207 protein-coding genes, 2 tRNA genes, 2 pseudogenes and 2 riboswitches (2 of these 213 running past the window's edge) are annotated in these 230,686 nt (G+C 56.3%); of the genes and pseudogenes, 93 read left to right on the top strand and 118 right to left on the bottom strand.

Annotated elements, in window-relative coordinates:
* Positions 1–2,478: the 3' portion of an autotransporter outer membrane beta-barrel domain-containing protein gene (locus KUF54_RS03020; RefSeq protein WP_219345132.1), read on the top strand. 189 nt of this gene lie to the left of the window's left edge; the window shows 2,478 of its 2,667 coding nt (coding positions 190–2,667); the start codon falls outside the window, past its left edge; it ends in the stop codon at positions 2,476–2,478.
* Between the two features lie 802 nt (positions 2,479–3,280).
* On the opposite strand, the gene KUF54_RS03015 is transcribed toward KUF54_RS03020, so the two are convergent.
* Complete coding sequence (locus tag KUF54_RS03015; protein WP_219345130.1) at positions 3,281–3,499, bottom strand: hypothetical protein; 219 nt, start codon at positions 3,497–3,499, stop codon at positions 3,281–3,283.
* A gap of 199 nt (positions 3,500–3,698) precedes the next feature.
* Here KUF54_RS03015 and KUF54_RS03010 point away from each other — a divergent pair, with 199 nt between their 5' ends.
* Both KUF54_RS03010 and KUF54_RS03005 read left to right on the top strand, forming a co-directional pair.
* The gene (locus tag KUF54_RS03010; protein ID WP_219346242.1) at positions 3,699–4,100 is read left to right on the top strand and encodes a CidA/LrgA family protein; all 402 of its coding nucleotides are present in this window, start codon (positions 3,699–3,701) and stop codon (positions 4,098–4,100) included.
* Positions 4,097–4,837, top strand: coding sequence for an LrgB family protein (locus tag KUF54_RS03005; protein WP_219345128.1), 741 nt, complete (start codon positions 4,097–4,099; stop codon positions 4,835–4,837). The genes KUF54_RS03010 and KUF54_RS03005 overlap by 4 nt, the downstream gene beginning before the upstream one ends.
* Positions 4,838–5,274: 437 nt before the next feature.
* Here the strand turns inward: KUF54_RS03005 and KUF54_RS03000 are convergent.
* Positions 5,275–6,224, bottom strand: a pseudogene (locus tag KUF54_RS03000) (LysR family transcriptional regulator).
* Between the two features lie 193 nt (positions 6,225–6,417).
* Between KUF54_RS03000 and KUF54_RS02995 the strand changes: the two are divergent.
* The 3 genes from KUF54_RS02995 (at position 6,418) to KUF54_RS02985 (ending at position 10,193) form a co-directional block, all read left to right on the top strand.
* Complete coding sequence (locus tag KUF54_RS02995; RefSeq protein ID WP_219345126.1) at positions 6,418–7,611, top strand: acyl-CoA dehydrogenase; 1,194 nt, start codon at positions 6,418–6,420, stop codon at positions 7,609–7,611.
* A 224-nt stretch (positions 7,612–7,835) separates the two neighbouring features.
* The gene (locus KUF54_RS02990) at positions 7,836–9,086 is read left to right on the top strand and encodes a CaiB/BaiF CoA-transferase family protein (protein WP_219345125.1); all 1,251 of its coding nucleotides are present in this window, start codon (positions 7,836–7,838) and stop codon (positions 9,084–9,086) included.
* Positions 9,087–9,224: 138 nt separating this feature from the next.
* Positions 9,225–10,193, top strand: a complete 969-nt coding sequence (locus KUF54_RS02985; protein WP_219345123.1) for a tripartite tricarboxylate transporter substrate binding protein BugE — start codon at positions 9,225–9,227, stop codon at positions 10,191–10,193.
* A 94-nt stretch (positions 10,194–10,287) separates the two neighbouring features.
* Here the strand turns inward: KUF54_RS02985 and KUF54_RS02980 are convergent, their stop codons facing one another.
* From KUF54_RS02980 to KUF54_RS02965, 4 genes are all read right to left on the bottom strand, one after another.
* Positions 10,288–11,343, bottom strand: coding sequence for a porin (locus KUF54_RS02980; protein ID WP_219345121.1), 1,056 nt, complete (start codon positions 11,341–11,343; stop codon positions 10,288–10,290).
* A 327-nt stretch (positions 11,344–11,670) separates the two neighbouring features.
* The gene (locus tag KUF54_RS02975) at positions 11,671–12,891 is read right to left on the bottom strand and encodes a sugar transporter (protein WP_370627599.1); all 1,221 of its coding nucleotides are present in this window, start codon (positions 12,889–12,891) and stop codon (positions 11,671–11,673) included.
* 311 nt (positions 12,892–13,202) lie between these two features.
* Positions 13,203–14,339 (bottom strand): branched-chain amino acid ABC transporter substrate-binding protein, encoded by a 1,137-nt coding sequence (locus KUF54_RS02970; RefSeq protein ID WP_219345117.1) that lies wholly within the window; start codon positions 14,337–14,339, stop codon positions 13,203–13,205.
* Positions 14,340–14,568: 229 nt separating this feature from the next.
* Positions 14,569–15,123, bottom strand: coding sequence for a 6,7-dimethyl-8-ribityllumazine synthase (locus KUF54_RS02965; RefSeq protein ID WP_219345115.1), 555 nt, complete (start codon positions 15,121–15,123; stop codon positions 14,569–14,571).
* An 87-nt stretch (positions 15,124–15,210) separates the two neighbouring features.
* Positions 15,211–15,380: riboswitch (FMN riboswitch) on the bottom strand.
* Between the two features lie 258 nt (positions 15,381–15,638).
* On the opposite strand from KUF54_RS02965, the gene KUF54_RS02960 reads away from it, so the two are divergent.
* Positions 15,639–16,283: a hypothetical protein gene (locus KUF54_RS02960; protein ID WP_219345113.1), complete on the top strand. Its 645-nt coding sequence runs from the start codon at positions 15,639–15,641 to the stop codon at positions 16,281–16,283.
* A 91-nt stretch (positions 16,284–16,374) separates the two neighbouring features.
* Complete coding sequence (locus KUF54_RS02955) at positions 16,375–17,082, top strand: DUF4124 domain-containing protein (protein ID WP_255576255.1); 708 nt, start codon at positions 16,375–16,377, stop codon at positions 17,080–17,082.
* Here KUF54_RS02955 and KUF54_RS02950 read toward each other — a convergent pair.
* Positions 17,067–18,056: an SDR family oxidoreductase gene (locus KUF54_RS02950; RefSeq protein WP_255576415.1), complete on the bottom strand. Its 990-nt coding sequence runs from the start codon at positions 18,054–18,056 to the stop codon at positions 17,067–17,069. The two genes, KUF54_RS02955 and KUF54_RS02950, sit on opposite strands and share 16 nt — an antisense overlap.
* Positions 18,057–18,228: 172 nt before the next feature.
* On the opposite strand from KUF54_RS02950, the gene KUF54_RS02945 reads away from it, so the two are divergent.
* Entirely contained in the window at positions 18,229–19,275 is a 1,047-nt protein-coding gene (locus KUF54_RS02945) for a CDP-6-deoxy-delta-3,4-glucoseen reductase (RefSeq protein WP_219345109.1), read from the top strand.
* A 120-nt stretch (positions 19,276–19,395) separates the two neighbouring features.
* Complete coding sequence (locus tag KUF54_RS02940; RefSeq protein WP_219345107.1) at positions 19,396–20,364, top strand: tripartite tricarboxylate transporter substrate binding protein; 969 nt, start codon at positions 19,396–19,398, stop codon at positions 20,362–20,364.
* A gap of 125 nt (positions 20,365–20,489) precedes the next feature.
* Here KUF54_RS02940 and folK read toward each other — a convergent pair whose 3' ends face one another.
* From folK to hda, 4 genes are all read right to left on the bottom strand, one after another.
* Positions 20,490–20,984: a 2-amino-4-hydroxy-6-hydroxymethyldihydropteridine diphosphokinase gene (gene folK, locus KUF54_RS02935; protein WP_370627575.1), complete on the bottom strand. Its 495-nt coding sequence runs from the start codon at positions 20,982–20,984 to the stop codon at positions 20,490–20,492.
* A gap of 13 nt (positions 20,985–20,997) precedes the next feature.
* Positions 20,998–22,566 carry a polynucleotide adenylyltransferase PcnB gene (gene pcnB, locus KUF54_RS02930; protein WP_219345103.1) on the bottom strand — a complete coding sequence of 523 codons (1,569 nt, stop codon included), beginning with the start codon at positions 22,564–22,566 and terminating at the stop codon, positions 20,998–21,000.
* A complete protein-coding gene (locus KUF54_RS02925) occupies positions 22,563–23,264 on the bottom strand; it encodes an HAD family phosphatase (RefSeq protein ID WP_219345101.1) in 702 nt (233 codons plus the stop codon). Before KUF54_RS02925 ends, pcnB begins: the two co-directional genes overlap by 4 nt.
* 69 nt (positions 23,265–23,333) lie before the next feature.
* Complete coding sequence (gene hda / locus KUF54_RS02920; RefSeq protein WP_219345099.1) at positions 23,334–24,032, bottom strand: DnaA regulatory inactivator Hda; 699 nt, start codon at positions 24,030–24,032, stop codon at positions 23,334–23,336.
* A 371-nt stretch (positions 24,033–24,403) separates the two neighbouring features.
* On the opposite strand from hda, the gene purM reads away from it, so the two are divergent.
* Both purM and KUF54_RS02910 read left to right on the top strand, forming a co-directional pair.
* Positions 24,404–25,456, top strand: a complete 1,053-nt coding sequence (gene purM, locus KUF54_RS02915) for a phosphoribosylformylglycinamidine cyclo-ligase (RefSeq protein WP_219345097.1) — start codon at positions 24,404–24,406, stop codon at positions 25,454–25,456.
* Between the two features lie 37 nt (positions 25,457–25,493).
* Positions 25,494–26,552, top strand: a complete 1,059-nt coding sequence (locus tag KUF54_RS02910; RefSeq protein WP_219345095.1) for an AI-2E family transporter — start codon at positions 25,494–25,496, stop codon at positions 26,550–26,552.
* Between the two features lie 14 nt (positions 26,553–26,566).
* Here KUF54_RS02910 and KUF54_RS02905 read toward each other — a convergent pair whose 3' ends face one another.
* The gene (locus tag KUF54_RS02905) at positions 26,567–27,415 is read right to left on the bottom strand and encodes a SirB1 family protein (RefSeq protein ID WP_219345093.1); all 849 of its coding nucleotides are present in this window, start codon (positions 27,413–27,415) and stop codon (positions 26,567–26,569) included.
* Between the two features lie 102 nt (positions 27,416–27,517).
* The gene (murJ, locus tag KUF54_RS02900; protein ID WP_219345091.1) at positions 27,518–29,083 is read right to left on the bottom strand and encodes a murein biosynthesis integral membrane protein MurJ; all 1,566 of its coding nucleotides are present in this window, start codon (positions 29,081–29,083) and stop codon (positions 27,518–27,520) included.
* Positions 29,084–29,327: 244 nt separating this feature from the next.
* Between murJ and rpsT the strand changes: the two genes are divergently transcribed.
* Positions 29,328–29,621, top strand: a complete 294-nt coding sequence (rpsT, locus tag KUF54_RS02895; RefSeq protein ID WP_219345089.1) for a 30S ribosomal protein S20 — start codon at positions 29,328–29,330, stop codon at positions 29,619–29,621.
* A gap of 275 nt (positions 29,622–29,896) precedes the next feature.
* Here the strand turns inward: rpsT and KUF54_RS02890 are convergent, their stop codons facing one another.
* Positions 29,897–30,217 (bottom strand): DUF3579 domain-containing protein, encoded by a 321-nt coding sequence (locus KUF54_RS02890; protein ID WP_219345087.1) that lies wholly within the window; start codon positions 30,215–30,217, stop codon positions 29,897–29,899.
* Between the two features lie 237 nt (positions 30,218–30,454).
* Between KUF54_RS02890 and KUF54_RS02885 the strand changes: the two genes are divergently transcribed.
* From KUF54_RS02885 to KUF54_RS02870, 4 genes are all read left to right on the top strand, one after another.
* Complete coding sequence (locus KUF54_RS02885) at positions 30,455–31,651, top strand: aspartate aminotransferase family protein (RefSeq protein WP_219345085.1); 1,197 nt, start codon at positions 30,455–30,457, stop codon at positions 31,649–31,651.
* A gap of 32 nt (positions 31,652–31,683) precedes the next feature.
* Positions 31,684–32,607, top strand: coding sequence for an ornithine carbamoyltransferase (argF, locus tag KUF54_RS02880; RefSeq protein ID WP_219345083.1), 924 nt, complete (start codon positions 31,684–31,686; stop codon positions 32,605–32,607).
* Between the two features lie 35 nt (positions 32,608–32,642).
* Positions 32,643–32,897 (top strand): hypothetical protein, encoded by a 255-nt coding sequence (locus tag KUF54_RS02875; protein WP_219345081.1) that lies wholly within the window; start codon positions 32,643–32,645, stop codon positions 32,895–32,897.
* A gap of 115 nt (positions 32,898–33,012) precedes the next feature.
* Positions 33,013–33,378 (top strand): YkgJ family cysteine cluster protein, encoded by a 366-nt coding sequence (locus KUF54_RS02870; protein WP_219345079.1) that lies wholly within the window; start codon positions 33,013–33,015, stop codon positions 33,376–33,378.
* Positions 33,379–33,704: 326 nt separating this feature from the next.
* Here the strand turns inward: KUF54_RS02870 and KUF54_RS02865 are convergent, their stop codons facing one another.
* Positions 33,705–34,289: a YSC84-related protein gene (locus tag KUF54_RS02865; RefSeq protein WP_219345077.1), complete on the bottom strand. Its 585-nt coding sequence runs from the start codon at positions 34,287–34,289 to the stop codon at positions 33,705–33,707.
* Between the two features lie 337 nt (positions 34,290–34,626).
* Between KUF54_RS02865 and KUF54_RS02860 the strand changes: the two genes are divergently transcribed.
* Entirely contained in the window at positions 34,627–35,016 is a 390-nt protein-coding gene (locus KUF54_RS02860; RefSeq protein ID WP_219345075.1) for a DoxX family protein, read from the top strand.
* A gap of 115 nt (positions 35,017–35,131) precedes the next feature.
* Here KUF54_RS02860 and uraH read toward each other — a convergent pair whose 3' ends face one another.
* Together uraH and hyi are read right to left on the bottom strand one after the other, a co-directional pair.
* The gene (uraH, locus tag KUF54_RS02855) at positions 35,132–35,482 is read right to left on the bottom strand and encodes a hydroxyisourate hydrolase (RefSeq protein WP_219345073.1); all 351 of its coding nucleotides are present in this window, start codon (positions 35,480–35,482) and stop codon (positions 35,132–35,134) included.
* Positions 35,483–35,616: 134 nt separating this feature from the next.
* The gene (hyi, locus tag KUF54_RS02850) at positions 35,617–36,399 is read right to left on the bottom strand and encodes a hydroxypyruvate isomerase (protein ID WP_219345071.1); all 783 of its coding nucleotides are present in this window, start codon (positions 36,397–36,399) and stop codon (positions 35,617–35,619) included.
* Between the two features lie 153 nt (positions 36,400–36,552).
* Between hyi and KUF54_RS02845 the strand changes: the two genes are divergently transcribed.
* The 6 genes from KUF54_RS02845 (at position 36,553) to KUF54_RS02820 (ending at position 44,280) form a co-directional block, all read left to right on the top strand.
* The gene (locus KUF54_RS02845; RefSeq protein ID WP_219345069.1) at positions 36,553–37,230 is read left to right on the top strand and encodes a GntR family transcriptional regulator; all 678 of its coding nucleotides are present in this window, start codon (positions 36,553–36,555) and stop codon (positions 37,228–37,230) included.
* Positions 37,227–38,183 carry an allantoinase PuuE gene (gene puuE, locus KUF54_RS02840; RefSeq protein WP_219345067.1) on the top strand — a complete coding sequence of 319 codons (957 nt, stop codon included), beginning with the start codon at positions 37,227–37,229 and terminating at the stop codon, positions 38,181–38,183. The genes KUF54_RS02845 and puuE overlap by 4 nt, the downstream gene beginning before the upstream one ends.
* Positions 38,184–38,190: 7 nt before the next feature.
* The gene (gene uraD / locus KUF54_RS02835; protein ID WP_219345065.1) at positions 38,191–39,966 is read left to right on the top strand and encodes a 2-oxo-4-hydroxy-4-carboxy-5-ureidoimidazoline decarboxylase; all 1,776 of its coding nucleotides are present in this window, start codon (positions 38,191–38,193) and stop codon (positions 39,964–39,966) included.
* Positions 39,963–41,240, top strand: a complete 1,278-nt coding sequence (locus tag KUF54_RS02830; RefSeq protein WP_219345063.1) for a M20/M25/M40 family metallo-hydrolase — start codon at positions 39,963–39,965, stop codon at positions 41,238–41,240. The genes uraD and KUF54_RS02830 overlap by 4 nt, the downstream gene beginning before the upstream one ends.
* 418 nt (positions 41,241–41,658) lie before the next feature.
* Complete coding sequence (locus KUF54_RS02825) at positions 41,659–43,956, top strand: NADP-dependent malic enzyme (RefSeq protein ID WP_219345061.1); 2,298 nt, start codon at positions 41,659–41,661, stop codon at positions 43,954–43,956.
* Positions 43,957–44,190: 234 nt separating this feature from the next.
* Positions 44,191–44,280 (top strand) — tRNA-Ser (locus tag KUF54_RS02820).
* Between the two features lie 288 nt (positions 44,281–44,568).
* Here KUF54_RS02820 and KUF54_RS02815 read toward each other — a convergent pair.
* Positions 44,569–45,576 carry an Hsp33 family molecular chaperone HslO gene (locus tag KUF54_RS02815; protein WP_219345060.1) on the bottom strand — a complete coding sequence of 336 codons (1,008 nt, stop codon included), beginning with the start codon at positions 45,574–45,576 and terminating at the stop codon, positions 44,569–44,571.
* A 33-nt stretch (positions 45,577–45,609) separates the two neighbouring features.
* A complete protein-coding gene (locus KUF54_RS02810; protein ID WP_219345058.1) occupies positions 45,610–46,134 on the bottom strand; it encodes a gamma carbonic anhydrase family protein in 525 nt (174 codons plus the stop codon).
* A gap of 52 nt (positions 46,135–46,186) precedes the next feature.
* Here KUF54_RS02810 and KUF54_RS02805 point away from each other — a divergent pair, with 52 nt between their 5' ends.
* From KUF54_RS02805 to KUF54_RS02795, 3 genes are all read left to right on the top strand, one after another.
* Positions 46,187–46,993 carry a ferritin-like domain-containing protein gene (locus tag KUF54_RS02805; protein WP_219345056.1) on the top strand — a complete coding sequence of 269 codons (807 nt, stop codon included), beginning with the start codon at positions 46,187–46,189 and terminating at the stop codon, positions 46,991–46,993.
* Positions 46,994–47,156: 163 nt separating this feature from the next.
* Positions 47,157–48,416 carry an EAL and HDOD domain-containing protein gene (locus KUF54_RS02800; RefSeq protein ID WP_219345054.1) on the top strand — a complete coding sequence of 420 codons (1,260 nt, stop codon included), beginning with the start codon at positions 47,157–47,159 and terminating at the stop codon, positions 48,414–48,416.
* A gap of 39 nt (positions 48,417–48,455) precedes the next feature.
* On the top strand, positions 48,456–49,742 hold the full coding sequence (locus KUF54_RS02795; protein ID WP_219345053.1) for an EAL and HDOD domain-containing protein: 1,287 nt from the start codon (positions 48,456–48,458) through the stop codon (positions 49,740–49,742).
* A 116-nt stretch (positions 49,743–49,858) separates the two neighbouring features.
* Here KUF54_RS02795 and KUF54_RS02790 read toward each other — a convergent pair whose 3' ends face one another.
* Complete coding sequence (locus KUF54_RS02790; protein WP_219345052.1) at positions 49,859–50,869, bottom strand: tripartite tricarboxylate transporter substrate binding protein; 1,011 nt, start codon at positions 50,867–50,869, stop codon at positions 49,859–49,861.
* A gap of 222 nt (positions 50,870–51,091) precedes the next feature.
* Between KUF54_RS02790 and KUF54_RS02785 the strand changes: the two genes are divergently transcribed.
* Complete coding sequence (locus KUF54_RS02785; RefSeq protein ID WP_219345050.1) at positions 51,092–51,799, top strand: molybdopterin-dependent oxidoreductase; 708 nt, start codon at positions 51,092–51,094, stop codon at positions 51,797–51,799.
* Here the strand turns inward: KUF54_RS02785 and xerD are convergent.
* A complete protein-coding gene (gene xerD, locus KUF54_RS02780; protein ID WP_219345048.1) occupies positions 51,796–52,752 on the bottom strand; it encodes a site-specific tyrosine recombinase XerD in 957 nt (318 codons plus the stop codon). The genes KUF54_RS02785 and xerD overlap by 4 nt on opposite strands.
* A gap of 434 nt (positions 52,753–53,186) precedes the next feature.
* On the opposite strand from xerD, the gene KUF54_RS02775 reads away from it, so the two are divergent.
* Both KUF54_RS02775 and KUF54_RS02770 read left to right on the top strand, forming a co-directional pair.
* Positions 53,187–54,389: a GGDEF domain-containing protein gene (locus KUF54_RS02775; protein ID WP_219345047.1), complete on the top strand. Its 1,203-nt coding sequence runs from the start codon at positions 53,187–53,189 to the stop codon at positions 54,387–54,389.
* A 298-nt stretch (positions 54,390–54,687) separates the two neighbouring features.
* Positions 54,688–54,870 (top strand): CsbD family protein, encoded by a 183-nt coding sequence (locus KUF54_RS02770; protein WP_219345046.1) that lies wholly within the window; start codon positions 54,688–54,690, stop codon positions 54,868–54,870.
* 101 nt (positions 54,871–54,971) lie between these two features.
* On the opposite strand, the gene KUF54_RS02765 is transcribed toward KUF54_RS02770, so the two are convergent.
* The gene (locus KUF54_RS02765) at positions 54,972–55,952 is read right to left on the bottom strand and encodes a tripartite tricarboxylate transporter substrate binding protein BugE (protein ID WP_219345045.1); all 981 of its coding nucleotides are present in this window, start codon (positions 55,950–55,952) and stop codon (positions 54,972–54,974) included.
* Between the two features lie 245 nt (positions 55,953–56,197).
* Here KUF54_RS02765 and KUF54_RS02760 point away from each other — a divergent pair, with 245 nt between their 5' ends.
* On the top strand, positions 56,198–57,106 hold the full coding sequence (locus KUF54_RS02760; RefSeq protein WP_219345043.1) for an AEC family transporter: 909 nt from the start codon (positions 56,198–56,200) through the stop codon (positions 57,104–57,106).
* A gap of 60 nt (positions 57,107–57,166) precedes the next feature.
* Here KUF54_RS02760 and queG read toward each other — a convergent pair whose 3' ends face one another.
* Positions 57,167–58,207, bottom strand: coding sequence for a tRNA epoxyqueuosine(34) reductase QueG (gene queG / locus KUF54_RS02755; RefSeq protein ID WP_219345042.1), 1,041 nt, complete (start codon positions 58,205–58,207; stop codon positions 57,167–57,169).
* Positions 58,208–58,219: 12 nt separating this feature from the next.
* Between queG and tsaE the strand changes: the two genes are divergently transcribed.
* Together tsaE and KUF54_RS02745 are read left to right on the top strand one after the other, a co-directional pair.
* On the top strand, positions 58,220–58,741 hold the full coding sequence (gene tsaE / locus KUF54_RS02750; protein WP_219345041.1) for a tRNA (adenosine(37)-N6)-threonylcarbamoyltransferase complex ATPase subunit type 1 TsaE: 522 nt from the start codon (positions 58,220–58,222) through the stop codon (positions 58,739–58,741).
* Positions 58,738–60,249 (top strand): N-acetylmuramoyl-L-alanine amidase, encoded by a 1,512-nt coding sequence (locus KUF54_RS02745; RefSeq protein ID WP_219345039.1) that lies wholly within the window; start codon positions 58,738–58,740, stop codon positions 60,247–60,249. Before tsaE ends, KUF54_RS02745 begins: the two co-directional genes overlap by 4 nt.
* A gap of 118 nt (positions 60,250–60,367) precedes the next feature.
* Here KUF54_RS02745 and KUF54_RS02740 read toward each other — a convergent pair whose 3' ends face one another.
* Entirely contained in the window at positions 60,368–61,030 is a 663-nt protein-coding gene (locus tag KUF54_RS02740; protein ID WP_219345037.1) for a DedA family protein, read from the bottom strand.
* Between the two features lie 375 nt (positions 61,031–61,405).
* Here KUF54_RS02740 and KUF54_RS02735 point away from each other — a divergent pair, with 375 nt between their 5' ends.
* The 7 genes from KUF54_RS02735 to KUF54_RS02705 all read left to right on the top strand — a co-directional run bounded on the left by KUF54_RS02735 (position 61,406) and on the right by KUF54_RS02705 (position 69,391).
* Positions 61,406–61,648: a hypothetical protein gene (locus KUF54_RS02735; protein WP_219345035.1), complete on the top strand. Its 243-nt coding sequence runs from the start codon at positions 61,406–61,408 to the stop codon at positions 61,646–61,648.
* A gap of 149 nt (positions 61,649–61,797) precedes the next feature.
* Positions 61,798–64,104, top strand: coding sequence for a DNA mismatch repair endonuclease MutL (mutL, locus tag KUF54_RS02730; RefSeq protein WP_219345033.1), 2,307 nt, complete (start codon positions 61,798–61,800; stop codon positions 64,102–64,104).
* A 620-nt stretch (positions 64,105–64,724) separates the two neighbouring features.
* A complete protein-coding gene (gene gdhA / locus KUF54_RS02725; RefSeq protein ID WP_219345031.1) occupies positions 64,725–66,071 on the top strand; it encodes an NADP-specific glutamate dehydrogenase in 1,347 nt (448 codons plus the stop codon).
* 413 nt (positions 66,072–66,484) lie between these two features.
* A complete protein-coding gene (locus KUF54_RS02720) occupies positions 66,485–66,925 on the top strand; it encodes a hypothetical protein (protein WP_219346240.1) in 441 nt (146 codons plus the stop codon).
* A 344-nt stretch (positions 66,926–67,269) separates the two neighbouring features.
* A complete protein-coding gene (locus tag KUF54_RS02715) occupies positions 67,270–68,295 on the top strand; it encodes a porin (RefSeq protein ID WP_255576247.1) in 1,026 nt (341 codons plus the stop codon).
* A gap of 236 nt (positions 68,296–68,531) precedes the next feature.
* A complete protein-coding gene (locus KUF54_RS02710) occupies positions 68,532–68,933 on the top strand; it encodes a cupin domain-containing protein (protein ID WP_219345028.1) in 402 nt (133 codons plus the stop codon).
* A 92-nt stretch (positions 68,934–69,025) separates the two neighbouring features.
* A complete protein-coding gene (locus KUF54_RS02705; RefSeq protein ID WP_219345026.1) occupies positions 69,026–69,391 on the top strand; it encodes a DUF5329 domain-containing protein in 366 nt (121 codons plus the stop codon).
* Positions 69,392–69,403: 12 nt separating this feature from the next.
* Here KUF54_RS02705 and KUF54_RS02700 read toward each other — a convergent pair whose 3' ends face one another.
* Positions 69,404–70,279, bottom strand: coding sequence for a methylglyoxal synthase (locus tag KUF54_RS02700; RefSeq protein ID WP_219345024.1), 876 nt, complete (start codon positions 70,277–70,279; stop codon positions 69,404–69,406).
* Positions 70,280–70,447: 168 nt separating this feature from the next.
* On the opposite strand from KUF54_RS02700, the gene KUF54_RS02695 reads away from it, so the two are divergent.
* The 4 genes from KUF54_RS02695 to KUF54_RS02680 all read left to right on the top strand — a co-directional run bounded on the left by KUF54_RS02695 (position 70,448) and on the right by KUF54_RS02680 (position 74,669).
* Positions 70,448–71,311: an alpha/beta hydrolase gene (locus tag KUF54_RS02695; RefSeq protein WP_219345021.1), complete on the top strand. Its 864-nt coding sequence runs from the start codon at positions 70,448–70,450 to the stop codon at positions 71,309–71,311.
* A 203-nt stretch (positions 71,312–71,514) separates the two neighbouring features.
* The gene (locus KUF54_RS02690) at positions 71,515–72,702 is read left to right on the top strand and encodes a multidrug effflux MFS transporter (protein WP_255576414.1); all 1,188 of its coding nucleotides are present in this window, start codon (positions 71,515–71,517) and stop codon (positions 72,700–72,702) included.
* Positions 72,703–72,909: 207 nt separating this feature from the next.
* Positions 72,910–73,917, top strand: coding sequence for a tRNA (adenosine(37)-N6)-dimethylallyltransferase MiaA (gene miaA, locus KUF54_RS02685; protein ID WP_219345017.1), 1,008 nt, complete (start codon positions 72,910–72,912; stop codon positions 73,915–73,917).
* Between the two features lie 35 nt (positions 73,918–73,952).
* Entirely contained in the window at positions 73,953–74,669 is a 717-nt protein-coding gene (locus KUF54_RS02680; RefSeq protein ID WP_219345015.1) for an ABC transporter ATP-binding protein, read from the top strand.
* A gap of 15 nt (positions 74,670–74,684) precedes the next feature.
* On the opposite strand, the gene KUF54_RS02675 is transcribed toward KUF54_RS02680, so the two are convergent.
* The 3 genes from KUF54_RS02675 to KUF54_RS02665 are packed head-to-tail and all read right to left on the bottom strand — an operon-like array spanning position 74,685 to position 78,002.
* A complete protein-coding gene (locus tag KUF54_RS02675; RefSeq protein WP_219345013.1) occupies positions 74,685–75,215 on the bottom strand; it encodes a hypothetical protein in 531 nt (176 codons plus the stop codon).
* A complete protein-coding gene (locus KUF54_RS02670) occupies positions 75,202–76,008 on the bottom strand; it encodes an ABC transporter substrate-binding protein (RefSeq protein ID WP_219345011.1) in 807 nt (268 codons plus the stop codon). The genes KUF54_RS02675 and KUF54_RS02670 overlap by 14 nt, the downstream gene beginning before the upstream one ends.
* Positions 76,009–76,064: 56 nt before the next feature.
* A complete protein-coding gene (locus KUF54_RS02665; RefSeq protein ID WP_219345009.1) occupies positions 76,065–78,002 on the bottom strand; it encodes a TonB-dependent receptor domain-containing protein in 1,938 nt (645 codons plus the stop codon).
* A 187-nt stretch (positions 78,003–78,189) separates the two neighbouring features.
* Positions 78,190–78,420: riboswitch (cobalamin riboswitch) on the bottom strand.
* Positions 78,421–78,565: 145 nt separating this feature from the next.
* Between KUF54_RS02665 and KUF54_RS02660 the strand changes: the two genes are divergently transcribed.
* From KUF54_RS02660 to KUF54_RS02650, 3 genes are all read left to right on the top strand, one after another.
* Positions 78,566–81,265 carry an FtsX-like permease family protein gene (locus KUF54_RS02660; protein WP_219345007.1) on the top strand — a complete coding sequence of 900 codons (2,700 nt, stop codon included), beginning with the start codon at positions 78,566–78,568 and terminating at the stop codon, positions 81,263–81,265.
* Positions 81,266–81,365: 100 nt separating this feature from the next.
* Positions 81,366–81,806, top strand: a complete 441-nt coding sequence (locus tag KUF54_RS02655; RefSeq protein ID WP_219345005.1) for a VOC family protein — start codon at positions 81,366–81,368, stop codon at positions 81,804–81,806.
* A 53-nt stretch (positions 81,807–81,859) separates the two neighbouring features.
* A complete protein-coding gene (locus tag KUF54_RS02650; RefSeq protein WP_370627574.1) occupies positions 81,860–83,032 on the top strand; it encodes a lipocalin-like domain-containing protein in 1,173 nt (390 codons plus the stop codon).
* A gap of 189 nt (positions 83,033–83,221) precedes the next feature.
* Here KUF54_RS02650 and KUF54_RS02645 read toward each other — a convergent pair whose 3' ends face one another.
* The 27 genes from KUF54_RS02645 to rpsO form a co-directional block, all read right to left on the bottom strand.
* Complete coding sequence (locus tag KUF54_RS02645; protein ID WP_219345003.1) at positions 83,222–84,214, bottom strand: branched-chain amino acid ABC transporter permease; 993 nt, start codon at positions 84,212–84,214, stop codon at positions 83,222–83,224.
* Positions 84,215–84,226: 12 nt separating this feature from the next.
* Positions 84,227–85,111 (bottom strand): branched-chain amino acid ABC transporter permease, encoded by an 885-nt coding sequence (locus tag KUF54_RS02640; protein WP_219345001.1) that lies wholly within the window; start codon positions 85,109–85,111, stop codon positions 84,227–84,229.
* 72 nt (positions 85,112–85,183) lie between these two features.
* The gene (locus KUF54_RS02635) at positions 85,184–86,380 is read right to left on the bottom strand and encodes an ABC transporter substrate-binding protein (RefSeq protein ID WP_219344999.1); all 1,197 of its coding nucleotides are present in this window, start codon (positions 86,378–86,380) and stop codon (positions 85,184–85,186) included.
* Between the two features lie 54 nt (positions 86,381–86,434).
* Positions 86,435–87,154 carry an ABC transporter ATP-binding protein gene (locus KUF54_RS02630; protein ID WP_219344997.1) on the bottom strand — a complete coding sequence of 240 codons (720 nt, stop codon included), beginning with the start codon at positions 87,152–87,154 and terminating at the stop codon, positions 86,435–86,437.
* 120 nt (positions 87,155–87,274) lie between these two features.
* Positions 87,275–88,045: an ABC transporter ATP-binding protein gene (locus tag KUF54_RS02625; RefSeq protein WP_219344995.1), complete on the bottom strand. Its 771-nt coding sequence runs from the start codon at positions 88,043–88,045 to the stop codon at positions 87,275–87,277.
* Between the two features lie 223 nt (positions 88,046–88,268).
* The gene (locus tag KUF54_RS02620) at positions 88,269–88,811 is read right to left on the bottom strand and encodes a DUF1178 family protein (RefSeq protein WP_219344993.1); all 543 of its coding nucleotides are present in this window, start codon (positions 88,809–88,811) and stop codon (positions 88,269–88,271) included.
* Positions 88,812–88,819: 8 nt separating this feature from the next.
* Positions 88,820–89,125, bottom strand: coding sequence for a DUF2818 family protein (locus tag KUF54_RS02615; protein ID WP_219344991.1), 306 nt, complete (start codon positions 89,123–89,125; stop codon positions 88,820–88,822).
* Positions 89,126–89,181: 56 nt separating this feature from the next.
* Positions 89,182–90,675, bottom strand: a complete 1,494-nt coding sequence (gene nuoN / locus KUF54_RS02610; protein WP_219344989.1) for an NADH-quinone oxidoreductase subunit NuoN — start codon at positions 90,673–90,675, stop codon at positions 89,182–89,184.
* A gap of 24 nt (positions 90,676–90,699) precedes the next feature.
* Positions 90,700–92,175 (bottom strand): NADH-quinone oxidoreductase subunit M, encoded by a 1,476-nt coding sequence (locus KUF54_RS02605; RefSeq protein WP_219344987.1) that lies wholly within the window; start codon positions 92,173–92,175, stop codon positions 90,700–90,702.
* Between the two features lie 16 nt (positions 92,176–92,191).
* Positions 92,192–94,231: an NADH-quinone oxidoreductase subunit L gene (gene nuoL / locus KUF54_RS02600; RefSeq protein ID WP_219344985.1), complete on the bottom strand. Its 2,040-nt coding sequence runs from the start codon at positions 94,229–94,231 to the stop codon at positions 92,192–92,194.
* Between the two features lie 30 nt (positions 94,232–94,261).
* Positions 94,262–94,570, bottom strand: coding sequence for an NADH-quinone oxidoreductase subunit NuoK (nuoK, locus tag KUF54_RS02595; protein WP_219344983.1), 309 nt, complete (start codon positions 94,568–94,570; stop codon positions 94,262–94,264).
* Entirely contained in the window at positions 94,567–95,241 is a 675-nt protein-coding gene (locus tag KUF54_RS02590; protein ID WP_219344981.1) for an NADH-quinone oxidoreductase subunit J, read from the bottom strand. Before KUF54_RS02590 ends, nuoK begins: the two co-directional genes overlap by 4 nt.
* A gap of 34 nt (positions 95,242–95,275) precedes the next feature.
* Positions 95,276–95,785: an NADH-quinone oxidoreductase subunit NuoI gene (gene nuoI, locus KUF54_RS02585; protein ID WP_219344979.1), complete on the bottom strand. Its 510-nt coding sequence runs from the start codon at positions 95,783–95,785 to the stop codon at positions 95,276–95,278.
* An 11-nt stretch (positions 95,786–95,796) separates the two neighbouring features.
* The gene (gene nuoH / locus KUF54_RS02580; protein ID WP_219344977.1) at positions 95,797–96,873 is read right to left on the bottom strand and encodes an NADH-quinone oxidoreductase subunit NuoH; all 1,077 of its coding nucleotides are present in this window, start codon (positions 96,871–96,873) and stop codon (positions 95,797–95,799) included.
* Positions 96,870–98,987: an NADH-quinone oxidoreductase subunit NuoG gene (gene nuoG, locus KUF54_RS02575; protein ID WP_219344975.1), complete on the bottom strand. Its 2,118-nt coding sequence runs from the start codon at positions 98,985–98,987 to the stop codon at positions 96,870–96,872. Before nuoG ends, nuoH begins: the two co-directional genes overlap by 4 nt.
* A gap of 22 nt (positions 98,988–99,009) precedes the next feature.
* Complete coding sequence (gene nuoF / locus KUF54_RS02570) at positions 99,010–100,359, bottom strand: NADH-quinone oxidoreductase subunit NuoF (RefSeq protein ID WP_219344973.1); 1,350 nt, start codon at positions 100,357–100,359, stop codon at positions 99,010–99,012.
* Positions 100,359–100,847, bottom strand: a complete 489-nt coding sequence (gene nuoE / locus KUF54_RS02565; RefSeq protein WP_219344971.1) for an NADH-quinone oxidoreductase subunit NuoE — start codon at positions 100,845–100,847, stop codon at positions 100,359–100,361. Before nuoE ends, nuoF begins: the two co-directional genes overlap by 1 nt.
* A complete protein-coding gene (locus KUF54_RS02560) occupies positions 100,844–102,097 on the bottom strand; it encodes an NADH-quinone oxidoreductase subunit D (RefSeq protein WP_219344969.1) in 1,254 nt (417 codons plus the stop codon). The genes nuoE and KUF54_RS02560 overlap by 4 nt, the downstream gene beginning before the upstream one ends.
* Positions 102,098–102,127: 30 nt before the next feature.
* The gene (locus KUF54_RS02555; protein WP_219344968.1) at positions 102,128–102,739 is read right to left on the bottom strand and encodes an NADH-quinone oxidoreductase subunit C; all 612 of its coding nucleotides are present in this window, start codon (positions 102,737–102,739) and stop codon (positions 102,128–102,130) included.
* Positions 102,740–102,748: 9 nt separating this feature from the next.
* Positions 102,749–103,228 (bottom strand): NADH-quinone oxidoreductase subunit B family protein, encoded by a 480-nt coding sequence (locus KUF54_RS02550; RefSeq protein ID WP_219344966.1) that lies wholly within the window; start codon positions 103,226–103,228, stop codon positions 102,749–102,751.
* A gap of 22 nt (positions 103,229–103,250) precedes the next feature.
* Positions 103,251–103,610 (bottom strand): NADH-quinone oxidoreductase subunit A, encoded by a 360-nt coding sequence (locus KUF54_RS02545; protein ID WP_219344964.1) that lies wholly within the window; start codon positions 103,608–103,610, stop codon positions 103,251–103,253.
* 79 nt (positions 103,611–103,689) lie between these two features.
* Positions 103,690–103,774 (bottom strand) — tRNA-Leu (locus tag KUF54_RS02540).
* Between the two features lie 120 nt (positions 103,775–103,894).
* Positions 103,895–104,278 carry a preprotein translocase subunit SecG gene (secG, locus tag KUF54_RS02535; RefSeq protein ID WP_219344963.1) on the bottom strand — a complete coding sequence of 128 codons (384 nt, stop codon included), beginning with the start codon at positions 104,276–104,278 and terminating at the stop codon, positions 103,895–103,897.
* Positions 104,279–104,336: 58 nt separating this feature from the next.
* Complete coding sequence (gene tpiA, locus KUF54_RS02530) at positions 104,337–105,083, bottom strand: triose-phosphate isomerase (RefSeq protein WP_219344961.1); 747 nt, start codon at positions 105,081–105,083, stop codon at positions 104,337–104,339.
* A complete protein-coding gene (locus KUF54_RS02525) occupies positions 105,080–106,087 on the bottom strand; it encodes an NAD(P)H-quinone oxidoreductase (protein WP_255576241.1) in 1,008 nt (335 codons plus the stop codon). The genes tpiA and KUF54_RS02525 overlap by 4 nt, the downstream gene beginning before the upstream one ends.
* Before the next feature lie 141 nt (positions 106,088–106,228).
* Positions 106,229–108,475, bottom strand: a complete 2,247-nt coding sequence (gene pnp, locus KUF54_RS02520) for a polyribonucleotide nucleotidyltransferase (protein WP_219344959.1) — start codon at positions 108,473–108,475, stop codon at positions 106,229–106,231.
* Between the two features lie 204 nt (positions 108,476–108,679).
* Positions 108,680–108,946, bottom strand: coding sequence for a 30S ribosomal protein S15 (gene rpsO / locus KUF54_RS02515; RefSeq protein WP_099738165.1), 267 nt, complete (start codon positions 108,944–108,946; stop codon positions 108,680–108,682).
* A gap of 268 nt (positions 108,947–109,214) precedes the next feature.
* On the opposite strand from rpsO, the gene KUF54_RS17345 reads away from it, so the two are divergent.
* The 9 genes from KUF54_RS17345 to KUF54_RS02475 all read left to right on the top strand — a co-directional run bounded on the left by KUF54_RS17345 (position 109,215) and on the right by KUF54_RS02475 (position 120,349).
* A complete protein-coding gene (locus KUF54_RS17345) occupies positions 109,215–109,463 on the top strand; it encodes a hypothetical protein (RefSeq protein WP_255576413.1) in 249 nt (82 codons plus the stop codon).
* 81 nt (positions 109,464–109,544) lie between these two features.
* Entirely contained in the window at positions 109,545–110,198 is a 654-nt protein-coding gene (gene pilV, locus KUF54_RS02510) for a type IV pilus modification protein PilV (protein WP_219344957.1), read from the top strand.
* Positions 110,195–111,223, top strand: a complete 1,029-nt coding sequence (locus tag KUF54_RS02505) for a PilW family protein (RefSeq protein WP_219344955.1) — start codon at positions 110,195–110,197, stop codon at positions 111,221–111,223. The genes pilV and KUF54_RS02505 overlap by 4 nt, the downstream gene beginning before the upstream one ends.
* 3 nt (positions 111,224–111,226) lie before the next feature.
* Positions 111,227–111,844, top strand: a complete 618-nt coding sequence (locus KUF54_RS02500) for a PilX N-terminal domain-containing pilus assembly protein (protein WP_219344953.1) — start codon at positions 111,227–111,229, stop codon at positions 111,842–111,844.
* A 7-nt stretch (positions 111,845–111,851) separates the two neighbouring features.
* Positions 111,852–116,300, top strand: a complete 4,449-nt coding sequence (locus KUF54_RS02495; RefSeq protein ID WP_255576238.1) for a pilus assembly protein — start codon at positions 111,852–111,854, stop codon at positions 116,298–116,300.
* Positions 116,297–116,827 (top strand): type IV pilin protein, encoded by a 531-nt coding sequence (locus tag KUF54_RS02490; protein WP_304518282.1) that lies wholly within the window; start codon positions 116,297–116,299, stop codon positions 116,825–116,827. The genes KUF54_RS02495 and KUF54_RS02490 overlap by 4 nt, the downstream gene beginning before the upstream one ends.
* A 2-nt stretch (positions 116,828–116,829) precedes the next feature.
* Positions 116,830–117,405, top strand: coding sequence for a GspH/FimT family pseudopilin (locus KUF54_RS02485; protein ID WP_219344951.1), 576 nt, complete (start codon positions 116,830–116,832; stop codon positions 117,403–117,405).
* Positions 117,406–117,480: 75 nt separating this feature from the next.
* A complete protein-coding gene (gene ribD / locus KUF54_RS02480; protein WP_219344950.1) occupies positions 117,481–118,590 on the top strand; it encodes a bifunctional diaminohydroxyphosphoribosylaminopyrimidine deaminase/5-amino-6-(5-phosphoribosylamino)uracil reductase RibD in 1,110 nt (369 codons plus the stop codon).
* Between the two features lie 109 nt (positions 118,591–118,699).
* Positions 118,700–120,349, top strand: coding sequence for a phosphatidylserine/phosphatidylglycerophosphate/cardiolipin synthase family protein (locus KUF54_RS02475; RefSeq protein ID WP_255576237.1), 1,650 nt, complete (start codon positions 118,700–118,702; stop codon positions 120,347–120,349).
* Here KUF54_RS02475 and KUF54_RS02470 read toward each other — a convergent pair.
* Positions 120,344–121,369 carry a tRNA-dihydrouridine synthase gene (locus KUF54_RS02470; protein WP_219344946.1) on the bottom strand — a complete coding sequence of 342 codons (1,026 nt, stop codon included), beginning with the start codon at positions 121,367–121,369 and terminating at the stop codon, positions 120,344–120,346. The two genes, KUF54_RS02475 and KUF54_RS02470, sit on opposite strands and share 6 nt — an antisense overlap.
* 192 nt (positions 121,370–121,561) lie before the next feature.
* Here KUF54_RS02470 and KUF54_RS02465 point away from each other — a divergent pair, with 192 nt between their 5' ends.
* A complete protein-coding gene (locus KUF54_RS02465) occupies positions 121,562–122,089 on the top strand; it encodes a hypothetical protein (protein WP_219344944.1) in 528 nt (175 codons plus the stop codon).
* An 8-nt stretch (positions 122,090–122,097) separates the two neighbouring features.
* On the opposite strand, the gene KUF54_RS02460 is transcribed toward KUF54_RS02465, so the two are convergent.
* The 6 genes from KUF54_RS02460 to KUF54_RS02435 all read right to left on the bottom strand — a co-directional run bounded on the left by KUF54_RS02460 (position 122,098) and on the right by KUF54_RS02435 (position 129,479).
* The gene (locus tag KUF54_RS02460; protein WP_370627572.1) at positions 122,098–123,297 is read right to left on the bottom strand and encodes a methyltransferase; all 1,200 of its coding nucleotides are present in this window, start codon (positions 123,295–123,297) and stop codon (positions 122,098–122,100) included.
* Positions 123,298–123,329: 32 nt separating this feature from the next.
* A complete protein-coding gene (locus KUF54_RS02455; RefSeq protein ID WP_219344942.1) occupies positions 123,330–123,854 on the bottom strand; it encodes a GNAT family N-acetyltransferase in 525 nt (174 codons plus the stop codon).
* Between the two features lie 268 nt (positions 123,855–124,122).
* A complete protein-coding gene (locus KUF54_RS02450; RefSeq protein WP_219344940.1) occupies positions 124,123–125,562 on the bottom strand; it encodes a coniferyl aldehyde dehydrogenase in 1,440 nt (479 codons plus the stop codon).
* 202 nt (positions 125,563–125,764) lie between these two features.
* Entirely contained in the window at positions 125,765–126,118 is a 354-nt protein-coding gene (locus KUF54_RS02445) for a hypothetical protein (protein ID WP_219344938.1), read from the bottom strand.
* Between the two features lie 27 nt (positions 126,119–126,145).
* Positions 126,146–128,758, bottom strand: a complete 2,613-nt coding sequence (clpB, locus tag KUF54_RS02440) for an ATP-dependent chaperone ClpB (RefSeq protein WP_219344936.1) — start codon at positions 128,756–128,758, stop codon at positions 126,146–126,148.
* Between the two features lie 262 nt (positions 128,759–129,020).
* Positions 129,021–129,479 carry a molybdenum cofactor biosynthesis protein MoaE gene (locus KUF54_RS02435; protein WP_219346233.1) on the bottom strand — a complete coding sequence of 153 codons (459 nt, stop codon included), beginning with the start codon at positions 129,477–129,479 and terminating at the stop codon, positions 129,021–129,023.
* 53 nt (positions 129,480–129,532) lie between these two features.
* Here KUF54_RS02435 and KUF54_RS02430 point away from each other — a divergent pair, with 53 nt between their 5' ends.
* On the top strand, positions 129,533–129,787 hold the full coding sequence (locus tag KUF54_RS02430; protein ID WP_219344934.1) for a hypothetical protein: 255 nt from the start codon (positions 129,533–129,535) through the stop codon (positions 129,785–129,787).
* Between the two features lie 14 nt (positions 129,788–129,801).
* Positions 129,802–130,125, top strand: coding sequence for a hypothetical protein (locus KUF54_RS02425; protein WP_219344932.1), 324 nt, complete (start codon positions 129,802–129,804; stop codon positions 130,123–130,125).
* A 101-nt stretch (positions 130,126–130,226) separates the two neighbouring features.
* Here the strand turns inward: KUF54_RS02425 and KUF54_RS02420 are convergent, their stop codons facing one another.
* Complete coding sequence (locus KUF54_RS02420; RefSeq protein WP_219344929.1) at positions 130,227–130,583, bottom strand: recombinase family protein; 357 nt, start codon at positions 130,581–130,583, stop codon at positions 130,227–130,229.
* Between the two features lie 202 nt (positions 130,584–130,785).
* Here KUF54_RS02420 and KUF54_RS02415 point away from each other — a divergent pair, with 202 nt between their 5' ends.
* Positions 130,786–132,081, top strand: coding sequence for an amidase (locus KUF54_RS02415; protein ID WP_219344927.1), 1,296 nt, complete (start codon positions 130,786–130,788; stop codon positions 132,079–132,081).
* A 112-nt stretch (positions 132,082–132,193) separates the two neighbouring features.
* On the opposite strand, the gene moaD is transcribed toward KUF54_RS02415, so the two are convergent.
* The 7 genes from moaD to KUF54_RS02380 all read right to left on the bottom strand — a co-directional run bounded on the left by moaD (position 132,194) and on the right by KUF54_RS02380 (position 140,092).
* Complete coding sequence (gene moaD / locus KUF54_RS02410) at positions 132,194–132,448, bottom strand: molybdopterin converting factor subunit 1 (RefSeq protein WP_219344925.1); 255 nt, start codon at positions 132,446–132,448, stop codon at positions 132,194–132,196.
* Between the two features lie 11 nt (positions 132,449–132,459).
* Complete coding sequence (glp, locus tag KUF54_RS02405) at positions 132,460–133,728, bottom strand: gephyrin-like molybdotransferase Glp (RefSeq protein WP_219344924.1); 1,269 nt, start codon at positions 133,726–133,728, stop codon at positions 132,460–132,462.
* Between the two features lie 14 nt (positions 133,729–133,742).
* Positions 133,743–134,300: a molybdopterin-guanine dinucleotide biosynthesis protein B gene (mobB, locus tag KUF54_RS02400; protein ID WP_219344922.1), complete on the bottom strand. Its 558-nt coding sequence runs from the start codon at positions 134,298–134,300 to the stop codon at positions 133,743–133,745.
* A 128-nt stretch (positions 134,301–134,428) separates the two neighbouring features.
* Complete coding sequence (gene thrC / locus KUF54_RS02395; RefSeq protein WP_219344920.1) at positions 134,429–135,853, bottom strand: threonine synthase; 1,425 nt, start codon at positions 135,851–135,853, stop codon at positions 134,429–134,431.
* A 147-nt stretch (positions 135,854–136,000) separates the two neighbouring features.
* The gene (locus KUF54_RS02390; protein ID WP_255576235.1) at positions 136,001–137,275 is read right to left on the bottom strand and encodes a hypothetical protein; all 1,275 of its coding nucleotides are present in this window, start codon (positions 137,273–137,275) and stop codon (positions 136,001–136,003) included.
* A gap of 121 nt (positions 137,276–137,396) precedes the next feature.
* The gene (locus KUF54_RS02385; protein ID WP_219344918.1) at positions 137,397–138,731 is read right to left on the bottom strand and encodes a homoserine dehydrogenase; all 1,335 of its coding nucleotides are present in this window, start codon (positions 138,729–138,731) and stop codon (positions 137,397–137,399) included.
* Between the two features lie 71 nt (positions 138,732–138,802).
* The gene (locus KUF54_RS02380; RefSeq protein ID WP_219344916.1) at positions 138,803–140,092 is read right to left on the bottom strand and encodes a pyridoxal phosphate-dependent aminotransferase; all 1,290 of its coding nucleotides are present in this window, start codon (positions 140,090–140,092) and stop codon (positions 138,803–138,805) included.
* Between the two features lie 167 nt (positions 140,093–140,259).
* Here KUF54_RS02380 and KUF54_RS02375 point away from each other — a divergent pair, with 167 nt between their 5' ends.
* From KUF54_RS02375 to KUF54_RS02360, 4 genes are all read left to right on the top strand, one after another.
* Entirely contained in the window at positions 140,260–140,628 is a 369-nt protein-coding gene (locus tag KUF54_RS02375; protein ID WP_219344915.1) for an Mth938-like domain-containing protein, read from the top strand.
* A gap of 138 nt (positions 140,629–140,766) precedes the next feature.
* Positions 140,767–141,255, top strand: a complete 489-nt coding sequence (locus KUF54_RS02370; RefSeq protein WP_219344913.1) for a peroxiredoxin — start codon at positions 140,767–140,769, stop codon at positions 141,253–141,255.
* Between the two features lie 188 nt (positions 141,256–141,443).
* Entirely contained in the window at positions 141,444–143,147 is a 1,704-nt protein-coding gene (locus tag KUF54_RS02365) for a PhoH family protein (protein WP_219344911.1), read from the top strand.
* Complete coding sequence (locus KUF54_RS02360; RefSeq protein WP_219344909.1) at positions 143,148–143,552, top strand: hypothetical protein; 405 nt, start codon at positions 143,148–143,150, stop codon at positions 143,550–143,552.
* A gap of 157 nt (positions 143,553–143,709) precedes the next feature.
* Here KUF54_RS02360 and dnaB read toward each other — a convergent pair whose 3' ends face one another.
* From dnaB to rpsF, 5 genes are all read right to left on the bottom strand, one after another.
* Entirely contained in the window at positions 143,710–145,143 is a 1,434-nt protein-coding gene (dnaB, locus tag KUF54_RS02355; protein WP_219344907.1) for a replicative DNA helicase, read from the bottom strand.
* A 149-nt stretch (positions 145,144–145,292) separates the two neighbouring features.
* Positions 145,293–145,745, bottom strand: a complete 453-nt coding sequence (rplI, locus tag KUF54_RS02350) for a 50S ribosomal protein L9 (protein WP_219344905.1) — start codon at positions 145,743–145,745, stop codon at positions 145,293–145,295.
* An 11-nt stretch (positions 145,746–145,756) separates the two neighbouring features.
* Entirely contained in the window at positions 145,757–146,038 is a 282-nt protein-coding gene (gene rpsR, locus KUF54_RS02345; protein ID WP_219344903.1) for a 30S ribosomal protein S18, read from the bottom strand.
* Between the two features lie 18 nt (positions 146,039–146,056).
* On the bottom strand, positions 146,057–146,347 hold the full coding sequence (gene priB / locus KUF54_RS02340) for a primosomal replication protein N (protein ID WP_219344901.1): 291 nt from the start codon (positions 146,345–146,347) through the stop codon (positions 146,057–146,059).
* Between the two features lie 20 nt (positions 146,348–146,367).
* A complete protein-coding gene (gene rpsF / locus KUF54_RS02335; protein ID WP_219344899.1) occupies positions 146,368–146,730 on the bottom strand; it encodes a 30S ribosomal protein S6 in 363 nt (120 codons plus the stop codon).
* Positions 146,731–147,050: 320 nt separating this feature from the next.
* Here rpsF and grpE point away from each other — a divergent pair, with 320 nt between their 5' ends.
* From grpE to dnaJ, 3 genes are all read left to right on the top strand, one after another.
* The gene (gene grpE / locus KUF54_RS02330) at positions 147,051–147,596 is read left to right on the top strand and encodes a nucleotide exchange factor GrpE (protein WP_219344897.1); all 546 of its coding nucleotides are present in this window, start codon (positions 147,051–147,053) and stop codon (positions 147,594–147,596) included.
* A gap of 110 nt (positions 147,597–147,706) precedes the next feature.
* Positions 147,707–149,647 carry a molecular chaperone DnaK gene (gene dnaK / locus KUF54_RS02325; RefSeq protein WP_219344896.1) on the top strand — a complete coding sequence of 647 codons (1,941 nt, stop codon included), beginning with the start codon at positions 147,707–147,709 and terminating at the stop codon, positions 149,645–149,647.
* 101 nt (positions 149,648–149,748) lie between these two features.
* The gene (gene dnaJ, locus KUF54_RS02320; RefSeq protein ID WP_219344893.1) at positions 149,749–150,891 is read left to right on the top strand and encodes a molecular chaperone DnaJ; all 1,143 of its coding nucleotides are present in this window, start codon (positions 149,749–149,751) and stop codon (positions 150,889–150,891) included.
* Between the two features lie 346 nt (positions 150,892–151,237).
* Here dnaJ and KUF54_RS02315 read toward each other — a convergent pair whose 3' ends face one another.
* The gene (locus tag KUF54_RS02315) at positions 151,238–152,452 is read right to left on the bottom strand and encodes an SEL1-like repeat protein (RefSeq protein WP_370627571.1); all 1,215 of its coding nucleotides are present in this window, start codon (positions 152,450–152,452) and stop codon (positions 151,238–151,240) included.
* 508 nt (positions 152,453–152,960) lie between these two features.
* Between KUF54_RS02315 and KUF54_RS02310 the strand changes: the two genes are divergently transcribed.
* From KUF54_RS02310 to accD, 11 genes are all read left to right on the top strand, one after another.
* A complete protein-coding gene (locus KUF54_RS02310; protein WP_219344888.1) occupies positions 152,961–153,929 on the top strand; it encodes a LysR family transcriptional regulator in 969 nt (322 codons plus the stop codon).
* A gap of 83 nt (positions 153,930–154,012) precedes the next feature.
* Complete coding sequence (gene leuC / locus KUF54_RS02305) at positions 154,013–155,434, top strand: 3-isopropylmalate dehydratase large subunit (protein ID WP_219344886.1); 1,422 nt, start codon at positions 154,013–154,015, stop codon at positions 155,432–155,434.
* A 124-nt stretch (positions 155,435–155,558) separates the two neighbouring features.
* Positions 155,559–156,215, top strand: a complete 657-nt coding sequence (leuD, locus tag KUF54_RS02300; protein WP_219344884.1) for a 3-isopropylmalate dehydratase small subunit — start codon at positions 155,559–155,561, stop codon at positions 156,213–156,215.
* Positions 156,216–156,327: 112 nt separating this feature from the next.
* Positions 156,328–157,404 (top strand): 3-isopropylmalate dehydrogenase, encoded by a 1,077-nt coding sequence (leuB, locus tag KUF54_RS02295; RefSeq protein WP_219344882.1) that lies wholly within the window; start codon positions 156,328–156,330, stop codon positions 157,402–157,404.
* A 372-nt stretch (positions 157,405–157,776) separates the two neighbouring features.
* Complete coding sequence (gene asd / locus KUF54_RS02290; protein WP_219344880.1) at positions 157,777–158,889, top strand: aspartate-semialdehyde dehydrogenase; 1,113 nt, start codon at positions 157,777–157,779, stop codon at positions 158,887–158,889.
* 364 nt (positions 158,890–159,253) lie between these two features.
* Positions 159,254–162,190: a FimV/HubP family polar landmark protein gene (locus tag KUF54_RS02285; RefSeq protein WP_219344878.1), complete on the top strand. Its 2,937-nt coding sequence runs from the start codon at positions 159,254–159,256 to the stop codon at positions 162,188–162,190.
* 40 nt (positions 162,191–162,230) lie between these two features.
* Positions 162,231–163,082: a tRNA pseudouridine(38-40) synthase TruA gene (truA, locus tag KUF54_RS02280; protein WP_219344876.1), complete on the top strand. Its 852-nt coding sequence runs from the start codon at positions 162,231–162,233 to the stop codon at positions 163,080–163,082.
* Between the two features lie 7 nt (positions 163,083–163,089).
* Positions 163,090–163,863 carry a phosphoribosylanthranilate isomerase gene (locus tag KUF54_RS02275; protein WP_219344874.1) on the top strand — a complete coding sequence of 258 codons (774 nt, stop codon included), beginning with the start codon at positions 163,090–163,092 and terminating at the stop codon, positions 163,861–163,863.
* On the top strand, positions 163,788–165,077 hold the full coding sequence (trpB, locus tag KUF54_RS02270) for a tryptophan synthase subunit beta (protein WP_219344872.1): 1,290 nt from the start codon (positions 163,788–163,790) through the stop codon (positions 165,075–165,077). Before KUF54_RS02275 ends, trpB begins: the two co-directional genes overlap by 76 nt.
* A gap of 3 nt (positions 165,078–165,080) precedes the next feature.
* Positions 165,081–165,890 (top strand): tryptophan synthase subunit alpha, encoded by an 810-nt coding sequence (gene trpA, locus KUF54_RS02265; protein WP_219344870.1) that lies wholly within the window; start codon positions 165,081–165,083, stop codon positions 165,888–165,890.
* A 187-nt stretch (positions 165,891–166,077) separates the two neighbouring features.
* On the top strand, positions 166,078–166,953 hold the full coding sequence (accD, locus tag KUF54_RS02260; protein WP_219344868.1) for an acetyl-CoA carboxylase, carboxyltransferase subunit beta: 876 nt from the start codon (positions 166,078–166,080) through the stop codon (positions 166,951–166,953).
* Positions 166,954–167,037: 84 nt separating this feature from the next.
* On the opposite strand, the gene KUF54_RS02255 is transcribed toward accD, so the two are convergent.
* Positions 167,038–167,610 carry a YggT family protein gene (locus KUF54_RS02255; RefSeq protein ID WP_219344866.1) on the bottom strand — a complete coding sequence of 191 codons (573 nt, stop codon included), beginning with the start codon at positions 167,608–167,610 and terminating at the stop codon, positions 167,038–167,040.
* 60 nt (positions 167,611–167,670) lie between these two features.
* On the opposite strand from KUF54_RS02255, the gene KUF54_RS02250 reads away from it, so the two are divergent.
* From KUF54_RS02250 to KUF54_RS02225, 6 genes are all read left to right on the top strand, one after another.
* A complete protein-coding gene (locus KUF54_RS02250; protein WP_219344864.1) occupies positions 167,671–168,318 on the top strand; it encodes an LON peptidase substrate-binding domain-containing protein in 648 nt (215 codons plus the stop codon).
* Between the two features lie 253 nt (positions 168,319–168,571).
* Positions 168,572–170,116, top strand: coding sequence for a lysine--tRNA ligase (gene lysS / locus KUF54_RS02245; protein ID WP_219344863.1), 1,545 nt, complete (start codon positions 168,572–168,574; stop codon positions 170,114–170,116).
* Between the two features lie 91 nt (positions 170,117–170,207).
* Positions 170,208–170,927, top strand: coding sequence for a bifunctional 2-polyprenyl-6-hydroxyphenol methylase/3-demethylubiquinol 3-O-methyltransferase UbiG (locus KUF54_RS02240; RefSeq protein WP_219344861.1), 720 nt, complete (start codon positions 170,208–170,210; stop codon positions 170,925–170,927).
* Positions 170,928–170,984: 57 nt separating this feature from the next.
* A complete protein-coding gene (locus KUF54_RS02235) occupies positions 170,985–172,013 on the top strand; it encodes a hypothetical protein (RefSeq protein WP_219344859.1) in 1,029 nt (342 codons plus the stop codon).
* A 120-nt stretch (positions 172,014–172,133) separates the two neighbouring features.
* Complete coding sequence (locus KUF54_RS02230; protein ID WP_219344857.1) at positions 172,134–173,186, top strand: diguanylate cyclase domain-containing protein; 1,053 nt, start codon at positions 172,134–172,136, stop codon at positions 173,184–173,186.
* A 172-nt stretch (positions 173,187–173,358) separates the two neighbouring features.
* Entirely contained in the window at positions 173,359–174,000 is a 642-nt protein-coding gene (locus KUF54_RS02225; RefSeq protein WP_219344855.1) for a mechanosensitive ion channel family protein, read from the top strand.
* 41 nt (positions 174,001–174,041) lie between these two features.
* Here the strand turns inward: KUF54_RS02225 and KUF54_RS02220 are convergent, their stop codons facing one another.
* The 29 genes from KUF54_RS02220 to KUF54_RS02080 all read right to left on the bottom strand — a co-directional run bounded on the left by KUF54_RS02220 (position 174,042) and on the right by KUF54_RS02080 (position 203,091).
* Positions 174,042–175,577 (bottom strand): methyl-accepting chemotaxis protein, encoded by a 1,536-nt coding sequence (locus KUF54_RS02220; RefSeq protein WP_219344853.1) that lies wholly within the window; start codon positions 175,575–175,577, stop codon positions 174,042–174,044.
* A 171-nt stretch (positions 175,578–175,748) separates the two neighbouring features.
* On the bottom strand, positions 175,749–176,969 hold the full coding sequence (purT, locus tag KUF54_RS02215) for a formate-dependent phosphoribosylglycinamide formyltransferase (protein ID WP_219344851.1): 1,221 nt from the start codon (positions 176,967–176,969) through the stop codon (positions 175,749–175,751).
* Between the two features lie 136 nt (positions 176,970–177,105).
* On the bottom strand, positions 177,106–177,462 hold the full coding sequence (locus KUF54_RS02210; RefSeq protein ID WP_219344849.1) for a hypothetical protein: 357 nt from the start codon (positions 177,460–177,462) through the stop codon (positions 177,106–177,108).
* A gap of 80 nt (positions 177,463–177,542) precedes the next feature.
* Entirely contained in the window at positions 177,543–178,013 is a 471-nt protein-coding gene (locus tag KUF54_RS02205; RefSeq protein WP_219344847.1) for a hypothetical protein, read from the bottom strand.
* A gap of 67 nt (positions 178,014–178,080) precedes the next feature.
* The gene (locus KUF54_RS02200; protein WP_219344844.1) at positions 178,081–179,136 is read right to left on the bottom strand and encodes a 6-phosphofructokinase; all 1,056 of its coding nucleotides are present in this window, start codon (positions 179,134–179,136) and stop codon (positions 178,081–178,083) included.
* Between the two features lie 167 nt (positions 179,137–179,303).
* Entirely contained in the window at positions 179,304–179,858 is a 555-nt protein-coding gene (locus tag KUF54_RS02195; protein ID WP_219344842.1) for a hypothetical protein, read from the bottom strand.
* A 23-nt stretch (positions 179,859–179,881) separates the two neighbouring features.
* Positions 179,882–181,621 (bottom strand): hypothetical protein, encoded by a 1,740-nt coding sequence (locus tag KUF54_RS02190; RefSeq protein ID WP_219344840.1) that lies wholly within the window; start codon positions 181,619–181,621, stop codon positions 179,882–179,884.
* Positions 181,622–181,867: 246 nt separating this feature from the next.
* Complete coding sequence (locus tag KUF54_RS02185; RefSeq protein WP_219344838.1) at positions 181,868–183,634, bottom strand: ABC transporter ATP-binding protein/permease; 1,767 nt, start codon at positions 183,632–183,634, stop codon at positions 181,868–181,870.
* A 268-nt stretch (positions 183,635–183,902) separates the two neighbouring features.
* Complete coding sequence (nagZ, locus tag KUF54_RS02180) at positions 183,903–184,994, bottom strand: beta-N-acetylhexosaminidase (protein WP_219344836.1); 1,092 nt, start codon at positions 184,992–184,994, stop codon at positions 183,903–183,905.
* A 56-nt stretch (positions 184,995–185,050) separates the two neighbouring features.
* Positions 185,051–185,446 carry a holo-ACP synthase gene (gene acpS, locus KUF54_RS02175; protein ID WP_219344834.1) on the bottom strand — a complete coding sequence of 132 codons (396 nt, stop codon included), beginning with the start codon at positions 185,444–185,446 and terminating at the stop codon, positions 185,051–185,053.
* Positions 185,447–185,523: 77 nt separating this feature from the next.
* Positions 185,524–186,297: a pyridoxine 5'-phosphate synthase gene (locus KUF54_RS02170; protein WP_219344832.1), complete on the bottom strand. Its 774-nt coding sequence runs from the start codon at positions 186,295–186,297 to the stop codon at positions 185,524–185,526.
* Positions 186,294–187,070: a DNA repair protein RecO gene (gene recO, locus KUF54_RS02165; RefSeq protein ID WP_219344830.1), complete on the bottom strand. Its 777-nt coding sequence runs from the start codon at positions 187,068–187,070 to the stop codon at positions 186,294–186,296. Before recO ends, KUF54_RS02170 begins: the two co-directional genes overlap by 4 nt.
* Positions 187,071–187,161: 91 nt before the next feature.
* Positions 187,162–188,103 carry a GTPase Era gene (gene era / locus KUF54_RS02160; protein WP_255576412.1) on the bottom strand — a complete coding sequence of 314 codons (942 nt, stop codon included), beginning with the start codon at positions 188,101–188,103 and terminating at the stop codon, positions 187,162–187,164.
* A 158-nt stretch (positions 188,104–188,261) separates the two neighbouring features.
* Complete coding sequence (rnc, locus tag KUF54_RS02155; RefSeq protein ID WP_219344826.1) at positions 188,262–188,945, bottom strand: ribonuclease III; 684 nt, start codon at positions 188,943–188,945, stop codon at positions 188,262–188,264.
* A gap of 9 nt (positions 188,946–188,954) precedes the next feature.
* Positions 188,955–189,305, bottom strand: a complete 351-nt coding sequence (locus KUF54_RS02150) for a DUF4845 domain-containing protein (RefSeq protein WP_219344823.1) — start codon at positions 189,303–189,305, stop codon at positions 188,955–188,957.
* Positions 189,306–189,388: 83 nt separating this feature from the next.
* Positions 189,389–190,366 (bottom strand): signal peptidase I, encoded by a 978-nt coding sequence (gene lepB / locus KUF54_RS02145; RefSeq protein ID WP_219344821.1) that lies wholly within the window; start codon positions 190,364–190,366, stop codon positions 189,389–189,391.
* A complete protein-coding gene (lepA, locus tag KUF54_RS02140; protein WP_219344819.1) occupies positions 190,366–192,174 on the bottom strand; it encodes a translation elongation factor 4 in 1,809 nt (602 codons plus the stop codon). Before lepA ends, lepB begins: the two co-directional genes overlap by 1 nt.
* 423 nt (positions 192,175–192,597) lie before the next feature.
* Entirely contained in the window at positions 192,598–194,097 is a 1,500-nt protein-coding gene (locus tag KUF54_RS02135) for a DegQ family serine endoprotease (protein ID WP_219344817.1), read from the bottom strand.
* Positions 194,098–194,355: 258 nt separating this feature from the next.
* On the bottom strand, positions 194,356–195,129 hold the full coding sequence (locus KUF54_RS02130; protein WP_219346231.1) for a sigma-E factor negative regulatory protein: 774 nt from the start codon (positions 195,127–195,129) through the stop codon (positions 194,356–194,358).
* Positions 195,130–195,156: 27 nt separating this feature from the next.
* Positions 195,157–195,786 (bottom strand): RNA polymerase sigma factor RpoE, encoded by a 630-nt coding sequence (gene rpoE, locus KUF54_RS02125; protein WP_219344815.1) that lies wholly within the window; start codon positions 195,784–195,786, stop codon positions 195,157–195,159.
* A 38-nt stretch (positions 195,787–195,824) separates the two neighbouring features.
* A complete protein-coding gene (locus KUF54_RS02120; RefSeq protein WP_219344813.1) occupies positions 195,825–196,307 on the bottom strand; it encodes a hypothetical protein in 483 nt (160 codons plus the stop codon).
* A 165-nt stretch (positions 196,308–196,472) separates the two neighbouring features.
* On the bottom strand, positions 196,473–197,720 hold the full coding sequence (gene fabF, locus KUF54_RS02115; protein WP_219344811.1) for a beta-ketoacyl-ACP synthase II: 1,248 nt from the start codon (positions 197,718–197,720) through the stop codon (positions 196,473–196,475).
* Between the two features lie 37 nt (positions 197,721–197,757).
* Positions 197,758–197,997 carry an acyl carrier protein gene (gene acpP / locus KUF54_RS02110; protein WP_003058049.1) on the bottom strand — a complete coding sequence of 80 codons (240 nt, stop codon included), beginning with the start codon at positions 197,995–197,997 and terminating at the stop codon, positions 197,758–197,760.
* A gap of 158 nt (positions 197,998–198,155) precedes the next feature.
* Positions 198,156–198,899, bottom strand: a complete 744-nt coding sequence (gene fabG / locus KUF54_RS02105) for a 3-oxoacyl-ACP reductase FabG (protein WP_219344809.1) — start codon at positions 198,897–198,899, stop codon at positions 198,156–198,158.
* Positions 198,896–199,840, bottom strand: a complete 945-nt coding sequence (fabD, locus tag KUF54_RS02100) for an ACP S-malonyltransferase (protein ID WP_219344807.1) — start codon at positions 199,838–199,840, stop codon at positions 198,896–198,898. Before fabD ends, fabG begins: the two co-directional genes overlap by 4 nt.
* 51 nt (positions 199,841–199,891) lie before the next feature.
* Complete coding sequence (locus KUF54_RS02095; RefSeq protein ID WP_219344805.1) at positions 199,892–200,872, bottom strand: beta-ketoacyl-ACP synthase III; 981 nt, start codon at positions 200,870–200,872, stop codon at positions 199,892–199,894.
* Positions 200,873–200,880: 8 nt separating this feature from the next.
* Positions 200,881–201,921, bottom strand: a complete 1,041-nt coding sequence (plsX, locus tag KUF54_RS02090) for a phosphate acyltransferase PlsX (protein WP_219346230.1) — start codon at positions 201,919–201,921, stop codon at positions 200,881–200,883.
* A 196-nt stretch (positions 201,922–202,117) separates the two neighbouring features.
* Complete coding sequence (rpmF, locus tag KUF54_RS02085; RefSeq protein WP_219344803.1) at positions 202,118–202,300, bottom strand: 50S ribosomal protein L32; 183 nt, start codon at positions 202,298–202,300, stop codon at positions 202,118–202,120.
* A 236-nt stretch (positions 202,301–202,536) separates the two neighbouring features.
* Positions 202,537–203,091 (bottom strand): DUF177 domain-containing protein, encoded by a 555-nt coding sequence (locus KUF54_RS02080; protein WP_219344801.1) that lies wholly within the window; start codon positions 203,089–203,091, stop codon positions 202,537–202,539.
* Positions 203,092–203,116: 25 nt separating this feature from the next.
* On the opposite strand from KUF54_RS02080, the gene KUF54_RS02075 reads away from it, so the two are divergent.
* Positions 203,117–203,725 carry a Maf family nucleotide pyrophosphatase gene (locus tag KUF54_RS02075; protein ID WP_219344799.1) on the top strand — a complete coding sequence of 203 codons (609 nt, stop codon included), beginning with the start codon at positions 203,117–203,119 and terminating at the stop codon, positions 203,723–203,725.
* An 11-nt stretch (positions 203,726–203,736) separates the two neighbouring features.
* Positions 203,737–204,525 (top strand): SAM-dependent methyltransferase, encoded by a 789-nt coding sequence (locus KUF54_RS02070; RefSeq protein WP_219346229.1) that lies wholly within the window; start codon positions 203,737–203,739, stop codon positions 204,523–204,525.
* A 127-nt stretch (positions 204,526–204,652) separates the two neighbouring features.
* Here the strand turns inward: KUF54_RS02070 and KUF54_RS02065 are convergent, their stop codons facing one another.
* From KUF54_RS02065 to KUF54_RS02050, 4 genes are read right to left on the bottom strand one after another with little or no spacing between them, the layout of a single operon-like run.
* Positions 204,653–205,723, bottom strand: a complete 1,071-nt coding sequence (locus tag KUF54_RS02065; RefSeq protein WP_219344797.1) for a S49 family peptidase — start codon at positions 205,721–205,723, stop codon at positions 204,653–204,655.
* 1 nt (position 205,724) lies between these two features.
* Positions 205,725–206,090 carry a Rieske 2Fe-2S domain-containing protein gene (locus tag KUF54_RS02060; protein ID WP_219344795.1) on the bottom strand — a complete coding sequence of 122 codons (366 nt, stop codon included), beginning with the start codon at positions 206,088–206,090 and terminating at the stop codon, positions 205,725–205,727.
* A gap of 18 nt (positions 206,091–206,108) precedes the next feature.
* On the bottom strand, positions 206,109–206,804 hold the full coding sequence (locus KUF54_RS02055; RefSeq protein ID WP_219344793.1) for an HAD family hydrolase: 696 nt from the start codon (positions 206,802–206,804) through the stop codon (positions 206,109–206,111).
* 10 nt (positions 206,805–206,814) lie between these two features.
* Positions 206,815–207,819, bottom strand: a complete 1,005-nt coding sequence (locus KUF54_RS02050; RefSeq protein ID WP_370627570.1) for an RluA family pseudouridine synthase — start codon at positions 207,817–207,819, stop codon at positions 206,815–206,817.
* Positions 207,820–208,415: 596 nt separating this feature from the next.
* On the opposite strand from KUF54_RS02050, the gene KUF54_RS02045 reads away from it, so the two are divergent.
* The 4 genes from KUF54_RS02045 to queF all read left to right on the top strand — a co-directional run bounded on the left by KUF54_RS02045 (position 208,416) and on the right by queF (position 214,394).
* Positions 208,416–211,595 carry an Rne/Rng family ribonuclease gene (locus KUF54_RS02045; RefSeq protein ID WP_219344789.1) on the top strand — a complete coding sequence of 1,060 codons (3,180 nt, stop codon included), beginning with the start codon at positions 208,416–208,418 and terminating at the stop codon, positions 211,593–211,595.
* Positions 211,596–211,699: 104 nt separating this feature from the next.
* Positions 211,700–212,482 (top strand): peroxide stress protein YaaA, encoded by a 783-nt coding sequence (yaaA, locus tag KUF54_RS02040; RefSeq protein WP_219344787.1) that lies wholly within the window; start codon positions 211,700–211,702, stop codon positions 212,480–212,482.
* 43 nt (positions 212,483–212,525) lie between these two features.
* Positions 212,526–213,473 (top strand): 2OG-Fe(II) oxygenase, encoded by a 948-nt coding sequence (locus tag KUF54_RS02035; protein WP_219344785.1) that lies wholly within the window; start codon positions 212,526–212,528, stop codon positions 213,471–213,473.
* A gap of 75 nt (positions 213,474–213,548) precedes the next feature.
* A complete protein-coding gene (queF, locus tag KUF54_RS02030; RefSeq protein WP_219344783.1) occupies positions 213,549–214,394 on the top strand; it encodes an NADPH-dependent 7-cyano-7-deazaguanine reductase QueF in 846 nt (281 codons plus the stop codon).
* A gap of 163 nt (positions 214,395–214,557) precedes the next feature.
* On the opposite strand, the gene KUF54_RS02025 is transcribed toward queF, so the two are convergent.
* The 7 genes from KUF54_RS02025 to KUF54_RS01995 form a co-directional block, all read right to left on the bottom strand.
* Positions 214,558–216,885 (bottom strand): hypothetical protein, encoded by a 2,328-nt coding sequence (locus KUF54_RS02025; RefSeq protein ID WP_219344782.1) that lies wholly within the window; start codon positions 216,883–216,885, stop codon positions 214,558–214,560.
* Between the two features lie 102 nt (positions 216,886–216,987).
* Positions 216,988–218,544, bottom strand: coding sequence for a PAS domain-containing methyl-accepting chemotaxis protein (locus KUF54_RS02020; RefSeq protein ID WP_219344780.1), 1,557 nt, complete (start codon positions 218,542–218,544; stop codon positions 216,988–216,990).
* Positions 218,545–218,679: 135 nt separating this feature from the next.
* Positions 218,680–219,897 carry a DNA polymerase IV gene (gene dinB / locus KUF54_RS02015; RefSeq protein WP_219346228.1) on the bottom strand — a complete coding sequence of 406 codons (1,218 nt, stop codon included), beginning with the start codon at positions 219,895–219,897 and terminating at the stop codon, positions 218,680–218,682.
* Between the two features lie 206 nt (positions 219,898–220,103).
* Positions 220,104–221,657, bottom strand: a complete 1,554-nt coding sequence (locus tag KUF54_RS02010; RefSeq protein ID WP_255576228.1) for an amino acid permease — start codon at positions 221,655–221,657, stop codon at positions 220,104–220,106.
* Positions 221,658–222,089: 432 nt separating this feature from the next.
* Positions 222,090–223,019, bottom strand: coding sequence for a DMT family transporter (locus KUF54_RS02005; RefSeq protein WP_219344778.1), 930 nt, complete (start codon positions 223,017–223,019; stop codon positions 222,090–222,092).
* Positions 223,020–223,376: 357 nt separating this feature from the next.
* Positions 223,377–224,534 carry a YidB family protein gene (locus tag KUF54_RS02000; protein WP_219344776.1) on the bottom strand — a complete coding sequence of 386 codons (1,158 nt, stop codon included), beginning with the start codon at positions 224,532–224,534 and terminating at the stop codon, positions 223,377–223,379.
* Between the two features lie 223 nt (positions 224,535–224,757).
* Positions 224,758–225,936 carry an alpha-hydroxy acid oxidase gene (locus tag KUF54_RS01995; RefSeq protein WP_219344774.1) on the bottom strand — a complete coding sequence of 393 codons (1,179 nt, stop codon included), beginning with the start codon at positions 225,934–225,936 and terminating at the stop codon, positions 224,758–224,760.
* Between the two features lie 198 nt (positions 225,937–226,134).
* On the opposite strand from KUF54_RS01995, the gene KUF54_RS01990 reads away from it, so the two are divergent.
* Positions 226,135–227,793: an L-lactate permease gene (locus KUF54_RS01990; RefSeq protein ID WP_219344772.1), complete on the top strand. Its 1,659-nt coding sequence runs from the start codon at positions 226,135–226,137 to the stop codon at positions 227,791–227,793.
* A 184-nt stretch (positions 227,794–227,977) separates the two neighbouring features.
* On the opposite strand, the pseudogene KUF54_RS01985 reads toward KUF54_RS01990, so the two are convergent.
* A pseudogene (locus KUF54_RS01985) lies at positions 227,978–228,226 on the bottom strand (transposase); the annotation flags it as partial.
* A gap of 310 nt (positions 228,227–228,536) precedes the next feature.
* Here KUF54_RS01985 and KUF54_RS01980 point away from each other — a divergent pair.
* Complete coding sequence (locus KUF54_RS01980; RefSeq protein ID WP_219344770.1) at positions 228,537–229,820, top strand: rhodanese-like domain-containing protein; 1,284 nt, start codon at positions 228,537–228,539, stop codon at positions 229,818–229,820.
* Between the two features lie 3 nt (positions 229,821–229,823).
* Positions 229,824–230,686, top strand: partial view of a YeeE/YedE family protein gene (locus tag KUF54_RS01975; protein ID WP_219344768.1) — the 5' portion only. Its footprint extends 355 nt past the window's final position; 863 of the gene's 1,218 nt are visible here — the first part of the coding sequence; it begins with the start codon at positions 229,824–229,826; the stop codon falls past the right edge of the window.

Below are 230,686 nucleotides of genomic sequence, written 5' to 3'. Positions count from 1 at the left end.
GGCGGCATGGGCGGGGACAGCAGCACCGCAGGACAATCTGCGGGGAATTTTAATAATGGCTCAACTAATCCACCCTCATCAGGAGGAGCTGAAGGGAAATATGCAGGACAAAACGGAGAAGATGCAGCAGACGTAACCGGTAGCACAGCTGGTGGTGGTGGTGGTGGTGGTGCTTCGGGCACAGCACAAACCGCAATTGGCGGAAATGGAGGCAACGGAGGTACTACTACTGCAGGTGGCATCGAGAGTTACGGCGGCGGAGGTGGTGGTGCGGGGGGTCATGGGTACGAGGTGAACAATGCGAGCGTCAACACAATCATCAGCAAAGGCGGCAATGGCGGAAACGGCAGCGATGGGCAACTTGGTGCTAGCGCAGGAGGGGCTGGTGGTGGTGGTGGTGGCGGTGACGGAGGAGCGGGACTATTTGTCGACAATGCCTCAGGCAATATCTCAATTACCAACCGTGCAAGCAGTAGCTTGACCGGGGGTAATGGGGGCAATGGCGGAGCCGGTAATGGCGTCGCACTTCCCGGCAAAGCCATTGGAAATGGCGGCGCGGGCGGTGAGGGCGGTGCGGGACTTTCGGGCACTGACTTAGTGGTGATCAATGCAGGCTCCATCACAGGTGGAAATGGAGGCATAGGAGGCAGCAGCACTGATGCTGCCGCAGGCATAGCAGGTGCTGGTGGCGCCGGCATTAATGGCGTCACTCACCTGATCAACAGCGGATCCATCGTTGGAGGGATGGCTGGCAATGGCTCGACTCGAGCGAACGCCGTTGCCTTCAGTGGCTCTAACAACACGCTGGAACTGAGAGCAGGTTCGGTCATGGTGGGCAATGTAGTGGCTACAGCAGGAGGCAGTAATGAGCTCACGCTGGGTGGCACTGACAACAGCCAGTTCAACCTGTCCACCATTGGTATGCAATACCAAAACTTCAGTCATTTCTCTAAGACTGGCAGCAGCACTTGGACTGTATTGGGCACACAAACTGTCGCAGGCGACTGGAGTATCGAGGCGGGTACTTTGCAGGCAGGTGCAGCCAATGTGTTTAATAGCAGTTCTGCCCATGCAGTCAGCAGCGGCGCTGTTCTGGATCTTGCGGGCCATAACCAGACCTTGGCAGGTGTGAACAATAGCGGCTCCATTCGTCTTAGCGGCACCGTTCCAGGAACCGTGCTTACGGTGACCGGCCCTTATGTCGGCAATAACGGCACACTGGCGCTGTCTACGGTACTTGGCGCTGATGGCAGCGTCACTGACAAAATACTGCTGAGCAGCCCCCTTGCCGTGGCAAGCGGTCATACGTCTTTGCAAATTACCAATGCAGGGGGCTTGGGTGCACAGACTACAGGCAGCGGAATTGAAGTTGTGGGAACAGAGAAAGGAGCTAGCCTGCAGCCAGGTAGCTTTACTCTGGCTGGTGGTCACGTCGATGCTGGTGCTTATGAGTACCGCTTAACTCAGACGGCCCAGGGCGCAGCACTGCACTCGAGCTTGCATGCTCCTGCCTACCGTGCTGAAGTACCTTTGCTGTCCGCCCTTCCAGCACAACTGCGCCAAGCGGATATGGCCATGCTTGGCGATTTACACAAGCGTATGGGCGATAAAGCTTCACAACTAAATCCCAGCACCGGTATTGATCAAAGCCGTCGCGTCTGGGGACGCGTTCTGCGCACAGATCCAACCATTCGCCAGCAGGGCACAGTAAGTCCCGAGAGCAGTGGCCATATGTCTGGCTTTCAGGCGGGCTTGGATCTGTATGCTGACAAAAATGTGAAAGTCGGTATCTATGTAGGACAGCTGGAAGGCGATATGAGCGTCAAGGGCTTTGCTAGCGGCGTTGAGCGTAAATATGTTGGCTTCAACAATCTACGAACCCGCTATCTGGGCATTTACGGCACTTGGCAAGATGCCTCAGGCCTTTATGCAGATGCTGTACTGCAAGGCGCTGACTATCGCAGCGACTCGCGCACCGCAGATGACAAGGCACAGTCCCGAACCAAGGGTGAAGGATGGTTGGCATCGTTAGAACTGGGCAAACCTTTCGCCATCAACAACAGCTGGCAAGTTGAACCTCAAGCGCAAATCATCTACCGTAAGCTGAGCATTGATGACACAGCACTCAGCCTAGCTTCTGTGAAAAACAAGGCTGATGACGACTGGACACTGCGTCTGGGAGCACGCATCAAGGGCAGCTTCAACACTGGTGCTGGCCTAGTGCAGCCTTATGGCCGCATCAACATCTACAAAGCGAGCTCCACGACGGATATGGCGACCTTCATCACACCTGCAGCATCGTCCGATATCAATGCAAAGGGCGGCTACACCGCCACCGAACTGGCTGCAGGTGCCACATTGCAACTTAGCAATAACACCAGCCTTTACAGTGAGCTGGGCAAAATCTGGGCCAATGGCGGGGACAGCCGAGTCAAAAGCGGAGTACAAGCCTCTGTCGGCGTGAAGGTCCTGTGGTAAGTATCTACTCTTGAGATCTACACTCAGCACTTGTATTACCAGGCCTCCACATCAGTGCAGGTGCTGATGCCAATCATTGGCGCGAAGCATATTTGTCGGAGTGTGGACGTTTCGTATTCTTTGCGCCCAAAAGCGAGTTAGAATTCACGTCCCTCAAGGCAATGTGGTGAGACTCAAAATCCCCCGCCGCAAGGCGTGCCGGTTCGATTCCGGCCCCGGGCACCACATTGAATGCCGAGAAAGTGAAACACTTTCTCGGCTTTTCTTTTCTCTGCATCTCAGAGAAAACGACAACTCAAGCACATCGAACAGCTCCCTAAAACAAACCTGCCGATAGCGAGACTAAGTCAAGGCTGGCGTTATCCGCTCACTTTTTTAAGATAGAGCTATAACTGTGCATAACTTCACGCAAGCAGACTACGCAGAGTTCATATCAATGTCGATACACGCTCGACAAAAAATGTAGGCCTACGGAGATCTCGCTCATCAAAATGAGCCGTCAAATTCTGTGCACTGTCTTTCATAGACACATTAGCGCCTCTGAAAATGTCTTCGCATCGATCAAAGATTGCGTATTGTCAAAATCAAAGACCACTGTCAATCTGAGCAACCCTGCCTGAGTTTTGAGCATAAAAAAGCGCCGTATATTGCGGCGCTTTTTTCCACAGATTCTGTTAATAACTCTGTGAGCAATCTGTTCAGTCACAACAAAACAAGCATCCAATCCCTTGTATCAGCGCCTTAAGAAGTTGATTGCCTTCAAATCAGGCAGGCATGATAAAAGGGTTAACCCTTAAGGGTTTTAGGGAGTTCGGCGAATCAGCATGCGGCCTGTATCGGTGATGTGCCAATGCCGGCTTTCATCTTGCACGGCAAAACCGCGCTCCAGCAAACGCTTGGCCATGTGCTCCTTGGCGGCAACACCCAAAGACACGTCTTCGCCAAGCTCCAGCTTTTTAAGTATCGTCAATTCATCGACAGTAGGTTCATACACAGGTGCGCGATAAAGTCCGGTATGCATGGTGATTTCTCCTATGCTCATCCAAAGATTACTGGTCGCTTCGATCTCGAAGCACCTGCAAATCAAGATAGACCTCTCGTGCAGCATGCGCAAGAGAGAATTGGCGGCTTTACCTAAATTCACCAAGCAAGCAAACATTGCGCTGACTTCAAATTTAAACGCCCGCCCGTCACTCTTATTTCAGGAGCTAACTTTCCAAATGTTGTATGCGATTGCTGTTCTTTTCGCCTTTCAATTGTTAGGCGAATTTCTGGTGCGCGTCTGCAGCCTGCCTCTGCCAGGAGCTTTAGTTGGCACGTTATTGCTGCTGCTTGGACTTCTGTTTTACAAGCGCTTGCCCAAGCCGCTGGAAGACAGCGCACAGGTGTTGCTGCAAAACATGATGCTGCTCTTTATCCCCGTCATCGCGGGCGTGATGCTGGAGTTTGATTACCTGCGCCGCGAATGGCTGCCGTTTGTACTGGCTTGCGTCGTCGGTGCTGCTATCACGTTTACGGCGACAGCCCTCACCTTTCGCTTTTTTCTACAGCGCCAGCGCAGGTATCAGAGCAGCAATCAAGACAACGATCAAAGCACGTCAGAGCAGGAGCGCTCCGCATGAGCACGTCTTTGCTTGACCGCCTGCACACCTCCTGGTTGAGCCTTGCCGAAGGCTCGCCCCTTCCATGGCTGGTACTGACACTCGTGGTCTACCTTGGCGCCATGGCGATTTACAAAAAAAGCGGCAACCGCCCTATGCTGATTCCGGTGCTTACCGGCGTGGTGGTGATCGTTGGCATTCTGATGGTGACGGGTACGCCGTATGAGACGTATCGCAGCGGCGTGTCACTGCTAGGACTCATGATTGGGCCGGCCACGGTGGCGCTAGCTATTCCACTTTACGCCCAGCGCGAACGTATCAAGGAGCTGTGGCTGCCCATTAGCGTGGCGCTGTTTGTGGGCTGCTTAGTCGCACTGTTTTCCGCATTGGGAATCGCTTGGTTATTTGGCGGCTCTGAAGCGACGCTGATTGCTGTGGCACCCAAGTCAGCCACCATCCCTATCGCCCTGCCTATGGCTGAGCGCTTTGGCGGCAAGCCATCTTTGGCAGCTGTCGCGGTGGCCATTACGGGTATTAGTGGCACCATGATGGCACCCCTGCTGTGCCGCTTTTTACGCCTTCAAGACCCCGCCGTTCAAGGCTTTGCGATTGGGCTGACCGCCCACGCCATTGGCACGGCGCGCGCCATTCAACTCAACCCCACGGCGGGTGCGTTCTCGGCTCTGGCCATGGGACTGAACGGCGTGGCTACGGCTGTGCTGATGCCTGTGGTGCTGGCCATTACTCCGTGGATTTAAAAAGATAGCTGCAAGCCCTTTATTGACAAGGGCGGGGGCAGTCAAAGAGCAAACTGCCAACCTCTTTCGCCGCCCCTCAAATTCAGAGCGTTAATTAATCGACTGACTGAGGCCGGAAATCGAAATGAAGTGCGCAGAAGAAGTTCTCCCTGTCAAACCTCTACAAGCTTGTGGACAAAGCCCACCACATAGCTGGATAAGCAACTTAAGCCATTGTTATTAAACAATTTCTTTATGCGTGATTAATTTTTAGGCAAACTAGTCGATATGGGACTGAATGTACGCAAACTCCGTATTTCATAGCAGCTCACCGGCTATGTATCTGGGCTTAAGGCCAGTTCTCCCCAAAAAATCACTACAAGCTTGTGGACAAGCTCTAACAAGATGCTGAACAAGCGAGCTAACTCTTTGTCAGTAAACACTAAATAGAGGTCTGATTATTTTTTAATCACCACCTCTTGCGCACGGCCCTGCAGCCATTGACTAAAGGCTCTGAGCGCCGGAGATGGCTGGGCATCCGCTGCCAACTCCGGGGTAATCAAATAGTAGGCACGGTTGCCGCGCAGGGGCTGCGGGCAGGCAATGATGAGATCACCGCGCGCCAACTCCTGCTCGATCAGCATGGGGGGATCAGCGCCACGCCAAGGCCTTGGCTGGCTGCTACCGCTAACATGGAAAACAGCTCCAGCCGCATGCCATCCAGCGCACGTGGGGCATCTACGTTCATCGCTTCAAACCACTGACGCCAGCCTTGGGCGCGGGTGCTTTGCTGCAGCAGCGGCATCTTGGCAATCACCTCGGGGCCAAGCGGTAGCCAAGCCCGCCCCAAATCACGTCGCTGGGCGGTGGCCAGCAGTTGCGGGCTGCATACGGGCACGACTTCTTCATCCATCAGCCACAGGGCCTGCACGCCCGGCCAGCTCGCCACCTGCTCTGGCGTGCCGGCATAAATGGCGGCGTCAAACACCGTGTCGGCAAACAAAAAAGGCCGTGTTTGCACATCGATGTGTACGGTGATGTCGGGGTGCTGCTGGGCCATTTGCGGCAGGCGCGGCAGCAGCCAGCGGGTGGTGAAAGTGGGCACTGCGGCCAAGTTGATCGGCCCGCCCTCGCCTTGATGACTCATTAAATCCAGCGTATCGCGCTCCAGCCCCTGCAGCCAGCGGCTGACTTGCTTGGCGTAGTGTTGGCCGGCATCCGTCAGCAGCACGCCGTGGCGGGTGCGCTTGAAAAGGGACACGCCCACAAACTCCTCCAACGCAATGATTTGGCGCGAGACCGCGCTTTGCGTCAGCGACAGCTCCTGTGCCGCTTTGGTATAGCTGATATGCCTAGCGGCTGATTCAAAGCAGGCCAGCGCCTGTGTGGACGGAAGAACTCTTCGCATAGTTTTTATGCCTTCAGCGCATCAATAAAAATTCAAACAAGGTAGAAACCCTGATAAATGCATTTATACATGCGTTTTACTCATTCATTAATGATTAATCATCGTTTGCCTCACCCTGTTTCGCAAACCTAATATGTGTGTAAGTACTCAGGCAAGGGCCTGCAAATCAACACTTTGTATTCAGGAGATGAACATGGCCAATAGCTACCAGTGGGACGATTGCCTGCAACTTGATCAACAGCTGACCGAAGAAGAGCGCATGATCCGCGACGCAGCGCGCGATTACTGCCAAGACAAGCTCAAACCTCGCGTTCAAGCCATGTTCCGCAATGAGTCAGTCGATCTGTCCATCTTCCGCGAGATGGGCGAGCTGGGCCTGCTCGGCCCCACCATCCCTACGCAATACGGCGGCGCTGGCCTGAACTATGTGAGCTACGGCCTGGTGGCCCGCGAGATTGAGCGCGTGGACTCGGGCTACCGCTCCATGGCGTCCGTGCAGTCCTCTTTGGTGATGGTGCCTATCAATGAGTTTGGTACCGAAGCGCAAAAGATGAAGTACCTGCCCAAGCTCGCAACGGGCGAGTTCATTGGCTGCTTTGGCCTGACCGAACCCGACCACGGCTCTGACCCCGGCAACATGTCTACCCGCGCCTATAAGGTGGACGGTGGCTACAAGCTCAAGGGCAACAAGATGTGGATCACCAACAGCCCCGTGGCGGATGTGTTTGTGGTCTGGGCCAAGGAAGTGGCCGAAGACGGCACCGTGGGCCAGATTCGCGGCTTCATTCTGGACAAGGGCATGAAGGGCCTGTCCGCCCCCGCCATCCACGGCAAGGTGGGTCTGCGCGCTTCGGTGACCGGTGAAATCGTGATGGAAGACGTGTTCTGCCCTGAAGAAAACGCCTTCCCCGATGTGCGCGGTCTGAAGGGCCCGTTCACATGCCTGAACAGCGCTCGCTACGGCATCGCTTGGGGCGCACTGGGTGCGGCCGAAGACTGCTGGCACACCGCCCGCCAGTACACGCTGGACCGCAAGCAGTTTGGCCGCCCTCTGGCAGCCAACCAGCTGATTCAAAAGAAGCTGGCCGACATGCAAACCGAAATCACGCTGGGCCTGCAAGCCGTGCTGCGCGTGGGCCGCATGAAGGACGAGCATCAGAACGTGATCGAGATCACGTCTCTGGTCAAGCGCAACAACTGCGGCAAGTCGCTGGACATTGCCCGCATGGCCCGCGACATGCTGGGCGGCAACGGCATCTCCGACGAGTTCGGCGTGGCCCGCCATCTGGTGAACTTGGAGGTGGTCAACACCTACGAAGGCACTCATGACGTGCACGCCCTGATTCTGGGCCGCGCCCAAACCGGCATCGCTGCCTTCGCTAACTAAATCGCGGCGAATACAACCCTTGATACGTCGTTGCTGAGCCTGGCCGTAGCGCTGCTACTGTCTGCGGCTCAGCGCCTAGTCTCAAGGGCTGTCTTCACCGCATAAGCCTGCTATTTCTTTGATATCTAGCAGCGCGTGATTTGTATGGGTTTTGAGTTGTTTTGCTTTAGAACCCATACCAATACAGCGCTAACCGCTTCACTTTTCATAGTTTGCTGACGGATATGAACACTTCCACATCGACTTCTGCAGGCGCATTGAACGGCATCAAAGTTCTGGACCTGTCCCGTGTGCTGGCGGGCCCGTGGGCCACGCAGATGCTGGCCGATCTGGGTGCCGATGTGGTCAAAGTCGAGCGACCTGCAGTGGGCGACGATACGCGCCACTGGGGGCCTCCGTTTTTGAAGGACGATGCGGGCAACGACACACGTGAAGCCAGTTACTTCACCGCCTGCAACCGCAACAAGCGCAGCCTGACCGTAGACATGGGACACCCCGAAGGCCAAGCCCTGCTGCTGCGCATGGCGCAAGAGGCCGATGTAGTGGTGGAGAACTTCAAGACCGGCGGTCTCAAGCAATATGGGCTGGACTACGACAGCCTGAAGGCACTGAACCCTCGTCTGGTTTACTGCTCCATTACCGGCTTCGGCCAGGACGGCCCTTACGCCGAGCGCGCAGGCTACGACCTCATGGTGCAAGCCATGTGCGGCCTGATGAGCATTACCGGCCACGAAGACAGCGAGCCCGGCGGCGGCCCCTTGAAGGTGGGCGTAGCGGTCATCGACGTATTTACCGGTCTGTATGCCAGCAACGCGATTCTTGCCGCGCTCAATGCTCGTCATGCATCGGGCCAAGGCCAGTTCATCGACATGGCACTGCTCGATGTAGGCATGGCCGTGCTGGCCAATCAGGCTTCTGGCTTTCTGGCGACCGGCCGGACACCCGGGCGCGCCGGCAATATTCACCCCAGCCTCGCGCCCTATCAAGATTTTTCGACGCTAGACGGCAATGTGCTGCTGGCCATTGGCAACGACGGCCAGTTCGCCCGTTTTTGCGCAGCCATTGACCAGCCCGGCTGGGCGCAAGACGCGCGCTTCACCACCAATACCGCCCGCGTGCATAACCGCGCCGCACTGCTGGGCTTGATGAAGCCCGTGATGCTGACGCGCAGCACCCTCGACTGGATTGCCCTGCTGGAAGACAAGGCCGTGCCCTGCGGCCCCATCAACACCATTGCCGAGGCGTTTGAAGACCCGCAAGTCAAAGCCCGCGGCATTTTAAAAAGCCTGCCGCGCAATGCGGGGGACGGCATTGGCCGCATCGCCACTGTCGCCAACCCCATGCGCCTTTCCGCCACCCCTATTACGTACCGCAGCGCACCGCCAACGCTGGGCCAGCACACCGATGAGGTGCTGCGTGAGTTGGGACTAGATCAGCAGGCTATAGCCGCGCTGCGCACCCAAAACGTGGTTTGACCCCAGACGCCATAGAACGCTCTGCACGACACTCCGTACCCAACATTCAACCCCAACAACAGAGGGCAAAAGCCCCGAAAACCGCAAACCGCTACCAAAAGCAGCGCACTGCACATCGCAAATCCCAAGGAGACTGATATGTTCAAAATCACCGCCACCGTTCTGGCAACTCTCGCACTCTGCGGTGCAGCACAGGCTCAAAACGCCTACCCCAACAAGCCCATCCGTTTACTGGTTCCCTTTGCCGCTGGCGGCACTACCGACCTGATTGCCCGCGTCATCGCAGAACCCCTGAGCCGCGAACTGGGCCAGTCCGTTGTGGTCGAAAACAAGGGCGGTGGCGGCGGCACCATTGGCGCGGCTGAAACCGCACGCGCCAAGGCTGATGGCTATAGCCTCGGTATTGCCACCGTGTCCACCACGGCCACCAATCCAGCCATCAACCCCAAAATCAGCTACAACGTTGCTACTGATTTCACGCCCATCGTGAACATCGCCGCCACGCCCAACATCATTGCTGCCAACCCAAAGTTTGCAGGCAAGGATTACAAGAGCTTTCTGGCCGAGCTCAAGGCCAATCCCAGCAAGTACTCTTACGCATCGCCCGGTCAAGGCTCCATCACTCACCTGATGATGGAAATGTTCAAGCTGGAAACCAAGACCGATGCCACGCACGTGCCCTACCGTGGCTCGGGCCCTGCACTCAACGATGCGGTGGCCGGTCAAGTGCCGCTGATTTTTGACAACCTGCCCTCCACCCTGCCCTTCGTCAAGGAAAAGCGCCTGACCGCTATAGTCGTCGCAGCTCCCCAGCGTTTGGCAGCTCTGCCTGATGTGCCCACCTTCAAGGAAATGGGCCTGCCTCAAGTCAACCGCATGGCGTATTACGGCATCGTCGGCCCCAAGAACCTGCCCAAGGAAATCGTTGACAAGATCAACGCCGCAGTGCGCAAAGCCGTGCAAGACCCTGCTGTGAAAAAACGCATCGAGGAAAGCGGCTCCATCATCATGGCCGACACCCCAGAAGCCTTTGCCAAGCAAATGGCTGAAGAGCTGGCGGTCTACAAAAATGTGGTGCAAAAGCAGAACCTGAAGATGGAAGACTAAGCTTCACATCTCCCCACAAAAAAGCCTCGCTGGTTGACACCCAGCGAGGCTTTTTTGACAGGTGCATCAAATGCACCTTGAGACCACCAACAGCTTAGAAGCGGTGGCGAACGCCCACAATCACGCTCGTGCCAGACTTGTTAGGAATGTTCATGCTCACGCGGTCATACATGGCCACGGCATAGACATCGGTACGCTTGGACAGGAAGTGGTCATAGCCCACGCTAAAGGTGGTGCGCGTACCGGCATTAAAGCCACCCACTTCTGCCTTGGTGCGGGCAGCCGCAGCCTTGACGGTGCCTGCTGTGCCGCTGACTGGAACATCCAGACCCAGCGAGTAAGTAGTGTTTTCGCGTTTTTGATCGTTGATCTTGGCTTGACCATAGGTCGCATACAGCTTGACCACGCTGAAGTCATAGCTGCCGCCCAGCATCCAGTTGGACTTAGTGGGGATCACAATGGCCGGAGCCACCGGATTGCTGATCTGAGCGCGCTCATAAAAAGCTGTCAGGCTCAAAGGGCCACCTGAGTACATCAGGTTCAGACCCACATTCTTCTTGCCCTTGTTACCCGAGCTGGACTGCTCGCCCAGTTGGTAATGCACATTGGCCTTGAGACCACCAAAGCTAGGTGTGGAGTACAGAATCTGGTTGCTCCAACCCGTGTTAGATGCTGTGGTTTGGTTGTTTGCACTCCAACCAGGTGCATTCATATTGGCATGCAACACCAACGGGGAAACTGTGAACGAATCACCAAACGGGTTCGTCATCACGGTAGGCAAGAAATTGGGGGCCAGGCCACGGCCCAGGCTCACGCGGCCAAAACCACCGCTCAGGCCCACGTTGGCATCACGCGAGAAGAAGGGGTCAGCATCAAAACGACCGGGGGCGCCGGTATCCCCACGGAAAAAGCTGGTGATATTGAAATCAGCTTTCAGGCCGCCACCCAGATCTTCCGTACCCTTGATGCCCCACCAAGAAGTCGTCATACCACCTGAGCCAACGGAGGCCACGCGCTCTTGGCCAGCCAGCTTCACGGAGCCTGCATAAGAGTCAATAGTGCCGGTCAGCTGCACCGAGCTTTGGGCCTGAGCCGACAGGCTGGCAGCAGCCAGGGCGATAGTGGTTAACGTAGCGGCAAACGCTTTCATGGATTGTTCCCTCTCTAAAAAATTTAAGACAAACAACCCAAGCAAAAGTTAGGCCAGTTTTGTATACAAAACTTGGGTCTATTGAGAATTGATCGAAGATCGCGTTGCGGCGACAAGGGATTGGATGCAAGGCGCACGCCTGCAGCAAGGCTCATGCCTTGCAAAGGTGGGCAACGCCGCAGACAGCCCCTTGCCGTCGCAACCCGAAGGGAAGGAGGCAGGCCAGCCGCCACTCGTCGTTGCACTCCTTGTGCGGGATAGCACCCGCACTGCGTCGTACGCCTAGATTGGCAGCCGGCCTGCCTCCTTCGCAACTCCGAGCAAATCTCAACAGACCCTAATTTTTAATTGAAAGTTCGCAGCTAGCGTCACCATCATCCACAGCCACAGCACTGCACCGACTCCAATCAGCAAGCCACCAACCGCACCAATCTGCCCCATGCCCCACTGCTGACTCACAATGCTGCCAAGCAAAGCACCGCCGCCAATGCCAATATTGAAAATGCCAGAGAACATGGCCATGGCGACATCCGTGGCATCAGGTGCCAAATTAAGCACCTTGGATTGCATGGACAGAGCAAAGCAAATCATGGCAATGCCCCAAATAGCGCTTTGCAAATACAAGCTCCACTCGTGCGCACTGCTCGTTGCCAGCAGCAGCACGCTCAGCGCCAGCACAGCAATGGCGGTCAGCAAAAATCCACGCGGAAAGCGCATACCCAGCCAGCCAAACAACACGCTGCCCACAATGCCCATGCCGCCATACAGCAGCAGCACCGCCGTGGTCACATTACCGGCGTGGCCTGCCACATTCTGCACAAACGGCTCGATGTAGCTATACACCGTAAATTGCCCGGTAATCACCAGCACCAGCAGCACATAAATACCCAACAGCGCCGGGCGTTTCAGCAGCATGGGCACGCTCGATAAAGAGCCCGCATTCTCACTGGGCAGCAGCGGCAGCAGCTTGCCCAACACAATCATCACGACAGCAGCCACCGCGCCAATGGCCAAAAACGTCATGCGCCAGCCCAGCCACTCCCCCACGATGCGGCCTAGCGGAATGCCCAGCACCATGGCCATTGATGTACCCGTAGCCAGCAAGCTCAGCGCCATGGCCTTACGGCCCGGCGGCGCAACGCGCACTGCCAGCGATGCTGTGACCGCCCAAAACACGGCATGCGACAGCGCAATACCGATGCGGCTAATGACTAGCGAGGCATAGCTCCACGCCACACCCGAGAGCAGGTGGCTGAGAACAAACACCGCAAACACACCCATCAGCAGCTTGCGCCGCTCCACCTTGCGCGTGAGCAACATAAAAGGCAGCGATGCCAGCGCCACCACCCAAGCGTAGATGGTGAGCATCAAGCCGACCTGCTCTGCGCGCAAATCAAAACTAGCGCCAATACTGCTGAGCAGGCCCACGGGCGCAAACTCGCTGGTGTTGAAAACAAAAGCGCCCAGCGCCAGCGCAATGACGCTGAGCCAGGCTTGAGTCGGGGTTCGGCTCGTTGCCGAATGAGGGGCCGAAGTATCAGTCGAAATATCAGTCAAAGGGCCTGCCATACCAAATAAACGTGCCAGCGCAGCGCGCCGAAAACGCCTGATTGTGCGCGCGCATCCAGACTGCTCGCTGAGCGGCCTATCTTTCTCCAGCAACGACCGGGGTTAGGCCGGGTTGGCTAACAAGCACTGCTGAAAACTATAAATTCAATAGCAGCTTGTCTTAATCAAACAAGCACATGCGGCTATTTTCAGCTCAACAAAAAAGCCTGCCAGTGCAATTGCACCAGCAGGCTTTGGAATTCCGGGCCCACCTCTCAAGGGGCAAGTCCGGAAGCACTCAAGCGATCAAATTACTTCAAATCGATAGGCGTCTTCACGCCAGCAATGTAACGGCTCAAGGTGTAGCTGGGGTTCTTCATTTCGCCGTTCTTTTCGAATGCGATCTTGGAGGTCACACCTGAGAAGTCGGACTTCTGCAGGAAGGGAATGTAGATCTTTGGATCCCAAGAGTTAGCTCGCTTCATAGCGTCAGCCAGCAGCATGGTGCCGTCATAGAAGTACGGGCTGTAAACCTGGAACTGACCGGGGTACTTAGCGTCGTAACGCTTTTTCCACTCCGTGCCGCCGGGCATCTTAGCCAGCGATGCACCGCCGTCCGCACAAACCACGTTATCGAGCGGCTTGGCGCCTGCGGCCACCTTGGCCAGCTCAGTCACGCAGATACCGTCGCCGCCAAACAGCTTGACGTCGTTCATGCCCAACTGAGCCATCTGGCGCAGCATGGGACCGGCTTGGCCGTACATACCGCCATAGAAGATGCCATCAGGCTTCTTGGCCTTGATGGAGGTCAGGATGGCCATGAAGTCCGTGGCCTTGTCGTTGGTGAACTCCGTGGCGATGATCTTGACGCCTTGCTTTTCGGCATCCTTTTTGAACACGTTGGCCAGACCTTGGCCGTAGGCTGTGCGATCGTCGATAACAGCGATGTTCTTCAGTTTGAGATCTTTGGCGGCATAAGTGGCCAGCGCAGCGCCCAGCGAGTTGTCGTTGGCAATCACGCGGTAAGTGGTGTTCCAGCCTGGCTTGGTCAAATCAGGGTTGGTGGCCGCGCCGGTAATCATGGGTATACCGCAGTCATTGAACACCTTGGACGAAGGAATCGCCACACCAGAGTTCACAAACGCCACAGCGCCAGCGACTTTGTCATCGCACAGCTTTTGCGATGCGGCGGTGCCCTGCTTGGGGTCGGCCACGTCGTCTTCAGCCACCAGCACAAATTTGACTTTTTTGCCGCCAATTTCCATGCCCTTGGCGTTCAGATCTTCAATGGCCATGCGCACGCCATTTTCATCGTCCTTACCGAAGTGTGCTTGTGGGCCAGAGATAGGACCGATGTGGCCGATCTTGATGACCTGCTCTTGGGCCATAACGCCGCCTGCCATAGCAGCTACTGCGGCTGCGATACACAACTTACCAAACTTCTTCATTGCGCACTCCACTCGGTTGAGACAAGGCACTACCTTATGCCTCGCCAGCAGTAGTTGGCAATCACGCAATCACATTCAATCAAGGAGTGCAACACGCACGCAACAGTAGTGTTTTTAGGGGTCGGCAAAACGCGAAATTTGTGCTGCAAATTTATGCACTATTTCTTCATTCCCCCTCGTAAAAGCCATGCCCCAGCTCAGGGCACGGCTTGCACTTTAGCGGTGCAAATCAGGCGGCTTTGGCCTGAAATAGTGCATCCATTTTTGCGTGCTGATCCAGCGTGTTCAAACAGGCATGAGCAACCTCTGCACCCTTCTTCACAAAGTGCTGGCGGAAGAACTCCACATGATCGCCATGCTCGTGAAAATCGCGCGGCGTCAGCACGGCGGAGAACACGGGCACTTCGGACTCTAGCTGCACACGCATCAAGCCATCAATCACAGCCGTGGTCACAAATTCATGGCGGTAAATGCCGCCGTTGACGATGAGTGCGCACGCAATCACCGCATCAAAGCGACCGCTTTGCGCCAGCTTCTTGGCCATGAGAGGGATCTCAAAAGCACCGGGCACGCTGAAGTGCTGGATGCTGCCGGACTGCACGCCTTGGCCCTGCAGTTCAGCCTGCGCGGCATCGCGGGCTTGGTACACCACTTCGGTGTGCCAGCTAGCGCTGATGATGGCAATGCGGCTGCGGCTCGCAGTTACCTTCCAAGGCGTAGAACTTGCAGTGACGGCGCTAGTGGCGTGAGTTTCAAAGTTCATCGTGCTGGGAGTCTGATTCATGGTGATATTTCCAAAATTTCCAATGAATCAGGGCGTGCGCAGAGACACACCACTGCCGCAGCCAAGGCTGCGCCACAGGAGCATGCTGCGCGATCTCTTTCATCCGGACTATGACCGTCGGCTCTGGAGTCTCACCAGATCTGCTGACCCTGAGGGCTCTGACGAGACCCCAGGCGCTCGCGGGCTGATGCAGTCCAGACAAAAAGCTGGCTGCACATACCGCCGGTGGGGAATTGCACCCCGCCCTGAGAACGCTGCTTAGCAGTGAATGCTTTCACTGCAAGACAAAAGTCATTCTAGCGACGCTTTGACACTGCTTTTATCAAAAAGCTCGCTCTTTGCGCAAAGAAAGAATTCGCAAAAAAACAGAGTTTCCTTATACAAATAAAGAACGTTAAGCTATTAAAAAAAGAGCTGTCTTATAAGCCAAGTCAACCGCCTGCCCAGCATCCGCGTTAAAAGTCTATTCACTGACAGCCTGCACAACAGGCCCCACCTGAACCCAAGGTCGCTCCATGAATCAGGCACTGCACACATTTTTCACCACTTCGGCCCGTTGGGTCGGGATGGGCGCTTTGGCGTTGGCGTGCACCGCCTGCGTCACCATGGAAGAAAGCTACTACAGCAGCTCAGGCGGCGTTTATAGCGGTGGCGGCTATGGCTCAGCCCCGGTTTATGGAGTTCAACCTGCCTACCCCGCATACCCCGCTTACGGGAACAACCGCGATGACTGGCGCGAGCGTGAACGCCTTCAACGCATGCGTGAGCAAGACCGCCAACAATGGCAGCGCCAGCAAGAGCGCGAGCAGTGGCAACGTCAGCAAGAGCGTGAACGCAACCAGCAAATGCAGATGCGCGAGCGTGATCGCCAGCAAGATCAGCAGCGACGTGAATGGGATCGCCAGCGCGACCAAAATCGTCGCGACCAAGATCAGGCCAACCGGGAACGAGAGCGCCAACAACAAGATCGTGATCGCCAGCAACAAATGCAGCAGCGCGACCGCGATCAGCAAGCGCAGCAACGCGAGCGAGAGCGTCAGCAGGTAGAACGCCAGCGCCAACAAGAACAAAATCAGCGCCAAAGACAAAATGACCGTGAGCGTGACCGCGATCAACGGCCACCAACCATTCAGCCACGAGTCTTTGAACGCGGCAGTTGATAACGCCCCCGGCGGGCGCTGGAAGGCTTATCTTTTTTCCAGCTCCGCTTCATAATTCGCAACTGCACTATGGCGAATAAGGGAGACAACTATGGCAGAGACAACTCACACCGCTTTAACCCAAGCACCTGTGATGGTGAAACTGTGCCGTGACCTGCCTTTCCTTCTTGCTGTGTTGATGTTTGGCAATGCTGCACATGCCCAAATCGTTCGCTGTACCGATGCAAAAACAGGCGAAGTCACTTACACCAATGGCCGCTGCGTTGGTAATGAATCCAGTACGCAGATTCAGGCCGCGCAAAGCGCCGAAGAAATTGCATTTGATCGCGCCAATGCCAGCAAAGCACTAGAGCGCAGCAAGTCTCAAATAGCACGCGATGACGCACAGCGTCGCCAGCGTGAAGAGCAAGAGCGCAAAGAGCGCGAAGCCGCTGACAAAGCACAGGCCCGCGCCAACACCAATTTAGAAAGCTCTCCGGCTTGTCGCCAAGCTCGCGCCCGGCACAACGCCATATTGGCGGAGTCCAACCCTGATCAATCCACATGGTCACAGCGCAGCCAAGCGGCACAGGCGCAGATGGAAATGAGCTGTTTGGGTGCAGCAGGGTACCAGCAGCTTCAGCAAAGCCGCGCCTTGCAACCCAACACCATCAACCGCCCGCAGTGGGGCTACCGCCATCCATCCCAGGGCTACTATCCGCCTGCACGGCCCATGCCTGCTCAGCCGCCGGCGCAGATCACCAACTGCAATGTGTTTCGCTGCTATGACAGTCGTGGCGGCGTTCACCCCATCCCTTGATTCCCCTTGAGGCGCTTTACGCCTCCCCCTCGGTGACGGCGGCGCTTGCTTGCAGCCCTTGTTTGGGTCGCGCCAATTTTTAAGGATTGTGCGCTTTGCACAGCATAGCTTTGCAGGCCCTCGGTCACTGTGGGATAACGCAGCTTGAGCTTTAACTCCTGCTTGAGTCGCTGATTCGACAGCCTCCGTGACTCGCTCATAAAGCTCATCAAGCTGGCTGGAAGCTCGGCCTGTGCCAGCTCACGCGAAATGCGCGGCGGCTTGGTAAGGCCAAACAGATCAGCCGCTAAATCAAAGTAATCACCCATCTTCAGCTGCGTATCGTCACAGACGTTATAGATTCGCTGGGGCTGACCGCGCCACAACGCCCGCAGGCTGGCGCGCGCCAAATCATCGGCATGGATATGGTTGGTGTAGACATCATCGGCCGCCTGCAAAACTGCCGTTCCACGCAGCAATCTGGCGCGCGGCGTGCCGCCTTCACGGTTGGGCGCGTAAATGCCCGGAATACGCAAAATGCTGGCCCGCAGGCCTGAATGCCCTGCAAAACGCACCGCCCGCTCGGCATTCACGCGGCGCTGTGCCCGAGCTGTGGTGGGTGCAACCGGCCGGCTCTCACTGACCCATTCGCCCTTGCAATCGCCATACACACCCGAAGTGGAGGCATAGACCAAGCTGCGCGGCAGGCTGCGCAAGCGCAGAGCCTGCATCAGCGCTGTAGTGCGAGCATCCAGCCACCATCCCTCATCTGCAGCAGTCAACGCAGGCGGGGGGGCTAAATGCAGTACTCGCGTAGCGATGCCTGCTAGGCGTCGCAAGCTGCTCAAGTCATCCAAATCGCCCCACAACGGCATCACGCCCTGTTCTCGCAGCTGGGTTACCCGGTCTGGATTGCGACTGAGCGCCAGCAGCTTAAGGGAGTGAGGAAGCCGCTTGGCTACCCGCTGTCCCACATCGCCATAGCCGACGATCAACACACGTTCACGGCGAAAGCGCGCTGGCAGCGCACCCAATGGGCTTTGGTTTGAGGGCAAAATTGAGGCCTGCTGCGTAATCAAATAGAGGGCCATCCACGCACTGCTGCGGCTGCAGCCGCGCTGGGCAATGGCTGCCAGTTACGCCTTCAAGGATACCTAGAAAATCGTCATGACCGAGATTGCCAACGCTTCGTTTGAAATTACTGTCCAGCCCAGCGGACGCGCTTTTGCCACTCAAGGCGCTGAAACCATTTTGGCTGCTGCAATCCGCACCGGCGTAGGCCTGCCCTATGGCTGCAAGGATGGTGCTTGTGGCTCTTGCAAGTGCAAAAAAATCAGTGGCGACGTAAGCCACGGCACACATTCAGACAAAGCGCTCAGCGCCGATGAAGAAGCCAGCGGCTATGTGCTGACCTGCTGCGCCACGCCGCACAGCAACGTGGTGCTCGAGTCACGCCAAGTCACCGATGCCAGCGCCTTCCCCATCAAGAAAATGCCCGTGCGCGTGGCAGCGCTGGAGAAAAAATCGCACGACGTGATGCAGGTGCGTCTGCAACTGCCCGCCAGCGAGAAGTTCCAGTATCACGCGGGCCAGTATGTGGAATTCATTTTGCGCGACGGCTCCCGCCGCGCTTACTCCATGGCTACCGCTCCGCATGTGCAAGAAACCACTCCGGGTCTTGAGCTGCATATCCGCCACATGGAAGGCGGCAAGTTCACCGACCATGTGTTTGGCGCCATGAAGGAAAAAGAAATCCTGCGCGTGGAAGGCCCGTTCGGCAGCTTCTTCCTGCGTGAAGATTCGGACAAGCCCATCATCTTGCTTGCCTCTGGCACGGGCTTTGCCCCTATCAAGGCCTTGATCGAGCAGATGCGCCACAAGGGCATCAAGCGCCCCACCACCCTGTACTGGGGTGGTCGCCGCCCTGCCGATATGTACGATGCTGCGTGGATTGCCGAGCAAACTGCCGCCATGCCGCAACTCACCTACATCCCCGTGGTCTCGGACGCCCTGCCTGAAGACGCCTGGACGGGCCGCACCGGCTTTGTGCATCAGGCCGTGATGGCTGACTTCCCCGACCTGTCCGCCCATCAGGTCTACGCCTGCGGTGCTCCCATCGTGGTGAATTCGGCCCGCGCCGCTTATACCAGCGAACGAGGCCTGCTTACCGAAGAGTTTTACGCGGATGCTTTCACCTCCGAAGCAGACAAATAAGAACCTTAATTAGTGCAAACCCCGGTGATTTTCATCATTCATAGGGGTTTACACGCAAAATTCCTGTTTGAATAACTGGCTAGCCTGATAGGGTTGCAATTTTTTGCACAATAGCAAACTATGAACCGTAGAAACAGCCTTCTCTCGGTCATGGCGGCTGTTGCTGCCTTGGCCTCCCCCCTCTCGCAGGCCCAAGAAACCATTCGTCTGATCGTGCCTTATGCGCCCGGTGGTCCGCTGGACATTACCTCGCGCGCACTGGCTGAGCGCGTGCGTGATTCGCTGGGCGTGGTGGTCATCGACAACAAGGCCGGCGCTGGCGGCAATATTGGTGCCGATGCCATTGCCAAGGCAACTCCTGATGGCCTGACCATCGGTCTTGCAGCAACCGCTACACATGCCGTCAACCCTTGGCTCTACGCCAAGATGCCTTATGACGCAGGCAAGGACTTTGCCGGCATCACCCAGATGGTGCGCGTGCCCAATGTTCTGGTGATGAATGCGGCCAAGGCCACCCAGCTCAAAATTCACAACATGGCTGACCTCATCAGCTATGCCAAAAGCAATCCTGCCAAACTGAACTACGGCAGCGGCGGCAATGGCTCGGCAGGCCACTTGGCCGGCGAAATGCTTAAACAAAAAGCGGGGATTTTCGCTCTGCACGTGCCCTACCGCGGCGCCAACCCTGCCCAGATGGCTTTGCTGTCTGGCGAAGTCGACTTCAACATCGACAACCTGGCTGCCGCTGCCCCCAACATCAAGAGCGGCAAGCTGCTAGCTTTGGCGGTGACATCGCTCAACCCCTCGCCTCTGCTACCCGGCGTGCCCGCCCTGTCCAAAACCTACCCCGGTTTTGCAATTGATACATGGTGGGGTTTGGTTGCTCCGGCTGGCACACCCAAGCCTGTGCTGGACAAGCTGAGCAAGGCTTTCAACGACGCTCTGCACGCCCCTGAAACAAAGTCACGCTTTAACACGCTGATGGCTGAACCCGTGGGCTCGACACCTGCTGAATTCGACAAGTTCATGGCCGCCGAACGTACCAAGTACCAGTCTATTGTGAAGGCATCAGGCGCCAAGGTGGACTAAGCCAGAGCGCTAAATCAATGACAAAGCCCCGGACCGCAAGGTACCGGGGCTTTTTAATGCTTTTAAGGCTGTAGTCCTTTATAAAAAAGGATCAGTTGCTATTAAATAAGTAGCGAAAGTCCATTTTAGGCCTGCCACCAGCCTTGCTCTAAGCTGCGCTCAATGCCCTGATTAGCCACGACCTGCAACTGATCAGCACTCACGCACTGGGGCGCAATTTCAGCCAGCGGCACCAGTACAAAAGCGCGCTCCCACATGCGGGGATGGGGCACGGTCAGCACAGCGTCGCTAGACTGCCAATCACCCCAAAGCTCAATATCCAAATCCAGCGTGCGAGGAGCATTGCGATAGGGTCGCTCGCGCCCGGCTTGCAGCTCAATGGCTTGTAACGCTTGCAAAAATGCCAGTGGCGCCTGCTGAGTAGACACCAGCGCCACCGCATTCAAATAATCAGGCCCTGACGAATCAATAGGCTTGGTGCTGTAGAGCGAAGAAACCGCCAACAACTGGGTTTGCGGCAGTTGGGCCAAAGCCTTTACGGCCCAGCTCAACGTTTGCCTTGCATCGCCTAGATTGGCACCCAGACCGATGGCCACCGTATCGGCAGACAATACAGTCAAGGCATCACTTTTTTTACTCATCACCACCGCTGACGGCGCTGCCTTCTGCAGGCTTGCGGCGACGGCGGCGGCGCTTTTTAGGCGCATCGCCGTCTTTCGCTGCAGCGATAACCTCATCGAGCGGACTACTCACCTCATCGCCCTGGGCATTTTTCTTGGCTACGCGGTGCACCTTGGGGGCTGCTGGCTGTTGGCTGCGCTGGCGGGCGCGCTGCTCGTCACGGGCCTGAGCAATCAGGTCTGCACGCACAACATCGTCCGCATATTGGAACTCTTGCCACCAGCTAGCCAGGCTTTCCTCCACCTCGCCAATGTCAGCGCGCAAGCGCATAAAGTCAAAGCCAGCACGAAAGCGCTGCTGCGCCACCATGGAGTTGGGCGTTGCGCCCGTACGCTTGTCAAAGCGCGGCTGCATGACCCAAATCTCACGCATATCCGCCGCCAGTTTGCCTCGCCCCGACACATCGCCGATGCGCTGGTCAAACACTTCATCAATCGACTCTTGCAGGGCTGGGAAGGGGTGATAGCCCTTGCCCAAACGCTTTTCCCAACCGGTTTTGACGTCTTGCCACAGCACGCAGGCCAGCAAAAAGCTGGGCGCTACAGGCTTGCCTTCGGCGACTCGGCGGTCGGTATCCATCAGCGCAGCTTGCACAAAGGGATGATCAGCACGCTCCATCACCACATCGAGCAGCGGGTAGATGCCGCGCGACAGGCCCAGCGCCTTGAGCTGCTCCACCGATGCAATCGCGTGACCGGTTTGCAGCAGCTTGAGCATTTCGTCAAACAAACGGCTTTGCGGCACTTCCTGCAGCAGCGGCTCGCATTCAACCAGCGGCTTGGCGGTCTTGGCTTCCAGCTTGAAGTCTTTGCTGCTCAGCTTTGCCGCAAAACGCACAGCGCGGATGATGCGCACCGGATCTTCGCGGTAGCGCGTAGCAGGGTCGCCAATCATGCGCAGCAGCTTCTTTTTAGCGTCTGCAATACCGCCGTGATAGTCGACCACGATTTGCGTCTCGGGGTCGTAATACATGGCGTTGATGGTGAAGTCGCGGCGCGCAGCATCTTGGTCTTGTGGACCCCAAACGTTATCGCGCAGCACGCGGCCGCTGGCGTCTACTGCATGCTTCATGCCTGCCAGTTCGCTCTTGCTGGTGCGTTCATTGCCGCTGACTTGCTCGGCAGCGCTGTTATCCAAAAAGGCACGGAAGGTCGAAACTTCGATAACCTCGTTTTCACGACCGCGGCCATACACCACGTGAACGATACGAAAACGCTTGCCAATGATGAAGGCACGGCGAAACAGGTTTTTGACCTGCTCAGGCGTGGCATTGGTCGCCACGTCAAAGTCTTTGGGCTGTAGACCCAGGAGCAGGTCGCGCACAGCGCCGCCGACGATGTAGGCTTCAAAGCCTGCATGCTTGAGTGTCTGCACCACATCAATGGCGCGGTCATCGACGAGGTTCGGGTCAATGCCGTGTACCTGCACAGATACCTCATCACGTTTGCCGAACTTGGGCTTGCGCGAGCGGGGAGCGGCGGGGCTTTTTCCCAACAGCTTGTCGATAATATTTTTAATCATGGTGCTTCGCTAAATAAGTCCACGATGCGCCAGCCGCGTTCCTCGGCTAGGGCACGCAAGCGCGCATCGGGGTTGGTGGCCACAGGGTGATCCACTTTTTCAAGCAGGGGCACATCGTTCATAGAGTCGCTGTAGAAGGTCGCTTCCACGTCTTCCCAGCGCAAGTTTCTTTCAGCCAGCCATTCGGTCATGCGCACCACCTTGCCTTCGCGCATGTTCGGGGTGCCTGCAATTTCACCCGTAAACCAGCCCTTGGCATCACGCTCCAACTCGGTGGCCAGCAAATGCTGTACGCCAAAGGCTTTGGCGATAGGGCCGGTCACAAATTCATTGGTGGCCGAGGTAATGACTACCGTATCGCCCGCCTTTAGATGCTGCTGCACCAGCTCAATGGCTGCAGGCTTCATCGCAGGACGGATCACTTCGTCCATAAATCGCTGATGAGCAGCCGTTGACTCTACCTGGCCTCGCTCGACCACGGCAGCCGTGGCAAAGCGCACATAGTCAGGAATATTGAGCTGCCCGGCTTGGTAGTCTTCAAAAAAAGCATCGTTCTGACGACCAAACGCCTCTTGATCGCACCAGCCAATGGCGATAGAGAACTCACCCCAGCCATGGTCAGAATCCAGCGGCAGCAGGGTATGGTCCAGATCAAAAAGAGCCAGCTTGGGCTTGTTCAGCAGTTCAGAAGTCGACATTCAAATCCAACAAAAAATGCTGTGGCACGGCCAAAGCGTGAAGCGGTGCAAGCAAGAGTGCGCGTAACTTCACTCAGTTTCCAGCATGGTTTTGAGCAGCGGAATGGTGATGGCACGCTTGCTGCGCAATGCAAAACCATCCAGCATATCCAGAAGTTGCATCAACGAGCCCAGATCGCGTGAGAAACGCCTGAGCATGTAATCCATTACTTCGTCACTCAAAAAAACACCACGGGCATCGGCTTCTTGTCTCAGCACGGCGCGGCGTGCCGGTTCATCGAGCAAATGCAGCTGGTAGACATGACCCCAGCCCAAGCGGGTGCGCAGATCTTCACGCAGTTTCAAATCAGCCACTGGCAGTTGCCCTGCACCCAACACCCAGCGCGGCAAGCCAGTCGCTGGACTGGTCGCATTAACAAACCAATTAAAGGCGCGAGCCTGCTGGAACGGTGTGTAGATATCCACATCGTCCATGAGCACAGCCACCCAGCGCTCATCAAATGCAGGAGGAAAGGGCGTAGACGCATCCATCCAACCCACCATGGCGCCCTGCTCTCGCAGCGCTTCACGCACGGCTTTAAGTAAATGGCTTTTGCCTGACCCCGCCTCACCCCAGAGATAAGTGGGCACTGGGGTGCGAGACTTTTGTAGCTGACCGTCACCTACCCAATGACGCAGATGGTCAATCAGGGCAGCATTAGGACCCACAAAAAAACGCGACAAGGTCGGGCCGGGTGCAGTGCTGATATCCAGAGCCAGCTGTTTCATCTGCGGCATATGCGCAGCGCCCCCTTCCCTGAGCGTTGGGGAGCCCATGCGGTGAAATCTGACAGGAGATTTTTCAGCATCAATGTGGAAGAGACAGTGGCCCAAATGTGCACTCTGATCATGCCGAGCAAAAGCCCCAAGCGTGATCGCGCGATTGCATGCGTCGTAACAAAAGCACTAATTTTAGTCTGCACTTGCCGCCCCCAAGCCAATTCAGGCTGATTTTGCCTACCGCTGTTGTTGTAGTCAGACCATGAATGCACCTGCAAAACCCTTTAGACCACGCCAAGCCCACCCCGCAGCCAAGGTAAGCGCCGTAGAATCCTTGGGTTTGCCGCCCATGCAGGGCGCTACCAGCACCGGACCCATCGATGAGCTCTTCCGCATCCTCCTCTACTCCCATTTCCTACAAAGACGCAGGCGTTGATATCGACGCAGGCGACGCACTGATTGAGCGCATCAAGCCTCTGGCCAAGAAAACCATGCGCGAAGGCGTGATGGCTGGCATCGGCGGCTTTGGCGCCCTGTTTGAAGTGCCTAAGCGCTACAAGGAACCCGTGCTGGTCTCCGGCACCGATGGCGTGGGCACCAAGCTCAAGCTGGCCTTTGAATGGAATATGCACGACACCGTGGGCATCGACTTGGTCGCCATGAGCGTCAACGACGTGCTGGTGCAAGGCGCCGAGCCCCTGTTCTTCCTCGACTACTTCGCTTGCGGCAAGCTGAATGTGGATACAGCTGCTGCCGTGGTTGGCGGCATCGCCAAGGGCTGCGAGCTGTCTGGCTGCGCATTGATTGGCGGCGAAACCGCTGAAATGCCCGGCATGTACCCTGATGGCGAATACGATCTGGCAGGTTTTGCCGTCGGCGCTGTCGAAAAGTCCAAAATTTTGACCGGGCAGAACGTCAAGCCCGGCGACGTGGTGCTGGGCCTGACCTCGCACGGCGTGCATTCCAACGGCTTCTCGCTGGTGCGCAAGTGCATCGAGCGCGCTGAAGCCCAAGGAACTGTGCCTGAGACTCTGGACGGCAAGCCTTTCAAGGCCGCCATCATGGAGCCCACCCGCCTGTACGTAAAGAACGTGCTGACCGCGCTGGAAAAGCACCCCATCAAGGCACTGGCTCACATTACCGGCGGCGGCTTGCTGGAAAACATTCCCCGCGTTCTGCCCGAAGGCACAGCTGCGCACCTGACAGCAGGTAGCTGGCCACAGACCGAGCTGTTTGCTTGGCTGCAAAAGACCGCCGGCATTGACGATATCGAAATGAACCGCACGTTCAACAACGGTATCGGCATGGTGGTGGTGGTTGCTGCTGAAGATGCTGCCGCTACCGCAGCCACTCTGACTGATCTAGGCGAGTCGGTCTACACCATTGGCGCTATCGCCGACCTTGGTGCCGGCAAGCCAGTTGAAGTGCGCTAAGTACCTTTTCACTAAAGCACCCCTACCCCGAGCTTGAATGACGCAGCACTTGCCAGCCCCCATCTCGACGCAACCGGGCCCTTCGCCCAAGGTCATATTGGCCAGTTACTTGTTGATGGGAGCGGCACTGCTGCTCGTCATGCATCAGGGAATACTCCCTGGCCTGCTGTGCGTGTGCGTGGGCTTTATGCTCACCCGCGCACTGTCTCGTCTGCTGTCGCGGACGAACTCTCGCGCTTTTCACAGCCACCAGCTCCCCCGCTGGACCCAGGTGGTCGCCACCACCATCGTAATTCTTGCGCCCCTGGCTCTGCTCAGCGGCGCTCTTTCACATACGCGCACCTACATCACCGAAGCCCCGGCCCAGTACAAAGAGCTGCTGGACTATCTGGCCAGCACGGTGCTTGAGCTGCGCACAAAGCTGCCTTCAGACATTGCAGATCAACTGCCTGATGGCGCCCAAGACATTCAGCGCAAGCTAGCCAGCTACATTGCGGCCAAAGCAGGCACTCTGGCCACAGCAGGTCGCGCATGGTTAACTGGCCTGCTCTATGCCTATGTGGGTTTGATCATCGGCGCCTTGGCCGCTGTGCGCCCCGTCGGCCCTCAACGCCCGCCGCTGGTCTATGCACTGCAGCAACGCATTGGCCACTTTGCACTGGCATTCAAACAAATCGTGGCGGCACAGTTCTGGATTGCAGCTTTCAACACCTTGCTGACCTCCATCTTTTTGCTGGGCATATTGCCCATCTGGGATCTGGAGCTGCCCTACACGCCAGCCCTTATCACGTTGACCTTTGTGGCTGGCCTCATCCCCATCGTCGGTAACTTGCTGTGCAATGCGGTGCTGACGCTTGTAGGTCTATCCGTATCTCCCGTGGCTGCCGCTGCCTGCTTGGGCTTTTTGATTTTGATTCACAAGGCTGAATACGTCATCAATGCCAAGGTAGTAGGCACTCGCACTCACATGGGTGTGTGGGAGCTTTTAGCCGTGATGTTTGTCGCCGAATCGGTCTTCGGCCCCGCAGGGCTGGTGGCTGCGCCGCTGTTTTACGCCTACCTCAAGAAAGAGCTGGAAGCGGCAAAACTGGTGTGAGCTGTCTTGTGCCGTTAGTCAGCTTGGCGCAGCTTGGCAATGTTTTTAGCAATCAATTCAGCCTCTAGTCCTTTTGCAACAAGGGCATAGCGCTCTAAATCTAATAGCGCCTTGCCTGCAACTCCCCATTGGACATAAGCCATACCCCGGTCGCGGTAAAGCTCTTCGCGCTCTGGCTGCAGCAAGATCAAACGATTGAGCACCGCAACTAACATGGGCCAGTCTTTTTGTGCGTGGTGAATTTCCTGCAGGTTGCGCAACATGCGCACCATCACATCACGCGGGTGGGCCGCCTGCAAATACAGGCCTAGCGGCGGAGCATCTTCAAGCGTAATGTCGGCTTGATCGAGATAAGGCTGCAATCGCTCTGCCAGCGCATTGGCAGAGAAAGAATCACCTGTCAGCGGGTCTTGCACCACCTGACCCTGCGTCAAACTCACCTTCACCAAAAAGTGCCCTGGGAAACCAATCCCTTCCACGGGCAAATCAATGCTGCGCGCCAGCTCCAGCCAAATCAACGCCACACTGATAGGAATGCCACGTCGCGTTTGCAGCACGTGGTGAATGTAGCTATTAGCCGGGTCGTAATAGTTGTTGAGGTTGCCAGCAAAGCCCAGCTCTCCATAAAAAAACTGGTTGAGCACACTGAGCTTGCGCAAGTCATCATCTTCGCCCGCCAGCCGCTGCACCAGCCGCACCTGCAGGCGGTCCAACTCGGCTTGCACGGCTTGCAGGTCCAAGTCGGGTTCAGCATCCTGCGCAATGCTAATGGCGGCCTCCATCAGTGCAAAGCTTTCATCGCTTTGCACCAAAGAGCCAAAATACTTGAAGGCCGTGGGGTGCTCGTCAATCGTCCAGTTCATAAGCAGGTTTGTAAGCTGCTTAGGAGTCGCTTGCAAGAAAAACCGCTGAAAGTCTAGGTAATACCTAGACAAGCCGCTCACATTTCATGAGCAACACCTCAATTAGCGACGCAACAATTGGCGCAGCTTCAAGCCCGACAGCATCAGCACGCCAAAGTACAGCGCCGCAGCAGCGGCCATCATGGCGGCCAGCAAGCCTGCACGCAAAAAGCCATTGCTGCGCAAACCTACCCAGTCAAAATGCTGGCTACCCCATAGCAGCAGCACCGCCAGTAACACACTTGCCGCGATCACTTGCACAATGAATTTCAACCAACCCGGCCCAGGCTTGTAAGTGCCGCGGCGCAGCAGACCAACCAGCAGCCAAGTAGCATTGATCAGTGCAGCCAAGCCAATGGAAAGCGCCAACCCCGTGTGCTTGAGCCAAGGCACCAACGCGAGGTTGAGTAACTGCGTAAGAACCAACACGACGACCGCAATCTTCACGGGGGTGCGAATGTCTTGACTGGCGTAATAGCCGGGAGCCAGTACCTTGATAGCCACCAGCCCCAGCAAACCCGCGCCATAACCCATCAGCGCCAGCGAAATCTGCCCCACATCGCTGTCGTTCAACGCACCGCGGTGAAACAGCGTGGCCACGAGTGGCGTGGAAAAAGTCAGCAAACCCACAGCGCAAGGCACGGCCAACAGCACGACCAGACGCAAGCCCCAATCCAGCATATTGGAGTAACGCTCATCATCGCCCGCAGCCTTGGCGGAAGATAACTGCGGCGTTAGCACCACGCCCAGCGCCACGCCCAGCAAAGCAGTGGGAAACTCCATCAGCCGGTCGGCATAAAACAACCAAGTCACACTGCCCGGCGCCATATAAGAGGCGATCTGGGTGTTGATCATCAATGAAATCTGCGCCACACCCACGCCCAGCAAGGCCGGCCCCATCAGCGACAAAATGCGGCGCACGCCGGCCTCATCCCACGCGGCGCGAATGGCAGAGGGCGAAAAGCCAATGCGCGGCATCAGCGACATCGCACGCAGCGCAGGAATTTGCACCGCCAACTGCAGCACACCGCCCAGCATGACGCCACCGGCCATGGCATAAATGGGCTCAATGCCCAGCTTTTTCAACCAAGGCGCACCCAGCACGGCCGCCGCAATCATGCTCAAGTTCAGCAGCACAGGCGTTGCTGCAGGCACAGCAAACTTCTTCCAGGTATTGAGTACACCCGCCGACAGCGCCACCAGCGACATAAAACCGATGTAGGGGAACATCCAGCGCGTCATCACCACCGCCGCGTGGTATCCGTCAGGCGACTGGCGCATGCCGCTGGCCAACAGCCAAACTAAAACAGGCGCGCCCACCACGCCAAGCACGCACACGACTAGCAGCGTCCAAAACAAAATCGTCGCCACATGGCCAATCAGCTGGCGCGTAGCCTCTTCCCCATCCTTGGTCTTACTAGCGGCCAGCACCGGCACAAAGGCTTGGCTAAACGCCCCTTCGGCAAACAGGCGCCGAAACAGGTTAGGAATTCTGAAGGCGACATTGAACGCGTCTGTGAGCGCATTGGCTCCGAACATGGAGGCCATGAGCAGATCACGCACCAGCCCCGTAATACGGGAAGCTAGCGTCATCAGGGATACGGTGGAGGCGGCTTTGAACAGTGACACGCAGCGAAGTGTATGCGTTCGCGCCATTGGCTGCAGGGCGATTTGCGGCGCTTTGCACTCTGAAACCAACACGCAGCGCCTGCACTGGCGCACAACAAGTCAAGGCAGCGAGCAAAGGAAGCCCCGCAGCAAAGCTGTCGCCTCGCTCACCCAGCGAGAGAATGGGCAAGCCACAAAGCGGCGCAGGGGTGCTATAATCGCCCGCTTTGCTGACATCATCCTCAGACACACAAGGAATTAAATCATGGCAACTAAAGCCAAAAAGAACCCCCGCTTGGCCTCCGGCCGCAAGCGCGCTCGCCAAACCATCAAGCTGAACGCTGCGAACACTTCGCTGCGTTCCAAGTACCGCACTGCTGTTAAGAATGTCGAAAAGGCTGTTGTGGCCGGCGACAAGACTAAGGCAGCTGAACTGTTTGCCAAGGCTCAGTCCGTGATCGATTTGATCGCCGACAAGGGCATCTTCCACAAGAACAAGGCAGCTCGCGATAAGAGCCGTCTGTCTGCCAAGGTGAAGACCCTGGCACTCGCCGCTTAATACCGGCAAAACCCAAGCACGGATGACTTCGGTCATCTGCCGTTTGTAATGGGTGCGCTGTCAGCAAAAAAACATCAAAACCGCCTCAGGGCGGTTTTTTTGTGGGCGTTTACCCCTTTGAAGTGCTTTATTCCTAACCTTAGAGAACAAATGCATCACTGCAAGGCGGCTCCTGCTTGCAGCCACTTTGCTGAACCAGACCTCACAGAAGTGCAGATATAAAAAAACGCACCTTTGTGCGTTCGTTCATTTCTCGGTTTTAAAAAGAAAGCCTATCAGGCTTTCTTAGGACCATCAGGAATCAGACAAGCTTCAGCCACTTGCAGATCATTGTCCTTGGCAAAGTTCAGGCAGAAGTCCCAGGCCATGGGCTCATAGTCGCGCAGATCACGGTTGATAACTACGCACTTGGTGCCATTCATCACGGTGGGTACACACCAAGGTGAGTAGCTCAAATGACTACCGGCACAGGCGCCTCCGGGGCGAAACTGGCTCATCACCCCAGCCAAGCGCTCGGCCCAGTCGCTGGGTCGAAAAGTTTTGCCGGCATGGGTCATACCCATGATGAACAGTTCTTTGCTGGAAGGGGTAACCATCAAATATTCGCTAAATAAGACCGAGCCACTGGGCAGGATCTCTACCAACAGGCTTAATGAATTATTCTAACTCTTATATAAGAGCCAAACCATCAACCCGACAATGACCTAGGCCCATTGCATGGCAACGATGCGTAATCCGCAATGTTGGGGTTATCTAGGCACTCTAAAATCAAACCTCGCATTTTTAAGGTGCCTTGCGCACCACTGACCTTGCTTTTCTAGGAGATTCTTGCAATGACCGCTTTCATCGAGGCAGCTTCGCCCCACGTTATGCCCACCTACGGCCGCGTTTCTATCGCGCTGGAGCGAGGCCAGGGCTGCCGCGTTTGGGACGTGAATGGCAAAGAGTACCTGGATGCTCTGGGCGGCATTGCCGTGAACACATTGGGTCACAACCACCCCAAGCTGGTTCCCGCGCTGCAAGATCAAGTTGCCAAGCTGATCCACACCTCCAACTACTACCACGTGCCCGGCCAAGAAACTCTGGCCAAACTGCTGACTGAACGCTCGGGCATGACCAATGTGTTCTTTTGCAACACCGGCCTGGAAGCTAACGAAGCTGCCATCAAGATCGCCCGCAAGTACGGCGTGGATAAGGGCATTGCCAAGCCAGAGATCGTGGTTTACGACCACGCTTTCCATGGCCGCTCTATCGCCACCATGAGCGCCACCGCCAACCCCAAGGTCCGCGACGGCTTCGGCTCCCTGCTGGATGGCTTTACCCGCATCGCGCCCAATGATTTCGAAGCATTAGTCAATGCCACCGAAGGCAATCCCAACATCGTCGCCGTTTTGATGGAGCCTATTCAAGGCGAAGGCGGCCTGCACCCCATGCGTGCCGACTACCTCAAGCAAGTGCGCGAGCTGTGCGACGCCAAGGGCTGGCTGCTCATGATGGACGAAGTGCAAGCCGGCATGGGTCGCACTGGCAAATGGTTTGCTCACCAATGGGCCGGCATTACCCCTGATGTGATGACCTTGGCCAAGGGGCTGGGCTCTGGCGTGCCCGTGGGCGCTGTGGTGGCACACAATGCCGCAGCCAAGGTGCTGACGGCAGGCAACCATGGCTCCACTTTTGGTGGCAACCCTTTGTCCATGCGCGCTGGCGTTGAAACCATCCGTATCATGGAAGAAGATGGCCTGCTGGCGCACACCACCGAAGTGGGCGAGTACTTAAAAGCACAACTACACGCCGCACTGAGCAGCCTTGACGGTTATGTAGAAGTGCGCGGCCAAGGCTTGATGATTGGCCTGGAGCTGACCAAGCCCTGCGGCCAGTTGATTGGCCAAGCTGCTGAAGCCGGCCTGCTGCTGAGCGTGACCGCTGACACCGTGGTCCGTTTGGTGCCCCCACTGATTCTGAGCAAGGCCGAAGCTGACGAAATCGTCGTCAAGCTCAAGCCCCTGATTCAAGCTGTTTTGGCCGCTTGAACTCAGCCGCCGGAACACACAAGGAATTTCGAATGAAGCATTACCTGCAATTTAGCGACTTCACCGCAGACGAATACGACTACCTGCTGGCGCGCGCCGCCTTGATCAAGAAAAAGTTCAAGGGCTACGAAAAGCATCACACCTTGGTGGACCGCACCATGGCCATGATTTTCGAAAAAGCCAGCACACGCACCCGTGTCAGCTTTGAAGCCGGTATGTACCAGTTGGGCGGCTCCGTGGTTCACCTGACCACAGGCGACAGCCAGCTAGGCCGCTCCGAGCCCATTGAGGACAGCGCCCGCGTTATCAGCCGCATGACCGATTTGGTGATGATTCGCACCTTTGGCCAAGACAAGATTGAGCGCTTTGCCGAATACTCGCGCGTGCCCGTCATCAACGGCCTGACCAACGAGTTTCACCCCTGCCAAATTTTGGCCGACATCTTCACCTTCATTGAGCACCGCGGCTCTATCAAGGGCAAGGTGGTGGCCTGGGTAGGTGACGGTAACAACATGGCAAACACTTGGCTGCAAGCGGCTGATCTACTGGGCTTCACGGTTCACGTCAGCACACCCGGTGGCTACGAAGTGGACGAGCAACTGGCCTTCAACGGCAAGGCAGTTAACCCTGGCTGCTACAAAGTGTTCAAAGACCCACTCGAAGCCTGCAAGGGTGCTGATCTGGTCACCACCGATGTGTGGACCAGCATGGGCTATGAAGCCGAGAACGAAGCACGCAAGAAGGCGTTTGCCGACTGGTGCGTTGATGCTGAAATGATGGCATCCGCCAAGACTGACGCCCTGTTTATGCATTGCCTGCCCGCCCACCGCGGCGAGGAAGTGGAGGCCGAAGTCATCGACGGCCCGCAATCCGTGGTCTGGGATGAAGCGGAAAACCGCATGCATGTGCAAAAAGCACTGATGGAATACCTGCTGCTGGGTCGCCAGCCAGACTAATTCATATACATGACTCATTTGCATTTAACTATTCCATGCACTTGAGTCATACACCATTCAAACACCGCTTGCTGGTACCACACCCGCAGGCGGTGTTTGCTTTTGTGCGTCGCGCAGCCTCAGGGATCAGGCACAGCTTTGGCGCCAGCGCCCTGCGCCAGCCCCACGCATCCCGCCACGCACGCATACCCTCTTGCTATGGCCCGCTCAAGCGCTTTGCGGCCAGAGTGCGCTCTTTGTATGTGCGCATTCATACTTTCTATCTGAAGTTTCTTCAAGGTCACACCTAGCGACCCAGGCACCGAAGCCAAGCGTCTACTGACGCTTGCGCTTCATTCATCTGCAAAAAACCGTCCTTTAAAAAGAGGACGGCGTGCCCGCGATGCCTGATTTTGAAGAAAAACAATGACTGAAACTATTCACCCATGCTTAAGCTGCGGCGCCTGCTGCCAGAACTACCGCGTGGAGTTTTCCATTTATGAGCTGCAATCCATGGGTGGCTCCGTGCCCGATGCACTTACTCATGACGTCCCTGGTAACGGCAACCGTGCCCGCATGAATGGCACCGAGCGCTATCCGGTACGTTGTGCAGCCCTGCGCGAATTGCCTGAGGTGGGTGAAGGCTGCATTGGCTGCGGCATTTATGAACAGCGCTCAAGCCCTTGCCGGGATTTTCCTTTTGCCTCGTACGGCTGCCACGATACGCGTACGAAATTAAACCTACCTGCTTTAGCTGAACAAGAAGTCACGCCTTGGCTGCAAGCGGCTTAAGAACGGCTAGCATCACCCAGCAAACCGAAGGTGTGCGTTTGAGGCGAGGCGCGAAGCCGCAGGCAGTACATGCGTACGACAAGGCGAAGCAACGACGTATCAAGGGTTGCGTTAGCGGCTCTAAACGCCTGCAGCTGCTTTCAACGCTATCAAATAAAAAGCTGCCTGCGCTTTCAGTCCATGTGTCTCAGATGAATCAACATCTAAAACCAATAGATAGCCAGCACAGGCAGCTATATTTTTCAAAGAGACTTATCAACTAAGAGTCATGTTGATGCTCCTCTGAAAGTCGGGATGCAACAGGTAGCACCACAACCCAACAATGCTTATTCGACGATCTTGGTGATCTTGGTTCCTTGCAGCGAAACACCTGCTTCCAAGCCAGCATTAGTCAACACATAACTTGTCACCGGTGCGTTTACCGTTGTCGTGTCCACGCTGCCATTGGCGCCGATCTTGCCGGCAGCCACTGTTGCATCCGCACCCACAGACCAGCCATCGCTGTTGAGGAACTTGTTCAGCGCCTCTTGGGTGTTGAACACATAAATCACCGCTTTAGATTGGCCGCCAGCTTGCCAGCCAATAGATGCACCGGTTGTGCTGTAGTTGCCACGGTTTTGATTACCCACGCGCAGTACACCGCGACCATGCTCTACGCCCACGACAAAACTACCGCCAATAACCGATGGGAAAATCAGCACGCCTTTGGCACGCTGCACCATTTCTTTAGAGCCTGGTGCAGTCTGATACAGGCGCTCGAGGGCCGCATTAGCACGCGTATTCACCGTAGTCGCATCAGCGCGTGGGGCCGATGAGGTCTCAGGCTTAGTCGTTGTGCAAGCCGTCATGGCCATTGCACCTGCAGTCACAGCAACAGCCACAGCAATAGAACGCATAGAAATTTGACGCATACCGAGGTCCTTTCGTGGGATGAATGTGCTTAGACATTTAATAAATAAAAGATCCTGCAATCCAACATTGATGTGCTCTTTTACACCCCCCGATAAAAGAGCTGCCAGATACAGGGTTGCATTAATCCTAGTGCGAGGACTCTCAACAAGGCGTCTCACAAAACTAGGTTGCGCGCTTGACCTACAAAGAGAAAAACAAGTTGTCTAAAAATACTTACATCATTGTCAGATTTATTCAGCATCAATAATCCTGTGCAAAGATTAAGCAATGTCTGACTCCCATTGAAATTGGCGCTAGCATTGTTGATGTGCCCACAGCGTTGATGACAGGAAGCTCATGAAGTTCTGGAATTACTTTCACCATCCCAAAGCAGCTTTGGTGTTGCTGCGTGTTTCACTAGCCTTGCTGATGCTGCTTCATGGCTGGGCCAAGATCCGCTTCGGCATTGGCAGCATTGAAGCCAAGATTACAGACCTTGGCGCTCCTAGCTTTCTCGCTTACGCCGTCTACTTGGGTGAGGTGGTTGCACCGCTGCTGCTGCTGGTTGGCTTATGGGTCGTACCCGCGGCGCTGGTGATTGCAATCAATATGGTGGTGGCATTTGCGCTAGTGCACACCAAGCAGATTTTGATGCTGAACAATTCCGGCGGCTGGGCTCTGGAGTTACAAGCTTTTTACTTTGTCAGCGCGCTGGTTATTGCAATGGCTTATTCCAAAGGCAAATAAACCTATTAAAAACAATAGCAGCCTGTGCCTGTCATTCATTGGTATGAAGCCATTTTTACGCCGAAACCAATTAATGACGGAAACAAGCTGCTCATTTTTTGAGCTGAAACTTTGATTAAGAGCCGCGATAGGTTGAATAGCTCCAAGGGCTCACCAACAACGGCACGTGGTAATGCTGGGCCGGGTTTGCCACGCCAAAGTCTAGGCTGACTTTGCCCAGAAAATTCGGCTCAGGCAGCTCAACTCCACGCGCCTTGAAGTAAGCTGCCACATCAAAAGTTAGGCGGTAAGTGCCAATCTTGAGAGTGCTGTTATCGAACAAAGGCGCATCAGTTCGGCCATCGTGGTTCAACGTTAAGCTTTTCACCAAAGTAGCGCTGTGACCGTCAATCGAAAATAGTTCAACGGCCATGCCTGCAGCAGGGCAGCCATTCATAGTGTCTAGAACGTGGGTGCTCAGGCCCATGGGAATCTCCTCTTCGGCAGTTTTCAACTGCCCTTGTTTACATCAAACGTTTTGCTTCTAAAAGCGCATCCACGCGCATCCATCATTCGTTGATCTCAAAATTTTTGAGTCATGCCCGCTTGGATGACGGCAGTTCATTGAGTCATCCACTTTTCCAGCCAGCCCAAGCCAGCCTCCGTGTTGCCCGCAGGCTTGTACTCGCAGCCAATCCAGCCTCCGTAGCCAATACGGTCTAGGTGCGCGAACAAGAATGGGTAGTTAATCTCTCCCGTTCCCGGTTCGTTGCGACCGGGGTTATCCGCCAGCTGAATATGTCCAATGCGGTGCAGCTGCATTTGGAGAGTAGCCGCCAACTCACCTTCGGTGCGCTGTGCGTGGTAAATGTCGTATTGCACAAAGGCGTTAGGCGCACCGACTTCGTCAAGAATGGATAGCACCTCATCCGTGCGGTTCAGGTAAAAACCGGGAATATCGAAGCAGTTGATGGGCTCGATCAGCAGGCGGATGTTCGCGTCGCTCAAAGCAGCCGCCGCAAAGCGTAGGTTCTCCACGAAAGTGTGGCGTAGCACAACAGGATCGATGCCGGCGCAAACCTTGCCAGCCAAGCAGTTCAGTTGAGGCACACCTAAAGCGCATGCGTAGGTCACAGCATTGGCAACACCTGCGCGAAACTCGTCGACGCGATTCGGGTCACACGCAATGCCGCGCTCTCCTGCATCCCAGTCGCCTGCAGGCAAGTTGTGCAAAACGACCTGCAAGCCTGTCGCATCCAAGCGCTGCTTGATTTCAGTCACCGTATAGGCATAGGGAAACTGAAACTCCACCGCTTCAAAACCAGCATTTGCAGCACGTTCAAATCGATCGAGAAAATCCACCTCAGTGAACAACATGCTCAGGTTGGCGGCAAAACGGGGCATAACCAGAACCTCCAAAAATGCTTAGTCATCAACAGCGTCTCTTAGCAGATCAAACAAATTGAGAACGATTTTCTGCATCTTGCATCAAAAATCACCATACATCGTGGACATTAATTGTATACAAAACCAATTTGTAGCCGCTATGATGGACCGATGGAAACGTCCACTACCAGTTTCATTGTTGATAGCCTGACCAAGGCTATCGTCGAACATCGCCTCATGCCTGGCGCAAAATTAGCTGAGCAAAAACTAGCCGATCACTTCGGCGTTTCTCGCACCTTGGTTCGCCAAGCCTTGTTTCAGCTCTCGCAAAACAAGCTCATCAAACTCGAGCCCGCACGTGGCGCTTTTGTCGCCACTCCTTCCGTGGATGAGGCGCGGCAAGTCTTTGCCGTGCGCCGCATGCTCGAAGCCGAGATGGTGCGCAGCTTTATGGCGCAAAGCACCGCCGCCAAAATTCGTGCGCTCAAGCAGCATGTAGCCGCAGAGAAAAAAGCTATGGAAGCCAACGACGTTGGCCAGCGCACCGAGCTGCTGGGCGACTTTCACGTGCGCATGGCCGAGCTCATGGGCAACGAAGTGCTGGCCCAGTTGCTAGGCGAGCTGATTTCACGCTGCGCGTTGATCACGTTGATGTACCAGTCGGCCTCAGCAGCCGAGCATTCGCATGAAGAGCATGCAGTCATCGTGGCCGCACTAGCGGCTGGCGATGTTGAGCATGCAGTGCTGCTGATGCAACAACACCTGGACCACGTAGAAGCCGCCCTGACCTTTGAGCGCGAGCTGCCTACTAACGATTTGTCGATGGCACTTTCATCTGCATCCCTATGATTTACGACTCCACCGCCCCCTACCCCCGCGACCTGATTGGTTATGGCCGCAACACGCCTCATCCGCAATGGCCGGGCAAAGCCCGCGTGGCGGTGCAGTTCGTGCTGAACTACGAAGAAGGCGGTGAGAACCATGTGCTGCACGGCGATGCGGGTAGCGAGCAGTTTCTGTCGGAAATGTTCAACCCCGCCAGCTACCCTGCCCGTCACATGAGCATGGACGGCATCTATGAATACGGCTCACGCGTAGGCGTGTGGCGCATCCTCAAAGAGTTTGAAAAGCGCGGCCTGCCACTGACCGTGTTTGGCGTGGCAACCGCCCTGCAAAAGCACCGCGAACTGGCTCAGGCCTTTGATGAGCTAGGCCACGAAGTGGCCTGTCACGGCCTGAAGTGGATTCACTACCAGAACGTGCCCGAAGAGATAGAGCGCGCCCACCTTCAGCAATGCGTAGAGATTTTTGAAGAGCTGTACGGCCATGACGGTGACCACGGCCTGGGCTGGTACACGGGACGCGACAGCCCTAACAGCCATCGCATCGTGGCCGACACAGGCCGCTTCACTTACGACAGTGATTACTACGGCGAAGACCTGCCCTTCTGGATGAAGGTTGCCAAGACCGATGGCGGAACCCACAACCAGCTGATCGTGCCTTACACGCTGGACTGCAACGACATGCGCTTTGCCCTGCCCCAGGGTTACTCGTATGCCGATCCCTTCTTCCAGTATCTGAAGGACACCTTCGATGTTCTGTATGCCGAAGGCGATGCAAACGGTGACAACGCCCCCAAGATGATGAGCATCGGCATGCACTGCCGCCTGCTGGGCCGCCCCGGCCGTATTACTGCGCTGCAGCGCTTCCTCGATCACATACAGAAACACGACAAGGTGTGGGTGTGCCGCCGTATTGATTTAGCTCGCCACTGGGCTGAGCGCTTCCCCTGCAAGGATTGAGAGCGTCATGGCTTTGACTTTGGATCAACTGAACGCTGCAGATGCAGCCACCGCCACCGAGTTGCTCGATGGTCTGTATGAGCATTCGCTTTGGATTGCTGCCAAAGCGCTGGAGCAGCGCCCCTTCAAGTCCATGGCGCACATCAAGCACGCTATGGCTAAGGTACTGGCTGAATCTAGCGAACAGTCTAAGCTCGATCTGATTCGCGCTCACCCGGAACTCGCCGGCAAGCAGATGGAAAGCAACACGCTCACGGCCGAATCAACCAATGAGCAAAAAAAGGCGGGCCTGACGAATTGCACGCCCGAAGAGCTGGAGCACATCCGCAAGCTTAATGCCGAATATGGTGCGCGCTTTGGCTTCCCCTTCATTTTGGCCGTGCGCGGCCCGCGCGGTCTGGGCCTGAGCAAGGCCGAAATCATTGCGACTTTTGAGCGCCGCCTCTTCAACCACCCGGCCTACGAGCAAGAAGAAGCCCTGCGCAATATTCACCGCATTGCTGAGATTCGTCTGAACGACAAGTTCGCCTACGAACCCACTCTGGGCAATCAAGTGTGGGACTGGCAAGAGGAGCTATCCACTCACAGCGACCCCGGCTACGCCGAAAAGGGTCAACTCACTGTGACTTACCTGACTGACGCTCACCGAGCCTGCGCTAAAGCGCTCAGCGATTGGATGCGTGAAATCGGCTTTGACGAAGTCGAGATCGATGCCGTAGGCAACGTAGTGGGCCGCTATAAGGCGGTAACCGAAGGTGCCAAGACGTTGCTGACCGGCAGCCACTACGACACCGTGCGCAACGGCGGTAAGTACGACGGCCGTCTGGGCATCTTCGTGCCAATGGCCTGCGTGCAAGAGCTGGCCAAGCAAGGCAAGCGCCTGCCTTTCAACATTGAAGTCGTCGGTTTCTCTGAAGAAGAAGGCCAGCGCTACAAGGCCACATTCTTGGGCTCTGGCGCTCTGGTTGGTGACTTCAATAACGAATGGCTGGATCAAAAGGACGCTGAAGGCATCATCCTGCGCGAAGCCATGACCCATGCGGGCCTGTGCATTGACGACATTCCCAAGCTGCAGCGCGATCCCGCCAAGTATCTGGGCTTTGTGGAAGTACACATTGAGCAAGGCCCGGTGCTCAACGAGCTAAACATTCCGCTGGGCATCGTCACCTCCATAAACGGCAGCGCCCGCTATACGTGCGAATTCATCGGCATGGCCAGCCACGCCGGCACCACGCCCATGAACCGCCGCCGTGACGCCGCCGCAGGTGTGGCCGAGTTGTCGATATACATCGAAAAGCGTGCGGGGCAAGACGGCGACAGCGTGGCCACCATCGGTCAGCTGAATGTGCCCTCAGGCTCGGTCAACGTGGTGCCCGGCCTGTGCCAGTTTTCGCTGGATCTGCGCGCCCCCACTAACGAGCAGCGCGACGCCATGATTGGCGACATCATGGCCGAGATGGCCGCCATTGCCGAGCGCCGCGGCCTGCGCTTTAGCACCGATCTCTCCATGAAGGCATCAGCCGCGCCTAGCGCCCCCGAATGGCAGCAGCGCTGGGAAAACGCGGTGGACGCACTGGCTGTACCTCTGTTCCGCATGCCCAGCGGCGCAGGTCACGATGCCATGAAGCTGCATTCCATCATGCCCCAAGCCATGTTGTTTGTGCGCGGCTTAAACGGCGGCATCAGCCACAACCCGCTAGAAGCGACTACGGCTGACGACATGCAACTGTGCGTTGATGCCTTCAGCCATCTCCTCAATCAACTGGCCGAAGAACAGCAATGACCACTATCAATCAAGACAAGCAAGCCACTTATGCAGCCATTGACGCATGGGTTGACCAGCACTTCGACGAAGAGGTGAGTTTTTTGCAGGCTCTGGTGCAAGTGCCCACAGATACGCCCCCTGGCAACAATGCGCCTCACGCCGAGCGCACGGCCCAATTGATCGAGGACTTTGGCTTTATCGCTGAAAAGCATGCCGTTCCTGAAGCCGATGTAAAGGGCTATGGCATGGAGTCCATCACCAACTTGATCGTGCGCCGCCCCTATGGTGATGGGGGGCGCACCATCGCACTGAACGCCCACGGCGACGTAGTGCCACCGGGTGAAGGCTGGACCAAAGCCCCCTACGGAGCCGAAATTGAAGACGGCAAGCTGTACGGCCGCGCCTCTGCCGTAAGCAAGAGCGACTTTGCGTCTTTCACTTTTGCGGTGCGCGCTCTGGAAGCCGTAGCTAAGCCCGCCAAAGGTGCGGTAGAGCTGCACTTCACCTACGACGAAGAGTTTGGCGGGCTGCTAGGCCCAGGCTGGTTGCTGGGAAAAGGCTTGACCAAGCCCGACCTGATGATTGCCGCAGGCTTTAGCTACGAAGTGGTGACAGCCCACAACGGCTGCCTGCAGATGGAAATTACCGTGCACGGCAAGATGGCGCATGCCGCCATCCCTCACACAGGTGTGGACGCGCTGCAAGCAGCAGCGGCGCTAATGACTGCCTTATATGCTGAAAACGTGAAGTACAAGCAAGTGAGCTCCAAGGTTGCCGGCATCAAGCACCCCTATCTAAATATCGGCCGTATTGATGGCGGCACCAACACCAATGTGGTGCCCGGCAAGGTCACGCTCAAGATCGACCGCCGAATGATTCCTGAAGAAAACCCTACGCAAGTGGAGGCAGACATTCGCGCCGTGATCGCCAATGCCATCGACGACTTCAACACCCAAGGCGGCTATACCGGCGAAGACGCTGTGCGCGTAGACATCAAGCGCCTCTTGTTAGCCAACGCCATGTTGCCTTTAGCTGGCAACCAGCCATTGGTAGATGCCATCCAAACCCACAGTGAAGCTATTTTTGGCGAAAAGCCCGCCGCTGTGGGAACACCACTCTACACCGACGTGCGCCTGTATGTAGAGCGCGGCATTCCCGGCGTGATCTACGGCGCGGGCCCCCGCACGGTGCTGGAATCGCACGCCAAACGCTCCGACGAGCGTCTGGTGCTGGAAGATTTGCGCCGAGCCACCAAGGTGATCGCCCGCTCGTTGGTGGATTTGACGGCATAGCAGCGTCACTTTAGAGAATGCATTGCAACTTCGGGCAGGCGTAAGTGGCAGTGTCCACTGCCTACAATAATGCTTACTCTGCTTGAATCTAATTTCCTTCAATCGAAGCCTAGTTGCGCATAGGAGCTATTCGAATCCGGTATCCTGCTATCTTCGATTACCGCTCTGGCACTGAATCTTTTCTTTAACAGCGCCGCCAAAGATAACAGCGCTGCTATCACCGCAGCACGAGAGGAAGACGCTCACTAACGCGTCAAGCCCTTGAAGCAGCCGGCCTACCCGCCGGTCTAGACCCCCTGCTTGCATCATCGTGCGCCAGGGGGTTTGTTGTCGGTGCAGTTCAGGCAAAACAGACCTGTCCCAAAAGCCTCTCACCAGCCGGTAAGCTCAGAGACGTAACCTTGCTGATTAATTTCGTATGACACAAAACCTGTCCTCCGCCGAACAAGCCCTGCGCGATGCGGCCCGCGAATACCACCGCAGCCCTATCAAAGGCAAGATTTCCGTCACACCTACCAAGCCCCTGTCTAACCAGCGCGACTTGTCTCTGGCCTACTCGCCAGGCGTGGCCTACCCCTGCCTGGACATCGAGGCCGATCCCTCTTTGGCCTCCGAGTACACATCTCGCGGCAACCTCGTTGGCGTGATCACCAACGGCACTGCAGTGCTGGGTCTGGGTGATATCGGCCCATTGGCCTCCAAGCCCGTGATGGAAGGCAAAGGCTGCCTGTTCAAAAAATTCGCCGGCGTGGATGTGTTCGACATCGAACTGGCCGAGCGCGATCCCGATAAGCTGATCGACATCATCGCGGCGATGGAGCCCACACTGGGCGGCATCAACCTTGAAGACATCAAGGCCCCGGAGTGCTTCTATATTGAGCAGGAACTCTCTAAGCGCATGAACATTCCGGTGTTCCATGACGACCAGCACGGCACAGCCATCATCTCCAGCGCAGCTTTGCTCAACGGCCTGGAGCTGGTGGGTAAAGAAATCGACAAGGTCAAGGTCGCCGTCTCCGGCGCTGGCGCAGCTGCTATTGCCTGCGTGAACGTGATGGTCGGCTTGGGCGTGAAGCGTGAAAACGTCTTCATGTGCGACTCCAAGGGCGTGATCTATGAAGGTCGCCCCGGTGGTCTGGATGCCTCCAAAGCGCAATACGCGCAAAATACCGATGCCCGCACACTGGCTGATGCCGTGGATGCTGCTGACGTTTTTCTCGGCTGCTCCGCACCCGGCGTGCTGACGGCCGACATGGTCAAGACCATGGCAGACAAGCCCATCATCTTGGCGCTGGCAAACCCCGAGCCCGAAATTCGCCCCGAGTTGGCCAAGGCTATCCGCCCTGATTGCATCGTGGCAACCGGCCGCTCTGACTACCCCAATCAGGTCAACAACGTCCTGTGCTTCCCCTACATCTTCCGTGGCGCACTCGATTGTGGCGCCACCAAGATCACCGAAGCCATGAAGCTGGCCTGCGTGCGCGAAATCGCCGCACTGGCCAAGCAAGACGTCAGCGATGAAGTCGCAGCTGCCTATCAGGGCAAAGAACTGACCTTCGGCCCCGACTACCTGATCCCCACACCTTTCGATACGCGCCTGATTTTGCGTATTGCGCCTGCCGTAGCTCAAGCCGCCGCCGAATCCGGTGTGGCCACTCGCCCCATCGAGGACATCGCCGCCTACCGCGAAAGCCTGACTCGCTTCGTCTACCAGACCAGCATGTTCATGCGCCCCGTGTTTGCAGCCGCCAAGGCCAACCAGCAGCGCGTGGCCTATGCAGAAGGTGAAGACGAACGCGTTCTGCGTGCCGTGCAAGTGGCGATTGAAGAAGGTCTGGCCAAGCCCATCTTGATCGGCCGCCCCGCCGTCATTGAAGCTCGCATCGCCAAAGCGGGCCTGCGCATTCAACTGGGCATCGACGCTGAAGTCTGCAATCCCGAAGATGACCCACGTTTCCGTCAGTACTGGGAGACTTATCACAAGCTGATGGGCCGTGACGGCATCACCCCCGAAGCGGCCAAGGCCGCCGTGCGCCGCTCCAACACCCTGATCGCTGCGCTGATGGTGCATCTGGGCGATGCGGATGCCATGTTGTGTGGCTTGGTCGGCCGTTTTGACAACCACACCACCCTCCTGCAAGACGTGCTGGGCCTGAAAAAAGACGCCAGCCAGTTCGCCACGGTGAATGCCGTCATGCTGGAATCCGGCACGCTGTTTGTTGCTGACACCTATATCAACGACACCCCCAGCGCCGAAGAGCTGGCAGAAATCGCCAAGATGGCTGCCGACGAAGTTGCCCGCTTTGGTCTGCCGCCCAAGGTTGCCTTCCTCTCGCACAGCAATTACGGCTCATCAACTCGCGGCTCAGCGCGCAAGATGCGCGCTGCTCGTGACCTGTTCGCAGCAGCCAACCCGCACATTGAGTGCGATGGCGAAATGCATGGCGATGCCGCTTTGTCAGAGGAAATTCGCAGCCACGCGCTGCTGGACTCGACCCTGACCGGTGAAGCCAATGTGCTGATTTGCCCCAACTTGGATGCAGCGAACATCTTGTTCAACGTGCTCAAGACCACCGGAGCCCACGGCGCTACCATCGGCCCCATCTTGATGGGCTGCGCCGCCTCAGCGCACGTCATGACGCCTTCGTCCACTGTGCGCCGCGTGGTCAACATGACTGCGCTGGCTGCGGCGCAGGCGATTGCCCTGCGCAACTAATTAAACGCTAGCTCTTCAGTCTTTAAGCCTTAAAGCTGACCGCATAGAAGCACCTACCTAGCTAATGCCGCGCACTCAAATCAAGTGAACGGCATTAGCCCTGCGTGCTGTTAGCAGCGAAAATAGCTTCTAGCCATTTATATACATAGACTTATAGCTATGTTTTTAAGAGCACTCACAAAACCATGCAAAACGCCAGAAGGACCACAATCCTTGTGTAGAATCTAGCCATCCGGGGATTTGGGTGAGTGGTTTAAACCAGCAGTCTTGAAAACTGCCGAAGGAGTGATTCTTCCGTGAGTTCGAATCTCACAGTCCCCGCCAGATAAAAAAAGCCCATCGATTTTTCGATGGGCTTTTTCATTTCTGAGCGAGCTATGTAACATCGACTAAAGAGCAGCCGATGACAAAGTGCTACTGCACTTTTCAATTCTGAGCGTTGAAAGCAGCCTACCTCACGATGCTGCTTTACAGCCGAAGCTGTCCAAAGGAGTTGACTCCTCCCATCTGGACCGCCCCAGTGTTATCGATTCAATGCTTCCACTCTCGAAATAGTCAAGAAGATGAAAAGCCTGACCCTTTCAAGCATCTGAACGCACTAAGAGCTATGACTTACTGCACCACACCCGAGCTAGGTGGCTGAATTTTCGCGTCGGTAAAAAGTCCTGCCGCATCGATAGGGTCAAAGTGATATTGCTGGCCGCAGAAGTCGCAACCCACCTCAATCTGACCGCGCTCGGCAATGACAGACTCCACCTCTTGCGCGCCTAGCGAGACCAGCATGGAGCCCACACGCTCGCGACTGCAGGTGCAGGCAAAACGGGGGGGCTTCTCATCGGCCTGGAGCTCAAAGCGCAGCAGATCTTCTTCCCAGAACAGGCGGCGCAAGATGGTTTCTACATCCAGCGTCAGCAGCTCTTCTTGCTTAAGGCTGGAAGCCAGCGTAGCAATGCGGTTGTATTCCTCATTGAGGCCCTGCGCATCATGCTCGGCATCGCCGCTTTCAGTAGCAGCGGCCAAGTTCGCCTCACCCTTGACCGGCATGCGCTGCAGCATCAGGCCTGCGGCGACTTGGTCGTTGGCGGCCAGCACCAACACGGTATCGAGCTGCTCGGACTGCTGCATATAGAACTGCAGTGCGTCCGACAGGCGCTCAAAACGCCCACCGTTGAAGTCATTGAGCGATACCACGCCTTGATAAGGCTGCTGACCAGGTTGGCGGTCTTTGGGGTCCAGCGTGACCGCACAGCGGCCCACGCCATGTGCATTGACCAAGTTCGCCAAAGGCGCATGCAGGTCTTTGAGCGGATAGTTAGCCTGCCCAACTAGCGACGCCGTAGCGCGCAGACCTAAATCAGACTGCACCTCAGCTACAGCCAGCTTGACGGGGCCGTCACCCATGATCTGAAAAACCAACGAGCCATTGAACTTGATGTTGGACTGCATCAGCACGCCGGCAGCCGACATCTCGCCCAACAGAGTGGCCACGGCTTCTGGATAAGCGCCGGTTTCGCTGTTGCCAGCACGACGCTGCAAAATTTCCTGCCAAGCATCGGTCAGGCGGACGATGGCACCACGCACGGGCAGGCCGTCAAAAATGAATTTATGCAGTTCAGACACGCTAATAGATTCCAGTAAAGAGCTGGGCCGCTATCAGCCCAGCTTGCGCAAGCCGCTCTTGAAGCGGCGAGCATTCAACACATAATTTTTGGCGCTTTGGCGCAGACCTTCGATCTGCTCAGGCGAGAGTTCACGCACGGCCTTGGCGGGGCTGCCCAGAATCATCCACCCATCGGGGAATTCTTTGCCCTCGGTCACTAGCGAGCCAGCACCGACCAAGCAGTTCTTGCCAATTTTCGCGCCATTGAGTACCACCGCACCAATGCCAATGAGCGAGCCATCGCCAATCGTGCAGCCATGCAGCATTACTTGGTGGCCAACCGTCACATTGCAACCCACGTTCAGCGGTTTACCCATATCGGCGTGCAAACCGCTGGCGTCCTGAATATTGGAGCCCTCGCCGATGGTGATGCTGTCAGTGTCGCCACGAATCACGCAACCGAACCAGACACTGGCATCTTTGCCCAGTGTCACGCGACCCATGACTTGCGCGCTGTCCGCCACCCAAGCTGAGGCATCCACCTCAGGCGCCACACCATCCAATTCGTAAATTGCCATGTGATTTGTCTCCCGTATTTATTGCTTGCCTCAACCCCCTAGAATTGTAGGGATGGAGTTACGTCATCGCGCGCTAGAGGTCTTGTGCTTTTCAGACCCAGAGCAAAAATCCGCTGCAGCCCTCGATCTGTATGCACATAAAGCTCTTTATTCAATAGCAGACAGTGCCCCGGCGCTAGCTATTCCCGAGTCTGAGCTACCGGGTCGCCCTGCTAAGCCTGAGCTTAAGCACCACACCGAAGTGGGTCGCCGCTCACCGGCAACGCCTGAAGGCCGGGCCATTCTTATTCATGCCATTGCACATATTGAGTTCAACGCTATCAATTTAGCGCTGGATGCCGTGTGGCGTTTTGACGGCATGCCCCAGCAGTATTACTACGACTGGCTGCAAGTTGCGGCCGAGGAAGCCAAGCATTTCCGATTGCTGCGCGAGCACCTGCGCCTGCAACACGGCAAAGACTATGGCGACTACCCGGCCCACCAAGGCCAGTGGACCATGTGCGAAAAAACAGCGGGCGACATTACCGCCCGCATGGCCCTAGTACCTAGAACGATGGAGGCACGCGGGCTTGACGCTACGCCGCAAATCCAGAACAAGCTGCGCAATACCCACGCAGCAGATGCACTGGCCGCCGTTGACATTCTGGACATCATCTTGCGCGAGGAAGTGGGTCATGTCGCCATTGGCAACCACTGGTATCGCTGGCTGTGCACGAGGGATGGGCTAGACCCCGAGCCGCTCTACCAAGAGCTGGCCACCCGCTACGAAGCCCCACGCCTGCGCCCGCCGTTTAATGAAACTGCGCGGCTTGCCGCGGGCTTTACGCCAGCAGAGATGGACTGGCTCAAGCAATCTTGAAGCCATTTTCTTGACTCTCATCAATTTTTTAAGCCTCTTAGGCCTTGCTCGGTGAAGTAGTTGAATCAAAAGCCCCACTCGCTTAACACTGACACTATGATCAGTTAATTCTTACAATAAAAAGCAGAATCAACTTTTCTTCACAAACAGACTTCATGAACAGATGATTGAACAAACCCTGCAGGATCCAGCTTTAGCACCCGCGCGCAAGCTGTCCAAAGGCATGATTGCTCGCCAGCCCATCGTGAATGGGCAGCAGCAAATCATTGGCTATGAGTTATTCAATCGTTCACGATCTCCTTACGACCACACCATGGCGTCCGATGCGACGCTGATTTTTGCAGCCCTCACGCACGCGGGCGAAGAAGATCTGCTGGGCACAAAGCTCATGTTTGTGAACTGCACGCATGAAGGCCTGACGGGCGAGCACCTTGAGCTGCTACCCGCCGACAAGGTGGTGCTAGAAATTCCCCCGCTGGGCCATGCGGCCATGCAAGAAGTCACGGCGCGCCTGCCCACGCTGCTAGCACTCAAGGAGCAAGGCTTTCACCTGGCCTTCAATCACACGGTGCTGGAGTCCGAATACGCAGCCTGGCTGCCGCTGGCCGATTACATCAAGCTGGACTTGTCGGCACTGGCCCCGGCCCAGCTGACGGTGCTGGTCAAATTTGCCAGCCGCCACTCCCGCGCTGAGCTGATTGCCGAGAAGGTGGAAAGCGCCTTGCAGCATGATCTCGGTCGGCGCCTTGGCATAGAGCTGTTTCAAGGCTTTTGGTTTGCCCGCCCAACAGTGATGCAAACCCGCCTGCTGACTCCTACGCAGCAAAGCATCATTCAACTGCTCGCTCTTGTTCGCGAGCAAGCCAGCACCGAGGCGATTGAGGAAGTTCTCAAAAAAGACGCAGCACTGGCTTTCAACCTGCTGCGCCTCATCAATTCCGCCAGTTTTGGCGCTCACCGCAAAATTACTTCGTTCAAGCAAGCTGTCATGCTGCTGGGCCTGAACAAGCTGTTTCGCTGGGCGGCCATGCTGCTGACGGCCGCCCGCGAAGGTGGCCCGCCACCCGCTGTGGGACAAACAGCCGTCATTCGCGGCCGATTGATGGAGCTACTGGCCAAACATTCACTCTCAGATACTGACAGCGACTTGGCCTTTATCTGCGGAATGTTCTCCATGCTAGACCGCATGCTGGGCATGCCCCTGCCAGCTGCTCTGGCCCTGATCCCCGTGTCCGATGCGGTCTCTGCCGCCTTGCTGCGGCATGAAGGCATTTTGGGCGAGCTGCTCATACTCACGCAGGCCTGTGAGACTCAGGATCTCGAGCAGTTTGACCGCAGCGCGGGTTGCCTTGAGCTGGAGCACCACGATATCAATCAGGCCCACTTGCAGGCACTGAGTTGGACGGAGTGTCTGTCTGACTGACAACGCACACCACCAAGAACACCCCTACCAATAGCAACCATGGATACCTTAGATACCACCTCCTTGCCACAGTCCGCCGACCAGAGCGAAGACAAGGACGAGAGCAACATCGCCAGCATTGCGCGTCAGGCCATCGTTGATGACAAGCGGGATGTGTTCGGCTACGAGTTGTTTGACCGCTCCGTCTCGCACCAAGCGCACACCGCAGCGTCTGATGCGGCGCTGCTGTTCAATGCCTTGTCGTATGCCGGTGCCGAAGCGCTAGTGGGTAAAAAAACTGTCTTCATCAACTGCACGCATGAAAGCCTCAGCGGCGCTCATCTGGAGCTGATTCACCCAGACCGTGTGGTGCTTGAAGTACCGGCCCTGCCAGCTGACGCCACGCAGCAAAACATCGAAGCTTGCGTTCCCACGTTCACCGCCTTGCGCGAGCGCGGCTTTCGCCTCGCGTTTGACCAAAATCTGCTGCGCCGCAACTACGCGTCGTGGCTGCCTATGGCCTCCTTCGTTAAGCTGGACATGCAAGCCTTCGGACTCGAGCATGCGCAAAAGCTAGTGAAGTTTGCCCAAACCTACACCCGCGCCGAGATCGTGGCGGAAAAGGTAGAGACTTCCGAGCAGTTCGATCACATGCACGCCCTGGGCGTCAAACTGTTTCAAGGCTACTGGTTCGCCCAGCCACAAGTGGTGCAAGCGCGCACCATTCGCCCTACGCAGGCCACCATCATTCAGCTCATCAACTTAGTGCGCCAGCAAGGCAGCACTGAAGAGATTGAAGAACTGCTGAAAAGAGACCCCACGCTGTCCTTTAACCTGCTGCGCTTCATCAACAGCTCAGGCTTTGGTCTGTCGTGCGAAATCACCTCTTTTCGCCATGCGGTGATGATTTTGGGTCTCAAAAAGCTGTTCCGCTGGGCAGCCTTGCTATTGACCACCTCGCGCACGGGTGGCTCACCACCTGCTGTGGGCCAAACCGCTGTGGTGCGCGGCCGCCTGATGGAGCTGCTGAGCGCCGAGCTGCTGCCCCCCGAAGAAACCGATCATGCGTTTGTGGTTGGCGTTTTCTCTTTGCTCGACGTGATGCTGGGCCAGCCCATTGCCAAGGCACTGGAGTCCGTGGCGCTACCTGAGTCCGTGGTGGATGCACTGGTACACAACACTGGCGTGTTCGCCCCCTTCCTTGAGCTGACACGCGCCTGCGAGTCCGGTGATGATGAAGGCTTTGCCCGCGCAGCCAATGCGCTGCACCTGTCCAATCACCAAGTTAACTGGGCTCACTTGCAAGCCCTGAGCTGGGCAGACAGCCTGATCAGCGAAAGCAATTAACTATCAAAAAATGAGCTACTCATGCTCATAGAAAAAGGACTTGCGGCCTATTTGGCTACAAGTCCTTTATTTTTGAAGCGTCGCTGCCTCAGCTCATTTGCATCAATTCAGCTGCATTAGTTCAGCTGAATGCCTGCAGCCTTAATGATCTGCGCATTGGTTTTAAATTCAGCGTCGATCTGCTTGGCCAAATCAGCAGCCTTGCCACCGGTGGGCACATTGTCCGTAGCCTCCAAACGCTGACGCATCTCAGGCAGCGCCAGCGCCTTGTTCACCTCGGCATTGATGCGAGCCAGCACAGGTGCAGGCACACCCGCAGGGGCGAAGATACCAAACACTGATGTGGTGTTCGCATTCTTGTAGCCCAGCTCAGCCAAGGTAGGCACTTGCGGCAGCGAATCCAGACGCGAAGGCGCACCCACAGCCAAGACCTTGAACTTGCCAGCCTTGATGTGCTGCATAACTGCTGGCCCGGCATTGGTAGAGAGCACTTCAAACTGTGCGCTCAAACCGTCGTTGAGCTGCTGGCCGCCGCCCTTGTAAGGCACATGCGTGATCTGCGTCTTGGACTGATCGGCAATCTGCTCGAGCATGATGTGGCCCAGCGACGCCAAACCTGCCGTAGCCCAGCGCACATCGCCGGGGTTGGCTTTGGCCTGCGCCAGCATCTCAGGCAGGCTCTTAGCCGTCAGCCTTGTAGTGCCCAGCAGCAGCACAGGTGAATACATGACGCTTACCACCGGCGTGATGTCTTTTTGCACATCAAACAAGGGCTTGCCAAAATGCGGGCTCAGTGTGAGCGGGCTGATGGAAGAAAAGCCCAGCGTATAGCCATCAGGTTTGGACTTCACCACCTGATCCAAACCCATCGCGCCACCTGCGCCCGCCTTGTTCTCAATGACCACAGACTGACCCAGCGAAGCGGTGAGCTTTTCACCTAAAGCACGGGCCACCACATCACTCACACCACCGGCGGGGTAAGACACCACAAGGCGGATCGGGCGGTTGGGCCACCCGGTATCGACTCCATCAGCTGCGCCAGCAGCTTGGGCATTGATGGAGAAAGTCGCAGGCAACAAGGCAGCCAGCGCACAGCTCAACACGCTGCGGCGAAGAAAGTTAGTCATTACACAAATCCAAAAAACTAGGCGTACATTTTTGACCAAAGTGAACTCCTTGGAGGCAATTAACGTCGATTCGACAGCTGAAACCACAAAAACCATCAAAACAGCGAAGAAAAAACCATCAATTCACTAAAGCGCAGCACGGACCATCGGATGCAGCGAGCGATGGTTATCGCCAACGCTTATCGCTAGACTGTTGAGAATCGACTCCACAGAAAGTGCGCTATGGCTGCAAAGTCTCTTCTCTCACGTCGCTCGCTGCTGCAAGGCGGCACCGCTACGGCGGCATTGAGCGCTATGGCCTTGCCCGGCATAGTTGCAGCGGCTCGCCCAAGCGCCCTACCTGCATCTCATGTTGCCTCAGGTTCGCCTGCCGGCTCCGTTTTACGCTCCGCACACAACACCTGCGTGCTTGATGGCCTGCAACCCATTGTTCTCACCATCAGCGGCACCGGCGTGCAGGCCAATCGAGGCAAGCCTCAGGCCGTAGCAGACCATATGCTCAACATGCACGGCCATCGCTTTGATGCGGCATGGTCTTGCGGGCTGGATGCGCTCAACAGCCTCAAGCAGCACTCACTGACCACCCAGCTGGAATACGACGAAACCGAGCACCGCCTGCAAGGCCCCTTGCTTGAGCATGTTCTGCAGGCCGCTGGCATCGACATTGCCCACGCCATTGCACAAGGCCACCAACTCACCCTGCAAGGCATTGACGGTTACCGCACTCAAATACCGCTAGCACAAGCCGTGCGCTGGCGCATGCTGCTGGCGACTGAGCTTGATGGACTGCCGCTATCTATGGGTGGCGTAGGGCCGCTGTGGGTTATGTTTGCACCGCAGCACATTCCTGAGCTGAGCCAGTTGCCCATCAAACAGCGCTTTGCCGCCGCCGTCTGGGGGCTGTACTACATACAGCTCAATGTGGCTTAGCCCCGAGGATGGTGCTCAGCATGCAATGCTTTGAGCCGCTCTCTTGCAACATGGGTGTAGATGGTTGTGGTGGAGATATCGGCATGGCCCAGCAACATCTGCACCACACGCAAGTCAGCGCCATGATTGAGCAAATGCGTGGCAAACGCATGGCGCAGCGTGTGCGGCGATAGCGGCACCGTCACACCCGCAATCTGCGCGCATTTTTTAACGATGATCCAGAACATCACCCGGCTCATACCCGCACCGCGCTGGGTGACAAAGACATCATCCGTCTGCTGCCCGCCCAAAATAAGTGCGCGTGCACCCTGCAGATAAAGCTCTAACCAATGCTGCGCTTCTTGACCAAAGGGCACTAACCGCTCCTTGCGGCCCTTACCGGTGACACGCAGCACACCCGCACGCAAATCCAGCTCATGCATGCGCACGCCTACTAACTCACTGACACGCAGGCCGCTGGCATACATCAACTCCAGCATGGCTCGGTCACGTAAGCCCAGCGGCGTATCCACATCGGGCGCATTCAATAAAGCCTCCACCTGCTCCTGCGTCAACACCTTGGGCAGGCGCGGTGCCTGCTTTGCGGCCAGCATGCGCACCGTTGGATCCGTCGTGATGCGCTTTTCACGCAGTGCCCAATGAAAGTAACGGCGCAGCACCGTCAAGCGGCGGTTCGATGATGTGGCCTTGGTCTCTCCGACGCGCGCTGCAAAATAGTTTTCCAAGTCCGCCTCCAGCGCCTCATCCAGCGCCTTGGAGGGCTGCAAGCTGGCTAGCCACTGCGCAAAAGCCTGCAAATCGCGCCGATAGGCAGACAGCGTGTTGCGAGACAAGCCGTCTTCAAGCAGCAAAGCATCAATAAACAGGTCTAGCGCGTCTTGACTGGCCGGCAGCGGCGCAGACCACTCCTCAGGAGTCGATGATTTACGTGTTTTTTTCTCGGCTTCAGTCATGGGGCTAAACAGCTAGGGTCTGTTGAGAGTTGACCAAAGGTTACGTCATAACGACAAGTGCTTAGAGGTAGAGCGCGTGCATAAATAGGCAACTTGCCGGCGGCCTTTGAAACTATGAGCAAAACTCAACGGATCCGAACGTACACACTGGCAAGAGGCTTACGGCGGCTGCCGATTTGGAGATGAGTGAGCGAAGGCGCAGAAGATGATTAAGAAAACTGCAGCAGGCATGGCTTCACAAAAGGCCCTCAACGACAGCTTATAAAGTGGAAAAAATTACCTTGAGTCAAGAAAGAAACTTCTTGCAACTTAAGCATATTTAACCGTTAATTTACATTGAGAAGCAAAATACAAGGCTAAAAAAAGCTCCCACTACCCATTAAGGGCTAGCCTGTTTTCCATGATTTGAGAATATTTCTTCAGGAAAATCTTCAATGTCCATTGCTGACGCATATCACAATGCACTAGCTCCCACTTGGGCATTGCTGTTCCTGGCCAGCATACTTTTGTCGTGCTGGATCTTTCTGCGAAAACAAAGATTTTTGCTTTGGCAGTCTTGTGCTTACACACTCACGGCCTGCTCTTTCGCCATTCAAAGCTTGGCCTCGACGGAAAGCATCAAACTGTATGCACCATTCACCGCCACTCTTTATTTGCTGGGGGCTTGGTTTTTAGCCAAATGCTGGAATGAGCATTGGCAGTGCCGCCCTCAACCGCTAGCCAGTTGTCTCATTGGCATCACTGCTTTAGTCGGCATCACCTACTACAGCCATGATCTCTGGACGCGTGTGCAAATCTCTAGTCTGGGAACCGGCTTCATCATGCTGCTGCCGGTCGTCGGCGCCTTCAGACAACTGTATTCAAAAGATTGGCTGAGCCGAATTCTGTTTTTATTCGCCTTGCTCTATGTCGTACTCATCATCACCCGGCCAATCTTCTTTGGAATACTTGGTTATTCAGAGATACAGCAGTTAGTCCCATCGGTCTTTTGGTTTGCGGCCACGCTAAGTACTTTGCTCTTTAGCCTAGTCTTTACCGTATTAATGACGGCTATTGCCATCCGCACCACCATTTTCCAATTGCGAGAAGAACGAGATCAAGACTCGTTGACCCAGATCCTCAATCGCCGGGCCTTCTATGAAATGGCTCGCTGCCGTCTTAGCGACAAGCGCCTGTACCCCATGGCCATCATTACAGGTGATATCGATCACTTCAAACATATCAATGACACTTGGGGACACAGCTGCGGCGACAAGGCGCTGCAACTGATATCAAGCACGTTGCAGCGCAATTTACGCAGTCACGACCTAGTCTCCAGGTTTGGCGGTGAAGAGTTTGTTCTGTTACTGACTCACATAGATCTGTCAGAGGCTGAGCAAGTAGCCCTGCGCATCAGAAATGACCTCAGATCAAATCAATCTGCACTCCCCATTAACGTGCCCTTGACCATGAGCTTTGGTATTGCCTCAGTCAACAACGCAGATGGGCTTGAAGCTGCCTTGAAAGAGGCCGACGAGCTTATGTATGCTGCAAAAAATGCGGGACGCGATCAGGTCCATGTGTCCGGCATTCATTACCCGGACATCTACTTTGAGCAGACACGTCCCAGCCTAGATCTGAGTACACATCACTTTTAAGAGCATGTTTACGCTCTCAATGAATGGCTGCAGAGGGCAAGCATCTGGGCAAATGAGTCCATTCACATAACTCGCTTGCAATGTTGCTGAAGCGATTCATGTCTTTTTACGCCTCGAATTCTCTGGGTAAAAATCGCCCACAAGATCTCAATCATTCAACACAGCCGATGTAAGCAATCGCTAATGTGTAAGAGATAAACCCACGTAGATACCCCAACTCATCCCACGCCCTACACCCCAGCCTCGGCTTACCTTAACTGCAGCCGTATTTCGCGGCTTTGCTCACAAGGAGAAAAGCATGAACACCGATCAAGTCAAAGGCACTCTAAAAGACGCAGCAGGCAAGGTTCAGGAAAAGCTCGGCGAGCTGATTAATAGCCCCGAGCAAGAAGCCAAAGGTATCGCTAAGCAAGTTGAAGGCACGGCGCAGAAAAAGGTTGGCGATGTGAAAGAAGCCATCCACGACGCTGGAAAGAAATAATTTCGCCCACTGCGCGTAGGCATTAACAACAAAGCCCGAATGGCCGCTGAGGCTATTCGGGCTTTAACTATTTGCTACTTAATTAGTAGCAACTCAAACAATTAATCCAGTGTCAGCTTTTGCTTGGCAACAACCTGCTTATAGGTTTCAAACTCATCCTTGAGTTCCTTGGCGAACTCTTGAGGCGAATTGCCAACCACCAGCGAGCCAGTGTCTTCAATGCGCTTCTTCACAGCAGGGTCCTGCAACACCTTCTTGACGGCAGCATTGATCTTGTCCACCGTGGCTTTGTCCATGCCTTTGGGGCCCAGAATGCCGTAAGAAGCCATGCGGTTGACCTGCGGCAGACCCACTTCCTTGAAGGTGGGCACGTCAGGCAAAACGGCCAGGCGCTGGGGAGCGGCTACGGCAATGGCCTTCAAACGGTTGTCCTTGATAAAGGGCAATGCCGAGGGCAGGTTGTCCAAAATCATAGGAATCTGGCCGGCAACCGCATCATTCAGAGCTGGGCCTGCGCCGCGGTAGGGCACGTGAGTCATCTCAATGCCAGTCAGCGACTTGTACAGCTCCATCAACATGTGCTGAATGCCGCCCGTACCGGACGAACCATACGAATACTTGCCGGGGTTGGCCTTGAGCTCAGCTTCAAAAGCCTTGTAGTTGGCGTTGCCAGCAAACTTGGGATTCACGGCGATCACATTGGGCGTGGCCGCAATGTTGATGATGGGCGTGAAGTCTGTCAGCGGGTTATAGGGGGTCTTGGGGTTAATGGCCGGGTTAGTGGCCATTGTCGACAGTGTGGAGATGCCCAAGTTGTAGCCATCGGGCTTTTGGCGAGCCGTTTCTTGCGCCCCAATCACGCCGCCGCCACCGCCCTTGTTGTCCACGATCACGGTTTGGCCCAGCTCTTTGCCCAGTGGATCAGCGATAACGCGGGCAATGATGTCAGTCGTGCCGCCAGCAGCAAAAGGAACCAACAGCTTGATAGGTTTAGTGGGGTAGTTGGCCTGAGCCATTACCGCTGTCGAAAAACCTGCGGTTGCCAGAGCCATTGTCAGGCCCATATACATGCGACGATTCATGAAGGGATCTCCTTATGATTTCAGAAAATAATGACGTGATAGTAAGTGCCAACAAAAACCCGACACATTCTTGTTAGCCCTGATTTATAAGTAGATACCCTTGGTTAATACAAATTCTTTGCAGAACATCAAATGCATAGTACGCAACAGATTCCACAGCAGTAAGCGCCACCCCTCGAATTAAGCAGACAGCTTTCTCTCAGCCAAGCAAAGTCTTGAGGCGTCAAGCCCTATGCTTATGCGCCGTGAACTACCTTGAACTGCTATTCCCCGATTTCTCTCTCATCGTGCTGGGCTATGTGCTGTGCCGCTTTACGCCCATCAACCGCAGCATTTGGCAGCCGGTGGAGCAGTTGGTGTACTACTTGCTGTTTCCGGTGCTGTTGTTTCACTCCATCACGCGCAGCCCGATTCAATGGGGTGACGCCAGTCAATTGCTGGGCGCGGGCTTGCTGGGCTCAGTGCTAGGCATTGCCTTGAGCTACAGCCTGCCCTACTTACCATTTTTGGGTAAACGCATTGACCCGCGCAGCTACGCATCGGCAGCGCAGACCGCATTTCGGTTCAACTCTTTCATCGGGCTGGCCCTGGCATCGCGGCTAGCAGGGCCAGATGGACTGCTTTACATCTCAGTGTTGATTGGCGTGTGCGTGCCCTTGTGCAATATCGCCGCCGTCTGGCCCATGGCGCGCGGCAGCGGCCAGAGCTTTGTGGGGCAGTTGCTGCGCAACCCGCTGATCATCAGCACCCTGAGCGCCCTTCTCTTTAACGCGGCAGGGCTGCGAATTCCTGAGTTACTCGAAGCACCCGTGGCACGCTTAGGCGCGGCCTCTATCGCACTGGGGCTAATGGCCGCAGGCGCTGGCCTCAAGGTCAGCGCGCTTGCCAATAACAAGCTGCTGGCAAGCGAGCTGCTGCTCATACGCCACGCTATTCAGCCACTGATTGCACTGGCCATGATTAAGTTATTCCAGCTCAACCCCGCTCAAGCGATTGCGGTGATGGCATTCTCCAGCCTGCCTACCGCTTCGTCTTGCTATGTGCTGGCCGTGCGCATGGGTTATGAAGGCGGGTTTGTGGCCAGCTTGGTGTCGCTATCCACCATGCTGGGCTTGCTCAGCCTGCCGTTTGGCCTGTGGCTGATTGGTATTTGATCAAATCCGATAGCTGCTAGCGCTTATCCAATAAGCGCCAGAGGCTGATTGAAGTAAAACTCAGACGCGTTGCGCCAGCGCCCATGCCACATGCTCGGCCACTACCGGGTCTGGGTGACTGGCCCGGGTTTGCAGCGCGGCTTGCAGTTCAGGCTGGCCCGTCTCCCGCCAGGCATTGCCAAGTGCCACGGCCACATTGCGCAACCAGCGGGCGTGACCTATGCGGCGAATGGGGCTGCCTTCGGTAATGCGCAAAAACGTGGCTTCATCCCAAGCAAACAAATGCACCAGCTGCGTGCCCGCCAAGCCAGCGCGGGCGTCAAAGTCTGGCAACTGACTCACCTTGGCGAACTTATTCCATGGGCAGGCAAGCTGGCAGTCATCGCAGCCGTAGATACGGTTGGCCAGCAATGGGCGCATGTCTTCAGGAATGCTGCCCGAATGCTCAATCGTCAGGTAAGAGATGCAACGCCGCGCATCCACCTTGTGCGGCGCAATGATGGCGCCTGTTGGGCAGGCGTCTATGCACGATGTGCAATTGCCGCAGTGCGCTGAAACCGGCTCAGTTGCATCGATGGCGAAGTCCACATAGATCTCGCCCAAGAAAAACATAGATCCCGCCTCGCGGCTAAGCACCAGCGTGTGCTTGCCGCGCCAGCCTTGGCCGCTGCGGCTGGCTAGCTCAGCCTCCAGCACGGGGGCCGAGTCGGTAAAGGCGCGGTGACCGAACGGGCCAATTTCCTGAGCAATACGTTCTGCCAGCTTTTGCAAGCGGTTGCGCAGAACCTTGTGATAATCGCGCCCCCGGGCGTAGATGGAGACAATGCCTTCGGTAGGATGCTTTAAGCGGTCCCATTCCACGGTCTGCCATCCATCGGGCGTCTGGCGCGGCAGATAATCCATGCGCACGGTGATTACGCTCACCGTTCCGGGAACTAATTCCGCGGGGCGGGCTCGTTTTAAACCATGGGCCTGCATGTAGTGCATCTCTCCATGAAACCCTTGCGCCAACCATTGCAGCAAACCGGGCTCTGCCGAAGACAAATCTACGCCCGCCACGCCGATTTGGGAAAATCCCAGCTCGCGAGCCCAGGCTTGCATCAAAGGAATCAATTGACTGCTGCTCAACATACTCCCCGAATTGTAGGAAATGATCCTGCACCCGCGCTGGCGCAGCGACAGATAGTCTGGCAGGGCGAACAAGATACCGAACGTTTTGCGCAAAAACTGGCGGCTTTGCCCCAGTTGCGCAACGCCTATGTCACGCTAGACGGCAACCTCGGCGCGGGCAAGACCACGCTTGTGCGCCACTGGCTGCGCGCCCTGGGCGTGCAAGGCCGTATCAAGAGTCCCACCTACGCCGTAGTAGAGCCGCATGAGGCGGGCGACTTGTCTATCTGGCACTTTGATTTTTACCGCTTTGACGACCCCAGAGAATGGGAAGACGCGGGATTTAGAGACATTTTTGCCAGCCCCGGACTCAAGCTGGCAGAATGGCCTGAAAAGGCTGCAGCGGTTACACCTGTTGCAGATATAGCTATTCATATTGAAGCAATTGACGATGTGCAGCGGCAGGTGACTCTCAAAGCAAATACCCCCGCAGGCTGCACAGTGCTTGAAGCATTTACGGCATGAGCAAAACACACCCCACCCCTGCTCCATTCGGTCTGTCGCGTCGCAACCTGCTACAAGCTGGCGGCATCGTTTTGCTACTGGGCCGCCAACATATTGCGCAAGGCGCCTCCATCGTGGCCGTGCGCATCTGGCCCGCGCCGGACTATTCCCGCGTTACGCTGGAATCCGATATTCCGCTGACGGCCAAACCCATCTTCGTGCCCAGCCCACCGCGCTTGGCGGTGGATGTGGAAGGCCTAGACCTGAACCCCGCGCTTAAAGAGCTGGTGGCCAAGGTGCGCGCAGACGACCCCAACATCGCCAGCATTCGCGTGGGCCAATTCTCCCCCGGCGTGGTGCGTTTGGTGATTGACCTTAAGCAAGAGGCCCGCCCCCAGGTCTTTACTCTGGCGCCTATTGCCCCTTACAAGCACCGCTTGGTGCTGGACTTGTACCCCGCCAAGGCGGTGGACCCGCTAGAAGCGCTGATTAGCGAGCGCCTGCGCGACGCAAATACCAGCAGCGCAGCTGCACCAGCAGCGCCGACTAATGGCAGTACCGGCATCATCACCACACCGGCTCCTGCAGTCATTGCCGCTGCGCCGCAGGCTGACCCGCTGGGGGATTTGATTGCCAAAAAAAACCAGCGCGCGCCAGTGCCTGCTGCTACCTCACCTGCCGCACCTACAGCACCTGCTGTGATTGCCCAGGTGCCAAAACCTGCGCCAGCCCCGCCTGCGCCGGCACCAAGGCCAGCCCCAGCACCCGCCCCTGCTACCAACATCGCCACCTCTAAAAGCACGGACCGCATCATCATCGTGGTGCTAGATCCCGGCCATGGCGGCGAAGACCCCGGCGCCATTGGCCCTAGCGGTCTGCGTGAAAAAGAAGTGGTGCTCAAAGTCGCCCATCTGCTGCGTGATCGCATCAACAACACTCGCATTGGCGGCAACCCCATGCGCGCAGTCATGACGCGTGATGCCGACTTCTTTGTGCCCTTGGCCACTCGCGTGGACAAAGCCCGCCGCGTGCAGGCCGACTTATTCATCAGCATTCATGCTGACGCCTTCACCACGCCCAAGGCCAGCGGCGCCAGTGTGTTTGCACTGAGCGAACGCGGCGCGACCAGCACGGCTGCGCGCTGGTTGGCTAACAAAGAAAATCAGGCCGACTTGGTGGGCGGCCTGAATGTGGGCGGCGTGCAAGACCAACATGTGCAGCGCATGTTGCTGGACATGAGCACCACGGCGCAGATCAAGGACAGCCTCAAGCTCGGTACTTCCCTGTTGGGCGAGATTGGCGGCATGGCCAAGCTGCACAAGCCTCGCGTAGAGCAAGCCGGGTTTGCCGTGCTCAAAGCGCCGGATATTCCCAGTGTGTTGATCGAAACTGCCTTCATCAGCAACCCCGAGGAAGAAGCCAAACTGGCATCAGCCGCCTACCGCGAGCAACTGGCAGACGCAATGATGCGCGGCATTCGCAGCTACTTTGAACGCAACCCGCCACTGGCGCGCAGCCGATCGGTTTAAGCGCTTTTGAACAAGCCCACAAAAAAAGCCCCTGCACTTTGAATGCAGGGGCTTTTTTATGAGCCAAAAAGGCCGAAGTCTTTTATTTACAAGCGCAATGCGCTATTAAATTTGAAGCTTAGACGGGTTTAACCTTCTGCGCCTTGTCTGCCTTGCCGGCGCGCCAAGCGCCGAAGATGGCGATCAGACCTGGCACCAAAATCAAGCCCCAGATGATTTTTTCGAGGTTGTTCTTTACCCATTCCATATTGCCAAAGAAGTAGCCCGCAGCGCTGATGCCCACCACCCACAACACCGCTCCCACCACGTTAAACATGCTGAACTTAGCGCGGTTCATGTGCGCCACGCCCGCAACAAAGGGGGCAAAGGTGCGGATAAAGGGCATAAAGCGCGCCAAGATGATAGTCACGCCGCCGTAGCGCTCGTAGAAGTTATGGGCCTGATCGAAGGCCTTGCGATTAAACCAGCGCGAGTTTTCCCACTGGAAGACTTTGGGCCCTAAATAACGACCAATCATGTAATTGCTCTGGTCACCCAAAATGGCCGCCGTCAGTAGCACCGCCACCGCCAGCGGATAGTTCATATAACCCGCGCCGCACAAAGCGCCCACGATGAACATCAGCGAATCACCGGGCAAAAAGGGCATCACCACCACACCGGTTTCCACAAACACGATGATGAACAACAAGGCATATACCCAAGGGCCATAAGCCACCACAAAGGCTTGCAGGTGCTTGTCAATATGCAGGATGAAGTCGATCAAAAACTGAATGATTTCCAAAACACAGTCCTCAAAATTAAAAACCGGCATACCGATGCATGCCGGCACGTAATGTACTTCGGCTGAGCACACCTTCCTGCTTCTGAGACTCAGCACAGTGAGCTATTTGCAAGTTCAACGCACAGTTGCTTGCCTGCTACAACAAACAAAAGCACGAATCCGCTATTTGTTACAGGATTTAATCAATCTATACGTCAACATTACGTCAGCTAGTATTTCTGCTGGCATATTAGAGGCATGTAGCAGCAAACCGTGCATTGCTGTTTAGCAGCCTGATTTCAGGCTCGCAAATCCAGTCCTGACACCTCCTTATTTCTGAGGAGTCTGCAAAGACCGGATCGCCCGTAAAACGAGCACGATAAGAGGAATACGAGTATGAACAAGATCACAAAGCGTTATGGCAAGGCACTGACTCTGGCCGTCACACTCACCGGTGCTTTGGCACTGGGTGGCTGCGCCCACGGCCCTAGCCGCCAACAAGTAGGCATCGGCGCTGGCGCTGTTGCCGGTGGTGCTGTCGGCAATGTGCTGTTTGGCGGCCCTATTGGCACCATTGGTGGCGCTGCCGCTGGCGCGCTGGTGGGCAATGAGCTGACCAAGGGCGGTCGCCGCCGCTAAGCCTTTTTGAGGCTGATAAAAAAGAGCTGCTTTTTGCAGCTCTTTTTTGTTTTTGAAGAATAGAAGGCTCTCTTAAGTGTTCACTCAAGTCCGCGTTAAAACTCTCTCTTGAGTACTCTCTTTCCGACCTACTTGCGCGCCAGCCTAGAATGATTGCCGTGAACGTATCTAGCCCCGAACTCTCCCCCACCCCTTCCGACTCCATGACCCAGACCGCAGATGCAGTGCAGGCGCGTCGGCCTATCCGCGATTTGCCCGACGAGCTGATCAGTCAGATCGCCGCCGGCGAGGTGGTGGAGCGCCCCGCCTCCGTGGTGCGCGAACTGGTGGATAACGCGCTCGACTCCGGCGCCAGCCAGATCACCCTGCGCCTGCTGGCCGGTGGTGTGCGTCTGATTGCGGTGGAAGACGACGGCTGCGGCATTCCCCGCGAAGAGCTGCCCGTGGCCTTGCGCCGCCACGCCACCAGCAAGATCACCGATCTGCATGATTTGGAAACCGTAGCCACTATGGGCTTTCGAGGCGAAGCGCTAGCCGCGATTGCCTCGGTATCCGAGACCTCCATCTTTTCACGACCCGCAGGGCAAGACTCGGCCTATCTGCTGGACGCCCGCAGTGGCGAGCTGCGCCCTGCCGCCCGCAACCAAGGCACCACAGTCGAAGTCAAAGAGCTGTTCTTCTCGACCCCTGCTCGCCGCAAATTCCTCAAGACCGACGCCACCGAACTGGCTCACTGCGTAGAAGCCGTTCGTCGCCATGCACTAGCCCGCCCCGATGTGGGCTTTGCCATTTGGCATGAAGGCAAACTGGTCGAGCAGTGGCGCGCAGCCACTGGCACGCCAGAGGAAGCCATTGCCAGCCGACTGGCCGATGTACTGGGCGAGAAGTTTGTCGCCAACTCCGTCATCGTAGACCACTGGTCTGGCCCCGTGCATGTCACCGGCCGCGCTGGCGTGCCTGATGCCGCGCGCTCTAAGCCTGATCACCAGTTTTGCTACGTCAACGGCCGCTTTGTGCGCGACAAGGTGCTGACCCATGCCGCCCGCTCTGCCTACGAAGACATTCTTCACGGCAACAAGCAGCCCATTTACGCGCTCTACATCCAGATCGACCCATCGCGCGTCGATGTGAACGTACACCCCACCAAGATCGAAGTGCGCTTTCGCGAAAGCCGTGAAGTGCACCAAGCCGTGCGCCATGCGATTGAAAATGCGCTGGCCACGCCCCGCGCAGCTGCAGTGGTGCAAGCCGCGGCACAAGAAGCTGCTGTGCAAGAAGCCGCTCGCCAACCAAGCCTGAGCGATGAATCAGCCGCAGCGGCGGCCCAACCAGTCAACGCCCCTGCTTGGCCTCAAACCCGCATGAGCTTTGGCGAGCCCTTGGTTGGCAACCCCGTCAGCGATCTGGCCAAGCTCTGGGAGCCCATGCGCGAGCAAGTGGCCACACCTTCAGCGGCTACTCCTGCTGTGACTGCAACAGCTGTTGAAGTAACGACAGCGACAGCAGAAGTTGCGGTAGAACCAGCCCCGTTCGCCCAAGCACCTGTACCAACAACACCATTAGCGCCTGCATTCCCTGCCAGCCAAGCGCCGATTACCAACACCATCCCCATGCCCAGCCCGGTGCCTCAACCGGAAGGCGAAAACATCAAGCTGCGCCCATCAGGTCAGTCCAGCTACTTTCAGCGAAAAACACTAGCAGCGCAGGTACAAGAAGCACCTGCAGCTACAGAGTTAATAGCTAAAACAGCGACAGCCGAGGTGCGTCAACCGGCTGCTGCGGCCCCACAAAACCCGGCCCAGCCTGTAACCGCTGCAACTACAGCAAGTGCACATGTAGCCAGCGCAGACACCGCCCCCGTCTGGCCGCTAGGCCGCGCCGTGGCGCAGTTGCATGGTGTCTATATCCTGGCCGAGAACAGTCAGGGCATGATCATCGTGGACATGCATGCCGCCCACGAGCGCATCGTCTACGAGCAGCTCAAGAACGCGGTCAATACGCAAAATGGCGAGGAAAACATTCCCAGCCAACCCCTGCTCATTCCCGCCACCTTTGCCGCTACGCGTGAAGAAGTCGCCACTGCCGAAGCCCATGCAGACACCTTGCTGGCGCTGGGCATGGAGGTCTCGCCCTTCTCGCCCAAAACATTAGCCGTGCGCGCAGTACCAGCCACTTTGGCGCAGGGGGATGCGGTAGAGCTGGCCCGCAGCGTGCTGGCTGAGTTGGCTCAGCATGACGCCAGCACCGTGGTGCAACGCGCGCGCAATGAGATTTTGGCCACCATGGCCTGCCACGGCGCGGTGCGTGCCAACCGCAAGCTCACCCTCGATGAGATGAACGCCCTGCTGCGCCAGATGGAAGTCACAGACCGCTCCGACCAGTGCAACCACGGCCGTCCCACTTGGCGCCAACTGACAATGAAAGAGTTAGATGCACTCTTTCTGCGCGGTCGCTAAACAAGCACAAAGCAGAGCAAGCGCAAGGCAAGCAGGCGGTTCCTGAAACCGTAAAAAATTACCTGCGTTATGAAATTGAAAGCTGCATGCGGTCGTAATTGATAGATCTGTGATGGTTTTCCATCCAAGGTCTATAAATTACGACCACAAGCAGCTCTCCAATTAATAGCAAGCAATAGATTTTCCCCGCGCAGGAAACCTGAGCAGCCTAACTGCGCCAAAAAGCAGCCGCGGCCACAAGTCCTACAGCCAAGGCTCAAAAATCGGCTTAGTTCGAGACAGGGACAGCGCTCCCCCTTCTCACACACGGACACGCACTTCTTTGGTGCTCACAAGACAAAGCATGAGAGCCGCATCTGTTCTTTGCGCGCCATCAATACCAACCTCACAAACTCTATGCACTTTTTTGCTACATGCGTTCAAACAATCAGGCTGTAAAAGCAGCGGCGCTAAATCGTTGAAAAGTAAGAGTAAATGCTAGCTCAGCGTCCTACTTTGAGGAAGGCATGCACCAGAATCACGCCTACACGCACCAAAACTATGCATAGAGACATAACTTTTCGGCATAATCTTGTTTTCGCGAATTTCAGCATCTATCTCGATCCGTCAGAAAGTTCTCTATGAAGTACCAGTCCGTAGGCCAATTCTTGGAAGAAGTGGCACAACGCAACCCCGGTCAGCCCGAATTCCTGCAAGCCGTCACCGAAGTGATGGAAAGCCTGTGGCCCTTCATCGAGAAGCACCCTAAGTACGCTGAACACGCTCTGCTGGAGCGTCTGGTTGAAGCCGAGCGCATCATCCAGTTCCGCGTCAGCTGGACGGACGACAAGGGCCAAGTGCAAGTGAACCGCGGCTTCCGCATTCAGCACAGCATGGCGATTGGCCCCTACAAGGGCGGCCTGCGCTTTCACCCCTCCGTTAACCAGTCCGTGCTGAAGTTCCTGGCTTTCGAGCAGACCTTCAAGAACGCGCTGACCACCCTGCCTATGGGCGGCGGCAAGGGCGGCTCTGACTTCGACCCCAAGGGCAAGAGCTCCGCTGAAGTCATGCGCTTTTGCCAAGCCTTCGTTGCCGAGCTGTTCCGCCACGTGGGCCCAGATACCGATGTGCCAGCAGGCGACATCGGCGTGGGTGGCCGCGAAGTGGGTTACATGGCCGGCATGTACAAAAAGCTGTCGAACACCGCCTCGTCCGTGTTTACCGGCAAGGGCCTGTCGTTTGGCGGCTCGCTGATTCGCCCTGAAGCCACTGGCTACGGCACCGTGTACTTCGCCCGCGAAATGCTGGCCACTCGCGGCCAGTCGTTTGAAGGCAAGACCGTGTCCGTGTCCGGTTCGGGCAACGTGGCTCAGTACGCTGTGGAAAAGGCGATGGAGCTGGGCGCCAAGGTTGTGAGCGTGTCTGACTCCTCGGGCACTGTGTACGACGCAGCGGGCTTCACCACCGAAAAGCTGGCCATCCTGATGGATGTGAAGAACAACAAGTACGGCCGCGTCAGCGACTATGCCAAGCTGGTGTCTGGCGTTGAATTCTTGGCTGGCCAAAGCCCTTGGTCTATCAAGGTAGACGTGGCCCTGCCTTGCGCTACCCAAAACGAGCTGACCGAAGCCGATGCCAAGACACTGATCGCCAACGGCGTTCTGTGCGTGGCTGAAGGCGCCAACATGCCCTCCACCATCGAAGCGGCCAAGGCCTTCGAAGCCGCTGGCGTGCTGTACGCACCCGGCAAGGCATCCAACGCCGGTGGCGTGGCCACGTCCGGTCTGGAAATGTCGCAAAACTCGGCTCGCCTGTCTTGGCCTGCTGAAGAAGTGGACGCCCGCCTGCTGCAAATCATGCAAAGCATTCACGCCGCTTGCGTCAAGCACGGCAAGCGCGAAGACGGCACCATCAGCTACATCGACGGCGCCAACATCGCCGGCTTTGTGAAGGTTGCCGACGCCATGATCGCTCAAGGCGTGATCTAAGCTTTAGCGCTGGACTGCAACGAAAAAAGGCCCTTCGGGGCCTTTTTTCATTTTGTCTTTGAATTAAGTCGTGGCAAAGCGAGGCAAGTCGACTACATACATGCTTTTGAGCAGGGCGAGCTTGCGGCCAGGATCTATCGTCCGGTAGTAAGCCGCGAACAGCAGGTCTAGGCTAGAGCTGACGCAGGGGTTTCAACACCGAGTGTTAGCGGCAATCAACCGCTGAACTTGATGGACTCTGGCTGCAAACTCCAAGAACCGGCATTCAAGATTTTCGCAGCCCTTATCGGAGGCCACCCCGCCCCAACCCCTTGACGACAATTCACCGTGCCTTCAGGCAAAATTCAGATGATCGGGGCAAGCTTGGCGTCAGGTCTGCCGGGAAGCCCACCTTGAAGAATGGAACAACATCAATGGCACTGACGAAGAAGGGCGAGTTCATGTACGGAACGACGTCCGGAGACACCCAAGCCGAGCTGCGCAGCTACAGCGTTGCGAATCGCTATGAGGCCGTCCGGTTTGCCTCGTCCAAATGCACTTGCGGGTGCCGGACTTTTGCGCTGCAGACCGATGAAGAAGCCGGCGTGGCAATCCGCACCTGCACCGACTGCGGGCAGATACACCTGATGGGCGACAGCGCGGACCACGTTGAAGAGGCCGCCCCCGAGGCGCACGAGTGCGTGTGCGAGAACGAGGTGTTCGAGCTGGTGTCTGGCGTATCCGTGTACGAAGGCACACATGACGTGCGCTGGTACTACATCGCTTGCCACTGCGTGGAATGCAATCTGGTTGGAGTCTTCGCAGACTGGAAGTGTGAAGCAGGTGATGCGGCGGCCTTCCTCACCAAGGTTTGAGCGCGCGCCCCGCAGAGATCATGCTCGCAGGCTCGCGCGGCCGGGGAATGTCATGAGGTGGTTGCTGGACTTGGCTGTATCAATGACGGCAATCGCTGCGCCAGAGGCGAGCATTGTGTTGCATTAACCCGTTGATCCACAGTCGCTAGCAGCTCTGCACGCCAACGTCACAGCCCCGACAGAAACCGCCCTAAAAACTTCTCACCCGTGCCGGTATCTAGCAGCATCTGTGCACAAAACAAGGGATTACCCTAGGATTCACATCCTTCCCACATAGGGCCTAGCGCCCTGTGCCTTTTAGATAACGCCCGGTACTGCCGGGCGCTTTGCATTTGTTGTTGCCCGTGACTGTATTACCCTGCTGGCGTCTGCCTTTGGCCCACTTCGCCAGTTGCGCCGCCTTGGCCGCACTTTCCTTGCCTTCTCTTGTCCACGCTCAGCAAGCGCCCAATGGCACGCTGCAGGTCTATGGCCGCATCAACGCGTCTATTGAAAGCAACCGCTCCGATAGCCAAGCCCGCGCGCAGGGCCTGCGCAATAACGAATCCTTTTGGGGCCTGCGCGGGCAGGAGGATCTGGGCGGCGGCATGCAGGCCGGTTTTATTTTGGAGCATGGCTTTGATATTGACTCCGGCGCAAACAGCGCCAGTGACTACTTCAACCGTAAGAGCGAAGTGAATCTGACGGGCAGCTTCGGTATGCTGCGCATGGGCCGCATGTTCAGCGAGGCCTACTACGCCACGGCCGATGTGGTGAGCATGCACAACTTTGACACCGGTATCTCAGCCGATGCGCTGTATGCATGGGTATCCAACGGCGGCAATCATGTGTCTTGGCGCCTGCCGCAATACCAAGGTCTGACCGTAGAGCTGGGCACCAGCTTGCATGAAAAACAGACCGAGCCCAACAAAAACGCTTGGGACTTGGCCGCCAATTACGAGCTGGGCGACTTCACACTAGGCTTTGGCTACAACCGCTGGGGTGTGGCCGAGCAAGCCACTGTGCGCGCCACCTACACCACTGGGCCGTGGACGCTGGCCGGCTTTGTGCAAAACAGCCGCGGCTGGGATCAGGCAAGCTTCCAAGTTGATAGCAGCCAGCGCAATCGCAATATGGCACGCGTATCCATTCAGTACGAAGATGGCCCTAACGAGTACCACGCGAATGTGGGTTATGCCGGCAAAGTGGGCGGCGAAGCCGGCACACAGGCTACGCAGTGGACGCTGGGCTACAACTACAACTTCAGCAAGCGCACCAAGATCTATGCGCTCTACACCCAAGTCAACAACCATGAGCGTGCGCGTTACCTGACGGGTGAAGCTGGCGTGGGCTCTCGATCTCTGGCTGCGGGTATGCGGCACTACTTCTAAAAACGCCCATCAAAACGACCATCCAACTCAAATGGCGCTGCGCATCGACTGATGGGCAGCGCCATTTGTATTGATGATATTTTCATTGCAGATATTTGCATTGAAGACGCGTGTTTACGATCTCAGTGTTGAATTTAAGCGCTGAGCAATGCGGCCCCATCAACGGGCAAGTCCTCATACGCAGCTAACGCGCTGCGGGTACAAAAGTTTCTTTGTACTTTTACAGAGGATCTGCCATGCACTACTTGCTCAAACCTGCGGCCCTGCTTTGCACCAGCGCCTTGTTTTTTATCAGCGGCAGTGCCATGGCGCAGGCTAGCGGCTTGACACGTACCATGGTGGGCAAGGCCGATGTCTCAGTGCCGGGCCGAGAGGCCGTGGTGGCCAAGGTCGAGGTCGCACCGGGAGCACGCGCCGGTCGCCATACCCATCCCGGCGATGAAATCAGCTATATCAGTGAAGGTGAGGTCGATCTGCTCATTGACGGCCAGCCGCCGCGCACTCTCAAAGCTGGCGAATCATTCGTCGTGCCCGCCGGTGTCATTCACGATGCGCACAACGCCAGCAGCGGCACCGTAAAGCTCATTGGCGTGTACGTAGTTGAAAAGGGCAAACCGCTGGCTTCGCCTGCGCCTTGAAGGTTTGAGATAAACCTCTGCTTACCAAAAAAGTGCCATAAAAAAGCCGCAGTTCATCGCTGCGGCTTTTGTCTTTGTACGATGGGCTCACCATGAAGAAGCACCTCATTACCGCCCTGCTGCTGTGCGCAGCCACCAGCGCTGCTTTGGCTGAAAAGCCCACGCCGGCGGCCACGCAGGAAATTGAGCATTTGATAGGCCACCTTAAAAACTCAGGCTGCGAGTTTCAGCGCAATGGCAGCTGGTATGACAGCGCCAAGGCGGCAGACCACCTGCGCGGCAAGTACGACTATTTGCTCAAAAAAGGCTGGCTGGTCACATCTGAAGACTTCATCACCCGCGCCGCCAGCGAAAGCAGCATGAGCCACAAGCCTTATCAGGTGCGCTGCGCAGGCAAAGAGGCCGAGCCCAGCGCGAGCTGGCTCAAAGCAGAGCTGATGCGCTATCGCGGCAAATAATTAGCGAAAGGGTCAGCCGCCGCGCTTGACCGCCGCATCGCACCAGCGCTGCGCCACTTGAGGCGAGGTGCTGCACACCGCATCGTGGGTGACGGTAGTGACGGCGCGTTCCAGCAGTTGTATATCGGCTTCGTGCTGGCGGGCCACATGTGGGTCTTCAAAAAAGATAGCGCGGTGGCAGCGCTTTTCCAGCACTAAGTCAGCAATTTGCGCGTCGCCTCCTAATGGGCCGCTGTTGTAGCGGTCCACCCAAGGTTTGTCTGCTGGCCAGCCCTTGCTCCACGCCATCTCGTTGAGCTTCTGGCCCGTGGTGCCCGTGCCCACGCGGCGGCGGTAGCGGCTCAGCAGTTCAAAGTTGCGCGCAGCAAAGTCCAGCATGGTGGGCTTCATCGCATCGTGGGCAATCAGCGCCAGCGTCTGGCTTGCATAGTCGTGATAGCGGTCAGCATTGCGGTCACGCGCAAAGCCTGCGTGAATGCGCTCCATCTCAATCCAGTCACGCGTCGATGCCACGGTGGACAAAAATGGCTTGCCGTGAATCACGCACTGACGCTTCATGGCCAGCGCCTCAGGGAAGATGGAGGATGGGTCCACCGGGTCCATCAGGTAGATGGCGCCATCGAGAGTGCGCTCGTCGCCTTCCATACCCACCACTTCGGCAACCAGCTTCATCAGCCCGCCTTCACGGCCATAGGGGTAGCGCACCAAACCTTTGTAGCCCTGCAGCATGCTGGCAGCGGTGATGGCATCGTAGGTGCGACCCACGGTGTGAAAGCCCAATTTCAGCTCACGAATCCCTGCCTCGCAGGCGCGCAGCAAGGTAAAAAGCGCGGCATCCTCCGTTAGGTGGTGCAGTTTGTTGGCGGCAAGGCCTAGGCAGATCGACATATTGAATCATCCTCAAACAAGCCCCAAGTGCCCATAGATGCTGCACAGCCAGCTATCGATTTGTGCCTTGAAGTAAGCTCAAGAATATCGCCAATTCATGGCATGAAAATAAACTGGGCTGCTTGAACCCAACATACTTGCGCAGTATCTGACCTCTTTACACACCCCATGTCCACCCCATCACGCTTTTGGAATTTGCGCCGCGCCTTGCTGGCACTGGGTTTGACTGTGCTGGCAGGTTTATCCCTCTGGGGCTTAAACGAGCTAGACACACGCCAGCGGCTGTGGATTTTCCAGCCCAGCGACCGCAGCTGGCCCGGTGCCAACACCGCGGGTATGCAAGAGCAGTGGATTGACTTTCGCAGCCGCGATGGTGATACGGTGAAACTGCATGCTTTATGGATGCCCTCTCGCAACGCCAATGCTCCGGCGCTACTGTTTTTGCACGGGGCGCGCTGGAACGTGACGGGATCATCCCCCCGCATCCGGCGGCTGCACGACATGGGCTTTTCAGTGCTGGCAGTGGATTACCGGGGTTTTGGCCAGAGCAGCAAGGCCTTGCCTTCTGAAGCCTCAGCCACTGAAGATGCTCGCGCTGCATGGCGCTGGCTGGGCGATAAAGCGGCAGGCAAACCGCGCTACATCTTCGGTCACTCTCTGGGCGGCGCCATTGCGATTGATCTGGCCAGTGCTGTGAATGATGAGCAGGGCGTGATCGTCGAATCCACCTTCACCAGCATCCCCGATGTGTTTGATTCCATGCGCTGGGGCTGGCTGCCACTGGACTGGCTGATCACCCAGCGCTTTAACTCCGTGAACAAGGTGGCCCGCATTGGCTCGCCGCTGCTGGTGGTGCATGGCTCAGCAGACCCACTGATTCCCGTCCGGCTGGGCCTGCAGCTGTTTGATGCAGCCCAGCAGCCCAAGCGCTTTTTATTGGTGGATGGTGCCACACACCACAACACCCAAAGCAAGGCGCTTAAGCAGTACCGCGCTGCTTTGCAGGAGCTGTTCGGCCTCAACCCTCGCTGAGGGCCATTGCGCAGTGGTTGGCACCTGCATTAATCACGCGCAGCCACATCGCCATCAACGACGTAAGGGCCGGCAGGCGCGTTCGCAATCCCTGCTAGGCTCGGCTTGCCATGCCTGCACCGTCTGCCCAGCCTCCATTCAAGCCAAATACGCCTAATGTCCATACAGAATATAGAGGTGGCGCTCCTGATTCCGTAGTACTGATCATCATCACCCTCGGTTTGCTGCTGGGCCTGCAGCCGCTGGCTACCGATATGTACCTGCCCAGCCTACCGCTGATTCAGCAAGGCTTTGGCGTCCATGTCTCCCGCACCCAGCTCACGCTGACGGGTTTCTTGCTGGCCTTTGGTTGCTCCCAACTGCTGTGGGGTCCGCTGTCAGACCGGTGGGGGCGTCGCCCCGTGCTGCTGACAGGTTTGGCGGGCTATGTCATCGGTGCCCTAGGCTGCGCCAGTGCACAGAGCATGGATGCCTTGATTGGCTGGCGCGCGCTGCAAGGCGCAGCACTGGGCGCGGTGGTGATGTGCGCCAGAGCCGTGGTGCGCGATTTGTACGCCCCGCACATGGGGGCGCAAGTTATGTCCAAGGCCTTGACCGGACTGGGAGTGCTGGCCTTTTTAGCGCCCATCAGTGGCAGTCTGTTGGTGGAATGGCTGGGCTGGCGCTCCACCATGACGGCGCAGGCCTTCATGGGCTGCGTGGCACTGGGGCTGGTGGCGCTGCGCTTCAAGGAGTCCATTCCCCAGCGCAACCCGCAGGCCACACGCCCTAGCCATCTGCTGCGCACTTGGGGCCTTATTGTGCGCAACCCCATGTTTCAGGCCTACAACCTGCTGACCTGCTCCACCTACGGAGGACTGTTCACCAATCTGGCGGCCTCGTCGTTCACCTATATCAATGTGCTGCACATGGAGCGCACGCATTACGGCCTGATGCTAGGCACCAATGCGCTGTGCTACATCGCAGGCACTTTTGCCTGTCGCCGCCTGCTGACGCGCATGAATGTGCAGCAAGCCGTGGCCATTGCCGGCGCACTCACGCTGGCGGCGGGCACGATGATGGGCATTGCCGCGTTGGCCGACAGCCGCAGCATCTGGGCCTATGCCCTGCCCTGTTGCCTGTATCAGATGGCCCATGGCATCCACATGCCTTGTGGGCAGAGCAATGCGATTGCGCCGTTTCCGCAAGCTGCTGGCACGGCCTCGGCCATCAACGGCTTTGTGATGATGATTCTGGCGTTTGCCATGGGGCACTGGCTGGGCCAGCACCTTGATGTGGACTCTGCAGCCCCGCTGGCCTTCGGTATGTGGTTCTGGTCGGCGTGCACTGCGCTATCTGCCTGGGTGCTGGTACGCCGTTTTGGGCGCATCGACCCGAATCACAACAAATAAGATATTTGAGGCATTTAAAAAGCAGTTTTTCTTTTTATAGAGACTTTTTCAGAATGCATGCTGTGCCCAATCGACTGGCTCAAGGCTAAGCCCTGCTGCTGCATATAAGCCAAAGGGTGCGCTATCCTTCGCAGCCTGCAAACGCCAATGGTCCGTGCCCACGGGCCATTTGTTTTTTGATCTCAGCCCTGTAATGATTTCTGCGCCATGACTGCTTCACATCCCCTGCCCTGTATCGCCATTGCCGGCCCCACCGCCTCGGGCAAAACTGCTGCGGCACTGGCGCTGTCTGAACTGCTGGCGCAGCGCGGGCAAAAAACTGAAATCATCAGCGTAGATTCAGCCTTGGTCTACAAAAGCATGGACATTGGCACAGCCAAGCCCTCTGCAGCCGAGCTGGCGGCTGTGCCTCATCACCTCATCGACATCATCGACCCGCTGCAGTCGTATAGCGCAGCCGAGTTTGTGCGCGACACGCAAAAGCTGGTCGATGAAATCCACGCCCGCAACGCCATACCGCTGCTGGTGGGCGGCACCATGCTGTACTTCAAAGCGCTGATGGATGGGCTGGACGACATGCCCGCCGCAGACCCGGCCGTGCGCACCATGCTAGACGCACAAGCTGCCGAGCTGGGCTGGCCCGCCATGCATGCCAAGCTGGCCGAAGTTGACCCCACCACCGCAACACGCTTGGCCCCCGGCGACAGCCAGCGCATTCAGCGTGCTCTGGAGGTGTGGCATGTTTCGGGCAAGCCGCTATCGAGCTTTCACACTACAAAAAACAAAGCAGGTGCTGCAGAGCAGATAGGGCTTGCAGCCCTTTTCTCTTTGGAGCCTGAAGACCGCAAATGGCTGCACCAGCGCATTGCGCAGCGCTTTGATCTGATGCTGCAGCAAGGCTTTCTGGACGAGGTTCGCCAGTTGCGCACACGCGGCGATCTGCATCTCGATCTGCCATCCATGCGCTGCGTGGGTTACCGCCAGGCATGGGAAGAGTTGGACTGGCAAAGCGCGCATAACCTACCCGAAATCAATCATTACCTGCTGCGCGAAAAAGGCATTGCCGCGACCCGCCAATTGGCCAAGCGCCAGATCACTTGGCTGCGCTCCATGCCCCAGCGCCACGCCATTGCCTGCGATGCGCCCGATGCGCAGCAGCAACTGTTAACAGCCGCCATGGCTGTGATTGACCAAGCGCAGCGAGCCGCTGGCTAAACCCAGCCCCGCAGCACCCTCGTTAAGATCGCTGCATGGCTGCTACTGATTCATCACTCGCCCCTTGCCTCTTGCAAGTTCAAGACCTCGCCAAGCGCTACGGCGAAGCGACGTCACCAATACAGACTCAAACTGCTGTTTTTGAGCATGTCAGCTTCGAAGTACAGGCCGGTGAATTTGTCGCCATTGTCGGCAACTCTGGCGTGGGCAAGTCTACCTTTCTCAACTGCCTTGCCGGGCTAGACAGCTGGCAGCAAGGCCGCGTGCTCCATCAAGGTGTTGACCTATCAACGTTAGATGAAACCCAGCGCGCTGTTTGGCGCCGAGCGCATCTGGGCTTTGTGTTTCAGGCCTTTCATGTGCTGCCGCATCTGGATGTGGCGCAGAACATTGCTCTGCCGCTGATGCTGCTGGACCGCATGAATGTGCAAGGTGAGCAGCGGGTGCAGCAGGTGCTCAATGCCGTGGGACTGGAGGGGTTGGGCCAGCGCTTGCCCCAGCAACTCAGCGGCGGGCAGTTGCAGCGCGTGGCTATTGCCCGCGCACTGGTGCATTCGCCGCCCCTGTTGCTGGCCGATGAACCCACGGGCAACCTGGACCCATCCACCGCCCAGCAAGTGATGGACTTGCTGCTACAGCAAACCCGTGACAACGGCACGGCGCTCATCCTCGTCACTCACTCAGCAGAAGCGGCCAAGCGCTCTGACCGCGTGTTGCGACTGACAGCGCACGGAATGGAGCAAGCTGCTTAGCTTAGCCCCGCTGGGCTAGCGCACCTTGTAGCTCTTGCTGACGAACGGCACCTCCGTCACGCCCCGGCGTTGATTCACCGCCAGCGTCATCGCAAAAAACAGATTGCACAGTACGTTGCACATGCGCTGCAAGATGTCGGGGATGTCTCGCCCCTCTTGCTCCACTCGAACCATGCAGCGAATCGCCTTCTTGGCCACAGAACGTGCTTGATGCAACTGGGGCACAGGCGCAGCGCCACGCGGAAGCACAAAGGCATGCATGCGCTCGCCAGCCTGCGCGCTGTAGTAATGCAAGCGCTCTTTAAGCCAATCCAGATCCGCCTCCTCCACCGCCAGCTTTGCGCGAATCGAGCCATTGATGTGAAAAGCCAGAGGCTGAATGCGCTCAAGGTCTAAACGCAGATCGGCGAACTCGGCTGGCGTTGCTTCCAACGCGCTACCAATCAAAGCGCACAGCTCATCGGTCGTCACCTCAAAGTCGCACAGGTACGAAGTCTCGCAAATAAACGGGTAGCAGACTTCGTCAAAATTTTTACTGAGTTTCATGAGATGTTGTGTTGTTGAGCCGCTCAATGCATGCAGCAAAAATGGTGGCCGCCAGATCCAGCCTCGGCCCCGGGCGGGTTACGACGCGGCTGTCTTCCTTGCTCAACTGGCAAACACGGCGCGGGCGTTGATCGGGCTGCAAAGCGCGCATTTGCGGCCAACCGGGGCGCTCATCCAGCTTGCGCAGACTCTCGCCATGGTGAGAAAGAATGATGAGGTCAGGGTCGGCGCGCAGCACAAACTCTGGCGACAAGCGCATGAACGCAGTGGCACCCTCTGGTGCGATATTGCGAGCGCCTAATCGAGTCAGTAACTGACCCATAAACGAAGTCGCCCCTGCCGCATACATGGCAGGATCCACTTCAAGGTAGATGCGTGGCACAGCCGCCCCCTGCTGCTTGAGCTGTCGGGCTGCAGCATCCACATGCGCCTGCATGCGTTGCCACAAATTTTGAGCCTGTCCTGTTTGCAGCACCTCATCGAGCTTAAACAGCACGGCGCGCACCTGCTCTAAGCTGCTCGCATCCACCTCTAGGTAGCGAATATGAGCTGCCTGCAGGCGCGCAATCACGCCCGCAGAGCGCCCCACCAACACCCAGTCCGGGCGCAGCGTCACAATCCGCTCGATGTCTGGCTGCCAAGTCTTGCCCAGCTGTGGCAGGCTGCGCACCTGCGGCGGCTCTAACGAAAACTCATCAACCCCCACCAGTCGATCGCAAGCCCCCAGCGCACAGACAGACTCTGTGGCGGAGGGCAGCAGGGAGATGATGCGCTGCGGTGGAGTTGCGGCCATGGCCGCAGTGCAGCCCACAGCCAACACCAAAGCAAGGCTGCTCCTCAAGCGTTTGATCAACGCATGGCCCACTTCAGGGTCAGATAACCCGCACGGCCGAGCTGATTGAAGCCGTAAACACTTTCATAGTGCTTGTTGCCCACATTGGCTACGCGTGCCTGCAGCGACCACTCTGGGTTGATGCGGTACTCGGCATACAAATCCACGATGGTGTAGGCAGGCAAGGTGACGCTGGAATAGGTGTTGTAGTCCGTGTCTTTGCGGCTGCTGGCATGCAGCAGGCTACCGCCGAGCTTCCAGTCACCGACACGCTTGTTCAAATTGAGCGCCAGCTGATTTTTGGCGCGGCGATTCAAAGGCTTGCCATCGGCTTGCTTGGCATCGAGGTAGTCGTAGTTCATCGACGCATTCCAGCCATCTACATTGATGCCGTACTCCAGACTCCAACCCCTGAGGCGAGTCTGCCCCATCAGATTCGTCATGCCCGTGCTGCCAATAGCAATCAGGTTACTTACCTTGTTGTCAAAGTGCAGCAACTTGGCACGCTGTACACCTCGGCTCCATTGCAGACCAATCTCGTTGTTCTTGCCTTCTTCTGGGCGCAGATTCGGGTTGCCGTTGTACATGGGATATAAAGCATCCACGTAGTACAGATCATTGAACGACGGCGCGCGCATGCTCTTGCCATGCGAGGCGTAGGCTCTCAGACCCTTAGCAAGCTCGTAGCCGTAGCTCAAACCATAGGTCGTCATGCCGCCGAACTGGGAGTTATCGTCACGCCGCACATTGCCTTGCCACGAATGGTTGCCAGCGCTGCCGTTGAGTCCCAAAAAGACGGCATTGATATTGCGGCGTGTCATTGCATAGTCGCTGGACACATCCACCTTTTGCTCCAGTCGCTCAGCACCAACCAGCACCGTACCCAGTCGCGTTGCTATCTCGTTGTCCCACTTGTATTCAAGCTGGGTGGTATTGAAGAAGCTATTGCCATACGGCGAGCCGAAGTTCTTTTGCTCATCGCGCGACTGGCCTACCGACACCGATGTCGTCCAGTTGGGCTGCACCTTACCGGAGAGCTTGAGTTTTGCCACACGCGTCTTCAATTCGGCATAAGGGTTGGAGCCCAGACCCGAATCGGTGTGAATGCGACCATCGGACTGCAAAAAATTGCTGTCGATGCGCCAATCTTGGCTCAAGGCGTAGCCCAAGCCCAAGTTCACGGAGGTTTGCGCAAAGCTATCGCGATCCGGGTTGTAGGTGTAGAGGCCCGCCTTGGCATTGGTACCAGAAAACCCATGATCGACCAGACGATTGACGTTGAGCTGATAGTCAAAACCGCCCTGTGCCCCACGCATGCCGGCAGATGCTGCCTTGTAGCCGTTCTCTCCAGCGGTCACAGACCCATTACCCAGAAATGGCTTGTCTGCATCCTTGCCGCGCTTGGTGAAAATTTGAATAACGCCGCCAATAGCTTCACTGCCATAGATCGCAGAAGCTGGGCCCTTCACCACTTCGATGCGATCAATCATCTCCAACGGCAAGTTATCAAGAACCGGAGCCGCCATGGTGGCAGAGCCATAACGCACGCCATCAATGAGCAGCAAAGACTGTGTGCTTGCCGTGCCGCGCAGAAACACGCTTTGCGCAGCTCCACGACCGCCATTGCCAGTCATCTGTATGCCGCCGCCCAGACGCTGCAGCAACTCTGCAGCTGAACGGGCCGGCGCCATCGCCTCAATTTGCTTTGCGGAGATCACGCTCACATCGGCCAAAGCGTCATCAACAGCCACCGCAGAACGCGTGGCAGTCACCACGGTTTCAGCCATGCGCCGCTCTGTTTGAGCAAAGGCAGTGGCTGCGCAAACAGACATTGCCGCCGCAGCAACCCAAGTCAGGCGCGATGAAGTGAAGAAAGGAGCTGGCGCAGAGATAAGCGCGAAAGCAGACACCGGCGTACGAAGGCCTTGTGCCGTTAGGGAAAGAGAGCTATGCATGAAAAATCTCGAACAGTTAGCACTAGCGTCCCCGCCAGATGCATACCAATCCAGAGTCCCTAAGAGCAGCTAACACAAGCCAGCAAACCAAAGGTTTGCGTTTGAGACGAGGCGCGAAGCCGCAGGCAGTACAAAAGTACGACAAGGCGAAGCAACGAGGTATCAAGGGTCGTGTTAGAGGCTCTAAAGACTCTGGCACATGTTTGGCCGGTATCCAGACTGATGCACTGACTGCCTAGCCTTCCCAAAGCGCAATGCGCTTCAGTGGCTGATTTAGACAGTCTGGTTTTTTAAACCTGTGCACTCACTGTTGCGGGGGCAGTACATGCGAGGATTGGCGCTAAGCCAGCCCTTCATGTTTCCCGTTTAACTGCAGCGTCAGAACAACGCCGCGAGCACCAAAGGACGACATCATATAGGGTTGCGCTAAAAAATGATTTTGATAAAAGCCTGCACGCGCAGCTCTAGGGTTTGTTGAAAATTGATCGAAGATCACTTTGTGACAGCAAGGAAACAGGCCCTAGATCTCTGGCTCTATCTTGCTTGCCTATCTGGACTAAGTTGTGCCTCTACTTCATCTGCTTCGCACCTTTTCTTGGCAAGAGCTGCGCCAGCACCCTTGGCGCACAGCCACGGCGCTGATCGCCATCATGCTGGGCGTGGCGCTGGGCTTTGCCGTGCATGTCATCAACCAGTCAGCGCTGGATGAATTCTCGCGTGCGGTGCGCAGTGTCAATGGTCAGCCAGACTTGCAGTTGCACACCATGCAAGGAGGGCTGCCACTGTCGCTTTACCCGCAAGTGGCCAAGCTGCAAGGCGTTGCTGCAGCCGTGCCTTGGTTGGAGACTTCGGTACTTTTACCTACAAACAAGAGCCGTCCCGCCACAGGCGATGCCAATGCACGCAGCACGCAAGGATCAACCCAAGGCACGCCCTTGCGCGTGTTGGGCAGCGATGCGCTAAAGCTTGCGCCCGTTGCCCCCGCATTGATGCCGCGTTTGTTTGAAGGAGGCAACCGGCTCGATCTGTTTGCACCCGATGCGGTGTTTCTCAACTCAGCGGCCTTGCAGGTGCTGAACCTGAGCGCAGAGCAAGCTGTTAACACCCCTATCCAATGGCTGCTTAACGGCCAGCCTCAGCAGCTGCGCATTGCTGGCACAGTGGCCGCCACAGGCGCTCCCATTGCAGTGATGGACATTGCTGCGCTTCAGCAAAAACTGCAGCAGTTTGAGCGCATAGACCGCATTGATTTGCTGCTGACGGACCACAGCGACCGCAGTCAGATCACCACTGAGCTACACGCTCTTTCCGCGTGGCAAAGCCAGATGCTGATTCAGCAACCCAGCGATGATCAGCAACGCGTGGCTGAGATGTCTCGCGCCTACCGCGTCAACCTTACAGTGCTGGCGCTGGTGGCATTGTTTACTGGCGCGTTTTTGGTGTTCTCCGTACTGGCGCTTAGCGTCGCGCAGCGTGCGCCGCAGTTTGCGCTTCTCGCCGTTTTGGGGGCCACTCCACACCAGCGCATGGCTGTGGTTTTACTAGAGGCTTTAGCGCTGGGCGTTTTAGGCAGCTTCGCGGGTATTGCACTGGGCGGCGCCCTTGCCTGGCTGGCGCTGCAAGTGCTGGGCGGCGATTTGGGGGGCGGTTTTTTTGCGGGCGTGCAGCCCGCGCTGAACTTAAGCCCTGTGGCCGCACTGGTGTTTGGACTGCTCGGCATTGCAGCCACGCTGGCAGGTGCATGGTGGCCTGCACGTGCTGCTATGGATTTACCGCCCTCAGCCACGCTCAAAGGCTTGGGGCACACGCATGAAAAAGAGCCGCGCCTGTGGCCCGCCTTGCTACTACTGCTCGGCAGTGTTGCGCTGGCCTTTATGCCGCCCATCGCAGGCATACCGCTGGCCGCCTACTTAGCCGTGGGCTTGCTACTGCTGGGAGGTATGGCGGCGCTGCCTTGGCTGCTGGGTGCGATGCTGGGTCTGGTTCCTGCCCAGCTGTCACGCCAGCCACTGGCCATGCTGGCGTTTGAGCGTGCGCGCCGCATGCGCCACGCAACCACCGTGGCCGTAGGCGGTGTGGTGGCCAGCCTGAGTCTGGCCGTGGCACTGACCGTCATGGTCACCAGCTTTCGCGCCAGCATGATGGAGTGGCTGGATGCTGTATTGCCCGCCCCCTTATATGTGCGCGCTGCAGGTGGCTCCAGCCGCGTGGATGCAGCGCTTTTGCCTGCCGACGCGGCGCTGCGCGTCAGCCAGCTGCCGGGGGTTGAGCGAGCCCTACCCATGCGCAGCAGCCAACTGGTGCTAAGCCCTGAGCGCCCGGCTGTTAGCCTGCTGCTGCGTCCTTTGAAAGAAGATTCAGCGGGACAGCGCCCCATGCAACTGCCTTGGATTGAAGGGCCAATGATTAAAGGGCCAATAACTGCGCCCAGCAGCGGCACACCGGTTCATATCAGCGAGGCTGTGGCCCAGCTTTATGACTTGAAAATCGGTGATGAGTGGCCACTGCTTTCAAAGGCTTTTAGCCATCAAGTCAAGGCAGAAAAAGGACCTATAGCTACTTTTTACATAGCATCTATCTGGCGCGACTATGTTCGCCAGTTCGGTGCTGTGGCGCTGGACTGGCAGGACTATCTGGCGCTAATGGAAGGTTCAGGCGATACAGGCAATGCAGCGCAGATCAGCGAACTAGCCGTCTGGCCCACACCCAGCAGCACACTCGCATCAACCAATTTACAAACCGGCTTGCAAACCGCCATCGAGCAAGCGATCACCACTCCGGGGCAAGCAGCGCCAGCGCTGGAGTTTGTCAGCAGCACATCTTTGCGCGAGAGATCGCTGCGCATCTTTGACCGCAGCTTTGCCGTGACTTACTGGCTGCAAGCCGTGGCCATTGGCATCGGTTTGTTCGGTATTGCCGCAAGCTTTAGCGCGCAAGTGTTGGCACGGCGCAAAGAGTTTGGATTGCTGGCACACCTAGGCCTCACCCGCCGCAATGTGCTGAGCGTGGTGGCCGCAGAAGGATTGGCTTGGACCACACTGGGCGCCATTGCCGGCACGCTGCTGGGGCTGGGTGTGGCGGTGATTTTGGTGCACGTGGTCAACCCACAAAGCTTTCATTGGACGATGGCGCTGCGCCTGCCCGCCGTGCGTCTGCTCAGTCTGTGTGCTGCGGTAGTACTTGCAGGCGTTATTACGGCGTGGCTGGCTGGGCGAAAAGCGGCCAGTGCTGATGCCGTTCTCGCTGTCAAAGAAGACTGGTAAGGGCTAGCGGCTATACCTGCGATTGCAGCAGCGTTTTTCACACCACTGCAAACAAGGGCAGCGCACAATCAATGCTCTAACTCAGCTCTGGGGAGTTCGTATGCAAGTCCAGTCCTATCTGTTTTTTGATGGCCGCTGCGAAGAGGCTCTGGAGTTTTATCAAGCTGCCCTCGGCGCGGAAGTCACGGCGCTGATGCGTTACAAGGATGCTCCGCCCCAGCCCGCGCCCTCCTCCCAGCAAGGCTGCGGCCCCGGCGAGATGGATCCGGAAAAAATCATGCATGCCAATATGCAGATTGGCGAGACGCAGATCATGGCCTCAGACGGCATGAATGGTGGCAAGCCTGATTTCAAAGGCTTTGCCCTTTCCATCTCCGCGCCAAACGACAATGAGGCCCACCGCATCTTTACCGCCATCGGTGAAGGCGGTCAGGTACAGATGCCTCTGGGTGAGACCTTTTTTGCCCGCAGCTTTGGCATGGTGACGGATCGTTTTGGTGTCGCTTGGATGGTGATTGTTCCGCAGCTTGATATTGGGTGATACAGATCACATCAATAAAGACCCCGGGGCGATCTAAGCGGTAACAATGGCGCATGCGCCAACCGCCCCTGATTTCACCTCATGCTTTACCAGCCGACGCCAGCATTTCACGCAGGCTCTCTTTGCATGCGATGGCTGCTGCAGGTCTGGGCATGAGCGCTTGGGCGCTACCGCCTTCAGCCATGGCCCTACCCATCAAAACGCTGCAATTTCCGCGTGACTTTGGCAGCCACCCTGATCTGCAAACCGAGTGGTGGTACATAACAGGGCAGTTGCAGGCGGGTGGTAAACCTTGGGGCTTTCAGCTGACCTTTTTTCGCTCGCGCATTGCCTCTGCGCAAAGCCTTCAGTCACCGCTGGCAGCCAAGCAATTGATCTTTGCCCACGCTGCACTTTGCGATGTACAGGGGCAAAAATTGCACCACGACCAACGCATGGCGCGTGCAGGTTTGGAGCTGGCCGACGCCAGTGAAAGCGACACCCATGTTTACATCAACGACTGGTTCCTCAAACGCCAAGCGGTGGCGGGTTTTGATGCGACAAAAGCAAGCCATTACAGTGCCAAACTAGCGGCCAAAGACTTCACGCTAGATCTTGAATTTGATAGCACCCAGTCATTGCTGCTTCAAGGCATGAATGGACTTTCGCGCAAAGGTCCGCAGCAAGAACAAGCCAGTTATTACTACAGCCAACCCCAGCTCAAAGTCAGCGGCTCCATCACCGCCGGTGGGCAGCGCTTGCCAGTGCAAGCCAGCCCACACAACCGCGCTTGGTTAGACCATGAATGCAGCGCCGCCATCATGCACAAAGAGGCGCAAGGCTGGGACTGGATAGGCATGAACTTGGGCGATGGCAGCGCGCTGACGGCCTTTCATCTGCGCCGATCGGACAGTTCACACCTCTGGGCTGGCGGCTCATTTCGCGCACCCAATCAAATCGCACAAATCTTTGCCGCCGATCAAGTGCAGTTTGAGCCGCTGCGCTACTGGACAAGCCCACACAGCAAAGCCCGCTACCCCGTTGCATGGCGCATTCAAACACCCGCTGGGCGCTTTGAAGTCCATGCTTTGGTGGATGACCAAGAACTGGACAGCCGTGCCAGCACCGGTGCGGTTTACTGGGAAGGTTTGTGCGAGCTGCGCCGCATCAATGCAGATGGCCGCAGCAGCCCGGTGGGCCGAGGCTATCTTGAAATGACGGGCTATGTTGAAGCGATGAAGCTATAGCGCTGGATGCCGTCACACGCCAAGCAAGAGACAGCAAACAAGGGCCGCCCCGCAGCGATGCTGTTGTCCCCTTCCCACGTAGCGAGAGAAGGGGCTGAAGGCCGCAGCTCCGAGCCTGCCTGCGCAGGCTTGGACGGTCTGCAGAAAGACCACCTCTGGTGGTCGCAAGCAAAGCCGCTCAGGGGTTGCCTACTTTTTCTTTTCCAGCAAGGAAATTAGCTCACCCATGATGCCCTTGCGGAACATGAGCACGCACAGCACAAAGATCAAGCCAGTGACGATGGTGACGGACTCACCCAAAGTGCCAAACCATTCCACACCCGTGGTGCGAGCGAGGAAGCTGCCAAGGTCGCCGATCTTGTTTTCCAGCGCCACAACCACCGCGGAACCCAGCAGCGGGCCGGAAAGCGTGCCCAGACCACCCATCAATGTCATCAAAATAACATGACCCGAAGTGGTCCAGTGCACATCAGACAAAGTAGCAAAGCCCAGCACCAGCGTCTTGAGTGAGCCAGCCAGACCGGTAAGCGCCGCAGAAATCACAAAGGCCAGCAGTTTGAAACGGTTGACGTCATAGCCCAGCGAGATAGCGCGTGGCTCGTTTTCTTTGATGGCTTTAAGCACCTGACCGAAAGGCGAATGAATGGTACGCACAATGAGCAAAAAGGCCAGCGTCACCACGATCAGTGTGACGTAGTACATGGTCAGGTCGTTGCTCAAATCGATCATGCCAAACAGCTTGCCGCGTGGCACGCCTTGCAGACCATCTTCACCTCCAGTGAACTTAGCTTGCAGGGCCACAAAAAACAGCATCTGCGCCAGCGCCAGCGTGATCATAGAAAAATAAATGCCTTGACGGCGAATAGCCAGCCAACCTGCGAGCAGACCCAGCAAGCCACCAATCAAGGTACCCAGCAGCATGCCAATTTCTGGCGTAAATCCCCAAGCTTTGATGCTGTAGCCCGCAACATAAGCTGCGCCGCCCAAAAAAGCAGCGTGCCCAAAGGACAGCAAGCCCGTATAGCCCAGCAGCAGGTTAAAGGCCGAAGCAAACAGTGCAAAGCACATGAGCTTCATCACAAACACAGGGTAGGCACCCAAAAAAGGCGCAGCTATCAGGCCCAGTAACAACAGGCCGTAACCCACAGGGGCAATGCGTTGAACAAACGTCTTTGGTTTCATGTCGTGCCCCTCTTATTTTTCTTTACCGAACAGGCCAGCGGGGCGAATCAGCAAAACAATAACCATGATGAAGAACACGACAGTGGATGATGCTTCGGGCCAGAAAACCTTAGTCAGCCCTTCAATAACTCCCAACCCCAACCCCGTCAAAATCGAGCCCATGATGGAGCCCATGCCGCCAATCACCACCACGGCAAACACCACAATAATGAGGTTCTGCCCCATTAGCGGCGTGACCTGATAGACCGGCGCGGCCAGCACGCCCGCAAAGGCGGCCAGTGCGGCACCAAAGGCATAGGTCAGCGTGATCATGACAGGCACGTTGATGCCGAAAGCTTCAACCAATCGAGGGTTCTCGGTACCAGCGCGCAGGTAAGCACCAAGGCGCGTTTTCTCGATGACAAACCAAGTCGCAAGGCAGACCACGATAGAAACCAAGACCACCCAAGCGCGGTAATTAGGCAAGATCATGAAGCCCAGATTGGTGGCACCTTCGAGCAACTCAGGCGTGTCATAGCCCAAGCCTGAAACGCCGTAGACGGAGCGAAACACGCCTTCGATCAGCAGCGACAGACCCAGTGTGAGCAGCAGGCCATAAAGGTGATCAAGCTTGTAAATCCAGCGCAGTAAAAAGCGCTCTATCAGCACACCCAAAATGCCCACCAACACGGGCGACAAAATCAGCATCACCCAGTAGTTAATGCCGAAATAACTCATGGCCATCCAGGTGCACATGGCACCCAGCATGAACAGCGCGCCATGCGCAAAGTTGATGACATTGAGCAGGCCGAAAATGACGGCCAAACCCAGACTCAGAATTGCGTAGAACGAACCGTTGACCAGCCCCAAAAGGAGCTGGCTCATCAGGCCGGGCAATGAAACGCCAAAGAAGTCCATGAGAGATACGCTGGTGGGAGTTAGGGGTGCATCAATCCAAGCTCGTAATCACTTTAGCGACTACTTTCGCAATTACTTCCAGAGCGCGCACTTGGTCTCTGCCTTGGTAGTCCAGACCGTATCTGCTGGCAGCTTGCTCAAGACCTTGAGGTAGTCCCAAGGCTTGGTCGACTCGCTGGGCTTCTTGGCTTCGACCAGGTACATGTCGTGCGCAAACGTGCCATCCGGACGAATCACGCCCTTGGCGTAGAAGTCGTTGATAGGCGTGCTTTTCAGGTGAGCCATCACCTTGTCAGCATTGGTGGTCTTGACGGCTTCAACGGCCTTCAGATAGTTCATGACGGCCGAGTAGTCAGCGGCCTGCACATCGGTGGGCATGCGCTTTGTCTTGGCAAAGAACTTGTTGGCGAATTTGCGCGATTCCTCGTTCATGTCCCAGTACCAACTGGTGGTATGCAGCAGGCCTTCGGTGTTCTTCAAACCCAGGCTATGGATATCGGTCAGAAAGACCAGCAGACCGGCGGTCTTCATGGTCTTGCTGATACCAAATTCCTTGGCCGCCTTGATGGCGTTGATGGTATCGCCACCCGCATTCGCCAGACCCAAAATGTGGGCCTTAGAGCTTTGTGCTTGCAACAGGAAGGACGAGAAGTCAGACGCGTTGAGCGGGTGCTTGACCGAGCCCAACACCTTACCGCCCTTGGCGTTAATGACCTTGGTGGTATCGGACTCCAGCGCCTGACCGAAGGCATAGTCAGCCGTCAAGAAGAACCAGTCTTTGCCACCACGATCGACCACCGCGCCACCCGTTCCCTTGGCCAGTGCTACGGTGTCGTAGGCGTAGTGCACTGTGTAGGGGTTGCACTGCTCATTGGTCAACGCGGAAGAGCCCGCACCGCTGTTGATGTGCACGCGCTTTTTCTCATTGGCCACTTGCGAGACAGCCAGAGCTGTGCCGGAGTTGGTGCCGCTGAAGACCAGTGAGATGTTCTGCGTATCAATCCACTCGCGCATCTTGGATGCTGCGATGTCGGCCTTATTCTGATGGTCTGCACTCATCAACTCGATAGGCTGGCCCAGCGCCTTGCCACCAAAGTCATCAATCGCCATCTGCATGGCAAGCGCGCCATTTTTACCTTCCACATCAGCGTAAAGGCTGGACATATCGGTCACAAAACCGATCTTCACTTTTTCCTGCGCTTGCACCAGAGGACTGGTCAAACCTGCAACAGCCAACATGCACGAGAGAACGCTCAGTTTTGCTTTCATCTTCATCTCCAGGGTTAGATCTTTGTAATCAAAAGAGAAACTAAATTCGGCAGCTCACACGCCCAGCAACTCATTGAGCACAGACATCTTTTCATCCAGCTCATCTGCAGCAAAACGCAGAGCTACATGGCCATGCTCGACCACATAAAAACGATCTGCCAGCGGCGCAGCAAAACGGAAGTTTTGCTCCACCATCACCACGGTGTAGCCCTTTTCGCGCAGCGTTTTAATCATGCGAGCCAGGGTCTGAACGATGACGGGAGCCAGACCTTCAGAAATTTCATCGAGCAGCAGCAAACGTGCTCCCGTGCGCAGAATGCGCGCCACGGCCAGCATCTGCTGCTCGCCGCCCGATAGGCGCGTGCCTTGGCTGTTGCGGCGCTCGTAGAGATTAGGGAACATCTGGTAAATCTCGTCCACGCTCATCCCCACCTCGCCGGTCTTCAACTGAGGCGGCAGCATCAGGTTTTCTTCGCAAGACAAGCTGGAAAAAATACCGCGCTCTTCAGGGCAGTAGCCCACACCCAAATGGGCAATCTTGTGCGTTGGCATGTGGATAGTCTCCACACCATTGATCTTGATAGAACCCTTGCGCGACCCCGTCAAACCCATGATGGCGCGCAGCGTGGAAGTGCGCCCCGCGCCATTGCGGCCCAGCAGCGTCACTACCTCGCCGGGGTTGACCACCAGATCCATGCCATGCAGCACATGCGACTCGCCATACCAGGCATTCAGTCCCGAAATTTCCAGCGCCGGAGTACTTGATTTATTCATTGTTCATCTGATCTCAAAACTGGCACGAACCCAAGTCAGAAACACCAAGCAAGGGCCGCCCCGCTGCGATGGTGTTGTCCCCCTTTGGGGGAAGCCGCAAAGCGGCACAGGGGGAAGCCATCAATGCGCCCCTTGCAACTGCCCATCCGTGGTGCCCATATAGGCTTCCATCACCTGCGGATTTCGGGACACTTCTTCGTAGGGGCCTTCGGCCAGCACCGCGCCGCGCTGCAGCACCGTGATGCGATCGGCAATCGTCGCAATCACTTTCATGTTGTGCTCCACCATCAAGATGGTGCGACCAGCGGAGACTTTTTTGATGAGTTGGGTGACGCGATCTACGTCTTCATGGCCCATACCCTGCGTGGGCTCATCGAGCAGCATGAGCTCGGGCTCCATCGCCAGCGTGGTGGCAATTTCAAGAGCGCGCTTGCGACCATAAGGCAGGTTCACAGTCAACTCATCGGCTAAGTCTTGCAGACCCACTTCGGTGAGCAACTCCATCGCCCTGTCGTTGAGTTGGTTGAGCGTTTTCTCACTCGTCCAGAAATGGTAAGCCGTGCCCAGCTTGCGCTGCAGACCGATGCGTACGTTCTCCAGCAAAGTGCTGTGAGGGAATACGGCCGATATTTGAAACGAGCGAATCACGCCGCGCCGCGCAATCTGCGCTGGTGCTTCGCGGGTGATTTCTACGCCGTTAAATTGAATGCTTCCGGAAGTGGGCTCCAGAAATTTGGTCAGCAAATTAAAGCAAGTGGTCTTGCCTGCACCGTTAGGCCCAATCAGCGCGTGAATGGAGCCGCGCTGCACCGCCAAATCCACCTTGCTGACGGCGGTGAAGCCTTTAAATTCTTTGGTAAGTTGCTTGGTTTCGAGAATGAGATCACTCATGCGCTGGCCGTCAGTCCTAGATACGAAAAACAATTGCGAGCGCACTTTTGATGCGCCCTCTACTTGCTTTACATCTTGGACTGCCAGTCAACACAACCGCAGCGGGAAACTCCTAGGAATAGGGCTTGCAGCAGCTTATGCTTTCCCTAGGAGCCAGAAAAATTAATCTACTCCGATATGGTGTATCAACCCTTTTTGGGGTTGCATACAGGCATAGCAGCTCTTACTGCAAGCTACCGCCTTCACCACCCGCCGTTTCAGGCAAAGCCAGAGGCAGCACGCCAATGCCCTCTTCCATCAACTCCATGGCTTCTTTGGGGCTTGTTTGCCCGCGAATTGCACGCTCCTCGGTTTCACCGTAGTGAATGCGGCGCGCCTCTTCGGCAAACTTGCTGCCAACGTCTTCCGTATTCTCGGCCACCTTGCGCGACCATTGCATCCAAGCCGTTTGCATGGACTGAAGATGTTCGTGCGCTTCAGCAGTGATTTCTGGCACAGCGACGGAAGAAGGAGATACGGCGGCAGAAGTGACAGGTGCAGCAGAGGTCGGGGCTGACACCTCTGCCGATTGAGAAGCCTGAGCCACTTTAGGCGGCTTGGCACCAAAATTGAGGCGAGGAGCACTCAAGCGCTTAGTCACATCGCTGTCACCGCACATCGGGCACTGCACCAGTTGGCGCTGCAACTGGCTCTGAAAATCGTCTTCAGAGGCAAACCAGCCTTCAAAGACATGGTTCGCAGAGCAGTGAAGATCAAGTACCTTCATGTCAGCACTCAACCCTTGCGGTGAACAAGGTAGCGGTAGACAAAACCGGGAAAAGCCAGCGTTAAAAACAACGTCCCAGTCACGGCATAGAACTCCCAGCCTTGGGGAGAGATTTGCCCGGCACGGCGCTCAAGCAGCAGGCCTAGTCCACCGACCAACAGGTAAAGAACCAGCATCTCAAGCAAGCGAATCCATAGGGACTTGCGACCTGATGCGACAGGGCCGATCACCCCAAAACGCTGGTTGATAAAAGGCAAATTGGCTGCCACAAGGGCAGCCAAGATGATGAGCCAAATAGAGGCGGTAATAGACACTAAACCATTCCTAGAAAAAGCGATGAGGGCATCAAGCCCTCATCACCTTCGTCTTATCAGGAAGCCAAGGCTCGCACAACGGCGTCAGCGCACAAGGCCATCAGACCGCCGGGCAAAATGCCCAGCAACAGAACCAGCGCACCATTGAGAGTCAGCACAACGCGCACATCCCAAGGTGCAGACACGCTGGTCGCGGTGATGGGAGCATCAAAGTACATGACCTTCACTACGCGCAGGTAGTAGAAGGCGCCGATCAGCGACATCACTACAGCGAACACAGCCAAACCAATGTACAAGCTGCTGCCCGTAGCAATCAACGCTTGCAGCACGGATAACTTGGCGTAGAAACCAACCAGTGGAGGAATGCCTGCCATAGAGAACAAGCAAACGGCCATCACACCAGCGTACAGCGGGCTACGTTGATTCAGGCCAGCCAGATCAGCGATCTCTTCGCTTTCAAAGCCTTCGCGGGCCAGCAGCAAGATCACACCGAAAGAAGCCAGTGCCGTCAGCACATAGGTCACCACGTAGAACATGGCGGAGCTGTATGCATTCTCAACGGTCGCAGTATCCACCTTGCCATCGACCACGCCCGACATCAGGCCCAGCATGACAAAGCCCATTTGCGAGATGGTCGAGTAAGCCAGCATGCGCTTGAGGCTGGTTTGCTGCAGAGCTGCCAAATTACCCACCAGCAACGAGCACACAGCCAAGACCATCAGCATTTGCTGCCAGTCACCCGCCAAAGGCAGCAAGCCGTCCACCAGCAGGCGCATAGTCATGGCGAACGCAGCCAATTTTGGCGCGCCACCGATCAAAGCGGTGATGGCTGTAGGTGCGCCTTGGTAAACGTCAGGCACCCACATGTGAAAGGGCACCACGCCCAGCTTGAAGGCCAGACCCGCAACTACAAACACCAAACCGAAGACCAGCACTTGGTGCTTGATTTCACCGGAGTAGATTGCCTTAAAGACTTGGCCAATATCGAGCGATCCTGTCGCGCCGTAGAGCATGGACATGCCGTACAACAAGAAGCCCGAAGCCATAGCGCCCAGCACAAAGTACTTCATGGCCGCTTCAACCGAAGTGGTATGGTCACGGCGCAAAGCTACCAGCGCATAGCTCGACAGTGTCAACAACTCCAAGCCCAAATACAGAACCAGGAAGTTATTGCCGCCGATCATGATGAACATGCCCAGCAGAGCCAGCATGGACAGGGTGAAGAACTCACCACCGCGCAGCATGTCGCGATCGGCCGCATAAGGGCGACCATAAACCATGGTCACCATCACGGCGATGGTGGCGAAGCACTTGAGCCAGTTGCCCATGGCGTCGAACACGACCATATTGCCCCAGCCATAGAACGTATTGCCGGAGGCAGCGTTCATGCCCGTACATACGGCTATAACTGCCAAGGTGAGCATGGTCAGAACATAGGTCAAGGTGCGCCGGGTGCTTGTCACACCCAAGTCCACCAAGGCTATGACGCAGGCCATGATCAGGAGAAGAATCTCCGGGTAGATAGCTAGCCAGCTGATGTTGTCAATCATCTCGTGTCTCTCGTTTCAGTCTGGTCAGTTGAGCTTGCTCACAGCCACATGCTTGATGAGCTCTGCCACAGACACATCCATCACATCGGTGAAAGGCTTCGGGTACAGGCCCATGATCATCACGGCTGCAGCCAGAATGCTCATCACCAAGAATTCGCGGCAGTTGAGGTCTTTGAGCTCAGCCACATGGTCGTTAGCCACAGGGCCCAAGTACACGCGCTTATACATCCACAGGGTGTAGGCTGCGCCAAAGATCAGGGCTGTTGCAGCGCCCATGCCGATCCAGAAGTTGTATTGCACAGCGCCCAGAATCACCATCCACTCACCCACAAAGCCAGCCGTTGCAGGCAAGCCGCAGTTGGCCATGGCGAACAGCAGAGCAAAGGCAGCAAACTTGGGCATGGTGTTGACCACGCCACCGTAGGCAGCAATTTCACGCGAGTGAACACGGTCGTACAACACGCCAATGCACAAGAACATAGCGCCGGACACGAAACCGTGAGCAATCATCTGTACCAGACCACCGGCAATGCCGAGGCTGTTGAACATGAAAAAGCCCAAAGTCACAAAGCCCATGTGCGCGACGGACGAATAAGCCACCAGCTTCTTCATGTCCTTTTGCACCAAAGCCACCACACCTACGTAGATCACCGCAATCAGCGACAGCGTGATCATCAAGCCCGACCACTCGTGCGCCGCATCAGGAGCGATGGGCAGCGAAAAGCGCAGGAAACCGTAAGCACCCAGCTTCAGCATGATGGCCGCCAGCACGGCAGAACCACCCGTAGGCGCTTCCACGTGAACGTCAGGCAACCATGTATGGAATGGGAACATGGGAACCTTCACCGCAAACGCTGCGAAGAAGGCAAAGAAGATGAGCGTCTGAGCAGTGCCGGACAGCGGCAGCTTGTGCCAGTCCAGAATCTCGAAGCTGCCACCCGACTGGGTGTAAAGATAGATCAGTGCTACCAAGGTGAGCAGCGAGCCCATCAAGGTGTACAGGAAGAACTTGAACGCTGCGTAAATCTTGTTCGGGCCGCCCCAGATACCGATGATCAGATACATCGGGATCAAAGTTGCTTCAAAGAAGACGTAGAACAGCATGCCGTCCAGTGCCGAGAACACGCCGATCATCAGTCCAGAGAGGACCAAGAAGGCGGCCATGTACTGATTCACGCGCTCGGTGATATTGGCCCAAGAGGCAATCACCACGATCACCGTGATGAAGGCCGTCAACGGCACAAACCACATAGAGATCCCATCCACGCCCAAGTGGTAGTGGATGTTGAAGCGCTCAATCCAGAGCATGTTCTCCACAAACTGCATGTTCGCAGTGGTAGTGTCGAAGCCGGTCACCAAAGGAATGGTCACTGCAAAGCCGATCAGCGCACCAATCAGGGCCAGCCAGCGCACTGCGTTGACCTGCCCTTCTTTGCTGAAGAACAGCAGGAAGGCGCCGAATGCAATCGGAACCCAAATAGAAAGACTCAACAAACCCATTTTTGTTCTTCTCCTACTACTTGTTGAGCCACACGAACCAAGTCATGAGGGCAAAGATGCCCAGCAGCATGACTAACGCGTAGTGATAGACATAGCCTGTTTGCAGGCCGCGCATCCACTGACCGAACTTGCCCATCAGCTTCCAGGAGCCGTTGACCAGAGCACCGTCAATGATGGCTTGGTCGCCTACCTTCCAGAAGAAGGAGCCGAAGGCACGCGAGCCGCGAGCAAAGATGTTTTCATACACCCAGTCCACGCCGTACTTGCCTTCCAAGACTTGGTACAGACCAATCTTCTTGGAGAAAGCCATGATGGCAGTAGGAATCTCAGGCTTGACGATGTAGAACAGGTAAGACACCACAACACCAGCCAGAGCCAGCCAAAACGGTGCTGTTTGGAAGCCGTGCAGCGCCATAGGCAACCAGCCGTGAATCTTTTCAGCCAGTTCGGTCATCGCACCGTGCTTAGCATGGTCGATGAAAATCACGCCCTTGAAGAAGTCACCAAACAACATAGGCATCAGCGCAATCGCACCGATCACTACAGAAGGAATGGCCAACAGCATCAAAGGACCGGTCACCACCAGAGGCGACTCATGCGGCTTGGCATCGTGGCCATGGCCGTGGTGGTCATCATGCGCGTGATGATCGTCGTGGTGAGCATCGGGGTTTTGGTCGTAGCGCTCTTTACCGTGGAACACGATGAAGTACAGGCGGAACGAATAAAAAGCCGTGATGAACACACCCGCCAGCACTGCAAAGTTGGCAAAGCCAGAAGCAGGCAGATTAGAAGCGTGCACCGCTTCGATGATGGCGTCCTTGGAGTAGAAACCCGAGAAGAAAGGCGTACCAATCAGCGCGAGGTTACCCAGCAAGAAGGTGAGCCAGGTGATAGGCATGTACTTGCGCACGCCACCCATCCAGCGGATGTCTTGGTTGTGGTGCATACCCATGATGACGGAACCCGCACCGAGGAACAGCAAAGCCTTGAAGAAGGCGTGCGTCATCAGGTGGAACACAGACACGGAGTAAGCCGACACGCCCAGAGCAATGGTCATGTAACCCAGCTGAGACAGCGTGGAGTACGCAATCACGCGCTTGATGTCGTTTTGGATGATGCCCAGGATGCCCATGAAAAGGGCAGTAATTGAGCCAATCACCAAGATGAAGTTCAGAGCGGTGTCTGATAGTTCAAACAAGGGCGACATGCGCGACACCATGAAGATACCCGCCGTCACCATCGTCGCCGCGTGGATCAGCGCGGAGATAGGTGTGGGGCCTTCCATGGAGTCCGGCAGCCATGCATGCAGAGGGAACTGGGCTGACTTGCCCATGGCGCCCACAAACAGGCAAATCGCAGTCACCGTCACCAGCATCCAGCCCGTACCGGGCAGCTGGGTGTTCTGAATCTCGGGCAGCTTGGCAAAGATTTCAGAGTAGTTCAGCGTGCCGGTGTAAGCAGCGATCAGGCCAATACCCAAGATGAAACCAAAGTCACCCACACGGTTGACCAAGAAGGCCTTCATGTTGGCAAAAATGGCTGTGGACTTCTTGTAGTAGAAACCGATCAGCAGGTAAGACACCAAGCCCACAGCTTCCCAGCCGAAGAACAGCTGCAGCAAGTTGTTTGCCATCACCAGCATCAGCATGGAGAAGGTGAACAAAGAGATATAGGAGAAGAAGCGGTTGTAGCCTTCGTCTTCTTCCATGTAGCCCATGGTGTAGATGTGCACCATCAGCGACACAAAGGTCACTACGCACATCATCATGGCTGTAATGGAATCGATCAGAAAACCGATTTCCATCTTCAGGCCGCCAACAACCATCCACGTGTAGATGGACTCATTGAACGAAGCACCGTCAAAAACGACTGCCTTGAACGTGAGAGCCGACAAAATGAACGCGACGAGCACGCCCAGAATCGTCAGGGAGCTGCTGCCGGTGCGACCGATCTTGTTGCCGCCAAAGGCCGTGCCCCAGATACCCGCGAGTAGGGAGCCGGCCAGCGGTGCCAAAGGCACCGCAAGCAGCATAGATGCAGAAAGGGTTTGACTCATTTCTAGAGAACCTTGCAAGTAACGGCGATCTCAACCCTTGAGGGTGTTGAGGTCTTCCGCATTAATACTGTTCTTGTTACGGAACAGCAGCACCAAGATCGCCAAACCAATGGCCGACTCAGCAGCCGCCACGGTCAGGATGAAAAACACGAACACCTGCCCATGCATGTCGCCCAGATAGCTGGAAAACGCGACAAAGTTCGTGTTCACAGCCAAGAGCATCAACTCAATGGCCATGAGCAAGACGATCAGGTTCTTGCGGTTGAGAAAAATACCCACCACCGAGATTGCAAACAAAATTGCACCCAGCGTCAGGAAGTGGCCCAAAGTCAACGTCATGCTTTTGTCTCCACTGCAGGCGCCGCTTCACCGGCGTCAGGTTTTTGTGCAGGCTTGGTTGTCTCCACCTTGACCAGCTTGATACGGTCAGAAGCACGCACACGAATTTGATCTGCAGGATTCATCGCCTTGCTGTCCTTGCGCTTGCGCAGAGTCAGGGCGATGGCGGCGATCATGGCCACCAGCAAAATCACGGCTGCAATTTCAACGGGGTACAAGTACTCCGTGTACAGCAGCTTGCCCAATGCGTGGGTGTTCGAGTAAGGAACCGTCTGACCGGCCAAGTTGACGATGGTGGCAGCGGGTGCCTTGGAATCTTCAACATCACCGAAGGCGCCCATTACCACTGCGCCCATTTCAAAGGCGATCACCGCACCAATACCGGCGGCGAATGGGAAATGCTTCCAGAAGCCGCGGCGCACGGAGTCGATACGGATATCGAGCATCATCACCACGAACAGGAACAGCACCATCACAGCGCCCAGATAGACCAGCACCAGTGCGATGCCAAGGAATTCAGCCTTCAGCAGCAGCCAGATGGCAGCAGCTTGCGAGAAAGCCAGAATCAGATTGAGCACGGCATGCACAGGGTTGCGAGCCGTGACAACTCGGAAAGCCGCAAAAAGCAGCACTGCCGAGAACAGATAGAAAAAACCAGTTTTGGCGTCCATGGATCGAATCTTTTCAAGTGATCAAGGAGCCGCTTCAGCGGTACTTGGCATCTGCTGCTTTATTGGCAGCAATCTCGGCTTCATAACGGTCACCCACTGCCAGGAGCATGTCCTTGGTGAAGTAGAGGTCACCGCGCTTTTCGCCGTGATATTCAAAGATGTGCGTCTCAACGATGGAATCCACCGGGCAGCTTTCTTCGCAGAAGCCGCAAAAGATGCACTTGGTCAAATCGATGTCGTAGCGTGTGGTGCGGCGCGAGCCGTCGTCACGTACATCCGATTCAATGGTGATAGCCATGGCAGGGCACACGGCTTCGCACAGCTTGCAGGCAATGCAGCGCTCTTCACCGTTGTCATAACGGCGCAGAGCGTGCAGGCCACGAAAGCGTGGTGACTGAGGTGTTTTTTCCTCAGGGAACTGCACCGTGATCTTGCGACGGAAGGTATAGCGACCCGTGAGGGCCATGCCCTTGGCCAGTTCCCAGAGCATGAAGCTCTTGAGGAAATCCTTAAAGGAGAAAGGTGTTGCAGCGACTGCCGACATACGTACTCCGCTTATTTCCAGATGTTCCAGGGCGAGTACAGCCAAGCACCCACAACCACCAGCCACACCAATGTGACAGGAATAAAGATCTTCCAGCCCAGACGCATGATCTGGTCATAACGGAAGCGAGGGAAGGTAGCGCGAATCCAGATGAAGCACGACACCACCAGGAAGGTCTTGATAGCCAACCAGATCCAACCGGGAATGAAGCCCAGGAAGTCAACCGGAGGCAACCAGCCGCCCAAGAACATGATGACGGCCAGAATGGAGACGAGCCACATGCTGGCGTATTCAGCCAAGAAGAAGACTGCGAAGCCCATGCCCGAGTATTCAACCATGTGGCCAGCTACGATTTCCGCTTCGCCTTCCACCACGTCAAACGGGTGACGGTTGGTTTCAGCGACGACCGAGATCAGGTAGACCACAAAGATTGGCAGCAAAGGCAACCAATTCCACGACAGGATGCTCACACCCATGGATGCGAACTGACCCTTGCCTTGACCCATCACGATATCGGTCAGGTTCATGCTGCCAGTCACCATGATGACGACCAAGAAGCAAAAGCCCAGAGCGATTTCGTAGCTCACCATCTGAGCAGACGCACGCAGCGCACCCAAGAAGGCGTACTTGGAGTTCGAGGCCCAGCCCGCAATGATCACGCCATAAACTTCAATCGAAGTAATAGCCATCATCAGCAGCAAGCCCGCGTTCACGTTAGCCAGAGCCACTTCAGGAGCGAAAGGAATCACAACCCATGCAGCCAAAGCCGGCATGATGGCCATGACAGGACCAACATAGAACAGGCCCTTAGCCGCTGCTGTAGGCTGAATCAGCTCTTTGGTCAGCAGCTTCAAACCGTCAGCCAGAGGCTGCAGCAAACCCGAAGGACCCACGCGGTTGGGGCCCAGACGAATCTGCATAAAGCCCAGCAGCTTGCGCTCCCACAGCGTCAGATACGCAACAGCACCCATCAGTGGAGCCACGATGGCGATGATGCCCAGCAAAATCCAGATGACAGGCCAAGCCGTATCGGTCCAGAAGGGGGCTGCGGACAGACCTAGGCCCCAAGCTTTCAATGCGTCGATCATGCGGCGCCTCCCTCACGAACCTGACGGGCATCTGCCGTCAATTGCAGCGACGTAGCGCGGCGCACAATGCTGTCGAGCTGGTAAATGCTTGCGACCACGGGAGCAGCCACATTGCCAGCAGGCACTACGCTCACAGCCTTGGCGGCATTACTCAGCACGCTGGCGGGCACTTGCGTAGCACCAGTAGTGGCAGCGGCCAGCACGTCTTGCGACGTTTCGTAGTCCACGCCCTTCACGCCCATCAAGTTGGACAGTACGCGCAGCACCTTCCATGCAGGACGGGTTTCAGCCAGAGGCTTAACCACAGCATGGAAGCTTTGCAGACGGCCTTCGGCATTCACAAAGCTGCCTGATGTTTCGGTGAACGGTGCAATGGGCAGCAGCACATCGCTAAATTCCATGTTCGCCTTGAACGGGCTCAGTGTGACAACCATCTGGGCCTTGTTCAGACCCGCAATGGCAGCCTTGCCAGCAGCGCTGTCGAACTCGGGTTCGACGTTCAGCAAGATGGCAGCCTTAACGTTGCCAGAAATCATCTGGGCAGCGTTCATGCCACCAGCGGCCGGCACAGCCTTGACCCATTGAGCGCCCACAGTGTTGGCAGCTTCGGTCAGGTAGCCTGCTGTGGCACCGGTTTGCTCAGCAATCCAGTTAGCTAAAGCCAGTAGCGTAGATGCTTGAGCATGGTGAGCTGCGGCATTACCCAACAGCACCGCCTTTTGCTCGCCCGCCAGCAGCGCAGCAGCAATGGCCTTAGCTTCGTCATGCACTTGGCCTGCCACAGGTGCAGTTACACCCTTGGCTTCAGCCACAGCGGCTGCCACATCGACCAACGCCTGAGCCCAGTCGCCTGCAGCAACCACCGAAGCGGCGACGGGCAAAGCCCAGTCATACACGCGGTCGTTGATGGAGAAGACCTTGCAGCCCTTTTTGGCAGCTTGGCGAATGCGCTGAGCGAACAGTGGGTGATCCTTGCGCAGATTAGAGCCCACGATCAGAGCCGACTGCAGATTGCTCAAAGCAGCGATAGGCAAGCCCAGCCACTGCACGCCTTGGGCGGCGGTGAACTCGGCATTACGCAGGCGGTAGTCGATATTCTCGCTACCCACGCCGCGCACCAGCTTGCCAGCCAGATACAGCTCTTCCACTGTGCTGTGCGGGCTGACCAGAGCACCAATGGCGCTAGCACCATGGTCGTTCTTGATCTGCTGCAGGCCGTTGGCCACGTATTCCAAAGCGGTTTGCCAGTCGACTTCTTTCCACACGCCGCCTTGCTTGAGCATAGGCTTGGTGAGTCGTTCGTCGCTGTTGAGCGCTTCGTAGGAGAAACGGTCACGATCGGCAATCCAGCATTCGTTGATATCTTCGTTTTCGAAGGGCACAACGCGCATGACCTTGTGGTTCTTGACCTGAACAATCAGATTGGAGCCGGTGGAGTCGTGCGGAGCCACGGACTTGCGGCGCGACAGCTCCCAAGTACGGGCGCTGTAGCGGAAAGGCTTGCTGGTCAACGCGCCCACGGGGCAGATGTCGATCATGTTGCCCGACAGCTCGGAGTCCACTGTATCGCCCACGACGGTGGTGATTTCAGCGTGCTCGCCGCGGTTGACCATGCCCAGTTCCATGATACCGGCCACTTCTTGGCCAAAGCGCACGCAACGGGTGCAGTGGATGCAGCGGCTCATTTCCTGCATGGAAATCAGCGGGCCTACATCCTTGACGGGCACGACGCGCTTTTCTTCTTCGTAGCGAGAAGAGCTGCTGCCGTAGCCCACTGCCAAATCCTGGAGCTGGCATTCGCCGCCCTGGTCGCAGATGGGGCAATCCAGCGGGTGATTAATGAGCAAAAACTCCATCACCGACTGTTGAGCCTTGATGGCTTTTTCGCTCTTGGTGCGCACAATCATGCCTTGCGTCACAGGCGTGGCGCAGGCAGGCATGGGCTTGGGAGCTTTTTCAACATCCACAAGGCACATGCGGCAGTTAGCCGCAATGGAGAGCTTCTTGTGGTAGCAGAAGTGAGGAATATAGGTGCCGGCCTTTTCAGCTGCATGCATGACCATGCTGCCTTCCAAGACCTCTACCTTTTTCCCGTCCAGTTCAATTTCAACCATATTTGTCTCGCGTTCAGTCCGCTTACGCAGCCTGCTTGGTAGCGTTCTGGATCTTTGCTTCAAACTCGTGGCGGAAGTGCTTGATCATGGCGCGCACCGGCATCGCTGCCGCATCGCCCAACGCACAAATTGTGCGTCCCATGATGTTCACGGATACCGAATCCAACAGCTCGATATCTTCCGGACGGCCTTCGCCGTGCTGAATACGGTTCACCACGCGCCACAGCCAGCCTGTACCTTCACGGCAAGGCGTGCACTGCCCGCAGGACTCGTGCGAATAGAAGTACGACAGGCGCAGCAGACTTTCAACCATGTCGCGCGAATCGTCCATCACGATCACAGCACCCGAGCCCAGCATGGAGCCGGCCTTGGAGATGGAGTCATAGTCCATCGTGCATTGCATCATGATGTCAGCAGGCAGCACGGGCGACGAGGAGCCGCCAGGAATCACCGCCTTGAGCTTGCGGCCGGTGCGCACACCGCCAGCCAACTCCAGCAACTTGCTAAAAGGCGTGCCCATGGGCACTTCATAGTTGCCAGGCAGATTCACGTCACCGCTGACCGAATAGATCTTGGTGCCGCCGTTATTAGGCTTGCCGCATTCCAAGTAGGCTTGACCACCGTTGCGGATGATCCAAGGCACAGCTGCGAATGTTTCGGTGTTGTTGATGGTTGTAGGCTTGCCGTACAGACCAAAGCTGGCGGGAAATGGTGGCTTGAAGCGGGGTTGACCCTTCTTGCCTTCCAACGATTCCAGCAGCGCGGTTTCTTCACCGCAGATATATGCGCCAAAACCATGGTGTGCGTGCAGCTGGAAGCTGAAGCTGCTGCCCATGATGTTGTCACCCAAGAAGCCAGCAGCGCGGGCTTCTTCCAGTGCGGCTTCGAAGCGCTCATAGACTTCGAAGATTTCACCGTGGATGTAGTTGTAACCAATGCTGATGCCCATTGCGTAAGCCGCAATGATCATGCCTTCGATCACGATATGGGGGTTGTGCATGAGGATCTCGCGATCCTTGCAGGTGCCGGGCTCGCCCTCGTCGGAGTTGCACACCAGGTGCTTTTGACCGGGGAACTGACGGGGCATAAAGCTCCACTTCAGACCCGTAGGGAAGCCAGCGCCGCCGCGGCCTCGCAGACCGGACTCCTTGACCGTGGCAATGACCTGATCTTGCGTCAGACCTTCGCCGCCATCTTTACCCAGTAACTTGCGCAGAGCTTGGTAACCGCCGCGGCCTTCGTAGTCCTTGATGGACCAGTTCTTGCCATTCAGATCAGCGCAGATTTGCGGGTTGATGTGACGGTTGTGAAAGCAAGTCTCTTCACCTGTCGAGGCAAACTTGGCCAGTACGTTTTGTGCTGCGGAGCTCATTATTTGCCCTCCGCGGCACGCAGACCGTCGACCAGCTCATCGAGCTTGTCATTGGTCATGAAGCTGCACATGTGACGGTCATTGACCAGCAACACTGGGGAGTCTGCGCAAGCGCCTTGGCACTCAGACTGCTGCAGCGTAAACATGCCATCAGTCGTGGTCTCACCCATCTTGATGCCCAGCTTGCCTTCCAGGTGGTGCAAGGCCTTGTAGCCGTCGCGCAACTGGCATGGCAGATTGGTACACACGTTTAACTTGTACTTGCCAACAGGGTGCTGGTTGTACATGTTGTAGAACGTGGTGACCTCGTGTACAGCAATCGCAGGCATGCCGAGGTAATCGGCAATGACGGCTTCGCTTTCTGCACTCACCCAGCCTTGCTCTTGCTGCACGATGCTTAGACAGGCCATGACAGCCGACTGCTTTTGTTCAGCCGGGTACTTGGCCACCTCACGCGCAAAGCGTTCTTTGGTCGCTTCGGTAATCATCGGTCAACGTCTCCAAACACGATGTCCAGGGTACTGAGCACCATCACGGCATCAGCCAGCATGTGACCACGGCACAGCTCATCAAGAGCTCCCATGTGCGCAAATCCTGGTGGACGAATTTTCAAACGATAAGGCTTGTTGGCGCCATCGCTGATCAAGTAAATGCCGAACTCACCCTTGGGGTGCTCGACGGAAGCATAAGCTTCGCCTTCAGGAACCTTAAAGCCTTCAGTAAAGAGCTTGAAGTGGTGAATCAGCTCTTCCATGTTGGACTTCATGGCTTCGCGGCTTGCAGGTGCAACCTTGTGGTTGTCCGTAATCACCGGGCCTGGATTGACACGCAGCCAATCCACGCATTGCTTGATGATTTTGTTGGACTCGCGCATTTCAGCCATGCGCACCAAGTAACGGTCGTAGCAATCGCCTGTAGCACCCACTGGAATATCAAAGTCCAGCTTGTCATAGACCTCGTAGGGCTGCGTTTTGCGCATATCCCAGGGCAGGCCAGAAGCGCGCAACATAGGACCAGTCAGTCCCAAATTGATAGCGCGCTCTGCAGTTACCACGCCGATACCGACGTTACGCTGCTTCCAAATACGATTGTCTGTCAACAGTGTTTCGTATTCATCAGCGCACTTGGGAAAGCGCTGCGTAAAGGCGTCAATGAAATCCAGCAACGAACCCTTACGGTCTTCGTTCATGGCTTCCATGGAGCGCACATTGCGTACCTTGCTGGCCTTGTACTGAGGCATGCTGTCCGGCAGGTCGCGGTATACACCGCCTGGTCGGAAGTAAGCCGCGTGCATACGAGCACCCGAAACGGCTTCATACATGTCCATCAGCGCTTCGCGTTCGCGGAAGCTGTAGATCAAGATGGTGGAGCTGCCAGCATCGTTACCTGAGGAACCCAGCCACATCAGGTGATTCATGATGCGGGTGATTTCCGAGAACATCACACGGATGTACTGGGCACGGATAGGCACTTCAATGCCCATCAACTTTTCAATAGCCAAACAGTAAGCATGCTCGTTGCTCATCATCGAGCAGTAATCCAGGCGGTCCATATAGGGCAGCGACTGGATATACGTCTTGCTTTCGGCCAGTTTTTCGGTCGCACGGTGGAGCAAACCGATATGAGGGTCGGCGCGTTGCACCACCTCACCATCGAGCTCTAGCACCAGACGCAGCACACCGTGCGCGGCCGGGTGCTGCGGACCAAAGTTCAGGGAGTAGTTCTTGATTTCTGCCATGGTCTTCCGTTAAAAGGCGCTGCGCGCCCTTTAGTGCAGGCCTCCGCCATAGTTTTCTTCACGAATGATGCGTGGCGTAATTTCGCGAGGCTCAATCGTGACGGGCTGGTAGACCACTCGCTTTTCTTCGGCGTCGTAGCGCATTTCCACATAGCCAGACAAGGGAAAATCCTTGCGGAATGGATGACCGATGAAACCATAATCGGTCAAGATGCGACGCAGGTCTTCGTGACCTTCGAATACGATACCAAACAAGTCAAACGCTTCGCGCTCGAACCAGTTGGCAGCACTCCAGATCGGATTAATCGAAGCCACGACGGGGAAATCATCATCAGCGCAGAACACACGAACGCGCAAGCGCTGGTTCAGCGTTAGAGACATCAGATGGGACACTACAGCAAAGCGTGGACCATCTTTGCCGACTTCTGCATAGGTGGAGTAATCCACACCGCACAGATCCAGCAACATCTCGAACTTGCAATCAGGCGCATTGCGCAAGATTTGCATCACATCCAAATACTGATCGGCAGACACTTCAACTGTCACTTCGCCATAAGCCAAAGTGATGGAGCGAACCTTGTCGCCTAAAGCCGCCGTCACAACGTCGCGCAGCTTTTCGGGGTGAATCGCAATTGCAGTCATTTCGACCCTTTAAACGCGAGCGATGGTTTGAGTACGACGAATCTTCTGCTGCAGCTGGATGATGCCGTAGATCAGCGCTTCCGCTGTCGGGGGGCAACCAGGTACATAGACATCCACTGGCACGATGCGATCACAGCCGCGCACCACTGAATAGCTGTAATGGTAATAACCACCGCCATTGGCACAAGAGCCCATGGAGATGACCCAGCGGGGCTCGGACATCTGGTCATACACCTTGCGCATTGCCGGGGCCATCTTGTTGCACAGCGTACCGGCAACAATCATCAGGTCGGAGTGGCGGGGGCTGGCACGGAACACTTCAGAGCCGAAGCGTCCAATGTCATAGCGCGCTGCGGCTGCATGCATCATCTCCACCGCGCAACAGGCAAGGCCAAACGTCATGGGCCAGATCGACCCTGTTTTGGCCCAGTTCACCACCGTATCGTAACTGGTGGTGACAAAGCCTTCCTTCATCACGCCTTCGATCATCGTATTTCCTCAGTGAAGCTACTCATTCCCAATCCAAGGCGCCTTTTTTCCACTCGTAAGCAAAGCCTACGACCAGAATGGCCAAGAAGATCAGAACAGCAACAAAGCCCGCGCCGCCAACGTCTTTAAGAGCGACAGCCCAGGGCAATAGAAATGCGATTTCCAAGTCGAACAAAATGAACAAGATGGCGACTAAGTAGTAGCGCACATCGAACTTCATTCGAGCGTCATCAAACGCTTCGAAACCGCATTCGTAAGGGGAGTTTTTAGCATCGTCTGGACGATTGGGTCCCAGCACGTAACCAAGTACGAGAGGAACTACGCCCACGGCTATGCCAATGAGAATAAACAGAAGAACGGGAAGGTACTGATCGATATTCATCGAGTGGGCCCTGTTTTTTTCAAACACTAGCCTCACCGATCACTGCCTGATCAGCAGGGCAGGTTTTTTAGTTATGTGTTGGTGCCGTCGGCGAGACTCGAACTCGCACAGCTTTCGCCACTACCCCCTCAAGATAGCGTGTCTACCAATTCCACCACGACGGCATCGTCTCAAAGCTCAGCAATCAAGGGCATCTTCGTTGCAAAGATCTTGACCCCCGAGCAATCCTTGAATTCTAGCTTGAAAAACCCTTTGATTTAGAGTTCCTCAAGCTTTTATCAAATTTATTTTGTAGGAATCTGCGCGGCGCCCTCAGCAGGAGCGGCAGCAGGCACAGACGCATCAGCACCAGTAGCCGCTGCGGGGGCCGAAGAGGCAGGCACAGTCGCAGCCGCGCCTTCCAGCACGCTACCCGAGCTTGCTGGACGAACGTTGCTCAGATAAGCCAAAGCCAAAGTAGCCACGAAGAACACGGTGGCCAGAGCCGCAGTGGAGCGCGACAAAAAGTTAGCGCTACCAGATGCGCCGAACAAACTGCCCGATGAGCCACCGCCGCCGAAGGAAGCGCCCATATCGGCACCCTTGCCGTGCTGCATAAGGATCAAGCCAATCATGGCTAAAGCGGACAGCATTTGCACCGCGAGAATGACGCTGGATAAGACGTTCATATCAAAACCTAGTTATCTGAATCATGGAGCGCCACACCGAAGGTGCGGCATAAACGAATTATTGCGCAGCCGCAATAATGGTGAGAAAGTCAGGGGCCTTCAGCGCTGCTCCGCCGATCAAACCGCCATCAATATCCGCTTGAGCGAGCAACTGCTCGGCGTTGGCTGCATTCATGCTGCCGCCGTAGAGCAAAGGTACGCGAGCCGCCTTGTCGCTAGCCGCTGCCAGCTGCGCACGCAGCACAGCATGGACTTGTTGAGCTTGCTCAGGTGTTGCAGTCTTGCCGGTGCCAATCGCCCAAACAGGCTCATAAGCCACGACCAACTCGCTCACGCATGGACCCACTTGGTGAATCACCGCTGCGAGTTGACGCTTGACCACCGCTTCAGTTTGGCCGGCTTCACGCTCAGCCAAAGTCTCGCCCACGCAAACAACAGGTGTGATGCCCTTGGACAAAGCCGCCTGCGCCTTAGCAGCAACAACCGCATCCGTTTCGCCGTGGTATTGACGACGCTCGGAGTGACCGACTAACGCATAACGCACGCCAAACTCTTTGAGCATGGTGGCCGAAGCCTCGCCAGTAAAGGCGCCCTGTTCGTGTTGCGATACATCTTGCGCTCCCACACTGATAGCAGAACCTGCAAGTTCTGCCTGGACTTGAGCCAGATACGGTGCGGGTACTGCCACAGCCACACCTGCCTTGTTATCAGCGGGCAAGCCCTGCTTGATGGCCTGCAGCAAAGCAGCATTAGCAGCCAAGCTGCCGTTCATCTTCCAATTGCCAACAATGAGTTTTTGCTTCATGTTTCCCACGTCAAAACGATTTTTCCGGTGTGCTGACTAGACTCCATCAGCGCATGAGCCTGCGCCGCGTCAGCAGCATCAAATTCACGATAAATGGCTGGACGCACCTTGCCGGACTCCAACAGAGGCCAGACATTGCGCTTGAGCGCCTGCGCAATCGCAGCCTTAAAGGCAATTGAGCGAGGACGCAGCGTTGACCCCGTAATAGTCAGTCGCTTACGCAGCACAAGACCTGCATCGAACTCAGCCTTCACGCCACCCTGAGCGGCGATGATGACCAAGCGCCCATCAGGCGCCAAGCACTGCACTTCACGCGCAATATAGTCGCCTGCAACCATGTCCAAAATGACATTAACGCCCTCGCCTGCTGTGATGCGCTGCACTTCAGCCGCGAAGTCCTGAGTTTTGTAATTGATGGCGTGATCCGCACCGAAGCCCAAGCAGTCATTGCACTTGGCATCACTGCCAGCAGTCACAATCACTTTAGAGCCCAAGGCCTTCGCCACCTGAATTGCAGTAACGCCAATGCCGCTGCCGCCGCCTTGCACCAGCAAAGTTTCACCAGGCTGCAAAGCCGCCCGGTCAAACACATTGCTCCAGACCGTAAAAAAGGTCTCCGGCAAAGCCGCTGCCTGCACATCCGTCAGACCTGCTGGTACTGGCAAGCACTGGACAACAGGGGCAGTGCAAAACTGCGCGTAGCCGCCACCCGCCACCAGCGCGCAAACGCGATCGCCAAGCTTAAAGCCCGCTTGAGCCATTGCCGACTCATCGCCCGCAACGATCACACCCGCAACCTCTAGCCCCGGCAGATCCGAAGCGCCGGGAGGCGGCGCGTAATGACCTTTGCGCTGCATCACATCAGGGCGATTGATACCGCTCGCGGTCACGCGAATCAGCACCTCACCCTCAGCCGCCACAGGCATGGGACGCACACCCATGCGCAGCACGTCAGGCGCGCCGTAGCCGGTGATTTCCACCGCTCGCATTGTGTTCATTTCCATATTCAGGCTGTTATCAATAAAACAAGCCTCTAGTCCTTATTCAATAAAGACTAGCTGCTATCAAATCAGGACTAATCAATCAAAGCCACGTAGCTATCAACAAAACAGGAGTCCACCCGAAGATGGACTCCTGCTCAGCGATTACTGCTGCTGTTGCTGCTGCTGGTCGTCAGCAAAGCCACGATTTTCGCGGGGCTCACGGCTCTCGCGGGAATCGCGGTTCTGACGAGGAGCGCGGTCGCGGTACTCACGCTGTTCGCGAGGCTCGCGAGGCTCACGCTCAGGCATGCCAGCAGGACGCTCGATCAAAGCCTTCATGGACAGCTTGACGCGGCCCTTGTCGTCTGTTTCCAGAACCTTGACCTTGACCACTTGGCCTTCTTGCAGGTAGTCGGTGACCTTTTCCACGCGCTCGTGAGCGATCTGGCTGATGTGCAGCAGACCGTCCTTGCCGGGCAACAGGTTGATCAGAGCACCGAATTCCAAGATCTTGACGATCGGGCCTTCGTAGATCTTGCCGATTTCGACTTCAGCGGTGATCTGCTCGATACGCAGCTTGGCAGCTTCAGCCTTGGCGCCGTCAGTGGCAGCAATGGTGATGGTGCCGTCTTCCGAGATGTTGATCTGGGTGCCGGTTTCTTCGGTCAGCGCACGGATAGTCGCGCCGCCCTTACCGATCACGTCACGGATCTTCTCAGGGTTGATCTTCATGGTGAACAGCTTAGGAGCGAAGTCAGAAACTTCGGTCTTGGCTTCGCCCATGGCTTCTTGCATCTTGCCCAAGATGTGCATGCGCGCTTCCTTGGCCTGAGCCAGAGCGACCTGCATGATTTCCTTGGTAATGCCTTGGATCTTGATGTCCATCTGCAGCGCAGTAATACCGTTGGTAGTACCGGCCACCTTGAAGTCCATGTCACCCAGGTGATCTTCATCACCCAGGATGTCGGTCAGCACGGCAAACTTGTTGTCTTCTTTGATCAGACCCATGGCGATACCAGCCACGTGTGCCTTCATAGGAACACCAGCATCCATCATGGCCAGGCAGCCGCCGCAGACCGAAGCCATGGACGAAGAACCGTTGGATTCCGTGATTTCCGACACCACGCGGATGGTGTAGGGGAACTCTTCCTTGGTAGGCAGGCAAGCGGCCAGAGCGCGCTTGGCCAAACGACCGTGACCGATTTCGCGGCGCTTGGTCGAACCCATGCGGCCCACTTCACCGGTGGCAAAGGGAGGCATGTTGTAGTGGAACAGGAAGTTGTCTTCGAACTCACCAGCCAGCGCATCGATACGCTGTGCATCACGCTCGGTACCCAGAGTAGAGATCACCAGAGCCTGGGTTTCACCACGGGTAAACAGAGCGGAGCCGTGGGTGCGGGGCAGCACGGAGTTGCGAATTTCGATAGGACGCACGGTGCGAGTGTCGCGGCCGTCGATACGCGGCTCACCCGCCAGAATCTGCGAACGCACGATGTTGGCTTCGATGTCGAACAGCATGCTCTCAACCTTGACGCCGTCAAACGCCACGCCTTGTGCAGCCAAGCCAGCCTTCACATCGGCGTAAGCCAGACGGCTAGCGTGCGTGCGAACTTGCTTGTTACGCTCTTGGTAGGCAGCGCGCAGCTTGGCTTCACCCAGCTCAGCGACCTTGGCGATCAGGGCTTCGTCCTTAGCAGGAGCAGTCCAATCCCAAGCGGGCTTGCCGCCTTCACGCACCAGGTCGTGAATGGCATTGATAGCGATCTGGCTTTGTTCGTGGCCATAAACCACAGCACCCAGCATCAACTCTTCAGTCAGTTGCTTGGCTTCGGACTCGACCATCAGCACGGCAGATTCAGTACCGGCAACGACCAGATCCATCAGCGAATCCTTGCGCTGAGTTTGACCGGGGTTCAGCACATATTCGCCGTTGATGTAACCCACGCGGGCTGCACCGATAGGGCCGCTGAAAGGCAAACCCGACACCGACAAAGCGGCGGACACTGCAATCATCGCGGCAATGTCAGCATCCACTTCAGGGTTCAACGAGATGGTGTGGATGACCACGTGCACGTCGTTGTAGAAGCCTTCTGGGAACAGAGGACGGATAGGACGGTCGATCAGACGCGAGGTCAGAGTTTCGTGCTCCGAAGGCTTGGCTTCGCGCTTGAAGAAGCTACCAGGGATCTTGCCGGCGGCGTATGTCTTCTCAATGTAGTCAACGGTCAAGGGGAAAAAGTCTTGACCCGACTTAGCGATCTTGGAACCCACGACAGTGGCCAGAACCACGGTGTCATCGATGTTGACCAGCACAGCGCCGGAAGCTTGACGGGCGATTTCGCCGGTTTCCATGGTGACCGTGTGCTGACCCCACTGGAAAGTCTTGGTAACTTTATTGAACATGGTCATAGAGACTCCTTGTTTGATAGCTGGATGTCTTCATCCAGCCTTGTTTTAGAGTGCAAACAGAACACGATGCCATTCCAAACCTGCACTAAATGCTATCAATAATGCAGCATTGGAATGACACAGCTTCGCTCTGTTTTGCCAACTCCGAAGTAAAAAACGCCTGAGCTAGGTATCTAACTCAGGCGTTTTGATCATTTACCGTGCTTACTTACGCAGGCCCAGCTTGGCGATCAAAGCGGTGTAACGCTCAGCATCCTTGGACTTCAGGTAGTCCAGCAGCTTACGACGACGGCTCACCATACGCAGCAGACCGCGGCGACCGTGGTGATCCTTAGCGTTAGCCTTGAAGTGAGGAGTCAATTCGTTGATGCGAGCGGTCAACAGAGCCACTTGCACTTCTGGGCTACCAGTGTCGTTTTCGGAACGAGCGTTAGCCTTAACAACTTCAGCCTTGATAGAGGCAGCGATCATTTTATTTTCCTTAGATTTGGCACTCAGCAAGGAGCGCCTTGGTTACTTGCGCCAAGGCTGGAAAGGCCTCAGCGTGCGTCTTGCACCATGCAAAACCTGTCAATTATATCAAGAGCTGCAAAGACTCTCTTTTTTCCACCCTGTAAGTGACTTACCAGGCCAAGCGCCCCCTGAAAACCCTTGCTAACAAAGCCACACCGTGGCTCAAAAATGCAAACTCCCCATCAAGAGAATGCACATGACAAAAGCTTCACGAATCACGCCAGCAATGAGACCTGCAGTTCTATTTGCACAACTCCTGAGCCTCATCATTGTTGCTGCAGCCCTATCTACTTTGCCCTGCACCAGCTTTGCGGGCAGTCACAGCAAAGCCGAAAAACGACAAAGCAACCGTATCAAAATTCAAAACACACGCAGCGGCTCAGAAGAGAGGACTGCAGAACGTGACCGGCGCCTATATCGAGAATGCCAAGGACGGCCCAATTCAGGGGCTTGTGCGGGATATACCCGACGTTAACCGGGCAATATCTTACTGAACGGTGCGATTCAAGCCACCAACGGTAGACACAAAATCTCTATATTTACTTAGCATGGTTACATGCTGAGACCCTTCATTGCCAGTCCCTTGCTGCGCCGACGCAAGCAGAACTACCGCCCGTATTCACACGGCTTCACCTTGATTGAAGTGTTGGTGGCGATTGTTATTTTTTCGTTCGGACTTCTGGGCATGGTAGGCATGCAGGCATTTGCACTGCAAGCCAACCGAGAAGCACGCCTGCAAAATCAGGCAACCACCCTCGCAAGAGAGCTGGCCGAGATGATGCGTAGCAATAGACAGATCGCTGTCAAAGCAACCGCAACCGATAACCCCTATTTGGGCGCTTTCAGCACAGGCAGCCTCAGCATTAGCAGCCCATCGTATTGCCTCAGCGTTAGCAATGCTAGTACCGGCTGCTCATCTACTACCGACGTAGCAGCGGCACAAATGTCGGACTGGCTTGCGCGTGTTGATGCCTCTTTACCCAGTGCTCGCGTTTCTGTGTGCCTTGATGGCACTCCGTATACCAGCGATGGGTTAGCGCAATGGTCCTGCACAGCCACCGGGGCAAGCGAAATTATCTACATCAAAATCGGCTGGACACAGTCAAGCACCAATAGAACTTTGACGGGAAACAGTGCATTTGAACAAGCCAGCGACACCAATTCACGCCCAGGAATCATTTTCCCGGTAACCAGCGGTAGCGCATCATGAAGCGCATTTATTCCCTATCCAAAGTGCACGCAAGGGCACGCCAGCACGGCTTGACGCTTGTTGAGTTGATGGTTGCCATGGTTCTAGCCTTACTCATCAGCATGGCGGCAGCTGGGGCGCTATTTATTGCTCGACAAGGCTTTACCAATGTCGATGCAGCCGCACAGCTCAGAGATAACGGCCGCTTTGCACAGGATTTGCTACAGCGCATCGGAACACAAGCTGGTTTCAAAAGCCTGCAATTCGCAGCAACCAGTCAACCTACCAGCACTGACGGTATTTCAGACACTCCCGCCCCCAATGTTTTTGGCCTTAACAATGCCTCCCGAACCATCAGCAACACCTGGGATGCAGGTACGACTCGCGCATCAGGCTCTGTTGGGTATGGCAGTGATATTTTAGTTTTGCGATATCAGGTAAGCACCTCTGCCGTCAGTTCAACAACCTCAGACGGCACGATGATTGACTGCATGGGAATTAGCCCTACGGCAATACCAACAGACAGACAGGATCGCATTGTCAGCATTCTTCATATTGGCGTAGCCAATGGAGAACCCTCTCTCATGTGCTCACGCTCCGACACTGGAGCAGCCAATTACGACTCTCAACCTTTGGTGCAGGGTGTGGAAAATTTTCAGGTGCTATATGGCGTGGATGGCATTGCCCCAGGAAATAGCACGGTTCCCATTCCAGCATCCACAGCGGACTCCGTTCCAGAACGCTACCTTCGCGCAGACCAGCTAACCGTCACTGGCAACACCGCAGCCACTACAGCCAACTGGCAACGTGTACGCAGCATTCGAATCGGCATGGTTTTACGAGCCAGAGCAGGCTCTGCCATCGACAAAACAACTCAGACCTTTTACCCCCTCGGAGAAGCCAAGAGCTCATCCTCAGGAACCGCAGGAAGTGCCTTCGAAGCAAGTAATGATCCTGGCACGACCTTCACACCAGCAGTAGATGGCCGACTGCGTCAGGTTGTCACATTCACGATCCATTTGCGCAATTACCAAGAGGATCTGTAAGCCATGAATACCGTTATTGAAAATCGCAAAATTAGAAACCAGCAAGGTGCATCCTTGGTGGTGGTTTTGCTAATCTTGGTCATAGTTTCAATTTTGGGCATCAGCGGGGTCCAGATTTCCATGATGGCCGAAAAAAGTGCCAGAAACGATCGAGATTATCAAATCGCCTGGCAAGGTAGTGAGGCAGCCTTGGTCGATGCGGAGTTTGATATAGAAGGTCTACCTTCTACCTCCACCAACAAAAGAAATACCATTTTCAAAATTGGTCAAACCGATATCTCTAAATTTATTGCCAATTGTGGCAATAGCTCACAAAGCATTGGTCTTTGCAGCCAAAATTTAGCCGGGAAACCCGCTTGGCTTACTGTTGACTTTACAGACTCTAGCGATACTGCTGCAACCGCTGCATTTGGAACATATACCAGCCGTATTTTCCCATCAGGAGGTGCCGGCATACAGCCTGCCAAACCACCTAGGTACGTAATTGAAGCGATCCCCGATCCTGATGTTGCCCGCACAGCAAAGCCCACTGAAATTAAATACATCTATCGTGTGACTGCCATTGGATTTGGTCCCAACCCAGAAACACAAGCAGTCGTGCAAATGCTTTACAGGAACTGAGGTACACATGTCAAAAAATAACACCTCGCCTTCCAATATTCGAAATATTTTTCAATCAATGCATTTGAAACATATTCTCCCGCGCTCTGCACGATCCGTGATCGCTTGGAGTGCCATACCTATTATGGCTATTACTTCGTTGATCGCTTATGGGTCAGGCACACCACCCACCATCCCAGCAGTAGGCTTGGCAAATGAACCGCTTTATGCGGCTGTTACTGTCGACAAGCCTGCAATGGCATTGGCACTTTCCGTCGAGTACCCAACCGTGGGAGCTCAGTACATTGCAAGAGCCGCGACTGATGCGGTCAACACGTACAGCAATACTGACGAGTACCTTGGCTACTATGATGCAGAAAGCTGCTATACGTATAACGATACGCCGACTGAAACAATTCCAACGGGTAAAACCGCTGCAGACTACAAGCGTTTTGACCGATCGGGTCCCGCCAATTCCAGGCAGTGCACCAATGCATTCAGCGGCAATTTTCTGAACTGGTCCAGCAGTTCCGCCATTGACATGCTGAGACTCGCACTGTCTGGTGGTGACCGCTATATTGATACACCCAACCTCACCATTCTTCAACGCGCTGTATTGCCAAACGGGGATCCCGTTTGCATGTGGAATGGAAGCGGATTCCCATCTAAGCAGCTCTTGCGAAATGGTGGCGATTTTTTTGGTGCCGTCCCGACGGCCATGAGAACTGCGGCAGGAAGTAATAATATTTTTGTCGCGAATACTCTGAATAAAATATTTTTTGGTACAGCCGTTGGCGGCAGTTGCACCAACACAAGCTCCTACACACTTGGAGGCGGCGGCTCAGAGCTGGGACCTAGAACAACCTCTTCTCAAGCGCTGCCTTCCGATGCTCAACAGTGCGCAACAGATGGCGCCACTAACAAATGCACATTCACCGGCATTCAAGAAGTATGGTTTGGCACAAGTGAAACCACAGGATCCGGTAGAAATCAAAAAACCAACTATTACTGGACTGTAGGCCCTGCTTCTAACGGCGCAGCTTGCTACTGGCGAGTCCTCGATGACCCAAAGTCCGGCAGTGCCAAAACCTGTTATGTCCGCCCATATAGCGGAACATGGCAACCCACTGCTACAAGTTTAAATAGCGATGGTTTTTTCTATTCCAGAGTACAAGTTTGCAACACAACCAGTGGAGTCCTTCAAGACACACGGGATTACGGTCTTTGCCGTCAGTATCCTAATGGCAATTACAAGCCAACAGGCGTTATTCAAAAATATAGCGATCAACTCAGACTTTCGGCTTTCGGTTATTTGATGGACCAAACTGCCAGCTACAACGGCGGCCGTTACGGTGGTGTTCTGCGTGCCCCCATGAAATATGTTGGAACCAAAACCTATAACGAAAATGGGCAGGACAATACGCCTGCCACAGGGAATTCAAAAGCTGAATGGGATGCTAACACCGGTGTTTTAGCCGAAAACCCAGAAAATCACTCCATGCAAATCAGTGGTGTGATTAATTATTTGAACCGATTTGGGCGGACAGGCCCCATGCCGGGCCGCTACAAACAGTTTGACCCTGTTGGAGAGCTTTATTACCAAAGTTTGCGTTATTTACAGGGCCTACCACCCACTGACGATGCTATTTCCAACCTGAGTGATGCTATGCGGGATGGATTCCCTGTCTATACGACATGGGATGAAGATCCATATGGAGGCAGTCGCAGTGACACCTCGGATTACTCCTGCCTCAAAAGCAATATTGTTGTGATTGGTGATGTCAACACCCATGATGGAGACTGGAGAAATATCCCATCCACGGATGCCAAAGCCAGCAACACCCCTAATTTCAGAACATGGCATTCATTGGTTCAAAATTTTGAAAAAAATATTGCAGTAAATTATGCTGATGGTCAAAGTGCAACGCAAACCAGCGGGAATCCCAATGGAGCCAACAGCAAGGTCCCTTCAAGCTCTCGAACCAGTCAAATCATGGGTTATGCATACTGGGCCCATACACATGACATTCGGGGTTCAGACTGGACCCAAAATGCAGGGACCAAAAAGCGCCCAGGCCTTCGTGTGAAGACCTATTTGTTTGACGTCAATGAAAATGGCACAATGAACGACGATGCAACGCGTCAAAATGCCAATCAGTTTTTCATGGCATCCAAATATGGTGGATTTGAGAGCGACCCATCGAATCAAGGTGCTCGCCCTTATAACACCTGGGGTAATCCATTCAAACAACAGAATGGCACCAATAACAACAATGTTTGGCAAAAAGCTGCAAGCCCTGGTGAAGCTTCCAGCTATTATTTGCAAAGCAATGCCCGCGCCGTTTTAAAAGCATTTGATGAGATCTTTAGCCGGGCCTCTACATCAGCTCGCAGTATTGCAGGCGTTGCAACACCATCAGACGTTGTATCTAGCACCAATGGCGCCATTACATACTCCGCCAAATTTGATACCAGCAATTGGAGTGGCGATGTTGTAGCCGAACCCATCGGCGTAGATACTAGCAATCAGGTCACGATTGCTACACCGTTGTGGAGTGCGTCCAACCAGCTGAACACCATGACATCCCCATCGACTAACCGCAATATCGTCGTTGGCGCAAGTGGCAGCACCTCCAACCCCGCCGCCACTAGCTTCACATGGTCCACAATCAGCTCGCAACTTCAAACGGATCTCGGCAAGCTGAGCCCCACATCGTCTGGAGACACCCGAGGAGAGCAAAGGCTCAATTACATCCGAGGCGACCGCTCACAAGAAGGCTCGCCTTTCAGAGTCAGAAGCAGCTTGCTCGGAGATATTGTCAATTCCAATGTTGTTTACTCCGGAGTACCAAGTAACGCATATACAGGCACTGGATATAGCGCTTTCCGTACCGCTTATGCCTCACGCACGCCCAGCGTATTTGCAGGTGCAAATGATGGGATGCTGCACGCATTCAATGCCAGCAATGGCAATGAAATTTTTGGATATATTCCCAGTTGGCTAGGCCCCAAGTTGGCTGCCTTGACAGACTCTGGTTTCACCACCAGCCACCAAAATTATGTGGATGCACCACTGGCCGTAGGAGAAGCCCAAGTTGCGAACAATGGCACTGCGGCTGACTGGAAAACGGTTTTGATTGGAGGTACTGGAAGCGGTGGCTCTGGAGTTTTCTCTCTGGATGTCACAAATCCTGGCAGCTTCACTGCATCCAATGTCATGTGGGAATTCACCCGCGATGATGATGCGGACCTGGGACAAGTGATTGGACAGCCTCAAATACTGAAATTTAAAACCAGCGGAACAGCCACCCCTGCCACTTATCGCTGGTTTGCGGTAGTAGGAAGTGGCGTGAATAACTATAAGCCCGAGAGAACAGGTGGCCCCTTTAGCGCCACGGGTGACCCTGCCATCTTCTTATTGGCACTCGATAAGCCAGCAGGATCTGCATGGGCACTCGGCAGTAACTATTTTAAAATATCCCTGACTGCGGACTCCAGCCTTAAATCTACCAAGGCTACTGGTGTGGCCAACTTCTCAGCGCTGTATGGAACCAATGGAGAAGTTACAGATATTTATACAGGTGATTTTTATGGAAATCTGTGGAAGCTTAGATTTGCAGAAAAAGCTACTACATCGTGGAATTTGAATGGACTTTCTTATATCAAAAGAGGTAGTGGAAATAGTACAACTGCAGCCCCCCTTTACATCGCCAAGGATGGAAGTACTGCTGCTAATGTGCAATCCATTTCTGCAGCTCCTACAATTTTCCCAGGACCATTGGTCAGTGGCGTAGAAACTTTCTATATCGCATTTGGCACTGGCAAATATTTGGAATCCGCAGACAATATTTCAAGCTCAACCAATAGTTTCTATGTAATTTACGATAACAACTCAACCTCAGTTGACACATCGACTGCTTCCGATGGCGCCATTGCAGGTCGAGGCCGATTGGCAGTGGGCAGTGTTAACACAACCACCAAAGTCATCACCGTCCCAGCATTCAAATGGGGCAGAGCCTCTTCCGCCTCTGATACAACGAAACGTTCTGGTTGGTATTTCGATCTACCAACAACTGGCGAGAAGCTTGTAAGCAATATTGCTGACCTTGGAATATTGAATGCGTCATTCAACACCGTCATACCCGGCTCATCCGGCGCAACAGCAGGTAGCTGCTCCAGCAACCAAGGAAGCGGAAACTCCTACCTAATGAATATCAGTAACGGTCAAGGTCAATACAAAACCTCCACCGTTGGGGTATTGGGCCCTTCAGTCTTCTTTTTGAACCAAGACGAGACAACCGTAAGCAAAAGCGATAGCACAGGAAGAAGACAGCGATCCTATACCAAACGAGGTCTCAGCATTGGCCAAACAGGTGCCAATGCCAGCGGCCAGTCCGCCGTGATTTCTCAAACCATTGGACGTATCAATTGGCGTCAGATTCATAATTATCAAGACATGAAGAATGCCACACCATGAAATATGAAATGATGAAAAATCAAAGTCAGCGTGGCTTCACTCTCTTAGAGTTGATGATTGTTGTGGCTGTCATCGGCATCCTGGCTGCGGTTGCCTACCCCTCGTACACGGAGTCGGTCCTCAAAGGCAGGCGCGCACAAGCCCGCTCGGCCATTGCAGAGTTACTGCAACAACAAGAGCGCTACATGACCCAAAGAAACTGCTATGTGGGATTTACCACTAGCAGCAGTGGTGTAGCCACAGCAAGCGCCCCCTCCCCCTCCACTGCCTGCGGTGGCGTTACCGCAAGCAGTGTGCCCTTTAAAACTTTTGCAGGAGATAACTTGGCCAGTGCCAGCTATCTGCTCTCCGCTCAAACCTGCAGTGGGTCTGGCGGAACCACACTATCCATCGCGAGCTGCGTCAAAGTCGTCGCAACACCTATCAAATCAGATCCCAAGGCCGGTAATTTAGAGATGACGAGCAGCGGAGCCAAAACCTGCACGGGGACAGCGTCATCCTCGAATCCGAGACTGTGCTGGCCATAAATATGAAAAGCCCACAGCAAAGCGCAGGCTTTACCTTGATTGAACTCATGGTGATCATGATGGTGCTTGCCGTCATGCTTACATTGGCCGTCCCTAGTTTTGTCAGTTTTCAACGAAACTCAGAATTGACATCCATTGCCAACAAACTGGTGGGATCCATTAATTCTGCTCGGGGTGAAGCGATGAAAGTGGGTCGTAATGCATTAGTCACACCCAATGACGCATCCACATGGAGCAGTGGATGGATATCTTTTGTAGATATGAATGCCGACAATGCATATACAGAAGGTACGGATATCTTAGTCCAAACTCAGGCAGCGATCGTGGGCTACATTTCTATCACAGGAAACAACAACGCAGCGGCATCGCCCCCTTACATTGGCTTCGACAGCTCTGGGTTTGCTCGCACTATCGGCGGTAATGGTGTAACAAACCTAACGCTCACCATCAAGCGCAACGATATAACGGCAGCGCAAGAACCAGAGCAAAGCCGACTTGTCATCGTTGCTCGCACAGGTCGTGTACGAGCCTGCAAGCCGTCAGGGGATACCAGCTGCACGACCAGTGCAGTGAACTAAGCATTGACTGCAAAGGACTCTGCTTCTTTGACAGAGCCAATTGGCATCAAGTAATCGACGCTAACATTGCGGCAGATGACTTATACCGCCCACTTCATGCACCAAGCGCTTGAGCAAGCTGCTCAGGCGCTTTTTCTTTCCTCTCCCAACCCACGCGTTGGCTGCGTGATCGTTGATGACTCAGGCCAGATCCTTGGTCAAGGCTTTACCCAGCAAGCTGGCGGCCCACACGCAGAAGTGATGGCACTGCGAGATGCAGCGGCAAAGAGCCGAGATGTACGCGGCGCAACCGCATATGTCACTTTAGAGCCCTGCTCGCACCATGGGCGCACAGGCCCTTGCTGTAATGCACTCATTGCCGCAGGTATTGGCAAAGTTGTTGGCGCGCTGACAGATCCCAACCCTCAGGTTGCAGGCCGTGGCTTTGATCGACTTCGCGCAGCAGGTGTTGAAGTGGAAGTGGGCCCCGGTGCAGCGCAGTCTCGTGAGCTCAACCTCGGCTTTTTCAGTCGCATGATTCGCAGCACGCCTTGGGTGCGGATGAAGGCAGCCAGTTCTCTCGATGGCGTGACGGCTTTGCATAACGGCAACAGCCAATGGATAACATCCGCCCAAGCCCGACTGGATGGACACGCATGGCGGGCACGCGCTTGCACGATTTTGACCGGCATTGGCACTGTACTGGCCGACAACCCACGGCTGAACGTGCGCGATATACCAACGCCGCGCCAACCGCGCATTGCTGTCGTTGATAGCAAGCTGGACATTCCACTAGATGCTCATATTTTAAAAGCAGCTAGTCCTTGTTTTATCTACACTTGCAGCGCAAACCAAGCCAAAATAGAGCAATTACATGGACTTGGCGCTACGGTTATACATATGCCTAATGCAGCAGGCAAAGTCGATTTGGCAGCCATGATGCGTGATCTTGCACAGCGCGGCACCAATGAGCTGCATGTGGAGGCAGGCTTCAAACTCAATGGCTCGCTGATTCGCGAAGGGTTGGTCGATGAGTTTCTTTTTTACCAAGCGCCCAAACTGCTGGGCACAGGCGCCATGGGCATTGTCAATTTCGGCCCCCTGAATGAACTCAGCGAAGGCCTGCAACTTGAGTTTCATGATGTGACGCGATTAGGCCCTGACCTGCGCATCGTCGCCAGAGTTCAAGGTCGTGACAAGTTCTAGCAAAGTCGATGTCTGACATGTGATGAACGCCAGCATCGGTTAAAAGATAGCTATGCAGGCTCTCGTCTCTCTCCACCTCACATCTTCGCGACTCAGGCCGCTACAGCGCATGGCGCTTGCTGTCTGCATTGCTGCAACTCTGCTGCTGACGGGCTGTGCCTCCTCTTTACCCAAAGAGGTGGAGCGCCCCGTCAGCGCAGCATTGAGCCAACCTCAAAACACGAATCTCGGAGCATTCATTGAGCAAAATCGTCCTGCCAATACCAAAAAAGACGCTTCTGCTTTCACTCTGATCTCCGGGCCGCAACAAGCCTTCAGCAGTCGCATGGCGTTGGTGGAGAATGCGCAAAAAACACTGGATCTGCAGTACTACGCCATTCATGCAGACCATAGAACAAGTCAATTGCTGCGCGCCATTGTCAATGCTGCCCGGCGTGGTGTGCGAGTACGTGTCTTGCTGGATGACTTTCACAGCACAGGTGCAAATGCACAAGTCATGCGCTTAGCTTTTGTGCCGAATGTAGAAATGCGCATGTTTAACCCGCTGGCAGGCTCACGCGCGTCAACCATTGGTCGCGCTTGGACGATATTGACCGACTTTCAGCGCGCCCAGCAGCGCATGCACAACAAGCTTTTTGCGGCCGATAACACTTTGGCTGTCATTGGAGGGCGCAACCTTGGGGATGCCTACTTTGATGCATCCAACGATGGTAATTTTGTCGATCTTGATGTACTCACTGGCGGGCCCATCGTCAAAGATCTGTCGCGCAGCTTTGATCGCTACTGGAACAACGTACGCGCTTATCCCGTGCAGTCATTAATTAGCGAACAAGAGCTACTCAAACTCAAAAGCCAGTTTGAGCAGGAAGACTCCAAAACGCAAACTACTTCAACCCAAGCACAAACCACAGATACCGACCAAGACGATACGGCGCTGAACTTGCGCCAAATTCCTTGGGTTTGGGCTCAGGCCATGGTTCTAGCAGATAGCCCTGCCAAGATTCCGACTGAAAGCGATGAAGAAAGTTTTGATTCGCAAGAAAGCACCTTGCTCTCTTCTATTACTGAGCCGGGAAAAACATTGGCTGCTGCCGCTCCGGTTTTGAACACCGAGTCTGTTGTGAATGGCTTGCTGGCCTTGATTCGCTCAGCCAAGCAAGACTTATTAGTTGTCTCACCCTACTTTGTGCCCGGCCCTGAAATCATGAGTGCGTTTCGCGCCGCTCGCCAGCAAGGCGTGCGCATTCGCATTCTGACCAACTCCTTAGCATCTAACGACGCTCCGCTAGCACATGCCGGTTATGCCCGCCACCGCAAAGAATTACTAAAGCTTGGCATCACTCTGCACGAGATGCGTAGCGAAGCGGCCAACGTGCGCTCCGCATTGCGTTCAGGCAGCACCGGTGCTAGCGGGAGCACGGGCGCATCTCGCGCCATGCTGCACACCAAACTGCTGGTAATTGATGGGCGGCTTGTCGCTGTTGGCTCCATGAATTTGGATATGCGATCCCAACACCAGAACACCGAGTTGGCGCTACTCATTGCCAGCCGAACCTTCAGCCAGCAAGCCCGCGACAGCATTGACGAGAGCCTGCCCGAAAACAGCTGGCGCGTTGAAATTACTCCCAACGGCAAACTAATCTGGCGAGCCCCGCAAGACAGCGGCCTGAGCGACGCGCATTCGGAGCCCGATGCCAGCTTGGGCCTGCGCCTTATGTTGCAGTTGATTGGGCCGCTAGCTCCAGACAGCCTGCTATAGGCCTGACTTCACCCCAGACCCAACCTCCGCCTGCGGCCAAACCCATTCTTTTTGCAAATCACGCTGGGGTAAGGCCTGCACCCAATCTTCGATGGTGCTTTGATCTGTTTGTGTGCGAACTTCCTGAAAGGCAATTTCCGCCTCGGGAAAGCGCCTGCGCATCAAATTAAGCCATTGCTTAAGTCGGCCAGCGCGCTGGCGCGGCTCCAGGTCTTCGCAAACCATCTGCCAAAAGCGCTGCACCTGCGGAACCACCACCAGCCAGTCAATGCCAGCCTCAGTCGTGTTAGTACCCTCCTCCAACGCCTTGCGGATGGCCAAAGCCAACCCGGGGTCAGCCACAATGCCGCGCCCCAGCATCAGATCGTCGCAGCCCGAGATTTCACGGCAACGCAAGGCCTCTTGCACCGTCCATATTTCGCCATTGGCGACCACATTCACACCCACGGCTTCGCGGATACGCGGAATCTCTTCCCAGAATGCTGGTGGGCGATAGCCATCGAGTTTGGTTCGAGCGTGAACCACAATTTCGCAAGCGCCGCCGCCTTCCATAGCTTGCGCGCACTCGGTCATCAGTGATTTGTCGTTAAAACCCAAGCGCATCTTGGCCGACACGGGCAAATGCGCTGGCACGGCTTTGCGCACGGCCTCCACCACCCGGGCGATCTGCATAGGGTCTTGCAAGAGCGACGCACCGCCGCCATGGCGATTGACGATTTTGGCCGGGCAACCAAAGTTCAGATCAATTCCCTCAGGCCCCAGTCTTGCCAGACTGGCTGCATTCTCAGCCAAGCTTACAGGGTCTGAGCCAAGGAGTTGCGCCCGCACAGGCACACCCGCCAGCGTTTTGCTGCCGTTGCGCAGCTCGGGCATGATGCCAAAATACACCTTGTCGGGCAGCAAAGTACCGCTGACGCGAATGAATTCAGACACGCAGCGGTCTGCACCCCCCACCCGGGTCAGTACGTCACGCAGCACAAAATCGAGCAGCCCCTCCATGGGCGCAAGCAGCAGTCTCATTTCAGACTCAAATCAAATTGACCTGTAGCGCTTATGTACAAGGCGCTTACAGCTATTAATTCAGAAGCAATCTCTATGGATTGCAAGCGTAATCCAAGTGATTCACTGCGCATTGGAGCAGATTCACACCCGTGTCATCGTCAGCACATGCAATAGCGCATCGCCATTTGTATTGCGCCAGACAGCACCCCCATGATTTTGCAAAAAACCGCTAAGGCCCAAGAGGAACTTCAACCCGGAACGCGCCAGTTACCGCAGCGTGCGCGTTCTTTGCTATTGATGGCCGGCGGCAAAAGCATGGAGGAACTCCAAGCCTTGCTGGGCAGCGATCATGCCGCACTGGCTCAGCAGTTGGTGGCACAGGGCTATCTGACACTGATCACCACTGGCGAGAGCAAGATCAGTAGCCCCGCATTAGCGCCAGCCATCAATTTGGCAGGTACACGCATGTATTTGTTTGACTTGTGCGAGCGACTATTTGCCAATCGTCACGAAGCGCTTGCTCAAACGCTGCGTAAGCAACTGCGAGAAGCGCGAGATTTAAGCAGCTTACGCAATGCCAGTCAGTGTTTTCTAGCGGCGGTACAAGAGTACGCAGGGGAGGAGCGAGCGCAGTCGCTACGCGAGCGACTGGCTGCTTTGCTGGCCTGCCACGATGAAAGTGGCGAGGCCATCAACGAAACACAGGAAAGCTCAGTCCCTGAGCCTTCTCTGATTTAACGCTTCGCTTAAATTGCAGCCAGACGCCACAGCGAGGTGACTTCTGCAGCGCGTGCAGCGTGCAGCTGGTCTTCACCGTCTTGTACCTTGCCATGGCTGGGACGAATGTCTTCGCGTCCCAGCACCTTCAGGCCCGCAGCCTCAATCCAGCCCAGCAATTCTTCGCGCGAGCGCAGCTTCAGGTGCTCAGCCAAGTCAGACAGGATGAGCCAGCCTTCGCCGCCAGGTTGCAGGTGCGCTGCCAAGCCTTTAACAAAACCACGCAGCATGCGGCTGTCTTCGTCGTAGATGGCCTGATCAAGCAGTGACGCAGCCTTGCCCGGCAACCATGGCGGGTTGCAGACAATCAGGCCGGCACGACCTTCGGGAAACAAATCCGCTTGCTGCAGCTTTACCTTGGCAGCATGGCCTAAGCGTTGCAGGTTTTCTGTAGCGCAAATCAGAGCACGCTCGCTCATGTCGGTCGCCACGATGGACTTCACGCCACGCTTGAAGAGCTGAGCCGACAGCACGCCTGTGCCCACGCCAATATCCCAAGCCTGCTGCATGCCAGCGGCTGGAATGGGCGTACGAGCCACCAGTTCAAGGTACTCACCACGCACGGGCGAAAACACGCCGTAATGGGCATGAATGCGCTCACCATCCAATGCAGCAAGCTCCAAGCCTGTTTTGCGCCATTCATGGGCACCGACGACGCCGAGCAAATCACGCAAGGGAACCAGCACCGTTTGCGCAGCGCCCTGCTTGGGAGCTTTGCCCCAGGCTTCAGTACAAGCAACGCTCCAGTCGGGAGCGCGGCGCAAAGCGCAATGCCATTGCTCATCGAGCTCAATCAGAATGCTGGCCAGCACGCGTGCGCGCTGAGCCTGAGTCTGACGAAACAAGTGAAAACCGTGCGGGAAGGTCATTTCAGCTGCGGCAGCTGCCTTGCGGCGCGTCAGCTTTTTCTCAAGCCTGCGGCCCAACGCAACCAAAAGCTGGCGGGCGTTTTGAAAGTCACCACGCCAGATAAGCGATGCACCTTCGCTGATATGACGAAACGCCGTATCAGCAGGCATAGTGTCATCAGCCAGCTCAATGCGCTTGGGCTGCGGCAGGCTGCTCTCTGTGCGCCAGAGAGCAACGCGAGGCTTGCCCTTTTCTTGCCACTCAAGCGGTTGATAGGCGGAGACTGAGGCCGCGACGTTGTTGTTATTGATGGTCTTCACGGCCTGTCTTTCAAAGGGGCTGATGGGCTGATTTAGCCGTTCAGGGGGCGCTTTACGCGCACTTCTTCAATCTTGATACTGCCAATCACTGCCGTCTTGGCGGTGGACATCTCACGCTTGAAGCCTGCCATTTCATGGAAACGCAGGGCACGCTCGTTACGCAGTGGAATCCAAGCTGTCACATTTGTGCAGCCCTCTTCCAACAAACCGTCACGAGCAGCATCCCACAGAGCCACGCCAACGCCTTGGTTCCAATGTGTAGGCGCGGCATAGATAGCCCAAATCTCACCTGTTGTCTGGCGAGATTTTTCATCACGGGAACGGTCAAAGCCGACAAAGCCGACGATTTTGTCGCCGTCAATAGCGACCTGGACCTGCGGCTCACAAAATTCAATAGCTTCGCGCCAGTAAGCTTGGCGCTTTTCAACTGAGGACATAGTCTTCAGTTGATCATCGGGAACCAGACCTCGATAAGCCTCCAGTGCGGAAGCAGTATGGATCTGGGCAATCGCTTTTGCATCGCGAAGAGTAGCGGGTCGGACCTGGATACTAGACATGGAAAAACCGGGGCAGAAACATGTAAGAATAGAAGGGCGCAATTGTCTACAAATTCAGAGTTTTCGTACGCCGCATGGTTGTTAGCCATTCGATTGACTGCGGCTGTTCGCATTTTCTTGCCCTACAGCAGTCTATGTGCTATGCGCTCATTAAAGAAGAGCAGTGAGCCCACACTAATCAAAGGCTTGCGTCATATTTGATGCGAAACAAAGAGCGTAGAAATCACCGGCGCAGGTGATTGAAGCAGACAGCATCCACTTAAGGTACTCACAACCAGCGGCGCATAAACGCCATCACGCGATCAAACTTTTCGCCAAATGGCGGGTAAAGCATTGCCGTAGCAGCCCAGCGCGACTGCACGAAAACCGCTTTTTGATGCACAAAGCGCAGAAAGCCTTGCTCTGAGTGGTAAGCGCCCCAACCACTTTCACCCACGCCGCCAAACGGCAAATTGTCATGCGCCACATGCAGCAAGGTGTCGTTCACGCAAACGCCGCCGCTGACCGTGCGCAGCAGCACCGCATCACGCTCGGCCTCATTGTTGCCAAACCAGTACAGCGCCAGCGGACGCGGGCTGGCATTGATGGCGTTGATGACATCCTCAATCCGCTCGTATGAGATAACGGGCAGGATGGGGCCAAAAATCTCTTCTTGCATCACCTGCATTTCGCCGGTAGCACCAAACACCAAGGCCGGGGCAAACTGGCGCTCAACCGCGTCTCCCCATACCGTGGAATCCCCATCCGCTGCAGGCGCACCGGCCTCATGCATCCAGTACACCTGAGCGCCCAGGCTCTCGGCCTGACGCAGCATCTGTTTAAGCCTTGCCAGGTGGCGCTTGCTGATGATTGCGGTGTAGTCTGGGTTGCCAGAGATACGAGGGTAAAGCTGGAGCACAGCGGCCTTAAAAGCCTCAGCAAAAGCCTGCTCTTGCCCACGCGGCAGCAGCACATAGTCGGGGGCAATACAGGTCTGCCCCGCGTTGACTAGCTTGCCGTAAGCCACCTTGAGAGCTACCGCCTTCATATCGCAATCCTGCGCAATGATGCAGGGTGACTTGCCGCCTAACTCCAACGTTGTCGGCGTCAAATGCACTGCAGCGGCCTGCGCCACGCGCCGCCCAACAGCGGTGGAACCTGTGAACAGCAGGTGATCGAACTGAAGACCCGAGAACTGCGTAGCCACACCCACATCGCCCTCGATCACGCTGAATTCATCAGGCGCAAAGAATTGAGCAACCAACTCAGCCATCTTGGCCGAGGTATTCGGCGTCAGCTCACTGGGCTTGAGCATGACGCGGTTACCCGCAGCAAGGGCGGTAATTACTGGGGCCAGAGACAGCTGCACTGGATAGTTCCAAGGCGAGATGATGCCCACCACACCCAATGGCTGGCGCTCTATCCACGCCTTGCCGGGCTGGAGCATCAGCGGTGTGCTGACGCGCTGACGCTTGCTCCATTGAGGTAGACGTTTGAGCGTGTGCTTGAGCATATTGCGCACCAGCATCAAGTCCAGCATCTCGGTCCAGCGCTCAGAGCGCACGCCAAAATCTTGCTCTACTGCCGCGCACAGTGCTGGGCCATTTTCATCCAGCATCTTTTGCAGCCGCAGCAATCGCTCGCGCCGCACTAGCAAAGGTACATCGACCTGCGCGCGGCTGGCTTGATATTGCAAGTCAAAAATGCGATGCAAGTCCATATTGTTCATACCTGTCTGAAATTTCAAAAAACACTGCTGTCACGATAACGCGAGTCTGCATGACTGACGAGTAAATGACGCGTAAATGATGAGTAAGTGCCGCGTAAAAAAAGAGCCTGATGCAACACTGCACAGGCTCTTTTGTAGGGTCGCATCAGCGGATTGAATTAACGGCTTGAATGAGTCGCTAATTTACCTGTTCAACTTACGACTATTGCACCTCACGGGGCTGCACATCGGTCACCTCGCCAGCGCCTGTGAGAACGCCGCGGCGCGAGCGCGCTTCACGCGCCTCTTGCTTGGCTTCGGTATTGCCCGAGGACGACTGCGCCATCCATTCTGAGCCAGAGCGGTACACCGTCTGCCAGCCCGCAAATGGACTCATAGGCCCCATGCTCATCGCAACAACGGGCTGCCCGGTGAGCTTGGCCCACACAGCACGCACACCCCATACCAAGGCAATCAGACTGGCCACAGCCATCAAGCATAAGAAGAACACCAAGCCCACCAGCATCAGCACGATGCGGACGGCCCAGCGAGTTGCAGTGGTGGCGAAATCGTTCAAAGTAATACCTTTCTATGCGTTCAGCCCTCAGGACTCGCCTGAGGATTCGAACCTAAACACCCCAGGATCAGTCACTGGGTCTACTGTCACCGCAATCGTACTCTTGGGCGGGAACTTTCCTTCGAGTAACAACTTAGACAAAGGGTTTTCAATACGCTGCTGGATGGCACGCTTGAGCGGACGAGCACCAAACACCGGATCAAAACCAACCTTAGCCAGCTCAGCCAATGCCTGCTCGGACACCTGAATGCTCAACTCCATACGCTGCAAGCGGCTTTCCAGCAACTTCAACTGAATCTTGGCAATCGCCTCGATGTTCTTTGCATCCAGTGCATGGAAGACCACGGTTTCATCGATGCGATTGAGGAATTCGGGTCGGAAATGGTTTTTTAGTTCCCCCCAAACCGCTTCTTTCACATCATCCGCATCCTCACCCACCATGGCTTGAATCAAATGTGAACCAATGTTGCTGGTCATCACGATCACAGTGTTCTTGAAGTCCACCGTACGGCCTTGACCATCGGTCAAGCGGCCATCGTCGAGCACCTGCAACAAAACGTTGAAGACATCGGGGTGAGCCTTTTCCACCTCATCGAGCAGCAGCACGCTATAGGGCTTGCGGCGCACAGCTTCTGTCAGATAGCCGCCCTCTTCGTAGCCCACGTACCCGGGTGGCGCACCAATCAAGCGGGCCACAGAGTGCTTTTCCATGAACTCGCTCATGTCAATACGCACCAAGTGATCTTCGCTATCAAACAAGAAGCCCGCCAGCGCCTTGCACAGCTCGGTCTTGCCCACACCCGTAGGGCCTAGGAACAGGAAGGAACCTGTGGGGCGATTCGGATCAGACAGGCCCGAGCGCGAGCGGCGGATGGCGTTGGAAACTGCAGCAATCGCCTCTTCCTGACCCACCACACGGTCGTGCAGCTTGGTTTCCATCTGCAGCAGCTTGTCTTTTTCACCCTGCATCATCTTGGCCACAGGAATTCCCGTGGCGCGGCTGACCACTTCGGCAATTTCTTCTGCGCCCACTTGCGTGCGCAGCAGCTTGTTGGCCTTGCCTGCGCCAGGTCCGGCTTCCTTGGCCTGTGCTTCGTGCAGCTGTTTATCCAGCGCGGGCAGCTTGCCGTATTGCAGCTCAGCCACCTTGTTGAAGTCACCCTTGCGCTTGAACTCTTCAATCTGAATGCGCAACTGATCAATTTCCTTACGGATTTGCTCAGAGCCCAGCGCGCTGGCTTTTTCGGCCTTCCAGATTTCTTCCAAATCGGCGTATTCACGCTCCAGCTTTTCGAGTTCTTCCTCGATCAGTTGCAGGCGCTTTTGCGAGGACTCGTCCTTCTCGCGCTTCATGGCTTCGCGCTCGATCTTGAGCTGAATCATGCGACGCTCAAGCTTGTCCATCACCTCGGGCTTGGAATCCATCTCTATCTTGATCTTGGCCGCAGCCTCGTCGATCAAGTCAATGGCCTTGTCTGGCAAAAAGCGATCGGTGATGTAGCGGTGGCTCAGCTCTGCTGCAGCAACGATAGCGGGGTCCGTAATATCGACGTTGTGGTGCGCCTCATACTTCACCTGCAAGCCGCGCAAGATGGCGATGGTGTCTTCCACCGATGGCTCGCCCACCAATACTTTTTGAAAGCGGCGCTCCAGCGCAGCATCTTTTTCAATGTACTTGCGGTATTCGTCCAGCGTGGTGGCGCCCACGCAGTGCAGCTCCCCACGCGCCAAAGCGGGCTTGAGCATATTGCCGGCATCCATCGCACCTTCAGCCTTGCCTGCGCCCACCATGGTGTGAATTTCGTCAATGAACAAGATGACGCGGCCTTCTTCCTGCGCCAGCTCTTTAAGCACAGATTTCAGGCGCTCTTCAAAATCGCCACGGTACTTAGCTCCGGCCAGCAGGCCCGCCATGTCCAGCGATAGCACGCGCTTGTTCTGCAGGCTCTCGGGCACTTCACCGGCCACGATGCGCTGAGCTAGGCCTTCCACAATAGCCGTCTTGCCCACACCGGGCTCGCCAATCAGCACAGGATTGTTCTTGCTGCGGCGCTGCAGCACCTGAATGGCGCGGCGTATTTCATCGTCACGGCCAATGACCGGGTCCAGCTTGCCCATGCGGGCACGCTCGGTCAGGTCCATGGTGTATTTTTTCAGCGCTTCGCGCTGGCCTTCGGACTCCGCACTGTCCACATTCTGGCCACCGCGCACCACGTTAATCGCGCCTTCCAAGCTGGACTTGCTCACGCCACTTTGCTTGAGCAAGGCACCGGCACGCGTCGCCGAGGCAGCGCTGTCGGCCAGCGCCAGCAAAAACAGCTCGCTCGCAATGAACTGATCACCACGCTTGAGTGCTTCTTTTTCTGTAGCTTGTAGCAAGCGGCCTAGCTCGCTACCCACTTGCACATCGCCTTGCTGCTGCACGCGCGGCAGGTCGCCCATGGCCTGCTCGGCCAAGCTCTTGAGCTGCTGCACATTGCCACCGGCACGCTGCAACAGGGCGCGCGGGCCGTCATCTTGGCGCAGCATGGCCACCAGCAGGTGCAGCGGGTCGATGGTGGATTGATCCGCACCTAGCGCCAAAGACTGCGCATCGGCCAGAGCTTCCTGGAATTTGGTCGTCAGTTTGTCAATTCGCATGATGTGCTTTCGCTCCAATCAGATTCGTTGCGATTTATCTGATAGCCATGCGGTGATTTTCAAGACCAGAGCCTGCAACAAAAATAGGAAAACAGCCCAAAGAGCAAGCTGATTTGCGCTAAATCAACAAACAGGCCAAGCCAGCAATCACTCAAAAAACATAGCTAAAAGTCAATAATGCATAAGGACATGAAGCTGTTTTTATTCAAAAAACTCTAACTCAGTGAGTCGTTGGCAGAAAACAGCAAGCTCACTCAGAAAATCACTTCCACCTTGCCAGCGCATCTTCATCGCTAACTCGCGCATCCACCCAGCGGGCGCCCTGCTCGGTTTGCTCTTTTTTCCAGAAGGGCGCTTCGGACTTGAGGTAATCCATGATGTATTCGCAGGCCTCAAAAGACTTGCCGCGGTGGGCGCTGGTCACTGCAACTAAAACAATTTGATCCATAGGCTGCAGCAGGCCAATGCGGTGAATGACACGCGCCCCAAAGATGCCAAAGCGCTCTACCGCCTTGTCAATGATGGCTTCTATGCTTTTCTCGGTCATGCCGGGGTAATGCTCCAGCTCCATGCTGCTGACGGCATCGCCCTCATTGCGGTCACGCACCGTGCCCACAAAGCTGCAAACAGCACCTACTCGCGCATCGCCCGCTCGCAGGGCCGCGATTTCGGCGCTTAGGTCAAAGTCTTGGTTTTGGATAGATACACGTGCAGCAGTCATGCCTGCATTGTCGCAGGCCAGCATGGTCATGCGCTGCGCATTAGCATTGGGCCATGCCCGCGCAAACCATCAATCTCCCTGAGTACAGCCTGTACCCGTCGCCTCGTAACGAGCACCGAATGATCTTTGAACATCAGATCTTCGTGCCCTATGCCTATGAGCTGATTCACCTGCCTGACTACAACTTCAAAGGCAAAGCCAGCTTGTTTGCCGCCCACCGCAAAGCAGATAAGAAGTCTGGTCAGCTCATTACCTGCGAGCTTGCCGACGATCTGGCGCGCTTTGAGCGCCTGTTTGAGCCTAGCTAAAAAGGCAAGCTCAGATGGACGACACCAGCCAGATTCAGCCGCCGCCCAGTTTTGCGGACTTGTTTCGCACTCGCAGCGGCAAGCTGTCTGCCTCCATTGACGAGGTGGTGCAGCGCTATGAGCTGTGTGAAGACCTGGCCTGCCACCTCACTGAGCAGGCGCAGACGCTCTATCACTCGGGCAATTCGTCTGAAGAGCTGGTGCTGCTAGGAATGCATGCAGGTCTGGCAACTGAAGGCTCGGTAGTCAGCCCCGCAGAAGCTAGCTGGATTGTGCAGCGCATGGCCGAGCTACTGGAATGGCGCGCACCGCAGCTGCCCGCCAGCACTTGTGAGTAAATCAAGCCGCAAGTCCAATAGATACATGCAGTAGCTGCTATCAAAACAAAAGCCGTGCAACAGATGCTGCACGGCTTTTTTCTTTGAATGTTCGGGCGAACTTATTCAGCCTTAGCCCAGTCTGCATAACGATTCAAGATGCGCTGCACTTGGCCGTGCGTCCATTCGCCGCCCTTGACTGCGGCAATGCCCCGGGCATTGAGTTCAATAGCCATGGCGCGGTGCGTCAGGCCTTTTTCTTGCAGCTGCGCAAAAAGCGCTTCGTGCTGCTTGGCAAAGGCATCAGCGGCTGATTTGCGCTTTTCAACCGTCGCGCGAATATTGGCCGCGCCGGCTGTGCCCAGCTTGACGCCGCGCTCGCGTGCTTCGGAGAGCGCTTTGCGAGTACGCGAGCTGATCTCGGCATTGATCTCTGGCGACTTACCCGCCTTGGGCTGCAAATCAGTGGTGTCGGTCATGGCATTGAAGGAAAAGAACAGGCTCTTGTCGGCCCCTCGCACCATAACAGGAACGGCAGCGCACCTAAACGAGTCAAAAAAAGCATCACTCCGAGCAATAACCGCCAAAGCAATGCACCAAAACAGTGAGCACCTCACTCAAAATGAGTGGCACGAGTATTGCTTTGATAGATTATTCTTTAGTTGAAGTGAAATGACTCGTATGACAGCCTCCCGCCGCTTTTTTCTCCAAGCCTCCGCTGCGACTGCTGCAACCACGGCTTTGAGTGCCTGCGGTATCGCCGCTCCTGCTCGCCAAACCAAGGCCTTTGATAGCACCGTGTGGCGCACCTACGGAACGCCTCTAGTTGCAGGTTCCAGCAACGGCCCCCTCAGCGGCCTGAGCGTTGCGGTCAAAGATCTGTTTGCCGTCAAAGGCCAAGTCACCGGCGCTGGCAACGAGCAATGGCTGGCCCAGCAAACCCGTGCAGCAACAGCCAGCGCCCCTGCTATTCAGCAACTCTTAGATGCAGGCGCATCCATTAAAGGCATGGCGCGCACCGATGAGTTTGCCTACAGCCTCGCCGGCACCAACGGCCACTATGGCACGCCCCCTAACCCACGCGCACCAGATCGCATCTCGGGCGGCTCCACCTCTGGCCCGGCAAGCGCAGTTGCTTTGGGCCAAGCCGACATTGGCTTGGGCACTGACACCGGCGGCTCCATCCGCATTCCATCTTCCTACCAAGGGCTGTGGGGCATCCGCCCAAGCCATGGAGCAGTCTCTGTTCAAGGACTGATTCCCTTGGCCCCGTCTTTCGACACAGTGGGCTGGATTTGCCGCGACGCGACCACACTGCGCCGCGCTGGTGACGCGCTACTGCCTGCCGCACGCGAGCAGGCTCTGTCCAAAGTCGTCGTTGCCTCCAGCTTGATGGATATTGCTGATGCGCCTGTAGCTGATCTGCTCAAACAAACTCTAAGCTCTTGGGGTGGTGATTTGCCAGCGCTGCAAAACATGCTCTTTGATACCCGCCAACTGGCAGCGTGGGTTAAGGCCTTTCAAACCCGTCAAGGCTGGGAAGTTTGGCAAGCCCACGGCGCATGGATCTCGCGCCATTGGGATAGCCTCAACCCCGATGTCAAAAGCCGCTTCCAAAGCGCCTCACGCCAGACAGAAGCCAGCCTCAAAGAAGCCGATGCCGTGCTGTTACAAGCCCGCGCCATCATCGATGCAGCTTTGGGTGACTCTGTGCTGCTGCTGCCATCGGCCTCATCGTTCGCACCGCTGCGCACCGAAGCGGCGCTGGGCGGCTCGGTGATTGAGGCCGCACGCGCCAAAACCTTCCAACTTACCTGCATCGCCGGTATTTCGGGCCGATGCGCCATCAGCATGCCGGTACCCAGCAAAGCACAGGCTCCTGCCGGCCTGTGCATGGTCGGCCCACGCGGCCGTGACCGCGATCTGCTCAAGCTTGCGCAGATGGTCGAAGCCAAGGGCATCACGCAAGCGCGTTAAACCCTCTCAATCGAGCTGCTGTTCCATAGCAGCTCGGCCATCAAAAAAGCGCTCAGATGAGCGCTTTTTTTACTGAGACTAGCTAGCAGCAAGTCAACAGCCATCAATAGGCTCAGCCACCAGTCACCGGCGGAAAAAACGCCACCTCATCGCCGTTTTTCAACACGGCGTCTGCGCTGCACATATCCTGATTCAGTGCCATGCGCACGGCCTTGCCAGCAGCCAAAGCGCTTGCTGCCGCGTCGCTGCGGCTCATCAATTCCTCGCGCAAGGCACCAACGGTGAGGGCTGCAGTCTGCAAGCTTTCGCTGCCTACGCCCAAAGCCTCGCGGATGGAGGCGAAATATCTAACCGTGATCGTGTTCATGAGGCGATCCTTCAAGCCATGAGTTCCGAAAATGGGATGAAGCGCACGCTGTCGCCCACCGCAATCGTGGTGCCAGCGGGGTTGTCCACCACGCCATCGCCCCAAGCCGTGGAGGTCAGCACCCCCGAGCTTTGGTTTTTAAACAGCTCCAAGCCCCCGCGCTCGTTGTAGCGCACGCGCAGAAACTCACGGCGCTTGTCGCTCTTGGAAAGGGCAAAGTCCGCCCGCGCCTCAATGGAGCGCGGCAGCACGTTTTGCACGCCTTGTAAGCGCAACAAGAAGGGGCGCACTAACACCTGAAAAGTCACAAAGCCAGAGACCGGGTTACCGGGCAAACCCACAAAATGGGCAAAGCCCGTGCCCGATTCGCGATTGACGCGGCCATAGGCAAAAGGCTTTCCGGGCTTGATGTTGATTTGCCAAAGATCGAGTTGGCCCAAGGCCTGCACCGCAGGCTTGATGTGGTCTTCCTCGCCCACAGAGACGCCGCCGCTGGTAACAATCACATCGTGATCCATCGCAGCATCGGCCAGCGCCGCAATCGTGGCTTCGCGGTCATCAGGGACGATGCCCAAATCCGTCACCTCGCAACCCATGCGCAGCAGCAAAGCGCGTAAGAAAAAGCGGTTGCTGTTGTAGATGCTGCCGGGCTTCATGTCCTGCGGCGCCACGGTGCCGGGCATGACCAGTTCATCGCCCGTAGAGAACAAAGCCACACGCGGCTTGCGGGCCACGTTGAGGCTGGCAAAACCCATGCTGGCGGCCAGGCCCAGATGCGCTGGCGTGAGCCGCACACCCGCCTCAATCACCGTCGCGCCTTGGCGAATGTCCTCGCCCGCACGGCGAATCCACTGGCCTGTCTTAGGTTGAGTCTTGATGCGCACGCGGCCTTCTTCAAGCACTTCGCAGTCTTCTTGCATGACGATGGCATCGGCGCCAGCCGGAACAGGCGCACCGGTGAAGATGCGAGCGACCGAGCCCAGCGCCAGCGCATCGGGCGCAACACCAGCAGGAATGCGCTGCGACACCGGTAGCACGGCTTCGCCCCCTGCGCCATTGACTACGCATTCGGCAGCGCGCACGGCATAGCCATCCATGGCCGAGTTATCTTGCGGCGGCACTTGTAGCGGCGAGACTGCAGCTTGGAGTAGCACACGGCCATCGGCATCAAACGTGCTGACTTGCTGCGACCCCGCCAAGGGCTTGGCATGGGCCAAAAGCTCCTGCAAAGCGTCGTCCAGAGGCTTCAAAGGCTGGCGAAATGTCTGTGCTGCTTGCATTGCGGCGTCTTTCCTTAATTCTTGTATTCGAAGGTCTTGTATTTGAGAGCATCGGCATTGGCCAAAAGCCATTGCAAAACGGCCTGCGGTTGATTCAAATCCAGCACAGGCTGGGCTGGCAGGCTGGGCAACAAGGCGGGAGTATCGGTCGCAATGGCGAGCACCTTGGCGTCGTGCGCAAACATAGGCTCTATGGTCTTGCCCTTATCCAGCCGGTCTTGCTGCTCGCGCCAGACTTCAATTTTGGGCACATCGCCATGCTTGAAGCCTTCAACCAGCACCCAGTCCACAGACGGGTCCAGCTGCGCCAGCATGTCATGCACGCTGACTTCTGTGGGCTGCGGATATTCACGCATCAGCGCCATGCGCTGATCAGAGGCCAGCAGCACCTCATAGGCCCCGGCCTTGCGGTGACGCCAGCTGTCCTTGCCTTCACGGTCCACATCAAAGTGGTGGTGGGCGTGCTTGATGACCGAGACGCGCAAGCCGCGCTGCTTCATCAGCGCCACCAGCGCCTCGACCAGCGTGGTTTTGCCTGCGCCTGAATATCCGGCAAAGCCTATGACCTTCATCTTTATTTCAATATGCTTTTAATAGCATCAAGTCATTTATGAATAAGGACTTGATGCCAATTTCATTCAATAAAAAAAGCACCTGTCGCCAAGCTTCAGGTGCTTTTCAACTTTAGCGCTGCAATGCTTTATTTGCAGTGCTCGGTGATAAAGGCCTTGACCTTGTTCACGTCAGACGCCATGACCACCACGCGCTTGGGTAGGTCTTCGATGCCGTTGAACTTGGCGGGGCGATCGGGCGATCGACCCAGCGCTTCTTCAATCGTCGCGGCAAACTTGATGGGTAGAGCGGTTTCCAGCACCAGCATGGGCTCGGCACCCAAGTGCTCGCGCGCCACCTTCACGCCATCGGCGGTGTGGGTGTCGATCATCTGGCCGAAGCGGTCAAACGTGTCCTTGATGGTGGCCAAGCGGTCTGCGTGCGTGCTCTTGCCGCTCACAAAACCGTACTTGGCAGCCGCGTCCTTGAAGGCGGGGTCGGCACTCAGGTCAAACTTGCCATCCTTAGCTACGCCTTGATCGAACAGTTGCTTGGTGCGCTCACCATCGCGGCCGACCAAGTCGAACACAAAGCGCTCAAAGTTGCTGGCCTTGCTGATGTCCATCGAGGGGCTGGATGTCTCATAGGTGTTGGCCGAACCACGCACCACGTACACGCCGGTGCGGAAGAACTCGTCAAGCACATCGTTTTCATTGGTGGCAACCACCAGCTTGGCGACGGGCAGACCCATCTGGCGGGCGACATGGCCAGCGCAGATGTTGCCAAAATTGCCCGACGGAACGGTGAAGCTCACTTTTTGGTCGTTGCTCTTTGTCGCTTGCAGGTAACCCGCAAAGTAGTACACCACCTGCGCCAGCAGACGCGCCCAGTTAATGGAGTTGACGGTGCCAATCTTGTACTGCGCCTTGAAGGCGTGGTCGTTAGAAACCGCCTTGACGATGTCCTGGCAGTCATCAAACACGCCTTCAATAGCGATGTTGTGAATGTTCTCGTCTTGCAGACTGAACATTTGTGCCTGCTGGAAGGGGCTCATGCGGCCGTGAGGGCTGGTCATGAAGACGCGCACACCCTTTTTGCCGCGCATGGCGTATTCAGCCGCGCTGCCGGTGTCACCGCTGGTGGCGCCCAGAATGTTCAGCTCTTCGCCGCGGCGTGTCAGTTCGTACTCGAACAGATTGCCCAGCAGCTGCATGGCCATGTCTTTAAAGGCCAGCGTGGGGCCGTTGGACAGAGCTTCGATGTGCAGCACGCCATCGAGTTGGCGCACGGGCACGATGGCATCCGTACCAAAGACTTCCTTGGTATACGTCTTGGCGCACAGGGCGCGCAGGTCGTCAGCGGGAATATCGTCGATGTACAGCGACAAAATCTCGAAAGCCAAAGCCGCATAGCCCTTGGTGGCCAGCGTCTCGCGCAGCTGGGTCAGCTTGGCATCATTGATCTGGGGATATTCGACGGGCAGGTACAAGCCACCATCGGGTGCCAGGCCAGCCAGCAAAATATCGCAAAAACGCTTGCGGTCAGCATGGCCGCGGGTGGACAGATACAGCATCTCAAACTCGCCAAAAACAAAAATTCAGAACGTGCAGTCAATACGGGCAGAGGTTAGGCTGCCTAATCTCATCATTATCGGTCAGCAGGCCCGCAATCACCATGCGCAAATGCAGAGACCGGCCAACGCGGCCGCCTCAAAAACCGCTCAGGGCTGGAAATAGCGCTCGGCACCGGGCTTGATATAGGGCTTGAGATCCTTGAAAGGGATATCCACACCACTGCCCAAGCACATACCCATGGCATGACCTATGCCCGAGATCACAAAGCCCATCTTGTCGGGCTTGTTGAGCATCAGCGCCATATATTGCGGCAGCAAGTCTGTGCACTCCTTGTCATCCTCGGAATACTTGCCCACAGATTTGCGGATAAAGCGACCCATCTCGGAGCTGAACTCCAGTTTGTATTCGCCATACCTTGCCCCCTTGAACAAGCGCGTGAAGTCCATATAGCCGCCCTGCAGCAAGTCCAGCACAAAGGGGTCGTAATGATTGTTAGGGTGCGCGCCACCACAGCCGGAGGAGCCTGACTCAACCACGCTCATCATGGCGCGACTCAAATAGGTGACGGCAATGCTTTCGTCGTTTAAGTTGCCCAAAGTCCCCGCTTCCGGGCCATTGCTCCAGTAGATGGAAGCTCGGCAAGCCAATGCCTCCAGATTCATACCCCAGTGGCGCTGCTCCAGCACAGCATTGGTCTGAGCCAGCATCTTGGCATCTGGGTGGCGCGTCAGGCGCGGGTACCAGAGCTTGGTGCGCGCATCACGTACGGGCCTCCAAGCCAAGCCCGAGGCAATCACCACCTCCTTGCCCTGCTCCAGCGGTTGCTTGGCCACGCGCAGATAGTCATAAGGCGTGTTCTTTTCGCTGATGCCAACACCTTGCGCGACACCGCTGCCAGCACCCTGAACAATCGCCAGAGTCACCGCTTCCACACCATGTGGCGCTATCTTTTCAGGATCATATTGCGCGATGCGCTTAAGACTTAGCGGCAGTTTTTTGCCGTGAATGCCATCCACCCATTCGCCGCTCAGCTCATCGCCCTGATGTTGCACACGCCAGTTCACGCTGCGCTGCTTGGCATCGGCAAGCAGCGGCGTTTCGCCCTGCGTGCGGCTCCAGCCATTATTGAGCGGCAGGCCTTCCGCCAGCGCATCGAGCGAGCCTCTGAGCGGAATATCCACGCCATGGCGCAGATAGAAATAGCGCCCATCACGCTCACCATCGGCCTTGGGCTGGCCCAGCTCCAGGACCACCTCAGACCCACCCAGCGTGCCGCGATAGACATCGACTGGCGCGGCCTGTGCGGCGGCGACCGTCAAAACAAAAAAGGCCAGCGCCAAATGACGCCAGCCTTTGCTGAACAACGCTGTGCGCTGATTGCACTGAGCGGAGAAATTTTCTAGTCGAGCGAAACAGGACATCGGAATTCTCCTGAAAAGCACGGAACACAAACTGGCACACCCCAACTTAAAGACATCGAGGCCGTCGCCCCCATCCGCGAAGCAGAGAGGGGGAAGGCGCATAGCGCCTCAGGCGAAGCTATCAGTTCAACTCTTCTTTGCGGATGCGCGTGATAGGCGCCAGCACAGTGCTCAGGGCTTGAATTTCAGCCAGCGCATTGTTCATATCGCCTTCGCGCGTGTCGTGCGTCAGGATGATCAAGTCGGTCTGGGTAGAGCCTTCGCCACCCACTTCATCGGCTTCGCGCTGAATCACAGCGTCGATGCTGATACCGGCATTGGCCAGCAGCGTGGTGATCTGGGCCAGCACGCCCGCTTCATCCGCCACGCGGATGCGCAGGTAGTAGCTGGTGACGATTTCAGACATGGGCAGCACGGGCAACTCTTGACCCGCTTCGCGCAGCGAGCTCGACTGGAAAGCCAAAGGCGGCACGCTGTGCGCGGGGTCAGCGCCGTGCAAACGGGCGATGTCCACCAAATCAGCAATGACAGCCGAAGCGGTAGGCTCAGAGCCTGCGCCCTTGCCGTAGTACAGCGTGGTGCCCACGGCGTCGCCGTTCACCACCACGGCGTTCATGGCGCCTTCCACATTGGCGATCAAGCGCTTGCTTGGCACCAGCGAGGGGTGCACGCGCAGCTCAATGCCCTTGTCAGTGCGCTTGGTGATGCCCAGCAGCTTGATGCGGTAGCCCAGTTGCTCGGCGTACTTGATGTCAGCGCCAGACAGCTTGGTGATGCCTTCCACATAGGCTTTGTCAAACTGCACAGGAATGCCAAAAGCAATCGCGCTCATCAGCGTGGCTTTGTGGGCAGCGTCCACACCTTCAATGTCGAAAGTAGGGTCGGCTTCTGCGTAGCCCAGCGCTTGTGCTTCTTTGAGCACCACGTCAAAATCCAGGCCCTTGTCGCGCATTTCGGACAGGATGAAGTTGGTTGTGCCGTTGATGATGCCGGCCACCCACTGGATGGAGTTGGCTGTCAGGCCTTCGCGCAGCGCCTTGATGATGGGGATGCCACCGGCCACAGCCGCTTCATAGGCCACGATCACGCCCTTCTCAGCCGCAGCCTTGAAGATTTCTGTACCGTGCACAGCCAGCAGCGCTTTGTTGGCGGTGACCACATGCTTGCCAGCGGCAATCGCTTCGAGCACCAGCGCCTTGGCAATGCCGTAGCCGCCAATCAGCTCAACAACCACGTCGATTTCGGGGTTGGCAATGATTTCACGGGCATCGCCCACGACCTTGGCCTTGTCACCCACGACGCTCTTGGCGCGCTCGGTATCCAAGTCGGCCACCATCGTAATTTCAATGCCGCGACCCGCACGACGGCGAATCTCGTCTTGATTGCGTTCCAACACATTGAAAGTACCGCTACCGACGGTGCCGATGCCCAATAGGCCTACTTGGATGGGTTTCATAAACTACTTAAAGGTCAAAAGGCGCTCAAGTCCATATAAACAATGGATATCAAGCTATCAAAAAGAAAGTGTTACGCGGCTTTATCAGCCTTGACGGATTTCAGTGTCTTTTCAGTCGCCACCGCCTTGGGCTTGTCGGTGCCATGGCGCTTGCGGTACTTCTCAAGGAAGCTCGCCAAGCGGTTAATGGCTTCACGCAAGTCCGCCTCATGAGGCAAAAAGACGATACGGAAGTGATCCGGTTTAGGCCAGTTAAAGCCCGTACCCTGCACCAGCATGACCTTGGTTTCTTGCAGCACTTCAAGGAAAAACTCTTGGTCATCCGTGATGGGGTACACCGCAGGATCAAGACGCGGGAACATATACAGCGCGCCTTGCGGCTTAACACAGCTCACCCCGGGAATGGCGTTAATCAGCTCCCAAGCCAGATCGCGCTGAATACGCAGGCGACCGCCGTCTTGCACCAGCGAGTCAATGCTCTGGTGGCCGCCCAGCGCCGTTTGCACAGCCCATTGGCCGGGCACGTTGGCGCACAGGCGCATGTTCGAGAGCATGTTCAGGCCCTCGATGTAATCTTTGGCAGGCTTTTTGTCGCCCGAGATCACCATCCAGCCCGCGCGGTAGCCGCAGGAGCGGTAAGCCTTGGACAGGGAGTTAAAGGTCAGTGTCAGCACATCAATCGACAAGCTTGCCAAAGGCACATGCTTGACATCGTCATACAAGACCTTGTCATAGACCTCGTCCGCAAAGATGACCAAGCCATGCTCGCGCGCCAGCTCCACGATCTCCAGCAGAAGCTGGGTGGAATACAGCGCCCCCGTAGGGTTGTTCGGGTTGATGACGACGATGCCCTTGGTGCGCGGTGTGATCTTGGCGCGAATGTCAGCCATATTCGGCATCCAGCCGTTTTCCTCGTCGCACATATAGTGCACGGGCGTGCCGCCAGACAAGCTGGTTGCAGCCGTCCACAGCGGGTAATCAGGCGCGGGCAGCAGCATTTCGTCGCCAGTGTCCAGCAGCGCATTGGTGGCCATGCTGATCAGCTCAGAGGCGCCATTACCCAGATAGATATCGTCCAGCGTCACACCCTTGATGCCTTGATGCTGCGTCTCGTGCATCACGGCCTTGCGGGCGGCAAAAATGCCTTTGCTGTCAGAGTAGCCGGCCGAGTTAGGCAGGTTGCGGATCATGTCCTGCTGCACTTCCTCAGGGGCGTCAAAGCCAAATACGGCCAGATTGCCGATGTTGAGCTTGATGATCTTTTGACCGTCGTCTTCCATCTTCTTCGCCGCGTCCATGATCGGCCCGCGGATGTCGTAACAGACGTTTGCTAACTTGGCGGATTTTTGAACGATTTTCATGCGAATCAATGCAAAAGGATTTCAGGCACGCCATGGCGGCATAAACCCCCATGGTGAAACCTATAATTTGAACACAGTTCCGCACTGCAGCAATGTCCCCACCCAAGTCACATGGAGACAGCAGCCATCGCCCCCGTCAATCACCCTGATTGCGCACACTAGCCATCATGAAATTCCAGTCAGACAAATCGGACGCTCAAACCATCACCGGCTACGGTCCGGGCTGGATTGCTGTTGACAGTCAAAAGCACGAAACCAGCTTGCTAATAGGGGCGCAAGGCCTGCTTACGCCTTGGAGCTGCATGAAGTTTGAAGATTTGACCGCAGCGCACTTTGAAGAGCTGGCTCAATTGGATGTGGAAGTGATTTTGTTTGGCAGCGGCAGCAAGAACCGCTTTCCACCTATGGCCTGGCTCAAACCCTTGATGCTCAAGCGCATCGGCCTAGAAACCATGGACACCGCATCGGCTTGCCGCACCTATAACGTGCTGGCTAGCGAAGGGCGCAACGTCGTCGCAGCCCTGCTGTTGGCATAGCCTTGCACTCGCATATTGAGAAAAATACGTATTTCAGGGTAAAATCGCAGGTTGCGGCTGGGGGCAGTCGACGATAAAAACAAAATCAGCACCAAGGCCCTCGGCATTTCAACGAACACACCCGAGAGATACAAACGCATGGCGATCGTTGTCAACAAACCCCTTCCAGAATTTGAAGCCAACGCCACCGGCGGCCTCAAGGTGTCAAATACCTCGCACAATGGCCAGGTTCTGATTCTGTACTTCTACCCCAAGGACAACACTCCCGGTTGTACCACGGAAGCGATGCAGTTCCGTGACAAGTACAAGGATTTTGTCAAGGCCGGAGCGACTGTGTTTGGCGTGTCACGCGACAACATGAACTCGCACAACGACTTCAAGGAAAAGCTGGAACTGCCGTTCGAGCTGATCGCTGACACCGAAGAAAAAATGTGTCACATGTTTGGCGTGGTCAAAAACAAGATCATGTACGGCAAGAAGGTTAAAGGCATTGAGCGCTCGACCTTCTTGGTGGGCGCCGATGGCCTGCTGGCCCAAGAATGGCGCGGCCTCAAGGTTCCCGGTCACGTCGATGAAGTGCTCAAGGCCGTCAAAGCCCTGAAGGCTCAAGACAAGAAAGTGGCTTAAGCCACACGCTACTGAAATACCTTTAACGAGGCAAAACAGGAAATACTGCTTTGAGCCGCACATAGCCTATGCATAATGGGCTCATGCCTCAGCGCTATACAGAATTCACTGTTCTCCCCATCAAAGCCGCCTCGGTCTCCAGGCGGCTTTGTGCTTTTTGAATCTTCTTGAGGAACGGTTCGTCCACTATGCCCCTGCCCCCCGCACCCGGCCACCGCGCCGCAAAGCTCCCCGCAGAAGCCTTTTTGTCCAACCGCAAAACTGCCAAGCAGAACGCTGTACTTGACGAAGATCTGACTCCTCCCGCCAAGGCCGCTAAGACCACAAGCTCTGCCAGCCCTACACCCGCACCCGAACGCAGCAAATCTTATTTCAACACCAGCAAAGCCACTGCTGCGCCAGCGCCGATACCCGCACCCGCACCCGCACCAGTTGCGGCTCAGTCAAACACAAAGCCTGTGCCAAAGTCCGTGCGCCGCGCCCGCAATCAACGCAGCGGACCCACCACGCTGTTCGTGCTGGATACGAATGTGCTGCTGCACGACCCCAGCAGCTTGTTCCGCTTTGAAGAACACGACATCTTCCTTCCCATGGTGGTTTTGGAAGAGCTGGACAACCACAAAAAGGGCATGACCGAAGTGGCGCGCAATGGCCGCCAAGTCAGCCGCACCTTGGATTCTCTGGTGGCCTCTCAGGCTGAGGGCGATCTGGCAAAAGGCTTGCCGCTCAACGCCACCGGCCAAAAAAGCGCTACAGGCACGCTCTACTTTCAGACCAACCCTCTGGGCGCAGCCCTGCCGGATAGCCTGCCGCAAGGCAAGGCCGACAACCAGATTTTGGGTGTCGTCGCGGCTCTGCGCGAGCAACACACAGAGCGCGCAGTGGTACTGGTGTCCAAAGACATCAATATGCGCGTCAAAGCCCGCGCCTTGGGCTTGGCCGCTGAGGATTACCAAAACGACAAGGTGCTGGAAGACGGCGACCTGCTGTACTCCGGCGCCCTCGCTCTTCATGCAGACTTCTGGAGCAAGGCTGGCAAGAACGTAGAAAGCTGGCAAGAAGGTGCCATCACCTACTACCGCGTCAGCGGCGCCATCGTGGACCAACTGATGATCAATCAGTTTGTCTACTACGAGGCACCGGGCGAGCCAAGCCTGTACATGCGCGTGACAGAGATTCGCGACAAAACAGCGGTCATGAAGACGCTGCGCGACTTTGGCAACCCCAAGAATGCTGTTTGGGGTGTATCCACGCGCAACCGCGAGCAGAACTTTGCCATGAACCTGCTGGTCAACCCCGAGGTGGACTTTGTCACCCTCACGGGCACAGCAGGCACGGGCAAGACCTTGCTGGCACTGGCTGCCGGCTTGGCGCAGGTTCTCGATGAGCGCCGCTACACCGAAATCATCATGACCCGCGCTACTGTGAGCGTGGGTGAAGATATCGGCTTCTTGCCCGGCACCGAGGAAGAGAAGATGGGCCCGTGGATGGGCGCTCTGGACGACAACCTCGAGTTCTTGGCCAAGGGTGATGGCGGTAATGCCGGCGAATGGGGACGCTCTGCGACCAATGAGCTGATCCGCAGCCGCATCAAAATCAAGAGCATGAACTTCATGCGCGGGCGCACCTTCTTGAACAAGTACGTCATCATCGACGAAGCGCAGAATCTGACACCTAAGCAGATGAAGACCTTGATCACCCGTGCCGGCCCCGGCACCAAGATCATCTGCATGGGCAATCTGGCCCAAATCGATACACCGTACCTGACCGAAGGCAGCTCTGGCCTGACCTATGTGGTGGACCGCTTCAAGGGCTGGCCACATAGCGGCCACATCACGCTGGCACGCGGCGAGCGTTCGCGCTTGGCCGACTTCGCTAGCGAGGTGCTGTAAATGGCGAGCTGGCTTGCTGCGCTCAAACTCGTGCCTTGGAGCGAGGTCATCAAGGCCACGCCTCAGGTGGTGAAGGCCGCCCAAGGCCTGCTCAAGAAAAAAGAGGCGCAAGCCGAAGCCCGCGAGCATGTCGCCAGCGAGCCGCAACAAGCGCAGCATTTATCGTCACCATCCTCGGCGGGCGAGCAAGCTTTGCTGCTGATTCAGCAGCAAGAGCAGCGCATTGTCCAGCTTGAGCAATCCCAGCGCCAGTCGCTGGAGATCATCGAAAAGCTGGCGCAGCAAAATGCGCAAATTGTCACCACCGTAGGCGCCCTGCGCACCGGCGCTCAACGCCTTGCATGGGCCTGCGGCGTACTGGGGCTGTGCGTGATGGGACTAGGTATCTACCTGTTAAGCCGCTAAAAATAGCGACCTTAAAAACAAAGCCCGCAGGCATCACGCTTGCGGGCTTTTCTTTTTGAATCTTTCAATTCAATAGCTGGTAGTGCCTGATATACATAGATTTCAGATGAATAAATGCCTGAGACACTTATTAATCAAGCACAAGCAGCTATTGTTTTTAATACTCGTCGCCACCGCCATAACCCATGGCCAGGTTTTCAAAGCGGGTCTGGTTCTTCTGGAAGAACACCTTCACCGTACCCGTGGGGCCATTACGCTGCTTGCCGATGATGATCTCGGCCACGTTCGGCTCTTTGCTCTCTTTGTTGTAGTAATCGTCGCGGTAGATGAACATGATGATGTCGGCATCCTGCTCGATAGCGCCGGATTCACGCAAGTCAGACATCATGGGGCGCTTATCAGTGCGCTGCTCCACCGATCGGTTGAGCTGAGACAGCGCAATGACCGGGCATTGCAGCTCCTTGGCCAGCATCTTCAGACCACGCGAGATTTCGCCCAGCTCGGTCGCACGGTTATCGCCACCGCTGCCGCCCGAGCCCGTCATAAGCTGCAAGTAATCCACCACAATCAGACCCAACTTGCCGCATTGGCGCGCCAGTCGGCGGGCGTTGGCACGCAGCTCAGAAGGGGTCAAACCCGGCGTTTCATCAATGTGCAGCGACACGGTGCGCAGTTTCTCGATGGCTTCCGTCAGGCGCGGCCACTCATCGTCGCTGAGCTTGCCGGTGCGCAGATTGCCCTGATTGACGCGGGCAATCGAGCCCACAATACGAACCGCCAACTGAGCGGCGCCCATTTCCATAGAGAAGATGGCAACCGGCAAGCCTTCATTGAGCGCCACATGCTCGGCAATATTCACTGCAAACGAGGTCTTACCCATGGAAGGTCGCGCTGCCAGCACCACCATGTCACCGGCCTGCAGGCCACTGGTCATGCGATCGAGGTCAACAAAACCCGTAGGCACGCCGGTCACGTCCATGGGGTTATCAGCCATCTCCTGAACGCGGTCCAGCAAGTCAACCACCAGCGTATCTAACGACTGAAAGCCCTGCTTGTTGCGCGCACCCTCTTCGCCGATGGCCATGATTTTTTGCTCGGCCTCGTCGAGCACGCGCTCCACGGTCTTGCCCAGCGGGTTGAAGGCATTGGTCGCAATCTCATCGCTGGCAGTGACCAGTTTGCGCAAAATGGCCCTGTCACGGACGATTTCCGCATAACGGCGGATATTGCTGGCACTGGGCACATATTGCGCCAGCTGGTTCAAATACATCAGGCCGCCGATTTCTTCGGCCTTACCCATGCTTTGCAGCTGCTCATAGACCGTGATCACGTCAGCAGGTTTGCTGGCATTGATCAGTTTGCCAATGGCATCGAAAATCAGTTTGTGCTCGTGACGGTAGAAGTCACTCTCATTGAGCAAGTCACCCACACGCTCCCAAGCAATGTTGTCTAGCAGCAGACCGCCAAGCACTGATGATTCCGACTCCATAGAGTGCGGCGGCACGCGCAGCTGCGCCACTTGCTGGTCAGCAGGCGGAACAGGGGCGAATGCATCATCATGCAGATCAAGCGGTGGCATTACAGACGACATGAGAATCCTTGGGTCAAGCCCTCCATCGTAGCCGGAGGCGGCGAAAACGTCAGCGTGGATTGCTATAAAAACACGGTTCCACCCAGGAACGTTAAAAAACAAAAAACCGCCCGAAGGCGGTTTCTTGCCAATTCAGACCGGAGTCTGGATTAGGAGTGGTCACCGCGAACGGAAACAGACACTTCTGCAGACACGTCAGTGTGCAGAGCCACCAGAACAGTGGAATCGCCCACGGTCTTGATGGGGCCGTTAGGCATACGCACTTGCGACTTGCTCACTGCGAAACCGGACTTAGTCAGTTCTTCAGCGATGTCAGCATTGGTGATCGAACCAAACAGACGACCGTCAACGCCGGCCTTCTGAGTGATCTTCACGATCGAGCCGTTCAGCTTTTCGCTCAGTTCTTGAGCAGCAGCCAGCTTTGCAGCAGCAGCCTTTTCCAGCTCAACGCGCTTGGCTTCGAATTCGGCCTTAGCAGTTGCTGTCGCACGACGAGCAGCGCCTGTAGGGATCAGGAAGTTGCGAGCGTAGCCATCTTTAACCTTGACGATATCGCCCAGGTTACCCAGATTCACAATCTTTTCGAGCAGAATAATTTGCATAGTCGTACTCCTTAGATCTTGTGCTGGTCAGAGTAAGGCAACATAGCCAAGAAGCGCGAGCGCTTGATAGCAGTGTTGAGCTGACGCTGGTAAATTGCGCGCGTGCCGGTCAGGCGTGCGGGAACAATCTTGCCGTTTTCAGCGATGAAGTCACGCAGAGTGTCCACATCCTTGTAGTCGATTTCTTCGACGTTGGCGACTGTGAAGCGGCAGAAGCGCTTACGCTTGAACAGCAACGACTGGGTGTTGCGCTTAGGACGCTTGTCCTTATTGAATTTCTTAAACGTGGCCATTTCTGGACCTCTTGAAAATTAATTTGGTTGAATATCCTGAATGTGTAAAACCAGCATCTTGCTGTTGCGCGGCGTGGCCAGAAAACCTTGAAAGGTCCATTGACTACCGGGTGCTTGGCGGGCTAGCTTTTCAGCCAGGGCGCCAAACGCAACAGCTTTGACAGATGCAGTGACGTTGCGTGCATTACCTTGCTCTTGCTGCTGCGAATTGTGTTCAATTCGCAAGTCCAGTGCAGGCAATCCGGCGGGGGTGTATCGCAAAGCAGTTTGCTCAGCAAGTGCGCCCGTCAGTACAACGCGGTTTTCCACTCCTTCAGAGTCTGATGCAATTAAGCGTGCTCAGCCTGGTTGGCCTTACGAGCTTCTTCGCGCTCAACGCTCTTCATCATGGCGGAAGGAGCTGTATCAGCCTTCTTCTTCTGCACAGTCAGGTGGCGCAACACTGCATCGTTGAACTTGAAGGCGTGCTCCAGTTCAGCCATCACAGCTTGATCAGCTTCGATGTTCAGGCACATGTAGTGAGCCTTAGCAAGCTTGTTGATCATGTAAGCCAGCTGACGACGGCCCCAATCTTCTTCACGGTGCACCTTACCGCCGCCAGCGGTAATCATGCCCTTGTAGCGTTCCAGCATTGCAGGAACTTGTTCGCTTTGATCCGGATGGATCAACAAAATGATTTCGTAGTGACGCATAACCACTCCTTTTGGGTAAACGCCGCCCACTGCGTCTGTAGTGGTGCGGCAAGGCAAAACGTTAGATTCTAGCCTAGCGCTATTGTATATGTACACTCTCGGACGTATAAACCTGCGGATGATTCAGGGCTATGCGGGCCGAAAGCCTTGCTATCGCAAGCGCTTACACCGCTAAAACCTCTTAAATCCGCACGACACAACAGCGGCACTGCAGCTAAAAAACCTGCTGCGTATTTTTGGCAGCACAGGTCTTGAAATAGCCGCACACAGGCTTATCTAGACTGCAGATTGTCTTAAGTTTTGAGAAACCTTGACCACCTATGACCGATAACAACAACCCCAACCCTTTCAATGACGCCAGCCCCGAAGAGTTGGAAGCTGCTATGGCAGCCAACGCATCGGACGAGCTGGATCGCCTCAAGGCTGAGTTGGAAGAACTCAAGGCAAAAAGCAGCGAACTGGCCGACCAGTTCCTGCGCGCTAAGGCCGAAGCCGAAAACGTGCGCCGCCGCTCTGAAGAAGAAGTTTCCAAGGCACGCAAGTTCAGTATTGAAAGCTTTGCCGAGAGCATGCTGCCCGTAATTGACAGCTTGGATGCCGCCCTGTCTATCCAGAACGCCACTCCCGAGCAACTGCGCGAAGGCTCTGATGCCACGCTGCGCCAGTTAAATGCGGCTCTTGAGCGCAACAAGGTTTTGGCCATCAACCCCGCCGCTGGCGAGAAGTTTGACCCCCATTACCACCAAGCCATCAGCATGGTTCCTGCAGAGCAGCCCGCCAACACGGTTGTGAGCGTGCTGCAAAAGGGCTATGTGATTGCGGACCGCGTGCTGCGCCCCGCGCTGGTCACTGTGGCCCAAGGCTAAGCCTTAGAAATATCGTCACGGCGAAATTTGTGCATCAAGCCTCTTGAAGCCCGGCACATCGCCCACAAGTGACAAATCAAGCAAACATTCAACAGATTACGGAGAGAACCATGGGAAAAATCATTGGTATTGACTTGGGCACCACCAACAGCTGCGTCGCTATCCTCGACGGGAACAACACCCGCGTGATCGAGAACAGCGAAGGCACGCGCACCACGCCTTCCATCGTTGCTTATCAGGAAGACGGCGAAATTCTGGTCGGAGCCTCCGCCAAGCGCCAGGCCGTCACCAACCCTAAGAACACCATCTACGCTGCCAAGCGCCTGATCGGTCGCAAGTTTGACGAAGCCGAAGTGCAAAAAGACATCGGCCTGATGCCTTTCACCATCATCAAGGCTGACAACGGCGATGCATGGGTGCAAGTGCGCGACCAAAAGCTGGCCCCTCCTCAAATCAGCGCCGAAGTGCTGCGCAAGATGAAGAAGACTGCCGAAGACTTCTTGGGCGAGCCCGTGACAGAGGCCGTGATTACTGTGCCTGCGTACTTCAACGACGCACAGCGCCAAGCCACCAAGGACGCTGGCCGCATCGCTGGTCTGGATGTCAAGCGCATCATCAACGAACCCACCGCAGCTGCTCTGGCCTTCGGTCTGGACAAGCACGACAAGGCTGACCGCAAGGTTGCCGTGTATGACTTGGGTGGCGGCACGTTCGACGTGTCCATCATCGAAATTGCTGACGTGGACGGCGAAAAGCAGTTCGAAGTGCTGTCGACCAATGGCGACACCTTCTTGGGCGGCGAAGATTTTGACCAGCGCATCATTGGCTACATCATTGATGAGTTCAAGAAAGAGCAAGCTGTTGATCTGTCCAAAGACGTGCTGGCTCTGCAACGCCTGAAGGAAGCTGCTGAAAAGGCCAAGATTGAGCTGTCGAACTCTCCACAGACCGACATCAACCTGCCTTACATCACCGCTGACGCCACAGGTCCCAAGCACCTGAACTTGAAGCTGACCCGCGCCAAGCTGGAAAGCCTGGTGGACGACCTGATCGAGCGCACCATCGCTCCTTGCCGCACCGCTATCAAGGATGCAGGCATTTCTGTGTCCGACATTGACGACATCATCTTGGTTGGCGGCATGTCCCGCATGCCCAAGGTGCAAGAGAAGGTCAAGGAATTCTTCGGCAAGGAACCCCGCAAGGACGTGAACCCTGACGAAGCCGTTGCCGTGGGCGCTGCTGTGCAAGGTCAAGTGTTGGGCGGCGAGCGCACTGACGTGCTGCTGCTGGATGTGACTCCTCTGTCTTTGGGTATCGAAACCCTGGGCGGCGTGATGACCAAGATGATCGCCAAGAACACGACCATCCCCACGAAGTTCGCACAGACCTTCTCTACCGCTGAAGACAACCAGCCTGCCGTGACCATCAAGGTCTTCCAAGGCGAGCGTGAGATTGCCAGCGCCAACAAGGGTCTGGGCGAGTTCAACCTGGAAGGTATTCCACCCGCATCGCGTGGCACACCCCAGATTGAAGTGACCTTCGACATCGATGCCAACGGTATCCTGAACGTTTCCGCCAAGGACAAGGCTTCCGGCAAGGAAAACAAGATCACCATCAAGGCGAACTCGGGCCTGTCGGAAGAAGAAATCCAGAACATGGTCAAGGATGCGGAATTGAACGCAGCTGACGACAAGAAGAAGCTGGAGATGGTAACGGCCAAGAACCAAGGCGAAGCCGCTGTTCACAGCGTCAAGAAAAGCCTGACTGAGCACGGCGACAAGCTGGAAGCGGCTGAAAAAGAAGCCATCGAAGCGGCCTCCAAGGATCTGGAAGAAGCTTTGAAGGGTGACGACAAGGACGCCATCGAAGCCAAGACCACTGCGCTGATGACTGCAGCGCAAAAGCTGGGCGAAAAGATGTACGCTGATGCACAAGCCGCTGGCGGTGCTGACGCTGCAGCCGCTGCTGGCGCATCTGCAGGTGCTAGCGCATCGGCAGCCGCTGATGACAACGTCGTTGACGCTGAAGTCAAAGAAGTTAAGAAGGACTAAGCGCGAGCAGGTCCTGCCCTCAAACCCTTGACCACTTGCCGCCGCGCACGCTCTGAAAAGAGCTAGCGCGGCGTTCCTGTTCTATCCGACCGGAATTCCACATGTCCAAACGTGACTACTACGAAGTTCTAGGCCTTGCCAAAAGCGCCGCGGACGATGAAATCAAAAAGGCCTATCGCAAGCTGGCGATGAAGTTCCACCCTGACCGCAATCAGGGCGAAAAGGCCAAGGAAGCTGAAGAAAAGTTCAAGGAGGTCAAAGAGGCCTACGAGATGCTTTCCGACAGCCAAAAGCGCGCAGCTTATGACCAATACGGTCACGCTGGCGTGGACCCTAACCGCGGCATGGGCGGCGGCGAAGGCTTTGGCGGCGGCGGTTTTGCCGAAGCCTTTGGCGACATCTTTGGCGATATGTTCAACGGTGGCGGCGGAGCACGTGGCGGCCGCGGTGGCCGTCAGGTCTATCGCGGCAACGATCTGAGCTATTCCATGGAAATCACGCTGGAAGAAGCGGCCAAGGGCAAAGACGCCCAAATCCGCATCCCCAGCTGGGACAGTTGCGACACCTGCCACGGCAACGGCGCCAAGCCCGGCACCAGCACCAAGACCTGCACCACCTGTAACGGCATGGGCACGGTTCAGATGCGCCAGGGCTTCTTCAGCGTGCAGCAATCCTGCCCGCACTGCCGCGGCACTGGCAAGATTATTCCCGAGCCCTGCACCTCCTGCGGCGGCCAAGGTAAGGTCAAGCGCCAAAAGACGCTGGAAGTCAAGATTCCCGCGGGTATTGACGACGGCATGCGCATTCGCTCAACAGGCAATGGCGAGCCCGGCACGAATGGCGGACCGGCAGGTGATCTCTACATTGAGATTCGCGTCAAGGATCACGAAATCTTCGAGCGTGATGGTGATGACCTGCACTGCAACGTGCCGGTGAGCTTCATCACCGCAGCCTTGGGCGGCGAAATTGAAGTGCCCACGCTGCAAGGCAAGGCCGCCATTGACATTCCTGAGGGCACACAAGCTGGCAAGCAATTCCGCCTGCGCGGCAAGGGCCTCAAAGGCGTGCGCTCCAGCTACCCCGGCGACTTGTACTGCCATATCGTGGTGGAAACACCTGTCAAACTCACTGAGCATCAGCGCAAGCTGCTCAAGGAGTTGGATGAGTCCCTGAAAAAGGGCGGCGCAAAGCACTCCCCCAGCGGCGAGAGCTGGACCGATCGTTTGAAAAACTTTTTCAGCTAAGCGCTAAAGCGACAAAAAAGCCCATCTGCATTTGCCGATGGGCTTTTTTTATGGCGCTTGAGAGATTGTCTAGGGTCTGTTGAGAATTGATCGAAGATCGCGTTGCGACGGCAAGGGGTTGGATGCAAGGCGCACGCCTGCAGCAAGGCTCATGCCTTGCAAAGGTGGGCAACGCCGCAGGCAGCCCCTTGCCGCCGCAACCCGAAGGGAAGGAGGCAGGCCAGCCGCCACTCGTCGTTGCACTCCTTGTGCGGGATAGCACCCGCACTGCGTCGCACGCCTAGATTGGCGGCTGGCCTGCATCCTTCGCGACTCCGAGCAAATCTCAACAGACCCTAGAAGTGACTCAGCTGGGCTTCCAGTTGCGCACCTCGCGCTGCACCCGCACTTTGTCTGCTGGGCTCAGCTCCTGCTCCAGCGTTTCAACCCGGTTTTGCAGTGATGCATCTTTGGCCTGCGCCAGCAGCAGCCAGTAATAGGCCTTGCTCACATCTTTGCGAACGCCCTGGCCGCTGATGTACATGGCGGCCAGATTAGTTTGCGCCAGCGTATAGCCCTGCTTGGCCGCTCGCTCAAACCAACGCGCCGCCAAAGTAGCGTCTTTATTCACGCCCTGACCGTTGGCATACAAAAATCCCAGCGATGACTGCGCCGATGCGTTGCCTTGAGTTGCGGATTTTTCCAGCCACTGCGCAGCGCGCGGCAGGTCTTGGGGTACCAAGGCACCCACGGCGTAAATCATGCCGGCGTTGTACTGCGCATCGGCATGACCTTTTTCTGCTGCTTTTTCAAACCAGCCCAAAGCCGCCACACCATCTTCTTTGGTGCCGCGCCCGCTGGACTGCATCACACCGAGGCTGTATTGACCGGCTGCATCACCGCTTTGCGCCGAGCGCTCAAACCACTTGACGGCCTGAGCCTCGTCTTTGGCAACGCCGCGCCCTTCGGCGTACATCAAGCCCAGATTATTTTGGGCAATGCCGTCCCCCAAAGCCGCAGCCTTTTGATACCAATAAACCGCCTGAGCCTCATCCTGAGTCACACCCCGACCATTGGCGTACAGCACACCCAGATCAGACTGCGCAGGGGCGTAGCCCTGATCGGCTGACTTGCGGTACCACTGCGCGGCCAGTGGCAAATCTTGCTTCACGCCTTGACCAAAGCGATAGCGCGAGCCCAGCTCGTACTGGGCCTTGGCGTCTCCAGACTCGGCTTCAGCGCGCATGGCGGCCAGCTCTTTTGCATTGCTTGCCTGACTGGTCTTGGATGAAGCAGGGCCGGGAGCCCAGGTCTCAAGCCCCATAGGAGCCGCAGAAGCAGCACCTACAGCGGCCCCAGCAGCCATGGTCCCCGCCGCCCTTGCCGCCTTACCAGACTTTTTACCGCCGGCGTTAGACGCAGTCCGGGCTGAAGATTTCGCACCGGGCTTAGCGCCCGCTTTTGGGTTTGATTTTTGGCCTGTTTTAGCCCCTGTAGCCTTTTTAACGGACTGAGCAGACTTAGCGGGCGCCGCTGCAGCCGACTTGCTCTTGGCCTTGGCTACCGTTTTTTCCTTCGCCATTGTCGGCGTCGCAGCGCTTACAGCCAAAGTCATTGCTACAGCCAGCAAACAGGCATGAGCCCAAGTTACTGCTTTATGCGAGGAAGAAGGAATAAAAGCCACGGCAGGCAATTGGCCACACTTGTCTGTCATCTGATTTTTTGTAGCTCTCATAACTCTCATTTTTGCAGCAAACAGCCACGCCTTGAACTTGCTTTTCTGACTATTCGCAACCAACACATCGGCCAAACATCGCAAACCTTGATGCCCACACAAATATTTATACAAAAACAGCCTCAAGTCCATAGGATGAAAGGACTAACAGCTATCAAAAGCAAAGCGATTGCTCTCAAACATTGAGACTTGTTTTAGCAAAAGCCTCAGAGCCATCGCAAACCAGCAACAAGACCATCTCCAATTTTCACCCATCGCAAAGCAAGACATCTCATCCAAAGATGGATAGAACGTAATTTATGGGTAAAAATACAGACAACTTCTCCAAACGAGAAGACTAAAGTTAGTTAGCCCCATGAAGAATTCAGAGCGCAGTTTTGCGCGCCGCATCGATCTCACCTCGCTTCAGCTCTTCGTCGCCGTGTGCGAGCTGGGCAGCATTGGCCGTGCTGCTGAGCGCGAATTCATTGCCGCATCGGCTGTGAGCAAGCGCCTGTCAGACCTTGAAGCCACGGTGGACACCGCCTTGCTCTACCGCCACAGCCGCGGCGTGACGCTGACGCCGGCGGGTGAAAGCCTGCTGCACCATGCCCGCAACGTGCTGTATGGGCTCGAGCGCATGCAAGGCGAGCTGAGCGAGTACGCCGACGGCGTGCGCGGCCATGTGCGCATGCACGCCAATATGTCGGCCATCGTGCAGTTTCTGCCCGAAGACTTGGGCGCTTTTGCCCGCGAGCACAGCCAAATCAAGATTGATCTGCAAGAGCACCTCAGCCCCGATGTGCTGAGCGCTGTAGCCGAAGGCACGGCTGACATTGGCATCTGCACACTGGGCACTGGCAAGGGCAGCGAAAGCAAGCGCGCCACGGTGCAAATCACGCAGGGCAATGTGCCGCTGCAGTACCGCAGCTATAAAGAAGACAAATTGGTGGTGGTCGTGCCCGAGGGCCACGCACTGGCTGAGCGCGAAAGCGTGGCTTTCACCGAAGTGCTGCAGTGGGACATCGTCAGCTTGCACGCAGGTTCCTCCATCAGCCTGACCATGCGCGCTGCAGCGGCGCAGGCCGGTCACCCGCTTCACCAGCGCATTCAGGTCACGAGTCTGGACGCCATGTGCCGCATGATCGACAACGGCTTGGGCATTGGCCTGCTGCCAGACCGCGCCTTTGAGTTGATGCACGGTGTGGGCAACCTGCGCTCAGTGCAACTGACGGACGAATGGGCGCAGCGCGAGTTATGCGTCGTCGCCCGTGACTTTGAAGCCCTGCCAGTCACCACTCGCCTGCTGGTCGATCACCTCTGCCCAGCCAGCGCCAAGGCCTAAAGCGCGACTTCAGCGACACCTTTGCACGGCTTAAGCACCCCGAAATAACACCCCAACAACTCCAACTCACGAGACTAAGCACCATGGGACGCACCCTCTACGACAAGATTTTTGACGAGCACGTCGTTCACACTGAAGAAGACGGCACCTCCGTCCTCTACATCGACCGCCATCTGGTGCACGAAGTGACCAGCCCTCAGGCGTTCGAAGGTCTGCGCGAAGCGGGTCGCAAGCTGTGGCGCATCAGCTCTGTGGTGGCGACTGCCGATCACAACACCCCCACCGACGGCTGGGAACTGGGCTATGACGGCATTGCCGACCCCATCAGCAAAGAGCAAATCGTCACGCTCAACAGCAATATTGCCGAGTTCGGCTCGGCCGCCTTCTTCCCCTTCATGGACAAGGGCCAAGGCATTGTTCACGTGATGGGCCCAGAGCAAGGCGCCACCTTGCCCGGCATGACGGTGGTTTGCGGCGACAGCCACACCTCCACCCACGGCGCATTTGGCGCATTGGCGCACGGCATCGGCACCTCTGAAGTCGAGCACGTGATGGCCACCCAAACGCTGCTGGCCAAGAAGGCCAAGAACATGCTGGTGCAAGTCAATGGCAAGGTTGCGCCCGGCGTGACGGCCAAAGACATCGTGCTGGCCATCATTGGCAAGATCGGCACGGCAGGCGGCACGGGCTACACCATTGAATTTGCAGGCCAAGCCATTCGTGACCTGTCCATCGAGGGCCGTATGACCGTGTGCAACATGGCCATCGAAGGCGGCGCACGCGCAGGTCTGGTGGCTGTGGACGACAAAACCATTGCTTACGTTAAGGGGCGCCCTCTGGCCCCCACGGGTGCCGAGTGGGATGCCGCCGTCACTTACTGGAAGACGCTGCACACCGACGCCGACGCCAAGTTTGACGCCGTAGTTGAGCTGAACGCCGCCGACATCGTGCCGCAAGTAACCTGGGGCACCAGCCCCGAAATGGTGCTGGGCGTGGACGCCACCGTACCCGACCCCGACAAAGAAAAAGACGCCAACAAGCGCGGCGCTATTGAGCGCGCTCTGACCTATATGGATCTGCAGCCCGGCAAAGCCCTCAACGACATCTTTGTAGACAAGGTGTTCATTGGCTCCTGCACCAACAGCCGCATCGAAGACATTCGCGAAGCCGCTGCTGTGGTGAAAAAGCTGGGCCAAAAGGTCGCTAAAAACATCAAGCTGGCCATGATCGTACCCGGCTCCGGCTTGGTCAAAGAGCAAGCTGAGCGCGAAGGTCTGGACGTGATCTTCAAAGCCGCAGGCTTTGAATGGCGCGAGCCTGGCTGCAGCATGTGCCTGGCCATGAATGCCGACCGCCTGGAGCCCGGCGAGCGCTGTGCATCCACCAGCAACCGCAACTTTGAAGGCCGTCAAGGCGCCGGTGGCCGCACCCACCTCGTCAGCCCCGCCATGGCTGCTGCTGCGGCCATTCACGGCCACTTCGTGGATATTCGTAAATTTGCGTAACCCCCTGAGTCGCTGCGCGCCTTCCCCCAAGGGGGACGATGGCCTTTGCTACGGGGCGGCCCTTGCTGGCCATCTCGCGGCGAAATGCGAACGTCGCCAAGACTAAAGATTCTGGAATCACACCATGCAGAAATTCACCGTGCACAAGGGCCTTGTCGCCCCGATGGACCGCGAGAACGTTGACACCGACGCCATCATTCCCAAGCAGTTCCTGAAGTCCATCAAAAAGACCGGCTTTGGCCCCAATCTGTTTGACGAGTGGCGCTATCTGGACCAACCCGGCCAGCCCGGCGTGCCGGAGTCCTCGCGCAAACCCAATCCCGACTTCGTGCTCAACCAGCCGCGCTACAAAGGCGCATCGGTGCTGATCGCGCGCCAGAACTTCGGCTGCGGCTCCAGCCGCGAGCACGCACCTTGGGCGCTGGATCAGTATGGCTTTCGCGCCATTCTGGCTCCTAGCTTTGCGGACATCTTCTTCAACAACAGCTTCAAGAACGGCCTGCTGCCTATCGTTTTGCCCGAAGTGGTCATCGAGCAGTTGTTTAACGAAGTAGCGGCCTTCCCCGGCTACGAGCTGACCATTGATCTGGAGCGCCAAGTCGTTACTCGCCCACAAGGCGAAGAGATCCCCTTCGACGTCATCGCCTTTCGCAAGTACTGCCTGCTCAACGGCTTTGACGACATCGGCCTGACCATGCGTCACGCCGACAAGATCAAGGCCTTTGAAGCCGAGCGCTTGGCGCAAAAGCCTTGGCTGGCGCATACCTTGATTCAGAAGTAACTATTAATAAATGAGCTAGTGGTGCTAGTTCTTCATAGGTTTCAAAGCAAATTCAACATGAAATCTATGAATATCAAGCACAAGCAGCTATCAAATTCATCAAAGGAACATCATGAAGATTGCAGTTTTGCCCGGTGATGGCATCGGCCCCGAAATCATTGCAGAAGCCGTCAAGGTGCTCGACGCCCTGAATCTGGGTCTGGAGATGGAAACCGCCCCCGTTGGCGGCGCTGGCTACGAAGCCGCTGGCCACCCCCTGCCGCCCGCTACGCTGAAGCTGGCACAAGAAGCTGATGCCATTTTGTTCGGCGCCGTGGGCGACTGGAAGTACGACACCCTAGACCGCCCCCTGCGCCCCGAGCAAGCCATTTTGGGCTTGCGTAAGGCGCTGGGCCTGTTCGCCAATTTCCGCCCCGCCATCTGCTACAAAGAGCTGGTGGACGCCTCCAGCCTCAAGCCCGAGCTGATTTCTGGTCTGGACATCCTCATCATTCGTGAGCTGACTGGTGACATCTACTTCGGCCAGCCCCGCGGGCGCCGCACAGCTCCCGATGGTCACTTCCCCGGCTCCGAGGAAGCGTTTGACACCATGCGCTACTCGCGCCCCGAGATCGAGCGCATTGCCCACGTGGCCTTTCAAGCCGCCCAAAAGCGCGACAAGCGCGTGACCAGCGTCGACAAATCCAACGTGCTGGAAACCTTCCAGCTGTGGAAAGACGTCGTCACCGAAGTCGCCCAACAATACCCCGATGTAGCGCTGGACCATATGTACGTGGACAACGCTGCTATGCAATTGGTCAAAGAGCCCAAGCGCTTTGACGTGGTGGTGACTGGAAATATGTTCGGCGACATCCTCTCCGACGAAGCCTCTATGCTGACCGGCTCCATCGGCATGCTGCCTTCCGCTTCGCTCAACGACAAAAAGCAAGGCTTGTACGAACCCAGCCACGGCTCAGCACCCGACATCGCCGGCAAGGGCATTGCCAACCCACTGGCCACTATCTTGTCCGCCGCCATGATGCTGCGTTTTAGCCTGGGCATGGAAGATGCGGCTCTGAAGATCGAAGCTGCAGTGCAAAAAGTACTGGCCGACGGCCTGCGCACTGCCGACATCTACAGCGTAGGCACGACCAAAGTTAGCACATCGCAGATGGGCGACGCTGTGGTGAAGGCGCTGGCAAGCGTTTAATTACCTTGAAAGACTCGCATCAGGCCGCTATCGCAAAGTAGCAGCCTAATGCTCGGCATTTCCTTATTAAATAAAACAAAACGTCAAAAATAAATCAATTATTTCGACGTTTTGACCAAAGATTCAATCTAATTTAGTCGTTCAAGAGTTTTCTCGATTCGATAGAATTAGCACTCTTATGTTTGTCGCTCGCACCTTCATCTCTGAAGCCTTCACACTCGCCATGCAGCCCGGTGTGAAAGCGCGCGCAATCACCATTATTAAGACGATTACAGGCTGACCCAGCCCGGTTCGTCGTGCGCCTTTTCGGCTCAGACGAGCCGGACGAAGCAGTCCCTAGCTACTGTTTTCAAAACTGAAAAGGCGTTTCAAATGAGCAAGCAACTGGTTGGTTTGGTAGGTTGGCGCGGTATGGTCGGCTCTGTGCTGATGGATCGCATGCAGGCCGAGGGCGACTTCGCGATGATCGAGCCTGTGTTCTTCTCCACCTCCAATGCTGGTGGCAAGGCTCCAGCCATGGCCACCGTCCACACCCAGCTTAAAGATGCCAACGACATCGCTGAGCTGTCTAAGTGCGACGTCATCATCACCTGCCAAGGCGGCGACTACACCAAGGAAGTCTTCCCTAAGCTGCGCGCTGCCGGCTGGGCTGGTCACTGGATTGACGCTGCATCGTCGCTGCGCATGGAAGACGACGCGGTCATCGTGCTGGACCCCGTTAACGACGACCTGATCCAAGCCAAGCTGGCTGCGGGCGGCAAGAACTGGATTGGTGGCAACTGCACCAACTCCATCTTGCTGATGGGCTTGGGCGGCTTGTTCAAGGCTGGTCTGGTGGAGTGGGTGTCTTCCATGACGTACCAAGCTGCCTCCGGCGGCGGCGCCAACCACATGCGCGAATTGCTCAAGGGCATGGGCGTGGTGCATTCCGCCGTGGCCGATGAGCTTGCAACGCCTGCGTCCGCCATTTTGGACATCGACCGCAAGGTGGCACAAACCATTCGCGGCGATGTACCCACCGAATTCTTCGGCGCACCTTTGGCTGGCGGCCTGATCCCTTGGATCGATGTGCAGTTGCCTAACGGCCAATCCAAAGAAGAATGGAAGGGTCAAGCCGAAGTTAACAAAATCCTCGGCACCGAAGCGACCATCCCCGTGGACGGCCTGTGCGTGCGCATTGGCGCCATGCGCTGCCACTCTTTGGCTTTGACTTTGAAGCTGAAGAAGGACTTGCCTTTGGCCGAAATCGAAGCTCTGATCAAGGCTGGAAATCCTTGGGTCAAATTCGTGGCCAATGACCGCGCTGAAACCGTCAAGGAATTGACCCCTGCAGCCACCACCGGCGGCTTGGAAGTTGCAGTAGGCCGCGTGCGCAAGTTGAACATGGGCCCCGAGTATCTGTCGGCCTTCGTGATTGGTGACCAACTGCTGTGGGGCGCTGCCGAGCCGCTGCGCCGCATGCTGCGCATCTTGCTGGCGAAATAATTGCCCGCTTAATTAAGCCTTCGAGGCGAGCCTACCTAAAAAGTGCCAGTCGTTCATGTGAACACTGGCACTTTTTTATATTGAGACCTCAGGCGAGACTTAAGGCTCGCCTGCTTAGTTTGGAAGGTGCAGAGCGTCTTGAAACCTACATTAACTTACATCTCGTTGCCAATCGACAACAGTTCCCAGCCTTGCTAAGCAAGCTTTTGCTCGCAATGCAATAGCGTCGTTGACAATGCAAGCTATGTCCCATGGCAGTGTTTCACTCACTACCTATTGGATTTTTCAATTTACATGTGCATCCGCAGTCACAAACTCAGCTAATAAAAAAGGCTGTTGGTTGCACAAACAAGTCTGACGCCATATGCAACGCTGGAAACTCTCTGCGCTCGCCGCAGCCACCCTCGCTCTATCTAGTCTGTCGGCCACCGATGCATTGGCATTAGCCTTGGGCCGCATCACGGTTCAATCTGCTCTGGGCGAACCTTTGCGCGCAGAAGTCGAAATTCCTCAGCTCAGCGCTGCAGAGGCTGACAGCTTGCAAGCGGCCATCGCATCTCCTGCTGCCTTCCGCGCACAGGGCATGGAGTACTCAGGCACAGCCAACACCGTCCGCATCAAGATTCAAAAGCGAGCGAACGGCACGGCCGTGCTGCAACTGAGCAGCTTTCAGCCCGTGAACGATCCCTTTGTGGACTTGGTGATTGATGCTAATTGGGCATCCGGCAAACTGCAGCGCAATTACACACTGCTGCTGGACCCCCCCACTCGCAGGCCAGCTCCCGCAGTCGCAACTGCCGCACAAGCAGCGCCAGCGCAGGTGCAACAGCCGCAACAGGTGCAAGCACCAGCTCAGCCTGCAGTAGCTACAGCACGCCCCACACCAGCCCCTGTGGTTGCTGCACAGGGCCGTGACCTGCGCAACGACCGCGATCCTGCCAATCCATCCGCAAAGTCTGAGTCCAAAAAACAAGACAAGATCAAGACGGCTGCTAGCGAGCCAACCAGATCCAAGGGTGAAGTTCGCGTCAAGACCGGTGATACCGCTGGTCGCCTTGCCGCAGCCCACAAGCCTGCAAGTGTCTCGCTGGACCAAATGCTTGTCGCCATGCTGCGCAGCAATCCACAAGCCTTCATTGGCGGCAACATCAACCGTATGCGCAGTGGCGCCGTGATTCAATTACCAGACGAAGCCACCGCACAGGCCACATCCGTCAAAGAAGCTCGCAAAATCATGGTTGCGCAGTCGCAAGACTTCAACCAGTTCCGCCGCCAGTTGGCAGGTGTCGCGCCGACAGCTCCTGTTGAGGCTGCATCCCGCAGCGCTTCGGGCCAAGTGCAAGCACATGTCGATGATGCCAAGCCCAGCACTGCAGCACCCGACAAACTGACTCTGTCTAAGGGCTCAGTTAAGGGCATGACAGAAGACGAACAATTGGCACAGCAAAAACAAACCGCCAATCAGGCGGCTCGTGCTGATGAACTCAAACGCAATATGGCTGAGCTAAGCCAAATTGCTGCTGCGACCAAACCCGCAGGCAACGCTGCCACGCCAGCTGCTACGGGGGCAACTCCACAAACTCCGGGCTTGAGCGTACCTTCCGCCACCGCCGCCAGCAATGCTGCAGCCACTGCACCGACTGCAGCGGTCGCCCCCGCAGCACCTACAGCACCGGTCACTGCTGCACCTGATGCAACATCTACACCCGCGCCAGCAACACCTACAGAGGGCGCAGCAGCAGAAGCTGCCAAGCCTGCAGATGCAGCCGCTACGCCTGCCGATAGCACAGGTAGCGCCATCGAAACCGCCCCTGAAGCAGCAGTCGCTGAGCCAGCACCCGCTGTAGAGCCGCCCAAGCCAGCACCTGTTCAGGTTGCTGTCCCCGAGGAGCCCAGCTTTATCGATAGCCTGATGGAAGATCCAACCATTCCTCTGGCCGGTGCAGCTCTGCTCGCACTGCTGCTGGGCTACGGTGGCTACCGCGTTATGCAACGCCGCAAAGAGTCTGCCGCAGGTCCTGATAGCACTCTGGGCGACAGCCAGCTGTCCCCTGACTCCTTCTTCGGAGCCAGCGGTGGCCAGCGCGTGGATACCTCATCCAACAGCAGCCAGATGTCTGCTCAATCCATGCAGTACTCGCCTAGCCAGCTGGATGCCGGCGACGTAGACCCGCTGGCTGAAGCTGATGTCTATCTGGCTTATGGCCGCGACCTGCAAGCAGAAGAAATTCTGAAGGAAGCGCTGCGCAACGACCCTAGCCGTTTGGTTCTGCACCAGAAGCTGGCTGAAATTTACGCCAAACGCCATGACCGCATGGCCTATGCATCAGTAGCTAACAATCTGTACGAGCTGACTCAAGGCAAGGGCCCTGAGTGGCAACGTCTGATCGATCAAGGCAGGATCCTTGATCCCCAAAACGCCCTGTACCAGCCCGGCGGCTCGCCACAGGCTAGCGCAACTAGCGCCATCAACCCTGCATCGGTTTTGGCAGCTGGCGCTGCAGCCGCATCTTTTGGCTCGGCACTCGCTGCCCAGAAAGACTCGGATCGCGAAGGCCCTGCGACCCAGCCCTCAGCCATGGATTTCGACATGGAACTGGACCTGCCAGGCGGCATGGCTCCTGCTCCTGCGCCCATTTCTGCAGCCACAGTGTCTCAACCTAATGAGCAAGATTTTGCCTCGCTGGCTCAATGGGAAACTCCTGCGGCAACGCCAGCAGTTTCTACGCCGGCTGCAGCAGACAATGGCCTCAACCTTGATTTGAACGACCTCGCCTCGTTCAGCCTGCCAGCTACTGCGTCGCAAGCCGCAACTCCTGTGGCCGCTCCCACCCAAGAGAGCATGTCGAATGCTTTGGAGTTCGACCTCGACAGCTTCACGCTGCCGCTGCAAACTTCGTCGCAAAACACTGAAGAGCTTGATACTGCACCTGCTGATCTCACGGTGAACCACGCTTCAGCAGCAGAAGAAGGCAACAGCACTGAAGCCATGACTTTGCAGATGCCGATTGATTCAGACAGCAGCTTTACGCCATCGGCCAGCGCCAATCCGACCAATGTCACTTTCGATCTGAGCGGCCTGTCTCTGGATCTTGGTGAATCCAACCCTGCTGCAGAATTTCCGGCAGCGGCCTCGTCAGCTCAAGCCTCTGACCCGCTGGCAACCAAGCTGGCACTGGCCGAAGAATTCAATGCCATCGGTGATGCTGACGGAGCACGTACACTGATTGAAGAAGTCATCGCCGAAGCCCATGGCGATCTCAAAGCCAAGGCTCAAAGCCTGCTGACTCAGATTGGTTAATTGAATTGATGCGTTTATCCCTCACGCCGGGAGCTGTGCCATGCGCATAGCTCTTGGTGTAAGTTACAACGGTCAGGCCTACCAGGGCTGGCAAAGCCAGTCCTCCGGCAACACCGTACAAGACAAACTCGAAGCGGCCTTGGGCCGCTTTGCCGCTGAAAAAGTGTCCACAATTTGCGCTGGCCGCACCGATGCTGGTGTTCATGGCCTGATGCAAGTCGTGCACTTTGACACTGAACTCAACCGCGCTCCCTACTCTTGGGTGCGCGGCACCAACACTTTTTTGCCCGCCGACATTGCCGTGCAATGGGCGCAGCCCGTGCCTGAAGACTTTCATTCACGTTACTGCGCAACGGGTCGTCGCTACGCCTATGTACTGATGCAGTCACCCGTGCGCCCCAGTGTGGAAGCGGGGCGAGTGGGCTGGATGTTCTACCAACTCGATGGCGAGGCCATGCAAAAAGCGGCGCAGTACCTGGTGGGCGAGCATGACTTTTCGTCGTTCCGCGCCTCAGGCTGTCAGGCCAAGACCCCCGTCAAAACGCTGTACGACATTCGCGTCACCCGCCGTATGAGTAGCGGCGGCTCGCGCGAGGCCGCAGCCAGCTCCATGCGCCCCGGCGACACCGAGTCCATGGAATGCTGTTACTGGCGCGTTGAGTTCGATGGAAGCGCCTTTTTGCACCACATGGTGCGCAACATCATGGGCTGCCTGATTGCCATTGGTCAGGGCCAACATCCTCCTGAGTGGATGAAAGAAGTGCTGGCAGCGCGCTCACGCGATGCCGCAGCGCCTACTTTCTCGCCTGATGGTCTGTATTTTCTCGGCCCCGTCTACGATGAAAAATGGGGCCTTCCCACTCGCACCGTAGGCTTTGATTGGTTACCTTGAAGTCCGCATGACCCGAACCCGAATCAAAATTTGCGGCCTGACCCGCGAGCAAGATGTGGACGCCGCAGTGGCCGCTGGTGCTGACGCCATCGGCTTTGTGCTTTACGCCAAAAGCCCACGCGCCGTTACCCTGCAGCGCGCAGCCGAATTGGCCAAGCGGCTGCCACCTTTTGTCACGCCGGTTTTGCTGTTTGTGAACGAAACAGCTAGCAACGTCATAGCTGCTTGTGCAGCAATACCCAACGCTTGCGTGCAGTTTCATGGTGATGAGTCCCCCGAAGACTGCGAAGCCGCCACCCGGGGCGCACAACCCTGGCTGCGCGCTGCCCGCATACCCCTAGGCGATGATGCGGCGCATTTTGACCTCGTAGAATACGCACAACGTTATTCAAAAGCCCAAGCCATCTTGCTCGACGCCCATGTCGACGGTTATGGCGGCGGCGGAAAAGCATTCAATTGGTCACTTCTGCCAACAAGCGTAGCCTCTCACCTCGTTTTGTCTGGTGGACTCACGCCTGCAAACGTGACCGATGGCATTTTGCAAGTACGCCCTCGCGGGCTGTCACTTGCCATTGATGTGAGCTCGGGCGTCGAGGCCGATGGCCCCGATGGCAAGCCCCTCAAAGGCATCAAAGATGCCCACAAGATTCACCGCTTCATTGCTGCCGTACGTGCAGCGGATGCACAAATTTTGCAGACTGACACATGTTTGAATACCAGTACCCAGATGCCCACGGCCACTTCGGCCGCTACGGCGGCAGCTTCGCCAGCGAAACACTGACCCACGCACTGGTCGAGCTGCGCGAGGCCTATGCCAAATACCAGAACGACCCGGAGTTCATCGCTGAATTCCAGTCAGAGCTGGCTCACTATGTGGGTCGCCCTTCTCCCGTCTACCACGCAGACCGCATGTCGCGTGAAATGGGCGGCGCGCAGATTTATCTCAAGCGCGAAGACCTGAACCACACCGGCGCGCACAAGATCAACAACGTGATCGGTCAAGCTATGCTCGCCAAGCGCATGGGTAAGCCTCGAATCATTGCTGAGACTGGCGCGGGCCAGCATGGCGTAGCCACAGCCACCATCTGTGCGCGCTACGGTCTGGAATGCATCATCTACATGGGTGCAGAGGACGTAAAGCGCCAAAGCCCCAATGTCTACCGCATGAAACTGCTGGGCGCCACCGTGATTCCCGTTGAATCCGGCAGCAAGACCCTGAAAGACGCGCTCAACGAAGCCATGCGCGACTGGGTCGCCAACGTAGACAACACCTTCTACATCATCGGTACGGTGGCAGGCCCCCATCCCTACCCCATGATGGTGCGCGACTTCCAAAAAGTCATTGGCGAAGAGTGCCTGACGCAGATGCCCGAATTTCTGGGCCCTGAGCAGCAGCCCGACGCGGTGGTGGCCTGTGTGGGCGGCGGCAGCAATGCCATGGGTATCTTCTACCCCTACATTCCCTTTGAAAAAACCCAGCTGATCGGCGTAGAAGCCGCTGGTGAAGGTCTTGAAACCGGCAAGCACTCGGCATCACTGCAAAAAGGCAGCTCGGGCGTGCTGCACGGCAACCGTACCTTCATCATGCAAGATGACAACGGCCAGATTCTGGAGACCCACTCCATCAGCGCCGGCCTGGACTACCCCGGCGTGGGCCCTGAGCACGCATGGCTGCAGGAAATCGGTCGCGCCCAGTACGTGGGCATTACCGATGGCGAAGCGCTGGACGCTTTCCACTACCTGTGCCGCGCCGAAGGCATCATCCCCGCGCTGGAGTCCAGCCACGCCGTGGCTTACGCCATGAAGCTGGCCAAGACCATGCGCACCGACCAGTCGATTCTCGTCAGCCTCTCCGGTCGTGGCGATAAGGACATTGGCACCGTGGCCGACCTGTCGGGTGCCGAGTATTTTGACCGTCCATCCATGCGTGGCCTCACCGTCAAGGGAGGCCCCGGCCACGATGCAGCCAAGGCTGTCATCATCGGTGGAAAGTAATTTATGAGCCGAATTTCTGACACTTTCAGCAAACTCAAGCAAGAAGGCCGCAAGGCGCTGATTCCTTATGTGACTGCTGGCTTCCCCTTTATCAGCATCACCCCTTCGCTCATGCACGCCATGGTGGAAGCCGGTGCCGATGTGATCGAGCTGGGCGTGCCCTTCTCCGACCCCATGGCCGACGGCCCCACCATTCAGCGTGCGGGCGACAAAGCCATCGCCAACGGTGTGGGCCTCGCCCAAGTGCTGGCTTATGTGGCCGAGTTTCGTAAAAAAGACTTGACCACGCCCGTGGTGCTCATGGGTTATGCCAACCCGGTTGAGCGCTATGACCAGATTCACGGCGAAGACGCCTTCGTCAACAACGCCAAAGACTCAGGCGTAGACGGCGTACTCATCGTTGACTACCCACCCGAAGAGTGCGAAGAGTTTGCTGCCAAGCTCAAGGCCCGCGACATGGACCTCATCTTCTTGCTGGCCCCCACCAGTACCGATGAGCGCATGCAGCAAGTGGCCCGCGTGGCAACTGGCTATGTCTACTACGTCTCGCTCAAGGGCGTGACCGGTTCTGGCGCGCTGGACACCGCTGCTGTGGAAGCCATGCTGCCGCGAATTCGCCAGCATGTCAGCATCCCTGTGGGCGTGGGTTTTGGCATTCGCGATGCACAAACAGCCCAAACCGTAGGCCAAGTCGCCGATGCCGTCATTATCGGTAGCCGCATCATTGACCTGCTCGACAACCAGCCGCACGAAAAAATCTTGCCGCTGGCAATAGACTTTTTGCGCGGCGTGCGTAAAGCACTCGACGCATAATGCACACCTGAGAAACCAGCCTCCCTCTGAGCGGCTTTGCTGCTTCCCCCTTGAAGGGGGACGACAACATCGCTGCAGGGCGGCCCTTGCTCGCTGTCCCTGAAGGGATTGCGCCAGTGCCTGCGCCGCGCCGCTCTCATGGGTTGCGGGTGGCGCGCAGTGCAGTGGAAACTGAAAAGGAAACACCATGTCTTGGCTTGAAAAACTTCTGCCTGCAAAAATCCAGCAAACCAACCCCACGGAACGCAGCCAGCAGATTCCCGAAGGTCTATGGATCAAATGCCCTAGCTGCGAAACCGTTCTGTACAAGACCGATCTGGAAAAAAACCAGAACGTCTGCCCCAGCTGCAGCCACCACCACCGCATCGGTGCGCGTGCGCGCCTGAACCATTTCCTAGATGCCGAAGGGCGCTATGAAATTGGCCAGGAAGTCGTTCCTGTGGACCCTTTGAAGTTCAAAGACAGCCGCAAGTACACCGAACGCCTCAAAGAAGCGCTGGAAAACACCGGCGAAACTGATGCGCTGATCGTCATGGGTGGCTCCGTCAAGAGCATCAACATGGTCGTGGCCTGCTTTGAGTTCGACTTCATGGGCGGCTCCATGGGCTCCGTGGTGGGCGAGCGCTTTGTGCGCGGCGTTGAAACCGCTATCGAGCAAAAAGTGCCCTTCGTCTGCTTTACGGCCACCGGCGGTGCGCGTATGCAAGAAGGCCTGCTGTCGCTCATGCAAATGGCCAAGACCAATGCGGCGCTGACCCGCTTGGCCAAAAAGGGCCTGCCTTACATCTCCGTGCTGACAGACCCCACCATGGGCGGCGTGTCTGCCGGCTTTGCCTTTGTGGGCGATATCGTGATTGCAGAACCCAAGGCCCTGATCGGCTTTGCCGGCCCTCGCGTGATCGAGACCACCGTGCGCGTCAAGCTGCCTGAAGGCTTCCAGCGTGCCGAGTTTCTGCAGCAAAAGGGTGCCGTAGACATGATCGTGGACCGCCGCGAACTGCGCGACCGCATCTCCAGCTCGCTGGCCATGCTCCAGCGCTTGCCAGCTGACGCGGTGGAATAAGCCTCCTCGCTATCAAAAGAAAAGCGGCTAGTCCAGAATTTATCTGGGCTAGCCGCTTTTTTCATACCAGTCTGAGGGGCGTTTTCAGTGCCCAACCAGCCCTACAATTGTTACCAGTCCACCGCCCTGTACATAGGTCAGCACCATCAGCAGCACCTGCAAAATAATCAAAGCAATCAGCGACGAAAAATCCACATTGCCAATCAAGGGCACGACCTTGCGGATGGGAGCGACCAGCGGATCAGACAAGCGCTGCAATACACCGTAGACGGGCGAATGAGGCTGCACCCAGGAAAGAATAACGAAGACCAGCAAAATGCCCACCATGCCGGACAAGATGACTTTGAGCAGTCCGCACAAAGCCAGCCAAGGCAAGGCCAACATCGTGCTTTTGGCCCCCATGAGCAGCCAGATCAGCAGCATCTGAGTCAGCTGCAGCAAAAAAGCAGCCAGCAGGCTTGATTGATCCCAGCGGCCTTTGGCCGGAACAATCTTGCGCAGCGGCATCACAATCCAGTCGCTCAAGGCAAACACCAGCTGCCCTACAGGGTTGCCAAACGGCACACGCTGCGCCTGCATATACATGCGCAGCAGGCAAGCGCCGGTAATCAACCCAACAATAACGTCCAGCAGGAATAAAACAATTTCAAACAGCATGTGACCCAATTCAGTAAGCAGCGAACGCTTCGCCTATTCGTGGGATGATAGCCGGGCACCATGACTGATACGCAAAGTCTGCACTCCCTGCCCTTGTTCCCGCTGAACACCGTGCTGCTTCCTGAAGGCTTGCTGAGCCTGCAGGTCTTTGAAGTGCGCTATCTGGATATGGCTCGCAAATGCCAGCAAACTGGCGCGCCCTTTGGCGTTGTCGCACTTCAATCGGGCCAAGAGGTGCGCAAAGCCGGCTCCCAAACAGAGCAACTTCACGCCGAAGGGGTGCTGGCCCACATTACCCAACTCGATTCGCCCCAGCCCGGCCTGCTGCATCTGCAATGCAAAGGCTCGCAGCGCTTTCATATTCAGCACTGCTGGCAACTGCCCCACGGCTTGTGGGTAGCCGATGTCAACATGCTGCCAGCAGACTCTCATATCGCCGTTCCGCCCCATTTGCGCAGCACCGCCTACGCCCTAGCGCAAGCCCTGCTGAATGTGCACGGAAGCGACCCCGAACATGCCCAACTACCCACGTTTGAGCAAATGCAAGACTGCGCTTGGGTTGCTAATCGCTGGACGGAGATGCTGCCACTGCCGGTGCGCATCAAGCAGCAGCTCATGACCTTAGACTCCCCGCTGCTCAGGCTTGAGCTGATTGCAGACGTTCTTGATCAAAGCGGCATTGCGGGCACGCCATCTACAAAAAATTGATAGAAATGCGACTGAAGTCTAATAAAAACATAGACTATTTGCTCTACTTTTTATAGTAATTGCCGTATTTTTGAGATGAATTACTGCGACCAATGCAAGCCATACCGCATCTGCAGTCAGCGCTTTGCCCGGCTCCGCGCCGCAGCTTAGCCAAAAAACTTAAAATCTCCGGTTTCGGGCTGCGCAATCCTTGCCGGCTCTCATCATTCCCTTGTGGTCTTAACCCGGCGCTTGTCGCTGGCGCTCTCTTGTCATGACTGAACAAAACATCTCTTCTGCGGCCGAAAACACCGCCCCTCAGGACGAAAACAAACTCATCGCTGAGCGCCGCGAAAAACTCAAAGCCTTGCGTGAAAACAGCAAGGCAACTGGCGGCGTTGCTTTCCCCAACGACTTCAAGCCTGAGCACCGCGCTGCTGCGCTGATCGCCGAGCATGGCAACAAGGAAGCCGATGAGCTGGACGCCGCAGCTGCATCCGTCAGCGTAGCCGGGCGCATGATGCTCAAGCGCGTCATGGGCAAGGCCAGCTTTGCCACTATTCAAGACGCCACCGGCCGCATTCAGGCCTATGTGACCCGCGACACCGTGGGTGAAGAGGTCTATGCCGACTTCAAGAAGTGGGACCTAGGCGACATCATTGCCGTTGAAGGTCAGCTGATGAAGACCAAGACTGGTGAGCTGTCGATCAAAGCCACCAAGATTCGTATGCTCACCAAGAGCCTGCGCCCCATGCCCGACAAATTCCACGGCATGGCCGATCTGGAACAAAAGGTGCGTCAGCGCTACGTCGATCTGATGACCGACGAAGAAGCCCGCAAGCGCTTTGTGGCCCGTAGCAAGGCTGTGTCTGGCATTCGTGATTTCATGGTCGAGCACGGCTTCCTGGAAGTCGAAACTCCCATGCTGCACCCCATCCCCGGTGGTGCTAATGCCAAGCCCTTCGTCACGCACCACAACGCTCTGGACCAAGAGATGTACCTGCGCATTGCGCCCGAGCTGTACTTGAAGCGCCTGATCGTCGGCGGCTTTGAGCGCGTGTTCGAGATCAACCGCAACTTCCGTAACGAAGGTATCTCGGTGCGTCACAACCCCGAGTTCACCATGATGGAGTTCTACGCAGCCTACTGGAACTACCAAGACCTGATGGACTACACCGAAGCGCTGATCCGCGACGCCGCCATGAAGGCCGTGGGTACGCTGGAGCTGACCTACGGCGGCAAGCCCGTGGACTTAACCAAGCCTTTCGAGCGCTTGACCATTCCAGAAGCCATCATCAAGTTCACCGAAGCCGGCGACAACGTCACCAACCGTGACTGGCTGACCAATGCCCTCAAGAAGCTGGGCATGAACGAAGAAAAGAACAAGCTGTCCACCCGCACACTGGCCAGCCTGCAGGTGCTGTACTTCGAAGAAGTGGTGGAAGACAAGCTGTGGAACCCCACCTTCATCATGGAGCACCCCACCGAAATCTCGCCACTGGCCCGCGCCAATGACGAGCGCCCCGAAGTGACTGAGCGCTTTGAGCTCTACATCACCGGCCGCGAATTCGGCAATGGTTTCTCGGAGTTGAACGACGCCGAAGACCAAGCTGCACGTTTCAACGCGCAGGTGGATGCCAAGGACAGCGGCGACGACGAAGCCATGTACTTCGACCACGACTTTGTGCGCGCACTGGAATACGGCATGCCTCCCACAGGCGGCTGCGGTATCGGCATTGACCGCTTTATGATGCTGCTGACCGACAGCGCAAGCATCCGCGATGTGATTTTGTTCCCTGCTTTGCGCCGCGAGGTCTAATCTACAAGGCAACATGACTCAATACCTCTGGCAAGATCGGGAAGAACGTGAATACGTTTATGCATTCAATCCCAGGCCAGAGTGTTTAGCCATGATCCAGCGCCCCCCTCAGGTGGCGCTGGATATCGGATGTGGATCGGGTGGTGTCGGGCACGCACTACGCAGCCAATTTCCACACAGCCAGCTTTGGGGCTGTGAATTCAATGCTCAGGCGGCCGCTCACGCCCGCCAGCACTTCGATCAAGTCATCGAGCAAGACGTAGAATCTGTCGATTTCCCTTCCTTGGGACTCAAGCAGCCATTCGATCTGGTATGCCTGTTTGATGTGCTTGAGCATCTAGTCAACCCTTGGCAATTACTCAAGGGGCTCAACCGCATCATTGCTGACGATGCACACATTCTGGTCAGCCTGCCCAACGTATCCAACCTCTTTTTGCTCTGCGACGCACTGCACGGGCACTGGCAGTATCGAAACTGGGGCTTGCTCGACTTCACGCACCTGCGCTTTTTCACCGACTTTGATGCGCGCAGCATGTTCTATCAGGCCGGCTATCGCGTTATCGATCACCGCACGCAGATACTGAATGCTCAAGGCGCAAGCATCATTGAGCGCTACAAAAATACGCCCTTTCCGTTCACGCTGATCGCCGGTGAGATCACCATCAATGTGACATCCCCCCAGCATCTGGCACAGCTCTGCGCAGACCAGAACCTGTACCTGATCACGCCGCATCATCATCAAAATCTCAGCGATGAAGAGCAGGCCTTCGTCACAGCAAAGCCCTCTGTCATTCACGCTTTTGGCAGCTGATTGATTGCCGCTTAACCGCTGGGTTGACCTCAATGCTGGCTGGCTATACTGGCTAACATGCAGATCCCTCAGTACTGGGCGCAAGCAAAATTGCGCCACCAAACCGGCATTCGCCATGGTGTCACCGTCCAGCGCTGGGGTTGGTCTGACCGCAGCGAGCACGACGCACACACCCATGCCCAGCAGCGCGCGCAGCAAGCACTGGATGCGGCCCTCAACGCCGCCGTAGAGCGCAACCTGCCCTCAGATTTCGAGCGCATGGAATGGATGGGTGAATATGGGCTGGACGGCAGCACTCCCATTCGCGAGGAAGTGCTGGAGCGCAGCGGGCCTACGGTCATGACACGCAACAGCTATGGCGCGCAGTGCCTCAATACAGAGAATGTGGCTATTGCGGATATGGATTTTCCGCAAAAGAAAAAGCCTCCCCATTTCCCTGTCATCTCCACCCTCTTGCTGGCTCTGGCCTTACCTTGGCTGTGGGTCACACCGATGGTCTGGAGCCTAGGGCTGGCAGTATTGATGCTGATTATTGCCAGCATCGGCCTGATCTTCTGGTCAGGCGTGCGCAAGTGGTTTCATGCCCGCCAGGAAATCCGCAATGACTCCAACCAACGAAGCCCTATCGAAACAGCTTTGGCAAAGGTGCAGGAATTCTCAGCAGCACACCCCGACTGGGGGCTGCGCGTATACGAGACGCCCAAGGGCCTGCGCATCATCGTGACGCATGCCACTTTTGCACCCAACGCCCCTGAAACGCAAACCCTTTTCAATCAGCTAGAGGTTGACCCGCTTTACGCCTTACTTTGCGCCAAGCAGCAATGCTTTCGAGCTCGCGTCAGTGGCAAACCTTGGCGTATGGGCTTGAGTGGTCTATCTAGCCAAGAGCGGCACTGGCCTGTGCAAACAAGCCACCAAGCTGCACGACAGCACTGGGTTGATATGTATGAGGAACAGTCGACCCAATACGCGGCTTGCCGTTATCTCGATCAACTAGGCAGCACCACCACATGCCCAGAAACACAGGCTTTTGTAGTCTGGCACGATAAGGCGTGTAAGGCTTATTCCACACTCGCACTGGCCTGAGCTAAACGCACGCAGTTTGCAGGAAACGTCTCTAAGAACAAGTGTATAAAGTAACGAAATATTGCAAGCACTTACAACTGATTGACTAATTTGGCTTGACCTCGTTTTAGCTTACGCCACATGAACACTTTGACGTCTTCCGCCTCATCCGCTATTGAACCCAGTAGCGCTCGCTTTTCCTCTCCGGATTCAGCAGCGCCGTTCTCCGTCCTAGTGGTTGAAGATCAAGCCGTCATGCGCGCAGCACTGGTTTCTGAATTGCATCAAGCAGGTGTCACACAGGTTTTAGAAGCCGAGAACGGTCGGTCGGCATTAGCGCTGTTCCGCAGTGAGCGCCCCGATCTAGTGCTGCTAGACATTCGCCTACCCGGCGAAGATGGCTACTGGGTCGCCCGCCAACTGCGCGAGGCCGAACCTGGCGAATGGACGCCCATTATTTTTCTCTCAGGTCTGGATAACGATCTGGACGTCTGGCGCGGCATTGAAGCCGGTGGTGACGACTACTTGGTCAAACCCGTCAAACCCATTGTTCTGGTTGCCAAACTACGCGCTATGCGCCGCCTGCTGGACATGCGCCGCCGCTTAGTAAGTGTTTCTGCAGAGCTGCATCTGGCCAATCAAAAGCTCAATGAAATGGTGGAGCTTGATGCCTTGACCGGCATAGTTAACCGCCGCGGTCTCGATCGTATCCTGCATGCCGAAATTACCGCCGCAAGACGTGAAGGCAAGCCTTTGACGCTAATGCTCTGCGACTTGGATCACTTCAAACGCTTTAACGACACCTACGGCCATGTTCAGGGTGATGAATGCCTTAGGCAAGTGGGCCGCCTGCTGCGTGAAGTTTGCGTGCGCCCGCGCGATATTGCGGCGCGCTATGGCGGTGAAGAATTTGCCCTTGTACTTCCCAACACACCTCGCTCAGGCGCTATGACTTTTGCCCGCGCGCTGGGGCAAATGCTGAAGTTCCTCAAATTTCGTCCTGCTGGCTCTGACGAGGAAATTTTGCTCACGCTCTCTGGTGGCATTACCACCTGCATCCCTGACGAGCACACCAGTGCGGAATCCATGCTCATGCGCGCTGATGAAGCCTTGTACGCGGCCAAATCTCAAGGGCGCAACCGATTCTTCAGCTTTGAGATGCAGATGGATACCATCGAACAAAGACAAATTTAACGCCCTGCAAAGCCGAGTCTGCCCTCTCTTGGCGACCCCTGACTTGGGCTATGCCTGATTCACGTATACATCCTGCACTTTACGCCTCTGTTATCAAGAAACGCTAGGATCGCGGTATTCCTTCGTCTGCTCTTCTGAGTGGACCTTTGCTGTTTTTCTTGAGTAATTGGTTATGCGTCGTCTTCAAATGCATCTGCCCGAATGGATGCAGGATTGGCTTGAAATCCTCGTTCCCGGGGTTCAAATTCTTCTCATCATCCTTGTCGCTTGGATCATCAACTGGCTGATCAAGCGCATCGTCTTGCGCGCTGGCAGGGCTTACGATCTGCCGCACGAGCTGCTGATGCCGCTACGCGGCGTGTTCCGCTGGATCATTATTGCTGCAGCCATTTTGGCGATTTTGGAGCGTATGGGCATGTCTGCCACCGTGCTGTGGACGGCCTTTACCAGCTTCGCGACCGTAGGGGCAGTTGCCTTTTTTGCCGCATGGAGCGTGCTCTCCAACCTTTTTTGTGCGCTGTTAATCGTCACCGTCAGCCCGTTTAGGCTGGGCGACTATATCGAGGTGCTGGATACCGCCGAAAAGCCCGGCGCAAAGGGCCGCGTGATTGACCTCAACATGCTCTACATCACCTTGCAAGATGACAGCGCACCTGCAGGCGTGCCCAACCTGCTGCAGATTCCCAACTCTTTGATCTTCCAGCGCGTTATTCGCCGCTGGCGAGGCGGTATGCCTACGCCCCCAGCCGAGGAACGCAGCCCAGCCAGCACTGCCCACGATGCACCAGCCCCGGTGAGCCACCTTGGGGCTTAACGCGCCCGACAGTCGAGCTATTGCACAAGCCTGAAAGCCGATTAGGCTAGTTTGAACTGCCCCGACAAAGGCGGTGCGGCCGGCTCTTGATGGGCGTGAATCTTGATCGGTCTTTGCGCAACTACTAGCTGCGCGGCGGCCTTGTCGCCAAAGCGCTCTACCACCTCCTGCAACACTCGGGCCTGCTCCAGCAAATGCTGGGCATGCTCTCGGGCATGGGCAACTTCCGTAGCATTGTCCTGACTCAACTGGTCAATATGCTGCATGCTTTGCACACTGGCGGTCAGGCTGTCTGTTTGTTCACGCGTCAATTGCGAGAGCTGAACGACCAGTTGCGGAACGGCCTCTGTTTGCGCCAGCACGCGCTGCATCTGCGTCGATGCCTGACGCACCAGACCCACCCCATCTTCCGTGGATGCCAACGACTGGTTGATGCGCTGGCGCACTTCTTTGGAGGAGGCCGCCGTGCTCTGCGCCAACGTTCGCACTTCAGCAGCCACTACCGCGAATCCTTTGCCTTGTTCACCCGCTCGGGCAGCTTCTACTGCAGCATTGAGCGCCAGCAAATTGGTCTGAAAGGCGATTGAGTCAATCAGTGCCACGATCTCTGCAATCTCCTGTGCGGCTTTCTGCGTTTGCTGCATATTGCCCACGATCTGCTCCAACACCGCTCCGCAGCCTTTCACGCCCTCACACACTTGCTGGGCCGTGGCATCCAGCCGAATGGTTTCCTCCACTGTCATCAGCGACTGCTCACGGATATGCGCCATGCGCTGTGTGCTGCCTGCGACCTCCGCAACAATCTCTTTAGACTGCGTAGCCTGAAAATCACTTCCCTGATGAATTTCCTGCGCTGCTGCGTGCACGGCACTAGCTGAATCCATGGCCGTGCGCACCACCACCTGCAGTTGCTGAAGCGCCATTTGCACGGCTTTTCCTTCGCTGCTATGCACGACAGTGTGCTCTGCATCCAGGCTGAGCATTCCGGACTTATTGGTTTGGCAAAGCGCCTGCAGCTCCGCCGCCGTAATGGCCATGCGCTGCAAACCCACGGCGATCACCAACTCAACCGTAGTCTGAATCACGACAAACAGCGCGTGCAACAAGACCAGCGCAAAACTCGGCTGCGTCAGGCAATACACCGGGAGACCCGCCAACTGCAGCCGATCAAACAGCACATGGTGAACGGCAATGGTGGCCGCGGCCGTCACGATGGGCCACGGATCTTTATAGACCAGCAAAAAAGCCAAAAAAACGAAGACAGCAAAGTGCAGCTCCGGCTGTCCCACTGACAGCTGGATCAGCAGGCCGACCATGAGCATGCCCAGCATGGACAGTGCATGTCGAGTCAGCTTCGAGCCTGGTGCCACCGCATGGCACAGCAGCGCCAGCCCGCACAGCAAACCACCGCCCATTAGTGCGAATAGCAGTCCGTCAAACCACCACCCAGCAACTAAGGCACCCAGCCAGCCCAGCGCCATGATGCCCAACACCAGTCGGTCTGCAAAACGTGCTTGCTCTCGCAAGATCTGCTCAACGGAATCATGGGTGCTGCGCGGCACTGTTGCTGTAGCCATAGAAATCCTGTTTATTCAAATTGATTACATTTAAAAACTTATATTTCAAATGAAAACACTCATAAACAGAACTACAAAATAAATAGATTTAAGCCTACACATCAATATCGGTATAAACCATGAAAAAAAGCCACAACCTTGAGCGCTGTGGCTTTTTTAAGTTCGTCGTTATTACAGGGGCAAACGTGGCTTGACCTTGCTGGCAGACAGCTTGGCGTTCACACGCGCCTGCTCTACATCGGCAGCGCGAGCCAGCGCCACGCCCATGCGGCGCTTCACAAAGCTCTCGGGTTTGCCAAACAGGCGAATGTCGGTACCGGGAATGGCCAAGGCTTCATCGACGCCATCAAACACCAAGCCTTGCGCATCTTGACCGCCATAGATCACGGCACTGGCACCGGGATTGCGCAGGCTCGCATCTACAGGCAAACCCAAAATAGCGCGGGCGTGCAGTTCAAACTCGCTTTGCCACTGCGTAATCAAGGTGACCAGACCGGTGTCATGCGGACGCGGTGAAACTTCGCTGAACCAGACTTGCACGCCCTTCACAAATAGCTCTACGCCAAACAGGCCCAAGCCGCCCAAGTTGTCCGTCACAGCCTTGGAAATTTGGCGCGACTTTTCCAGCGCTGCGGGGTGCATGGGGTGCGGCTGCCAACTCTCCACATAGTCACCCGCTTGCTGGATGTGGCCAACAGGGTCGCAAAAGTGGGTTTCGACCTCACCATTCACACCCTTGGCACGCACGGTGAGCTGGGTGATTTCGTAGTCAAAATCGATAAAGCCTTCGACGATGACGCGGCCCTTGGCCACTCGGCCACCGGCCATGGCGTAATCCCAAGCGGCGGCCACATCGGCTGCGCCATCAATCTTGCTCTGGCCTTTACCCGAGCTACTCATCACCGGCTTGACCACGCAGGGGTAGCCAATGGCGCTACCTCCGTCCGTGCCATCAATAGCGGCTTGCAGCTCTTGCAGCGAGTCGCAAAAACGATAGGGGCTGGTGGGCAAGCCCAAAGTCTCAGCTGCCAGGCGGCGAATGCCTTCGCGATCCATCGTCAGGCGCGTGGCGCGGGCGGTGGGAATGCAGGTAATGACGCCAGCCGCTTCCAGCTCTTCGAGCATGGGCGTTGCAATGGCTTCAATCTCGGGCACAACCAGATCGGGCTTAACTTCCTCAATCAGTGCTTTGAGCTGCGCAGGATCGCTCATGGTGATGGTGCGCGCGTGATGGGCTACTTGCTGGCCGGGCGCGTTTTCGTAACGGTCCACCGCAATAGTTTCCACGCCCAAACGTTGCAGTGCAATTAGCACTTCCTTGCCTAATTCACCGCTGCCCAGCAGCATTACTTTGGTGGCATTGGGGGAAAGAGGGGTTCCTAAAGTGGTCATCGTTGCATCCTGCATGTATTGGGACAAGCCCTGATCATAGGCGAGCAGAAACGTCTTTTTGCAACGCAAAGCACTATCAATTTATTAGCATCTAGTGCTTACTTATATTGGACTACAGCCTGTTTTCTTCAAAATTTCAGCGAAGTACAGGCGAGTAATGCTCAATGCGGCAAGGGCCCCGACTCTTGCATTCACCGTCCAGATAGCGATAGCGCACAGTCACTGTGCTGCCAGCTTTGGGCCATTTGCGCCGCGGCAACTCGCTTTGGTAGTCCGCGGTCTCAGGCCTAAAGCTCAACGCCGCTCCTGGCTGCGGGCATTCAGCTTGTCCTTTAGAGCGAGCCGCAAGCACAAGAGCCTGCAACTGCCCGCCGCCACTTTGCTTTTCGAGCACCTGCACTTTCAGGTCACAAATTTGCCAGTCACCCGCCAAGGCAGGCCCACCTGCAGCGAGCATTACAGCGGCAAGCGTCAGTCGATAAAGTGCGCTCATGATTGATGAATCACCATTTCATCCACTATTTCGTCCACCATTTCATTCAGTGTTTTGAGCATGATGATGAAGATTGCAGATCAGTGCGTCAGAGCGTTGATCTTGGAGCCGCGCTGCGGAATGCCGCCGCCGTCAAACGCCATCTCTGAGGTCCACACCGCATCATCCCAGCCCCAGGGGCTGCTGGCCTGCTCCAAACTCAGCACATGCACGCCGCTCATGTCTTTGACGCGCTCTTTGAGCCATTCAATCTGATCGCTGCGCACAAACACCAGACAGGCAATTTCCCAATCCGGCTGCGTGATTTGCAGGCCGTGCAGTTGCGCCAGCAGCGGGGCATACCATTTCTCGATGCGTTCATTGAGGCGGTTGACCAACGCCAGCGGGTAGCCGGATGCAGATACCTCCACCACATAAACCTGCCGGCGCGCAGGCCGCAGTGCGACAAAGGCAGGGCATTGCCAGCCGTCGGTCAGCTCGTATTTGGGGGCGACAAAGGTTTCGCCGTTGGCCGTGAGCAACTGCATCACGGCTTCTTCATGTCGGTCCATGTGTATCTCTCCAGCGCGCTAAAAAGTGCGCGCAAGCTCACACCTTAATTCAGCTCAGCTGACCTGTTCAGCATTCGCCAAAGCAAATGCCGATATCACGTGCTGTACTCAGCAGCGGGCTATCCAGCGGCACGGTGCGCTGGGTGTTAGCCACATCCGCAATCGCGACGCTGCTAATGCGCCCGTTTCGCAGCGTCACCATATGCCCGGTCTGGGCAGCCAGCACCAGTTGCGCCGCGTGGTGACCAAACTGCGTGGCCAGCACCCGGTCAAACGGCGTGGGGTCGCCGCCGCGCTGCACATGGCCTAGCACCGTGGTGCGCACCTCACTTTTGAGGTGAGGCTGCAACCGCTCACGCAGCACATGACCTACACCGCCTAAACGCACCGGGTCTGGGCTATGCGCAATACGCTCACGCACTGTCAGGATCTGGCCGCTTTCTTTAGCGCCTTCCCCAATGCAGATGATGGTGTAGCGCTGGCGCTGCTCACGCTCTTGGCAGACTTTGATGACGGCCTGCAGGTCATAGTCAATCTCGGGCAGCAAGATGATGTCTGCGGCTCCGGCAATGCCAGACTCCAGCGCCAGCCAGCCCGCGTGGCGACCCATGGTCTCCACAATCATCACGCGGTGGTGGCTCATGGCCGTGCTCTCAATGCGGCGCAGGCTTTCCGTCACGGTGGCTACGGCCGTGTCAAAACCAAAGCTGCGCTCACAGCTGGCAATGTCGTTATCAATGGTCTTGGGCACACCCACGCATTGCAAGCCCACTTGCGCCAATCCGTGGGCCAAACTCATGGTGCCATCACCACCAATCGCAACCACCACATCCAACCCCAAGTCTTTGACGTTGCGCCCTACCTGCTCCAGCGTAGCGGCATCGCGCAAAGGGTTGGCGCTGTTGCTGGTGCCCAAAATCGTGCCGCCCATGTGCAAGATGCCGCTGACCTCGTCCCAGCCCAAGCTTCTGACGCGGGGCTTGGGCTCCATCAGCCCCTCAAAGCCATCAGCAATGCCCAGAACCTCGCACTGGCCGTGATTAATCAGAGACTTGGTGACCGCACGGATCACCGCATTCAAGCCGGGGCAATCGCCGCCGCCAGTCAACACACCAACGCGCATGAGAGATCTCCTAGTTCTGCCCAACACCATTTTTCGACAACTGGGCAAGGCTAAAACTGAATCATCCCACGCTCCATTCGGCGATTCGGGCTTTACCCATAAAAAACAGGCCTGACTTTCGCCGGCCTGTTTCTTTGTACTTTGACACCTACCTCAATCGTTACTCCTCAATGACGGCGAGTTTCCTGCGCAGGCATCTCAATCAAAGCCGCTTCTTTGGGCGCTTGGTTAAGCTGCTTATCAACCGTTGGCTCAACCGGCACTGCTCGCGAACGCTTTTGCAAGCTAGCAGACGGGGCTGCATTGACCTTTACGGCAAAAGCCGTAGTGCGACCCGCAGCCTGCACATACACATTGAGGTAATGCACACCGTTTGAGAGCACAGTCACAGGCACTTCAATCGTGGTCTGATGCTGAGCATTCAGCTGCACGCGGCTGGGTGCTCCGGTATCCACTCGCAAAGAGCCTTCTACCCCATAGCTGAGTTCAAGATCAGAGATTCCAGCCGCACCCGTCAAAGTGATACCCACCGTCGTCGGGCCAACGCTCATATAAGAAGGTAGTTCGCGCACAGCAACGGCAACCACGTCAGCCGACTTGCGCTGGCGCTCGATTTTGGGCTGCGTGGTAGAGGCTTTTTCAGCCGATGCATGAGCCCATACCGCACTGGCGGACAGAATGCTCGTGGCGATCAGCATGCCTGCAAAGATTGGTTTCAACATGGTGTGTTTCTTTCCCGTGTTCATCATGGCACTTGCTCCCAGCTGGCGTTAAAGCAAGCATGCGTATTGGGTGCAGCGGTGCCTTGATCCATGCTGGCATCAGTGAGCATGGCAACATAGGTTCCAGGCTGCAAATAGTAGGTCTTTTCAGATGCGAGAGCCGACTTCGGTGGCTGCCATTGCCCCACTCGATAGAGCTCTACCCGCGCAACCGAAGTCGTTGGGCCGGATAAATAAGGAGCTTTAAAACTATAGTTTCCAGCGACTGTCACATCAACTCGAACTGGGCGATGGCGATCGAGCTTGTTATAGCCTACAAACTCATTAGATACACACACCCTGCTTGCAGCAGCCCCCGTGGCCAAACTTCTGAATGCTGGCTTTTCGCCATCAACCATAGCTCTGTAATTCACGACAGCGCCCCACTCATTGATGGACTGCATGACGGGCAAGCCCACCTTAGCCATCACCGCGTCCACTGCAGAGCTGCCCATTCGCGTTGACAAACCCGCGGCAAAAGACATCAGGCTGGTCAAAGAAGGTGTGTTCTTTTGCTCATTGAGCAAAGTCGAAATAACCGCCTCTGCCCCGCCCTGCATCTGGGCCATTTGATAGACCAAATACTGCACTGATGATTCACTGTAGAAGCCTCGATCATTTGCGCCCGGTTGCACATCTACATGAAACGCCGAGGTCTGACCTTGTCCCAGACCCTTTGTATCTTGAAACACCGAAGTGCCGCCAATCGCAGCGCCCATAGCGCTAGCCATACCCTCAGACCAAGCAACGCGCATATCTAGCTTGTCACCAAAGGCGTGCGCACCACCCAAGGAATCAGATCGCGAGAGCTTGCTCTCGAAGTAGTGCATCCACTCATGACGCAACACGCTGGCGTCGAACTCGTCTGAGTCGAGATTTTCTTTGCCTAAAACATAGATGCCTTCGGCTTGACCGGTTGAAGCTGGCGACCAATTGCTGGACGTGATATCTCCATCTGCATAGGAACCCACAGCACTGCGATTGTCCTTGCTCCAGTAAATCGTCAAGGCAGGAAACTGGGTGCCGGGCGCAAAACTGCGCACGTACTGCATTGAGGCATAGGCCTGATCCAAAATAGCAAACGGCGCAGAAGCACGTGTTTCGCCATAGGCTGAGCCAGTCCAGCCCGATTTAGCATTCAAATCCAGCACGCCGCCGGCAGCAGAGATAGTTTGCAAAGAACTGCTCATGGCATACGCAGCAGCGGCTTGCGGGTAGCCAGCGCTCCTGTTGTCACGCACCGCCACATCCCAGCGCTTATCGCTAGGCAATAAGCGAGCCTGCACACGCACCTTGAACTCTGTGCCCTCAGGCACAGCTAACGTGTAATGGCCTTGCTCGTCCGTAGAGGTTGTCGCAATCACCACATTTGAAGCGGACACCGCCTCCACCATCACGCCACGGGCAGGCATCTGGCGGGTTGCCGCATAGTCCAGCCCCGCATGAGCGCTCACCGGCACATTGTCGTAGCTGATACGGCCAACCATCTGGCCAGCCACAGGGCTCATGCTGGATGCATTTGCCACCTTGTCGCCCCCAGTGTCCTGCGAAACGGCTGCAACGCTTGCTTGGCCAGCAGGTGCGGAGCTTTCGCCACCACTAACATCTCCGCCACCGCCACAAGCAGCCAGCATGGCCAACAAAGCTGCGTTCAGGGCCAACTGGCCAACACGTTTACCTATTGCCTCGTTACGCCCTTTGAATTCAAAAACATCTTGATACATACTCGCCACATCTGATTAAGATGTAGGAATAATAACTTTGATAGTAAGCGCTAACCTACATATCAAAACTAGCAGTCAAATAGATATTTATTAGTTAACTTTTTATTCTTTTAGTGTTAATAGAGACCATTCAAAGGCTATCTTCACTTAAAAATAGCTTCTAAAAAAAGTTCCGCAAACAAGCAGCCTTCGTTATCAAAGACGAATGAGACTTTGCTTATGGCTCTGGGTCGACATAGCTCGCAATCAATCACTCTCAGTCCTACAGGCAGTTGTAGACAACGCGCCGATTCTGAGAGCCCTGCGCTCAGGTTCGAGCAGCCAGTGAACATCGTGGTACTTGCGCACGCTATCGCGGTGCGCCACAGAAATCACAGCACCGCCATTGCGACTAGTCATCTGCGCCAAAGCCTCATAAATTCGAGCTTCCGTCGCGTTGTCTAGCGCGCTTGATGCCTCATCAGCCACCACCCATGCAGGCTGCTTGAGCAATACACGTGCAGCAGCCAAGCGTTGTTTTTCGCCACCTGACAAAAGACTATGCCAAGCCTGCACATCGTCCAAGCGCGCTTGCAAGTCAGGTAAGCCCGCCTGCTGCAAAGCCTCGAGAAGCTGCGCATCCGTGTAAAGCTCAGCACGCAGCGGATAGGCAAGAGCATCTCTTAGCCGCCCTTCAGGGAAATAGGGGTGTTGAGGAATAAACATCACATCACTGGGAAGACTCACCCGGCCCTTGGCAAACGGCCATATGCCAGACAAAGCCCGCAGCAAGGTCGATTTGCCACTGCCTGAAGGCCCGCCAATCAGCACGTTGCTGCCGGGCTGAATTTGCCCAGTGAAGTTATCCAGCAAAACCTTACCTGTGGGCAAGCTCAACTCCAGCCCTTGAACCTGCATATCTGCGCCATCGTTTTGGTGCTGCAGCGCTGATTTTTGGTTCGCACGCTGCAGTGCTTTATCTAACTCACTTAAACGCTGGGCGGATGCACGCCACTCCGCAAGAGTCGTGAAGTTATTGATAAACCATGACAGCGCACCTTGCACCGAGGCGAATGCAGTAACAGCAACCGTCAACGCACCCATGGTGATATGCCCATCAAAGTAGCGATGCGCCAGCACCAAATACGGGAACACCATGGACAGGTTAGAGAAAAAGGCGGTAAACCATGTCAGCCGTGTCTCTCGTTTGACCAAAGTAAATTTACTGTCCAGCAATGCATCCAGCTTTTGATCTAACTGGTAATGCTCCACATCTTGAGCGCGATCCAGCGCAATAGCTTCAGCGTTATCTCGCACCCGCGCCATGTGATAGCGGAAGTTGGCCTCGCGCTTTTGCAGCTCAAAGTTCATGCGCTTTAGAGCCTTGCCCAAGCCGTAAGTCACCAAACTACCCAAACCGCAGTACAGCAGCGCGATCCACAGCATGAAGCCGGGAATATTCACCTCGCGCCCCGCAACCACAAAGTCAATCCCGTCATCGATGTTGAGCAACACCAGACCAAACGCACACAAAGTGGCCAAAGCAAGAACGGCACCCGTCGCCAAGCTGCAAGTCGTCATCACAAAGCGCTGAACATCCTCTTGAATTCGCTGATCGGGGTTGTCTGGAATGTGCAGTTGCGGCTGATTGCGCAGCAGCTCCAACTGGTAAAAAGCACGCCCCTGCAACCAGCGCTTTAACAACTGTTTGCTCAGCCAGCGCCTCCAGCGAATACTCAGCACTTCAGTAAGATAAAACGCGAGGACTGCCACCGCAATAAACACGCCAGCAATCCAGAAAAACTCGGGCAATAGTTGATAAAAATCAGCGCTGTTTTTGCTTTGCAGCGCATTGGTTTGTGCACCAAACCAATTGGCAATGCGCGTGCCCCAATAGCTTAGAAAAACAGACAGCGCCAATACAACACCAGCCAGAGTCAAGGCGGACCCACGCTGCTCCGACTTCCAGAAATACGGGCCAATCAGGCCCCATGTCTGAGCCCAAGTGGATTCTTTAGATACCGGTTTCGACATGCAAAGCCTTTGTCTCTCAAAAAGTGAGCAGCTAAGCCATTGCAGCCGCTGCCTCGATCAGACAAAGAATGAACGAATTGCGCAGAAAAGTAACTACCTGAAACCAGTTATTTTGCAAAGTACGCAGCAAGCGTTGCAGCAGCTGCGTTTCTGAGAACAGTAGGGTCTAAAAGATAGATGTCCTGCCCCTTGAACATAAAAAATCCGCTGTCAAACCAAGCTGACAGCGGTTTTTGGGGTGAGATTCTGCGCTCTCAATCAGGCAAGTTCAAGGCAGCAAGCTCAAAGCATCCAAATACGCAGGCTGGCGCATCAGGTCATCCCATGCCTGCGGCTCTGTATCGGGCAGCAGCGACAGGCGGCGCGATTCACTGTCTTCGTCGGGTGTCCAGCGGCCATCACGCAGCGCAGCGTCCATGCCGTCCAGCAACTCGTCCACATGCTCGCCAAAGCCCAAGCTCTGGTTGCATAGCAGCACCATGTCGCAGCCTGCATTCAAACCGGCCAGCGCGGCATCGGTAAAGCTGATCAGCTCGCCATTGATACGGCGCGCGCCTTCCATGCTCAGGTCATCGCTGAAGATTGCACCGTCATAGCGCAAGCGGCTTCGCAGAATGTCTTTGAGCCATTTCTCGCTAAAGCCTGCTGGGCGCTTGTCTACTTTGGGATAAATCACATGCGCAGGCATGACTGCGGTGAGCACGCTAGTCAGCCACGGATATGGCGCGGCATCTTCATCCAGAATGGCGGAGAGGCTGCGCTTGTCCACGGGGATGTCGACATGCGAATCCGCCTTCACAAAGCCGTGACCGGGGAAATGCTTGCCGCAGTTGCCCATGCCCGCCTGCAGCAGGCCGTGCATCAGACTCTTGGCAAGAGCAGCCACCACGCGCGGGTCGCGGTGGAAGCTGCGGTCGCCAATCACAGACGACTCGCCGTAGTCCAAATCCAGCACGGGCGTAAAGCTGAAGTCCACGCCGCAAGCGCGCAGCTCCGTGCCCAGCACATAACCCGCCGCCGTGGCCGCGTTCATGGCGCGCATGGCGCCACTGCCTTCGCGGTGTTTTTTGCCCTTGCCATCATCCATCCACATCTCGCCAAAGGCGCGCATGGGTGGGATATGCGTAAAGCCATCGGTGCGAAAGCGCTGCACACGCCCGCCTTCGTGATCCACGCTAATTAGCAAGTCGGGCTTGACGGCCTTGATGTCGGCGCACAGTTGCACAAGCGCACTGCGATCTTCCCAGTTGCGCTTGAAGAGGATGATCCCGCCGACCAGTGGATGGGCCAGACGGGCTCGGTCCACATCGGTGAGAGTCGTACCGGCGATATCAATGATGAGAGGGGCGTGCATGCTCATGATTTATCAATTTCTATAGCTTCTAGTCCATATGTTTAAAGGACTAGATGCCTATTTCATTCTTTTCTTTCAACCACGCAGAAGCTAGCCGCGTAGTCGCTTTCATCCGTCACCGACAGATGAACGCTCAGATTGTTTTTCTCAAACCACTCTTTCAACCCACCATGCAGGCGAATCGCAGGCTGGCCGCTAGGCAGCTTAATCACCTCGCAGTGCCGCCAAGTCATGGGCATGACCATGCCCATGCCAATCGCTTTGCTGAACGCTTCTTTGGCTGAAAAGCGTGTGGCCATGTAGCGAATACCGCGCTCGGGCCAGCGCTCGCTGCGGGCCTTCCAAGTCGCTAGCTCACCATCAGCCAGAATCTTTTTAGCAAAGCGCTCCCCATGCTTTTCCAAGCTCTCGCGAATGCGACGCACATCGCAGATGTCCGTACCTATGCCGTAGATCATGCGTTACTCCTTGCTAGTTCAACTTAAAGTAAAACAAGGCTCAAGTCCTTATGAATCAATGACTGGTAGCTATAGTTTTAGGACTTCTTAGCCAACATGCCTTCATCAATACATGCTTGGTAAGCCTTGACGGTAGCGACATAACCCAGCTCCAGCGCATCGGCAATCAGGGCGTGACCAATCGAGACTTCGGCCAAACCCGGTACACGCGCTACAAAGGCGGCCAGATTGTCGCGATTTAAGTCGTGACCTGCGTTGATGCCCAAGCCCGCATCCAGCGCTGTCTGTGCAGCTTTGGCATAGGTTTGCAACTGCTGTTCTTGCTCGGCCTTACCCCAATTGGCTGCAAAGGGCTCGGTGTACAGCTCCACGCGGTCTGCACCCACGGCTTTGGCAGCGGCCATTTGTTCGGGGATCGGGTCCATGAACAGGCTAACGCGCACACCCAGCGCCTTGCACTCGGCAATCAGGGGCGCAAGGCGCTCAGCATCTTGCGGAAAGGTCCAGCCATGGTCGCTGGTGAATTGCTCTTCGCTATCCGGCACAAACGTGGCCTGATGTGGGCGGGTTTGACGAATGAAATCCATCAAGTTCTGCGTGGGGTTACCCTCGATATTGAACTCGACTTGTGGCCAGCTCTTGAGCAGTTCGTGCAGGTCAAACACATCTTGCGCGCGGATATGGCGCTCGTCAGGGCGGGGGTGAATGGTGATGCCCTGCGCCCCGGCCTCCAGACAGATTTGCGCTGCGCGCGTTACCGAAGGAATGCCCAGATGACGGGTATTGCGCAGCAGCGCCACCTTGTTGACATTGACCGAAAGCGCTGTGCGCGGCGAGGCAGATTGGTTCATAGCGATTGCAAATCCATCATCAGCTGGCGGGTGCGCAGCATGGTTGAGCCGCAATGGTATTGCAGAAGATTGCGCAGTTGCAGCTTCAGGGCCTGAGCCACTTCGGGCTCGGCCAATGCTTTGAGGGTGCGGGGAAAGGGTTGGTCGGTCTGCAGCGCCAGCTCTATGCTGTGCCAATGTCTGCCCGAGAGCGCCGCACGCTCGTATTCATCAGCTTGGCGCAAACCGCCGTCTGCAACCAAGGTGTAGCGCAAATGAGGATTGAGTTGGCTCAGCGTGGCGCTCTCCTGCCTCAAATCGGGCAAATGGCCCAACTCGCGCAGTAGCACCAACTCAAAGGTACGCAGCACAGGCTCAATGGCCTCGGTGGTATTGCCATGCTGACCAGCCAGCACGCGCACCACGCCGGCATAAATATCAAACAGCGCCGCATACGGGTCGTCACGCGCCAAAAGGCGCAGCAGCAACTCGTTGAGGTACATGCCCGACCACAGCGCATCACCCTGCGGCATGACATGGCCGCCCACCCACTCCGCACCCTTTAGCGAGTGAATCTCGGCATTACCCTCTGCCCCCAGCGTGTAGTTGAGCTTGAGCGGCTGCAGTGGCAGCAGCACCGGGCGAAAGTTAGAGGTGTGGCGCTTGACGCCCTTGGCCGCCAGCGCCACGCGCCCGCGATGGCGCGTGAACACCTCCAGAATCAGGCTGGATTCGCTCCAGTCGTACTGGTGCAGGATGTATGCGGGTTCGTCCGCGACGCGTTTGGCTGCCACTGAATACTTCAGATAAAAGAAAAGGCCTCAGCAGAGGCCTTGGTTCGGAAATGATAGCTTGCAGCGCAGTATTCACCGCGCCGCAAAACAATCACTCATAGCCAAACGATTTAACGCGGGCCTCGTCATCAGCCCAGCCAGATTTAACCTTGACCCAGACTTCCAGGAACACCTTGGCATCCAGAATTTTTTCCAGATCTTGGCGAGTTTCGGTAGAGATGCGCTTGAGGCGCTCGCCACCCTGACCAATCACCATGGCCTTGTGGCCGTCGCGCTCAACCACGATGGTCGCGGCAATGCGCATGAAGCGGCCAAACTTGGGGCTGGGCTCTTCTTCAAACTTGTCGATCACAACTGTCGATGTGTAAGGCAACTCGTCGCCGGTAAAGCGAAACAGCTTTTCGCGCAGCGTTTCGGAAGCCAAGAACTTCTCGCTGCGGTCGGTCAGCTCGTCTTCACCGTAGAACCACTTTTGCTGCGGCAAGTACTTGGAGCAGATGCCGAACATGCGTTCGATGTCCTTCTTGTTCTTTGCCGACATAGGCACGAACTCAGTGAAGGGGTGGCGCTCTTGCATGTCCTTGAGCCAAGGCGCAATTTCATGGCGACGGCCCACCGTGTCTAGCTTGTTAGCAATCAGCAGCGTGGGAATACCGGGCTTGAACAGGCTCAGCACCTTGGCATCAGCCGGGGTGAAGCTGCCAGCTTCCACCACAAACAAGATCAGATCCACATCACCAATCGCGCCTAATACGGTCTTGTTCAAAGACTTGTTCAGAGCGGTGGAGTGCTTGGTCTGGAAACCGGGCGTATCGACAAAGACGAACTGTGTTTCTTCTTTGGTGCAGATACCTGTAATGCGGTGGCGTGTGGTCTGCGCCTTGCGCGAGGTAATCGAGACTTTCTGACCTACCAGCGCATTCATCAGCGTGGACTTGCCTACGTTGGGTTTGCCCACAATGGCGATCAAACCGCAGCGCTGCTCTTCAGGCGCATACACACGTGCCGGCTCAGCGGGCTCTTCGGTACGCATCACGGTGGGGGCGCTTCCCGGCTTGGCAGCAGCGAGCATTTCGCTGATGTAGTCCAAGCTAGGGTCACTGATATCTGTAGAAACAGCCTTGGGGCTTTTTAGGGCCTTAGCGTTTGATGCACCTACGGTGCCTGCTATATTTTTCTTAGCAGCATCGGTCATAGCTTTTTAGCTTTCAATTGATCCAGCAAGGCAGCGGCTGCTGCCTGCTCGCCCATGCGGCGGGATATTCCCGCCCCCTGAGCACTAATGTTCCATTCGGCGATAGTGCACGCGACCTTAAAGGTCTGCTTGTGCGCTGCGCCACTTATTTCCACTACATCGTATTGCGGCAGCTTCATGCGCTTGCCTTGCAACAACTCTTGTAGTGCGGTCTTTGGGTCTTTTTCAGCCGCCCGCATATCTGGGCTGATGTCCACACCTTCAAAAAGGTGGTGAACGACTTTCTCGCCTGCGGCAAATCCAGCATCTAAGTAGACAGCACCGATCAGTGCTTCCACCGCATCCGCCAAGATAGAAGGACGCTGCCTTCCACCGGACCTGGATTCGCCTTCACCCAAACGCAATAAATCAGGCAAATGTAGCTGCAGAGCAATTTTGTGCAGCGTGCCCTCTTTGACGAGATTGGCCCGAACGCGCGAGAGATCGCCTTCGGGCATGGATTCCAACTTGGCAAACAACAAGCTGGAGATAGCCAAACTGAGCACTGAGTCACCCAAAAACTCAAGACGCTCGTTGTTATCGGCCGAAAAGCTGCGGTGCGTTACAGCACGCTGCAGCAAGGCCGGATTGGAAAATGGGTGTTGCAGCCTTTGCTGCAGTGCGACTAGAGCAGGTTCCACCTGAAAAAACTACTTCTTGAAACGGTAAACAAGGAAGGCAGGGCCAACCAGAGGTACTTCACGGGAGTATTCAAAGCCGACCACGATCTTGTCGTTGACCTTGGTCACGATCAAATCGTTGCCATTGACTGACTTGAAATCATCAATAGATGCCGAGCGATCAAAGCTGGCTTTGACTTCTGCAACGGTATTGCCTTCAGTCGCCGCCTTTTTGGCAGCCTTGGTGATGGCTTGATACTCCAGAAAGATGGGCACCGATTGTGCGCCAACTGCCACCACCGAAACGATGATGGCAACCAGAAACACCAGACCGATGAAGGACAGGCCACGCTGGCGCGAACGCAATGCAAGATTCTTCATACTTTTCTCCTCTTTAGGCGGGAATGTATCGACCCGCGCATCCCAGAAAATTGTCGAAACAAATGCCAAAGCTTAGCTAGAGCTTAGTGAAAGCGGCCAATTCGGCCCAGATCACCAAAATTCATCCAAACAAAGAAGGCCTTACCCACAATGTTTTTGTCCGGCACAAAGCCCCAATAACGAGAATCCAGCGAGTTATCGCGGTTGTCTCCCATCATGAAGTAATGGCCTTCAGGCACCTTACAGGTCACGCCCTCAATGCTGTAGCGGCAGTTTTCCTTAAAGGGGAAGTCACTCGTGCCTTGAATAAATCCGGGCACATCACTGTTCACAATGTTCTTGTGCGGCTTGTCACCCAAAGTCTCTTCAAACTGCTTGAAGTAACGCATGGCATCACGCTCAAGAAAGTCTGGCAGATCACGGGCTGGCACTTCCTTGCCATTAATAGTCAGGCGCTTGTTGATATAGGCCACCTCATCACCGGGCACACCCACCACACGCTTGATGTAGTCCAGCGTAGGCTGTGGCGGGTAACGAAACACCATCACATCACCGCGCTGGGGTGTGTTGCCGTCGATGATTTTTTTGTTGATGACGGGCAAACGAACACCGTAGGTGAACTTGTTCACCAAGATCAAGTCACCCACCATCAATGTCGGAATCATGGAGCCCGAGGGAATTTTGAAGGGCTCAAACAAGAACGAGCGCAGCACGAACACGATGGCAATCACCGGGAACAGGCCTGCCGTCCAGTCCAGCCACCAGGGCTGCATCAAGATGCGGCCCTTGGCTTCTTCTGAGACTTCAATATCCGTCTTGGCGATGCCCATACGGTCCAGCTCAGCACGGCGATCAATGACCGCCTGCTCCAACGCCATCGCAGCAGCACGGCGCTTAGGCCAGAAGTAAACGCGTTCAGCCAGCCAGTACACGCCGGTCACCACTGTCGCCAAAAACAACAACAGTGCGAAGTTGCCTTCGATAGAGCCCGAATACCAGGCCGCGATGTAGCCGACAAACGCCGCCAAAATGGCAGCCGTGATCCACTGAATGACTTGCATCAATCCTCCACTTGCAAAATGGCCAAGAAGGCTTCTTGCGGCACTTCCACCGAACCAATTTGCTTCATGCGCTTTTTACCGGCCTTTTGCTTTTCCAGCAGCTTGCGCTTACGCGAGACGTCACCGCCATAGCACTTTGCCAGCACGTTCTTGCGCATGGCCTTGACGGTCTCACGCGCAATGATGTTGGCGCCAATAGCGGCCTGAATGGCCACGTCAAACATCTGGCGGCTGATAATTTCGCGCATCTTGGCCACCACGGCACGGCCGCGGTATGTGGCTTGCGAGCGGTGAACAATGATAGACAGCGCATCGACCTTTTCGCTGTTGAGCAAAATGTCGACCTTGACTACATCAGAGGCGCGGTACTCTAGGAATTCATAGTCCATAGAGGCATAACCGCGCGAGACCGATTTGAGCTTGTCAAAGAAGTCCAGCACGATTTCGCCCAGCGGCATTTCGTAGGTCAGCATGACCTGACGGCCGTGATAGGCCATGTTTTTCTGAATACCGCGCTTTTGGTTGGCCAGCGTCATCACTGGGCCCACATAGTCTTGCGGCATGTACAGATGCACAGTCACGATGGGCTCGCGAATCTCGTCCATGCGCCCTTGGTCAGGCATCTTGGAGGGGTTCTCGACCATGCGGACTTCACCGTCCGCCGTAACCACTTGATAGACCACGCTAGGGGCTGTAGTGATCAGGTCTTGGTCAAACTCACGCTCTAAGCGCTCTTGCACAATTTCCATGTGCAGCAAACCTAAGAAGCCACAGCGGAAGCCAAAGCCCAAAGCCTGCGAAACTTCAGGCTCGTATTGCAGTGCAGCATCGTTGAGTTGCAGCTTTTCCAGCGCATCACGCAACTGGTCGTATTCGCTGGCCTCTGTAGGGTACAAGCCGGCAAACACCTGTGGCTGCACTTCCTTGAAACCTGGCAGTGCTTTTTCAGCAGGGCCCAGATTGTTCGGCAGCTTTTTTTCCAAGGTAACGGTATCGCCCACCTTGGCGGCCTTCAATTCCTTGATACCGGCAATGATGTAGCCCACTTCGCCAGCTTTGAGCGAGTCGCGTGGCGAGTTGGCAGGGGTGAACACACCGATGCTGTTGGCTTCATAGGCTGCGCCTGTGGCCATCATCTTGAAGCGCTCGCCCTTTTTGAGCTGACCATCAACCACGCGCACCAACATCACGACGCCCACATAGGGGTCAAACCAGCTGTCCACAATCATGGCGCGCAGAGGGGCATCAGGGTTGCCCTTAGGGGCTGGCACCTTGGCCACAATGGCCTCCAAGATTTCATCGATGCCCATGCCGGTCTTGGCCGAGCAAGGAATGGCATCGGTGGCGTCAATGCCGATCACGTCTTCGATCTCGGCCTTGGCGTTGTCAGGATCGGCGTTGGGCAGATCCATCTTATTGAGCACAGCAAACACTTCCACGCCCAAATCGAGCGCGGTGTAGCAGTTGGCTACGGTCTGGGCTTCCACGCCTTGCGAGGCATCGACCACCAGCAAGCCACCTTCACAGGCTGACAACGAGCGCGAGACTTCGTATGAGAAGTCCACGTGACCGGGGGTGTCGATCAAATTCAGGTTATAGATCTGACCATCTTTGGCCTTGTACTGCAGCGCGGCAGTTTGGGCCTTGATGGTGATGCCACGCTCTTTCTCGATGTCCATCGAGTCCAGCACTTGGGCTTCCATTTGGCGATCGGCGAGGCCGCCGCAGCGCTGAATCAGACGGTCCGCCAGGGTGGACTTGCCGTGGTCAATGTGCGCAATGATGGAGAAATTACGGATGTGATTCATCAACGAGAAAGACAGCTTGAATTGAAAAAAGGTGGTTGGCAGACGCAAGAAAAAAGGGCGCGTCCCTCAGCGGCGCGCCCTTAACCAACAATCTCTGGCAACTGCGATAGTTGGAAGTTCATTGTAGGCAACATTCGACGCAAACCAAGACACAGCAAGGTTTGACAATTTCTGATTGGTGACTTTCAACTTCATTGATTAACAACTCGTTCACAAACCAGAAAACGCCGTTTACCTATTAGCAGCCGGAGATTGCAAAGGTTTTTGCACTGCTTGAAAACTGCTTAAAAAACAGTTTTTTGCGTCCAACCACCATGCATTTAACATGGATTCTACCCAATGACCTAGGAACACTTGCCGAGGCAGGTCTTGCAGTTCACTTCACCTGTGAAGCGAACGCAAAAGCTGCCGTTATTAAGGCCTTTATTTAGCAGGGCGGATCAGCACGTACTGCGCCCAGTCGCCACGGCGCACCAGCACATTGACGGGCTTGGCTTTGTCTGCCTTAGCCCATGCCGCCTCAAAACTTTTGAGGTCAGACACTTCTGCATTGGCCAGTTGCAAGATCACATCGCCTTCTCGCAGGCCGGCGCGGGCAGCGGCATCAATTGCAGCCGTTACGCGCACACCACCCTTGACGGCCAGCTCTTTCTTTTGAGCTGCAGTCAACTCGCTCAAGCTCAGGCCCAGAGGCTTATTCTCCAGAACGCCTTGCGGAGTCTTGCTGCTACTGCCGCTAGCGGCCTTAGTCTTGACGGCTTCGTCTGAAGGCACTTCAGCAATCACCATGCTCAAGTCTTTGAGCTTGCCGCGGCGCAGCACGGTGATGGTGCTCTTGGTGCCAGGCTTGGTATTGCCCACCATGCGCGGCAAGTCAGACACCTTTTCAATCGCCTTGCCATCGAACTTTGTAATCACGTCGCCGGGCTCGACCCCGGCTTTGGCGGCAGGCGAATCTGGCTCAACCGCAGACACCAGCGCGCCCTCGGGCTTGCCAAGACCAATAGACTCCGCCACATCCTTGGTCACAGGGCCAATCTGCACACCAATACGACCACGGGTGACCTTGCCGCTGGCGCGCAGCTGCTCGCTAACGCGGATGGCTTCATCGACCGGAATCGCAAAGCTGATGCCCATAAAGCCGCCAGAACGCGAATAAATCTGGCTGTTAATGCCTACCACCTCGCCACGCATATTAATGAGCGGGCCACCCGAGTTTCCGGGGTTGATCGCTACATCGGTCTGAATAAACGGCAGGTAGTCACCTGTGTCACGCTGCTTGGCCGAGACAATGCCGGCCGTAACCGAGTTCTCCAGCCCAAAGGGTGAGCCAATGGCCATGACCCATTCGCCCACACGCAGCTTGCTCACATCGCCAATCTTCACGGCGGGCAGGTTTTTGGCATCGATCTTGACCACGGCAACGTCAGTGCGCTTATCGGCGCCCACGATTTTTGCTTTGAACTCGCGCTTATCGGTCAGAGTGACAAGAACCTCGTCTGCACCTTCTACCACGTGGGCATTGGTCATTACGTAGCCATCAGCCGTCAAGACAAAGCCCGAACCTACTCCGCGCGGCTGCTCTTCATCAGATTGCCCGCCTTTAGGAGCACGCCCACCCGGCGCTTTGGGCATTGGCAAACCAAAACGGCGGAAGAACTCCAGCATGTCTTCATCCATGCCCAGCGCTTCGCTACCTTTATTCGAGACCTTCTCCAGCGTACGAATGTTGACGACCGAGGGGCCAACCTGATCCACCAAGTCCGTAAAGTCCGGCAGGCCTCGCACAACAGCGGCGCTTTGCGCCTGCGCTGCAGACATGGGCAGCAAAGTCGCTCCTGCTGCTGCAGCCACCGCCAGAGCACTGGCCAGTGCGGTTGCAGAAAAACGCGATTTGAGTGTCATCCAGGCAGCTGTGCGCATCGTTGTTATTCCTTGTTCGAATCGTCTGTCAAATCAGGCCGAAATCAAAAACTCAGGCCCCTGAAAGAAAGCAAAGAGTGCCATTCAAACACTCCTTATCGTAAAAGCCTTCAGCAGCAACCACGCTTGGTTGCGTGAAAGATGCCCCGCAATACTTGATAGCTGCAGGCCATCTATACAAAATCAATAGCAGCTTGTCTAAGTAGCACTTGGACTTAAAAGCAAAAAGACTTGAATTTAGGCCTCACCACAAAGCTATCAATGACGCGTGGAAGTCGCAAAACTGGCGTTACGCAAAAAGCTCGCTGGCATCTGCAGATTCGGTGCGCTGCTGTATTGCGGGTGCGCAGCCAGCAATTCATCGAGTCGCGAGTCGCGCAGCATTACGGTCTGACCATTGGGGCCAGCCACTGCAACAGCAGTGGAAGACTGAGCTTCTGGGCTCAATCCAGCCTCACCCTGCTCTACCGAAGTGGATACGGACATCAAACTGCTTGGAACTGCGGGCGCGGCAACTACAGGTGCGGCAGAAGCGATCACCACATTCGGATTCAATTGCGCCAGCTGCGCACCGCCTTGACCATCACTCAGGCCGCCAGCGCCAGCCAACATCACACCCCAGCCAACGGCAGCAACGGCGGCGACCGAAGCAAAACCTGCCGCCATCTTCCAGCGAAAAACTGAAGCATTTGCAGCTGGGCGCGTATTTTGCACAGCGCCTTGCGACAAGCCTGCTGCGACTGTCTTGTGAGTGTCCTTAGTCAAACCGGGGAGATGAATACCCTCAATCACACCAATTGCGCTCACCGGCTCGCGCTCCATATGGGCGCGCACTCCGCTCAAAATGTCATGCTGGCAATGGTGAGCCAGCTCTGGCGAGCGCAGCACATCCCCAATCAGGTGGTACATGCCCCAAGATTGCTGGCCTTCGTCACTTTCGGCAAAAGAAAGTGCGGCTTGTATATGAGGCGGCCGTGCCTCACCATCGACTAAGGCCGAGAGTTGCTCGCGCTTGATCAGATCGTCATTCATGAAGTTCACCTGCTCATCTTGCATGGTCTACCAACGCTTTCCACCTTGACGCTCCAGCAAAGGTTTGACCCTCGCCGAAATCGCCTCACGCGCCCGAAAGATGCGCGAGCGCACCGTACCAATGGGGCAATCCATCGCCAAAGCGATTTCCTCATAGCTCAAGCCTTCAATCTCGCGCAGCGTAACCGCTTGGCGCAAATCCTCGGGCAAAGCCTCCATTGCAGCATTGACGGCTTGGGCAATTTCTTGCGCAGCCAATACAGTTTCGGGGGTTTCCTGAGTCGTTAGTTCCCGCCTGTGTCCAGAAGTTTCATCATCGTCATCAGCATTTTGTAACGCGCTCTCGGTGATCACTGGAGAGCGACGCATCTCCATCAAGGCCTTCTTGGCGGTATTGACGGCAATACGGTACAACCAGGTATAGAACTGCGCCTCACCTCGAAACTGGTGCAAGGCCTTGTAGGCACGGATAAAGGTTTCCTGGGCAATATCAGGCACCAGGTCCACATCCCGCACCATACGCCCCACTAGCCGTTCAATCCGTCGCTGGTATTTGATCACCAGCAATTCAAATGCCTTCTTGTCACCAGCATTGGCTCGTTCAACCAAAGCCAGATCACTGTCTGCGGAAGGGGTGGGGAAATCGGGAGGTGTCATGAAGTGCCAAGATGCGTGCCGCTATCACCGGCAAGGGCCTAACCCTGCTCTTTAAGCGGCGCGATGAATGAATATACCGCACGCCGCAAGTCGCCCCATTGCACAGGGCTGTGCTGCTGAGTTATAAAAATCCATAGCACCTTACGCTTACCGTCTATGGACTTAAGCAATAAAACATCTGAAACACACACCCACAACCAACTTCCTCCATCCAGCCCTATACGAAGCTGCACAGCCTGAGACTCAGCAACAGGCGAAGTCTCAGACTCTATGGACCAGTGCTCACCATTCCAAAGCAGTTTGCCTTGCGGCCAGTATTGCCACTGCCTGCGCAGCAACTCAGTTGCCAGCAACAGCACTGCAAAAGCCAAGAACACTCTGAGCCAACCCACTTGGGACTGAAATTTCCAAGCAAGCATGGCAGTGAGCAATGCCAGCCAGATCACAAGTAACGCCCAACCTGCCCACGCCGGACGAGCAAAAGCGTAGGCGACTGCAGGGGCGTGATAACGGGCACTCATACCGCAGCAGTGTGCAAACTCTAGGCGAAGGCCTACCTAGGGAAAGCGCGAATCAAGCCCGCCTAGACGTAAAAAAGCCCGCAAGGCATGACCTATGCGGGCTTTTTGGGGGTCTTCACTGAACGGTAAAGCAGTTCATACGCGCCCATAGGCACTTATGTGCGCTTAGATCCGCTTGAAAACCAGCGTACCGTTGGTGCCGCCAAAGCCGAAGTTGTTTTTTACAGCCACTTCCAGCTTGGCGTCCCGCGCTGTATTGGCGCAGTAATCCAAATCACAATCTGGATCTTGGTTATCCAAGTTGATGGTCGGCGGGATCTTTTGATCATGCAGAGCCATCACGGTGAACACGCTCTCAATACCACCAGCGCCACCCAATAGGTGACCTGTCATGGACTTGGTCGAGCTGACCACCAGACCTTTCTTCGCGTACTCGCCCATAGCCGCCTTGATGGCGTTGGACTCATTCGTATCGCCCAGAGGGGTCGATGTGCCATGCGCATTCAGGTAATTCACCTGATCTTGGTTCACACCAGCGTTGCGCAAAGCATTAAGCATGGCGCGGCGTGGGCCGTCCATGTTAGGAGCTGTCATGTGACCGGCGTCGGCACTCATGCCAAAGCCAGACAGCTCCGCGTAAATTTTGGCACCACGGGCCTTAGCGTGTTCATACTCTTCGAGCACCAGCACACCAGCACCTTCGCCGAGAACAAAACCATCACGGTCTTTATCCCAGGGGCGCGAGGCAGCCTTAGGGTCGTCGTTGCGCGTAGACAGCGCACGCATGGCTGCAAAGCCACCAACGCCCAGAGGCGACACAGTTGCTTCCGTGCCTCCAGCCACGACGATGTCAGCATCGCCGTATTCAATCATGCGTCCGCCTTCGCCGATGCAGTGCAAGCCTGTTGTGCAGGCTGTCACGATCGACAGATTCGGCCCCTTGAAGCCAAATCGCATGGACACATGCCCTGCCACCATATTGATAATGGAAGCAGGCACGAAGAATGGCGTAACGCGGCGTGGGCCACGCGCAGCCAGTTCTGCATGAGTGTTCTCGATCAGCGGCAGACCTCCGATGCCCGAGCCGATCACGCAAGCAATGCGTGTGGCAAGGTCTTCGGACAGGGCTTCGCCCGTAGGCAGGCCCGCGTCTAAAACGGCTTGCTCCGCAGCCGCGATACCGTAATGAATGAAGCTGTCCATGGTGCGCGCTTCTTTGGCGCTCATGTACTTCTCCACATCAAATCCTTTGACCTCACCTGCAATCTTGCAGGAGAAGTTCGACGTATCGAACTTAGTAATGAGATCAATACCGGACTGGCCGGCCAAGACATTGGCCCAAGCTTCTGCAACCGTGTTACCCACGGGGGAGATGCAACCTAGACCGGTCACGACAACGCGACGACGGCTCATGCGTTCAAACCTTTAACTGATCGCTGAAAAAAGACCCTTAGGCCTTTTGGTGGGTGTTTGCGTAGTCGATGGCGTTTTGCACCGTCGTGATCTTCTCTGCGTCTTCGTCAGGGATCTCGATGCCAAATTCATCTTCCAGGGCCATCACCAGTTCCACGGTGTCCAGGGAGTCAGCGCCCAGGTCAGCCACGAAGGCCTTTTCGTTGGTTACTTGAGACTCTTCAACGCCGAGTTGCTCAGCAATGATTTTTTTGACACGTGCTTCGATATCGCTCATGGTTTCCCTCAGGGGGTTGTGAATGAACCCGCGATTCTAGCCGCTTCGGGATAAGCCCCTTGGCGGCAGGCCGTCGCGAGGACACGGCCACTGAACTTGCAAAAATGTTCAGCTTCTGGCAGCAAATTTGAAAAATTCATATTTGCTGCCGAAATTTCTTACATATACATGCCGCCGTTGACGTGCAATTCTTGCCCCGTCACATAGCCAGCACCGGCCGAAGCCAGGTACGCCACCGCATGCGCAATGTCGCTAGGTTGACCCAGATCGCCCATAGCGATTTGAGCCTTCAAAGCAGCCTTCTGCGCCTCTGGCAGCTCTGCTGTCATGTCGGTCGCAATAAAGCCCGGAGCCACGCAGTTGGCGGTGATACCACGGCTACCCAGTTCCTTGGCCAGAGCACGCGTCATACCAGCCACGCCAGCCTTGGCTGCAGCGTAGTTGACCTGACCGGCATTACCCGATGCACCCACCACACTGGTGATGCTGATAATGCGGCCAAAACGCTGCTTCATCATGGGGCGAATAGCCGCACGACTGACTCGGAAAACAGCCTTCAGATTGGTATCGGTGACGGCATCCCAGTCGTCATCCTTCATGCGCATGGCCAAAGTATCACGGGTAATACCCGCATTATTGACCAATACATGCAGACCGCCATCGCCCTTGACGATGGAGTCAATCAACGCATCAACGGCGGCGCCATCAGTGACATTCAACGTCACGCCACGGCCACCAAAAGCTGCCAGAGCCTGAGAAATTTTTTCTGCACCCGCGTCAGAAGTAGCGGTACCAATGACTTGGTAGCCCTTAGAAGCCAATTCTTGCGCAATGGCTGCGCCAATGCCTCGGGTAGCACCCGTTACCAGGGCAACTTGAGGCTTTGTCTGGTTATCAGTCATGCGAGCAATTCTTTCACGTCAGCCAAGGAGGCTGTATCAAATAGGGGGGCACCCGTCAGGTCCGCGTCAATTCGCTTGACCATACCGGCCAGCACCTTGCCGGGGCCGCACTCAACAATATGCGTCATGCCGCGCGCCTTGATCGCTTGCACGCATTCCACCCAGCGCACAGGACCAAAAGCCTGACGATACAGGGCATCACGAATCGCATCAGCGTCCGTTTGAACGGTGACATCTATATTGTTGATGACAGAAATCTGTGGCGCAGCCAACGTCAGTTCAGCCAAAGCCAGCTTGAGCTTTTCAGCAGCAGGCTTCATCAAGCTAGAGTGAAACGGTGCAGACACAGGCAGGGGCAAAGCACGCTTGGCACCTGCAGCCTTGACGGCCTCACAAGCCTTTTCAACGGCCAACTTGCTACCGGCAATCACGGTCTGACCGGGATCATTGAAGTTCACCGCTTCCACAACTTCCGCGCCACCCAATTGGGCAGTCACTTCAGCGCAGATGGCTTGAACCTTGACAGCATCCATACCCAGCACAGCGGCCATGCCGCCAGTGCCAACAGGTACTGCATCTTGCATAGCCGCAGCCCGCAGACGCACCAAAGGTGCAGCCTGAGCCAACGTCAACACGCCAGAGGCGACCAAAGCGGAATACTCTCCCAACGAGTGACCTGCCACTGCATCAGGCAGCGCACCGCCTTCGGCCTGCCAGACACGCCAAGCAGCCACACCAGCGACTAACATTACGGGCTGGGTATTGGTGGTCAGCGCCAACGCCTCTTTGGGGCCTTCCTTGATTAGCAGACCCAGGTCTTCGCCCAGCGCTTCAGAGGCTTCAGCCACGGTTTGAGCGACAACGGAATGATCACCCCAGCCATCCAGCATGCCCACGGACTGCGAGCCCTGACCGGGAAATACAAATGCGAACTTCTTCATATTTCTTAGTATTAAATTTGCTTCAAATGCTTATTCAGTCTTGACTGAGTGCTACATTTTAACGAGCACTGCACCCCAGGTGAAGCCACCGCCAACACCTTCGAGTAGCACGGTTTGGCCTTTTTTGACCTGTCCGTTACGCACACCGTGATCAAGCGCCAGCGGAATTGATGCCGCCGAGGTATTGCCATGCTGATCGACCGTGACGACGACCTTCTCCATGGGGAGCTTGAGCTTGCGCGCTGTGCTTTGCATGATTCGGATATTGGCTTGGTGTGGAACCAGCCAGTCGATATCAGCATCTGTCAGACCTGCTTTTTCCAGCACTGAGCGAGCCGCCTTATCCAGCACGCTCACAGCCAGCTTGAAGACGGCCTGACCATCCATCTTGAGCACAGGATCACCCAGCACACTGCCGCCAGACACGTGACCGGGCACGCAAAGAATACCGACATGGCTGCCATCAGCATGCAGATCGGTCGCCAAAATGCCGGGCTCATCAGAGACCTCCAGCACCACAGCACCAGCGCCATCACCGAATAGCACGCAGGTCGTGCGATCGTTGAAATCCAGAATACGGCTAAACACTTCAGCGCCCACGACCAGCACGCGCTTGGCTGTGCCCGACTGAATCATGGCGTCAGCCACCGTCAGCGCATAGACAAAGCCGCTGCACACCGCCTGCACATCAAAGGCTGGGCAACCATTGGTAATGCCCAGTTTGTTTTGCAAGATGGCTGCCGTGGAGGGGAACACCATGTCCGGCGTGGATGTGGCAACAATGATCAGATCAAGATCCTGAGCCGAAATACCAGCAGCTTCAATCGCTTTGCGGCTGGCCTCCAGTGCCAAATCACTGCTACCCACATCAGGCGCAGCAAAGTGGCGCGCACGGATGCCCGTGCGCTCAACGATCCATTCATCCGAGGTTTCAAGACCGCGCTCAGCCAATTCGGCCGCTAGGTCGTTATTAGTTAGGCGACGGGGAGGCAGATAGCTGCCGGTGCCAGTGATGCGTGCGTAACGTCTCATGTCTTCTATCAGGGTGCCGATTTTCCAGTCTCCGCATTTGCAGCCAACAGCAAAGGTGCTGCAGCAGCGATACGGGTACGGACACGGTCAAGCAGGTTGTTGCGTGCTGCATCATACGCACGATTGAGTGCGAACTCGAACGCCATTGCATCGGCAGAACCGTGACTTTTAAAGACCAAACCACGCAAACCCAGCAAAGCAGCACCGTTGTAGCGGCGATGATCTACGCGCTTCATCAGCGCAGATAACACCGGATAAGAGATGATGGCTGCAAACTTCGTAAAGATGTTGCGTTTGAACTCCGCCTTCAAAAGACCCGAAATCATGGAAGCCACACCCTCGGTTGTCTTCAAAGAGACATTACCCACGAAGCCGTCACAGACCACAATATCCACCACCCCCTTGAAGGTATCGTTACCTTCAACATTGCCGTAGAAGTTCAAGTTCCCAGCTTCTCCGGCTGCGCGCAGCAGCTCGCCAGCACGCTTGATGACTTCGCTACCCTTAATGAGCTCTTCACCAATATTGAGCAGGCCTACGCTAGGAGACTCAGTGTTTTTCAGCGCCGACACCAACGCTGAGCCCATGACTGCAAATTGCAGCAAATGCTCGGCAGAGCAATCTACATTGGCACCCAAGTCCAGCACGGTGGTCTCACCGCCGGTAGAGTTAGGCAGGCCAGAGGCGATGGCTGGCCGGTCGATGCCCTCAAGAGTTTTGAGAACATAACGGGAAATAGCCATCAATGCGCCGGTATTGCCAGCAGAAACCGCCGCTTGCGCCGCACCATCTTTGACCTGCTGAACGGTCACGCGCATGGACGAATCCTTTTTCCTGCGCAAAGCCACTTCAACAGGGTCATCCATCTTTACTACCTCAGTAGCGGGGACGATGGTGACGCGCTCATGCTTGAAGTTTTCCAACTCTTCAACCTTACCGACCAGCAGCAGGTGAGCATCAGAGTGAGTATTGAGAAACTGACGGCACGCAGCCAGCGTGACGCGGGGGCCGTGATCGCCCCCCATGCAGTCCACAGCCAAAGTAATCATGGAGACGGACAAGCCCATCAGGGCTCCGAGTAAGAGGTTGTAAGGTCTAAGACCTAAGCAGGAGTTATTTACAAAAACAGCTCAAATTTTCGTCAACAAAGCGGCGATTGGGCTAATTTTGTAAATATCTCCTCAAAAAACAAAAGCCCGTTGCTACAAAGAATGTAGCAACGGGCTTTGCGAATGCAGTCGTCGCTTAGGCTTCAGACTTGTTCTTCAGCACTTGGCGGCCACGGTACACGCCTGTAGGGCTGATGTGGTGACGCAGGTGAGTTTCACCAGTAGTCGCTTCAACAGCAATTCCAGGCACGTTCAGTGCGTTGTGCGAACGGTGCATGCCGCGCTTGGAGGGGGGCTTCTTGTTTTGCTGAACAGCCATGATGGCTCCTGTGTATCTTGAAAGGGTTGGTAACACGACCCACACATAAAGATCAGGCGAAATATTCACCCTTTTGACACACTAAAAAGTGTGCGCATTCTTGTCCGTGCAAGTCCTTAAAAAAACGCGATCAGCCCATTAAAGACACGAGGGGGTTTCGCGCGAAGCTCACGATTATAGCGCAAACGCATTTCGTGACTCACGCAAAATCAAATCCCTTCGCGTTCTTGTATGGATCAGTCGGTAGATTTGCCTACATTGAGGGATTGCAGCACAGCAAAAGGATTTTTCTTCTCCTCGCTTGCCTGCTCGAAGTCGGGATCAACGACCTCTAGCTTTACCGGCACTGGGCATTCCTCATGGCGCGGCACCACGGGGACTTCCATCAGCAACTCGTCTTCAATCAGCTCTAGCAGATTGAATTCGCTGCTCATTGCCAGCACATCCTCATCGCTGTCGTCATCTTCCAATTCTGCCGTGGCTTCGTCAGTAACGAAGCGAAATGACCGATCCACATAAAGGGGAATATGGGCCTCGGTCAGGCAGCGCTGGCAGGTCATTGGCAATTCGACCTCAGCGGACAGGTGCAGCCAGACCTGCCCAGGGCCGCCGGTTTCTTCAACCAACTCGCCCTCGACCTCCCAGTGCACCAACGCTTGCTCGCCCGTAATAGCCAGTGCATCCGCTGCCAGACGCTTGAAGTCCGACAATGGTGCTTGACTATGTATATGACCGGCGGCTTGCGCGAAAGCACGCACATCAAGCCGGGTCGAAGAAAAATCCTTGCTCATACGGTGAGTGTAAGAGAATCCCGCAATGCCTGATTTATTGATGACTGAACGCCTTGAACGTCCACTGGTTCTCGGCTCCACCTCCCGCTACCGCCAGGAGCTACTTAGCCGCTTGCAACTGCCGTTTGAGACGGTTTCACCAGAGGTGGATGAAACCCCTTTGAACGGCGAGACCCCCTATGACCTCAGCCTGCGCTTGGCCCGCGCCAAGGCTCAGGCTGTCGCTCAGATGCACCCCGGCTCTATCGTGATCGGCTCCGATCAAGTGCCCGAGCTGGATGGACAACCCCTATCCAAGCCCGGAACCCACGAGCGCGCCACCGAGCAATTGCGCCAAATGAGTGGGCGCCAGATGAACTTTCACACTGCCGTCTGCGTGACTTGTGCTGAAACAGGGTTTATTGAATCCAGCGTGGTGACGGTGCAAGTGCGCTTTCGCGAGCTCAATGACGCCGAGATTGAGCGCTATTTGCGCGCAGAGCAACCCTATGACTGCGCAGGCTCCGCCAAAAGCGAAGGCCTGGGCATTGCCCTGCTAGACGCCATCGTCAGCGACGACCCAACCGCCCTCATTGGCCTGCCGCTCATTCGCACTTGCCAAATGCTGCGCGCTGCGGGAGTGGTTCTGCCATGAATAGTAACCCCATGAACAACACTCCTAAAAACAAAGCAGGCACTCTTTATTTGGTGCCCGCTCCGCTCGATTTTGGCTGTGACAGCCAAACAGCACTGACCGAAGTTCTGCCAGAAGGCACGCTACGCCGCGCTGCATCGCTGACGAACTGGATCAGCGAAAACGCCAAAACAACGCGCGCTTACCTCAAGCGTATCGACGCACTGTTTCCGCTCGCCGCCACGCTGCAAGAGCAAAACATTACCGAGCTACCACGCGAAGCCCATAAAAAAGGCGACCACGGCAACAAGGGCGCAGCGGTGTTTGACCCAAAGCCCCTGCTGGCAGCCGCTTTGGCAGGCGAAGACATGGGTTTGATCAGCGAAGCTGGAATGCCAGCCGTTGCTGACCCCGGCAGCTCCATCGTGCGCGCCGCACACGACTTGGGCATTCGCGTCGTGCCGCTAATTGGCCCTGTTTCGCTACTTTTAGGCTTGGCGGCTAGCGGCTTGAATGGTCAAAATTTCGCTTTTGTGGGCTATGTGCCGCAAGATGGCTCCGAGCGCACCGCCCGCCTCAAAGAGCTTGAAGGCTTGGCCCTGCGCCACGGCCAAACTCAGCAATTTATTGAGACGCCTTACCGCAATGCTTCTTTGTGGCAAGCCCTGCTGCAAACCTTGCAGCCCAATACCCGCTTGGCACTGGCCAGCGGCTTGACACTGGAGACAGCGCGCATCGAAAGCCATTTGGTGCGCGAATGGAAGCAGCGCAACACACCGCCCGACAATCGCACGCCAGTGGTGTTTTCGATTGGCCGCTAAGACACGGAAAAAGCGCTGCTAAAACCCTGCCCGAAGCAAAAAACCCGCTGCAAATACAGCGGGTTTTTTCATAATTGATAGCTACCAGCCCTTTAAATACGTGGACTAACGGCTTTTTTATGCCTGTTTATCGAATCGCAGGCACCAAACCCCGCACAGCCTGTACCGAGCCAGCGCCAATCGATGCGCCAAATTTTTTGACCAAGCGCTCAGCCACATTGTCGCGACGGGTGTAGTCGATGACTTCTTCAGCCTTGACTACTTCACGCGCCACGTAATCCAAGCTGCCCAGCTTGTCAGCCAGACCCAGATCTACAGCCTGCTGACCTGTCCAGAACAGACCACTGAACATTTCGGGCGTTTCTTTGAGCTTGTCACCACGGCCCGCCTTCACCACGCCAATGAATTGCTGGTGAATCTGCTCCAGCATCTGCATGGCAAATTCTTTTTGCTGCGCAGACATGGGGCTGAACGGATCCAAAAAGCCCTTGTTTTCACCGGCTGTCAGCAAGCGGCGCTCTACGCCCACTTTTTGCATCACTTCGGTAAAGCCAAAGCCATCCATCAGCACACCAATGCTGCCCACGATGCTTGCCTTGTTCACAAAAATCTCGTCCGCGGCGGCGGCAATGTAGTAAGCGGCGGAAGCGCAAGACTCTTCCACCACAGCATATAAAGGCTTATTGTGCTTGGCTTTCAAGCGAATCATCTCATCGTTGATCATGCCGGCTTGCACCGGACTGCCACCGGGCGAATTGATCAACAGCACGACAGCACGCGAGCCTGAGTCTTCAAAAGCGCTGCGCATGGCTGCCACCACCAACTCGGCACTAGCATCGCCACCCGATGCGATCTCACCCTTAATCTCAACCACCGCCGTATGAGGTGTGGTGCTGGTCTTGGTAGCCGTGTCTTTAAAGAACATGACCCACAGCACCAGCAGCACGACCACCGACGACAGCAAGCGGCTGAAAAAGCGCCAGCGGCGCGAGGCACGCTGCTCCTTGATGGAAGCAAAAACCAGTTTTTCGAGTACGTCACGCTCCCAACCTACAGCGCCTGAAGTCTTGGCTGCAGACGAGGACTCAGCGGAGGCAGTAGATGCAGAAGGCGCAGCAGACGCTTGAGACCACAGATCTGCCCCCGGCGTGACATGCGGCTGGGAGTCGTTGTTATCAGGGGTGTTTGGGGTGCTCATCTCAAAACTTCAAAGGTTTCAGTTGTGGGGCAGTATGCCAGCGCACCATCGCGCCGCTTTCACTCAAGGCGATTCTCACCAATCCACCCCGGCAAGGCCCGCTTGAGCAGGCTCCGCTATCAGGTTCATAAGCTGCACCGTGGCTAGAGCACAACAGCCAGCGCCCCGAATCATCGAAAAGCTGACCGTCTTGGTAGTCCATTTCCACGGGGATATGAGTACAACGATTCAGGTAAGCGTGAACTTGCCCTTGGTAACGAATGGCGAAAGCACGGCTTCTTTGCCCTGCATATTCCACATCAAAGCCAAAGGCCCGCCCGCCATCCACCAGATCAGCACTGGGGCATAGCTCTACGACATCCGTCATATTCAACTCCGCGCTCGATCAGGCGTTGGCCTGTAGCCACTGGCGCAACTGCGCCGCCGAGTCAGCCACAAACAGCGGATTGAACTGGGCAAAACTGTCAGGCGCATGGGCGCCGTAAGAGACGCCCACACAAGGGCAGCCAGCATTGACCGCCATCTGCAAGTCATGGGTCGTGTCACCAATCATCAGCGTGCGCTCGGGCTCCACACCAAATTCGGCCATCAGTTCATTGAGCATCAGCGGGCTAGGCTTGCCAGCGGTTTCATCGGCGGTGCGTGAGCCATCAAACAGCCCTTTAAGTTGCTGATCTTGCAAAGCCTGATTCAAGCCTTGGCGGCTTTTGCCTGTAGCAACAGCCAACCAGTGATTGCGGGCGCGCAAATCTGCCAGCAGCGGCAGGATGCCGTCAAACACGCAAATATCGTCCCTGCGCTTGAAGAAGTGAAAACGATAGCGATCCGCCAGCTCTTGGTACTTTTCAGGCGGTACATCAGGCGCAGCGCGGGCCAGCGCAGGCAGCAGCGCCATGCCTATGACATAGGCAGCTTGCTCATCACTGGGGACCGTGCCACCCACATCACGCACCGCTTCTTGAATACTTCGGCTGATGATGGCAGTGGAGTCAGCCACGGTGCCGTCCCAGTCAAATGCGATCAAATCGAAGCGGCGAGCGCGCTGAGTGCTGGAGTTTTCGCTATGGTTTTCAGTAATCATGCAGGCTTTTTTAGTTCACAAAATCCGCCAACTCTGGCGGCAGCTCGTCACGCAACTCCACTCGCTCACCGCTTGCGGGGTGGTTGAACTGTAGCCGCCAAGCGTGCAAAAACATGCGTTTAAGGCCCTGCTTGAGCAAGCGGCGGTTGAGGTCAAAGTCACCATATTTATCATCACACACGATAGGGTGACCTTGCGACGACAGGTGCACACGAATCTGGTGCGTGCGCCCAGTCTTGATGGTTACCTCCAGCAGGCTCATGGCTGGCAAGCCCTGCAAAGGGCGCGCCTCAATCACTTTGCGGATTTTGACAAGGGTGATGGAGCGCATGCCTTCGGGGTCATCCACGGTCGTCACGCGTACACGGCGCTCACCATCGGCCTGCAAGTATTTGTGCAGCGGCAGGTCAATCACCTTTTTATTGGCTGGCCATGCGCCCTGCACCAGTGCCAGATAGGTCTTGCCCGTCTCACGCTCGCGGAACTGATCTTGCAGATTAATCAGCGCAGAGCGCTTCTTAGCCACCAGCAAAATGCCTGAAGTTTCGCGATCCAAGCGGTGCACCAACTCCAAAAACTTGGACTCAGGCCTGGCCTGGCGCATCTGCTCGATCACGCCAAAGCTCACACCGGAGCCGCCGTGCACGGCCACGCCCGCAGGCTTGGACAGCGCGACCATGTGTTCGTCTTCCAACAGGGCGGGAAAGTCCTTAGCAGGCGCTGGGCGCTCTGCTTTTTCGGCCACTTTTTCGGAGATTCGAACAGGCGGAAGCCGCACGATATCGCCTAATTGAACCCGTGTCTCAGCGCTGACGCGCCCTTTGTTGATGCGCACTTCACCACTGCGGATGATGCGGTAGACATGGGTCTTGGGCACCCCCTTGAGATGGCGCATGAGAAAGTTATCAAGACGCTGTCCCACGGAGTCTTCATCGACCTCCAGGAAGCGTGCTGAAGCGGCAGTCGTATTCTGGGACCGGTCCTGCGCCGGTTTGCCCTCTATAATGTATTTCACCTGTGCCGAGCTTACTTGTAAGTGGTTGATTCTCATGGAGTTTAGTCCATACAACCATTCCCGAGCACACAGGCAGGTCGATGCCCGCCAGTTTTGCACACGCAAACTGCAGCCAAGAAGCGCTGCAGCAGCCTGTGAAAGACTGGCAAAGGCTGACGAATTGAAACACTGAAACGGAATCTCACCCCGGCAGTTGACTCAGGCGAAAGTCGCCTGCAACTACCGGCGATCACAACGAGCATGTGGATCTTTTGGACATTGCTGATCAACTTCTGGGGCAAGGCACAGCCGGCCCTTGAGGGATGCTGCGCCCCGAAGAAACCACCCACCTCCCTAGCACGCGCCTTGGCTTCTTTCACTCCTCGATTGCATGCGCGTCCGCTCCCGCTCGTCCCCCGGCCTGTACCTCCGCTGCTGACTTGAGATCAAGCCAGCAGCGCAGTCCTGTACCGCCCAAGATTCCTCATTCGTTTCAACGCGTTCGTCTGGCATTACGGCTCCTATAGAGCCTGTCTTTGATTACCAGTTAAGGCATGTTGGCCCGTGGCAAAAGCCCAGAACCAACATGCTCAGAAAACGAATAAAGGAAGCGCATCATGAAACGGATGCTGATTAACGCGACGCAGTCTGAAGAACGCCGCCTGGCCATTGTTGATGGCCAAAAACTGTTGGATTACGAGATCGAGATCGAAGGCCGCGAACAGCGCAAGGGCAACATCTACAAAGCGGTTGTTACCCGCGTAGAGCCCTCCCTCGAAGCCTGCTTTGTGGATTACGGCGAAGACCGCCACGGCTTCCTGCCCTTCAAAGAAATCTCCAAGCAATTCTTTGCTGAAGGCGTATCGCCTAGCCAAGCGCGTATCAACGATGTGATCCGCGAAGGCCAAGAGCTGATCGTTCAAGTCGAAAAAGAAGAACGTGGCAACAAGGGCGCAGCCCTGACCACCTTCATCTCGCTGGCCGGCCGCTATGTGGTGCTGATGCCCAACAACCCCCGCGGTGGTGGTGTGTCGCGTCGCATCGAAGGCGAAGACCGCGCTGAACTCAAAGAAGCCATGGATCAGCTGGACTACCCCAAGGGTATGTCCATCATTGCGCGTACCGCCGGTATCGGCCGCACCGCACCTGAGCTGCAGTGGGACTTGAACTACCTGCTCAAGCTGTGGAATGCCATTGATGGCGCAGCCAAGGGTGCCAAGGGCGCGTTCCTGATTTATCAAGAATCCAGCCTGGTGATTCGCGCTATTCGCGACTATTTCAGCGATGCCATTGGCGACATCCTGATCGACACCGACGATATTTACGAGCAAGCCCAGCAGTTCATGGCACATGTGATGCCTGAACACGCAGCCCGCGTAAAGCGTTACCGCGACGACGCTCCTTTGTTCTCGCGCTTCCAGATCGAGCACCAGATCGAGTCGGCTTACTCGCGCACCGTGACCCTGCCATCGGGCGGCGCCATCGTGATCGACCACACCGAAGCACTGGTGTCGGTTGACGTGAACTCGGCCCGCGCTATCAAGGGCGGCGACATCGAGGAAACCGCAACCCGCACCAATTTGGAAGCCGCTGACGAAGTAGCCCGCCAGATGCGTCTGCGTGACTTGGGCGGCTTGATCGTGATCGACTTTATCGACATGGAAGAGTCCCGCAACCGCAAGGATGTGGAAAACCGCCTGCGCGATGCTCTGCGTCAAGACCGTGCCCGCGTGCAGTTTGGCACTATCAGCAAGTTCGGCCTGATGGAGATGAGCCGTCAGCGCTTGAAGCCCGCCCTCTCCGAAGGCGCGCACATCAACTGCCCACGTTGCAGCGGCTCCGGCCACATCCGCGACACCGAATCCTCGGCTCTGCAAATCCTGCGCATCATTCAGGAAGAGTCCATGAAGGACAACACAGCCGCTGTGCAGTGTCAGGTGCCTGTGGAAGTCGCCTCCTTCCTGCTCAACGAAAAGCGCGCAGAACTCACCAAGATCGAACTCAAGCAGCGCGTCAACGTGCTCATGGTCCCTAACAAGTCCATGGAAACGCCGCACTACAAGCTTGAACGCCTGAAGCATGACGACACACGTCTGGAGACTATGGAAGTCAGCTACAAGCTGGCCGATGAGCCCGAAGACGTTGCCACCGTGACCCGCCGCTCGCAGGAACCCACCAACAAGCAAACACCTGTCATCAAGGGTGTGCTGCCTGATGCTCCCGCGCCGATTGCAGAGCCACGTGCTCCACGCCAACCTCGCCCACAAGCGGGTACAACGCCCGCAACTCCAGCAGCTGCCCGCCCACCCGTGCGTGAGCAAGGCTTCTTCGCCTGGTTGAAGAACCTGTTTGGCTTCGGCGCTCCCACGCCTGTGGCTGCTCCTGTAGCAGCACCAACACCCGCCGCCCGCGAAGGTAGCCGTGATGGCCGCCGAAGCGAAGGCCGCGGTGGTGACCGCAACCGCCGCAACGGCGCCGAGCGCAATGAGCGCGGCGGCGAGCGTAGCGAACGCGGTGACCGCAATGAGCGCAATACCGCCGAACGTGCAGAGCGTGGTGACCGCAACAATGCCCGCCGCAATGGCCAAGGCCGTGATGCAGAGCAGCAGCAACGCAACGAGCGCCCTGAGCCGCAACAGCGCCAAGATCGCCCAGAACGTGGCGATCGCGCTGAACGTGGTGAGCGCCCAGAACGTGCTGAACGCGGCAACCGCCGCGGTGGTGAGCGCAACGAACGCCGTGATGAGCGCCAGCCGCAAGTGGCTGATGCAGCATTGAACGCCAACCAGGAGTTCAATCCTCAAGCCGCACCCAAGCCCGAGCGCAACCGCCCAGAGCGCAGCGAACGTGGTGAGCGCCCAGAACGCGCTGAACGAGGCGAGCGCGGTGAAGGCCGTCAACGCCAGAGCCGTAACCCAGAAGCGCAGCCAGCCATGCAAGCTGCAGCGGATGAAGCGGCAATGACTTCTACGCAAGTGGAAGGCAGCGAAGTTCAAGGTCAAGGCGGACAAGGCGAATCCACACGTGAGCCACGTCAGCGCCGCTCGCGTGACCGCTACGGCCGTGATCGTCGTGACCGCGCTCCTCGCGAAGGTCAGACTGAAGGCCAAGCTGCAGACATGCTTGCACCCTCTGATGAACAAATGCAAGGGCAAGTTCAAGAGCCAATCGCTGCAACTTCAACACCTGCAGTAACCATTGCTGCAGAAGCTGGCGATCAGCCTGCACGCCGCAGCTACTTTGACACGGCTGCAGCCCAAGCGCAGACTGAGCAAGCCCCAGTGACCTCGGCTCCCGCTGTTGCCCCTGTGACTGCGCCTGTCGCGACTCCAGTTGCAGCACCGGTTGCAGCTCCTGTTGCTCAAGTCGCGGTTGCACCAGCGCCGGCTGAACCTGTAGCTCAAGCCCCTGTTGCACCAATCGCATCAGTAGCAACTGTCGCTCCAGTCTCAGTAGCCACTCCAGTAGCAGCCCCAGTGCAAGCACCGGCTGCGGCACCTGTGGCAGCTCCTGCCCCCGTGGCTGCCAAAGCCCAAGCCTATGATCTGCCGATTCCCGCGCTGCAGGCGCTAGCTGCAGCATCGGGTCTGCAGTGGGTCAACTCTGACGCTGAAAAAATCGCTGCTGTACAAGCCGCCATTGCTGCTGAGCCCAAGCCCGTACACATCCCCCGCGAACGCGCTGCGGTCGTGGTGAGCGATGAAGGCCCGCTGGTACTGGTCGAGACCCGTAAGGATCTCAGCCTGATGCAGCTGCCGTTTGAGAAGGAAGAGCAAGCTTCTGGCAACAACGCCTAAGCAGACTGCCTTCCGGCATCACAGGGCCAAGGGTGTTATCCACTTCGGTGGATGGGCCCCTGGCCCTTTTTCATTAATCTTCTTCCGATTTTTAGTGTCAACCCATGCTTTTTCTCATCTCTCCTGCCAAATCTCTGGACTACGAAAGTCCCGTCTGCGCCGAGCTGCCGCACACGCTGCCGGTCTTCAAAAAGCAGCCGCTTGAGCTGATCGAAGTTCTGCGGGAAAAGTCGCCTCAGCAAATTTCTGCACTCATGAGCATCAGCGACAAGCTGGCTGTGCTGAACGTGGGCCGCTATGAGGCCTTTAGTCCCAAGTTCACTGCCAAGAATTCCCGCCAAGCCGTGCTGGCCTTTAATGGCGATGTGTATGAGGGCTTGAATGCCGCCAGCCTAAAGCCCAAGGAGCTGGACTGGGCGCAAGAGCATGTGCTCATTCTCAGCGGCCTCTACGGTGTGCTGCGCCCCCTTGATCTGCTCCAGCCCTATCGCCTGGAAATGGGCACAAGGCTTGAGAATGCCAAGGGAAGCAACCTCTATCAATTCTGGGGCTCGCAGATTGCAGACTACCTCAATGAACGAATCAAAGAGCAGCCCGAAGCCGAGCGCATCGTGGTCAATCTAGCCTCACAGGAATACTTCAAGTCTGTCGATCTCAAAGCACTCAAAGCGCCTGTGGTTGAATGCGCTTTCGAAGACTTCAAGGGCGGCAAGTACAAGATCATCAGCTTTCACGCTAAACGCGCGCGCGGCCTGATGGTGCGTTGGGCCGTGCAGCACAAGGCAAAAAAGGTGGCGGACCTGCGCAAGTTTGACTTGGAAGGCTACGCACTGGCCGAACAAGCCAGCACACCCAGCAAGCTGGTTTTCCGCAGAAAATTAGACTGATACCTCATTGAAATTGAGCGCCGTGCGCAATAGCATATCCATCATGAGCACCTCTACCCCAGACCAGTTCGCTACCCCGCCCGGCCTGACTCCTGAGCTGATGCAATGGATACGCACGCAAAGCGCGGCCGGCGTGCCGCTGCCAGCGCTACTCAACTCCATGCGCACAGCGGGCTGGGCTGAGCACCTGGCACGCCGCGCACTCGCCTTGCCCGAGGTAGGCGAGCTACCAGTCCCCTTCGCAGCCCCCGCCACAATCCCCTTGATTGCCGCCAAGCAGCAAAGTAATGCGCAGCCGCTCGCCCAGTCAATTGATCAGCAGCTTACAAAGACTGCAAGCCTGCCCGAGCCTGATCTTCAAACCGAGCCCTGCTGCATTGACGCGGGCGACCGCCAAGTCCATGTACTCACGAGCATGCGCCAGCCTCGTGTGGTGGTGTTTGGCAATCTGCTGTCCGATGAAGAATGCGACGCCATCATCGCTGCAGCCAGCCCGCGCATGCAACGATCACTGACGGTCGATAACCAAAGCGGCGGCGAAGCCCTCAATGACGACCGCACCAGCAATGGTATGTTTTTCAAGCGCGGCGAGCTGGACCTCATCAGCCGCATAGAGGCGCGCATTGCCCGCCTGCTGAACTGGCCCATTGAAAACGGTGAAGGTCTGCAAGTGCTGCACTACCGCCCCGGTGCGGAGTACAAGCCGCATTACGACTACTTTGCGCCTAACGAGCCCGGCACGCCCACCATTCTCAAACGTGGCGGCCAGCGCGTGGGCACACTGGTCATGTATTTGAACGAGCCCACACGCGGGGGCGCGACCACTTTCCCTGATGTGGGTCTGCAGGTTGTTCCGCGCCGTGGCAATGCCGTGTTTTTCAGCTACGACCGGCCCGATCCCGGCACTCAAACCTTGCACGGCGGCGCGCCCGTCCTTGAGGGCGAAAAGTGGATTGCCACCAAGTGGCTGCGCGAGCGCGAATTTAAGTAAAAAACGGCTCGAGTCTTTATTCAACAAGGACTAGCAGCTATGCTTTTTGCTGCTAGTCAATCTGTTTTCTCCATCATGCATACCCCTGAACAATCACAGCTGGGCAAAAGCTCAGCCTATGTGGACCAATACGACGCGTCCCTGCTTTTCCCCCTGCCCCGCAAACCTAAGCGCGACGAAATTGGCGCAGGCAGTAACCCACCCTTTTTTGGCGCTGACCTGTGGATGGCCTTTGAGCTGTCGTGGCTCAACCTGCGCGGCAAGCCTCAGGTGGCGCTGATGCATTTCACCATTCCGTGCGAGACACCGAACCTGATCGAGAGCAAGTCTTTCAAGCTCTACCTCAACAGCTTTAACAACACCCGCTTTGCCGATGCCAGCGAAGTGCTTGCACTGCTGCGCACTGACCTGGCCGAAGCCGCATGGCGCGGCAGCGAAAGCAAGGGCAGCGTGGGCGTTCGTTTGCTTGAAGCCGAGCAATTCCAGACCCAAAAAGTGCATGAGCTTGACGGTCTACTGCTAGACCGCCTTGATGTGGAGTGCACCCAATACACCCCAGCGCCTGAGCTGTTAGTAGCCAAGCAGGGCGAGCCGCCCGTGACCGAAACACTGGTCAGCAACCTACTCAAAAGCAACTGCCTAGTGACCGGCCAGCCCGACTGGGGAAGCGTGCAAATTCAATACTCTGGCGACCAAATTGACCAAGAAGGTTTGCTGAAATATCTGGTGAGCTTTCGCAATCACAACGAATTCCACGAGCAATGCGTGGAGCGCATCTTTATGGATATCTGGACGCGCTGCAAACCCATCAAACTCAGCGTCTACGCCCGCTACACCCGCCGCGGCGGCTTGGACATCAACCCGTTTCGCACCAGCCACCCCGGCGCCCTGCCCGCTAATGTGCGCACGGCCCGTCAGTAAATACAAAAGCAAGCTGAACTCACAAAGGGCCAACCGCTTAAATCAGCACACTCCAACGAAGTGACGCCAAGCAAGAGCCGCCTCGCGGCGATGGCGTCGTCCCCCTCCCGCATTGCGAAGCAAAGCGAGAGAGGGGGAAGGTGCAAAGCACCTCAGGGGGTGATCAACTTTTCCACGGGCAGTCATCCTGCCCCAGCAAAGCCTCCGCATAGCGCAAGTCCTGCTTGCGCAGCCATAGCCCACCGGCGCCTTGGCGCATCAATTCCACCTCAGCGCGGCTCCACATCGGCGTTGTCACCAACTGCGGCGCGGCTGCTTCGCTGCTGCCTGCATCCTCGTCTTCGGGTGCTAAATCTAGCCAATGCAGACCCTGCGTGTCCCAGCCTTTGATCTGCGGCATGTTAACTGCCAGCGCTAGCGTGCGCACTTCTTTTTCCACTGGGTTGAGCCAGTGCAGCTTCCACTGATCAGGCTGGCCATAGCGGCGCTCTACATATTCCAGCACGGCCCAGCCTTCACCGCCCGGGTGCGGGCAAGCGCTAGGCCCCGTGCCGCATAGCGCCAAACCGCTGCGCGTCATGCTCACGCCTTCAATGCGGCACTCGTCCTCGCTCCAATAGCTGCTGAGACTCTCGTTTTGCCCACCCCACCACCAAAGAGCATCGCCACGCGCAGCATCACGCCAAACATAGTCGCCATCTGCACACGGGTGCTGAATTTGTTTTACTTCGCGCCAGCGCGGCAGCAAACGCCATTGGCCTTGTGCATCCTGCGCAATTTCACGGCGCTGGTAAAGCGCACGCCAATCCGGGCGAGCCAGATGACTCGATGAGACGGAGTACTGATTCCAGCGCCAACTGCCAGTATTGGGGTCCCAATCCTTCTCATCCAAACAAGCGGCCAGCACGACCACTTCCAGCTGCGCAGCCATGCTGCCATCCCGCGCAGGCAGCGGGCTCAAGCGCATTACCGGCCACGGCAAGTCCACGGCCTGCAGACGCTCGCCATCCCAAACCTGAATGTGCCCTGCGCCGCCACGCTCAGGCGCACGGCCAAAGGGCATCAAAATCGCCCAGCGGCCTTTGACGATGACATGCTCCAGCGCCCAGCTACCGCTCAAATGCTTGTCGCCCCATTGCAAATTCCAAGCCGATGTCTCGCCCTGCTCGTCCTTGGCTTCTTTGCTTAATGTCCAAATCAAGGGCTTGCCGCAAACCGGTTCGCTCTGCGCGCGCCAAAGCGCTGGCTGAGCCGGGTCGCGCAGCCAGCAAAACGAGGTCATGGGTCGCTCTTTGAGCTGTACCCGTCCATCTGCCGCGTGGCCGGCGCAAGTTTCAGTGCGGCTGATCACCATGCTCAGGCTGCTGCCGTCATGCAGGCGCTCAAGGTCAGCGGTATCAACCTGTACACGCTGCAGCAGCACGGCGGCGCTCCATTCCAGCGGGGCATGCGAATCGATTTCATCAGGCCATAAATGCTCAACCGCCCAAGCCTTGCGATCTGTAGGTAGCGCCTGCGGCCATTGCTGCCAACCCTGCTCAGCCGTCCAAACCACCAGTCGGTGCAAATGGCTATCTTCGCCTTGATCGGGGTTTGCATACAAGGCTAGCCCCTGTCCATCATCACGCCAGACCATGGCGGGGTCTTGATCGAGTAACCAGCCCGTGGGCTTGCCATTCATGCTCAGCGCCCAGCTGGCGCGGCACAGGGGCAGCAGCGGGTCAGGTAATCTGCGCAGCGATGCCGGCCAGTGGCGCTCTAGCGTCAGCTCGGGCGCAGCCACATTGGGCACCTGCGTTTTTCCATCTTCACGCAGCAGCGCAGGCGCCACAGGCAAGTGTGGTTGCTGGTCGCCCGCTTCTGCAGGCACGCATTCATGCGGTACCCATATATCGCGCAGCGCCACCAGCGGCTGGGCCACTGCACGCACATGCTCAGCCAGCCAGGCATCAAAACGGGCATCAGACATGACGACATGGGCGTCATCTGCAATACCGCTTTCGTTAACCGTCTCGCCGCTCCAGCGCGGCACGCGCCAATGCACCGTGTCCAGTGCATCGGCATCGCTCTTAGAGATCAACCAGCTGCGGCGCGATTTACGGTCTACCAAGTGCGCAGTTTCACTGTCGTAAAAGCCGGTACGCAGCCAGCGCCCGTCATAAGAAGTTTGTAAATCGCTTTCCCAGACCTGAGGCAGATAAACGCCATCGGCGCACATCACATCGCCCCAAATAGGTCCCCCCATACCGCGCTCGCCACGCATGCGAAAACTCAGATCCTTATTAGCCTCAAGTCCTTTATCTTTATGAACTTGTTGCTCATTATTTGATAGTGAATTCTGCGTCGCTGAACGCTCTGCCGCCTTATCCGGCGCAAGCACCTCTTTTTGGGGCGTTGCAGAACTGGAGCCATCGCGCAAACGCGAGATCAACCAGACCAGCAAAAACAAAGCCAGCACCGCAACAGCAATCAGGGTCAGCACAACATTCATGTCGCAATCCTACCGAAACATGTCGCTATATCGATTAAGCGCGGGCACAAAAAAGGCAGCTTGAACAGCTGCCTTTGGGGTTTAAAGGAGGAAAGTAAGCCTTCAAAGATGGAACACATCCACCGAACGCTCAAGCGTTCTAGCGCTTTGGCGCAGCGACTGCGCCGAACTGCTGGACATCTCAACCAGCGCCGCGTTCTGCTGCGTCATGGAGTCGAGCTGTGCCACCGCCTCATTGACTTGAGAGATGCCCAGCGACTGCTCTCGCGTGGCAATGCTGATCTGGTGCACCAAAGAGCCCACCTTGTCCACGGCTTGCACCATGCCGTCAATGGTCTGTCCGGCAGAGCGCATGCGGGCATTGCCATCGTTGATGCCATCCACGGTGCGGTTAATCAGCACGCTAATTTCCTTGGCCGCATCGGCGCTGCGCTGGGCCAACGCACGCACCTCCGCCGCCACCACCGCAAAGCCGCGGCCTTGCTCACCCGCACGGGCGGCTTCCACCGCAGCGTTGAGCGCCAGCAAATTGGTTTGAAAGGCAATGCTTTCAATCACGCCAATGATTTCACTCATGCGGGTTGATGAGCCGCGAATATGCTCCATTGCCTGCCCCACTTCGCTGATGGCCGCGCCGCTGCGGCTGGCAACCTTGCTACTTTCATCGCTAGCACGGGCCATGAACTGGGCGGTGTCTGCCGTTTGCGAAACCGTGCCAGAGATCTCCTCCATCGAGGCAGCAGTCTGCTGCAAACTGCTGGCTTGCGACTCGGTTCGCTCGGACAGGTCAAAGCTGTTTTGCGCAATTTCATGGGCAGTATCGGAAAAGCCGTGCACCTCGTTGCGCACATCACCCACCACGGCGCGCAGGTTGATCTGAATTTGCTGCAGTCGCAGCATCAACGCCCCCATGGCACCGTTGTAGCTCTGATTGCATTCGGTGCTCAAGTTGCAAGCCGCCACATCCGCAGCAAAGCGGCTGGCCTCTTCAAGCCCTGCCACGCAGCGCAGATGAAAGCGCCACAACACAAACACTGCGCCCAACACCAAACTGGCCGCGCGCCAGCCCCAAGCCGCAGCACCTTGCCAGCCCAACATATCGGGCAACAGCACAATCAGCGTCAGCACCGCCAGCAAACATGCCATGCGGGCGACCAATCCCACATCTTTGCGGCTATCCCACAGGCCCATCAGGCCTAAGCTGCGCACCTCGCCTGCTCGCAAGCGAAAGCTGGGCTTGTTGGATTTTTCCTCTTCACGCATGCGTGCATACAAGGCTTCAGCTTCAGCCACTTCTTTGACTGAAGGCTTGGTTCGCACCGACAAATAACCGCGCGGCTTGCCGCCTTCCATGATGGGCGTGACGTTAGCGCGCACCCAGTAATGGTCACCATTTTTGCGGCGGTTTTTGACCAGCGCCGTCCACGGATAACCATGGGCAATCGTGCGCCACATGTCCTTGAAGGCGGCAGCGGGCATGTCGGGGTGGCGAATCAGGTTATGCGGCTGGCCGACCAGCTCTTCATATTCATAGCCGCTGACCCGCACAAACGCCGGGTTGCAATGGACGATCTCGCCCTTGGTATTGGTGCTGGAGACCAGCAGTTCATCACCGGGGAAGTTGTAGTTTTGCTGAGATACCGGCAGGTTCATGCGCATAGCTTGCACTCCTCGAAAGAGCCTGTTTTTTTAATGAGAGAGTGAGCGATCAGTCATGCCAAGGATGCCTCTGGACCTGATACACAAATTCACACATCGAATCATCGCACAGGGAAACTACCAGTTCGATGACTCTTAGAACAGAGATACCGTATAAGGGTCCGAGTTCTTGATGGAGGTCAAGTTTTGCGGCCTCAGCAGTGACTCTCGCGCCACGGGGTCATGCTCACTGGCCTGCCATGCCTGCTCTGAAATCAAGCCCGACACCTTCACCCCCAGCAGCCGCATGCGCTTGGCCAGTGGCACCCGTTTGAGGCATTGACCTGCGGCTTGACGAATGGCTGCGGCATCTTGAACAGGTAAAGCCAAGGTCAGGTCCCGCGTGGCGATTTTGAAATCGTCATAACGCAGCTTGATGCCGACGGTGCGACCCACATAGCCTTTGAGCCGCAAGTCATCCGCCACCCGCTCACACAAATCGGTAAAGACGGCCCCCAACTCGGCCTTGTCATGCACGGCATGCAAGTCGCGCTCAAAGGTGGTTTCTCGGCTCATTGATACTGGCTCGCTTTGCGTCACCACCGCCCGCTCATCGCGGCCCCATGCGGATTCATGCAGCCAGTGCCCGTAGGATTTGCCAAACCATTGCAGCAACTGCGGCAGGCTTTTAGCGGCCAGATCGCCAATGGTTTCTATGCCCAGATTTTTGAGCTTTTCATCGGCCTTGGGGCCTATGCCGTTGACCTTGCGGCAGGGTAGCGGCCAGATCTGGGTTTGCAAATCTTCAGCCTGAACAATCGAGATGCCATTGGGCTTGTTGAACTCGCTGGCCATCTTGGCCAAGAGCTTGTTGGGCGCGACGCCCACCGAGCAAGTCAGCCCCGTGGCTTCAAAAATGGTCTTTTGAATCAGCCGTGCCAGCACACGCCCGCCCTCACGCTGGCCACCAGGGACATGGGTGAAGTCTATGTAGACCTCATCCACACCCCGGTTCTCCATGACAGGAGCAATTGAGAGAATGATTTCTTTAAATTCGCGTGAAAAGCGCCGGTACTGGGAAAAGTCCACCGGCAGCAAAATAGCCTGCGGGCACAGCTTGGCGGCCTTCATGATGCCCATGGCCGAGCCCACGCCAAACTGCCGCGCAGGATAAGTCGCCGTAGTGATGACGCCACGCCCTGTGTAGTCGCGCAGCAAAGGGAAATCAGCCACAGGAATCTCTGACAACGCCAGCCCCGCATGCTTTACGAGCAAGGCGTCATCAGGCGCTCTACGCCCACCGCCAATTACCACCGGCAAGCCTTTGAGCTGCGGGTAGCGCAGCAACTCCACTGACGCATAAAACGCATCCATATCCAGATGCGCAATGCGTCGGGGAAGGTCTGCAGCAGAAACGGAAGATTCACTCACATCACCGATTTTGCCTGCGCTGGCAAAAATCAGCCTACTTGCTCAAAACAAGCATGCTCCAAACCAGTGACACCGAAGAAGCGCCGCCGCGCACTGAAGGTGTCGTCCCCCTCCCGCGAAGCGAGAGAGGGGGAAGGCGCGCTAGCGCCTCAGGGGGTCTTCAACTTTTCTCTTTTTATTTCTTCCAACTCATCAAACCGCATATCGGCGTAACTCACCCAAGTCTTGCGCTTGACCAGCCAATAACCCAGCCAGAACAACAGGAACAGAGGAATACCCAAATAGGTCGAGATCACGCCGCCCCAGTCGATACGGTCTTCTAAAAAGGCTTGGTAGTTCTGACCCAGCGTCACGATCAAGCACAGCACAAACGCAAAGATGGGGCCAAACGGGAAGGCGCCGGCCTTGTATGGCAGGTCTTGCACACCATGTCCGTGCATCACATAACCGCGGCGAAAGCGGTAGTGGCTCACAGCAATGCCCAGCCAGACGATGAACTCGGTCATACCTGCCAAGTTCAGCAGCCAGATATAGACAGCTTGCGGGCTGTACATGGACGAGAACATGCACAGGCTGGCAATGACGGTGCTGGCGATCAGCGCATACAGTGGCACGCCGTTCTTGGTCAGCTTGGAGAAAATGCGCGGCGCATTGCCCTCCGTCGCCATGTTGAACAACATGCGCGTGGCGGCATACATTCCGGAGTTACCGGCAGACAGCACCGAGGTCAAAATCACCGCATTCATCACCGTCGCTGCAGACAGCAAGCCTGCATGCTGAAACACCAGTGTGAAGGGGCTGACGGCAATGTCGGCCACATCGGTGCGCAGCAGTTGCGGGTCGGTATAGGGAATCAAAAAGCCAATGACGATGATGGCCAGCACATAAAACAGCAAGATGCGCCAAAACACTTGGCGAATGGCGCGGGGCACGTTCTCGCGGGGGTTCTCCGATTCGCCAGCAGCCACGCCCACCAACTCAGTGCCTTGGAAGGAGTAAGCCACGATCATGGCAACACCCACAAAGGTGGCGAAGTTGCCGACAAAGGGCGCATCGCCTGTGGTCCAGTTCTCAAAACCGGGCGTATGACCGCTGCTGATGATGCCAAACAAAATCAGCACGCCGGTGATCAAGAAGGCCACTACTGCCACCACTTTGATCAAAGCAAACCAGTATTCAGCCTCTGCAAAACCTCGGGTTGAAAACGCGTTAAGGCTCAGCATCAGCAGCAAAAACAAGCCGCTCCAAAGAATGCCCGGCACGTCGGGCAGCCAGTAAGCCATGACTAGCTGCGCGGCAACCAAATCGACCGCCACCACCACGGCCCAGCTGAACCAGAAGTTCCACCCCAGCGCAAAGCCAAAGCCGCGATCTACATAGCGCGAAGCGTAGGTCGAAAAAGAACCTGCAACAGGCATGAACGCAGCAAGTTCACCCAAGCTGGTCATGATGTAGTACACCATGATGCCGATGAGCAAATAGGTCAGCACTGCACCGCCGGGGCCGACCTGAGAGATGGCTGAGCCAGAGGCCACAAAGAGACCTGTACCAATGGCGCCGCCAATGGCAATCATGCTCAGGTGGCGCTGTTTAAGCACCCGGTGCAACTGGGGCTGCGCGGTGTCACTGCTGCCATTCGCCAGTGTGGCCAGCGTGGCCGGCGTGGCCTGACCGGGTTGCTGGTTGGAGTTGGGTTGGGACATAAATGTCTTGTTGTAATGGTTTGCGCCCATCCACAAAAACACCCAACCATCCCGCAGGCGTTGCAGCCAGCAACGCAAAAGAGCGATCAATGTGATCGCAGACAACAAGAGAACAGGAACGAAGCCATGAAGCAAAACGCAGTGGCGGATAAGCCAGTCGCATCCTGTATCGGCAGCCACCCCAGTCGGGTGCTTCAATGGCAAAGCGGTGATATCGCTAGGCCAGTTGACAGGCAAAGACGGTATTTTGCCCAAAATCTGCATTGGAGATGAGAGACATCTCCAATGCAATAGCTGGCTCTGGGGCTGCTCACCCTCATTTGACAGCTGCTTTTGCTATCAAATCTGAAGCTGTATGTCTAAGTGATTCATTAACCTCACATTGATTCATGATCGAACTTAATGAAAAACATGGACATCCTGCTATCAAAATTAAAACTGCAAGCAGATAAGAACCAGCCCCAGCATCATCAGCGCCATGCCCAGCTTCTCGCTCAGCGATAGCTGCTCGCTGAAGATTCTGCGAGAGATCAGGTAGCTGAAAGCTACCTCGACCATGCCCAAAGTGCGCACCGCCGCTACGCCTTGCATGGCATAAGCCGTGAACCACGCAATGGATGCCGCCGCGCCCATGCTGCCGGCAAGCAAAGAAATACGCCAAGCCTTGAAGATGGGGCGTAACCCCTGTTCATTGGTCTTCGCTATCCAAGCCCCCATGACCAGCGACTGCATGCTCTGCGCCATCAGCACGCCCCAAGCACCAGAGATCCAGGGCGAATCGACACCCAGTCTCGCAATTTCTACCGCCGCGCCGCGAAAGCCAACGGTAGCCAGTGCAAAGCAAGCGCCGCAAATTAGCCCATACATCGAAGATTTACTCGCCCATGCCGCCAGCGTAAAGAGCTGGCCGCGCGGCGGCAGGGACAGCATCAACACTCCGACGGTGGCCAGCACCATCGCCAGCAGCGCCCAGCGCGTGGGCAGCTCGTGCAAAAACATGGCCGCAAACAGCGCCACTTGCAGCACCTCGGTTTTAGACAGAGTCACCGCCACCGCAAAGTTGCGCTCTTTCATCGCCATGAGCAAAGCCGCCGTGGCCGCCACCTGAAAGGCCGCACCTATGGCAATCCAGCCCAGATAGGCAGCGCTGAACTGCGGCAGCGCCAGAGGATGATCGCCAAACCCATACAGCGCCAACAAATAGACGATGGCAAATGGCAAACCGTAGAGAAAGCGCACCAAAGTGGCAGGCATGGTACCAACCTGCGCCGTTAGCGTGCGCTGGGCCGTGTTTCTGACCGTCTGCGCAGCGGCGGCAAACACCACCACGGGCACCCACATATATTCAGCCCCAACAGCCATCTCAACCCCTCTTCAAACTCTGTCCAATACCCGACATGTCATGCCTTCACTCTTGTGAGCACGCAAGCATAACGGCGCACGACTACACATGACGGCCCATGACAGCCCATCTATGCGATTGCTGACGCAATTCATGCTGCCCACCCACGTGAGTCAAGCTGGCATGAAGGCAGCGCCATGCCAAAGGTCTGCTAACTAGGGTCTGTAGAGATTTGCTCGGAGCCCAGAAGCAGGCTGGCCAATTGCTAAGACATTCCACATCAACGCTCATAAAAAAGCCCGATGTGTTTGCATCGGGCTTTTGCAAGAACCTTACATAAGTGCTTCGCTGCACCCATGTTTGGAGCTTATTAATTTTTATTTGCGCAGCATCACATCCACGCGGCGCGATGCGGCGTTGGTGGCCGCCGTATCCGTTGTCTCAGCGGGCTTTTCCAAAACTGTGCGGTCTTGTGGCACACCCGCCATCACCAACGCAGCTTGCACTGCCTGAGCACGCTTCTTGGACAGCTCGGCGTTCTTCACCGCATCGCCTGTGGGATCGTTGAAGCCAGACACCACGGCCTTCACATCAGGGTTGGCTTGCAAAAAGGCCACCATGGGCTTGACCTTTTCAGCAAACTCGGCGGCTACCTCCACCTTGCCAGAGTCAAAGAACACGCGCAGCAGCGGTGTGTCTTGCAGCATGCCGTCCAAAATGCCTGCCCCAACAGGCGCCGTAAAGCTGTCGCTTGCAGGTGTCGCGGCAGTGGAAGCGGCTGGCGCAGACGTGTCAGGAGCCGTCGCTGCTGGCGCTGGCGTAGGTTCAGGCACAGGTGTAGGTGTTGGTTCAGGCGTGACGGGTGCTGGCACAGCAGCTGGAGCCGGTGCAGGCACATCTGTTTTTTGCTTGGAGCAGTAGCTAATACCAAAAATCACCACCAGCGCGCCAATCAGCCAAGGCAGCCACTTTGCAATGCCACTGCTTTCGGCTGGCACGGCGGCAGCGGCTGAAGAAACCGTCTCGCGTGCGGTATGCCCTGCGTGAGCTGCACCAGCACCTACCGCAGCTGCTGTAGCGCCTACTCCTGCAGCGGCTGCGCCTAGGCCACCAGTCACCATGCCCATCAAGGACTGACCTTGACTGGCAAAGCTTGCGAACTCAGTGGGCAATACAGTGGGGATGGTGCCACCGGGTGTCAGGCGCGATATCAGCATGGGTAGCAGCGCTGAAATAGCCGTGGCTACTCGGTCGAGCGGCAGACCCGTGCGTGCGGAAATCTTGTCCAGCAAGCCTTCTTTCTCGCCCAAAATGTTTTGCAACTGCTCATTGCTAGGCGCCTGAGGGCTGCTCGAATCACCCAGCCAGCTTTGCACCATGGTGCCCAGCCCAGCATTGCGGAATTTATTTAGAAAGCCCGAAAGACCGCCAGTTGCAGGATTGGCAATGTAGCCAGCCAGCATCTGAACCAGAGGCTTGGCCTGATCGCCAAGACCCAAACGGGAACCCACCTCAGAAATTACGTTTTCAAACATGTCAGCCCTCCAGTAAACAAGAATGCGCTTAGCCATCAAAACAATGGCCGCGGTGCCCAGTTTAGGAAGAGGCATGCCAACTTTGGTGTAGGACACACCCACGCAGTTCTGCGATAAATTCAGTAAATTGCAAACAATAAGCAGCAAAAAGCCCAATCTTCAAGGCCATCTCACATAAAAAAGCCAGCCTCAGTGAGCTGGCTTTTGGTTGGACTGAACGCAATCAGCTCAGTTCAAACGGCTTGGGGTAGGTCCCGGGCAGCAAAATTTCTTTGCCCACATTGTTGATATTCGTATGACCGCAAAAGGCCATCGTCGTATCGAGTTCCTTGTGGATGATCTGCAATGCCTTACTCACGCCTTGCTGACCATAAGCGCCTAAGCCGTATAGAAAGCTGCGACCAATCATCGTGCCTTGCGCACCCAAGGCTCGCGCTTTGAGCACGTCTTGGCCACTGCGAATGCCGCCATCCATCCACACTTCGATATCTTTTCCGGCAGCCTCTGCAATCGAGGGCAAGGCCGCAATTGACGAAGGCGCACCATCGAGCTGACGCCCGCCATGGTTGCTGACAATCAGCGCATCAGCGCCCGTCTGCGCCGCCAAACGCGCGTCTTCAGCATCCATTACGCCCTTCAAAATGATCTTGCCGCCCCAAAGCTTTTTGATCCATTCCACATCGCTCCAGTTAAGCCTTGGATCGAACTGATCGGCCGTCCAGGACGACAGCGATGACACATCGCCCACGCCATCGACATGGCCGACGATATTGCCAAAGCTGCGGCGCTTGGTACCCAGCATTCCTAAACACCAATGCGGCTTGGTGGCAAGGTTGAGCAGGTTGACAATCGTGGGTTTAGGCGGCGTGGACAAGCCGTTTTTAATGTCTTTGTGGCGCTGACCCAGAATCTGCAAATCCAGCGTCACCACCAGCGCTGAGCAATTTGCGGCTTTAGCGCGGTGTATCAAGCGCTCCATAAAGGCCTTGTCGCGCATCACATAAAGCTGAAACCAAAAAGGGTGGCGATCGGTGTGCTCGGCAATGTCCTCTAGCGAGCAAATGCTCATAGTGGACAGAGTAAACGGCACGCCAAAAGCCTTGGCCGCCTTGGCACCCAAAATCTCGCCATCCGCATGCTGCATACCTGTCAGGCCTGTGGGAGCAATGGCCACCGGCATGGCGACGTCCTGACCAATCATGGTGCTGCGCGTGCTGCGACCTTCCATGTTCACGGCCACGCGCTGGCGCAGCTTGATCTTTTGAAAGTCGTCTTCGTTCGACTGATACGTGCCTTGGGTGTAAGAGCCCGAATCCGCATAGTCATAAAACATGCGTGGCACGCGGCGCTTGGCCACCACGCGCAGGTCTTCAATACAGGTGATTTTGGAGAGGTCGCTCACGTCGTACTGCCTTGTTATTTGAGTTGATCCCGATGGTAGTCGCCATTACTACTCTGAAGATGGCACTTTGAGTTGAAGTGATTTATGCCGATATTGAAATTTTCTACAGCAGCCATCAATCAAGGGCTAACGCTAATTATGTAAGCCAAAACGTACGGCCACCATCTTGCTCACCACTACAACAAGGAGACACAAGCAATGGTTTGGCAACAGGTCTATGACCCACTCTCAAATATGTGGCTCTCCACATTGCTTGCGGCCATCCCGGTCGTGGTGATGCTGGTGGGCCTTGGCTTTTTACACATGAAGGCCCATATGGCCGCTGGTGCGGGGCTGATTGCTGCGCTGCTGATTGCGGTGTTTGTCTACAACATGCCTACCGAGATGGCAGGGCGTGCAGCATTGTTTGGCGGCTTTACCGGCCTGCTACCCATTGGCTGGATTGTGCTGAACATCATCTTCTTGCACCAGTTGACGGAGCAAAACGGCAGCTTCAAGGTGTTGCAGGATTCGCTGTCCGGCATTACTGAAGACCGCCGCATTCAGCTGCTGCTGATTGCCTTCTCCTTTGGCGCGTTCTTTGAAGGTGCAGCCGGCTTTGGCACCCCCGTGGCCGTGACCGCCGCAATCTTGATTGGACTGGGATTTTCGCCGCTAGCAGCGTCTGGCCTGTCACTGATCGCCAACACCGCTCCCGTCGCGTTTGGCGCACTGGGCACGCCCGTGATCACACTGGCCAAGGTGCATGGCTATGACTTGATGGAAGTCACCGCAATGGTGGGCCGCCAGTTGCCATTTTTCTCCGTCTTGGTACCGTTTTGGCTGATTTGGGCCTTTGCCGGGCGCAAGGGAATGATGGAAATTTGGCCCGCTATTTTGGTGACTGGCCTGTCATTCGCCATACCTCAATATCTGGTCTCGAACTTCATCGGCCCTGAGCTGGTGGACATCATTGCGGCCATTGTGTCCATGGGCAGTCTGGTGCTGTTTCTGCGTTATTGGCAACCCAAGAGAATCTGGACATCAGCTTCGCTGCGCGGCAAGGATGTCAGCGCTGCTGAAGCCAAGCCACCGCAGCCCATGATCAAACATAGCAAGAGCGCTCTGATTGCAGCCTGGACACCTTGGATCATCCTCTCGGTCTTTGTCTTTATCTGGGGACTGCCGCCTGTGAAAGCATGGCTCAACAGCTTGTTCGCGCCAGCCTTCCCTATGGCAGGCCTGCACAATCTGATCGAGAAAATGCCTCCGGTCGTACCGCAGCCCACCAAAGAGGGCGCCATCTACACGCTGAACCTGCTTTCCGCCACGGGCACAGCTATCTTGCTGTCGGCGATCGTCAGCGCTTTTGTCATGAAGTACAGCCCGGTCGCTATCGTCCGCACCTTCTTCAAGACAACATGGTTGGTGCGCTACTCGCTGATCACCATCGTGCTGATGCTGGCGTTGGGTACGCTCACCCGCTACTCCGGCACCGACACCACGTTGGGACTGGCCTTTGCCAACACCGGCATGTTCTACCCCTTCTTTGGCACCTTAATGGGCTGGCTGGGTGTGGCGCTCACAGGGTCTGACACGGCATCCAACGTTTTGTTTGGCGGCATGCAAAAGGTAGCGGCAGAGCAACTGGGGCTTTCACCCAACCTCATGGGTGCAGCCAATAGCTCAGGCGGTGTGATGGGCAAGATGATCGACGCGCAGTCCATCGTTGTGGCATCGACCGCCACGCGCTGGTTCAACCACGAAGGCGACATCCTGCGCTATGTGTTCTTCCACTCGATTGCACTCGCCAGCCTGATGGGCATTTTTGTGACCTTGCAGGCGTATGTGTGGCCGTTTAGGTTGATGGTCAATTAACTCCCCCTGAGCCGCTTTGCGGCTCCCCCTTTCTCTACGCGCTGCGCGCTAAGAGCCGCTAACACCACCCAGCAAACCACAGGTTTGCGTTTGAGACGAGACGCGAAGCCGCAGGCAGTACATGCCGTAGGACAAGGCGATGCAACGACGTATCAAGGGTGGTTTAGCGGCTCTAAGAGTGTGTTTACGCTCTCCTGAGCAGCAACGCCACAAACGCCAAGTGAATGAACTGCAGATTGGTGTTGAGCCATCTCTCGCAGCTCTTCCACAGCCACCTGTTCTTCTCCAGCCAAACAAAGCTGCGCTCTGCCACCCAGCGCTTGGGCATCGCCTTGAAGCTGTGAAGCTCATCCCACTTGGCGATCTGCACCCTCACATGCTCGCCCAGTATTACTTTGACTTCGTTGGCAAAGGGCGTTCCAACATAGCTCGCATGGCTCAGCGGCCTTAGCACATGGTGTTTTCTTGATCAACCCATCCACTTAAATCAATAAACCTGCAAAACATGCCCTACGCAAGGCTTGTTGCCATCTCGTTCAACGATTGAGAAGTGTGCACTTAGTTATATCTAAAAAATAATATAAGCAAACATCCAATATGTATTTTTGGATATTAAGAAGTCTTGGCATAGTTGCGACCTTCATCGCTCAGGGTTTACACCAATACGCAATCCGCGTTTGAGATTCCCCTAAAGCGGCCTTTGTATGTGACCCGAACGGTCACTTGGTTAAGTGTGAGTTGGTATGACTAAAAATTCTTTGCGTAATGTGCTGGCAGGCGGTTTGACGGCCTTGGCACTGGCTGCTCTGACAGCCACAACCGCCCATGCTGCAGACGGCATCATCGTGAGCCAAAAGCAGTTTCAAGCCCTGAGCACCCAAAAGGGCGTAAAGATCATCGACATGCGCAGCGCCGCTGAATTCAACAAGGGTCATGTACCCGGCGCGATTCACCTGCCTTGGCAAGACATCAACGTGTCTGAGCGCGACGGTATTCGCAATGAATATGCCGATGACGCCCAAATCGAAAAAGCGCTGAGCGCCGCCGGCCTGAGCTATGACGACACAGTAGTGATCTACGCTGCTACATCCATGGCTGGCCGCGCTTTTGCTGTGCTGGAGTACGCAGGCTTTGAAAAGCTGCACGTGCTGGACGGCGGCATCACCCAACTCAAGGGTGTGAAGCTAAGCACCAAGGCAGAGCCTGTCACCCCTAGCAACTTCAAGTTGAACCGCAAGAAAGAAAATCGCATCGAGCGTGACGGCGTGGCCAAGTTGGTTGGCAAGCCCAATGCATCCATTTTGGATGGCCGCTTTTTGAAGGCTTCAGAAGATGGCGCCATCCCCAGCGCCAAGCTGATCCCTGTCACTGACTTCATGAACACCAAGACGTCGCAAGTGCGTGACCGTGCCGAAGTTCTCAAGGATCTGGCTGCCAAGGGCATTACGCCTGAGCAGCAAATCGTTTCTTATTGCGGCAGCGGTGCGTTTGCTTCTAGCTCTTACCTGTTCCTCAAGGATCTGGGCTTTAAAAACGTGAAGTTCTACGACAAGAGCTGGGATGACTGGAGCCGCGCTGACGTGGCCCAAGAAAGTCACATGAACAACTTCGCCTTTGCCGGCGATGCGCTGAACCAGCCCAAGTCTTTCGGCCCCAAGTTCTTGGACCAAGCCGCTGTAGAAGCCGCCCAGAAGAAGGGGGCTGTGGTTGTGGATGTGCGCCCCGCTGACGACTTTGTCGTGGGCCGCCTGCCCGACTCTGTGAACGTGTATTGGAACGACACGCTGAACGCCGACCGCAGCCTGAAGAGCGCTGCCGAGCTGCGCGCCCTGTTCGCCAAGCAAGGCGTGACAGCAGATAAGCCAGTCATCATCTTTGCCCGCGGCGGGCTGCAGCTGTCGCAAACATTCACCGTACTGAAGATGCTGGGCTTTGAGAAGGTTGATGCCTTTGAAGGCAAATGGGAAGGCTGGGTCAACCCCGGTTACGGCCCCACTGCTGCCACCGCTGCTGCAAAGAAGAGCTAAAGCATGAGCACCCAGGTTTCTTCCGCTCCCACTGCGGCAAGAAACCAAGGCGTTGATACCTCCGTCGTCCTCGTGGCGCTCGGGGGTATTTGCGCCTTGGTACTTGCCTGCTTTTCGCAAATTGACACACGCCAAGGCTTGCTGGCCTTGGTAGGCGTGGGCTTTGGTTATTTGATGTACCAAGCCAGCTTTAGCTTTGCCGGGGGCTGGCGTGCAGCAATTACGCAGGGAAGCACGCTGAGCATTCGTGCGCAGATGCTGGCCATTGGGCTCGCAGCCATCGGCATGATGCCTATCTTGCAAATGCAAGAAGTGTTCGGTCAAGCCGTCACCGGCGCGGTAGGCCCTGTGGGTGTATCGCTGTTTGTGGGCTCACTCATGTTTGGATTTGGTATGCAGCTGGGCGGCGGCTGCGCCTCTGGCACCCTGTTCACAGTAGGCGGTGGCAGCACCCGCATGTTAATTACGCTGGCCTTCTTCATCTTGGGTGCACTCATCGGCACAGCGCATTTGCCGTGGTGGACTACGCAATGGTCTCTGGGCACTGTGCAGCCTGCACACAGCTGGGGCTTGCTGCCTGCTTTGGCCCTGCAACTAGCCGGATTGCTGGCGGTGTATCTGCTGGCCCGCCGCTGGGAATTGCGCAAGCGCCAACAACTGCAATCGCTACTGAAAGCTCCCTCCAACGCCCCTGCCATGCAAGGCGCACAGCGCCTGTGGCGCGGCTACTGGCCTTTGGCTTGGGCGGCTGTGGGCTTGGCGCTGCTGAGTGTCGCTAACTTGCTTCTGACTGGCCAGCCTTGGTCCGTCACCTTCGCCTTCAATCTATGGGGGGCCAAGCTGGCGAGCTTGGTGGGCGTAGACGT

Source organism: Comamonas sp. Y33R10-2 (assembly GCF_019355935.1).
GTDB lineage: Bacteria > Pseudomonadota > Gammaproteobacteria > Burkholderiales > Burkholderiaceae_C > Comamonas.
The sequence above is the reverse complement of the archived record's forward strand: the minus strand, read 5'-3'. Positions and strand labels throughout refer to the sequence as shown.

Bases quoted from the DNA above. Each gene is read 5' to 3' on its own strand.
- KUF54_RS03015 (WP_219345130.1), bottom strand. From the start codon at position 3,499: ATGCATACCGGACTTTATCGCGCACCTGTGTATGAACCTACTGTCGAT.
- KUF54_RS03010 (WP_219346242.1), top strand. From the start codon at position 3,699: ATGTTGTATGCGATTGCTGTTCTTTTCGCCTTTCAATTGTTAGGCGAA.
- KUF54_RS03005 (WP_219345128.1), top strand. From the start codon at position 4,097: ATGAGCACGTCTTTGCTTGACCGCCTGCACACCTCCTGGTTGAGCCTT.
- KUF54_RS02995 (WP_219345126.1), top strand. From the start codon at position 6,418: ATGGCCAATAGCTACCAGTGGGACGATTGCCTGCAACTTGATCAACAG.
- KUF54_RS02990 (WP_219345125.1), top strand. From the start codon at position 7,836: ATGAACACTTCCACATCGACTTCTGCAGGCGCATTGAACGGCATCAAA.
- KUF54_RS02985 (WP_219345123.1), top strand. From the start codon at position 9,225: ATGTTCAAAATCACCGCCACCGTTCTGGCAACTCTCGCACTCTGCGGT.
- KUF54_RS02980 (WP_219345121.1), bottom strand. From the start codon at position 11,343: ATGAAAGCGTTTGCCGCTACGTTAACCACTATCGCCCTGGCTGCTGCC.
- KUF54_RS02970 (WP_219345117.1), bottom strand. From the start codon at position 14,339: ATGAAGAAGTTTGGTAAGTTGTGTATCGCAGCCGCAGTAGCTGCTATG.
- KUF54_RS02965 (WP_219345115.1), bottom strand. From the start codon at position 15,123: ATGAATCAGACTCCCAGCACGATGAACTTTGAAACTCACGCCACTAGC.
- KUF54_RS02960 (WP_219345113.1), top strand. From the start codon at position 15,639: ATGAATCAGGCACTGCACACATTTTTCACCACTTCGGCCCGTTGGGTC.
- KUF54_RS02955 (WP_255576255.1), top strand. From the start codon at position 16,375: ATGGCAGAGACAACTCACACCGCTTTAACCCAAGCACCTGTGATGGTG.
- KUF54_RS02945 (WP_219345109.1), top strand. From the start codon at position 18,229: ATGACCGAGATTGCCAACGCTTCGTTTGAAATTACTGTCCAGCCCAGC.
- KUF54_RS02940 (WP_219345107.1), top strand. From the start codon at position 19,396: ATGAACCGTAGAAACAGCCTTCTCTCGGTCATGGCGGCTGTTGCTGCC.
- pcnB (WP_219345103.1), bottom strand. From the start codon at position 22,566: ATGATTAAAAATATTATCGACAAGCTGTTGGGAAAAAGCCCCGCCGCT.
- KUF54_RS02925 (WP_219345101.1), bottom strand. From the start codon at position 23,264: ATGTCGACTTCTGAACTGCTGAACAAGCCCAAGCTGGCTCTTTTTGAT.
- hda (WP_219345099.1), bottom strand. From the start codon at position 24,032: ATGAAACAGCTGGCTCTGGATATCAGCACTGCACCCGGCCCGACCTTG.
- purM (WP_219345097.1), top strand. From the start codon at position 24,404: ATGAGCTCTTCCGCATCCTCCTCTACTCCCATTTCCTACAAAGACGCA.
- KUF54_RS02910 (WP_219345095.1), top strand. From the start codon at position 25,494: ATGACGCAGCACTTGCCAGCCCCCATCTCGACGCAACCGGGCCCTTCG.
- KUF54_RS02905 (WP_219345093.1), bottom strand. From the start codon at position 27,415: ATGAACTGGACGATTGACGAGCACCCCACGGCCTTCAAGTATTTTGGC.
- rpsT (WP_219345089.1), top strand. From the start codon at position 29,328: ATGGCAACTAAAGCCAAAAAGAACCCCCGCTTGGCCTCCGGCCGCAAG.
- KUF54_RS02890 (WP_219345087.1), bottom strand. From the start codon at position 30,217: ATGGTTACCCCTTCCAGCAAAGAACTGTTCATCATGGGTATGACCCAT.
- KUF54_RS02885 (WP_219345085.1), top strand. From the start codon at position 30,455: ATGACCGCTTTCATCGAGGCAGCTTCGCCCCACGTTATGCCCACCTAC.
- argF (WP_219345083.1), top strand. From the start codon at position 31,684: ATGAAGCATTACCTGCAATTTAGCGACTTCACCGCAGACGAATACGAC.
- KUF54_RS02875 (WP_219345081.1), top strand. From the start codon at position 32,643: ATGCACTTGAGTCATACACCATTCAAACACCGCTTGCTGGTACCACAC.
- KUF54_RS02870 (WP_219345079.1), top strand. From the start codon at position 33,013: ATGACTGAAACTATTCACCCATGCTTAAGCTGCGGCGCCTGCTGCCAG.
- KUF54_RS02865 (WP_219345077.1), bottom strand. From the start codon at position 34,289: ATGCGTCAAATTTCTATGCGTTCTATTGCTGTGGCTGTTGCTGTGACT.
- KUF54_RS02860 (WP_219345075.1), top strand. From the start codon at position 34,627: ATGAAGTTCTGGAATTACTTTCACCATCCCAAAGCAGCTTTGGTGTTG.
- uraH (WP_219345073.1), bottom strand. From the start codon at position 35,482: ATGGGCCTGAGCACCCACGTTCTAGACACTATGAATGGCTGCCCTGCT.
- hyi (WP_219345071.1), bottom strand. From the start codon at position 36,399: ATGCCCCGTTTTGCCGCCAACCTGAGCATGTTGTTCACTGAGGTGGAT.
- KUF54_RS02845 (WP_219345069.1), top strand. From the start codon at position 36,553: ATGGAAACGTCCACTACCAGTTTCATTGTTGATAGCCTGACCAAGGCT.
- puuE (WP_219345067.1), top strand. From the start codon at position 37,227: ATGATTTACGACTCCACCGCCCCCTACCCCCGCGACCTGATTGGTTAT.
- uraD (WP_219345065.1), top strand. From the start codon at position 38,191: ATGGCTTTGACTTTGGATCAACTGAACGCTGCAGATGCAGCCACCGCC.
- KUF54_RS02830 (WP_219345063.1), top strand. From the start codon at position 39,963: ATGACCACTATCAATCAAGACAAGCAAGCCACTTATGCAGCCATTGAC.
- KUF54_RS02825 (WP_219345061.1), top strand. From the start codon at position 41,659: ATGACACAAAACCTGTCCTCCGCCGAACAAGCCCTGCGCGATGCGGCC.
- KUF54_RS02810 (WP_219345058.1), bottom strand. From the start codon at position 46,134: ATGGCAATTTACGAATTGGATGGTGTGGCGCCTGAGGTGGATGCCTCA.
- KUF54_RS02805 (WP_219345056.1), top strand. From the start codon at position 46,187: ATGGAGTTACGTCATCGCGCGCTAGAGGTCTTGTGCTTTTCAGACCCA.
- KUF54_RS02800 (WP_219345054.1), top strand. From the start codon at position 47,157: ATGATTGAACAAACCCTGCAGGATCCAGCTTTAGCACCCGCGCGCAAG.
- KUF54_RS02795 (WP_219345053.1), top strand. From the start codon at position 48,456: ATGGATACCTTAGATACCACCTCCTTGCCACAGTCCGCCGACCAGAGC.
- KUF54_RS02790 (WP_219345052.1), bottom strand. From the start codon at position 50,869: ATGACTAACTTTCTTCGCCGCAGCGTGTTGAGCTGTGCGCTGGCTGCC.
- KUF54_RS02785 (WP_219345050.1), top strand. From the start codon at position 51,092: ATGGCTGCAAAGTCTCTTCTCTCACGTCGCTCGCTGCTGCAAGGCGGC.
- xerD (WP_219345048.1), bottom strand. From the start codon at position 52,752: ATGACTGAAGCCGAGAAAAAAACACGTAAATCATCGACTCCTGAGGAG.
- KUF54_RS02775 (WP_219345047.1), top strand. From the start codon at position 53,187: ATGTCCATTGCTGACGCATATCACAATGCACTAGCTCCCACTTGGGCA.
- KUF54_RS02770 (WP_219345046.1), top strand. From the start codon at position 54,688: ATGAACACCGATCAAGTCAAAGGCACTCTAAAAGACGCAGCAGGCAAG.
- KUF54_RS02765 (WP_219345045.1), bottom strand. From the start codon at position 55,952: ATGAATCGTCGCATGTATATGGGCCTGACAATGGCTCTGGCAACCGCA.
- queG (WP_219345042.1), bottom strand. From the start codon at position 58,207: ATGCAAGCCTGGGCTCGCGAGCTGGGATTTTCCCAAATCGGCGTGGCG.
- KUF54_RS02745 (WP_219345039.1), top strand. From the start codon at position 58,738: ATGAGCAAAACACACCCCACCCCTGCTCCATTCGGTCTGTCGCGTCGC.
- KUF54_RS02735 (WP_219345035.1), top strand. From the start codon at position 61,406: ATGAACAAGATCACAAAGCGTTATGGCAAGGCACTGACTCTGGCCGTC.
- mutL (WP_219345033.1), top strand. From the start codon at position 61,798: ATGATTGCCGTGAACGTATCTAGCCCCGAACTCTCCCCCACCCCTTCC.
- gdhA (WP_219345031.1), top strand. From the start codon at position 64,725: ATGAAGTACCAGTCCGTAGGCCAATTCTTGGAAGAAGTGGCACAACGC.
- KUF54_RS02720 (WP_219346240.1), top strand. From the start codon at position 66,485: ATGGCACTGACGAAGAAGGGCGAGTTCATGTACGGAACGACGTCCGGA.
- KUF54_RS02710 (WP_219345028.1), top strand. From the start codon at position 68,532: ATGCACTACTTGCTCAAACCTGCGGCCCTGCTTTGCACCAGCGCCTTG.
- KUF54_RS02705 (WP_219345026.1), top strand. From the start codon at position 69,026: ATGAAGAAGCACCTCATTACCGCCCTGCTGCTGTGCGCAGCCACCAGC.
- KUF54_RS02700 (WP_219345024.1), bottom strand. From the start codon at position 70,279: ATGTCGATCTGCCTAGGCCTTGCCGCCAACAAACTGCACCACCTAACG.
- KUF54_RS02695 (WP_219345021.1), top strand. From the start codon at position 70,448: ATGTCCACCCCATCACGCTTTTGGAATTTGCGCCGCGCCTTGCTGGCA.
- miaA (WP_219345017.1), top strand. From the start codon at position 72,910: ATGACTGCTTCACATCCCCTGCCCTGTATCGCCATTGCCGGCCCCACC.
- KUF54_RS02680 (WP_219345015.1), top strand. From the start codon at position 73,953: ATGGCTGCTACTGATTCATCACTCGCCCCTTGCCTCTTGCAAGTTCAA.
- KUF54_RS02675 (WP_219345013.1), bottom strand. From the start codon at position 75,215: ATGAAACTCAGTAAAAATTTTGACGAAGTCTGCTACCCGTTTATTTGC.
- KUF54_RS02670 (WP_219345011.1), bottom strand. From the start codon at position 76,008: ATGGCCGCAACTCCACCGCAGCGCATCATCTCCCTGCTGCCCTCCGCC.
- KUF54_RS02665 (WP_219345009.1), bottom strand. From the start codon at position 78,002: ATGCATAGCTCTCTTTCCCTAACGGCACAAGGCCTTCGTACGCCGGTG.
- KUF54_RS02655 (WP_219345005.1), top strand. From the start codon at position 81,366: ATGCAAGTCCAGTCCTATCTGTTTTTTGATGGCCGCTGCGAAGAGGCT.
- KUF54_RS02650 (WP_370627574.1), top strand. From the start codon at position 81,860: ATGCGCCAACCGCCCCTGATTTCACCTCATGCTTTACCAGCCGACGCC.
- KUF54_RS02645 (WP_219345003.1), bottom strand. From the start codon at position 84,214: ATGAAACCAAAGACGTTTGTTCAACGCATTGCCCCTGTGGGTTACGGC.
- KUF54_RS02640 (WP_219345001.1), bottom strand. From the start codon at position 85,111: ATGGACTTCTTTGGCGTTTCATTGCCCGGCCTGATGAGCCAGCTCCTT.
- KUF54_RS02635 (WP_219344999.1), bottom strand. From the start codon at position 86,380: ATGAAAGCAAAACTGAGCGTTCTCTCGTGCATGTTGGCTGTTGCAGGT.
- KUF54_RS02630 (WP_219344997.1), bottom strand. From the start codon at position 87,154: ATGAATAAATCAAGTACTCCGGCGCTGGAAATTTCGGGACTGAATGCC.
- KUF54_RS02625 (WP_219344995.1), bottom strand. From the start codon at position 88,045: ATGAGTGATCTCATTCTCGAAACCAAGCAACTTACCAAAGAATTTAAA.
- KUF54_RS02620 (WP_219344993.1), bottom strand. From the start codon at position 88,811: ATGAAGGTACTTGATCTTCACTGCTCTGCGAACCATGTCTTTGAAGGC.
- nuoN (WP_219344989.1), bottom strand. From the start codon at position 90,675: ATGATTGACAACATCAGCTGGCTAGCTATCTACCCGGAGATTCTTCTC.
- KUF54_RS02605 (WP_219344987.1), bottom strand. From the start codon at position 92,175: ATGGGTTTGTTGAGTCTTTCTATTTGGGTTCCGATTGCATTCGGCGCC.
- nuoL (WP_219344985.1), bottom strand. From the start codon at position 94,231: ATGAGTCAAACCCTTTCTGCATCTATGCTGCTTGCGGTGCCTTTGGCA.
- nuoK (WP_219344983.1), bottom strand. From the start codon at position 94,570: ATGACGTTGACTTTGGGCCACTTCCTGACGCTGGGTGCAATTTTGTTT.
- KUF54_RS02590 (WP_219344981.1), bottom strand. From the start codon at position 95,241: ATGGACGCCAAAACTGGTTTTTTCTATCTGTTCTCGGCAGTGCTGCTT.
- nuoI (WP_219344979.1), bottom strand. From the start codon at position 95,785: ATGTCGGCAGTCGCTGCAACACCTTTCTCCTTTAAGGATTTCCTCAAG.
- nuoH (WP_219344977.1), bottom strand. From the start codon at position 96,873: ATGATCGACGCATTGAAAGCTTGGGGCCTAGGTCTGTCCGCAGCCCCC.
- nuoG (WP_219344975.1), bottom strand. From the start codon at position 98,987: ATGGTTGAAATTGAACTGGACGGGAAAAAGGTAGAGGTCTTGGAAGGC.
- nuoF (WP_219344973.1), bottom strand. From the start codon at position 100,359: ATGAGCTCCGCAGCACAAAACGTACTGGCCAAGTTTGCCTCGACAGGT.
- nuoE (WP_219344971.1), bottom strand. From the start codon at position 100,847: ATGATTACCGAAGCGACCAAAGAACGCTTTGCGCGTGAGGTGGCCAAG.
- KUF54_RS02560 (WP_219344969.1), bottom strand. From the start codon at position 102,097: ATGGCAGAAATCAAGAACTACTCCCTGAACTTTGGTCCGCAGCACCCG.
- KUF54_RS02555 (WP_219344968.1), bottom strand. From the start codon at position 102,739: ATGACTGCAATTGCGATTCACCCCGAAAAGCTGCGCGACGTTGTGACG.
- KUF54_RS02550 (WP_219344966.1), bottom strand. From the start codon at position 103,228: ATGATCGAAGGCGTGATGAAGGAAGGCTTTGTCACCACCAGTTACGAT.
- KUF54_RS02545 (WP_219344964.1), bottom strand. From the start codon at position 103,610: ATGAATATCGATCAGTACCTTCCCGTTCTTCTGTTTATTCTCATTGGC.
- secG (WP_219344963.1), bottom strand. From the start codon at position 104,278: ATGAACGTCTTATCCAGCGTCATTCTCGCGGTGCAAATGCTGTCCGCT.
- tpiA (WP_219344961.1), bottom strand. From the start codon at position 105,083: ATGAAGCAAAAACTCATTGTTGGCAATTGGAAGATGAACGGCAGCTTG.
- KUF54_RS02525 (WP_255576241.1), bottom strand. From the start codon at position 106,087: ATGGAAATGAACACAATGCGAGCGGTGGAAATCACCGGCTACGGCGCG.
- pnp (WP_219344959.1), bottom strand. From the start codon at position 108,475: ATGACCATGTTCAATAAAGTTACCAAGACTTTCCAGTGGGGTCAGCAC.
- rpsO (WP_099738165.1), bottom strand. From the start codon at position 108,946: ATGATCGCTGCCTCTATCAAGGCTGAAGTTGTTAAGGCTAACGCTCGT.
- KUF54_RS17345 (WP_255576413.1), top strand. From the start codon at position 109,215: ATGAGACCTGCAGTTCTATTTGCACAACTCCTGAGCCTCATCATTGTT.
- pilV (WP_219344957.1), top strand. From the start codon at position 109,545: ATGCTGAGACCCTTCATTGCCAGTCCCTTGCTGCGCCGACGCAAGCAG.
- KUF54_RS02505 (WP_219344955.1), top strand. From the start codon at position 110,195: ATGAAGCGCATTTATTCCCTATCCAAAGTGCACGCAAGGGCACGCCAG.
- KUF54_RS02500 (WP_219344953.1), top strand. From the start codon at position 111,227: ATGAATACCGTTATTGAAAATCGCAAAATTAGAAACCAGCAAGGTGCA.
- KUF54_RS02495 (WP_255576238.1), top strand. From the start codon at position 111,852: ATGTCAAAAAATAACACCTCGCCTTCCAATATTCGAAATATTTTTCAA.
- KUF54_RS02490 (WP_304518282.1), top strand. From the start codon at position 116,297: ATGAAATATGAAATGATGAAAAATCAAAGTCAGCGTGGCTTCACTCTC.
- KUF54_RS02485 (WP_219344951.1), top strand. From the start codon at position 116,830: ATGAAAAGCCCACAGCAAAGCGCAGGCTTTACCTTGATTGAACTCATG.
- ribD (WP_219344950.1), top strand. From the start codon at position 117,481: ATGACTTATACCGCCCACTTCATGCACCAAGCGCTTGAGCAAGCTGCT.
- KUF54_RS02475 (WP_255576237.1), top strand. From the start codon at position 118,700: ATGGCGCTTGCTGTCTGCATTGCTGCAACTCTGCTGCTGACGGGCTGT.
- KUF54_RS02470 (WP_219344946.1), bottom strand. From the start codon at position 121,369: ATGAGACTGCTGCTTGCGCCCATGGAGGGGCTGCTCGATTTTGTGCTG.
- KUF54_RS02465 (WP_219344944.1), top strand. From the start codon at position 121,562: ATGATTTTGCAAAAAACCGCTAAGGCCCAAGAGGAACTTCAACCCGGA.
- KUF54_RS02455 (WP_219344942.1), bottom strand. From the start codon at position 123,854: ATGTCTAGTATCCAGGTCCGACCCGCTACTCTTCGCGATGCAAAAGCG.
- KUF54_RS02450 (WP_219344940.1), bottom strand. From the start codon at position 125,562: ATGAACAATATGGACTTGCATCGCATTTTTGACTTGCAATATCAAGCC.
- clpB (WP_219344936.1), bottom strand. From the start codon at position 128,758: ATGCGAATTGACAAACTGACGACCAAATTCCAGGAAGCTCTGGCCGAT.
- KUF54_RS02435 (WP_219346233.1), bottom strand. From the start codon at position 129,479: ATGACTGCTGCACGTGTATCTATCCAAAACCAAGACTTTGACCTAAGC.
- KUF54_RS02430 (WP_219344934.1), top strand. From the start codon at position 129,533: ATGCCCGCGCAAACCATCAATCTCCCTGAGTACAGCCTGTACCCGTCG.
- KUF54_RS02425 (WP_219344932.1), top strand. From the start codon at position 129,802: ATGGACGACACCAGCCAGATTCAGCCGCCGCCCAGTTTTGCGGACTTG.
- KUF54_RS02420 (WP_219344929.1), bottom strand. From the start codon at position 130,583: ATGACCGACACCACTGATTTGCAGCCCAAGGCGGGTAAGTCGCCAGAG.
- KUF54_RS02415 (WP_219344927.1), top strand. From the start codon at position 130,786: ATGACAGCCTCCCGCCGCTTTTTTCTCCAAGCCTCCGCTGCGACTGCT.
- moaD (WP_219344925.1), bottom strand. From the start codon at position 132,448: ATGAACACGATCACGGTTAGATATTTCGCCTCCATCCGCGAGGCTTTG.
- glp (WP_219344924.1), bottom strand. From the start codon at position 133,728: ATGCAAGCAGCACAGACATTTCGCCAGCCTTTGAAGCCTCTGGACGAC.
- mobB (WP_219344922.1), bottom strand. From the start codon at position 134,300: ATGAAGGTCATAGGCTTTGCCGGATATTCAGGCGCAGGCAAAACCACG.
- thrC (WP_219344920.1), bottom strand. From the start codon at position 135,853: ATGCTGTATCTGTCCACCCGCGGCCATGCTGACCGCAAGCGTTTTTGC.
- KUF54_RS02390 (WP_255576235.1), bottom strand. From the start codon at position 137,275: ATGTCCTGTTTCGCTCGACTAGAAAATTTCTCCGCTCAGTGCAATCAG.
- KUF54_RS02385 (WP_219344918.1), bottom strand. From the start codon at position 138,731: ATGAAACCCATCCAAGTAGGCCTATTGGGCATCGGCACCGTCGGTAGC.
- KUF54_RS02380 (WP_219344916.1), bottom strand. From the start codon at position 140,092: ATGAAAATCGTTCAAAAATCCGCCAAGTTAGCAAACGTCTGTTACGAC.
- KUF54_RS02375 (WP_219344915.1), top strand. From the start codon at position 140,260: ATGAAATTCCAGTCAGACAAATCGGACGCTCAAACCATCACCGGCTAC.
- KUF54_RS02370 (WP_219344913.1), top strand. From the start codon at position 140,767: ATGGCGATCGTTGTCAACAAACCCCTTCCAGAATTTGAAGCCAACGCC.
- KUF54_RS02365 (WP_219344911.1), top strand. From the start codon at position 141,444: ATGCCCCTGCCCCCCGCACCCGGCCACCGCGCCGCAAAGCTCCCCGCA.
- KUF54_RS02360 (WP_219344909.1), top strand. From the start codon at position 143,148: ATGGCGAGCTGGCTTGCTGCGCTCAAACTCGTGCCTTGGAGCGAGGTC.
- dnaB (WP_219344907.1), bottom strand. From the start codon at position 145,143: ATGTCGTCTGTAATGCCACCGCTTGATCTGCATGATGATGCATTCGCC.
- rplI (WP_219344905.1), bottom strand. From the start codon at position 145,745: ATGCAAATTATTCTGCTCGAAAAGATTGTGAATCTGGGTAACCTGGGC.
- rpsR (WP_219344903.1), bottom strand. From the start codon at position 146,038: ATGGCCACGTTTAAGAAATTCAATAAGGACAAGCGTCCTAAGCGCAAC.
- rpsF (WP_219344899.1), bottom strand. From the start codon at position 146,730: ATGCGTCACTACGAAATCATTTTGTTGATCCATCCGGATCAAAGCGAA.
- grpE (WP_219344897.1), top strand. From the start codon at position 147,051: ATGACCGATAACAACAACCCCAACCCTTTCAATGACGCCAGCCCCGAA.
- dnaK (WP_219344896.1), top strand. From the start codon at position 147,707: ATGGGAAAAATCATTGGTATTGACTTGGGCACCACCAACAGCTGCGTC.
- dnaJ (WP_219344893.1), top strand. From the start codon at position 149,749: ATGTCCAAACGTGACTACTACGAAGTTCTAGGCCTTGCCAAAAGCGCC.
- KUF54_RS02315 (WP_370627571.1), bottom strand. From the start codon at position 152,452: ATGGCGAAGGAAAAAACGGTAGCCAAGGCCAAGAGCAAGTCGGCTGCA.
- KUF54_RS02310 (WP_219344888.1), top strand. From the start codon at position 152,961: ATGAAGAATTCAGAGCGCAGTTTTGCGCGCCGCATCGATCTCACCTCG.
- leuC (WP_219344886.1), top strand. From the start codon at position 154,013: ATGGGACGCACCCTCTACGACAAGATTTTTGACGAGCACGTCGTTCAC.
- leuD (WP_219344884.1), top strand. From the start codon at position 155,559: ATGCAGAAATTCACCGTGCACAAGGGCCTTGTCGCCCCGATGGACCGC.
- leuB (WP_219344882.1), top strand. From the start codon at position 156,328: ATGAAGATTGCAGTTTTGCCCGGTGATGGCATCGGCCCCGAAATCATT.
- asd (WP_219344880.1), top strand. From the start codon at position 157,777: ATGAGCAAGCAACTGGTTGGTTTGGTAGGTTGGCGCGGTATGGTCGGC.
- KUF54_RS02285 (WP_219344878.1), top strand. From the start codon at position 159,254: ATGCAACGCTGGAAACTCTCTGCGCTCGCCGCAGCCACCCTCGCTCTA.
- truA (WP_219344876.1), top strand. From the start codon at position 162,231: ATGCGCATAGCTCTTGGTGTAAGTTACAACGGTCAGGCCTACCAGGGC.
- KUF54_RS02275 (WP_219344874.1), top strand. From the start codon at position 163,090: ATGACCCGAACCCGAATCAAAATTTGCGGCCTGACCCGCGAGCAAGAT.
- trpB (WP_219344872.1), top strand. From the start codon at position 163,788: ATGTTTGAATACCAGTACCCAGATGCCCACGGCCACTTCGGCCGCTAC.
- trpA (WP_219344870.1), top strand. From the start codon at position 165,081: ATGAGCCGAATTTCTGACACTTTCAGCAAACTCAAGCAAGAAGGCCGC.
- accD (WP_219344868.1), top strand. From the start codon at position 166,078: ATGTCTTGGCTTGAAAAACTTCTGCCTGCAAAAATCCAGCAAACCAAC.
- KUF54_RS02255 (WP_219344866.1), bottom strand. From the start codon at position 167,610: ATGCTGTTTGAAATTGTTTTATTCCTGCTGGACGTTATTGTTGGGTTG.
- KUF54_RS02250 (WP_219344864.1), top strand. From the start codon at position 167,671: ATGACTGATACGCAAAGTCTGCACTCCCTGCCCTTGTTCCCGCTGAAC.
- lysS (WP_219344863.1), top strand. From the start codon at position 168,572: ATGACTGAACAAAACATCTCTTCTGCGGCCGAAAACACCGCCCCTCAG.
- KUF54_RS02240 (WP_219344861.1), top strand. From the start codon at position 170,208: ATGATCCAGCGCCCCCCTCAGGTGGCGCTGGATATCGGATGTGGATCG.
- KUF54_RS02235 (WP_219344859.1), top strand. From the start codon at position 170,985: ATGCAGATCCCTCAGTACTGGGCGCAAGCAAAATTGCGCCACCAAACC.
- KUF54_RS02230 (WP_219344857.1), top strand. From the start codon at position 172,134: ATGAACACTTTGACGTCTTCCGCCTCATCCGCTATTGAACCCAGTAGC.
- KUF54_RS02225 (WP_219344855.1), top strand. From the start codon at position 173,359: ATGCGTCGTCTTCAAATGCATCTGCCCGAATGGATGCAGGATTGGCTT.
- KUF54_RS02220 (WP_219344853.1), bottom strand. From the start codon at position 175,577: ATGGCTACAGCAACAGTGCCGCGCAGCACCCATGATTCCGTTGAGCAG.
- purT (WP_219344851.1), bottom strand. From the start codon at position 176,969: ATGACCACTTTAGGAACCCCTCTTTCCCCCAATGCCACCAAAGTAATG.
- KUF54_RS02210 (WP_219344849.1), bottom strand. From the start codon at position 177,462: ATGAGCGCACTTTATCGACTGACGCTTGCCGCTGTAATGCTCGCTGCA.
- KUF54_RS02205 (WP_219344847.1), bottom strand. From the start codon at position 178,013: ATGGACCGACATGAAGAAGCCGTGATGCAGTTGCTCACGGCCAACGGC.
- KUF54_RS02200 (WP_219344844.1), bottom strand. From the start codon at position 179,136: ATGCGCGTTGGTGTGTTGACTGGCGGCGGCGATTGCCCCGGCTTGAAT.
- KUF54_RS02195 (WP_219344842.1), bottom strand. From the start codon at position 179,858: ATGTTGAAACCAATCTTTGCAGGCATGCTGATCGCCACGAGCATTCTG.
- KUF54_RS02190 (WP_219344840.1), bottom strand. From the start codon at position 181,621: ATGTATCAAGATGTTTTTGAATTCAAAGGGCGTAACGAGGCAATAGGT.
- KUF54_RS02185 (WP_219344838.1), bottom strand. From the start codon at position 183,634: ATGTCGAAACCGGTATCTAAAGAATCCACTTGGGCTCAGACATGGGGC.
- nagZ (WP_219344836.1), bottom strand. From the start codon at position 184,994: ATGAGCATGCACGCCCCTCTCATCATTGATATCGCCGGTACGACTCTC.
- acpS (WP_219344834.1), bottom strand. From the start codon at position 185,446: ATGATCTACGGCATAGGTACGGACATCTGCGATGTGCGTCGCATTCGC.
- KUF54_RS02170 (WP_219344832.1), bottom strand. From the start codon at position 186,297: ATGAACCAATCTGCCTCGCCGCGCACAGCGCTTTCGGTCAATGTCAAC.
- era (WP_255576412.1), bottom strand. From the start codon at position 188,103: ATGCGTACCGAAGAGCCCGCTGAGCCGGCACGTGTGTATGCGCCTGAA.
- KUF54_RS02150 (WP_219344823.1), bottom strand. From the start codon at position 189,305: ATGAAGAATCTTGCATTGCGTTCGCGCCAGCGTGGCCTGTCCTTCATC.
- lepB (WP_219344821.1), bottom strand. From the start codon at position 190,366: ATGCAAGTCATTCAGTGGATCACGGCTGCCATTTTGGCGGCGTTTGTC.
- lepA (WP_219344819.1), bottom strand. From the start codon at position 192,174: ATGAATCACATCCGTAATTTCTCCATCATTGCGCACATTGACCACGGC.
- KUF54_RS02135 (WP_219344817.1), bottom strand. From the start codon at position 194,097: ATGCGCACAGCTGCCTGGATGACACTCAAATCGCGTTTTTCTGCAACC.
- KUF54_RS02130 (WP_219346231.1), bottom strand. From the start codon at position 195,129: ATGAATGACGATCTGATCAAGCGCGAGCAACTCTCGGCCTTAGTCGAT.
- rpoE (WP_219344815.1), bottom strand. From the start codon at position 195,786: ATGACACCTCCCGATTTCCCCACCCCTTCCGCAGACAGTGATCTGGCT.
- KUF54_RS02120 (WP_219344813.1), bottom strand. From the start codon at position 196,307: ATGAGTGCCCGTTATCACGCCCCTGCAGTCGCCTACGCTTTTGCTCGT.
- fabF (WP_219344811.1), bottom strand. From the start codon at position 197,720: ATGAGCCGTCGTCGCGTTGTCGTGACCGGTCTAGGTTGCATCTCCCCC.
- acpP (WP_003058049.1), bottom strand. From the start codon at position 197,997: ATGAGCGATATCGAAGCACGTGTCAAAAAAATCATTGCTGAGCAACTC.
- fabG (WP_219344809.1), bottom strand. From the start codon at position 198,899: ATGACTGATAACCAGACAAAGCCTCAAGTTGCCCTGGTAACGGGTGCT.
- fabD (WP_219344807.1), bottom strand. From the start codon at position 199,840: ATGAAGAAGTTCGCATTTGTATTTCCCGGTCAGGGCTCGCAGTCCGTG.
- KUF54_RS02095 (WP_219344805.1), bottom strand. From the start codon at position 200,872: ATGAGACGTTACGCACGCATCACTGGCACCGGCAGCTATCTGCCTCCC.
- plsX (WP_219346230.1), bottom strand. From the start codon at position 201,921: ATGATTACTTTGGCTGTGGACTGCATGGGGGGCGATCACGGCCCCCGC.
- rpmF (WP_219344803.1), bottom strand. From the start codon at position 202,300: ATGGCTGTTCAGCAAAACAAGAAGCCCCCCTCCAAGCGCGGCATGCAC.
- KUF54_RS02080 (WP_219344801.1), bottom strand. From the start codon at position 203,091: ATGAGCAAGGATTTTTCTTCGACCCGGCTTGATGTGCGTGCTTTCGCG.
- KUF54_RS02075 (WP_219344799.1), top strand. From the start codon at position 203,117: ATGCCTGATTTATTGATGACTGAACGCCTTGAACGTCCACTGGTTCTC.
- KUF54_RS02070 (WP_219346229.1), top strand. From the start codon at position 203,737: ATGAACAACACTCCTAAAAACAAAGCAGGCACTCTTTATTTGGTGCCC.
- KUF54_RS02065 (WP_219344797.1), bottom strand. From the start codon at position 205,723: ATGAGCACCCCAAACACCCCTGATAACAACGACTCCCAGCCGCATGTC.
- KUF54_RS02060 (WP_219344795.1), bottom strand. From the start codon at position 206,090: ATGACGGATGTCGTAGAGCTATGCCCCAGTGCTGATCTGGTGGATGGC.
- KUF54_RS02055 (WP_219344793.1), bottom strand. From the start codon at position 206,804: ATGATTACTGAAAACCATAGCGAAAACTCCAGCACTCAGCGCGCTCGC.
- KUF54_RS02045 (WP_219344789.1), top strand. From the start codon at position 208,416: ATGAAACGGATGCTGATTAACGCGACGCAGTCTGAAGAACGCCGCCTG.
- yaaA (WP_219344787.1), top strand. From the start codon at position 211,700: ATGCTTTTTCTCATCTCTCCTGCCAAATCTCTGGACTACGAAAGTCCC.
- KUF54_RS02035 (WP_219344785.1), top strand. From the start codon at position 212,526: ATGAGCACCTCTACCCCAGACCAGTTCGCTACCCCGCCCGGCCTGACT.
- queF (WP_219344783.1), top strand. From the start codon at position 213,549: ATGCATACCCCTGAACAATCACAGCTGGGCAAAAGCTCAGCCTATGTG.
- KUF54_RS02025 (WP_219344782.1), bottom strand. From the start codon at position 216,885: ATGAATGTTGTGCTGACCCTGATTGCTGTTGCGGTGCTGGCTTTGTTT.
- KUF54_RS02020 (WP_219344780.1), bottom strand. From the start codon at position 218,544: ATGCGCATGAACCTGCCGGTATCTCAGCAAAACTACAACTTCCCCGGT.
- dinB (WP_219346228.1), bottom strand. From the start codon at position 219,897: ATGGATGCGTTTTATGCGTCAGTGGAGTTGCTGCGCTACCCGCAGCTC.
- KUF54_RS02010 (WP_255576228.1), bottom strand. From the start codon at position 221,657: ATGTCCCAACCCAACTCCAACCAGCAACCCGGTCAGGCCACGCCGGCC.
- KUF54_RS02005 (WP_219344778.1), bottom strand. From the start codon at position 223,019: ATGGCTGTTGGGGCTGAATATATGTGGGTGCCCGTGGTGGTGTTTGCC.
- KUF54_RS02000 (WP_219344776.1), bottom strand. From the start codon at position 224,534: ATGTTTGAAAACGTAATTTCTGAGGTGGGTTCCCGTTTGGGTCTTGGC.
- KUF54_RS01990 (WP_219344772.1), top strand. From the start codon at position 226,135: ATGGTTTGGCAACAGGTCTATGACCCACTCTCAAATATGTGGCTCTCC.
- KUF54_RS01980 (WP_219344770.1), top strand. From the start codon at position 228,537: ATGACTAAAAATTCTTTGCGTAATGTGCTGGCAGGCGGTTTGACGGCC.